Origin of the sequence: Apilactobacillus kunkeei, from assembly GCF_005930975.1 — a bacterium.
Taxonomy (GTDB): Bacteria; Bacillota; Bacilli; order Lactobacillales; family Lactobacillaceae; genus Apilactobacillus; species Apilactobacillus kunkeei_E.
Window position 1 is genome coordinate 1 of sequence record NZ_VBSE01000043.1, and the last position, 230,686, is coordinate 230,686.

General features: G+C 34.7%; 224 protein-coding genes, 2 tRNA genes, 1 other RNA gene, 2 riboswitches and 2 other annotated features (1 of these 231 cut by a window edge). Of the genes, 27 read left to right on the forward strand and 200 right to left on the reverse strand.

The features are described 5' to 3' along the window. Positions 1-183: 183 nt before the first annotated feature. From FD688_RS06115 to FD688_RS06135, 5 genes are all read left to right on the forward strand, one after another. Positions 184-1,140, forward strand: coding sequence for a ketopantoate reductase family protein (locus FD688_RS06115; protein ID WP_138742243.1), 957 nt, complete (start codon positions 184-186; stop codon positions 1,138-1,140). A 64-nt stretch (positions 1,141-1,204) separates the two neighbouring features. Continuing rightward, positions 1,205-1,299, forward strand: a riboswitch (THF riboswitch). A 66-nt stretch (positions 1,300-1,365) separates the two neighbouring features. After that, complete coding sequence (locus tag FD688_RS06120; RefSeq protein WP_138742244.1) at positions 1,366-1,911, forward strand: folate family ECF transporter S component; 546 nt, start codon at positions 1,366-1,368, stop codon at positions 1,909-1,911. Between the two features lie 20 nt (positions 1,912-1,931). Further along, positions 1,932-2,402: a glutathione peroxidase gene (locus tag FD688_RS06125; protein ID WP_138742245.1), complete on the forward strand. Its 471-nt coding sequence runs from the start codon at positions 1,932-1,934 to the stop codon at positions 2,400-2,402. Between the two features lie 256 nt (positions 2,403-2,658). Next, positions 2,659-3,189 (forward strand): GNAT family N-acetyltransferase, encoded by a 531-nt coding sequence (locus FD688_RS06130; protein WP_138742246.1) that lies wholly within the window; start codon positions 2,659-2,661, stop codon positions 3,187-3,189. A 175-nt stretch (positions 3,190-3,364) separates the two neighbouring features. Continuing rightward, on the forward strand, positions 3,365-3,850 hold the full coding sequence (locus FD688_RS06135) for a hypothetical protein (protein ID WP_138742247.1): 486 nt from the start codon (positions 3,365-3,367) through the stop codon (positions 3,848-3,850). Positions 3,851-3,901: 51 nt separating this feature from the next. Here FD688_RS06135 and FD688_RS06140 read toward each other — a convergent pair whose 3' ends face one another. The 7 genes from FD688_RS06140 to FD688_RS06170 are packed head-to-tail and all read right to left on the reverse strand — an operon-like array spanning position 3,902 to position 11,502. Further along, complete coding sequence (locus tag FD688_RS06140; protein WP_138742248.1) at positions 3,902-6,406, reverse strand: ATP-grasp domain-containing protein; 2,505 nt, start codon at positions 6,404-6,406, stop codon at positions 3,902-3,904. Positions 6,407-6,409: 3 nt separating this feature from the next. After that, on the reverse strand, positions 6,410-7,483 hold the full coding sequence (locus tag FD688_RS06145; RefSeq protein ID WP_138742249.1) for a carbamoyl phosphate synthase small subunit: 1,074 nt from the start codon (positions 7,481-7,483) through the stop codon (positions 6,410-6,412). Between the two features lie 33 nt (positions 7,484-7,516). Further along, on the reverse strand, positions 7,517-8,044 hold the full coding sequence (gene pyrR, locus FD688_RS06150; RefSeq protein WP_138742250.1) for a bifunctional pyr operon transcriptional regulator/uracil phosphoribosyltransferase PyrR: 528 nt from the start codon (positions 8,042-8,044) through the stop codon (positions 7,517-7,519). Positions 8,045-8,055: 11 nt separating this feature from the next. Then, positions 8,056-8,973: an RluA family pseudouridine synthase gene (locus tag FD688_RS06155; protein WP_138742251.1), complete on the reverse strand. Its 918-nt coding sequence runs from the start codon at positions 8,971-8,973 to the stop codon at positions 8,056-8,058. Then, positions 8,969-9,421: a signal peptidase II gene (lspA, locus tag FD688_RS06160; RefSeq protein WP_034533602.1), complete on the reverse strand. Its 453-nt coding sequence runs from the start codon at positions 9,419-9,421 to the stop codon at positions 8,969-8,971. Before lspA ends, FD688_RS06155 begins: the two co-directional genes overlap by 5 nt. 12 nt (positions 9,422-9,433) lie before the next feature. Continuing rightward, complete coding sequence (locus FD688_RS06165; protein WP_138742252.1) at positions 9,434-11,089, reverse strand: formate--tetrahydrofolate ligase; 1,656 nt, start codon at positions 11,087-11,089, stop codon at positions 9,434-9,436. A gap of 29 nt (positions 11,090-11,118) precedes the next feature. Beyond that, the gene (locus FD688_RS06170) at positions 11,119-11,502 is read right to left on the reverse strand and encodes an EbsA family protein (RefSeq protein WP_138742253.1); all 384 of its coding nucleotides are present in this window, start codon (positions 11,500-11,502) and stop codon (positions 11,119-11,121) included. A gap of 31 nt (positions 11,503-11,533) precedes the next feature. Between FD688_RS06170 and FD688_RS06175 the strand changes: the two genes are divergently transcribed. Beyond that, on the forward strand, positions 11,534-11,923 hold the full coding sequence (locus tag FD688_RS06175) for a ribonuclease HI family protein (RefSeq protein WP_138742254.1): 390 nt from the start codon (positions 11,534-11,536) through the stop codon (positions 11,921-11,923). On the opposite strand, the gene FD688_RS06180 is transcribed toward FD688_RS06175, so the two are convergent. From FD688_RS06180 to FD688_RS06200, 5 genes are all read right to left on the reverse strand, one after another. Then, a complete protein-coding gene (locus FD688_RS06180; protein WP_138742255.1) occupies positions 11,912-13,036 on the reverse strand; it encodes an NAD(P)/FAD-dependent oxidoreductase in 1,125 nt (374 codons plus the stop codon). The genes FD688_RS06175 and FD688_RS06180 overlap by 12 nt on opposite strands. Positions 13,037-13,048: 12 nt before the next feature. Next, on the reverse strand, positions 13,049-14,182 hold the full coding sequence (locus FD688_RS06185) for a THUMP domain-containing class I SAM-dependent RNA methyltransferase (RefSeq protein WP_138742256.1): 1,134 nt from the start codon (positions 14,180-14,182) through the stop codon (positions 13,049-13,051). 85 nt (positions 14,183-14,267) lie between these two features. After that, positions 14,268-14,643, reverse strand: an RNA gene (gene rnpB, locus FD688_RS06190) — RNase P RNA component class B. 18 nt (positions 14,644-14,661) lie between these two features. Continuing rightward, entirely contained in the window at positions 14,662-15,048 is a 387-nt protein-coding gene (gene gpsB / locus FD688_RS06195) for a cell division regulator GpsB (protein ID WP_138742257.1), read from the reverse strand. A 69-nt stretch (positions 15,049-15,117) separates the two neighbouring features. Next, the gene (locus FD688_RS06200; RefSeq protein ID WP_138742258.1) at positions 15,118-15,684 is read right to left on the reverse strand and encodes a DUF1273 domain-containing protein; all 567 of its coding nucleotides are present in this window, start codon (positions 15,682-15,684) and stop codon (positions 15,118-15,120) included. Positions 15,685-15,788: 104 nt separating this feature from the next. On the opposite strand from FD688_RS06200, the gene recU reads away from it, so the two are divergent. Beyond that, a complete protein-coding gene (gene recU, locus FD688_RS06205) occupies positions 15,789-16,415 on the forward strand; it encodes a Holliday junction resolvase RecU (protein WP_138742259.1) in 627 nt (208 codons plus the stop codon). A 2-nt stretch (positions 16,416-16,417) separates the two neighbouring features. Next, positions 16,418-18,727, forward strand: a complete 2,310-nt coding sequence (locus FD688_RS06210) for a PBP1A family penicillin-binding protein (protein ID WP_138742260.1) — start codon at positions 16,418-16,420, stop codon at positions 18,725-18,727. Between the two features lie 58 nt (positions 18,728-18,785). On the opposite strand, the gene FD688_RS06215 is transcribed toward FD688_RS06210, so the two are convergent. The 3 genes from FD688_RS06215 to FD688_RS06225 are packed head-to-tail and all read right to left on the reverse strand — an operon-like array spanning position 18,786 to position 22,763. Continuing rightward, entirely contained in the window at positions 18,786-19,520 is a 735-nt protein-coding gene (locus FD688_RS06215; RefSeq protein WP_138742261.1) for a DnaD domain-containing protein, read from the reverse strand. Positions 19,521-19,538: 18 nt separating this feature from the next. Beyond that, positions 19,539-20,042 (reverse strand): DUF5590 domain-containing protein, encoded by a 504-nt coding sequence (locus tag FD688_RS06220; protein WP_138742262.1) that lies wholly within the window; start codon positions 20,040-20,042, stop codon positions 19,539-19,541. 12 nt (positions 20,043-20,054) lie between these two features. Next, positions 20,055-22,763 carry an exonuclease domain-containing protein gene (locus FD688_RS06225; RefSeq protein ID WP_138742263.1) on the reverse strand — a complete coding sequence of 903 codons (2,709 nt, stop codon included), beginning with the start codon at positions 22,761-22,763 and terminating at the stop codon, positions 20,055-20,057. Between the two features lie 159 nt (positions 22,764-22,922). Here FD688_RS06225 and mvk point away from each other — a divergent pair, with 159 nt between their 5' ends. From mvk to fni, 4 genes are read left to right on the forward strand one after another with little or no spacing between them, the layout of a single operon-like run. Continuing rightward, positions 22,923-23,852, forward strand: a complete 930-nt coding sequence (gene mvk / locus FD688_RS06230; RefSeq protein ID WP_225426119.1) for a mevalonate kinase — start codon at positions 22,923-22,925, stop codon at positions 23,850-23,852. 21 nt (positions 23,853-23,873) lie between these two features. Further along, complete coding sequence (mvaD, locus tag FD688_RS06235; protein WP_138742264.1) at positions 23,874-24,842, forward strand: diphosphomevalonate decarboxylase; 969 nt, start codon at positions 23,874-23,876, stop codon at positions 24,840-24,842. Positions 24,843-24,862: 20 nt separating this feature from the next. After that, on the forward strand, positions 24,863-25,927 hold the full coding sequence (locus FD688_RS06240) for a phosphomevalonate kinase (RefSeq protein ID WP_138742265.1): 1,065 nt from the start codon (positions 24,863-24,865) through the stop codon (positions 25,925-25,927). 4 nt (positions 25,928-25,931) lie between these two features. After that, on the forward strand, positions 25,932-26,969 hold the full coding sequence (fni, locus tag FD688_RS06245) for a type 2 isopentenyl-diphosphate Delta-isomerase (RefSeq protein ID WP_138742266.1): 1,038 nt from the start codon (positions 25,932-25,934) through the stop codon (positions 26,967-26,969). 131 nt (positions 26,970-27,100) lie between these two features. Here fni and FD688_RS06250 read toward each other — a convergent pair whose 3' ends face one another. From FD688_RS06250 to FD688_RS06260, 3 genes are all read right to left on the reverse strand, one after another. Next, complete coding sequence (locus tag FD688_RS06250; RefSeq protein ID WP_138742267.1) at positions 27,101-28,621, reverse strand: zinc ribbon domain-containing protein; 1,521 nt, start codon at positions 28,619-28,621, stop codon at positions 27,101-27,103. A 21-nt stretch (positions 28,622-28,642) separates the two neighbouring features. Further along, entirely contained in the window at positions 28,643-29,437 is a 795-nt protein-coding gene (locus FD688_RS06255) for a zinc ribbon domain-containing protein (protein ID WP_138742268.1), read from the reverse strand. Between the two features lie 148 nt (positions 29,438-29,585). Next, entirely contained in the window at positions 29,586-30,929 is a 1,344-nt protein-coding gene (locus FD688_RS06260) for an RsmF rRNA methyltransferase first C-terminal domain-containing protein (protein ID WP_138742269.1), read from the reverse strand. A gap of 86 nt (positions 30,930-31,015) precedes the next feature. On the opposite strand from FD688_RS06260, the gene FD688_RS06265 reads away from it, so the two are divergent. After that, entirely contained in the window at positions 31,016-31,822 is an 807-nt protein-coding gene (locus tag FD688_RS06265; protein WP_138742270.1) for a Cof-type HAD-IIB family hydrolase, read from the forward strand. 32 nt (positions 31,823-31,854) lie between these two features. On the opposite strand, the gene glpK is transcribed toward FD688_RS06265, so the two are convergent. Then, positions 31,855-33,363, reverse strand: a complete 1,509-nt coding sequence (gene glpK, locus FD688_RS06270; protein ID WP_138742271.1) for a glycerol kinase GlpK — start codon at positions 33,361-33,363, stop codon at positions 31,855-31,857. A 16-nt stretch (positions 33,364-33,379) separates the two neighbouring features. After that, a complete protein-coding gene (locus FD688_RS06275) occupies positions 33,380-33,568 on the reverse strand; it encodes a 2-hydroxymuconate tautomerase (RefSeq protein ID WP_034531102.1) in 189 nt (62 codons plus the stop codon). Positions 33,569-33,685: 117 nt separating this feature from the next. On the opposite strand from FD688_RS06275, the gene FD688_RS06280 reads away from it, so the two are divergent. Next, entirely contained in the window at positions 33,686-35,116 is a 1,431-nt protein-coding gene (locus FD688_RS06280) for a C69 family dipeptidase (protein WP_138742272.1), read from the forward strand. A 90-nt stretch (positions 35,117-35,206) separates the two neighbouring features. On the opposite strand, the gene rplS is transcribed toward FD688_RS06280, so the two are convergent. The 18 genes from rplS to FD688_RS06370 all read right to left on the reverse strand — a co-directional run bounded on the left by rplS (position 35,207) and on the right by FD688_RS06370 (position 53,212). Beyond that, a complete protein-coding gene (gene rplS, locus FD688_RS06285; protein WP_034531098.1) occupies positions 35,207-35,563 on the reverse strand; it encodes a 50S ribosomal protein L19 in 357 nt (118 codons plus the stop codon). A gap of 126 nt (positions 35,564-35,689) precedes the next feature. Then, entirely contained in the window at positions 35,690-36,436 is a 747-nt protein-coding gene (gene trmD / locus FD688_RS06290; protein ID WP_138742273.1) for a tRNA (guanosine(37)-N1)-methyltransferase TrmD, read from the reverse strand. Next, on the reverse strand, positions 36,426-36,950 hold the full coding sequence (gene rimM / locus FD688_RS06295; protein WP_138742274.1) for a ribosome maturation factor RimM: 525 nt from the start codon (positions 36,948-36,950) through the stop codon (positions 36,426-36,428). The genes trmD and rimM overlap by 11 nt, the downstream gene beginning before the upstream one ends. Before the next feature lie 55 nt (positions 36,951-37,005). Beyond that, a complete protein-coding gene (locus FD688_RS06300) occupies positions 37,006-37,263 on the reverse strand; it encodes a KH domain-containing protein (protein ID WP_034531095.1) in 258 nt (85 codons plus the stop codon). A gap of 13 nt (positions 37,264-37,276) precedes the next feature. Beyond that, on the reverse strand, positions 37,277-37,552 hold the full coding sequence (gene rpsP / locus FD688_RS06305) for a 30S ribosomal protein S16 (RefSeq protein WP_034531094.1): 276 nt from the start codon (positions 37,550-37,552) through the stop codon (positions 37,277-37,279). A 92-nt stretch (positions 37,553-37,644) separates the two neighbouring features. Continuing rightward, complete coding sequence (locus FD688_RS06310; RefSeq protein WP_138742275.1) at positions 37,645-37,932, reverse strand: hypothetical protein; 288 nt, start codon at positions 37,930-37,932, stop codon at positions 37,645-37,647. 4 nt (positions 37,933-37,936) lie between these two features. Then, positions 37,937-39,166 carry a DUF2201 family putative metallopeptidase gene (locus FD688_RS06315; RefSeq protein ID WP_138742276.1) on the reverse strand — a complete coding sequence of 410 codons (1,230 nt, stop codon included), beginning with the start codon at positions 39,164-39,166 and terminating at the stop codon, positions 37,937-37,939. Between the two features lie 5 nt (positions 39,167-39,171). Beyond that, complete coding sequence (locus FD688_RS06320) at positions 39,172-40,272, reverse strand: ATP-binding protein (RefSeq protein ID WP_138742277.1); 1,101 nt, start codon at positions 40,270-40,272, stop codon at positions 39,172-39,174. Positions 40,273-40,325: 53 nt separating this feature from the next. After that, entirely contained in the window at positions 40,326-41,804 is a 1,479-nt protein-coding gene (gene ffh / locus FD688_RS06325; RefSeq protein ID WP_138742278.1) for a signal recognition particle protein, read from the reverse strand. A 14-nt stretch (positions 41,805-41,818) separates the two neighbouring features. Then, positions 41,819-42,160 (reverse strand): putative DNA-binding protein, encoded by a 342-nt coding sequence (locus FD688_RS06330; RefSeq protein WP_138742279.1) that lies wholly within the window; start codon positions 42,158-42,160, stop codon positions 41,819-41,821. Positions 42,161-42,185: 25 nt separating this feature from the next. After that, entirely contained in the window at positions 42,186-43,391 is a 1,206-nt protein-coding gene (ftsY, locus tag FD688_RS06335; RefSeq protein WP_138742280.1) for a signal recognition particle-docking protein FtsY, read from the reverse strand. Positions 43,392-43,394: 3 nt separating this feature from the next. After that, positions 43,395-46,946, reverse strand: coding sequence for a chromosome segregation protein SMC (gene smc, locus FD688_RS06340; RefSeq protein ID WP_190242935.1), 3,552 nt, complete (start codon positions 46,944-46,946; stop codon positions 43,395-43,397). A gap of 21 nt (positions 46,947-46,967) precedes the next feature. Beyond that, positions 46,968-47,660: a ribonuclease III gene (rnc, locus tag FD688_RS06345; RefSeq protein WP_138742282.1), complete on the reverse strand. Its 693-nt coding sequence runs from the start codon at positions 47,658-47,660 to the stop codon at positions 46,968-46,970. 62 nt (positions 47,661-47,722) lie between these two features. After that, a complete protein-coding gene (acpP, locus tag FD688_RS06350; RefSeq protein ID WP_034531085.1) occupies positions 47,723-47,971 on the reverse strand; it encodes an acyl carrier protein in 249 nt (82 codons plus the stop codon). Between the two features lie 49 nt (positions 47,972-48,020). Continuing rightward, positions 48,021-49,061: a phosphate acyltransferase PlsX gene (gene plsX / locus FD688_RS06355; protein ID WP_138742283.1), complete on the reverse strand. Its 1,041-nt coding sequence runs from the start codon at positions 49,059-49,061 to the stop codon at positions 48,021-48,023. Positions 49,062-49,074: 13 nt separating this feature from the next. Then, complete coding sequence (recG, locus tag FD688_RS06360) at positions 49,075-51,108, reverse strand: ATP-dependent DNA helicase RecG (protein WP_138742284.1); 2,034 nt, start codon at positions 51,106-51,108, stop codon at positions 49,075-49,077. Between the two features lie 51 nt (positions 51,109-51,159). Next, positions 51,160-52,836 (reverse strand): DAK2 domain-containing protein, encoded by a 1,677-nt coding sequence (locus FD688_RS06365; protein ID WP_412174682.1) that lies wholly within the window; start codon positions 52,834-52,836, stop codon positions 51,160-51,162. Between the two features lie 16 nt (positions 52,837-52,852). Further along, positions 52,853-53,212 (reverse strand): Asp23/Gls24 family envelope stress response protein, encoded by a 360-nt coding sequence (locus tag FD688_RS06370; RefSeq protein ID WP_034531081.1) that lies wholly within the window; start codon positions 53,210-53,212, stop codon positions 52,853-52,855. 227 nt (positions 53,213-53,439) lie between these two features. Here FD688_RS06370 and rpmB point away from each other — a divergent pair, with 227 nt between their 5' ends. Next, the gene (gene rpmB, locus FD688_RS06375; RefSeq protein ID WP_034531080.1) at positions 53,440-53,625 is read left to right on the forward strand and encodes a 50S ribosomal protein L28; all 186 of its coding nucleotides are present in this window, start codon (positions 53,440-53,442) and stop codon (positions 53,623-53,625) included. An 87-nt stretch (positions 53,626-53,712) separates the two neighbouring features. Here rpmB and FD688_RS06380 read toward each other — a convergent pair whose 3' ends face one another. The 28 genes from FD688_RS06380 to miaA all read right to left on the reverse strand — a co-directional run bounded on the left by FD688_RS06380 (position 53,713) and on the right by miaA (position 77,759). After that, complete coding sequence (locus FD688_RS06380; RefSeq protein WP_138742285.1) at positions 53,713-54,360, reverse strand: thiamine diphosphokinase; 648 nt, start codon at positions 54,358-54,360, stop codon at positions 53,713-53,715. Positions 54,361-54,362: 2 nt separating this feature from the next. Further along, on the reverse strand, positions 54,363-55,013 hold the full coding sequence (gene rpe, locus FD688_RS06385; RefSeq protein WP_138742286.1) for a ribulose-phosphate 3-epimerase: 651 nt from the start codon (positions 55,011-55,013) through the stop codon (positions 54,363-54,365). 10 nt (positions 55,014-55,023) lie between these two features. After that, on the reverse strand, positions 55,024-55,923 hold the full coding sequence (gene rsgA, locus FD688_RS06390; protein WP_034531077.1) for a ribosome small subunit-dependent GTPase A: 900 nt from the start codon (positions 55,921-55,923) through the stop codon (positions 55,024-55,026). Positions 55,924-55,968: 45 nt separating this feature from the next. Continuing rightward, complete coding sequence (gene pknB, locus FD688_RS06395; RefSeq protein WP_138742287.1) at positions 55,969-57,861, reverse strand: Stk1 family PASTA domain-containing Ser/Thr kinase; 1,893 nt, start codon at positions 57,859-57,861, stop codon at positions 55,969-55,971. A 12-nt stretch (positions 57,862-57,873) separates the two neighbouring features. Continuing rightward, complete coding sequence (locus FD688_RS06400) at positions 57,874-58,605, reverse strand: Stp1/IreP family PP2C-type Ser/Thr phosphatase (RefSeq protein WP_138742288.1); 732 nt, start codon at positions 58,603-58,605, stop codon at positions 57,874-57,876. A 2-nt stretch (positions 58,606-58,607) separates the two neighbouring features. Continuing rightward, positions 58,608-59,945, reverse strand: coding sequence for a 16S rRNA (cytosine(967)-C(5))-methyltransferase RsmB (gene rsmB / locus FD688_RS06405; protein WP_138742289.1), 1,338 nt, complete (start codon positions 59,943-59,945; stop codon positions 58,608-58,610). Beyond that, positions 59,935-60,891, reverse strand: a complete 957-nt coding sequence (gene fmt / locus FD688_RS06410) for a methionyl-tRNA formyltransferase (protein ID WP_138742290.1) — start codon at positions 60,889-60,891, stop codon at positions 59,935-59,937. Before fmt ends, rsmB begins: the two co-directional genes overlap by 11 nt. A gap of 13 nt (positions 60,892-60,904) precedes the next feature. Further along, positions 60,905-63,319, reverse strand: coding sequence for a primosomal protein N' (priA, locus tag FD688_RS06415; RefSeq protein WP_138742291.1), 2,415 nt, complete (start codon positions 63,317-63,319; stop codon positions 60,905-60,907). Between the two features lie 18 nt (positions 63,320-63,337). Further along, positions 63,338-64,528 (reverse strand): bifunctional phosphopantothenoylcysteine decarboxylase/phosphopantothenate--cysteine ligase CoaBC, encoded by a 1,191-nt coding sequence (gene coaBC, locus FD688_RS06420; protein ID WP_138742292.1) that lies wholly within the window; start codon positions 64,526-64,528, stop codon positions 63,338-63,340. Between the two features lie 97 nt (positions 64,529-64,625). After that, positions 64,626-64,829, reverse strand: a complete 204-nt coding sequence (gene rpoZ / locus FD688_RS06425) for a DNA-directed RNA polymerase subunit omega (protein ID WP_041152297.1) — start codon at positions 64,827-64,829, stop codon at positions 64,626-64,628. Next, a complete protein-coding gene (gene gmk / locus FD688_RS06430) occupies positions 64,829-65,446 on the reverse strand; it encodes a guanylate kinase (RefSeq protein ID WP_034531069.1) in 618 nt (205 codons plus the stop codon). Before gmk ends, rpoZ begins: the two co-directional genes overlap by 1 nt. A gap of 63 nt (positions 65,447-65,509) precedes the next feature. Beyond that, entirely contained in the window at positions 65,510-67,201 is a 1,692-nt protein-coding gene (gene recN, locus FD688_RS06435) for a DNA repair protein RecN (protein WP_138742293.1), read from the reverse strand. 18 nt (positions 67,202-67,219) lie between these two features. Further along, entirely contained in the window at positions 67,220-68,026 is an 807-nt protein-coding gene (locus FD688_RS06440) for a TlyA family RNA methyltransferase (RefSeq protein ID WP_138742294.1), read from the reverse strand. 11 nt (positions 68,027-68,037) lie between these two features. Beyond that, the gene (locus tag FD688_RS06445) at positions 68,038-68,931 is read right to left on the reverse strand and encodes a polyprenyl synthetase family protein (protein ID WP_138742295.1); all 894 of its coding nucleotides are present in this window, start codon (positions 68,929-68,931) and stop codon (positions 68,038-68,040) included. Next, complete coding sequence (locus FD688_RS06450) at positions 68,931-69,161, reverse strand: exodeoxyribonuclease VII small subunit (protein ID WP_138742296.1); 231 nt, start codon at positions 69,159-69,161, stop codon at positions 68,931-68,933. Before FD688_RS06450 ends, FD688_RS06445 begins: the two co-directional genes overlap by 1 nt. Continuing rightward, on the reverse strand, positions 69,161-70,501 hold the full coding sequence (gene xseA, locus FD688_RS06455) for an exodeoxyribonuclease VII large subunit (RefSeq protein ID WP_138742297.1): 1,341 nt from the start codon (positions 70,499-70,501) through the stop codon (positions 69,161-69,163). Before xseA ends, FD688_RS06450 begins: the two co-directional genes overlap by 1 nt. Beyond that, positions 70,494-71,351, reverse strand: a complete 858-nt coding sequence (locus FD688_RS06460) for a bifunctional 5,10-methylenetetrahydrofolate dehydrogenase/5,10-methenyltetrahydrofolate cyclohydrolase (RefSeq protein WP_138742298.1) — start codon at positions 71,349-71,351, stop codon at positions 70,494-70,496. The genes xseA and FD688_RS06460 overlap by 8 nt, the downstream gene beginning before the upstream one ends. Positions 71,352-71,451: 100 nt before the next feature. Continuing rightward, positions 71,452-71,853 carry a transcription antitermination factor NusB gene (gene nusB / locus FD688_RS06465; protein WP_034531062.1) on the reverse strand — a complete coding sequence of 134 codons (402 nt, stop codon included), beginning with the start codon at positions 71,851-71,853 and terminating at the stop codon, positions 71,452-71,454. Further along, positions 71,853-72,290, reverse strand: a complete 438-nt coding sequence (locus tag FD688_RS06470; RefSeq protein ID WP_138742299.1) for an Asp23/Gls24 family envelope stress response protein — start codon at positions 72,288-72,290, stop codon at positions 71,853-71,855. The genes nusB and FD688_RS06470 overlap by 1 nt, the downstream gene beginning before the upstream one ends. 45 nt (positions 72,291-72,335) lie before the next feature. Next, a complete protein-coding gene (gene efp / locus FD688_RS06475; protein ID WP_034531060.1) occupies positions 72,336-72,899 on the reverse strand; it encodes an elongation factor P in 564 nt (187 codons plus the stop codon). 172 nt (positions 72,900-73,071) lie between these two features. Beyond that, positions 73,072-73,368: a 50S ribosomal protein L27 gene (gene rpmA / locus FD688_RS06480; protein ID WP_034531059.1), complete on the reverse strand. Its 297-nt coding sequence runs from the start codon at positions 73,366-73,368 to the stop codon at positions 73,072-73,074. 21 nt (positions 73,369-73,389) lie between these two features. Continuing rightward, on the reverse strand, positions 73,390-73,734 hold the full coding sequence (locus FD688_RS06485) for a ribosomal-processing cysteine protease Prp (protein WP_138742300.1): 345 nt from the start codon (positions 73,732-73,734) through the stop codon (positions 73,390-73,392). A gap of 14 nt (positions 73,735-73,748) precedes the next feature. After that, positions 73,749-74,057: a 50S ribosomal protein L21 gene (gene rplU / locus FD688_RS06490; protein WP_034531057.1), complete on the reverse strand. Its 309-nt coding sequence runs from the start codon at positions 74,055-74,057 to the stop codon at positions 73,749-73,751. A gap of 18 nt (positions 74,058-74,075) precedes the next feature. Beyond that, positions 74,076-74,152: a sequence feature (ribosomal protein L21 leader region), on the reverse strand. A gap of 98 nt (positions 74,153-74,250) precedes the next feature. Next, a tRNA-Arg gene (locus tag FD688_RS06495) sits at positions 74,251-74,324 on the reverse strand. 75 nt (positions 74,325-74,399) lie between these two features. Then, a complete protein-coding gene (locus FD688_RS06500) occupies positions 74,400-74,912 on the reverse strand; it encodes a hypothetical protein (RefSeq protein ID WP_138742301.1) in 513 nt (170 codons plus the stop codon). Between the two features lie 91 nt (positions 74,913-75,003). Continuing rightward, a complete protein-coding gene (gene glnA, locus FD688_RS06505; RefSeq protein ID WP_138742302.1) occupies positions 75,004-76,347 on the reverse strand; it encodes a type I glutamate--ammonia ligase in 1,344 nt (447 codons plus the stop codon). A 36-nt stretch (positions 76,348-76,383) separates the two neighbouring features. Further along, positions 76,384-76,752, reverse strand: a complete 369-nt coding sequence (locus FD688_RS06510) for a MerR family transcriptional regulator (RefSeq protein WP_138742303.1) — start codon at positions 76,750-76,752, stop codon at positions 76,384-76,386. A 77-nt stretch (positions 76,753-76,829) separates the two neighbouring features. Then, positions 76,830-77,759 carry a tRNA (adenosine(37)-N6)-dimethylallyltransferase MiaA gene (gene miaA / locus FD688_RS06515; RefSeq protein WP_138742304.1) on the reverse strand — a complete coding sequence of 310 codons (930 nt, stop codon included), beginning with the start codon at positions 77,757-77,759 and terminating at the stop codon, positions 76,830-76,832. A gap of 135 nt (positions 77,760-77,894) precedes the next feature. On the opposite strand from miaA, the gene FD688_RS06520 reads away from it, so the two are divergent. Next, the gene (locus FD688_RS06520; RefSeq protein ID WP_034531052.1) at positions 77,895-78,071 is read left to right on the forward strand and encodes a DUF3042 family protein; all 177 of its coding nucleotides are present in this window, start codon (positions 77,895-77,897) and stop codon (positions 78,069-78,071) included. A gap of 48 nt (positions 78,072-78,119) precedes the next feature. On the opposite strand, the gene FD688_RS06525 is transcribed toward FD688_RS06520, so the two are convergent. The 7 genes from FD688_RS06525 to FD688_RS06555 all read right to left on the reverse strand — a co-directional run bounded on the left by FD688_RS06525 (position 78,120) and on the right by FD688_RS06555 (position 83,347). Then, the gene (locus tag FD688_RS06525; protein WP_053795452.1) at positions 78,120-78,500 is read right to left on the reverse strand and encodes a rhodanese-like domain-containing protein; all 381 of its coding nucleotides are present in this window, start codon (positions 78,498-78,500) and stop codon (positions 78,120-78,122) included. 20 nt (positions 78,501-78,520) lie between these two features. After that, positions 78,521-79,489 carry an ROK family glucokinase gene (locus tag FD688_RS06530; protein ID WP_034530854.1) on the reverse strand — a complete coding sequence of 323 codons (969 nt, stop codon included), beginning with the start codon at positions 79,487-79,489 and terminating at the stop codon, positions 78,521-78,523. Between the two features lie 24 nt (positions 79,490-79,513). Then, a complete protein-coding gene (locus FD688_RS06535) occupies positions 79,514-79,711 on the reverse strand; it encodes a YqgQ family protein (protein ID WP_138742305.1) in 198 nt (65 codons plus the stop codon). Between the two features lie 30 nt (positions 79,712-79,741). Continuing rightward, positions 79,742-80,452, reverse strand: a complete 711-nt coding sequence (locus FD688_RS06540; RefSeq protein ID WP_138742306.1) for a rhomboid family intramembrane serine protease — start codon at positions 80,450-80,452, stop codon at positions 79,742-79,744. Beyond that, positions 80,403-80,945, reverse strand: a complete 543-nt coding sequence (locus tag FD688_RS06545) for a 5-formyltetrahydrofolate cyclo-ligase (RefSeq protein ID WP_138742307.1) — start codon at positions 80,943-80,945, stop codon at positions 80,403-80,405. Before FD688_RS06545 ends, FD688_RS06540 begins: the two co-directional genes overlap by 50 nt. A 53-nt stretch (positions 80,946-80,998) precedes the next feature. Beyond that, on the reverse strand, positions 80,999-81,148 hold the full coding sequence (gene rpmG, locus FD688_RS06550) for a 50S ribosomal protein L33 (protein ID WP_034530852.1): 150 nt from the start codon (positions 81,146-81,148) through the stop codon (positions 80,999-81,001). Between the two features lie 135 nt (positions 81,149-81,283). Continuing rightward, positions 81,284-83,347 carry a peptidoglycan D,D-transpeptidase FtsI family protein gene (locus FD688_RS06555; protein WP_225426120.1) on the reverse strand — a complete coding sequence of 688 codons (2,064 nt, stop codon included), beginning with the start codon at positions 83,345-83,347 and terminating at the stop codon, positions 81,284-81,286. Between the two features lie 112 nt (positions 83,348-83,459). Between FD688_RS06555 and FD688_RS06560 the strand changes: the two genes are divergently transcribed. Beyond that, a complete protein-coding gene (locus FD688_RS06560; RefSeq protein WP_138742308.1) occupies positions 83,460-86,060 on the forward strand; it encodes a YfhO family protein in 2,601 nt (866 codons plus the stop codon). Positions 86,061-86,100: 40 nt separating this feature from the next. Here FD688_RS06560 and greA read toward each other — a convergent pair whose 3' ends face one another. The 8 genes from greA to FD688_RS06600 all read right to left on the reverse strand — a co-directional run bounded on the left by greA (position 86,101) and on the right by FD688_RS06600 (position 93,849). After that, positions 86,101-86,577 carry a transcription elongation factor GreA gene (gene greA / locus FD688_RS06565; RefSeq protein ID WP_138742309.1) on the reverse strand — a complete coding sequence of 159 codons (477 nt, stop codon included), beginning with the start codon at positions 86,575-86,577 and terminating at the stop codon, positions 86,101-86,103. Between the two features lie 22 nt (positions 86,578-86,599). Beyond that, positions 86,600-87,274, reverse strand: coding sequence for a uridine kinase (udk, locus tag FD688_RS06570; RefSeq protein WP_034530846.1), 675 nt, complete (start codon positions 87,272-87,274; stop codon positions 86,600-86,602). 21 nt (positions 87,275-87,295) lie between these two features. Then, entirely contained in the window at positions 87,296-88,420 is a 1,125-nt protein-coding gene (gene mltG / locus FD688_RS06575; protein ID WP_190242936.1) for an endolytic transglycosylase MltG, read from the reverse strand. Between the two features lie 22 nt (positions 88,421-88,442). Beyond that, positions 88,443-90,854, reverse strand: a complete 2,412-nt coding sequence (gene pheT / locus FD688_RS06580) for a phenylalanine--tRNA ligase subunit beta (protein WP_138742311.1) — start codon at positions 90,852-90,854, stop codon at positions 88,443-88,445. A 12-nt stretch (positions 90,855-90,866) separates the two neighbouring features. Further along, positions 90,867-91,907: a phenylalanine--tRNA ligase subunit alpha gene (pheS, locus tag FD688_RS06585; protein WP_138742312.1), complete on the reverse strand. Its 1,041-nt coding sequence runs from the start codon at positions 91,905-91,907 to the stop codon at positions 90,867-90,869. A gap of 39 nt (positions 91,908-91,946) precedes the next feature. Then, positions 91,947-92,165 (reverse strand) — a binding site (T-box leader). 35 nt (positions 92,166-92,200) lie between these two features. Further along, entirely contained in the window at positions 92,201-92,548 is a 348-nt protein-coding gene (locus FD688_RS06590; protein WP_138742313.1) for a winged helix-turn-helix transcriptional regulator, read from the reverse strand. Beyond that, positions 92,527-93,054 (reverse strand): hydrolase, encoded by a 528-nt coding sequence (locus FD688_RS06595; RefSeq protein WP_138742314.1) that lies wholly within the window; start codon positions 93,052-93,054, stop codon positions 92,527-92,529. Before FD688_RS06595 ends, FD688_RS06590 begins: the two co-directional genes overlap by 22 nt. 24 nt (positions 93,055-93,078) lie before the next feature. Continuing rightward, positions 93,079-93,849, reverse strand: coding sequence for a TrmH family RNA methyltransferase (locus FD688_RS06600; protein ID WP_138742315.1), 771 nt, complete (start codon positions 93,847-93,849; stop codon positions 93,079-93,081). Between the two features lie 102 nt (positions 93,850-93,951). Between FD688_RS06600 and FD688_RS06605 the strand changes: the two genes are divergently transcribed. Beyond that, positions 93,952-94,227 (forward strand): acylphosphatase, encoded by a 276-nt coding sequence (locus tag FD688_RS06605; RefSeq protein ID WP_138742316.1) that lies wholly within the window; start codon positions 93,952-93,954, stop codon positions 94,225-94,227. Between the two features lie 75 nt (positions 94,228-94,302). Beyond that, positions 94,303-95,232, forward strand: a complete 930-nt coding sequence (yidC, locus tag FD688_RS06610; RefSeq protein WP_138742317.1) for a membrane protein insertase YidC — start codon at positions 94,303-94,305, stop codon at positions 95,230-95,232. A 43-nt stretch (positions 95,233-95,275) separates the two neighbouring features. Here the strand turns inward: yidC and FD688_RS06615 are convergent, their stop codons facing one another. The 13 genes from FD688_RS06615 to FD688_RS06675 all read right to left on the reverse strand — a co-directional run bounded on the left by FD688_RS06615 (position 95,276) and on the right by FD688_RS06675 (position 108,348). Next, entirely contained in the window at positions 95,276-96,151 is an 876-nt protein-coding gene (locus FD688_RS06615) for an aldose 1-epimerase family protein (protein ID WP_225426121.1), read from the reverse strand. A 67-nt stretch (positions 96,152-96,218) separates the two neighbouring features. Then, complete coding sequence (gene xerC / locus FD688_RS06620) at positions 96,219-97,130, reverse strand: tyrosine recombinase XerC (protein WP_138742318.1); 912 nt, start codon at positions 97,128-97,130, stop codon at positions 96,219-96,221. A 66-nt stretch (positions 97,131-97,196) separates the two neighbouring features. After that, positions 97,197-99,305 (reverse strand): type I DNA topoisomerase, encoded by a 2,109-nt coding sequence (gene topA, locus FD688_RS06625; RefSeq protein ID WP_138742319.1) that lies wholly within the window; start codon positions 99,303-99,305, stop codon positions 97,197-97,199. 52 nt (positions 99,306-99,357) lie between these two features. Then, positions 99,358-100,236, reverse strand: coding sequence for a DNA-processing protein DprA (gene dprA / locus FD688_RS06630; RefSeq protein WP_138742320.1), 879 nt, complete (start codon positions 100,234-100,236; stop codon positions 99,358-99,360). Positions 100,237-100,276: 40 nt separating this feature from the next. Beyond that, positions 100,277-101,041: a ribonuclease HII gene (locus tag FD688_RS06635; RefSeq protein ID WP_138742321.1), complete on the reverse strand. Its 765-nt coding sequence runs from the start codon at positions 101,039-101,041 to the stop codon at positions 100,277-100,279. Between the two features lie 2 nt (positions 101,042-101,043). Then, entirely contained in the window at positions 101,044-101,901 is an 858-nt protein-coding gene (gene ylqF / locus FD688_RS06640; RefSeq protein WP_138742322.1) for a ribosome biogenesis GTPase YlqF, read from the reverse strand. Positions 101,902-101,983: 82 nt separating this feature from the next. Beyond that, a complete protein-coding gene (locus FD688_RS06645) occupies positions 101,984-102,202 on the reverse strand; it encodes a YozE family protein (RefSeq protein ID WP_034530821.1) in 219 nt (72 codons plus the stop codon). Between the two features lie 10 nt (positions 102,203-102,212). Next, positions 102,213-102,803, reverse strand: coding sequence for a YpmS family protein (locus tag FD688_RS06650; RefSeq protein WP_138742323.1), 591 nt, complete (start codon positions 102,801-102,803; stop codon positions 102,213-102,215). A gap of 11 nt (positions 102,804-102,814) precedes the next feature. Next, on the reverse strand, positions 102,815-103,699 hold the full coding sequence (locus FD688_RS06655; RefSeq protein WP_190242937.1) for a GDSL-type esterase/lipase family protein: 885 nt from the start codon (positions 103,697-103,699) through the stop codon (positions 102,815-102,817). A 56-nt stretch (positions 103,700-103,755) separates the two neighbouring features. Then, positions 103,756-104,247 (reverse strand): dihydrofolate reductase, encoded by a 492-nt coding sequence (locus FD688_RS06660; protein ID WP_138742325.1) that lies wholly within the window; start codon positions 104,245-104,247, stop codon positions 103,756-103,758. A 22-nt stretch (positions 104,248-104,269) separates the two neighbouring features. Next, positions 104,270-105,220: a thymidylate synthase gene (locus FD688_RS06665; protein WP_138742326.1), complete on the reverse strand. Its 951-nt coding sequence runs from the start codon at positions 105,218-105,220 to the stop codon at positions 104,270-104,272. A gap of 10 nt (positions 105,221-105,230) precedes the next feature. Next, entirely contained in the window at positions 105,231-107,135 is a 1,905-nt protein-coding gene (locus tag FD688_RS06670; protein WP_138742327.1) for an ABC-F family ATP-binding cassette domain-containing protein, read from the reverse strand. Between the two features lie 4 nt (positions 107,136-107,139). Further along, positions 107,140-108,348, reverse strand: coding sequence for a CCA tRNA nucleotidyltransferase (locus tag FD688_RS06675; RefSeq protein WP_138742328.1), 1,209 nt, complete (start codon positions 108,346-108,348; stop codon positions 107,140-107,142). A 128-nt stretch (positions 108,349-108,476) separates the two neighbouring features. Here FD688_RS06675 and FD688_RS06680 point away from each other — a divergent pair, with 128 nt between their 5' ends. Further along, a complete protein-coding gene (locus FD688_RS06680; RefSeq protein WP_138742329.1) occupies positions 108,477-109,292 on the forward strand; it encodes a phage integrase N-terminal SAM-like domain-containing protein in 816 nt (271 codons plus the stop codon). A 2-nt stretch (positions 109,293-109,294) separates the two neighbouring features. On the opposite strand, the gene FD688_RS06685 is transcribed toward FD688_RS06680, so the two are convergent. From FD688_RS06685 to dnaE, 17 genes are all read right to left on the reverse strand, one after another. After that, entirely contained in the window at positions 109,295-110,557 is a 1,263-nt protein-coding gene (locus FD688_RS06685) for a tetratricopeptide repeat protein (RefSeq protein ID WP_138742330.1), read from the reverse strand. 78 nt (positions 110,558-110,635) lie between these two features. Beyond that, on the reverse strand, positions 110,636-110,911 hold the full coding sequence (locus FD688_RS06690) for an HU family DNA-binding protein (RefSeq protein ID WP_034530808.1): 276 nt from the start codon (positions 110,909-110,911) through the stop codon (positions 110,636-110,638). A 173-nt stretch (positions 110,912-111,084) separates the two neighbouring features. After that, positions 111,085-112,392 carry a ribosome biogenesis GTPase Der gene (gene der, locus FD688_RS06695; protein ID WP_138742331.1) on the reverse strand — a complete coding sequence of 436 codons (1,308 nt, stop codon included), beginning with the start codon at positions 112,390-112,392 and terminating at the stop codon, positions 111,085-111,087. An 80-nt stretch (positions 112,393-112,472) separates the two neighbouring features. Further along, positions 112,473-113,690 (reverse strand): 30S ribosomal protein S1, encoded by a 1,218-nt coding sequence (gene rpsA, locus FD688_RS06700; protein WP_138742332.1) that lies wholly within the window; start codon positions 113,688-113,690, stop codon positions 112,473-112,475. Positions 113,691-113,767: 77 nt separating this feature from the next. Next, entirely contained in the window at positions 113,768-114,448 is a 681-nt protein-coding gene (cmk, locus tag FD688_RS06705) for a (d)CMP kinase (protein WP_138742333.1), read from the reverse strand. A 21-nt stretch (positions 114,449-114,469) separates the two neighbouring features. Further along, positions 114,470-115,024, reverse strand: coding sequence for a LysM peptidoglycan-binding domain-containing protein (locus FD688_RS06710; protein ID WP_138742334.1), 555 nt, complete (start codon positions 115,022-115,024; stop codon positions 114,470-114,472). A 50-nt stretch (positions 115,025-115,074) separates the two neighbouring features. Further along, complete coding sequence (locus tag FD688_RS06715) at positions 115,075-116,520, reverse strand: RecQ family ATP-dependent DNA helicase (RefSeq protein WP_138742335.1); 1,446 nt, start codon at positions 116,518-116,520, stop codon at positions 115,075-115,077. Then, positions 116,510-117,547 carry a helix-turn-helix domain-containing protein gene (locus tag FD688_RS06720; protein WP_138742336.1) on the reverse strand — a complete coding sequence of 346 codons (1,038 nt, stop codon included), beginning with the start codon at positions 117,545-117,547 and terminating at the stop codon, positions 116,510-116,512. The genes FD688_RS06715 and FD688_RS06720 overlap by 11 nt, the downstream gene beginning before the upstream one ends. A gap of 3 nt (positions 117,548-117,550) precedes the next feature. After that, positions 117,551-118,132 (reverse strand): ECF transporter S component, encoded by a 582-nt coding sequence (locus tag FD688_RS06725; protein ID WP_138742337.1) that lies wholly within the window; start codon positions 118,130-118,132, stop codon positions 117,551-117,553. A gap of 82 nt (positions 118,133-118,214) precedes the next feature. After that, a riboswitch (FMN riboswitch) is annotated at positions 118,215-118,335 on the reverse strand. A gap of 58 nt (positions 118,336-118,393) precedes the next feature. Then, on the reverse strand, positions 118,394-119,119 hold the full coding sequence (locus FD688_RS06730) for a pseudouridine synthase (RefSeq protein WP_138742338.1): 726 nt from the start codon (positions 119,117-119,119) through the stop codon (positions 118,394-118,396). Further along, positions 119,088-119,648, reverse strand: a complete 561-nt coding sequence (gene scpB, locus FD688_RS06735; RefSeq protein WP_054450081.1) for an SMC-Scp complex subunit ScpB — start codon at positions 119,646-119,648, stop codon at positions 119,088-119,090. The genes FD688_RS06730 and scpB overlap by 32 nt, the downstream gene beginning before the upstream one ends. Beyond that, positions 119,649-120,404 carry a segregation and condensation protein A gene (locus FD688_RS06740; protein ID WP_138742339.1) on the reverse strand — a complete coding sequence of 252 codons (756 nt, stop codon included), beginning with the start codon at positions 120,402-120,404 and terminating at the stop codon, positions 119,649-119,651. Next, positions 120,385-120,753: a hypothetical protein gene (locus FD688_RS06745; protein ID WP_034530791.1), complete on the reverse strand. Its 369-nt coding sequence runs from the start codon at positions 120,751-120,753 to the stop codon at positions 120,385-120,387. Before FD688_RS06745 ends, FD688_RS06740 begins: the two co-directional genes overlap by 20 nt. Positions 120,754-120,776: 23 nt before the next feature. Then, a complete protein-coding gene (xerD, locus tag FD688_RS06750; protein WP_138742340.1) occupies positions 120,777-121,664 on the reverse strand; it encodes a site-specific tyrosine recombinase XerD in 888 nt (295 codons plus the stop codon). Between the two features lie 14 nt (positions 121,665-121,678). Beyond that, on the reverse strand, positions 121,679-122,563 hold the full coding sequence (locus tag FD688_RS06755) for a S1 RNA-binding domain-containing protein (RefSeq protein WP_138742341.1): 885 nt from the start codon (positions 122,561-122,563) through the stop codon (positions 121,679-121,681). A gap of 108 nt (positions 122,564-122,671) precedes the next feature. Further along, the gene (gene pyk / locus FD688_RS06760; protein WP_053795488.1) at positions 122,672-124,432 is read right to left on the reverse strand and encodes a pyruvate kinase; all 1,761 of its coding nucleotides are present in this window, start codon (positions 124,430-124,432) and stop codon (positions 122,672-122,674) included. 143 nt (positions 124,433-124,575) lie between these two features. Continuing rightward, positions 124,576-127,944 (reverse strand): DNA polymerase III subunit alpha, encoded by a 3,369-nt coding sequence (dnaE, locus tag FD688_RS06765; protein ID WP_190242938.1) that lies wholly within the window; start codon positions 127,942-127,944, stop codon positions 124,576-124,578. Between the two features lie 114 nt (positions 127,945-128,058). On the opposite strand from dnaE, the gene FD688_RS06770 reads away from it, so the two are divergent. Then, on the forward strand, positions 128,059-128,250 hold the full coding sequence (locus FD688_RS06770; RefSeq protein ID WP_225349239.1) for a DUF2929 family protein: 192 nt from the start codon (positions 128,059-128,061) through the stop codon (positions 128,248-128,250). 35 nt (positions 128,251-128,285) lie between these two features. Here FD688_RS06770 and clpB read toward each other — a convergent pair whose 3' ends face one another. The 15 genes from clpB to rpsU form a co-directional block, all read right to left on the reverse strand. Next, positions 128,286-130,868 carry an ATP-dependent chaperone ClpB gene (gene clpB / locus FD688_RS06775; protein WP_138742343.1) on the reverse strand — a complete coding sequence of 861 codons (2,583 nt, stop codon included), beginning with the start codon at positions 130,866-130,868 and terminating at the stop codon, positions 128,286-128,288. A gap of 105 nt (positions 130,869-130,973) precedes the next feature. Continuing rightward, positions 130,974-132,209: a peptidase T gene (pepT, locus tag FD688_RS06780; RefSeq protein ID WP_138742344.1), complete on the reverse strand. Its 1,236-nt coding sequence runs from the start codon at positions 132,207-132,209 to the stop codon at positions 130,974-130,976. 11 nt (positions 132,210-132,220) lie between these two features. Further along, positions 132,221-133,024, reverse strand: a complete 804-nt coding sequence (locus tag FD688_RS06785; RefSeq protein WP_138742345.1) for a Nif3-like dinuclear metal center hexameric protein — start codon at positions 133,022-133,024, stop codon at positions 132,221-132,223. Further along, the gene (locus FD688_RS06790) at positions 133,025-133,720 is read right to left on the reverse strand and encodes a tRNA (adenine(22)-N(1))-methyltransferase (RefSeq protein ID WP_138742346.1); all 696 of its coding nucleotides are present in this window, start codon (positions 133,718-133,720) and stop codon (positions 133,025-133,027) included. An 88-nt stretch (positions 133,721-133,808) separates the two neighbouring features. Continuing rightward, a complete protein-coding gene (rpoD, locus tag FD688_RS06795) occupies positions 133,809-134,921 on the reverse strand; it encodes an RNA polymerase sigma factor RpoD (RefSeq protein ID WP_034530776.1) in 1,113 nt (370 codons plus the stop codon). A 16-nt stretch (positions 134,922-134,937) separates the two neighbouring features. Then, positions 134,938-136,779 (reverse strand): DNA primase, encoded by a 1,842-nt coding sequence (gene dnaG, locus FD688_RS06800; protein WP_190242939.1) that lies wholly within the window; start codon positions 136,777-136,779, stop codon positions 134,938-134,940. Between the two features lie 111 nt (positions 136,780-136,890). Beyond that, positions 136,891-138,969, reverse strand: coding sequence for a glycine--tRNA ligase subunit beta (gene glyS, locus FD688_RS06805; protein ID WP_138742347.1), 2,079 nt, complete (start codon positions 138,967-138,969; stop codon positions 136,891-136,893). Further along, entirely contained in the window at positions 138,969-139,901 is a 933-nt protein-coding gene (gene glyQ / locus FD688_RS06810) for a glycine--tRNA ligase subunit alpha (protein WP_034530772.1), read from the reverse strand. Before glyQ ends, glyS begins: the two co-directional genes overlap by 1 nt. 281 nt (positions 139,902-140,182) lie before the next feature. Then, the gene (gene recO, locus FD688_RS06815) at positions 140,183-140,944 is read right to left on the reverse strand and encodes a DNA repair protein RecO (protein ID WP_138742348.1); all 762 of its coding nucleotides are present in this window, start codon (positions 140,942-140,944) and stop codon (positions 140,183-140,185) included. Positions 140,945-140,972: 28 nt separating this feature from the next. Continuing rightward, a complete protein-coding gene (gene era, locus FD688_RS06820) occupies positions 140,973-141,884 on the reverse strand; it encodes a GTPase Era (protein ID WP_371416538.1) in 912 nt (303 codons plus the stop codon). Between the two features lie 15 nt (positions 141,885-141,899). After that, on the reverse strand, positions 141,900-142,295 hold the full coding sequence (locus FD688_RS06825; RefSeq protein ID WP_138742349.1) for a diacylglycerol kinase family protein: 396 nt from the start codon (positions 142,293-142,295) through the stop codon (positions 141,900-141,902). After that, positions 142,273-142,752, reverse strand: a complete 480-nt coding sequence (gene ybeY, locus FD688_RS06830; RefSeq protein WP_138742350.1) for an rRNA maturation RNase YbeY — start codon at positions 142,750-142,752, stop codon at positions 142,273-142,275. The genes FD688_RS06825 and ybeY overlap by 23 nt, the downstream gene beginning before the upstream one ends. A 24-nt stretch (positions 142,753-142,776) precedes the next feature. Further along, complete coding sequence (locus tag FD688_RS06835) at positions 142,777-143,745, reverse strand: PhoH family protein (protein ID WP_138742351.1); 969 nt, start codon at positions 143,743-143,745, stop codon at positions 142,777-142,779. A gap of 120 nt (positions 143,746-143,865) precedes the next feature. Continuing rightward, positions 143,866-144,309: a GatB/YqeY domain-containing protein gene (locus FD688_RS06840; protein ID WP_034530760.1), complete on the reverse strand. Its 444-nt coding sequence runs from the start codon at positions 144,307-144,309 to the stop codon at positions 143,866-143,868. Between the two features lie 80 nt (positions 144,310-144,389). Then, positions 144,390-144,584 (reverse strand): 30S ribosomal protein S21, encoded by a 195-nt coding sequence (gene rpsU / locus FD688_RS06845; protein ID WP_034530758.1) that lies wholly within the window; start codon positions 144,582-144,584, stop codon positions 144,390-144,392. A 177-nt stretch (positions 144,585-144,761) separates the two neighbouring features. Between rpsU and FD688_RS06850 the strand changes: the two genes are divergently transcribed. Continuing rightward, complete coding sequence (locus tag FD688_RS06850; RefSeq protein ID WP_138742352.1) at positions 144,762-145,574, forward strand: pyruvate, water dikinase regulatory protein; 813 nt, start codon at positions 144,762-144,764, stop codon at positions 145,572-145,574. A 28-nt stretch (positions 145,575-145,602) separates the two neighbouring features. Here the strand turns inward: FD688_RS06850 and FD688_RS06855 are convergent, their stop codons facing one another. The 7 genes from FD688_RS06855 to hisS form a co-directional block, all read right to left on the reverse strand. Further along, entirely contained in the window at positions 145,603-146,508 is a 906-nt protein-coding gene (locus FD688_RS06855) for a deoxyribonuclease IV (protein WP_138742353.1), read from the reverse strand. Beyond that, a complete protein-coding gene (locus FD688_RS06860; RefSeq protein WP_138742419.1) occupies positions 146,498-147,712 on the reverse strand; it encodes a CDP-glycerol glycerophosphotransferase family protein in 1,215 nt (404 codons plus the stop codon). Before FD688_RS06860 ends, FD688_RS06855 begins: the two co-directional genes overlap by 11 nt. Before the next feature lie 38 nt (positions 147,713-147,750). Continuing rightward, positions 147,751-148,560: an ABC transporter permease gene (locus FD688_RS06865; RefSeq protein ID WP_138742354.1), complete on the reverse strand. Its 810-nt coding sequence runs from the start codon at positions 148,558-148,560 to the stop codon at positions 147,751-147,753. A 16-nt stretch (positions 148,561-148,576) separates the two neighbouring features. Beyond that, positions 148,577-149,743, reverse strand: a complete 1,167-nt coding sequence (locus FD688_RS06870; RefSeq protein WP_190242940.1) for a CDP-glycerol glycerophosphotransferase family protein — start codon at positions 149,741-149,743, stop codon at positions 148,577-148,579. Positions 149,744-149,808: 65 nt separating this feature from the next. Then, the gene (locus FD688_RS06875; RefSeq protein ID WP_053795503.1) at positions 149,809-150,687 is read right to left on the reverse strand and encodes a YitT family protein; all 879 of its coding nucleotides are present in this window, start codon (positions 150,685-150,687) and stop codon (positions 149,809-149,811) included. Positions 150,688-150,777: 90 nt separating this feature from the next. Next, positions 150,778-152,559 (reverse strand): aspartate--tRNA ligase, encoded by a 1,782-nt coding sequence (aspS, locus tag FD688_RS06880; protein WP_138742356.1) that lies wholly within the window; start codon positions 152,557-152,559, stop codon positions 150,778-150,780. A 23-nt stretch (positions 152,560-152,582) separates the two neighbouring features. Further along, complete coding sequence (gene hisS, locus FD688_RS06885; RefSeq protein ID WP_138742357.1) at positions 152,583-153,872, reverse strand: histidine--tRNA ligase; 1,290 nt, start codon at positions 153,870-153,872, stop codon at positions 152,583-152,585. Between the two features lie 348 nt (positions 153,873-154,220). Between hisS and FD688_RS06890 the strand changes: the two genes are divergently transcribed. Next, positions 154,221-155,069 carry a fructosamine kinase family protein gene (locus FD688_RS06890; protein ID WP_138742358.1) on the forward strand — a complete coding sequence of 283 codons (849 nt, stop codon included), beginning with the start codon at positions 154,221-154,223 and terminating at the stop codon, positions 155,067-155,069. Here the strand turns inward: FD688_RS06890 and FD688_RS06895 are convergent. The 35 genes from FD688_RS06895 to FD688_RS07065 form a co-directional block, all read right to left on the reverse strand. After that, positions 155,066-155,695, reverse strand: a complete 630-nt coding sequence (locus FD688_RS06895) for an HAD-IA family hydrolase (RefSeq protein WP_138742359.1) — start codon at positions 155,693-155,695, stop codon at positions 155,066-155,068. The two genes, FD688_RS06890 and FD688_RS06895, sit on opposite strands and share 4 nt — an antisense overlap. Positions 155,696-155,737: 42 nt before the next feature. Beyond that, the gene (dtd, locus tag FD688_RS06900; protein WP_138742360.1) at positions 155,738-156,184 is read right to left on the reverse strand and encodes a D-aminoacyl-tRNA deacylase; all 447 of its coding nucleotides are present in this window, start codon (positions 156,182-156,184) and stop codon (positions 155,738-155,740) included. A gap of 10 nt (positions 156,185-156,194) precedes the next feature. Beyond that, complete coding sequence (locus tag FD688_RS06905; protein ID WP_138742361.1) at positions 156,195-158,423, reverse strand: RelA/SpoT family protein; 2,229 nt, start codon at positions 158,421-158,423, stop codon at positions 156,195-156,197. A gap of 43 nt (positions 158,424-158,466) precedes the next feature. Beyond that, positions 158,467-159,210, reverse strand: coding sequence for an RsmE family RNA methyltransferase (locus FD688_RS06910; protein ID WP_138742362.1), 744 nt, complete (start codon positions 159,208-159,210; stop codon positions 158,467-158,469). Further along, positions 159,211-160,095 carry a 50S ribosomal protein L11 methyltransferase gene (gene prmA / locus FD688_RS06915; protein ID WP_138742363.1) on the reverse strand — a complete coding sequence of 295 codons (885 nt, stop codon included), beginning with the start codon at positions 160,093-160,095 and terminating at the stop codon, positions 159,211-159,213. It abuts the gene before it with no gap. Between the two features lie 75 nt (positions 160,096-160,170). Then, positions 160,171-160,500, reverse strand: coding sequence for a hypothetical protein (locus FD688_RS06920; protein WP_138742364.1), 330 nt, complete (start codon positions 160,498-160,500; stop codon positions 160,171-160,173). A 176-nt stretch (positions 160,501-160,676) separates the two neighbouring features. Further along, entirely contained in the window at positions 160,677-161,417 is a 741-nt protein-coding gene (locus FD688_RS06925; RefSeq protein ID WP_138742365.1) for a fructose permease, read from the reverse strand. Between the two features lie 358 nt (positions 161,418-161,775). After that, a complete protein-coding gene (locus FD688_RS06930; protein WP_138742366.1) occupies positions 161,776-166,815 on the reverse strand; it encodes a bifunctional glycosyltransferase/CDP-glycerol:glycerophosphate glycerophosphotransferase in 5,040 nt (1,679 codons plus the stop codon). A gap of 151 nt (positions 166,816-166,966) precedes the next feature. Further along, entirely contained in the window at positions 166,967-168,217 is a 1,251-nt protein-coding gene (locus tag FD688_RS06935) for a uracil-xanthine permease family protein (RefSeq protein ID WP_138742367.1), read from the reverse strand. A 176-nt stretch (positions 168,218-168,393) separates the two neighbouring features. Next, complete coding sequence (gene lepA, locus FD688_RS06940) at positions 168,394-170,232, reverse strand: translation elongation factor 4 (protein WP_138742368.1); 1,839 nt, start codon at positions 170,230-170,232, stop codon at positions 168,394-168,396. Between the two features lie 127 nt (positions 170,233-170,359). Then, the gene (dnaJ, locus tag FD688_RS06945) at positions 170,360-171,517 is read right to left on the reverse strand and encodes a molecular chaperone DnaJ (protein WP_138742369.1); all 1,158 of its coding nucleotides are present in this window, start codon (positions 171,515-171,517) and stop codon (positions 170,360-170,362) included. A gap of 81 nt (positions 171,518-171,598) precedes the next feature. Continuing rightward, complete coding sequence (gene dnaK / locus FD688_RS06950; protein ID WP_054608222.1) at positions 171,599-173,458, reverse strand: molecular chaperone DnaK; 1,860 nt, start codon at positions 173,456-173,458, stop codon at positions 171,599-171,601. A 26-nt stretch (positions 173,459-173,484) separates the two neighbouring features. After that, positions 173,485-174,057 carry a nucleotide exchange factor GrpE gene (gene grpE / locus FD688_RS06955; RefSeq protein ID WP_138742370.1) on the reverse strand — a complete coding sequence of 191 codons (573 nt, stop codon included), beginning with the start codon at positions 174,055-174,057 and terminating at the stop codon, positions 173,485-173,487. A gap of 14 nt (positions 174,058-174,071) precedes the next feature. Next, positions 174,072-175,112 carry a heat-inducible transcriptional repressor HrcA gene (gene hrcA / locus FD688_RS06960; protein ID WP_138742371.1) on the reverse strand — a complete coding sequence of 347 codons (1,041 nt, stop codon included), beginning with the start codon at positions 175,110-175,112 and terminating at the stop codon, positions 174,072-174,074. A gap of 104 nt (positions 175,113-175,216) precedes the next feature. After that, positions 175,217-176,155, reverse strand: coding sequence for a riboflavin biosynthesis protein RibF (gene ribF, locus FD688_RS06965; RefSeq protein WP_138742372.1), 939 nt, complete (start codon positions 176,153-176,155; stop codon positions 175,217-175,219). A 17-nt stretch (positions 176,156-176,172) separates the two neighbouring features. After that, positions 176,173-177,084: a tRNA pseudouridine(55) synthase TruB gene (gene truB, locus FD688_RS06970; protein ID WP_138742373.1), complete on the reverse strand. Its 912-nt coding sequence runs from the start codon at positions 177,082-177,084 to the stop codon at positions 176,173-176,175. Positions 177,085-177,196: 112 nt separating this feature from the next. Further along, positions 177,197-177,550: a 30S ribosome-binding factor RbfA gene (gene rbfA, locus FD688_RS06975; RefSeq protein ID WP_041152352.1), complete on the reverse strand. Its 354-nt coding sequence runs from the start codon at positions 177,548-177,550 to the stop codon at positions 177,197-177,199. A gap of 14 nt (positions 177,551-177,564) precedes the next feature. Further along, positions 177,565-179,805 carry a translation initiation factor IF-2 gene (gene infB, locus FD688_RS06980; RefSeq protein ID WP_138742374.1) on the reverse strand — a complete coding sequence of 747 codons (2,241 nt, stop codon included), beginning with the start codon at positions 179,803-179,805 and terminating at the stop codon, positions 177,565-177,567. A gap of 20 nt (positions 179,806-179,825) precedes the next feature. Beyond that, the gene (locus FD688_RS06985; RefSeq protein WP_138742375.1) at positions 179,826-180,128 is read right to left on the reverse strand and encodes a L7Ae/L30e/S12e/Gadd45 family ribosomal protein; all 303 of its coding nucleotides are present in this window, start codon (positions 180,126-180,128) and stop codon (positions 179,826-179,828) included. After that, positions 180,118-180,417, reverse strand: coding sequence for an RNase P modulator RnpM (gene rnpM, locus FD688_RS06990; protein WP_034531674.1), 300 nt, complete (start codon positions 180,415-180,417; stop codon positions 180,118-180,120). The genes FD688_RS06985 and rnpM overlap by 11 nt, the downstream gene beginning before the upstream one ends. A 26-nt stretch (positions 180,418-180,443) precedes the next feature. Next, positions 180,444-181,532, reverse strand: coding sequence for a transcription termination factor NusA (gene nusA / locus FD688_RS06995; RefSeq protein ID WP_053792782.1), 1,089 nt, complete (start codon positions 181,530-181,532; stop codon positions 180,444-180,446). 18 nt (positions 181,533-181,550) lie between these two features. Continuing rightward, a complete protein-coding gene (gene rimP / locus FD688_RS07000; RefSeq protein WP_138742376.1) occupies positions 181,551-182,024 on the reverse strand; it encodes a ribosome maturation factor RimP in 474 nt (157 codons plus the stop codon). A gap of 115 nt (positions 182,025-182,139) precedes the next feature. Then, positions 182,140-186,465, reverse strand: coding sequence for a PolC-type DNA polymerase III (locus tag FD688_RS07005; protein WP_225426122.1), 4,326 nt, complete (start codon positions 186,463-186,465; stop codon positions 182,140-182,142). 59 nt (positions 186,466-186,524) lie between these two features. Then, complete coding sequence (locus FD688_RS07010) at positions 186,525-188,234, reverse strand: proline--tRNA ligase (RefSeq protein ID WP_138742378.1); 1,710 nt, start codon at positions 188,232-188,234, stop codon at positions 186,525-186,527. Between the two features lie 22 nt (positions 188,235-188,256). Beyond that, entirely contained in the window at positions 188,257-189,528 is a 1,272-nt protein-coding gene (gene rseP, locus FD688_RS07015; RefSeq protein WP_138742379.1) for an RIP metalloprotease RseP, read from the reverse strand. Between the two features lie 19 nt (positions 189,529-189,547). Beyond that, the gene (locus FD688_RS07020; RefSeq protein ID WP_054450153.1) at positions 189,548-190,336 is read right to left on the reverse strand and encodes a phosphatidate cytidylyltransferase; all 789 of its coding nucleotides are present in this window, start codon (positions 190,334-190,336) and stop codon (positions 189,548-189,550) included. A gap of 15 nt (positions 190,337-190,351) precedes the next feature. Beyond that, positions 190,352-191,110 (reverse strand): isoprenyl transferase, encoded by a 759-nt coding sequence (locus tag FD688_RS07025; protein WP_138742380.1) that lies wholly within the window; start codon positions 191,108-191,110, stop codon positions 190,352-190,354. Positions 191,111-191,178: 68 nt separating this feature from the next. Continuing rightward, the gene (locus FD688_RS07030; protein WP_034531688.1) at positions 191,179-191,577 is read right to left on the reverse strand and encodes a hypothetical protein; all 399 of its coding nucleotides are present in this window, start codon (positions 191,575-191,577) and stop codon (positions 191,179-191,181) included. A gap of 22 nt (positions 191,578-191,599) precedes the next feature. Continuing rightward, entirely contained in the window at positions 191,600-192,163 is a 564-nt protein-coding gene (gene frr, locus FD688_RS07035) for a ribosome recycling factor (RefSeq protein WP_138742381.1), read from the reverse strand. 3 nt (positions 192,164-192,166) lie between these two features. Next, entirely contained in the window at positions 192,167-192,889 is a 723-nt protein-coding gene (gene pyrH / locus FD688_RS07040; protein WP_041152361.1) for a UMP kinase, read from the reverse strand. A gap of 133 nt (positions 192,890-193,022) precedes the next feature. Continuing rightward, a complete protein-coding gene (gene tsf, locus FD688_RS07045; RefSeq protein ID WP_054450157.1) occupies positions 193,023-193,898 on the reverse strand; it encodes a translation elongation factor Ts in 876 nt (291 codons plus the stop codon). Positions 193,899-194,011: 113 nt separating this feature from the next. Next, positions 194,012-194,758, reverse strand: a complete 747-nt coding sequence (gene rpsB, locus FD688_RS07050) for a 30S ribosomal protein S2 (protein WP_034531696.1) — start codon at positions 194,756-194,758, stop codon at positions 194,012-194,014. 159 nt (positions 194,759-194,917) lie between these two features. Continuing rightward, positions 194,918-195,916: a D-2-hydroxyacid dehydrogenase gene (locus FD688_RS07055; protein ID WP_054608233.1), complete on the reverse strand. Its 999-nt coding sequence runs from the start codon at positions 195,914-195,916 to the stop codon at positions 194,918-194,920. A 59-nt stretch (positions 195,917-195,975) separates the two neighbouring features. Continuing rightward, positions 195,976-196,260 carry a GIY-YIG nuclease family protein gene (locus FD688_RS07060; protein ID WP_138742382.1) on the reverse strand — a complete coding sequence of 95 codons (285 nt, stop codon included), beginning with the start codon at positions 196,258-196,260 and terminating at the stop codon, positions 195,976-195,978. Continuing rightward, positions 196,250-197,002 carry a tRNA1(Val) (adenine(37)-N6)-methyltransferase gene (locus tag FD688_RS07065; RefSeq protein ID WP_138742383.1) on the reverse strand — a complete coding sequence of 251 codons (753 nt, stop codon included), beginning with the start codon at positions 197,000-197,002 and terminating at the stop codon, positions 196,250-196,252. Before FD688_RS07065 ends, FD688_RS07060 begins: the two co-directional genes overlap by 11 nt. A gap of 86 nt (positions 197,003-197,088) precedes the next feature. Between FD688_RS07065 and FD688_RS07070 the strand changes: the two genes are divergently transcribed. After that, on the forward strand, positions 197,089-197,712 hold the full coding sequence (locus FD688_RS07070) for a lysophospholipid acyltransferase family protein (RefSeq protein WP_054450163.1): 624 nt from the start codon (positions 197,089-197,091) through the stop codon (positions 197,710-197,712). A 42-nt stretch (positions 197,713-197,754) separates the two neighbouring features. Here FD688_RS07070 and FD688_RS07075 read toward each other — a convergent pair whose 3' ends face one another. Beyond that, complete coding sequence (locus FD688_RS07075) at positions 197,755-197,973, reverse strand: YneF family protein (RefSeq protein WP_034531707.1); 219 nt, start codon at positions 197,971-197,973, stop codon at positions 197,755-197,757. A gap of 70 nt (positions 197,974-198,043) precedes the next feature. After that, on the reverse strand, positions 198,044-198,301 hold the full coding sequence (locus FD688_RS07080; RefSeq protein WP_034531709.1) for a DUF896 domain-containing protein: 258 nt from the start codon (positions 198,299-198,301) through the stop codon (positions 198,044-198,046). A gap of 86 nt (positions 198,302-198,387) precedes the next feature. On the opposite strand from FD688_RS07080, the gene lexA reads away from it, so the two are divergent. Further along, entirely contained in the window at positions 198,388-199,023 is a 636-nt protein-coding gene (gene lexA, locus FD688_RS07085) for a transcriptional repressor LexA (protein WP_054604837.1), read from the forward strand. On the opposite strand, the gene FD688_RS07090 is transcribed toward lexA, so the two are convergent. The 9 genes from FD688_RS07090 to uvrC all read right to left on the reverse strand — a co-directional run bounded on the left by FD688_RS07090 (position 199,020) and on the right by uvrC (position 209,710). Next, positions 199,020-199,460, reverse strand: a complete 441-nt coding sequence (locus FD688_RS07090) for a nucleoside 2-deoxyribosyltransferase (RefSeq protein WP_138742384.1) — start codon at positions 199,458-199,460, stop codon at positions 199,020-199,022. The genes lexA and FD688_RS07090 overlap by 4 nt on opposite strands. Positions 199,461-199,469: 9 nt before the next feature. Then, positions 199,470-200,636 carry a hydroxymethylglutaryl-CoA synthase gene (locus FD688_RS07095; RefSeq protein ID WP_138742385.1) on the reverse strand — a complete coding sequence of 389 codons (1,167 nt, stop codon included), beginning with the start codon at positions 200,634-200,636 and terminating at the stop codon, positions 199,470-199,472. 102 nt (positions 200,637-200,738) lie between these two features. Then, complete coding sequence (locus FD688_RS07100) at positions 200,739-201,884, reverse strand: family 20 glycosylhydrolase (protein ID WP_138742386.1); 1,146 nt, start codon at positions 201,882-201,884, stop codon at positions 200,739-200,741. A 673-nt stretch (positions 201,885-202,557) separates the two neighbouring features. Next, a tRNA-Ser gene (locus tag FD688_RS07105) sits at positions 202,558-202,644 on the reverse strand. 31 nt (positions 202,645-202,675) lie between these two features. Further along, on the reverse strand, positions 202,676-203,194 hold the full coding sequence (locus FD688_RS07110) for an adenine phosphoribosyltransferase (RefSeq protein ID WP_138742387.1): 519 nt from the start codon (positions 203,192-203,194) through the stop codon (positions 202,676-202,678). 20 nt (positions 203,195-203,214) lie between these two features. Further along, positions 203,215-205,518 (reverse strand): single-stranded-DNA-specific exonuclease RecJ, encoded by a 2,304-nt coding sequence (gene recJ / locus FD688_RS07115; protein ID WP_138742388.1) that lies wholly within the window; start codon positions 205,516-205,518, stop codon positions 203,215-203,217. Between the two features lie 18 nt (positions 205,519-205,536). Further along, positions 205,537-206,472 carry a ribonuclease Z gene (gene rnz, locus FD688_RS07120; RefSeq protein ID WP_138742389.1) on the reverse strand — a complete coding sequence of 312 codons (936 nt, stop codon included), beginning with the start codon at positions 206,470-206,472 and terminating at the stop codon, positions 205,537-205,539. Between the two features lie 87 nt (positions 206,473-206,559). Continuing rightward, positions 206,560-207,852 carry a GTPase ObgE gene (gene obgE, locus FD688_RS07125; RefSeq protein ID WP_138742390.1) on the reverse strand — a complete coding sequence of 431 codons (1,293 nt, stop codon included), beginning with the start codon at positions 207,850-207,852 and terminating at the stop codon, positions 206,560-206,562. Between the two features lie 70 nt (positions 207,853-207,922). Continuing rightward, on the reverse strand, positions 207,923-209,710 hold the full coding sequence (uvrC, locus tag FD688_RS07130) for an excinuclease ABC subunit UvrC (protein WP_138742391.1): 1,788 nt from the start codon (positions 209,708-209,710) through the stop codon (positions 207,923-207,925). A gap of 86 nt (positions 209,711-209,796) precedes the next feature. Between uvrC and FD688_RS07380 the strand changes: the two genes are divergently transcribed. After that, entirely contained in the window at positions 209,797-209,937 is a 141-nt protein-coding gene (locus FD688_RS07380) for an SPJ_0845 family protein (RefSeq protein ID WP_167540463.1), read from the forward strand. A gap of 40 nt (positions 209,938-209,977) precedes the next feature. On the opposite strand, the gene FD688_RS07135 is transcribed toward FD688_RS07380, so the two are convergent. The 8 genes from FD688_RS07135 to rpsO form a co-directional block, all read right to left on the reverse strand. Further along, positions 209,978-210,250 carry a nucleoside triphosphate pyrophosphohydrolase family protein gene (locus FD688_RS07135; RefSeq protein ID WP_034531728.1) on the reverse strand — a complete coding sequence of 91 codons (273 nt, stop codon included), beginning with the start codon at positions 210,248-210,250 and terminating at the stop codon, positions 209,978-209,980. Next, positions 210,251-210,841 carry a ribosome biogenesis GTP-binding protein YihA/YsxC gene (yihA, locus tag FD688_RS07140; protein WP_138742392.1) on the reverse strand — a complete coding sequence of 197 codons (591 nt, stop codon included), beginning with the start codon at positions 210,839-210,841 and terminating at the stop codon, positions 210,251-210,253. Positions 210,842-210,983: 142 nt separating this feature from the next. After that, positions 210,984-212,219 (reverse strand): ATP-dependent Clp protease ATP-binding subunit ClpX, encoded by a 1,236-nt coding sequence (gene clpX / locus FD688_RS07145; RefSeq protein WP_138742393.1) that lies wholly within the window; start codon positions 212,217-212,219, stop codon positions 210,984-210,986. 140 nt (positions 212,220-212,359) lie between these two features. Next, positions 212,360-213,664 (reverse strand): trigger factor, encoded by a 1,305-nt coding sequence (gene tig, locus FD688_RS07150; protein ID WP_138742394.1) that lies wholly within the window; start codon positions 213,662-213,664, stop codon positions 212,360-212,362. A 167-nt stretch (positions 213,665-213,831) separates the two neighbouring features. Continuing rightward, positions 213,832-215,019, reverse strand: coding sequence for an elongation factor Tu (gene tuf, locus FD688_RS07155; RefSeq protein ID WP_053791852.1), 1,188 nt, complete (start codon positions 215,017-215,019; stop codon positions 213,832-213,834). Positions 215,020-215,207: 188 nt separating this feature from the next. Further along, positions 215,208-216,122, reverse strand: a complete 915-nt coding sequence (locus FD688_RS07160) for a hypothetical protein (protein WP_138742395.1) — start codon at positions 216,120-216,122, stop codon at positions 215,208-215,210. Between the two features lie 28 nt (positions 216,123-216,150). Beyond that, positions 216,151-217,842, reverse strand: coding sequence for a ribonuclease J (locus tag FD688_RS07165; protein ID WP_138742396.1), 1,692 nt, complete (start codon positions 217,840-217,842; stop codon positions 216,151-216,153). A 180-nt stretch (positions 217,843-218,022) separates the two neighbouring features. Then, positions 218,023-218,292: a 30S ribosomal protein S15 gene (rpsO, locus tag FD688_RS07170; RefSeq protein ID WP_054450187.1), complete on the reverse strand. Its 270-nt coding sequence runs from the start codon at positions 218,290-218,292 to the stop codon at positions 218,023-218,025. Positions 218,293-218,567: 275 nt separating this feature from the next. Here rpsO and rpsT point away from each other — a divergent pair, with 275 nt between their 5' ends. Next, entirely contained in the window at positions 218,568-218,816 is a 249-nt protein-coding gene (gene rpsT / locus FD688_RS07175) for a 30S ribosomal protein S20 (RefSeq protein ID WP_034531745.1), read from the forward strand. Between the two features lie 72 nt (positions 218,817-218,888). Here rpsT and holA read toward each other — a convergent pair whose 3' ends face one another. From holA to FD688_RS07240, 13 genes are all read right to left on the reverse strand, one after another. Next, complete coding sequence (holA, locus tag FD688_RS07180; RefSeq protein WP_138742397.1) at positions 218,889-219,917, reverse strand: DNA polymerase III subunit delta; 1,029 nt, start codon at positions 219,915-219,917, stop codon at positions 218,889-218,891. A gap of 2 nt (positions 219,918-219,919) precedes the next feature. Further along, complete coding sequence (locus tag FD688_RS07185; RefSeq protein ID WP_190242941.1) at positions 219,920-222,037, reverse strand: DNA internalization-related competence protein ComEC/Rec2; 2,118 nt, start codon at positions 222,035-222,037, stop codon at positions 219,920-219,922. A 99-nt stretch (positions 222,038-222,136) separates the two neighbouring features. Beyond that, on the reverse strand, positions 222,137-222,616 hold the full coding sequence (locus FD688_RS07190; protein ID WP_034534666.1) for a ComE operon protein 2: 480 nt from the start codon (positions 222,614-222,616) through the stop codon (positions 222,137-222,139). Between the two features lie 47 nt (positions 222,617-222,663). After that, on the reverse strand, positions 222,664-223,329 hold the full coding sequence (locus FD688_RS07195) for a helix-hairpin-helix domain-containing protein (protein WP_138742399.1): 666 nt from the start codon (positions 223,327-223,329) through the stop codon (positions 222,664-222,666). A 64-nt stretch (positions 223,330-223,393) separates the two neighbouring features. After that, positions 223,394-224,443 (reverse strand): SepM family pheromone-processing serine protease, encoded by a 1,050-nt coding sequence (locus tag FD688_RS07200; RefSeq protein ID WP_138742400.1) that lies wholly within the window; start codon positions 224,441-224,443, stop codon positions 223,394-223,396. Further along, positions 224,443-224,919 (reverse strand): pantetheine-phosphate adenylyltransferase, encoded by a 477-nt coding sequence (coaD, locus tag FD688_RS07205; protein ID WP_138742401.1) that lies wholly within the window; start codon positions 224,917-224,919, stop codon positions 224,443-224,445. The genes FD688_RS07200 and coaD overlap by 1 nt, the downstream gene beginning before the upstream one ends. A gap of 2 nt (positions 224,920-224,921) precedes the next feature. Then, positions 224,922-225,479 (reverse strand): 16S rRNA (guanine(966)-N(2))-methyltransferase RsmD, encoded by a 558-nt coding sequence (rsmD, locus tag FD688_RS07210; protein WP_138742402.1) that lies wholly within the window; start codon positions 225,477-225,479, stop codon positions 224,922-224,924. A gap of 13 nt (positions 225,480-225,492) precedes the next feature. Then, on the reverse strand, positions 225,493-225,771 hold the full coding sequence (locus FD688_RS07215) for a YlbG family protein (protein WP_053795617.1): 279 nt from the start codon (positions 225,769-225,771) through the stop codon (positions 225,493-225,495). 15 nt (positions 225,772-225,786) lie between these two features. After that, positions 225,787-226,941, reverse strand: a complete 1,155-nt coding sequence (locus tag FD688_RS07220; RefSeq protein ID WP_138742403.1) for an FtsW/RodA/SpoVE family cell cycle protein — start codon at positions 226,939-226,941, stop codon at positions 225,787-225,789. A gap of 193 nt (positions 226,942-227,134) precedes the next feature. Further along, positions 227,135-228,973: a translational GTPase TypA gene (typA, locus tag FD688_RS07225; RefSeq protein WP_034531758.1), complete on the reverse strand. Its 1,839-nt coding sequence runs from the start codon at positions 228,971-228,973 to the stop codon at positions 227,135-227,137. 109 nt (positions 228,974-229,082) lie between these two features. Beyond that, positions 229,083-229,874, reverse strand: coding sequence for an inositol monophosphatase family protein (locus tag FD688_RS07230; protein ID WP_138742404.1), 792 nt, complete (start codon positions 229,872-229,874; stop codon positions 229,083-229,085). Between the two features lie 21 nt (positions 229,875-229,895). After that, on the reverse strand, positions 229,896-230,171 hold the full coding sequence (locus tag FD688_RS07235) for a UPF0223 family protein (RefSeq protein WP_190242942.1): 276 nt from the start codon (positions 230,169-230,171) through the stop codon (positions 229,896-229,898). An 8-nt stretch (positions 230,172-230,179) separates the two neighbouring features. Continuing rightward, on the reverse strand, positions 230,180-230,686 hold the 3' portion of the coding sequence (locus FD688_RS07240; RefSeq protein ID WP_138742406.1) for a hypothetical protein. 411 nt of this gene lie beyond the right edge of the window; the window shows 507 of its 918 coding nt (coding positions 412-918); its start codon lies off the right edge, out of view — the gene reads right to left on this strand; it ends in the stop codon at positions 230,180-230,182.

Genomic DNA, 230,686 nt, shown 5'->3' on the forward strand with positions numbered 1-230,686 from the left:
ACAGAAAATCAGTTGCCCAATTAAATAGTTAGAAAGCTGCTTTTATTTATTTGTTCAAAATAATAGTTGCAGTTCCTTTAGCTAGTTCTTTTTTATTATTAAAAAACAATTAGAAAATACATTGATTTTTCTAATGATTAGTTCTATACTCATAACAACTTATAAGGATATGAGGTGTTGTTTATGAAATACGGAATTATTGGAGCAGGAGCAATGGGATACAGGTATGGTGTTTTATTACAAGAGAATGCCGGCGTGGAAGTAGATTTCATTGAAACATGGGAACCTAACATCGAAAAAGTTAAAGAACAAGGCGGTGTTTACGTTTCACGTGACCATGAAAATAAACATTTAGTGCCGATTAATATCTTTTATCCAGAAGATTACAAAGGACATCCAGATGTTTGGATTATCTTCAAAAAACAAATGCAATTAGAAGAAGAATTAAAACGAGATAGTGCTGCCGGAATCTTCCACGAAGATCAATATGCATTTTCTGCAATGAACGGAATGGGTCATTTCGATAAAATAGAAAAGTATTTTGATAAAGATAAGATTGTTTGTGGAACAGCAATGATTGCTACCGTTTTAAACGGACCTGGTGATGTTGACTTCATGGGACCTGTAAATGGTGAAGCAATGCATTTAGCACCATACAATGATAAAGAACCTGATGAAACCGTTAAGGCTCTATATAATGACTTGAAAGACGCGAAATTAGGACCAATTATGGCTAATAATTGGATTAATATGTGTATGACTAAAGTTGTATTTAATGCGGTTGTTAATACTTTATGTACTATGTTTGAAGTTCAAATGGGGCAATTCATTCAATATCCTAAAGCACCAGAAATGGCAAGACAATTGTTTAATGAATCGTTTGATGCCTGCGAAAGAGCAGGGATTTATATGGATGAAACCAGAGATGAACAGGTACAATCAGTAATTGATACTAGTCATACATTAAAGTATCATTTTCCTTCAATGTATCAAGACTTTTCAAAGGGTAGGGAAACAGAAGTTGATTACATTAATGGATATATTGCTAAATTAGGTAGAGAAAATGACTATGTTTGTCGTACACACGAATTTGTTGTAAATCAAGTTCATTTGGTTGAACAAATGAGACAATTCAAATAATTAGACTTCGAATATAATTGTTTTGTAATTATAAAAATGATACTATTAAGTTGCAACAAAAAATTTGGGAGTAGGAAGTTATGCGTAAAGTGCAGATGGAACGGAATGTGAACATCTGACGAAAACTTTGGTTGCGATATAACTTCCGCATTCGCCACAACTTTTTTATAATATCAACTTTTTTATAATTATACGAGTGGCAGCTCCACTAGGAGATGTCTTTTGATGAATGTTTCAACTTTATTCAGGGTACCACGTATTAACGTAAGGGACGCCGCAACAATTGCTATTTTAATGGCAATGACCTATGTTTTAGGAAGGGTTGGTATACATACACCTATCGTAGTATTCACTTTTTCATTTTTAGCAACCGCTGTATTGGCTTCAATGTATGGACCAATTGTTGCAGGAATTGTAGGTGGGGTATACGATGTGTTTGTTACGATTTTAAGTGGTCAAATGTATTTACCTGGATTTACTGTATCAGCCGTATTATCAGCTTTCATTTTTGGCTTATTTTTATACAAAAATGAAAAGTTCAGTCCATGGAAAGCTATTTTAGCTCAATTGATCATTACATTATTAGTAAATACTTTTTTGAATACTTTATGGTTATCAATGTCAACATTGACTGCTGGATACAGTTTCAAAGTATTTTTAATGACAAGATTGATTAAGCAACTTATTACAACACCAATCCAAATGATTCTATTAGTTGTTGTATTAGGTAACCCAATTATGCAAAAGTTGATAAAATCTCGTTGGAAATAATTAAGATTTGGAGTGTAATTATGAGTACAATCTATGATTACCAGTTAACTGAGATGAATGGCCAGTCCATTAATTTCGCTAACTTAAAAGGTAAGGTTATCTTAGTAGTTAATACAGCTAGCAAGTGTGGTCTTGCTGGACAATTAAAGGATTTACAATACTTATATGATAAGTACAAAGATCAAGGACTTGTCTTAGTTGGTGTACCATCAAATCAATTCCATATGGAGCTAAATAGTGATGAAAAGACTAGCGAATACTGTCAATTACATTATGGTGTTACGTTCCCAATGGCTAAACAAGCAAGAGTAAATGGAAAAGATGAATTACCATTATTTACATACTTGAAGTCAGCATCTGGTAAAGGCCGTATTAAATTTAATTACACCAAATTCTTGATTAATAAAAATGGTGAATTCGTAAAGCGCTACTCACCATTTAAGAATCCACGCAAAATTGAACAAGATATTATTAACGAGCTAAATCAATAATAACAAAAACATCCGTTTCGGATGTTTTTTTATTGCACTTAATTATCATATTTTGGTAGGGAGTATAGAGAACACTTCTCAATTTGTCAAAAATTGTCTACTTTACATAATATATATTATACGAAGTAAACTTAAAAAGAAGAAGTAGCAATGATTCTCAATTTTTACATTTATTTATAACTTAATTTGATTTATATATTCTTGTAATATGTTTATGGTATGATTTGGATAAATTCTTTGGAGGTTTTATTTATATATGATTACCTTTAGAAATCTATCTGATAATAATGATTCAAGTTATTGGTCGGATCTTTATTCAGATTCGTTTCCATCTAACCAACGAATTGATTTCAACGATTTAACTAATATTGCTAATTCTAATGATTCTGTACAAATGCTATTAATTAAGTTGAATTATAAAAATGTCGGCATTATTTATCTTGTTGATTTTGACGATAAAGCATTCATATTATATCTTGCTATTGATGCTAATATGCGTGGTAATGGATTGGGGAAATTAACTATAAATGCCTTGAAATCAATGTTTAAAGACGGTTTCATTTTGGAATCTGAGTCAATTTTAGTTGATTCTGCTAATCATAAGCAACGAAATGATAGATATCGTTTCTATACCAATAATGGTATGATTGATACTGACTTAACAATCAAGGATTCTGATGACGAATTCCACCTACTTACTTCAAATAAGTATGCTGGTGTTGAGCTATACAAGAAAGCTAACCAAATCCTTGGTTTAGATGTAGATGTAATTAAATACAATAAATAGCAAAAAAATAGGACGATTTCTGCTGCACGTTTATATGTTTATATGTATAGTTATACGTTTGCGTGCAGTGTGTTGCGTCCTAAATACATAAGATTATTTTGATAAGACTTATAATGATGGTTTTTAAGTTTCATATGATAGAATGCATTCATACTTAATTTTAAGGAGAAGCAAAATGAATGTTTTAAAGTTAAAAAAATCTACATATTTAATTATTGGGATAATAATTATATTGGTTGCTCTAGGAATCCGAAATACGATTGATAATGGTAAGTTCTATCAATTTACAAATAACAATGCTGGATTGCTTGTAAAAGCTGATGAAAACAAAAAAGTTATTTGGAAAATGGTAAATCAAGACTCAGATGTTACATATCTATATTTCAACAAGAATAACCAAGTACTAATTGCTGAAGACAAATCTGATCTAAACGGAATCTATAAGAATCCAAACAATTATAGTGATGATATCGGAACATTTAAAAATACCGGTGGCGAAATTACTTTCAACATCAAGTACGACGAAGAACAAGTTAACATCAAACTTTACAATTTAAAGAAGGTTAACGATAACAAATTTGTTGGTTTTAGTGAAACGGATTCTGGTAGTACTTCATTTAAGAAGAACATCACAATTACCAAAGATGGTTATATTAAGTAAAAAAGGGCGTCTACGTCTATTAAAAAAGCATTCCATTTTGTGGAATGCTTTTTATTTGTCATCGACTAATCTAAATTTGATTTTAGCCCCTACTTCTTGGGAACTATTAGCGTGATCAACCTTGACATTTAATTGTTTGAATGGGAAGGTTGCTTGCATATGAGTAACTCTATTAGACATATCAGGCATATTCTTCATTAATTCGTTAATATCCAATCTCTTGGTGTAGAAACGGACAAGCGCCCTCACCCAATTAATTCCGGTTGCTCTGCTTAAGAATATTGTTTCAGTTAAACGTAGCGGTCTAATACCAACATACTCTGATTCGCCCTTCTTATTTTGATTAAACAAGATTTGGACTAATCCAATCCAATTGGAACTTTGAATATGGGATTTAGATTCTTCAATATCTCTTTGTAATGCTTCATCATCTAAGACATATGGTGTCTCGTATGCAGTTACGTAATCTAAGTCACTTTTATTATTACTAATTAATTTTTCAGTTGATATAAAGTAACTTTTACCATCTTGATTAACAAAGAAGTTTAATGCATAAGTTACATCCTTAGGTAGAACTACTCCTGTTTCTTGATCAGGAGGTAATACCTGAACATTTAAATCTGTATATTGCTTCAATTGTTTTAACAAGAAATGTCTATTTCCAGGAATAAATACCCTAACTGGTTTTTCTAGCTCGATAATATTTAAAATAGCACCTAATTGAATTGGCTCAATATATTGTTTATCACTTATTTGTGGACTAAGTGATAAAGCATTTGGATTGTTATTCATAACAATTGTTTTGTAACCAATTTTATGCAATTGAATAAGCATCTCAGCGGTGTAATAATCAGCCCCTGTATTAGGTCCTAACTTATTCCCACCGCGTCCAATAACTAATGCAGTTTTTTCTGATTCTTGAGTAGATTCATTTTCAATTTCATAACTACTGTAGAATGATCGAATATTTTGATCAAATTCTCCTGCTGAAGGTTCAATTGCCTTATAAGTTGGATATTCTCCTGCTGCGTGATATATCTCACGTACCCTTTCAATTGGTTGGTGCCATGTTTCAGCCATCATACCATCACCAAACCCATGATCATGAGCAACCTCAATAGTGCTTAATTTCATAGGTTCTTTGATAATTAATTCTTCAACATCTAATAATGCTTTAAGTTTGTAAAAATAAAATTGATTAATCTTGGTTAGTTCCTCTAGTTCATCTACCTGATATCCACGTCTTAATGCTTCAATTAGAACTAAGAAACGGTCAGATTTAGGGTGGATTAATTGGCTAATAAGTTCATCGTTACTAATCTCGTACATGCTAGGTAAAACATCTCTTGGTGAAAATTGTGAGCTACGTAGAGCTTTTAACATAGCTTCTTCAACTGTTCTACCAACACCAATTGTTGATCCAACAGATTTCATTGTTGTGTTTAGTTGTTGATTAGCTTCAGGGACATTATCAAATGGCCATACAGGCATTTTAATAACCACATGATCTAATGTCGGTTCCATAATAGGTGTTAAGCGATGATAATTAGCATGTAATTGAATTTCTGGTAATGAATTTCCCAATAAAAGATTAGTACATACATAAACTAACGGATAACCTGTAGATCTAGCTGCAAGAGATGAACTACTATTAATCATTGGATTGATTTTAGTAATGTAATAGTTGCTACCATCATTAGGATCTAAAGCAAATTGAATGTGACATAGCCCAACAATATTTAATAAATCCATCATCTTAAAAGTAGCTGTTCTTAAATTTTGATATTCAATATCATTAAGTGTTTGAACCGGAGAAATAACAATCGAATCACCGGAGTGAACACCTACAGCATCGATATTTTCCAAACCACTAATTAGTATTTTAGTATTTGTTTGATCTCTAACAGCAACAGTTTCAATTTGTTTGTAACCAACGATGCTCTTTTCAATAATACATACGCTGTCGTCTTTAAATTCGTCTTCTAACATGTCGGAAAGTTCTTCAGCATTATTACAGATGATTCTTTCGGTGCTTTCTTTATGGTTAACTTTTTTAATATTAACGGGGAAACCAATTTTTCGAACTACTTCAAATGCTTCAGATTCACTTCTAACAATCTTAGAAGGTACAGATGGTTCATCAATACTATTAATAGCAATCTTCATCTTGTCCGGATTATTAATAACCTTCAAAGACTCTTTAGATATCCCTAAAACACGGACTCCTAAATCACTTAGAATTCCTTGGTTTAATAGTTCCTGAGTAACGTGAATTGCTCTTAATCCCCCTGCAATTGGAATAATTGCATCAGGAGATTCCTTCTTAATTACATCAAGAACATTTTTTAAATTAATTTCTTTTATAAAGACATTAGCCGGTTGCACCTCTGAAAGTGTAAGTGAAAAAGGATTATTATCAATCACTAAAACTTGAACGCCGTTTTTCTTTAAAGCTGTCATCATTTGAAATGCAGCAGCATCAAGTTCAGTTTCACTACCAATTTTAGAAGGCCCACCACCTAAAATTAATACCTTCTTGATTTTATTATCTATCATTAGTTATCTCCTTTGTGAGCTAACGTTTTCTAGAAATTCTTCGAACAAGTCTGCACTGTCTTGTGGACCAGGTCCACCATCTGGTGAGAATTGAACAGAAAAGGCAGGATAGTCACGATGTCTGATACCTTGGACAGTACCATTAACTAAATCAACATATGTAATCAATAACTGATCATGAATGATTGATTTAGGATCAACAGCGTATCCTTCACTTTGTGATGCATAAATGATTTGATTGGTGATAATTTGCCTAATTGGATGATTACTACCATGATGCTCGCCATCTAATTTGTAGACATTGGCATCATTAGCTAATGCAAACAATTCATGTCCTAATCCCATTGCAAACATTGGAATTTCTTTTTGTACCTCTTTAATCATCTGCAAAACAGAATCAGGTAAATCTCTTGGAGAACCAGGACCTGTTGATAGAACCACACCATCAGGGTCTAAATCAAAGATTTCTTGACTACTTGTTTCAAATGGCATCACAATAACGTTGCAATCCAGATCAGCAAGTTTACGTAAAATACCGTATTTAAGACCGAAATCAATCAATACAATATTGTATCCATCACCAGTATTTGGGAATGGAGCTTTAGTAGAAACTTGATTTACTTGCTGATTAGTAAGTACCGTTGCATGTAGTTGATCAAAAGCGTGTTCATCGTCCATATCAACTATACTTGCCTTCATTGTTTGCTTTCGATTTAATCGACGTGTTAATTCTCTGGTATCAATTCCCGCAATACCAGGAATGTTATGTTGCTTTAGAAACAAGTCTAAATTTAAGTTACCTAATCTATTGGTAGAAATATTGGAGTATTCTTTAACAACTACTCCCTTAGAGTTGGTCACAATTGCTTCAAAGCTTTTGTGGTTAATTCCAGTATTACCAATAGATGGCTGTGTAAACACAATGATTTGATTATGGTAAATTTGATTTGTTATAACTTCTTGATAGCCTAACATATTAGAATTTACAATAATTTCTCCAGTTGTGGTTGCTTCAGCTCCAAAGGCTTTACCTTTATAGGAAGTTCCATCTTCTAATATTAAATATCTAGTGGTCATAACAACAATCTCCTTAAATATTTTATTTAAGAGTTACTTTTCATCAATTTCAACAGAATCTTGATCATCGATTTCATCCACTTGCACATTGATGATTTCTTGCTTTGAAGTTGGAATATTCTTACCAACAAAATCAGCTCTAATTGGTAATTCACGGTGTCCACGATCAACTAATACAGCTAATCTAATGTTTTTAGGACGACCCAATTCAGCAATTGCTGATAAAGCAGCATTAATGGTCCTACCAGTAAATAGAACATCATCAACTAAGATAATGTTTTTGTCCTTTAATGAAATAGCTTCATCAGAAAGAACAGCTGGTTCATTGTCCGTGTGTTGAATATCATCACGATACTTTGTAACATCGATTCCAACTACAGGTACTTCTTTATTTTCAAGTTTTTGTAAACGATTAGCAATGCGTTTTGCAAGATAAATACCACGAGTCTTAATACCGACTAATACTAGGTTATTTACCCCTTTATTTTTTTCGATAATTTCGTAAGTAATACGAGTTAACGCTCTTTGCATGGCCATTTTATCAACGACGATTTTACTCATTACAAATCCTCCTACTTTTGATTGTACTTATTTCTTAATTTAGTAATTGTTTGTTCGAAAATTTTTGGCAAAGGAGTTTCAAAAATCATCTTTTCATTTGTTTTTGGATGAACAAATCCTAATTTCTTTGCGTGTAAAAATTGTCCATTACCTTTTAAAGTATTCTTGGGTCCATATAAAGGATCTCCAGCAAGTGGATGACCAATATATTTCATGTGAACTCTAATTTGATGTGTACGCCCCGTTTCTAAGATACATGAAACAAGCGTATATTCTCCACCGAATCGTTCTAGAACCTTAAAATGGGTAACGGCATTCTTTCCATCATCTACGATTGCCTGCTTTTTTCGGTCTTTTTTAGATCTACCAATTGGGGCATTAATAACGCCACTATTTTCTTTTATATTTCCATGGACTAACGCAATATATTCACGGATATTCGATTTATCTTTTAGTTGTCTGGATAAAGACTCATGAGAATAATTATTTTTAGCAACCATTAATAGACCAGATGTATCTTTATCAATTCTGTGTACGATTCCTGGTCTATAAGTTCCATTAATTGTTGAAAGTGGAGAATGATAAAGTAATGCATTCACCAATGTATGATTAGCATGTCCTGGTGAAGGATGAACTACCATTCCTTGTGGCTTATTGACGACAATTACATCATCATCCTCATATACAATATCAATGTTGATGTTTTCAGGTTCAACGTTCATTGTTTCTGGTTCGGGAATTGATACTTGAATTACTTCACCATCTTTAACATCATATTTTGCCTTTTTCTTTTGTCCATCTACTAAAACTAGTCCCGCTTCAATCAAGCTTTTAGCCCTGGAACGGCTTAAATCATTAACGTTATCAGTTAATGATTTATCAAGTCGTACGTTACCCTTTGTGACTGTATAAGTTACTGTATCTTTAATCTAAATCACCATCTCTTAAAATTGCAAAAAATAACAAGATAATTCCAAATGTAATGCAAATGTCAGCAAAGTTAAACACCGGGAAATTAATAAAATCAACTTGGAACATATCAACTACATAACCTTGTAAGAAACGGTTAATGAAGTTACCTAAAATTCCGGCTAATAAGATTGTTGTACTTGTTAAATAAAGCTTTCTACCCTTTAATTTTATCATAAAATAAACAATCGCTACGACTGCTACTAAAGTAATAATGGAAAATAACCATTGTTGTCCTTCTAAGATACTCCAAGCAGCACCACTGTTATGCAGATTAGTAATTGATAATACTCCAGGGATGATTGTTGTACTTGATGTTTCTGAAATGTTTGCAGAAATCCAAATTTTGATTGCTTGATCAATTCCAACAAGAGCACATAGGCTAATTAAAATATATACAATTGGCATTGAAAAACTCCTTTAGAATAATCCTGTAATCTTACCATCATTATCAATATCCATGTCTAAAGCGGCTGGATGTGATGGTAAACCAGGCATAGTTAGAATCTTACCAGTTAGTACAACGATGAAACCGGCACCTAGTTTAGGTTGGATGTCAGAAACATTAATCGAGAAGTCAACTGGCGCTCCTAACTCTTTAGCATTATCAGTGAATGAGTATTGGGTCTTAGCGACACAGATTGGTAATTTGTCCCAACCATTTTTAACTAGTTTCTTTAATTGTGTCTTAGCTTTACTACTTAATACAACACCATTTCCACCATAGATTTTAGTAACGATAGCGTTTAACTTGTCCATAAATTCATCATCGTTGTTGTATAGTGGTTTAAATTCTTTATTGTTGTCACATACATCAACTAATTCTTCAGCTAATTCAGTTGCACCTGCTCCACCATTTTCCCATACAGTTGTATTGAATGGTTTTACACCTTGTTCTTTGATGTAATCGTTTAATGCATTAATTTCTTTTTCAGTATCGCTGGTAAATTCATTTACAGCAACTACAACTGGTTTGTTGTATTGCCTCATGTTAGCAATGTGTCTACCTAAGTTCTTAGCACCCTTTAGTAATGCATCTACGTTTTCTTGATCTAGGTCGTTTTTGTTAACACCACCATTTAGTTTTAATGCTCTAACAGTAGCAACGATAACAATAGCGTCTGGACGTTTTCCTAGCTTTTCAGATGTAATGTCTAGGAACTTTTCTCCACCTAAATCAGCACCGAAACCAGCTTCAGTAATTGCGTAGTCTGCATGCTGAATGGCTGCCTTGGTAGCTAAAATACTGTTACATCCATGAGCAATATTAGCAAATGGACCACCATGAATAAATGCTGGAGTATGTTCAAGTGTTTGAACTAAGTTTGGTTTAATTGCATCTTTTAATAATAATGCTAATGCACCAGTTACACCCAAGTCGCTAACAGTAACTGGTTGTCTATCGTAGTTGTAACCAATTAAGATTTTACCTAGTTTTTCTTTTAAATCGTTTAAATCTTCACTCAAACATAAAATTGCCATAATTTCACTTGCAACAGTAATATCAAAACCATCTTCACGTGGGACACCAGATGTGCGTCCGCCCAATCCAACGATTACGTTTCTTAATTCTCGATCGTTGATGTCAACGACTCTCTTCCAGGTAATTGTTCTAGGATCAATGTTTAACTTGTTACCATGATGAATATGATTATCAATTAGTGCTGATAAAGTGTCGTGTGCTTCAGTAATAGCAGGAAAGTCACCTGTAAAAAATAGGTTAATGTCTTCCATTGGGGCTACTTGAGCGTATCCACCACCAGTTGCACCACCTTTAATTCCCATAACAGGACCAAGTGATGGCTCTCTTAATGCTATTGCTACTGATTTATTAATTCTGTGGAATGCGTCACCTAAACCAATGGTTAAAGTAGTTTTACCCTCTCCAGCAGCAGTTGGATTAATTGATGTTACTAAAATCAGTTTACCGTTTTTTGAGCCGGCAAATGGTAAGTTGATTTTAGCTTTATATTTACCATATGGATCCATTTGATCGTCACTTATATTTAAACTTGATGCAATTTCGCTAATGTTTTTTAATTCAGCTGATTGTGAAATTTCAATATCTGTTTTCATGGTAAGAACATCTCCTAGAATTATGTAATTTATTTTTTTAGTAAGTTGCTTAACTCAATTATTGAATTGACTGGCAATAACAATTTATAGTGCTTTTTGTTAACTTCAATATCGACAGTATGCTTAGTGAAACTAACATTATCAATATCACTAATATTTGCTTCCAACCATTTTGGATTCATTAGCTTACTTACTGTTATTTTATCATTTTCGATAGTAATTCTTCTAAAAATAATTTGAAAAATAGCAAATAAAAAGAATACTAAGAAGAAAAAGATTGTAATCCATTGAATCACTGTTACTTCAAGCCAGAAAATAATTCCAATAAATAGAAGAGCAAAGGTCCAAGCCCAAGTAATTACTGTATATAAAGGCTCTGGCTGGTATAAAAATGTTCTTTTTTGGGTTATCATTAAGTAAAACCTTCCTTTGGAGAATTAGATTATGTTTAAATTATACACTGATGCGGCCACAATGAACAATTCCGGAAACAGTTCTTGTGGAATTTTAATAGTTCATGATAGTGAACAGTACCAAGAAAAGCTTAAACTAACTTCAAAAAACAATCACGAAGCTGAATTTGAAGCTTGTTTACTCGGATTTAAAGCCATTTCATCATTGACTAATAAGGACTCGATTATTGTTTACTATACAGATAGTAAAATTGTTCATGAAAGTTTAGAAAAACAATATGCTAAGCATTATCAAGAATATGTTGATCAAATTTTGGAAGAACAATCTAAGTACAGTATGGTAATCAATAATTGGATTCCAGATACAAAAAATGAAGGTGCCCATAATCTTGCAACACAGGCCCTTCACTTATTCTACTAATTTAATATAATTTTCAATTGGTTTACGATATTCATCAATATCGTAATCAACCTTATCAGCTATCATATCTGCTAAAATTTTACCTACTAAAGGTCCAGTTGTTAAGCCAGACGATCCTAGTCCACTTCCGACTAGGATTTTTTCATATCCAGGGATTCGTCCAAAGAACGGCGAAAAATCTGATGTATATGCTCTGGTCCCAATCTTCACTCTAATTAGGTTCTCAGCATTAATTTGATTAGACATGCTATGAGCACTATTTAATAGTTCATCAATGATATCGGCATCAGCAGATAAATCGAAACCTTTATCATTTTCATGACTAGCTCCCACAATTAAACGTCCATTACCTAATGGGATGAAATCTGATTCACCTTCTGGCATTACAACCGGCATATTAACGTTAGCACCAAGTATTTGAGTGGTAGATAACTCAATTAATTGTCCTTTTTGTGGTCTAACATCAACATCCAAAGGTAGTTTCTTTAAAATTTCCTTTGTCCAAGCACCAGTTGCTAAGATAATATTATCAAATTCTAGGACTTCTCCGTCCAATTCAACATTACCATCATTATTAATTGATACAGGTTGATTGATTATGGTTAAATTCTTGTTTTTGGCAATCTTAGTCAAATGACTAGCATATTTATCACCATTCAATCTAGCTCCACCTGATACAAATACACCAGGATATGATCTATTGATAATTGGAACGAATCTCATTACCTCATCTGAAGTTAATTCTTTAATTTCACCAATTGTATCAGTTTCATCACGACGTTCTTCAGCTAAATGATAAAGTTCTTTTAGCTTTTCAGAATCCTCACGTGTAATAATGGTACCGCATTGGTTATAAATGCTTTCAGGCATTTTTGAAAGCTTAGATATTTGATTCAACAATGTTGCCCCATCACGAGCTAAGTTATACCATTTTTTGTTTCTTCTTTTTGATAACCATGGTGAGATAATTCCTGCAGCAGCTTTTGTGGCTTGCCCATTACCATCATCAAACATGGTGACTTCAAAATCATTACCAGAATCTAGTTGGCTTAAGAAATAAGCAGCCGTTGATCCGACAATTCCGCCACCAATAATTGCTATTTTCTTGGTCAATATATACACCCTTTATTTTCTAATCTTTTTACCCCAAAATTGGAAATAATCGGTTCTCAAGTAACCATTGTATAGTTTACGAGTTTTAGTTGGAGCTTGTCCGTAGAACTTATCAAATTCCAAATCTGATGTAAGGAAATACTTAGACCAACTAGTCATTGGTTTAAATACACGCCCTAAGCCTTTATATAGCTTACGAACTTCTTGTTTATCACTTAAACGTTCACCATATGGTGGGTTTGAAACAACAACACCATTAATCTTGTCGGTCTTGAAGTCTAGAACAGATAATTGCTTAAATTGAATATCATGAAGTAATCCAACTTCTTGAGCATTAACTTTGGCGATATCAATCATATTTCCATCTACATCAGATGCCATGATATCTAATTCTTTTTCATAGTCAGCTTTCTCATCAGCTTTGTTTCTAACGTCTTCAACAATATCTTCATCTACCCAATCCCATTTTTCACATGAGAATTCACGATTAAAACCAGGAGCAATATTTCTTGCAATCATTGCTGCTTCGATTGGAATAGTTCCAGAACCACACATTGGATCTAAGAAAGGCATATCTGGGTACCAACTGGTTAACATGATCAATGCTGCAGCCATGTTTTCCTTGATAGGTGCGGGACCTTTTGCAACACGGTATCCACGTTTGAATAAACTTTCACCAGTTGTATCTAGAGTAACCATAACATGGTCTTTATTAATTCTAGTTTCAAGCTTGTAAAGTTGACCAGTTTCAGGAAGTCTTGTACGACGGTGATATGTTTCATTTAACTTATTTACTACAGCCTTTTTAGCAATTGCTTGAACGTCAGGAACACTATGCAATGCAGAATTATGTGAACGTCCATTCATTGGAAATTGAGCATCCATTGGTAACAATTCGTCCCAAGGAAGAGATTTTACATTTTGAAAAAGATCTTCAAATGTTTTAGCTTCAAATTCGCCAACAATAATTTCAACACGATCGGCAGTTCTTAACCAAAGATTAGTATTGATAATATCTTCAATTGTTCCTTCAAATCTAACTCTTCCATTTTCAACTTGAACTTCGTAACCTAAATCACGCAGTTCTCTACCGACTAATGCTTCGATTCCAGCGGCACAAGTGGCCATTAGTTTAAAATTTTTCATTTAATTCATCCTTTTTATGAATTATTTATTTTCAATAAAAAAAGGGAGGAAGAAAACTTCCACCCTTTTCCTGAATGGTGTACATTCCTGTAAGCCATGTTTTGTGCTTTATATTTAAGTCAGGCCTTTAAATATAAAGTAGTAATCATCTATCTGAGAAATAAATTTCTCCCCCACATTTGGTTCAATTTCCGTATGTGAAGCTCCCCTACCAAAGTTTGGGTTTCCCGCTCGCGGGGTTTACCGCGTTCCACCAGTATCGTTTCCAATCCTGTATCGTCACTGTGGCACTTTCAGAAGTACTAAAGCATAGCAAAACCTTAGCTCGTTTCTTCGCCATTACTACAAATTGTAGTCCCCCGGCTTATTTTTTCACCGAGCACGAACACTACAAGCATCGCAGCTTGTGCGAGAGTGGACTTTCCTCAGCCAACATAAGTTGACCGCGATTACTCAGAACATACACCAGTTATTAACAATTAATATCTGTCGATGCTACTTGGTCCTTCAGTAGAACCAAATACACGTTGTTCTAGGTTAGATACACGTTTTAAAAGTTCATTTTCAATACGTGTTCTGCCTAGGTTATCATGATTTGATGGTGCTGAATTTGAATCATTGAAATAACCAGATGGAGAAACACTAGGTTCTGGTGTAACAGTACCAGTAGATTGTTTTAATCTTTGTACTTCCATTCTTAGTTGATTGTTTTCATTTTCTAGACTATTGATTCGATTATCGAATGCTTGATAGTCCTTAATAATACCATCCAAGAAAGTATCTACTTCATTTGGATCATACCCTCTCATCTTTTGAGAAAATGTCTTTTCTAAGATGTCCTTAGGGGTAAATTGTATATTGTTCATTATTCACACCTCATATCATAAATAATCACGAACAAGTATTATTGTACCAGAAATTTAAACATTTTCAATTTATTCATCAAAATTATTTAAATTATTTTGGTACTCATTCGCGGCTTCTTGTAGTTCGTCAAAATCAATTAAATGATAATCATAGTCATGTCTTTCTGAAAATCTTTTAATCTGCTCATAATCATATTGTGTTTTTCCAGGATTGTCAACATCATAGATTAGTAAAGCTCTATCCGTGTGATTAAGCATAAAATCCTGATATGCTCTTAGCTGCATTGGTGATTTATATGAATCATTAGAAACACTCGCAGTAAAGTCTACTTTATTAATATTTTGTGATAATTTCATTTGATTTCGTTCGTTCCATTGATTTCCAAACTCCTTGAATGGTAGCATCATAGAAATTTTAAATTCATTGGGATATTCCTCTTTTAGTTGGTCTGCAACCTCGACTGTCCATTGTTCTACACCCATTTGGCCACCCGTTATTATCCAATCAACATTATCTACTATTGATTGCTTTAAATTATTTTCAATTACATTTTTGATGACTAATTCTTTTGGATCCTTTTCACCAAATACACCTAATTCATAACTTCGATATCCTGTTACCCAAAGTCTTGAAATATTAACACCCCCCCTACCTTATTATTAACTTTTCAATACTAATGGTATAATATTATTAATAAACTTACAGTAATAATTTATTACATTTTTGAAAGGTGGTACTCATGGCTATCCGTTATCCGAATGGTAAAGCTTATAATACTGGCTTGGATAAAAAAAATTCAGGGCACAATCGTAGATACGTAAAGCCAACATTATATGGTGGTCGTGGAATGACTCTTGAAGAAGAATTAAATCGAAGCAATGAGTATTATTTAAGTAAAAATATTGCCGTAATACACAAAAAACCAACTCCTATTCAAATCGTTAAAGTTGATTATCCTAAAAGAAGTGCTGCCACGATAAAAGAAGCATATTTTCGTAAAGCATCTACTACTGATTATAACGGTGTATATAAAGGAAGATACATAGACTTCGATGCAAAGGAAACTAAAAACAAAACATCATTTCCTCTATCTAACTTTCATGAACATCAGGTAGAACATATGAAAAAATGTCTCGATAATGGCGGAATTTGTTTCGCGATTATCAAATTCGTAATATTAGATGAAGTTTATTTATTCAAGGCATCAGACCTCTTTTATTTTTGGGATAAACAAAATAATGGTGGAAAAAAATCCATAAAAAAGGATATAATTGAGGAACTTGGTTATAAAATTAATTATTCATTAAATCCCACGATACCTTATTTGGATGCCGTGGATGAATTAATAGACCGCAAAGGAGAATAATAATGTCTCAAAACAATCCTAACTTGGGCAGCCGTGTCCAAAGAAATCAAAAGCAACATAAATCATCTAAACATGCTACATGGATCAAAAGAGTCATTGTAGGTGGATTAGGATTTATTTCATTGCTAATCGTTCTAGGAAGCATCATCTTCATGATTTATGCTTCTAGCGCACCTGAGATTAGTTATCAATCTCTATCAAGTGATAACTCAACCAAAATTTATGACAATTCTGGCCACGTTATTTCACGATTAGGAGTTCAAGATCGAGATTATATTAAATCCGATAAAATTCCTAGCCAACTAAAAAATGCGATTGTCTCAATTGAAGATCGTCGTTTCTACAAGCATCATGGTGTTGACCCAATCAGAATTATGGGAGCTTCATTATCAAACATAACTTCTGGTTCATTAAACCTTCAAGGTGGTTCTACACTAACCCAACAACTAGTTAAATTGTCTGTATTCTCTACTGCTGCTTCTGACAGAACTCTTAAAAGAAAAGCTCAAGAAGCGTGGTTAGCACTTAAGATTGAACGCACATATTCAAAACAACAAATTCTAGAATTCTACATTAATAAGGTATACATGGGTAACAATGTATATGGTATGGAAACTGCTTCTGAATACTACTTCGGTAAATCATTAAGTAAACTTTCTATTGCTCAAACTGCCTTATTAGCAGGTATGCCTCAATCACCAACTTACTACAATCCTTATGTATATCCTCAATATGCAAAAGATAGAAGAAATGAAGTATTGAACGCAATGGCATCATATGGTGCCATCACTCAAAAACAAGCTGCAGATGCTAAAAAGACAAGTATTAAGTCTGGTTTAGTTAAAAATCATAAGAACAATTCGTTAGAATCTGTTAAAGAAAAATATGTTGATTCCTATTTAAAACAAGTTATTCAAGAGCTTAAGGCTAAGGGGTACAACACTCAATCTGGCTTAAAAGTTTACACTAACTTAGATTTATCTGCACAAAAGAAACTTTACAATTTGGCAAATAACGATGCATCTGTTGGATTCCCTAACAGTACTATGCAAGTTGGTGCAACATTAGTCAATCCAAAGACTGGTGCTGTTAATGCAATGATTGGTAGCAGAAAAACTGATATTCAATTAGGTTTGAATAGAGCTGTACAAACTGATAGATCCAGTGGTTCTACCGCAAAACCTTTAATGGATTATGGTCCTGCAATCGAATATCTAAACTACCCTACTTATCAATTAGTTCATGACACTCCTTATACTTATGCTGGAACAAGCACAACTTTAAAGGATTTTGATGGCAGATACGAAGGAACAATTTCAATGCACAAGGCATTGGTTGAATCAAGAAATATTCCAGCCATTAGAACGCTTGAAAATGTTGGTGTAAGTAAGGCAACTGACTTTTTAAGTTCATTAGGTATGTCATTCAGTAATCCACTATCCTTACAAAATGGTATTGGTTTATACATCTCAACTGAACAAGAAGCTGCAGCTTACTCTGCATTCGCTAATAATGGTGTATACCATAAGCCATACTTAATTAGTAAAGTTGTCACTCCTGATAATGAATCACATGATTTTAGTTCTGAGGGTTCTCAAGTAATGAGTCCAGCTACTGCATTCATGATGACTTCAATGCTAAAAGGTGTTATGAACCAATCAAACGGTTCTGGTACTGCAGCTTATATTCCTGGTTTATACCAAGCTGGTAAGACCGGTACTACCCAATATCCAGATAACACTTACAATGGTTACTTACCTGCATATGCGGCAATGGATTCATGGTTCACTGGATATACCCAAAACTATGCCCTATCTGTTTGGACTGGGTACGACCATCCATATCAAACTGGTAATTATCTAACTGCCGATCAAACGGATATCGCTCAAAGAATTTACAAGTACGAAATGCAATACATTTCTCAAAACAAAACTAATAGCGATTGGGTAAAACCAAGCAACGTAACTGCTGTTAAATCTGGTGGTCAAACTGAATACTACAAAGATGGCTACTCATCTATCCAAGGAGATAAAACAACTGGTTATGCTGGTGGATCACTTTCATCAGTACTTGATAGTACTAAGAAACAAACGAAGGATACTAAGTCAAACAAATCATCAGATGATGATGACGACAAGGATTCTCAAAAAGATAAAAACGAAGCTAAGAAGAGTTCTGGATCAAACGGCAACAATAATAACGATTCAGAGAAAAATCAGCAAAATAACCAAACAAACAATAATGGCAATAACACAAACAATGCCAATAATAATCAACAAAATAACAACGGCAATAACAATAACAACCACTAGTTTATAGCTACGAAAAAAGCACCTAGAAAAAGTTCTAGGTGCTTTTTTATTTACACTCTTATTTATCAATTTTAAATAAAGGAATGTCTGGTTTGTTTTGTGTTCCCTTATCACTAAATTTAACGCTCTTATTAAACTTTTGTTCATGGCTACGACGATTACGTTCAACATCAGCCGGAGTCTTGATATTGGCTTTTTCCCAGTTAACTAGAATTCTATCCATATACTTCAAACTGTATACTTGATTTAAAACAGATTCTCTAAGTGCTAACTTAATCATTTGTGGATCGTATTCATCATCGCTGATCCATTGATTAATAGTTTCAATTTCGATTGGTGATAAAGGTCTACCAAATTCTGATTCGATGGAATTAAATACCTGTTTACGATCAGATTCAGTTATTTCATTAGAAGTGCTATTACCTTCAAAAACGACGTTTGAAGTTTCACCTTCTGCAGTTCCTTGATTTAATTCTGATAATTTTTCGTACATTAAAGAGAAATCATAGACATCAAAGGCTTGTCCTTTTGCATTGGATAATGTCTTAATTCTCATTAATTTGTTCTCTACCAGTTCATGCAAGACTTGATAAGCCTTTGCATTTGAAAATCCAGTAGCCTTTGTAATTTCTTTGATATCAGGAAAATAATTACCTATATCGATATTTCTTTTAATTTGAAGATAGATTACCAGTTGGTCACTAGTCATTCCTAATTTAGGATAATTCTTTAATAGATAATTAGAAATGGTGGTTTGACCTGATTGAAGTATCGTCTTTGCAAATTTATCCATTAAAACATACCCCTTTATCTATACATTAGCAATAAATCTTAGAACTTTACCTGATTTGAAGTCAATGACAGCATAATTCAATTCATTTTTAGAATTAAAGTAACTTACTGCCCAGGCAGGTTTTTCATTAAAGATTGTTGGAGCAACACTAATCAATTTTGAAATTCTTTGCTTTTGGTTAGCGACACTTTTAGCTTCATTTGCTGAAATTCCATCTTTGACATTGGCAACATTAATGCTACCCGTCTTTTTTTCAATTATTACGTATTGTTTTTGGTTGTCTTTATTAGGACCTTCAATAGTGTAATAAGTTCTATTCAAATCAGACATGTAGAAGTGATCGACTGATTTAATACCAACCTTCTTTTCTGCCAATGTAGTTGCTTGGTGCTTAGCAGATGAAAGTGGTTGTCTAGCCCATAAAAACAGTCCTATGATTATTAAAAATAAAACAATAATTATTCCGATTAGCCATTTAAATATTCTAAAATAGTTAATCTTCTTCAAAAAAGAAACATTCATCTTCTAACTCCTCTACACCTTTTTTAATTTTTCGATAATTTTTCTTTTATCAAGTAACTGAGGCTTGATATGACTTGGAATTAAGTCGATTAAATTGCTACCATATGGGCCTTCAATGACTTCTTTATCCCTTAGATAAATTAGGCCCTTTGAATCAGATAATTCTATAACATCTTTAATAGCATCTTTAATATTTAGGATGCCTAATGGAATGGATAATCCATCATTAGGATTTCCGTGTTCATTGTTAATTAAATCATATTGCGCTTGTAAGTATATATCGTCAAAGGAATCGATAGCCATTGAATCAATAACTAGCATATTGATTGTTTTATTTTTATTGCGTAAAGACTTTAATAAATCATTATTTCCGACTATTATGTTACGCGAATCGACCACAATCTTTTTTACAATTTTTTCATCATTGCCGCTGCAGTCTTGACTTAAAATGACGTTATGCTCATTCACATCAGATTCATACAAGGATTTAGCAATTTCTTTTACTCGTTGTTTTGAACGAGTAAGAATAAAAGCATTTCCTTTATTATACTTCATAACTTTTTCAAGAGGCATCGGAATTTGTAAAGATTCATCTAAAATTAAATTAACTTGTCCGTTTAAATCCTTCTCATCTTCAAATTTAATCATTCGAGTATTTTGACGTTTTAATTCTAACTTGTCGTAGAAGTATTGAGAACGTTTTGACGAATAAATGGCACTGTCTAAGAAGATAATACCTTTGAAATACTTGTATAGTTCATTTGGTAAGATGTTTTCATTTCTAACTAATCCTCCATACAATACACCATTTTCGGAATCTTTATCCTCGTTAACATTAAAAGCAAAAATCAATTGTTTACCAAGCTTGTTTAATTTAAACAAACGAACTAGATTGTTTTCGATAAATGAACAGTATTCTTCTAACTTGTCAAAGAAAGCATATAAGATGGCTTTATCGTGACCATTGAAATGATTAATCGATCTTTTCATGTCGTCAACGATATCTAAAATAGTTTGTTGATTTCTAGAAATCGAATTGAATAATGATTTTTTGTTTAACACAAATGTTTTAAATCTTTCAACATCTGGTTTGACAATATATCCATCAACGGTTCTATTAAGTTTGCTCTTTGAATAAAAAGCATTTAAAAAGTCATCCTTAATTGTTTCAAATTGATCAGTATTTTTAGCTAATAGGTTTTCAATCTTTTTAGTCATGCCAGCCTGTTTTCTAGCCTTGTTGAAGATATCAAATACATTTCTGTTATGTGTTTGATACATCAAGTTAGTAATGTGATTGCAAATAATCTTGTTTTCACTTAACTTGAATTCGATTCGATAATTATCTAGTGCATTATCACTTAACTTTCTAGAATCTTTGATAACTAAGTATGGGTCGTTTTGATGCAATTTTTGCACGTTTTGTAGTAAATAGTCATGAGATACCAAAATAACATTAGCGGTTTGGTAATCATGAGCTAACTTCTTAATGTAGTATCCTCTATTTTGTTCATCACTAACAACATTTAAGAAATAGTTTTGATTATTATCTTTATCAAGTTTTAACTCGTTAATATCACCGGTTTTAGTAAACGTTAACCAGATTAAAATTTTACACTTTAGAAATTCGGTATTTTTAGAGTTGCTAACAACGTTTAAACTATCAGAAAACTTATCCAAATCAATATAATCAGTTACCGGTCGAACAATTAAACATCGAAGACGTTCAGAAGTGATTTTATTGATATTCTTCACTTGGGTAACTAACTTAGATTCCGAGTTAAAATCTTCATCACCTGCAATAATAATTTTTTGGTTCTTTTTAAGTAAATAACTAAGTGGAAATAAATAACTAAAGTCATAGTTAAACTCAGCATTTTCTTCAATCAGCAAATTATTACTTTCAGATGCGGTATGATAGTTCCCATAAATCGAATTCATTAGCTTATTTTCGGTATTATTGAACTGAGTAATTCCCTTAAGCATCTTCGATTTTTTACGTATATTATTAGGGTATTTCAATTCTACAAATTCGTTATCACTATGATATTTGATTTTTCTAACCTTTAGATTCTTAATGTTCATAATCTTATGATTATCATCTTTGTGTTTTAAATGATAGGCACGCTTAAACATAATTAAAGAGTCCATCGGTAGGGATGGATTAATATCTAAAATCTGTTTAACAGTCTTCTTAGGTAAATTATCCAATTGATGTAACAGAATAATTAATATTTTAGCAGTGGCTAGAGCGTCACTACTGGATGAATGTGGGTGATTGTGAACAATGTTTAGGCTTTTACTTAAATCAGTAAGTTTGTAGCTAGGTTCTGTTGGTAATAACAATTGGCTCAATGTAACGGTATCAATTGCTTTATTAGTTAGCTCTTTATGATTCACCCTTTTAAATTCGAAATTTAAAAATGGGAAATCAAAATTGACGTTATGAGCAACAAAAATTGTCTTATCAAGTAACTGATAGATCTTATCTGCTACTTCGGCAAACGTTGGTGCATTAACGACTGTTTGGTTTGATATTCCAGTTAATTTTGTGATTTCAGTTGGAATACTAATTTCAGGATTAATAAATGAATTAAATGATCCAATAATTTTGCTATTTTGAACAAAAGTACAACTAAATTGGATGATTCGATTAGTATAGTTGGACTGACTACTACCTGTAGTCTCAATGTCCACCACTGAAAAAATGGTATTACTCATGATTTCGTTCACCAATCTTTCAAAAAATACTTAAGTTAATGATACTACACTTATTAGGTATTTATCTATTATTTAAGGACACAAATATAAATATTTAAGTTATTTTTATTATGATGATTTTATGATAATATTAACATTAAGAGAAAGTGAGCGATAATATTGACAAATCAAGCAATTGGACATAGTCATGCCAAAATAATACTTATGGGCGAGCATAGTGTTGTATATGGTCAACCAGCCATTGCACTCCCAGTTCCTAAAATTGACTTAAACGTTACAATAATAGAAAAACAAAATGGTATATACATCAACAGTAAATACTTCATTGGTAATTTAAATAGTGTCCCAAATGATTTATTAGGGATTAAAAATTTGATTGATAGCACCCTTTCTAAGTTACACAAAAAGGATGCCTCTTTTGAGATGATTATCGATAGTTCCATTCCATCAGAACGTGGAATGGGTTCTTCAGCAGCAACATCAGTTGCCATTGTAAAAGCATTATTTCATTACTTTAACGTCAGTTTTGATAAGGATTTATTACTTGATTTAAGTAATGTTGAAGAAACGATCACACATGGTAACCCTTCTGGATTAGATACAGCAACTGCAGGATCAGATAATCCAGTATGGTTTATTCGAAATGAAACTTTAAACGAAATAAACTTTAACTTAAATGCCGTACTAGTAATTGCCGATTCTGGTATTAAGGGAAGAACCGATATTGCAATTAACTACGTTAAACAGCAGTTACATAATAATAAAGAAGATACTATGAAATCAATTAAGCATATTGGTGACCTGGTTACTCAAGCTAAGTTTGATATCGAAAATAATAACCCTATTGAACTCGGTAAATTAATGACTGAAAACCAAAAAGAATTAAAAAAATTAAAAGTAAGTAACGATAAGATTGATGAATTGGTTGAAATTGCTAATCGAAACGGTTCATTAGGATCCAAACTAACAGGTAGTGGTCTTGGAGGATGTATCATCGCTTTGGCAAGAAATATCAACGAAGCTCAAAGCATTGAAAATGCACTATTAAAAGCCGGTGCATTAGATACATGGATTCAACCTTTTAAATAAAACTCGGAGGAATTATAGAAGATGTTAGGTGAAAAAATTACCGCAAGAGCACATACAAATATCGCCTTAGTTAAATATTGGGGAAAAGAAAACGAGCATTTAATTATCCCTGCAAATAGTAGCCTATCGCTGACACTTGATGAATTTTACACAGACACAAGTGTTAGATTTGATGAATCTCTTGACTCCGATGTGGTCACTTTAAATGGCAATGATGTTAATGATGAAAAAATCACCAAATTTATGGACATCATCCGCAAAAACGCAAAAATTAATACATTTGCACACATTCAATCGATAAATCACGTCCCTACCTCAGCTGGGCTAGCATCATCTGCTTCAGCATATGCAGCGTTAGCTGCTGCTGGTAGTAAAGCTGCCGGACTTAATCTAAATGAAAAGGATTTATCCCGTTTAGCAAGACGTGGTTCGGGTTCGGCAACACGTTCTATATTTGGCGGTTTTGCTGCATGGAATAAAGGAAATGACGATGAAACTTCATACGGTTATAGCATTCAAAATCCAGTAAAAATGGATGTTAATATGATTGCGATTATTTTAGATAATCAACCTAAAAAAATTAGTAGCAGAAAAGGAATGAAGATTTCTATCGAAACTTCTCCCTACTATGAAAGCTGGATTCAACAGACTACAGAAGATTTTCAAACAATCAAAGATGCAATTAAGCAAAATGACTTCACTACTTTAGGTAAAACTGCTGAATTAAATGCAATGAGAATGCATTCATTAACATTAAGCTCTGATCCCTCATACTTATATATAAATGCCGATAGTCTTGAAGTAATTAATATGGTTAAAGAATTAAGAGAAAACGGCGTTGAATGCTATTACACAATGGATGCTGGACCAAATGTTAAAATCATTTGTCAAAGTGATAATATCAATGCAATTACCGATAAACTGTCTGATAAATTTACTAATGATCAGATTAAAGTATCTGGACCTGGAGAAGGAATAAAGTATCTATAAACTGAAAGGACCAATTTAAAATGATTTCTGTAAAAGCACCCGGAAAGCTATATATTGCCGGTGAATATGCTGTGGTTGAAAAAGGATGTCCAGCTATCATTGTTGCAATTGATCAATATATTACTGCTAATATTAGTGAATCGGAAAATAATGTTGGTGTTATTCATTCAAAACAGTATGAAAATGACAAAATTGAATGGATTTACGATAATAATCAAATCAAAACTCTAAATGATAACAGTTCTTTCAACTATGTAATTTCAGCTATGAAAACATTTGAAAAATATGTAGAAGAATTAAACATAAATCATAAATTATATAACATTGATATTGATAGTAATTTAAATAGCCAAGACGGAAAAAAATATGGATTGGGTTCATCAGCAGCCGTGACAGTTGCTACGATTAAAGCTTTAAACGAACTATATGGTTTAAATTTATGCAAACTTCAAATATTTAAACTAGCTGCCATCGCCCATTTAAGAATTCAAGGAAATGGATCGTTGGGTGACGTAGCTGCAAGTAGTTTTGGTGGATGGATTGCATATAGTTCGTTCGATAAGAACTGGTTAACAAATCAAACCAATTTAAAAAAAACATTGGAACAAAGATGGCCTCATCTAATGATTGAAACACTTACACCACCTTCTGATTTGGAACTACTAATTGGTTGGACTGGAACACCTGCTTCAACTGCTAATTTATTAAAAAGTGTTGAAGAATCCTCAAACGTTGATAGATATAATCAATTTTTAAATAAAAGCAAAAGTTGTATCAACAAGATGATTAGTGGATTTAAAAACAAGGATATAACTGCAATTAAAAAACAAATTAAAGAAAATAGAAATATCATCGTTGAATTGGCCAGTTTTACTGGCATCGACATAGAAACAAATAAGCTAAAACGACTATGTGAAATAGCTGAAGAATACAACGGGTCAGGAAAATCTTCTGGAGCCGGAGGTGGAGATTGTGGAATTGCCATCGTTGAAAAGCAGTCTCCCATTAAAGATATAGAAGCAAAATGGACAGAAAATGGTATTGTCCCACTTCACCTAAATATTTACTCAGAACAGGAGGCATAATCAAATGGTCAGTATACAATCTCATCGAAAAGATGAACACGTTTCATTAGCTATTAAATTCTATGAAAAAAATAGCCATGCAGGTTTTGATCAACTAAGATTTGTCCATCAAGGAATTCCTGAAATAAGCTTAAATGAAATAGATACATCAACAAACATCGAAGGCATCAAAATGAAATTCCCCATTTATATCGAAGCTATGACTGGTGGAAGTGAATATACAAAGAAATTAAATGAAAAACTTGCAACAATCGCAAAGAGTACAGGAATTGCTATGGCCACTGGATCTCAAAGTGTTGCTTTAAAAGATAATAATCTTGCTTCTTCTTTCGAGATTGTTAGAGAAGCCAATCCAAATGGAATCGTATTTTCTAATTTAGGCGCCTCCGCTGACGTTTCAAGAGCTAAGGCCGCTGTAGAAATGATGAAATCAGATGCTATTGAGATTCATATTAATACACCTCAAGAAATGATTATGCCTGAAGGTGATCGTGAATTTAAATGGATTGAAAATATTAAATCTATACAAAAAGAACTAGAAATCCCCGTTATCGTTAAAGAAGTTGGATTTGGTATGTCTAAAGAAACCATTCAACAACTAATTGATGCTGGTGTTAAAAATATTAATATAAGTGGTAAAGGTGGTACTAGTTTCAGTAAAATTGAAAACTATCGTCGAAAGAAGCAAGAAATGGACTACCTAGAAGATTGGGGACAAACAACTGTTGAGTCCCTTTTAGAGGCTCAACCATTTAAAAATAGCGTTAATATTATTGCTTCAGGTGGTATTAGGACTCCACTTGATGCAGTTAAATCAATAGCACTTGGTGCAAATGCAGTTGGTATTGCAGCCCCCATTTTATATTCATTAATCAAAAACGGAGAAGAAGAAACAGTTAGTTTCATTAATGAATTTATATATGGCATGAAGTCAACAATGACAATGCTTGGTGTAAAAAACATATCTGAATTACAAAACAAAAGAATGATATTGAGTCCTGATTTACAATCTTACGTATCACAAAGAGCTCTTCCCTATTAATAAGCAAGCGGTTTTTGCTTGCTTTTTTCTTTTATTTAATTAGGTTAAAGTAACTTTATACTTTTAACTAATTATTAAAATTTATAAAAAAAAAGACCTCTACTTTTAAGTAGAAGCCTTAATTTTATGATTTAATCATCATCATCATTATTTTTGTCATAATCTTTAATCTTACCTGCTGACTTGAGTGTTTGTAACTTGAGTGAACTATCTTCCTTCTTCATGTTAGCAGTAAATTTAAAGATCTGAATATGATTGTGATCATCACCGTCATCATCAGATACATCAAAAGTATATTTAAAAGTCCCAGTAACAACTGAGTGGTCACCTGCAGGAACAACTGAATCAACAGATGAATCAATGCTTACACTATTAAATTTGTTGTTGTTAATTTGATCAGCTTGTTGCTTTGCCCAATTAATGAAATCTTGAGCGTCACTGTTGTTTGAACCATCAATGAAGTAATCACTAGGATCAAAGTCGTTATTGTCATTTACAGATGAACTAAGATCATTTGAGAAGTCACTGATTAGATTTGCAGCGTCATCTTTATCAACTGAACCAGGATAGTTTAGACTCACTTCTTGTCCATCGTCACTTTCGCTCAAATGATACTTATCTGATGTGATTGCTTTACCATCCGAATGCATGACACCATAAATATAAATTGCAGAAGAGAATGGCATGTCTGAAACCTTGTAATCTCCATCACCGTTACTAGTACCGACTTTCTTATCATTAATGTAAATGTCAGCATTTGGGCCAGCTTTCACAGTGAACTTAATAGTCTTCAATGGCATGTAAATATTGTCACTGTTATCGAGGTAAGTAGTTTGTGCGTTAGTAACTTTTTTACCTGATAATGTCTTTGAAACAGTAATATTATAGTCACCCGGTAGAATTCGACCCAAACTAAATTCTGAATCTGAATCAGAAGTTTGACCAATCTTATTATTATTTAAAATAACATCGGCAGACTTTTCACTTGTTGTAACTGATGGAACAACAGGTTTTACCTTAACTTGGTAGTTTGGGAAGAATAACCACTTATGTCCATCTTGAACATATTCAAAATTACCATCTTTAGAAGAACCATAATTATTTAGTTGGCTTTTTAAAGATTGTAATTCATCATTATTTTTGTTCATGTGCTTAGACAATGGTGACATTGTACTATCATTTAAAGTAACTCGACTATCCGTAGATTCAAAGTAAGAATCAGTATTCTTATCACTGGTTAATGAAGTCATTGCACGATCTAAGACAGCACTCTTTGAGTAATAGTGGTTTCCGAAAAGATATCCAATAAAACTAACTACAACAACAATAGCAATCACAATTCCGATGATAAGGTTTCTAGTTTGATGTTTTTTACTTTTCTTAAAACCACTTCTTGTTTTCCTATCGTCTTCTTTGTTTGATAAATATTGAGAATCATTATTAACATTATTAAATTCTGATTGTTGATTAGCATTATTGTTATTGCTTTGAGGTTGTTGATAATCATTACCTATATTATCAGCAATTTCTTGACTAGATTGATTTGTTTGATTAGTTACGTCGTTATCTAATTGTGCACCACAGTTATGACAAAATTGTTCATCTGAACTAACCTTAGTACCACAGTTTTGACAGAATCTTGATTCCCCCATAATTTAACCCCCTAATCGAAATTAAGCTGTTAGTGACTTAAAGAAAATAATAAAGAACACAATGATTAATGATAAGTAAGCTAATAATAAAACATATAACTTATCAAACTTGTTTGAATTTTGACCATCGATAATTGCGTATGTGAAACCAATTAGGTCGTTAATTACAACAAATAGGAAGATAAACATGTTTAGTGGTAATGCAACAAGGCCACCAATTAATACAAATACGAACATAATAGCTGATAGCATAACTGAAATATTAGTATATGCAGCTAATTTGTTCATGAATTCGAAGAAATCAGTCTTTTCACCAGTTCCAGTCACTGCAAAAGCTCTAAATCCGTATGCTAATGCAATGAAAGCAACAATCATTAACACTGAGAATAATTCAATTTTACCAGCACCATCGCTTACTAGATTTTGAAAAAGACTTGAAATTGATGACGCAGCATCTCCACCAACACTACTTGAAGCAAGGTCAATGTCACCATTAATCTTTGATGTAATTAACATGACAGATAAAATAGCTAATACTACACTGGTAATAAATGAAGTTAGACCGAAGTACTTGTTTGGAGCCTTTCCACTTAGTGAAGGATGTTTAACACTACCCCAGAACCATTTAAAGAAATCTTTAGCGTAGTTCTTAGCTTGTTCTGTGCTTTGATTTTGAACAAAGTTTTGGTTTTGTGCTCCGTCAGTGTTTGATCCATTTTGTTGAACGTTTTGTACAATTTGGGCTCCACACTTAGGGCAGAACTTTGCTCCTTCCTTTAATTCGTTACCACATTTTGGGCAAAATTTTGCACTCATATAAAATACCTCCAGAAATATGTAATAAAAAAATTATACCATTATTAATTCTAACATACTTTTATTTAATTATCTTATAATTAAATAAAACATTAAATGAAAGAACGTATAAAAAAGAGCTGCAATTTAATGCAACTCTTTTAATTTATTAATCTATGTTAAATCTAAGTCCCTTGGGGAAGAAATTTTTAATCATACCATTTACAACCTTACCAAAACCAACAGGTTGGTTTTTACATATTAATTGATACCATCCCTTTTTAATATCATTATCACAGTTAATAACATCCCCATGAACGTATTGTTTCCATTCATTCTCAGATATATCTAAACGATTAACTACTTCGTCACTATGCAAAGCTAATGCTAATGCGTAACTTGGTTCAAAACGTTTCTTCTTAATAGTTCCTAAATGTAATCCTGGGCGCATCACTTTTAATCCCTTCAAATCAGGAACTGTGTTATCAAATGTGTATAATTGATCTCCAAATAAGATTAAATGTTTTGGATCAAAGTTTTTTAGATTAGATTCCTTGAATTCATTCCATAGCTTCTTATCATCATTTGATAGGTTACTTTGAAGACGTCGCTTAATTTTCTTCGCATTACCTTCATCGTTGCTAGATAATTTTGAAACAAAGTGGCCTTCACCTTTAAAGTGATTAGGAAATAGTCTAACTGTATTGGCTAATTCTTCATTGCCATCTGCCCACTGAGGTTTACCACTAAGCATCCCTTCGTACTTATTGATTGGATCAATAGTGAAGTTATAAGTATCCTTCATCCATTCAACAATTTGTTCATCCTCTTCTGGAGCAAAAGTACATGTTGAGTAGATAATCTTACCACCTGGTTTAAGCATTTTAACCGCTTGTTCAATGATTTCTTTCTGACGGGTGGCACATTGATTAGGATAATCCACATTCCAATATTGAATAGCATCATTATTCTTCCTAAACATCCCTTCACCAGAACATGGTGCATCAATTAGTATCTTATCGAAGAAACGTGGAAAGTGTTTAGCTAAGTTATTAGGATTTTCGTTTAGAATTAGTGCATTTCTAATGCCAAATCTCTCAACATTCTCCACCAATATCTTAGCACGTTTATGATCAATCTCGTTAGTTACTAGTAGTCCTTGGTTATCCATGTAACTTGCAACATGGGTTGTTTTGCCACCAGGAGCAGCACATAAGTCTAATACGTAATCCCCTGGTTTAATATCTGCTACTTCACCTACGTACATTGCACTAGGTTCTTGTGAGTATATCGCACCGCTTTGATGTTCAACACTCTTACCATTAACATCACCATAGTATCCGTATTTACAGTATTCAATTGATTCTTTATCAGATTCAGCTGGCATATGTTCCTTTAATGGATTAATTCTAAATCCAGGATTGGTATCCTTATCTAGACTGGCAAAGAATGATTCTGCGTCATCTCCCAGTAGTTTTTTATATTTAGCTTTAAAATCGTTTGGTAATTGCACGAGATTACTCCTTTTGCATTGACTTACATTTTTTAATTAGTTAACATGTTACTATTATATTTTTTTAAAAGAGGTGAAACAACTACATGGATAAAAAACTTATCGCAATTGACCTTGATGGAACTACTCTAAATAGTGAGTCAAAGGTTTCACAAAAAACTATTAATACTTTAAATAAAGTAATTGATTTAGGTCATGTTGTCAATATAGTGTCCGGTCGACCACCACGTCTCATTACCGACATTTATAACCAAATTGGACTAAATAATCCATTAATTAGTTTTAATGGTAGTCTAGGATACAATCCACTAACTGAATGGAATAAGGCCTATGAATACAATATTGATCGTGATATTGTATTTGAAGTCTTAAAGCACGATAAAGAATTAGGAATTAATCTAATGGCTGTTGAAGGTAAAGAACTATTCTTGGCTAATCGAGAAGCAAACGATGAGGTTGGTTTTTTCCCAACTAATCTTGAACCTTCTGAACTCATTACTCAAGAAAACTTAAATGAAAACCCAATTTGCCTAACACTACAAATCCAACACAACAAAATGGATAAATTCATTAACTATGTAGATCGTAACTATGGTGATACCCTACAAATTTCACCATGGGGAGGTCCTGATTCAATTGTAGAATTAGCATCTAAGGACATTAGTAAAAAAACTGGTCTAGAAGTACTATCAGACTACTACAATATTGACCAATCTAACATCATTGCTTTTGGTGATGAATTTAACGATGAAACAATGTTAAATTACGCTGGCTTAGGTGTTGCTATGAAGAATGGTCAACCAAAGATTAAACAACTAGCCGACGACGTTACTAAGTACGATAACGATAATGATGGTTTAGCTCGTTACCTAGATGAATACTTTGAACTATAAAAAGACTTGAGATTAACTCAAGTCTTTTTATTTTACTTATTATTTGGATGAAACATTTGTGTACTCTTAACCGCTAATTGCCAACCTTTATAGTAGTTATTACGTTTGTCTTCATCCATATTAGGATAAAATTCATCTTGCTTAGGTTTGATTTGCTTAATGTCATCAATATCTCGCCAAAATCCAACCGCTAATCCAGCTAGGTAAGCAGCACCTAAAGCAGTGGTTTCAGAGATAGATGATCTTTCAATAGGTGTATTTAAGATGTCTGATTGGAACTGCATCAAATAATCATTCTGCGCAGCCCCACCATCAACCTTTAGATGTTTCAAATCCAATTGAGTGTCATCCACCATGGTGTTCACTACATCCTTAGTTTGATATGCTAGTGAATCCAATGTAGCCTTAACAAAGTCTTCCTTTGAAGTAGCTCTAGTTAACCCAAATATTGCTCCTCTACTGTCTTGGTCCCAATATGGAGCGCCTAGACCAGTAAATGCCGGAACAACGTAAACATCATGATCATTTGATGAATTAAATGCTAATTCTTGGGTTTCTTTAGCATCATTAATCATTCTAAGGCCATCTCTTAACCATTGGATTGCAGAACCTGCGACAAAGACACTTCCTTCTAATGCATAATTCACCTTGCCATCAATTCCATAAGCAATAGTCGTTAGTAATCCACTTTTAGACAATATGGGTTTGTTTCCAGTATTCATGACAATGAACGAACCAGTTCCATAAGTGTTTTTAATACTTCCAGCTTCTAGTCCTAATTGACCGAATAACGCGGCTTGTTGGTCACCCGCAATACCAGAAACAGGAATTTGTACACCGTAAAAAGCATAGCCAGCTGTGTAACCATAAATTTCAGATGATGATTTAACACTTGGCAATATTTGATTTGGAATATCCAAAGCCTTTAAAATTTCATCATCCCAACTTAACGTGTGAATGTTATACAACATTGTTCTACTTGCATTGGAATAATCAGTCGCATGGACATGTCCACCAGTTAGTTTCCATAGAATCCAGGTATCAATAGTTCCAAATAAGACATCACCATTTTTTGCCTTTTCTTTAATTCCTTCAACATTATCTAACAACCACTTAATCTTAGTTGCTGAGAAGTACGAGTCGATTACCAAACCGGTCTTTTCATGGATCATATCTGCATAACCCGCTGCTTTTAAATCATTCGCAATATCACTCGTCTGTTTCGATTGCCATACAATTGCATTATGAACTGGTTCACCTGTGATTCTATCCCACATCACTGTGGTTTCTCTTTGGTTGGTAATCCCGATTCCACGAACCTTATAAGGCGGAATTTTGGAGTGAATCAATGCTTCTGAGATAACTGTCTGGACAACATCCCATATTTCATTAGCATCATGTTCAACCCATCCTGATTGAGGGAAAAATTGCGTAATCTCCTTTTGAGACTTACTTACCACCTCGCCACTATGGTTAAAAATCATAGCACGAACACTGGTAGTTCCCTCATCAATTGACATTATATACTGTTCGTTTTGCATTTTATTTCCTCAGTTATTATTTTTCGTCACTTTTTAGTTTACCTGCAACACTGTAGTTACTCTTCTTCATTTCGTTTAAAACAATGTGAACGTGTTCAGCTGGTGCACCAGTGTTCTTTACGATTGCGCTGGTAACGTCCGCAACTAATCCCTTCAACTGTTCTTCGTTTCTTCCTTCGATTAAATCAATATGTACTAATGGCATAATCATTCTCCTAGTCTATAATTTTATTCTGATTATACTTTAGATACTTATATATTTCAATTTTTCAAAAATTTAATGTACAATTATGTAAATGAAACTAACGAGGGAGTGTTTAACATGCTAAAGTTTCCGGAATACGATGCATGTACTAGTATCTTAGTCGGTAAGAAAGCATCCATTGATGGTTCTACCATGATTGGTCGTAATGAAGATTGCAAAGCAACCTGGCCAAAACATTTTGTTGTTCATCCTCATAAGGAATATAAAGAAAAACCAATGTTTAAAGCGCAAGAAAACGCCTTTACAATGGAATTACCTACTGTTAGGGGTAAATACACTGCTACTCCAGAATGGACTAATAAAGAGGGATTATTTGAAGAAGAGGGCATTAATGAATATGGTGTCGCTATGAGCGCTACCGAAAGTGCCTACTCAAATAGTTATGTATTAGGGTTTGATCCACTAGTTGAAGACGGTGTTAGCGAAGCTTCTATTGTCACTGTTGTTCTACCATACGTTAAAACCGCACGTGAGGGAGTTAAACGTCTAGGTGAAATCGTATCAAAACACGGTTCCAGTGAAAGTAACGGTATATTATTCTCAGATCAAGACGAAGTCTGGTACTTTGAAATTGGTTCCGGTCATCACTGGGTCGCCATGCGAATTCCAGATGATTGCTATGCAGTCGTATCAAATCGATTATCCATTCAGAATATCGACTTCGATGATCCTGACAACTTTATGTGGTCAGAAAGCATCATTGATTTCGTAAGAAAAAACCACTTAAACAATTCTAATAACGGTAGCTTTAACTTTAGAGAAATTTTTGGAACTAAAAACGAATCAGACCTATACTACAACAACCCACGTGTTTGGTATGGTCAACGGATGTTCAATCCGGAAATTCAACAAGAACCGGAATCATATGATTTACCATTTGTCAGAAAACCCAGTCGTTTAATTTCAGTTCAAGATGCTAAAGATTTCCTAGCATCACATTACCAAGGAACTCAATTTGATCCAGTTGGTAAAGGTAGTCATGAAGATAAAACCAGATACCGTCCAATCAGTTTAGCAAAAGCACAAGAATCTCACGTCTTACAAATTCGACCAAACTTACCGATTGAAGTTGGTGGTATTCACTGGTTATCAATGGGTGTTGCTGCACAAAGTGTCTTTGTCCCATTCTTCGCTGGAATCAAAGATACTCCACTCGAATACAAAATTGGAAAGTTAACCTATGAGCCCAAATCCGCATACTGGATTTTCAAACTAACTGGAGTGCTATTAGACCCTCATTACAATACCTTCGTTGACGTTGTTGGTGATGTCCAAGAAAAGCTTAATATATACTTCCAACAAAAGATTAATGAAGCTGATATTAAAGCCAATGATTTAGCACCTCAAGAAGTATCTGATTTTGTCACAAAGATCAGTAATGAATGTGCTGAATATGCAATGGACAGTTACAGACATCTATCGTACGAACTAATCTCAAAATCAACTGACTTTTCAAAGTTAAACTATAATACAGACGAAAACCTATAAAATAAAATGGTGGCTTAATTGCCATCTTTTTTTGTACAAAAAAAGAGCAACGCATAAGCGTTGCTCTTCATTTTAGATATAAATTTTATCTTAACGACGACGTGCTTCTTTAATACGAGCAGCCTTACCATGACGTTCGCGTAAGTAGTATAGCTTAGCACGACGTACGGCACCACGACGAGTTACTTCTAATTTAGCAACACGTGGTGAGTGTAGTGGGAAGATACGTTCAACACCTACACCTGAAGTGATCTTACGAACAGTGTAAGTAGCTTGAATACCTGTACCGTGGCGTTTGATAACAACACCTTCGAATACTTGGATACGTTCGTTGCTACCTTCAACAACCTTTACAGATACCTTAACAGTATCTCCGGCTCTAAATTCTGGAACATCACTCTTTAGTTGTTCCGCGTTAATCTTTGAGATTAATTCGTTTTGACGCATAATATAACATCCTCCAACTAGCATTCTTGTCTTTACTTGTTGCAACAGCGGAATACCGTTTTTATTTAACTATAAAAATAGTCAATTAGAATACTAACATAACCACAATTACTTGTAAAGATTATTTTATTCTTCTTCTATTTTTACTTCCGATAATAATTTCTTTTGTAAATCCGTTAATTGACTGTAATCAATTAAGTCAGGGCGTCTAATATATGTTTTTCTTAACGCTTCTTTTTCGCGCCATTCTTCAATCTTTTGATGGTTACCACTAGTCAACACACTTGGTACCGTCATACCCCTAAAATCTGCCGGCCTAGTGTATTGAGGATATTCCAGTAATCCACTTGAGAATGAATCACCTGGTGCTGATTCATCATTACCCAAAACATCAGATAATAATCGAGCAGTTGCATCAATCATCACCATTGCTGGCAGCTCTCCACCGGTTAACACAAAATCCCCCAATGAGTATTCATCAGTAACTAATGTCTTAATTCTTTCGTCATATCCTTCATAGTGACCACAAATGAACGTTAAATGATCTTCCTTAGATAACTTTTCAGCCTCTTTTTGATCAAATTTCTTTCCTGCCGGATCTAACAGAATCACACGCCCCTTAGAAATGCCTTCCTTAGCAGCTTCTTCTTGGGTATGTGACAAAGCATCAAAAATTGGCTGAGCTTGTAGTAACATTCCTGCACCACCACCAAATGGATAGTCATCAACGTTACCATGCTTATTGGTCGAAAAGTCTCTAAAATTAGTAATATTAATATCTAATAATCCTTTATCCTTTGCTTTTCCAAGGATTGAATCACCCAAAGGGCCATCAAACATATCTGGAAACAAGCTTAAGATATCAATTTTCATCGTCGAGCCCCCTAGGAACATCCACAGTAATTACTTCATCGTCTAAATTAACATCTAAGATAACTGAATCAATCTTAGGTAATAATAAATCGGACTTGTTATCACGTGAGACAACCCAAACATCATTGGCACCTGGTGAAAGAATTTCCTTAACGGAACCAATCTTTTGTCCATCAGTATCTAAAACATCTAAACCAATGATTTGGTGATAGTAGTATTCGCCAGGTTGTAAGTCATCACTATCAAGTTGATCTTCAGCAATCTTTAATTCTGAAGGTTTTAAGTATTCAACATCATTAATAGTTGGCTTGTCTTTAAAGTGTAGCAAGATGAAGTTCTTATGAGTTCTAACACCATCGATCACTAACTTTTCGCTCTTAGTATCATTTAAAAACGCATAAACTTCACTACCAACTTTAAAACGTTTTTCAGGGAAATCGGTAATAGACATTACACGAACTTCACCACGAAGTCCCTGAGTATTTACAATCTTTCCAATATTATAAAAGTTCATTATTCATTTCCCCTTTTATGTTAAAAAACTCTTAAACAAAACACCAAGGTTTCATTTAAGAGTTTTTATTCTTACTATCATCAATAATCAGTCTTACGCGCTTATCACCAGAAACACGAGCACTATAAACAATCGTACGAATTGTTTGTGCTACATGGCCCTTTTTACCGATAATTCTACCGACATCGGCAGGATTGGTAACAAGATGATATTCATAGAAACGATCCGATTCACTATGATCGATAGCAACATCCTCTGGATATTCCACCAGTGGTTTTACGATTTTTTTAATCAGCTCATCAAAATTAGTCATAACTCGATATCACTTATTTCTTAGAGTATTTAGCTTCATGATATTTCTTCATGATACCAGCATCAGATAGTAAGTTACGTACAGTATCTGAAGGTTGTGCACCCTTGTTTAACCATTCGAAGATATCTTCTTCTTCTAGTTTAACAGTACTTGGTTGAGTTAATGGGTTGTAAGTACCAACAGTTTGGATGAAACGACCATCACGAGGGCTACGTGAATCAGCAACTACAACACGGTAGAAAGGACGCTTCTTTGAACCCATTCTCTTCAAACGAATTTTAACAGACATTAATAAACACCTCCTGTATTTCTTTTAACGATATTAAATATAACAGTTATTTAGATGCTTGTAAAGGTTTTTTTCTTTACACCATGATTTTTTTACTGAAAATCAGATAAAAAAGCACTTTTGGCAAGTTGATCCATATATTTTTCGTTATTAATAACAAAATTATGGACGCTTTGATAGTCATCAAAATCAATTTTGACATTCTCAAATATCTTATGTTTCACTAGCTCCTTTGCTAGATTAACATCATTAACTGATATCTTTGCCACAAATGGTGAATCTTCATAAATCTCATCCCAAGAATTAAGCAGTAGTGCCTTTGCTCTTTTAATATTGATATTATTATTAATTGCCATTTTTAATATATCCGGTTTTAACATTTTATCACATCCTAATTTGGTCTAAATATAAGACGTTGGCTTTTTGATTACGTACTGATAACTCGTCTTTGTAATCCAATAATACCCAGATTATCTTCAAGTTTTGTTGGCTCAAATATTGTTCACCCTTACCATCAGTGAAGACGATGCATCCCTGCCTAGATAATTTATGCTCATTAATATAGTCAACAATTCTTTGATACTTGGTACCACCTTGTAATAAACGTTTATTTGCTAAAAGATTATTGTTAATCGCATGAACTTCCACATCAAATGTATAGCAATTAACCTCGATATTTGGAATCGATTGAATTGCTTCAACGACACTAACCATATTTGCGTACTGATCATCATTAATTGAACCCGAACTATCAATAAAAACATTCACATACTCACTTTTCCTTATGATTCTTCCTGCGATATCCATACGATATGGCTGTCTTCGATTAAAACGGTTATAAGTCTTCTTTCGTCTATTACGCTTATTTCCAGTAATCATTCTTACGATTTGCTGCAAATTTATTCTATGCATTACAACGGACTTAATCTGCTTATCAACTGACATTGAAAGTTCACCACGATATTGACTATGAGCATCCCTTAGTAGTCTGTCGATTGATTTTTTTCTTTGTTCATAATCTTGATTACTAATATTGCCTTCATCATCAAAGTATCGATGATCATCAACAATTCGTAAATTATCATTATCTAATTTACCAACACCATCTTGTCGATCCTGACTAAACAAATCATAAAGCTGCTTAGCGTATTGACTTGAATCCAAATTTGGTTTCATATTGAGATTGTATTGATAATTAATTTTGTCTAATGTCCATCCCTTAGAATAAACATCTGAAACGTATTGGTTAACGGCCACATCAGCGGCGACGTCGTTCAATTGGCTGTGCTTAAGATATCTGAGGGGATGCAGCCACACTATATGCATAACTAGATGCTCTAGTATAGCAATCAGGTCATTAGGACCTTCAACATCGTCTTTTAAATGACTGGGATTATATACCAATTCCAATTGATTATTTGACCACTTCAATGCTAGAAATGTATCAATAGTATTATCTGCATCTCTGTTTAAATGGAGTAAAATTTCACCATAAAAGCTCTTATTACGAATTAAGTATAAAATCCCTTGGGCAATTATTCCATCCATCTCAATTAAATTATTTTGCTTTGAATCCTTATGAATTAGGTCGTAAATATCACTATTAAGTGTCATATTAATCACCTGTATGCATTAAAACTAATCTGGGTTAACTCATCATATAACTGTTTAGCAGCTAAACTCGTTTCTGACTTGTTGTATATGTCGTCGATTAATCCAGTGTCGTTAATCAATATTCGAGCAATCGCGTATTGACCGTCTGAACTTAGTAAATCAATAAATGTTTTGAAACGGTAACAAATGTCATCGCTTAATGTTGATACTGATTTTACGTATTCACTAACTAATGATTGTTTAGCAACCTCATCTTTAGATGCAAGTTTATCAACGACATCTTGTAAATTATCGTTTAAATTAATCTTATCGTCGCCTGATTTATGCATAAATTTAATAAATGATTCTGCAATAGAAGGTCCCACGTTTCCTGAAATAACCTCTTTTAAAATATCTTCATCATAGTCGTCATTGTATTGATTAACGATATTTGAAACGCGTTGCCAAGATCTAGGAGTTGGTTTTATTTCATCGTTACCTTGGTCTAAAAGTAAGTTATTTTCGTTAATAAAATTAATGACTTGTTGATTAATCTGATTATCTTTGGCCCAATCTAGCCAATCATTTACGTCTGTTCGCATGTTAACGCGTACAGTTCTATCAGTAATGGCATCGTCACTAGCATAAACATCATAATTAGCATTCATGTCATCTGGATTTTCAGCAATAATGATGTGGACTTGCTTTGGTAACACCACCGAATTAATGCGGCGTTGTAATACTAAATTCATTAGCTCACTTTGTACATCAGAAGTTCCACGATTAAATTCATCTAAGAACCAATAGATTGGTTTATCTGGATTAGCCTCAGCATATTTAATAATTTCAATAATCGTGTGAGAGTAACCGAATTTAACATCTGCTAGTGTTCCATACTTGTCAGTCTCAATAAATGACTTATTAGTAAGTGGTGGCACTGGGATAGCCAAATCCCCTTTCTCAGATAAACTCACGACTGTGGTAAATAATTTAGCACAATTTTGTTCAGCTAATCGATTTACTAATGCCGACTTACCGATTCCAGCAAGACCAACAATATTGGCGACTGCACCACTTTTTTCAATTAAATCTACTGCTTGCATTGTCTTAATAAAACCTAAAGCCATTCAAATCCCTCCTAAAAAAGACACAACTACCCAGGGTAATTATGTCTTTTCCATTACTTACGCTTCTTGTTACGTTTGCGCTTGTTTTTATTCATTTTCTTACTAATTTTTCTACTCATGCGTTTCATTGCCATTTGTGAAATCTTTCCACCTAGGCCGCCACCCATTCCTGGCATTGAAGGCATACCATCCATACCCATGTTACCCATCATTTGTTCCATACCAGACATGTTACCATTAGACATCTTATTCATCATGTCCTTCATTTGATTAAATTGCTTAATCATACGGTTAACTTCTTGAATTGGACGTCCACACCCACGTGAAATACGACGTCTTCTTGATGGATTTAATAAATCAGGGTTATTACGTTCTTCATAGGTCATAGAATATATTATTGCCTTGATGTGTTCTAAATCCTTAGGATCCATATTAACATTCTTCAAGGCAGGATTATTAGCCATACCCGGAATCATCTTCATAATTTCATCCAAAGGACCCATCTTTTGAATTTGTTCTAGCTGATCTAAGAAGTCTTCAAACCCAAAAGTGTTGTTTTGCATCTTTTCAGCTAATTCTTTGGCTTGTTTTTCATCATAATCGTTTTGAGTCTTTTCGATTAATGATAGAATATCACCCATTCCAAGGATACGAGAAGCCATACGGTCTGGATGGAAAACATCAAGTGCTTCCATCTTTTCACCTTGTCCCACAAACTTAATTGGTTTTTGGGTTACTTCACGAATTGAAAGGGCAGCCCCACCACGGGTGTCACCATCTAACTTAGTTAAAACAACACCAGTAATATCTAATGCATCGTTAAAACCTTCTGCGGTATTAACGGCATTTTGACCAGTCATTGCGTCAACAACCAATAGAATTTCGTCGGGATGAGTCAATTCCTTAATGTTCTTTAATTCGTCCATTAAGTCTTCATCAATTTGTAAACGACCAGCAGTATCAATTAATACGTAGTCATTATGGTCTTGCTTAGCCTTATCCATCCCATTTCTAACAATTTCAACTGGATCAACGTCAGTTCCTTGTTGGAAAACAGGAACATCGATTTGTTTACCAACTGTTTCCAATTGGTCGATGGCAGCTGGACGGTAAACGTCGGCTGCAATTAGTAATGGACGTGCATTTTCTTCTTTTTTAAGTTTTAAAGCTAATTTACCAACAGTGGTAGTTTTACCTGCCCCTTGTAAACCAGCCATCATGATTACAGTTGGAATCTTTTCAGATTTGTTCAATGGTACTGCTTCTTCACCCATTGTTTTTGTTAATTCTTCATTAACAATCTTTACAATTTGTTGAGCCGGGTTCAATCCTTCCAAGACTTCCGCTCCACGAGAACGTTCTTGAACACGCTTAACAAAATTTCTTACAACTGTGAAGTTAACATCGGCTTCAAGTAAAGCAAGTCTAATTTCACGCATAGTTTCTCTTAAGTCAGCTTCAGAAACTTTACCTTTACCACGTAAATTACGCATTGCTTTTTGAAGACGTTCTGTTAATCCTTCAAATGCCATTTATTTCACCACTTTCATTTTTCTTCAGTTATTTCTAAATCGTCAACTAATTGATTTAGTTGATCATCATTTGGATAGTTATCCTTAACGTAATTTCTAATTGCATCAGTTTGTTTATTTCTTTTCACAAAATCTGCATATAAGTGAAGTTGTTCTTCATATTTTTCCAGAATTACTTCTGTTCTTCTTATGTTATCATACACAGCCTGTCTACTGACATTAAACTCTTCAGAAATTTCTCCCAATGAGTAATCATCAGCATAATAAAGTTGAATATAACTATCTTGCTTATTTGTTAATAATGGACGATAAAATTCAAATAAAGAGTTAATTCGATAATTTTTTTCCATTTCCAATTAAATCAAGTCCTTTCAGCTCAGACTATTTAATTAGACCCTTAAATAATCCATATACAAAGTCATTTGCATTAAATTCTCTTAAATCTTCTACCTTTTCACCTAAACCAACGTACTTAACTGGAACGTGAAGTTCGTTCCTAATTGCTAAAACAATTCCACCCTTAGCAGTACCGTCTAGCTTAGTTAGTACGATTCCGGATACATCAGTTGTTTCCTTAAATAGCTTAGCTTGGTTTAAGGCATTTTGCCCAGTGGTTGAATCTAGAACTAATAACACTTCATGAGGAGCGTCTGGAATTTCTCTAGTTAATACTTTCTTCATCTTAGCAAGTTCGTTCATCAAGTTAACCTTGTTTTGTAATCTACCAGCAGTATCTACGAACAAAATATCATAGTTTTCATCTTTAGCCTTATGAACTGCTTCATAAACAACTGCAGATGGATCACTTTGTTCAGGCTTTTTGACGATATCAACACCATCACGTTTTGCCCATTCATCTAATTGTTGAATAGCACCAGCTCTAAATGTATCTGCGGCAGCTAATAATACTTTCTTACCCTGTTTCTTGTACATATTAGCCATCTTACCGATGGTAGTAGTCTTACCAACACCATTAACTCCCACAAATAAAATAACGGTTGGACCTTGAGCAGCAAAATGAATTTCAGTGTTTTCATTATTACCATTTTGATCATAGATATCAATCATCTTTTGAATAATAACGTTTTGAACATCGTCTTTACTCTTGGCATTTTGTAACTTTACTTCATCCCTTAATTGGTCAGTTAAATTAACGGCCATATCAAAACCAACGTCTGATTCAATTAGAGTATCTTCTAAGTCTTCGAAGAAATCTTCATCAACACTTCTAAAGTTAGCAAATAAACGATTTAGTCGTTCACCAAATGTACTTCTAGATTTTTCTAGTCCTTCAGTAAACTTAGTTTGGTCATCTTCAACTGTCTTTTCAGAAGAAGGTTGTTCTTCAACTTTTTCTTCATCAGCATTGTCATCAACGTCTGAATTTTTTGAATCTTCTTGGTCAGATTGTTGCTGTTGTTCTCCATTAGTTACAGTTTCATGTTCACTAACTTTGTCAACGCTATCATCTGTTTTTGGTTCATCGTCAACAGCGGCATCAGTTTCATCGTTTTTTACTTCTTCAACTTTACTATTGTTGTTTTCTTCTTCGTTATTACGCTTTTTAAAAATATCAAATAATCCCATAGTTTATTCCTCCGCGGCATTAAATTTATTTAGGTTAGCTGTAACCACTTTAGAAACTCCGGAATTTTGCATTGTAACTCCATACAACGTATCAGCATAAACCATCGTTTCTTTTCTATGTGTGATAACGATAAATTGAGTTCCATCGTCTAATTTAGTCATGTATCGAGCGTATCTATCGACGTTTTCTGCATCCAAGGCGGATTCAGCTTCATCTAAGATACTGAAAGGTACTGGTTTAACTTTTAAAACGGCGAAAAGTAATGCAATGGCAGTTAATGCTTTTTCTCCTCCTGATAATAGAGACATGTGACGATACTTCTTACCAGGTGGTTGTGCCATAATTTCAATTCCAGTAGTTAACAAATCATTTGGATCCGTGAGTAATAACTTTGCTTTTCCACCACCAAAAATTTCGTTATAAACTTTCGAAAATTGGGTAGCGATTGCATCGAAAGTATCTTTAAATTTCTTTTCAACTGTAACATCAATCTTATTCATGGTATCAGTTAGTTGTTGGCTAGAATTCTTCAAATCATCTGATTGTTGTACTAGGAATTCGTATCGTTTTGATACCTCTTTGTACTCATCAATTGCAGATACATTAACAACACCTAGATGGTCGATTGAACGACGCAAATCTTCGATATGAGCCTTAATATTATCGATGGTATCGTTGACAACAATATCATCAATTTCATTTAGGTTAACCTCATACTTACCAATTAGTTGTTGTTTTAGACTAGCAAGTTGCTTTTCCAATTGATCAAACTTGTTAGTTTGTTTATTTAGATAATTTTGTTGATTAACAGAGTCCATTGTTTGCTTATCAATTTGGTCTTCAACTTGTTTGATTTCAGCTTGATGCTCATCAATGGATTCTTTGCATTCTTGTAGATTACTTTGAATAACCTGGATTTGTTGGTTAACTAACTTAATTTCATCATCTTGGTTTACGGAAAGCATATTATTACTAATTGCTTCGTTTAACCCATCAATGTTTTCTTTTTCGTCATCAATATCAGCATCTAATCGGTCAAAATCTTCAATTAGATTTGCCTTTTGGTCACGCAAATTGGATAGTTTTTCCTTCAATACAATCAACTTTTCACGCGTTGATTGTACCTTTGAAGAGTTATTATCCTTCATTGACTCAAAAGTTGCAATCTTTTCTTGAATATCTTTTGATTTGGTCTGATTATTTACTAAATCAATATTCAATTGTTCCTTTAGCTTCTTGTTTTGACGTTGCTTTTCATCAATATCATCGTCAAACAATCCACCATTAGACATTCTGATTGCCTTTAGTTCACGTTGCTTTCTAACTAAAGATTCCTTAGCAAAGGTCAATTTATTATTAATTGAGTCTAGTTGACCATCGTATTGACGCTTGTTGTCATAGAAAGAATCTGATTTAGCATTTAACTCTTTTAGTTGATCTTGTAATTCTACCAAATTAGTTTCAGTTTGCTTGGCGACCTCTTGGCTATCCTTAAATTGCTTTTCTAATTCTTCTAACTTATTCTTTTGGGTCAATACACCATCATATTGACGTTTGTTAGAACCACCAGTGATTGAACCACCAGCATTAACGATTTCACCGCTTAGGGTCACAATTCGGTTAGAATGTCTAATCTTGTTACTAATATCGGTAGCAGTATGTAAATCTTTAACGATTAAAACATTACCTAGCAAATGACTAGTAACTGATTTAAGTTTCTCATTAATTTGAACCAATTCGTTGGCTAAACCAATGAATCCATCGCTATTTTGACAAGTACTTAAAACGTTATTGTTGACGCTGCGTTGTGAAATTTCATTAACGGGCAAGAAAGTTGCTCTTCCTAAACGATTATCATTTAAAAACTTAACCGCTTGTCTAGCAGAATCATTGTTAGTGACCACAATTTGTTGTAATTGATTGCCTAAAGCAGTTTCAATTGCTGTGGTATATTCAGCAGGTACTTTGATAAAGTCGGAAACCGAACCCAATACCCCATTAAGGCGATCTTTATTGTTTAACACACTTTGGGCACCACGATAAAAGTTACTGTGGTCATTTTGTAAATTATTCAAACTGTTATATTTAATTTTTAGGTTTTGCGTATCTTCTAATTGCTTGTACCAAGTTGCTTGTTGATCATCTACTTGTTTCTTTAGACCATTCACTTGAGCTTGATAGTCGTTAAAGTCTCTTTGCACCTTTTGAACTTCTTCGCTCTTCTTGTTATATGCTTGATTTAACTTTTCAACTGATTGTTCCAATTGATTGATTTCTTCATTTACTCCAGAAATCTTTTGACGATTGGAATCGTTTTGAACATCAGCTTGCTTTTGGGTCTTTTCTAAGTAAGTAGATTCATTGTTAACATTAGCAATCTTTTGCATAATTGCTAGATATTCACCACGAGCATCTTCATACTCTGCCTTTTTATCAGCAATCATTTTGTCAATCTTATCTTCATCGATTTCTTCAAGATATTGTTTATGATTATCTATTTCTTGATTTAAATGGTCGATTTCAGAGTTGATTTCTTTTTCTTTTGTTTGTAAATCAGAAACTTGTGAATTTAACTTTTCTAAGTTGGCCTTATGTTCCTTCAAACTAGTCTTTTTAAATTCAATTTCTTGTTTTGAAAGATTTTGTTGACCAGATAATTGTTCAATCTTCTTAGAGTAGTTCAAAAGATTATCTTGTTGTTCTTCCTTTTTGGTTAGAAGCATCTCTAATTGTTCATTCAATGACTTCTTTTGACTGGTAAGCTCATTTAAGTGTTTGTTAATGTCTTCAACATTTTGCTTTTCTTCAACAATAATTGCCTTGGTATTATTCCATTCAGCACCAACTTGATTTAATTCAAGAGCAATTCTTGAAACATCATACTTTTTGAATTCTTTTTTCAAATCCAAATACTTAATTGCGGTTTCACTTTGCTCTTTTAATTGGTCATTTCGATCTTTAAGTTCAAAAATAATGTCTTCGACTCTATCAAGGTTTTCATGAGTTTGTTGAAGCTTTAAGTTGGCATCATGTTTTTGTTGTTTGTACTTATAAACACCGGCTGCTGTTTCAATAATAGAACGACGATCTTCAGGCTTACTGTTAAAAATATCTTCAACACTACCTTGAGAAATGATTGAAAATGAACCAATTCCCATCCCTGTGTCCATAAATAAGTTATTGATATCCTTCAATCGACATTCAGAATTATTAATCAGGTATTGGCTTTCTCCACTACGATACAAACGTCTTGTAATGATAATTTCTGAATACGAACTATTAATGTACTGGTCAGTATTGTCCAAGGTTAACTTAACTTCAGCACGATTGACCGGTTTGTGGGTACTAGAACCAGAAAAAATAACGTCGGACATCTTTGAACCACGTAAAGTCTTAGAAGATTGTTCCCCGAGTACCCATCTGATAGCTTCTATAACGTTACTTTTACCACTACCATTAGGACCAACAATCGCAGTTAAACCATCTGTAAAGTTAATGGTTGTTTTGTTTGCAAAGGATTTAAATCCAGCAATCTCTAATGATTTTAACTTCAAAGTGATTTCCCCATCCTGTTTTTATTCTGTAAGGTTTTTAATTGCCTTCTTAGCAGCACCTTGTTCTGCATTCTTCTTGGAGTGACCTAAGCCAACACCTTTTTCAACACCGTCAATTGTAACAGATACCTTAAAACGACGGTCATTTTCGGGACCATTTTCGTCCAATAAGTGATATTCAATATCAACAGGCCCATTTGATTGTGCTAATTCTTGTAATTCAGTTTTGTGATCAAAGAATTCGTCAAACCATCCATCATCTAATTTAGGGAAAATTACTTGATGACAAAACTTAACTACAGGTTCCATTCCTTGGTCAAGGTAAACCGCACCAATGAATGATTCAAAAATATCACATAGTAATGAATCTCTAGTTCTGGCTTGAGCCTTTTCTTCACCCTTGCCTAAACGAATGTATTTATCAAATTCACATTCTCTAGCAAAACTACTAAAGCTGTGTTCATTTACCATTGCAGCTCTTAATCTAGTTAAACGTCCTTGTGGTAAATTTGGATAACGCTTGTAAATGTATTCTGATACTACTAGTTCGTAAACAGCATCACCCAAAAATTCAATTCGTTCATAAAATTTTAAATTCTTACCTGGATGTTCATTAACGTATGAAGCTTGAGTAAAGGCTTCATCTAATAATGATTCATCCTTAAACTTAATGTTAAATCGTTTTTCTAATAAATCATCAAATTCTTTTTCCAAGTCTTTCCCTCCAGTGAATAATACAACAAAAGACGATTACTATTGAGTAATCGCCTTTTTAATTATTTGTTATCAGCGTTAGACATAACGTAGTCTACAGCTTCATCAATAGTCTTAATGTTTTCTGCATCTTCATCTGAGATATCAGTACCAAAAGTACTTTCTAGAGATAATACAAACTCAACAAAATCAATCGAATCAGCGTCTAAATCATTTTGAAAGTTTAAATCACCTTTAATGGTATCTCTATCAATGCTGAATTGATCAGCAACCATATCAGCAATTTTGTTAAATACTTCTTCTTTTGTCATAATCTATCTCCTTAAAATCGTAATTGATAAGTCTAATTATAACAGATTTTTAGTTATTTTTGGCGTTTTGTTTGATTTGTTGCATATCGTCAGAATGCTTGTCAAAATATTCAACAACGTCATCAATAGTCTTATTATCAATCATTGTCTTAATTTGGAAAATAGTGTTCTTGATTGTAACAGCTTCACTACTACCGTGAGCCTTAACAACAGGAGCCTTAGTACCCATTAATACAGCACCACCATATTGTGAGTAATCCATTTCCTTACCAATCTTCTTGAATGTTGGCTTGAGCATTAAAGCACCAACTTTTGACTTAACACCACCAGACATAATTTCACCCTTGATTAAAGTAAGCAATGAAAGAGCAGTTCCTTCGATTGCCTTCAATGCGGCATTCCCAGTGAAACCATCAGTAACAACAACATCAGCAGCACCATTTAATAATTCACGTGATTCAACGTTACCAATAAAGTTTAGGTTTTCATCCTTAGATAGCATTTCGTTAGCTGCCTTATGTAATGAGTCACCTTTATCTGCTTCAGTACCGTTATTTAATAAACCAATACGTGGATTTTCAATATGTCTAACAGTTTCAGCATAGTACTTACCCATAAATGCATATTGATATAGGTTAAATAGTTTTGATTCAGCGTTAGCACCAACATCTAGCATAACAAAGTTATCATGATCTTCGTCATTTACGATAGGTAAAGTGGTTGCAAGACCTGGACGATCAATTCCTTTAATTCTACCAATAATGAATAGACCAGCAGCTAGGATAGCACCAGTGTTACCAGCTGAGAAGAATGCGTCTGCTTCTTTATCTTTAACAGCTTGAGCAGCCATGTCTAGACTTGAGTTTTTCTTCTTCATAACAGCCTTAACAGGTTCTTCACCCATTTCGATAATTTCGTCAGATTGAACTAGTTCAATTCTTTCTTCGTTTTGAATTAATGGTTTAACTTTATCGATTTGACCGAATAACTTGAATTCAATATCAGGATATTGGTCTCTTGCCATTTCTACCCCTTTAACAACTTCTAATGGGGCGTTGTCTCCACCCATGGCATCAATTGCGATTTTCATTTATAAAACTCCTTTAATCAAACATTTTCTTATTATTTTTTTGGTGAACGTAACTATATAATTTACTATACATTGGATTGTTTTGCCAATCATTTGTACTTACGATTTGAATTGCCTCTTGTTGAGCAACACTTAGCATCGTTAAATCTGCAACCGGATCTCCTACCTTAAAATCAGGCAGACCAGATTGTGCTTTTCCCATGATATCACCAGGTCCCCTTAATTCTAGGTCCTTTTGCGATATAACAAAACCATCGTTACTTTCAACCATGACATTCATACGTTTAACACCCGTCTCTGTTTTGGGATCAGACACTAATAAACAGTATGACTGACTACTTCCTCTACCAACTCGACCTCGTAATTGATGTAACTGAGCCAATCCAAAATGATCAGCATTAAAGACTATCATCATAGTGGCATTGCTAACGTCCACACCTACTTCAATAACTGTCGTAGAGACCAAAATTTGAAACTCATTGTTTTTAAATTCTGTCATCACCAAATTTTTATCTTCATCTTTCATTCTACCATGAAGTAGACCAACTTTGAATTCTGGTTCAAACATATCCTTAAAATTTTCATAGATGTTAATGGCATTCTTCATGTCGACAGCTTCTGATTCTTCAACTAATGATGTTACCACGTAAATCTGTTCTCCGGAATTCAATCGTTCTTTGATAAAACCAACAGAATTCTTGAATTGTCCTTCCTTAATCCATGCTGTTTTAACCGGTTGGCGACCGTTAGGTAATTCATCAATAATTGAAACATCCATTTCTCCGTATGATGTAATGGCTAATGTTCTGGGAATTGGGGTTGCAGTCATTGCTAAAACGTTAGTTCCATCGTTTTTCTGTCTTAATTTGGCACGTTGGTTTACACCAAAACGATGCTGTTCGTCAATAATGGCTAAACCTAAATTCTTGTATTCAACACTATCTTGAATCAAAGCATGAGTTCCTATAACCAAATTAATTTCGCCAGACTTAATTCTTGGTAAAAGCTCTTTTCTGGCTGCCGGTTTAGTATCACCGGTTAACAAAGCAACATTTACTTTTGTATCTTTAAAGAGTGTTGCTAGTTTATTGGCATGTTGTTCAGCTAATATTTCAGTCGGTGCCATTAAGGCCGCTTGATATCCACCATCAATACATGCCAAGATTGATAAAGCAGCCACAATTGTTTTACCAGAACCTACATCCCCTTGAAGCAAACGATTCATCTGACGAGTCGATGATAAGTCATTTTGAATTTCATTTATCACACGTTGTTGTGCATTTGTTAATGAAAATGGAAGTTGGTTAATAAAAGCATCCATATCAGATTGACTAAACTTAATGGCTAAACCAGCATCCTTTTGTTCTTCACTCTTTAGTGCCTGCAAACGCATTTGAAATAAGAAGAACTCATTAAACTTCGCAGTTCTTCTGGCTAGGTAGGCATCCTTAGTATCATTGGGGAAGTGCATATCTTTAATGACTTGTTTTTGTGACTCCAACTTATATTTTTCAATAATATCTTCTGGAATTACATCATCAATTACATCCTTATATTCATCAAAAGCCAACTTCACCAAATCACTGATTGTCTTTTGACGAATATGCTTATTAGCGGGATAAATCGGATTCATTTCATTACCATCAACCGAAGATAAGATTTTAATTCCAGATAATGATGCCTTGGCCTTATCAAAACGTCCGTAAATCAGAACTTCTTTTCCAACAGGAAGCTGTTTCTTTAACCATGGTTGATTAAAAAAAGTGACCTTTACAACATCATTATCAACCAATAGTCTTATGTTTAATATATTTCTTTTTCTACCAAAGTGTGCAACCACTGGATCAGCTGCAATCTTACCCTTAATTGTTACTTTTTCTTGGTCTTCGATTTGTGATAAATCTTTAACTTGAAAATCATCGTATCTAAATGGGTAATATGTTAATAAATCATATATAGTATCGATACCCAATTCATCCAATGCTTCGACCTTTTTAGGACCAACACCCTTTAAAACGGAAACACTATCGTTTAAATCTTTCAACATATCACCTCATTTTACTTATGTAATAAAAAAATCGGAGAAAACTCCGACATTTTATTCAACAGAAATTAAGTATGGATAGACTGGCTGTCCTCCAGGATGAACTTCAACTTCTAGGTCAGCATCAATTGATTCAACTTGTTCAGCTAGTTCATCAGCCTGATTTTGTGTCATTCCTTCACCATAAATAATGGTTACGACTTCACTGTCTTCATCAAGCATTTGCTTAATCATATCAACAGTAGTTTCATTTAGATTATCTTTAACAACCTTAATCTTACCATCGATAATTCCCATGTAATCATCTTTCTTGATTTTAACACCATCAATTTCAGTGTCTCTAACGGCGTTAGTAACATCTCCACTAATTACAGTGTCTAACATATCTTCCATTTCAGATACGTTATCATCTAGGTTAGCATCAGGATTGAAAGAAAGCATTGTTGTTAAACCTTGTTGAATTGTCTTAGCATGAACAATTTTAACAGGGATTTCGGCAACATCAGCAGCTTGTTGAGCAGCCATGAAAATATTACCGTTATTTGGAAGAATAATTGCTTTCTTAGCGTTGCTATTATTAATAGCATCTAGGATGTCTTGAGTACTTGGGTTCATGGTTTGACCACCCTTAATAACATCTGTAACACCTAGACTGGTAAATAGTTCACCAATTCCGTCTCCAGAAGCCACTGCAATAATTGCTGTTTCTTTTGGTTCTGACTTAGTTTCTTTCTTAGATTCATCGTCTTTTTCAATAATTGTTTCTTGTTGTAGGCGCATATTGTCAATCTTCACGTTGGCTAAGTCACCAAACTTTTGGCCCCATGAAATAACTTCACCAGGTTGTTCAGTATGAACATGGACCTTAACAATTTCATCATCATTAACAACTAATAATGAGTCACCTAAACCGGCTAAATGATTATAGAACTTATCGTAATCGAAGTTGTATTCAACTTCCTTACCACGACCAATTCTGACCATGATTTGAGTACAGTATCCAAACTTAATGTCGTCTGGGTTCAACTTACCTTGTGCACTTTCATGACTTTGTTCATGACTTGCATCAATCATTTGATCCATTTCACCAGTATTCGGTTGGTGACTTGCTTCAATTTCTCGCCCATTTAAAACATCACTAAATGCTTTAACAACGAAAACTAAACCTTGTCCACCTGAATCAACAACACCAACTTGTTTCAATACTGGTAACAAATCAGGTGTTGATTGAAGAGCTTGTTCAGCAGCATCAGCTAAAATATCAAATAATTCAGCTAAATCATCTGTATTTGATCTTTGACCTGCTTCAGAAATCCCTCTAATAACCGTTAGAATTGTTCCTTCAGTTGGCTTCATAACTGAACCATACGCTGTTTTTTCACTATTTTTAAAAGCTTCTACAATGTCTTGAGCAGAAAGATTATCCTTTTCAGCAACAGACTTTGAAAAACCTCTAAAAATTTGTGACAAGATAACTCCAGAGTTACCTCTGGCTCCCATCAATAGCCCTTTAGCTAATGATTGAGATAATTCTCCAACAGATTCACTAGTATCACGACTAACGTAATCAGCCCCACTTTGGAAAGACATACTCATATTAGTACCAGTATCACCATCTGGAACTGGGAAAACATTAAGTGAGTTTATAAATTCTGCATTATTATTAAGGGTAGTAGCAGCGGCTTGCACCATTTGATCAAATTTTGATCTATCTATATTTGAAATAGACACAAAAATGAACCTCCTTTTAGTCTAGAACTCTTACACCTTGAACAACGACATTAACAGAACTTGCACTAATGCCAAGCATAGATTCCAAATTGTACTTAACCTTGCTTTGAACATTTTTACATACTTCTGAAATTTTAGTACCGTAGCTAACAATGATATTTACTTCAATTGCAACATCATTATCTTGTTGTGTTACCACAACTCCACGGGAATAATTATCTTTTTTCAAAATATCGTTTACATTGTCTCGAATTTGATTTTTACTTGCCATACCAACAACTCCGTAGTTATCAGTAGCAGCTCCACCAACTACGGTGGCAATTACATTGTTATCAATATCAATTAATCCATAATCAGTTCTCATTTTTACGGCCATCACAATAGCCTCCTTAAAAGATAGATTTCTTAATATATTCGTAATATAATATTACCACATGTTTAAAAAAAGCTAAAGTATTGATATAATGAATAGCGAAGGCTGTCAAGTATATTCACTTGAAAGAAAAGCATTGCAAAACAGGCTTCAATATGCTAAGTTATTAGAGTGAGATGTAATAAAAGCAACGCTTTTGACTAGAAATCAATTAAAGGAGGAATTTACCAATGGCTAAAGATTTTATTAATGGTAAAAGAACTCATTATGGTAACAAACGTTCCCATGCTTTGAATTCTTCACGTCGTAGCTGGAAGCCAAATCTACAAAAGGTTCGTATCCTTGTAGATGGAAAGCCTAAGAAAGTTTGGGTTAGTGCCCGTACTCTAAAATCAGGTAAAGTTACTCGTGCCTAACAATATTTAAGTCTGACTCTTAATGTCAGACTTTTTTTATACCCTAAATAACAAAAAGAGAACTGAAATATAATCAGTTCTCTTTTGCTATGCATCTTTACTTTGAATCACACATAATACTCCATCATCAAAATCGAAGTGACATTTATCACCATCGAATTGATTACTGGAATAAGCAAACGGTCTTTCAACATAGTAGTTATCCAGTTTATATACCGCATCATGAATTGATAAGTGCATCGCATTCATTGGAATAAATGCTAAGTAATGCATCATATCAATCTTTTTAATTTCATGTGCTCCGGGAATAAAGTATTGAATTACATTTTGTTTATCGATAATTCTAATTTTTTCAACGACATCCCTAAATTTAGGTTCAGTAGCCAATAAGTAGTTAGAAATAAAGTGATCAATTCTACCACCAGTGGCGCCAAAGATATTAATAACATCAGCCTTTAATTCATCAGATGCAATCTTTAATGCTAGTTGGGTATCAGTATAGTCTTTATCTGGATTATAAGTTCGAATATCAGAAACATTGTTTGAAATAATTTCAAATTCCAATTGATCCATTGAATCAAAATCACCAATGGAAATTAATGGTGTAATTCCCATTTTAACTAACCACACATTTCCTCGATCGACTCCAATCCAATCGCCATCGATTTCGCCTTGTCTTAAACTATCAGGCCATAAATCTGTGGGCCCACCGACTAATAAATTGATCGTTTTCATAATTATTTAGTAGCTTCCTTAATTGCTTGAATTCTTTCAGAAGGATTTTCAGCACCGAATACGTATGAACCAGCAACTGCAACAGTTGCACCAGCCTTAGCAGCAGCTTTAACAGTTTCATTGTTAACTCCACCATCAATTTCGATGTCAAAGTCGTATCCTTCAGCCTTCTTAATATCATCTAATTGTTTAATCTTCTTAACAGTTTCGTCTAGGAACTTTTGACCACCAAATCCAGGGTTAACTGTCATTACTAAAACTTGGTCAACCATGTATAGTACTGGTTTGATAGCTTCTACGGGAGTGCCTGGGTTAATTACTACCTCAGCCTTAACACCCTTGTTCTTAATCATTTGAAGAGCACGGTGAATGTGTGGAGTTGCTTCAACGTGTACACCAATAATGTCAGCACCCTTGTCTGCAAATTCGTCAACGAATCTTTCAGGGTTAACTACCATCAAGTGAACATCTAGTACTAAGTTAGAAATCTTTCTAATTTGTGGAACCCAGTTTGGACCGTATGAAATTGCTGGCACAAATGAACCGTCCATTACATCAATGTGTAATAGTTCTGCGTCCTTTTCAACTTTTTCAATATCTCTTTGTAGGTTTAAGTAATCTGCACTTAAGATTGATGGTGCTACTTTAATCATTATTAATTCCTCATTTCTTTTTATTGTAAATTGGTTTTTTATTCTTTAATAAATCATATAACTGAACATAATCATGATAACGTTCATGTGATAGTTCATCTTCATCCAACATTGCCTTAATTGCACAACCAGGTTCGTTGATGTGAACACATCCCCTGAATTTACATCTATCAGCATTTGCTCTGAATTCAGGAAAGTAATCCCTTAGTTCTTCAGGTCTGATATCAAAAGCTTCGTAAGATGAGAAACCGGGTGTATCAGCTACTAATCCATTATTAATTTGAATAAAACTGACTTTTCTAGTTGTATGTTTACCACGGTTTAATGCCATGGAAATTTCACCGGTTGCTAAGTTTAAATCAGGAGATATTTGATTCAACAATGTTGATTTACCAGCACCGGTCTGACCCATAAAGACAGTTTCTTTATTTTCAAATAACGATTTAATTTCATTAACTGATTCAGCTTTATCCTCGCTGTTGCTAGGAAGGATAACCTTATATCCAGCTTGTTCATACACCTTCTTAACACCTTTAAAGTACTCAAACTGTTTATCATCTAATAAATCAGTTTTAGTAAAGTAAATGATTGGAGTAATTTTGTTAATTTCAACCGCAACTAATTGACGGTCTAACAAGTTATATGAAAAATCTGGCTGAACAGCCGAAGTAACAACTACGGCTTGATCGATGTTAGCAATTGGAGGTCTTACCAATGAATTTTTACGGTCAAAAATCTTTAGTAAGTATCCTTCTTTTTGTGAACTAGATTCAAACTCGACGTCATCACCAACTAAAGGAGTTATTTTTCTTTTTCTAAAGTTACCCCTAGCTCTTGTTCGGTAAATCTTTCCGTCACTAATAATATCATAGAATCCACTCAAGGATTGGAAAATTTTTCCTTCAGCCAATGTATCACCTCGTTAATTTATTTACTACTTTTATTATACCTTGCATTACTTCATTATCAAATCACCATTTCGATAAATTCGATATTGTGGTTTTTGATTTTTCTTTAAACTATATGGGATGCTAATGGTTGTATCTTTATTTATAAAGATGGTTCGATAGAATTTTTCATTACCACCATCCTTATTAGAATAGATTGTAATCTTATTTAGACCACTGTTATCAACCTTTTTATAAGGTAATTTTACAGATACGTTAACGCTTCTTCTTAAATCCCGGTTATTAGAATTTCCTTTTGATACCCAAAGTTCCACCTCATCACCGTAACTTAACAATAAACCGGTTGATGGACTTTGTTGGTATACTTTTCCAGCAGGTTGACTCTTAGAACTTTCGTAAAAAGTTTTAACGTTTAAATGGTTTTTCTTAGCATAGTTTCTTGCCTGTTCTTCGGTCTTACCAATTAAATTAACCATCTTAAAATTTCTACTGTTAACTGCTACTACCAAGTTAATTGTTGTGTTATGTGGTTCCACCAAGGTTCCAGGACGAATGCTTTGGCTAAGGATAGTATTCGACTTAAATGAAGTGTCGTAACTGTATGACTTCTTAACCGTGAATCCCATAGTTGTCAACGAATGCTCAGCAGAATCGACTGAATCACCTAGGTAGTTATCAATCTTCACCTTTTTATAACCACCTGAAACTTTCAAAACGATTCCAGAATGGTTGATCATTTTAGTTCCCTTAGATGGATTAGTACCAATTACCTTATTAACTGCAACATTAGTGTTATAAGTATACTTAACCCTGCTGACAATTAAATGGGACTTCTTCAAAACCTTCTTAGCTTTACTTATCGACATGTTTGAAACGTTTGGAACACTTACTCGTGTGAAGAAAGTAAAGTTAAAGAATAAAAATATTGCAGAAATAAAAGCAAATAGTATCACAATTAATGTAAGTAATTTAAAAATACGGTATTTATCTTTATATTCATTTTCTTCAACATGATGATCATGATATTTTTTTAAATCTTTTAGGTCCAAAACCTTTGTCTCACCATCATCGATTTCAGTTTTAGGAATCATGAAGTGTAGTTTGGCTTCATCCATTCTTTCTTCGTTCATTGAAGTGAGAATATCTTCCTTCATATCTAAAACAGAACTGTAACGATCAGATAGTTTTTTAGCGGTTGCCTTAATCACTACATTTTCTAGTGCTTGCGTTACTAGACTATTTTGTTCAATTATCGAGGGCAAGTTTTCCTTGGTATGTTTCATCGCAATGTTTACTGGTGAATCACCATCAAAAGGAACCTTACCAGTAAGCAATTCGTATAGGATAATTCCCAATGAATAGACGTCTGATTGGGTGGTAACCTTTTTACCCAATGCTTGTTCTGGCGAAATATAGTGTATTGAACCAACAACCGCATTGGTTTGGGTTAATGCATTTTGGCTTTCAATTAAGGCAATTCCAAAGTCTGTGACTTTAACAACACCCTTTTTATCGATTAACACATTCTGTGGCTTTAAATCACGGTGAATAATTCCATGACTATGAGCTTCATAAACCGCATCAATTAATTGTGTCATGATTGCTATAACTTTATCAATACTGATTGGATAGTGCTTTTGAATATAATTCTTTAAGTCCTGTCCATCAACGTATTCAGTTACCAGATATTGTAAATCGCCTGATTGATTCAAGTCATATACCTGAGCAATATGCTTACTGTTTAGTTTATTAATCGCTAGTTTTTCATATTTAAAATGACGTTTAGCTTTTTGACTACCTTGAAAATCAATTCGAATAATTTTAATTGTGACAAGACGATTTGCCTTCATATCATATGAAAGATAAACATTAACCATCCCACCTTCACCAATCTTATCAATGATTTTGTAGCGGTCATTTAAAACGTATCCTTTTTCCATAAATGATCACTCCTAACCTAAATCATCGATTAAAATAGCAGAAATATTATCTTTTCCACCATTATCATTGGCAGTATCGATTAAACGATTAATCTTTTCATGTCCACTTAGTCGCATATTTAAAATTTTTGATATTGTCTCATCACTAACCATTTTAGTTAAGCCATCACTACATAATAGTAATTGATCACCTGGTCTAAACTGAATGTTAGAGATATCGACATCTGCATCTGAAGAAACACCTAATCCCTTTACAATTACATTTTGTAAATTAGAATCGACACTTTCTCCATCTTTAACTTCGCCTTTTTCAATTAAAAAATTAATGTATGAATGATCGACGGTAAGTTGCTTAAGTTGACTACTTCTTAATAGATAACAACGACTATCACCCAGATGCGTTAGTAGATATTGATTTCCAAAGAACAATGCGACAACAACCGTGGTTGCCATTTTACTTAAACTTTCATCTTTAATTCCCATTTCAACAATCTTATTATTTACATCACTAATCGTTTGAGATAGCCATGTTTTGGTATCGATAATTGAACTAATATGATGATTTTGAAAAGCTTGTCCAATAAAATCAACCGCTGTTGAAGCAGCAATTTCACCACCATTGCTTCCCCCGACTCCATCGGCCAGGATTGCAATTAGAGCACCTTGTCGATTTTTAAAATAGCCAACATAATCTTCATTACTAATTCTTTGTTTACCAATAACAGAATTAGCAGCAACTTCCATTTCTATTCACCACCATTTTTTATTAAATTACATACGAAGAATCCATCTGAATCATAATCATCTGGATAAATTCGAATGTAACCATCATTTAACGGAATACCCATTTTGGAAACTGGATCAACACGTTTAAAATCAGGATTTCGTTTTAAGAATTCAGCAATCACATCTGAATTTTCTTGATTCAAAATGGTACAAGTACTGTAAACTAGCTTACCACCTTTTTTAAGCTTTTTGGCAGCAGAAGTTAAGATGTCCAATTGGATGGATGCTAATTTTTTAACATCTTCCATCCTCTTTTCGTATCTAATTTCTGGTTTTCTTCTAATCAAACCAATCCCTGAACATGGTGCATCAATTAAAATTTGATTGAATGTTTCGTCATCATATAAATTATCAAGTTTTCTAGCATCACAAGCTTGAGTGGATAAAACATCACTAACTCCTAATCGTTTGGCATTCTTTTGAACTTGTTTCAAACGATTATTGTGTAAGTCCAATGCTTCAACATGCCCACCTGCTTCTTTTGATAGATGTTCGGCAATTTGAGTGGTCTTTCCACCAGGTGCTGAGCAAGTATCCAATATAACGTCAGATTCCTTAATGTCCATGGATTCGACTGGTAACATAGCACTTTCATCTTGAATCGTCATTTGACCGTTCTTAAAAGTGTCACTGTAACTCGCAGATTTCTTAGTTAAGATTAATCCTGATTCAACCAGTTTACTGTTTTCAACACCATAACCTTCAGCTTTTAATTTATCTGACAGAGATTGCTTACTAATTAGCTTAGAATTAAAACGTACTGATTGCTTTGAAGGTTGATTAATACTCTTTAGGATGGAAATTGTCTTTTTTTCACCCACTTGTTTTTCCAACTCTTTAATCATCCATTCAGAAATACTGTATTCAATTGAGAGTTTCTTAATTGGATCATCAATATCAGAAAAGTCCGGTAATCCCTTCCTTTCGATTTGATGAAGCACTCCGGTAACTAATCTTCTAATTCCATCATGACCCATTTTCTTAGCTATCTTGATGGTTTCATTAAAGACAGCTCTAGTGGGAATCTTGTCCAAGTATTCCATTTGATAAATCGCAGAATATAATAATTCCTTAACCCAATCATCCACTTTATTTGAATTCTTTAGGAAGTGATTTAATTGGTATTCTAATGTTAAACGATGTTGAATAACACCGTAAACAATATTGGTAAGCAATGCGATATCACGACTGCTTAAGTCGCTATTTTCAATAACTTGATTTAGTTGTAGGTTGGAATAAGCTCCGTTTGAAATTTTACTAAGCGTCTTTACAGCCAGTAATCTAGGGTTACTTGACATCTTCTATCACCATATCTCCTTGTTGAATTGATTGACCAGCACCATTTAAGAAAGCGTTGATTGGTTGTTTTGGTTTACCAGACGGTTGGATTTCCAAAAGTTTTAAGACTGTCCCATCTCCACAAGCAATTTTTAAACATTTCTTTGTTTTTTCAACCACTTGACCAGGTTTTAAGTCAGTAGTTTCCTCTAAAGGTTCAGCACTCCAGAACTTAGTGCGTTTTCCTAACATCATAGCAAATGCATTAGGTGATGGACGTAGCGCTCTGATTTTTCGATCAACTAGAAATGCTGTCTTGGTGAAGTCTAATTCTTCTTGTTCTCTAGTAATGTTTGGTGAAAATATAACCTTGTCTTCATCTTGTGGAGTCGGATTAACATCCCCGGATGCCACCTTTGGTAATGTTTCAAGAAGTAAATCTCGACCAATAATGCTTAATTTATCAAATAGTGATTGAGTATCATCATCTGGTTGGATATCCAATGACTGCTGAGATAATACATCCCCAGCATCCATTTTCTTAACCATGTACATGATTGAGATTCCGGTTTGTTTGTCACCATTAATCAGTGAATATTGAACTGGTGCACCACCACGGTATTTTGGTAGCAATGAACCATGAACGTTAACTGCGGCAATCTTGGCAGCATTCAATAGCTTTTCTGGTAAGAATTGTCCAAAAGCAGCTGTAATAATGAAATCAGGATTAATTTCTAAAATCTTTGCCATTTCATCACTACCAATAATTTTTTCTGGTTGTAGCACTGGAATTGATAATTCTAACGCTGCTTCCTTTACAGGTGATGGTTTTAATACTCTTTTTCTTCCAAAAGGTCGATCTGGTTGAGTAACAACCGCTTGTACATCATAGTCGTTACTTTCCACTAATCCTTTTAATACAGGAACTGCAAATGATGGAGTTCCCATAAATACAACTTTTTTCATTTTATCTACATCCTTACATAAAGTTCAAAGGATCAGGGTCTATGTTAACGTATAGTCCCTTTTGAGCATCCTTTTGATAATGATTCAATATATATTCCAAACATGGTTTCATATTTGGTTCGTTTTTATACTTAATAATAATTTGGTAGTAGTACTTATTCTTTAATTTTAAGATTGAACTAGGTGATGGTCCTAACATAATTGCTTGGTCACTTAGCTTTGCCTTTAAAATCTTAGCAATTTCGTACATTTTAGCAGCTGCCTTAGCCTCATTGACATCAGAAGCTGATATTTTAACAGTGAAATAATAAGGTGGATAGTTAGTCTGATGTCTAACATTCATTTCCTTACGATAGAACAATTCGTAATCCTGTTTCTGTGCTAGCCTAATGGCATAGTGATCCGGATTAAAGGTTTGAATATAAACCAATCCTTTTTTCTCTGCACGACCAGCACGTCCACTAACTTGAGTTAATAGGTTAAAAGTTCTTTCACTAGAACGAAAATCAGGTAAATCAAGTGATGTATCAGCATTCAAAACACCGACAAGTGTAACGTTAGGAAAGTCAAGACCTTTCGCAATCATTTGAGTACCAAGTAAGATATCTGCTTCACCATTACCAAACCTTTGTAAAATTCGTTCGTGTGAACCTTTTCTTCTAGTGGTATCAACGTCCATTCTTAAGATGCGAGCATTTGGAACCAATGATTGAAGTTTTTCTTGAACTTTTTGAGTTCCAGTACCGTAATATCTTATTTTTTTACTGCCACAGTTTTTACACTTATTAGGGATTGGTTCCTCATGGCCACAATAATGACACTTCATCGTTCTTGAATCCATATGCAAAGTAAGTGAGATATCACAGTTTGGACAATGTAATACAAACCCACAACTACGACACATGACAAATGATGAATAGCCTCTACGGTTTAACATCAACACAATCTGTTCGTGTTTTTGTAAACGATTGTTAATCGCCGATAGTAATTCAGATGAAAAATCTTCCTGACCACTGTTCTTTACCTCTTCCTTCATATCAATAACCCTAACCTCAGGTAAGGATTGGTTATTGATTCTATGTGGAAGTTTGATTAGTTGATAAACACCCTTGGTAGCTCTTGCTCTTGATTCCAATGAAGGAGTAGCACTACCTAAAACTAACGGACAGTTGTGAAACCTTGCTCGCCACTTAGCGACGTCTCTCGTATGGTATCGAGGTGAATCATCCTGCTTATAACTAGCTTCGTGTTCTTCATCCATAATGATAATACCGATATTATCTAATGGAGCAAAAATGGCAGAACGTGCTCCAACGACCACGTCAGCTTCACCATTATTAACTCTGCGCCATTCATCATACTTTTCACCATTTGATAATCCACTATGTAACATTGCTACTCTATTCCCAAATCGACCCTTAACTCTTTTTACCATTTGAGGAGTTAACGATATTTCAGGTACTAGCATTAATGCAGTCTTACCTAATTCAAGTGCTTTTTGGATTGATTGAAGGTATACTTCAGTTTTTCCAGAACCAGTTACACCTTCTAGTAAGAAAACATTATCCTGTTCGAGCTTAGTTGCAGCACTTATTCTATCGACGGCAATTTGTTGATCATAATTTAACTTTAATGGTTTGTTTGTTCCAACTTTGCCTTGATATGGATTACGGTATTCCTCTTGCAAGAACCTGGTAAACCATCCCTTATCAACTGCACTTTTAATTGCAGATTCAGGGATATTAAACTCATGAACTAACTTACGTTGAGCAATCTCTTTGTCATTATTATCGACAATAAATTCAAGAATCTTAATTAGGTTCTTTGAATTCTTACGAATATTATTTAATTCTTCATTTGCTTGCTCGGTTGTTAAGTTTGGTTTAATAGCATATATCTTTTTAGCTTTGGCCCCATCTGAAACCTTGTATTGAACAGAAAGTTTATCAGCTTTACGATATTGAATAATCTTCTTTAAATCACTGGCTGAGTATTCATCCACGTCAAAATCAACAACATTATTATCACCAAAAATGGTTAAAATATCGTCGTCGACTTCATTTGAATCATTTAATACTAATTGTTTTTGATACTTCGCTCTCATCACACTTGGAAGCATCGTTAAGATACAACTAATTTGAAAGGAATATGTCTTTTCTGCCATCCATCTGGACATATCTAGTAATTCAGCATTCAAAACCGGGTCCAAATCCAATAGTCCGGAAATTTCCTTTAATTTGCCATCGAATGATCCGTTTTTATCAATATCCCAAACAATTCCCTGAATTTTACGTCCACCATTTCCAAACGGAACGACTACACGCATCCCTTTTTGTAGTTTATCGTTTAACTCATCTGGTACTAAGTAAGTATATGGTTCGTTAGTTTGCATTGTTGGCACATCAACAATTACTTTTGCTAAATTCAATCTAACTCCCCCTTTAATTTAGTCGATTCTGTCACTAATGATATCAATCAATTCATTAGCAATTTTATCCTTACTTTCTACGTCACTTTTCTTAAATACTCCAGTTTCATCAATAAATGAAACTTGGTTATTATCGCTATTAAAACCAATTGTCTTGTTGCTAACATCGTTAGCTAACAACAAATCTAACTTTTTCTTGGCTAGTTTTTGCTTGGCGTTATCCAATAGATTTTGTGTTTCTGCAGCAAACCCTACGACAAATTGATCATTCTTTATCTTTGATAATTCCTTTAAAATGTCCGGTGTCTTTACCAAATGAATATCTAATTCGTCACCATTTTTCTTGATTTTTTGTTCAGAATATTCGGCTGGCGTGTAATCAGAAACAGCAGCTGCCATTACTAATACATCAGCATCATTAAAATTATCTTCAATCGCATTCTTCATTTCACTAGCTGAACTAACATTGATAATGTTTACATTGCCATTTATATGTTGAGTTTCGGATGATGAAATTAAAGTCACGTCAGCTCCTGCATTCATTGCCGCTCTGGCAATAGAATATCCCATCTTACCTGATGAATTATTGCTAATGTATCTAACAGGGTCAATTGCTTCTCTAGTTCCACCAGCTGTGACAATCATCTTCTTGCCCGCTAATTGATTATTTTGTTCAACCATCAATTCTAGTCTTTCAATAATTTCTTCAGGTTCAATCATTCTGCCCTTGGCTTCGTATCCTTCGGCAAGAAAGCCTGAAGTTGGATAGATGATTTTGCCACCATCATTCTCAATTTGTTGAATATTTCTTTGAGTTGCAGGATTATCCCACATGTTATTGTTCATTGCTGGGACAATCACTTTTGTAGAAGGTGTTGCAAGCAACGTCGTAGTAACTGCATTGTCACCAATCCCGTTAGCCAACTTGGAAATAGTATTTGCTGTGGCTGGAGCAACAATCGAAATATCAGCCCATGTTGCAATATCTATATGGGTGATTTCATTAGCATCCTTTTCGTCAAAAGTATCAGTAAAAACAAAGTTTTTAGTTAATGTTTGAAATGCCAATGGTGTAACGAATTGTTGAGCACCCGTGCTCATAATGACTCTGACGTCGTTTCCGTTTTTAATTAATAATCGCGCTAAAGTTAACGACTTATATGCGGCAATACTACCGGTCACATATAGAGCTATTTTTTTATTATTCACTAATCAAACCTCCCATACCATAAGAACTTATTACCTATATTGTATCAAAAAATCAAAATAAAAACCCTTGCATTGCTGCAAAGGGTTAATTTATTTATTATTTGTTATCTCTAGTTAATTCAACCTTGCCGGCAACGATTTCTTCGAAAGCCTTACCAACAGATTTTCTAGATTTGTATGAGTCTAATAATAATGGTGATCCAGCATCAATATCATGAGCTCTCTTACTTGCTAGCATGATTAATGAGTATCTTGAATCAACTCTTTCAAGTAGTTTGTCAACAGATGGATATAATAGCATTAGTCTTCTTCTCCTAACATTGATAGATAATCCGGCATTACGCGGTTAACTTTTAATCTTTCACTGTTAACGATAGTCTTAATTCTATCAACAGCATTTTCAACTTTGTCGTTTAATACCGCATAGTCATAGTTTCTCATCATCTTAATTTCAGAAACAGCTGTCTTGATACGCTTATCAATGACATCCATGTCATCAGTTCCACGACCAATTAAACGATTCTTTAGCACAACTAAATCAGGTGGGGTTAGAAATACAAATACTGCTTCTGGGCAATTAGCTCTAACCTGCATTGCACCATTAACTTCGATTTCTAAGAATACGTCATGACCTTCATCCAAAGTCTTATTAACATAGTTCAATGGAGTCCCATAGTAATTGTCAACATACTTTGCATATTCTAGCATTTCACCATTTTTGATATGGTCTTCGAATTCTTCTTTGCTAACAAAGAAATAGTCTTTACCGTTTACTTCACCTTCACGAGGACTTCTAGTAGTCATTGAAATTGAGTACTTGAAATCAACATCTGGTTCATTAAACAATGCTTTTCTAACAGTACCTTTACCAACACCAGAAGGCCCTGAAAGAACAATTAGCATTCCTCTTTTTGCCATTTTAAAACCCCTCAAAATTTTATAATACTACCATTATGGCCTATTTTACTGATTTTTTCAAATTTATTTTTTGGTTTCATCAGCTAACTTCAATAATTCGTTAGCATGTTGAAGCGTTAAATCAGTGACCGTTGTCCCAGACAACATTCTAGCCAGTTCATCTACACGTTTTTGAACTGATAACTTGATGATACTTGTCTTAGTGCGATTCTTATCAATCTTCTTTTCAATAAAGTAATGATGATCAGACATTGCAGCAACCTGTGGCAAATGCGTGATACATAGAACCTGAGATTTTTGAGCAATCTTACTAATTTTTTCAGCAATCGCTTGTGCAACTCTACCAGAAACACCTGTATCTACTTCATCAAAGATGATTGAAGTAACACCTTGCATATTAGTAAATAGTGTCTTTAGCGCCAACATAATTCTAGAAAGTTCCCCACCAGAAGCAATCTTTGATAGTGGCAACATTGCTTCACCTGGGTTGGTTCTCATATAGAATTCAACACGTTCTGTGCCATATCTATGGAATTCACCGATTGGTAACTTTTCAAAGTTAACTTTAAACTCGGTTTTAGCCATGTATAAATCAGCTAGCTGGTCATGAACTGATTCTTCCAGCTTAGTTGCTACTGCATGACGCTCTGTGTTTAATTCATCAGCTAAATCTCTCAACTTCTTTACTGTTGATTCATATTGTTCATTTAAATCTTCACCAGTTGTTTGATCAGCTTGCATGGTTGAAAGTTCTTTAACAACATTATCGTAATGCTTTAGGATTTGTTCAATTGAATCACCATACTTACGCTTTAAACCGTAGATGACATTTAGTCTTTCTTCGATTTCTTCTAGTCTACCTTGGTCAAATTCTTGTAAGTCCATTTGATCAGAAATGTTGTCAGAAGCATCTTGTAGTAAGTAAAAAGCGTTTTTGATGTTGTCTGAAATTTCTCTAAATTGAGGATCAACTTCTTCAATAGATTCCATTGAGTTCTTGGCCTCGCCAATCACATCTAAGGGATTAAATGTTTCATCCCCATTAATGGCACTAAAACTCATGTTTAAGGCATCAACAATTTTTTGATAGTTAAGCAAATGGTCTCTTTGGCTGACTAATTCTTCTTCTTCGCCAACTTCTAGATGAGCATTACTAATTTCATTTTCTTGAAATTCCAACATATCAAGTCGTTGTGACCATTCTTTTTCATTACCACGTTTTTCTTTAATTGATGCTTTTAATTGTTGGTAATGATCAAACGTTTCTTGGTATTTAGTTAAATTATCACCGATTTGTTTATGACCAAATTCATCAAGTAAATGAACGTGTCTTTCTGGTTGCATTAGTTCTTGATGTTCATTTTGGCCATGAATATCAACGATTGTTTCCCCGATTTTCTTTAGCATCGTGGTATTAACAAGCATCCCATTGACACGACAAATATTGCGACCATTTCTATATATTTCTCTTTGTAAAATGACGCTATTATCACTATGATCAATTCCCATATCATCTAACACTTTGTATGTTAAACCGTCTTCTGGGAACACAAATAAACCTTGTATTAATAACTTATTACTACCAGTTCTGATAAAGTTTTGTGAACCTCTGCCACCTGCTAATAGGCCAACAGCATCGATAATAATTGATTTACCAGCACCAGTTTCACCAGTTAAAACAGTCATTCCATTGGAAAAATCAATTTCTAAATGGTCAATAATCGCAAAATCGTTAATTGATAGGTTTTCAAGCAATCAAAAGACTCCCTTTCATTACTTTAGTTCGTCAGCTCGTTTGATAGTATCTTCTATCGAAATATCTGGATTAATTGAAGGATTGTCAACAGATTTTAGGTCTACTAAGAATTCAATGTTACCTTCGCCACCCTTAATTGGTGAAAAGTCTAATCCTTCAACTGAGTAACCAGCGCTAACGGCAAATTTTATAATGTCTTCTAAAACTTCGGCATGAACGGCGTGGTCTCTGACGATACCGTGCTTACCTATTTTATCTCTTCCGGCCTCAAATTGTGGCTTAATTAAAGCCGCAACATGACCATTTTTTTCAAGAATATCTTTTAGTGGTGGCAAAATCAAGTGAAGTGAAATGAAAGAAACGTCAATTGAAGCAAATTCTGGTTGACCTTCTGTAAAATCATCTAGCTTTGAGTATCTAAAGTTGGTGTGTTCCATCACAACAACTCTTGGATCTTCACGTAGCTTCCATACTAGTTGGTTACTACCAACATCCAAAGCGTAACTTTTTTTTGCACCATTTTGTAACATCACATCAGTAAATCCACCAGTAGATGAACCAATATCTAAAACAATCTTGTCTTTAACATCAAGATTAAATACCTTCAATGCTTTTTCAAGCTTTAGACCACCTCTACTAACGTATGGCATTGGTTTTCCTTTTAAATGTAACTTTGTATCTTCAGGAATCTTAACACCTGGTTTATCCAAACGTTCTTCATTTTTACCTAAGACTTCACCGGCCATTACGGCTCTCTTAGCTTTTTCTCTTGTATCAAAAATACCCTGTTGAACAAGTAGCACGTCTACTCTTTCTTTTTTCATGCGAACTACTCCTATTTTTCTATTTTAAAGTAATCTAAAAATGATGATAATAGTTCTGTATCGACATCATTTTCGTCTTTTAATTCGTCTAAAATTTGGCGGCTATGACTAACTGTGTTTTCTAAGTAAGAATACGCCTTATCTAGTCCTAAATGGTTAGTATAAGTGTTTTTGACTCCATCTTGATTCACAGGTTTACCAAGTTCTTCTTGACTTGAAACAACATCCAAGATGTCATCATAAATTTGAAAGGCCAAACCATAGTCAGCACCAAATTGATCTAACTTTTCCATCACATCATGACTAGTATTTGACAAGATTCCACCGGCAATCATCGCATATCTAATTAATGCACCAGTTTTTCCCTCGTGTAATTTTTTAATTTCATCCAGAGAAAGCTGTTTATTTTCATTCAAAATATCCATTGATTGACCCGCAACCATCCCTGATGGGCCAGCGAATTTAGATAGATAGTAAACTAATTGAGCCTTTTTATGATCATCTAAATCATTATCGGTCAACCATTGAAATGCCAATGTTAATAAGCCATCTCCAGCTAATGTAGCTAGACCGGAACCGTATATAACATGATTGGTCTTTTTACCACGTCTTAAATCATCATCATCCATTGCTGGCAAATCGTCATGGATTAATGAATAAGTATGTAGTAATTCAAGCGCACTAATCGCCTTTAAATCATCGTCAGTCATTTCATGATTTAACGTCTTTAAGGTTGCAATGGTCATCAGTGGTCTCAATCTTTTACCACCAGCCATCAATGAATAAATCATTGATTCAGCAAGTTGATCATTACTAACATCTTTTTCGACTTGATTAGCTAGTTTGCATTCAATTTGTGGCTTGTATTCATCAATAAAATCAGATAAAACTGCAGATTGACTCATTACTTATCTTCACTTTCTTTTTCAAATGCAACTTCAGAATCATCATCTGTCATTTCTTTAGCCAATGTCTTTTCAGCATTCTTCAAAGTACTTTGTAGTTCACCGCTTAGCTTAACACCTTTTTGGAATTCACTTAGTGCTTTTTCCAAAGGAATATCACCTTGTTCTAATTCGGAAACGATTTGTTCTAGTTTGTTCATGTTATCTTCAAAACTTGTTTTTTCAGCCATTATTTACTCTCCTTTTTGACTTCATTAACAGTTGCTTTCGCATATCCATCAATTAATTTTAGTTCAATATCATCATTTTTCTTAATGTCATCAACTTTTTTAATGACCTTTCCTTCGCTGTTTGTTGTAAAACTAAATCCACGAGACATAACCTTTAATGGGCTTAGATGATCTAAAGCGTCAACTCTTTGTGTTAGTTGGTTTTGCTTATTTCGAATCAACAACATAATGTTTCTTTTTAATTGATCGTCTTGTACTTGTAGAATTTGTTGTTGTTCTTTAATTAAGTTCTTCGGTGAATTAATTTTTAAATTATATACTAAATCATTTAATATTCTATCGGATTGGTTGATTTTTTCTTTTAGAGCATTCATCAATCTTTCATTTAACATATCAATTTTTTGTACATAAGAATCATACAAACGTTCAGGTTGCTTGAATATGTAAGATTGTTGAATCTTAAATAAACGTTGTTGTAATTGATTTAACTTATTTCTAAAAGCATTAAAAATTCGTACTTGGTCATTTTTAATGTCAGTCATAACATCATTCAATACCGGCACTGCTAGTTCTGCAGCGGCAGTTGGTGTAGCTGCTCTTACATCAGCAACTAAATCAGCAATTGTTGTATCCGTTTCGTGTCCAACTGAAGAAATCACAGGAATTTTACTATCAAAGATTGCTCTTGCAACAATTTCTTCGTTAAATGGCCAAAGGTCTTCAATCGAACCTCCACCACGTCCAATAATCAATGTGTCAAAATCACCACGTTCATTCACACGATTAATTTGACGAACAATATCGGCAGCAGCTGCATCCCCTTGCACTACGGCAGGATATAAAACGATTTGAGCAATTGGATATCTTCTTCTGGTGGTTGTAATAATATCTCTAATAACAGCACCACTAGGCGAAGTTACTACCGCAATTCTCTTAGGATACTTTTCCAAAGCTTTTTTTGGAGCGTTGAATAATCCCTCAGCAGATAGCTTTTTCTTTAATTGTTCATATGCTTGATACAAGGCACCAACACCATCTGGTTCCATGTGATCAATGTAAATTTGATAATTACCGGTTGCTTCATAGACTGAAATTCTACCAGTAACTAATACTTTCATTCCTTCTTCGGGTTTAAACTTAACCTTATCGAAAGCAGATTTAAACATGATAGCACTGATCTTAGCGTTATCATCCTTCAAGCTAAAGTATTGATGTGCTGGTCTCAATCTAAAGTTAGAAATTTCACCAGTTAAATAAACCTTATCTAGATAAGGATCACGATCAAACTTTTTCTTTATATAGCTTGTTAAATCGCTAACACTTAGGTAATCATTACCCATTAATATCACTCCACTTTGATAGTTCTACGGTTTGTCTCATTAATGTAGCGATGGTCATTGGACCAACACCACCGGGTACAGGAGTTATGTATGAGGCTTTTTTGACAATACCATCATAATCAACGTCTCCAACTAATTTACCTTCATCATTAACGTTTTGACCAACGTCAATTACAACTACTCCGTCTTTTACATCACTTTCTGTCACTGTATTAACCTTACCAGTAGCAGATACGATAATATCGGCGTCTATTGTGTATTCTTTAATATTTGCATAATGGTTTAAAACTGTTACTTCTGCACCAGCATTGATTAATAACGCTGCCATTGGTCTACCAACAATGGTACTTCTACCAATTACGACTGCCTTTTTACCCTTTAAATCAATACCATATTCTTCAAACATTGTCATAACACCTTTTGGTGTACATGCCACAGGATAATTACTTTGTTCGTTTAAGAATAATTTACCAGAATTAATCACTTGAAATCCATCTACGTCTTTATCTGGGTTAATTTGACTCATAACGTATTTTTCGTTGATGTGCTTTGGTAATGGTGATTGAATCAAAATTGCATCAATATCATCATCATGGTTATAATCGTTCAATATGTTCAATAATTCGTCTTCAGTGGTTTCTTCAGGAAGAGCCTTAACGATTGACTTAATTCCTAATTGTTGAGCTTTCTTATGCTTGCTTCTCACATAGCGGTGGCTAGCTTGATCATCCCCGACGATAATCACAGCTAGGCAAGGATTCTTACCTTGTTCGTTTAATTCTGAGACCATATCTGCAGTCTCTTGATTAACTTTCTTTGCTAAAGATCTTCCATCAATAATATTGCTCATCATAAAACCTCCAAAGGATTATTTAATTCTCTTTTATTTTAGCATATAAAAAAATGTTTATGTAATAAAAAAAGACTCGCCTTTAAGCGAATCATTTTTCTTAAGCAATTGTGTTTGATAAAACTCCATTAACAAATTTTCTTGAGTGATCATCACTGTATTTCTTTGTTAATTCCAACGCTTCATTAATTGCCACCTTAGTAGGGACATCGTCAACGTATTTAATTTCAAAAAACGCAAGTCTTAGAATCGCAAGGTCTGTCTTAGCAATTCTGTTAATGGACCAACCGGAAACAAGATATGAGATTATACTATCGTCTAAGCTATCCTTATTTTCGATAACTCCATCTACTAAAGTGTTATAGTATGATGGAATTTCTGTTTCTTCATCAGTTCTGGAGATAGCATGAAAAAATAGTTCCTTATCGGTTGTATCATTTGCATTGATAGCAAACAATGTTTGAAATGCATACTCTCTTATTTTATGTCTAGTAAATTCCACTATTTTTCACCCTTATCGCTACTATTGCCGTTTAATAAACTTTTTGAATTAGACCTTTTATCTTGTTTTTCGTGAACCACACCTTCTACATGAACATTAACTTCACCTAAATCAAGTTCAGTCATGAATAGAAGTTGTTGTTTTACTTGTTCTTGAATTTCTAGAGCAACCTTAGGAACAGAAACCCCGTAATTTAGATATACGTAAACATCAACAATTAATTTTTCATCTTTAAAATTAAGTCTAATGCCCTTACCAATTTCTTTACGACCAAATAGTTCGTTAACACTTGTTGCCAATGACCCACGCATGCGCTTTACGCCCTTTACTTGGACAGAGGCAATACTTGCGATTACTTCCAATACATTTGGTGAGATTTGAATATCCCCAAACTTTGAACTAGCCTTTGGTAAAGAAATATTTGTTTGTTCTGCCATAATAATTACCCTCCAATCAAAATAAAAGCATCAATTATTTATTAATTAAGCTCTTGAGATGTATGTTGCATCATTGGTGTTAATAACTAGTTTGTCACCAGCATTAACAAAGAATGGTACTTGTACAATTAAACCAGTAGTCATAGTAGCTGGCTTGCTTCCACCTGAAGCAGTGTTACCTTTGATACTTGGTTCAGTTTCTGCAACTTCTAGAGTAACAGTGTTTGGAACTTCGATACCGATAACTTCGTTTTCGTATTGAACAATACTTACGTCCATGTTTTCTTGTAAGTAGTTTAAAGCATCCTTGATCTTGTCACCAGGTACAGTAATTTGTTCGTATGAGTCCATATCCATAAATACGTAACCTGCACCATCTTCGTATAGGTATTGCATATTTCTAGTGTCAATTTGTGCTTGTTCCATTTTTGCACCGGCACGGAAAGTCTTGTCTTGAACAGCACCTGTTCTTAGGTTCTTAAGTTTAGTACGTACGAACGCACCACCCTTACCTGGCTTTACGTGTTGGAAGTTGATGATACGCCAAATTGCGTTATCTACTTCAATAGTTAATCCTGTTTTAAATTGGGCAGTTGAAATTGTTGCCATGATTAAAACTCCTCCTAGTATTACTAATATGTTTTATATGATAGCAATGTTAGTGCATCAATTGCAATCGTAATCGTTACTACCATTGTACCATGTTAGCTTTATTTAAATAAGTCTTTGGTAATAAAAAAAGCCTGAAAATAAATCAGGCTTTTTCTACATTATTCACTAATTACTTAGCAACTGCTTCAGATACTGGGTATACTGAAACTTGACGCTTGCTGCGGCCCATACGTTCGAAACGTACAACACCATCAACTAAAGCAAATAAAGTATCATCACCGGCACGCTTAACGTTTTTACCTGGGTAAATATGAGTACCACGTTGACGGTAAATGATTGAACCAGTAGTAACTTTTGATCCATCAGCAGCCTTTGTACCTAGACGACGACCTGCAGAATCACGACCGTTGGCTGTTGAACCTCCCCCTTTATGGTGAGAGAAGAATTGTAAATTCATTTCTAACATTGGATTACACCTCCGTACAATTTAATCTATTGTAATATCTAATTTAATATAATCAGCATAACTTTGAGAAATATCCCGCATTCCGTTTTGGAATGTTGATAAAATTGCCTGAGCAGCAATCTCATCATCGGAAGAATTAGCTTCAGGAACTGTAACTTCCATAAAACCACCATCGATGTCATCACTAACAACTTTTGGTTCTATGTTAGCAACCTCGGTCAACCCATTTACAGTGGAAATGGATAAAACAGAAACCGCTGCGCAAACAATATCCTTACCATACTCACCTGAATCAGCATGACCGGATAGACTAAAACTAGTAATTCGATCACTTTGCTTATCATGAATAATATTTGCTAATATCATTTTTAATCCTCTAATTAAGCCTTGATTGAGTCAATCATAACCTTAGTGTATGGTTGTCTATGACCCTTCTTAGAACGAGAACCCTTCTTAGGCTTGTAACGAAGAATAGTAATCTTCTTACCACGGCCTTGCTTTTCAACAGTACCTTCAACTGAAGCACCGTCTACAAGTGGAGTACCAACCTTAGCTGAGTCACCACCAACGAAAACTACTTGATCAAAAGTAACCTTTTCACCTTCGTTTGCATTTAGCTTTTCAACGTAGATTGCTTCACCTTCAGCAACTTTATATTGCTTTCCGCCTGTTACGATAATTGCGTACATAATGTGCACCTCCTTGAATAATATGCTTAGACTCGCCGAAAATAAGCGCTTCACATAGAAGACTTAATACTCATTTCGTGCGGTTGTAGCTGTGAAAGTCCACAAATACAACAAAGTAAGTATACATATTTTGAATAATTTAGTCAAGAAAAAAAGCATATCATAAGTGATATGCTCCAACAATTTATTCAAATGTCGCGAGAGAGATTCGAACTCTCGACCTACGGTTTAGAAGACCGTTGCTCTATCCAGCTGAGCTATCGCGACATCAAAACTCAACAAAAAACATTATATCGGATAATCGACATGGTGTCAATATGATTTTTAAATGAATTAAAAATTTTATAATGAATTAATTTCACTAAATTGAGCTGACAATGATTTATCATCAACGCCAAGGTCTACTATACCAAATTTTAGGAACATTTTCCAGGAAAATTGGAAATCTTTTTTAGAATGATTATAAAAACCGTTAAACATCATTCGTTTAATTGATAAATATACTTGATTGAAGTCACGATCTGCAGCAATGCTTACGATTTTTTTGAAATCTTCTTCATCAATGGCAATTACATCTAACCAGTTATGAATACTTGCAAACAGCAAGTAATACTTCATTACGTCGGCAACATCTTTAGTAATCATTTCCTTGTAGTTTTCAACATCAATATTTTCTTGATCTTTTTTATATACAGAGAAACGTTTTGAATCCTCTGCTAATTTAGCTAATGATAAATCCAATTGGATAAATAGCTTTTGTTGCTTATTATTGCCGTTTAGGAGCAATTGCTGCTTTTGTCCCATGTTATTGAATTTGGCAACAGCTTGTTGAATCATTTCGTCAAATTTTAGCAATCTAAACACCTCACATTTTATTTTATCATTATGACAAACGTTTGAAAAATAAAAAAAGCCGGCAATAAGCCGACTCTTTTTCAAATGGTTATTAGTATTTTTCCATGTATTGGTTACGTTCCCAATCAGAAACTTGAGCACGATAAGCATCGTATTCTAAATGCTTAGCAGCTAAGTAACTATTGAAAATCTTTGAACCTAACGCATGTTTCATTGTTTCATCAGCAGATAATTCTTCTAGAGCATCTAACAAGTCATCTGGTAGGTTAACAATTTCGTTTTCTTTTCTTTCTTGAGCATCCATTCTGTAGATGTTACGGTCAACACTCTTAGGAGGTACGATACCGTTCTTCAAACCATCTAGACCAGCTTCTAGAACAGAAGCAATAGCTAGGTATGGGTTGGCTGAAGCATCAGCACTTCTTAGTTCAAGACGCGTAGCTTGTCCACGAGCATTTGGTACTCGGATAAGTGGAGATCTATTTGAACCTGACCAAGCAACGTAAACTGGTGCTTCGTATCCAGGAACAAGACGTTTGTATGAGTTTACTAATGGGTTACAAATTGCAGTGTAACTCTTAGCATGTTTAATCAAACCACCTAAGAAGTGGTAAGCAGTTTCTGATAACTTTAGTTCACCATTCTCGTCGTAGAATACATCACCACTATCGTCAAATAATGACATGTTTAAGTGCATTCCAGAACCATTGATACCACTTAGTGGTTTTGGCATAAATGTAGCATATAAGCCGTATTTTCTTGCGATTGTTTTTACAACTAATTTAAATGTTTGAATATTATCAGCAGCGTTTAGGGCATCTGCATATTCGAAATCAATTTCATGTTGACCTGGAGCAACTTCGTGGTGAGCAGCTTCAACATCGAAGCCCATTTCTTCCAAAGTTAGAACAATTTCACGACGACAGTTACCACCTAAATCAAGAGGTGCCATGTCAAAGTAGCTACCTTCATCATTTAATTTAACAGTTGGTTTTCCATCTTCATCAATCTTGAATAGGAAAAATTCAGGTTCAGGACCAATGTTAAATGATGTAAATCCAGCATCCTTCATGTCTTTTAAAACACGGATTAAGTTATTTCTTGGGTCACCTTCAAATGGTGTTCCATCAGTCTTGTAAACTTCACAAATAACTCGAGCAATCTTACCGCGTTCTGAACTCCATGGGAAAATCATCCAAGTTGATAAATCAGGATGTAAATACATGTCACTTTCTTCAATTCTTACGAACCCTTCAATTGATGATCCATCAAACATAATCTTGTCATTTAATAAATCATCTAATTGACTGATTGGAACCTCAACATTCTTTAAAGTTCCTAAAACATCAGTAAACATTAAACGTAAGAATTTTACGTCCTCTTCTTTAACAATACGACGAATGTCGTCTTTTGAATAATCATGCTTTGTAGCCATATACACCTACTCCTAACGTATTCAACATTAAATTAGTTAAAAAGAATTATTTGCAGCATCATGTGAATTCAATCCACCGATGTTCAAAAGTTCATCAGACAAAATTTTACGTGCTTCCTGATCAGTTAATTCCTTCTCATCGCTATTATCGTTATCTTCTTTACGCTTTTTGTAGATTTCTTGAATCTTGGCAATATTTAGACCTTCGTCTAGGTAATCCTTGATTTCCAAAATCACATCGATATCATTCAAAGAATACATACGTCGGTTACCATCATTTCTCTCAGGTGAAACCAAACCCTGTTCTTCATAATATCTAATTTGTCTTGCGGTTAAGCTAGTTAACTTCATAACAGTTCCGATTGGAAGTACTGAAAGCGAACGTCTTAAATCCTTTTCTTTCATATCTAACTCCTTCTAACAACATTATAATAACATTATATTTTAATATGTCAACGTTTAATGTAATAACTTCTAACATATTATGGCAATTTTTTATCAATTAGCCAATTAATCACATCTTTTTCGATGTTTTTAGCGACTTCCATGTTAGATATTATATCATACCAATTAACTTTCATCTTATTTCTAAACCAAGTTAACTGTCTTTTAGCATAGTGCCTAGAATCTTTTTTAATTAATTCAGAAACATCTTCTAAATTTAAGTCACCATGGAAATAGTTTATGAATTCCCGATAACCAATTCCTTTATATGCGGGTAAAGAAACATCACCTTTTTGATCTAACCATTTTGCTTCATCGATTAAACCTTCTTTAAACATAACATCAACACGCTTATTGATGCGATTATATAACACCTTTCTATCGGTATTAAGTGCAATAATATATGGATCAATTTTTACGGAATTATTAGTTTGTTCAGAAAATTTTACACCAGTATTGTGATAAACTTCTAAAGCTCTAATAACCCTGCGTTCATTTTCTTCGTCAATTTTTTGAGCAGATAATTCATCAATACTATTCAATTTTAACCACAGGGCATGCTTACCGAACTCTTCTGCAAATGAATGCATTTTATTTCTATATTCTTCATTATCGTAATGATCACCACCTAGATTTAACCCATCAACAAGTGATTGAATATAAAATCCAGTACCTCCCACAATAATAGGAAGTTTTCCTCTTTTATGAATGTCCTCAATTAATTTATTAGCAGACTCCACAAAATCAGCTGCTGAATATCTTTTGTCAACATCAATAATGTCGATTAAATGATGAACAATCCCCTCAGATTCTTCTTTTGTCACTTTGGCTGTTCCAATGTCTAAGTGTTTGTAAACCTGCATCGAATCACCAGAAATAACTTCACCATTTAATTTCTTAGCCAACTTAATTGATAAACTTGTTTTCCCGACCCCTGTTGGTCCGACAATTATTAGCACTTTTTGCATATTATCCCACCATTTCTGCCTATATAAGTTTAGCATATAAAATATTGAATTAAAATATACTAAAGACTGGATAAATAAATAAAAAAACATCATAATGGTAACTGTAAAGCAAATTATTATATAGGAGGACTTAAAATGAAAAAATTCGCTAAAGGATTCTTTGTTGGTGCATTAGCAACTTCAAGCGCAGTTGCTGGAGCATTATTCTCTTTCAAGAAAAAAGTTGTAGACCCTGTTGAAGGTCAAGCTGATAAACTAGAAGAAAACAGAAAAAGAGTTGTTCGTAAACAACGTTCCGCTCACTTAAATTAATATTGCAGAATAAAAAAGCACTCTACAAATTGTAAAGTGCTTTTTTATTTATTTCTTAGTCTTTCCATCCCAGTTTCTAAAACCTGATTTTAGAATATAAATATCTTTGTATCCATTCTTACCAAGTAAAATAGCTGTCTTAATACTTAAAGTTTTACCTTGATCGTATAAATAAACTGGCATGTCTTTTCGAATATTCTTATAAAACATCTTGATTGTTGAGTAAGGAATGCTTCTGGCTCCCAGAATATGACCAGATTCAAAATCTCTGTTTTCTCTTAAATCAACAATTTGTCCCCTGTGACTACCTTGTTTAAATTCTTCTTCATCAACAAAAGTAGCAACACGGTTTGCTCTCATTCTTGTAATGCTGTTATATATTAGAATTGCTAATAAAATAACAACAATTAAAAGCATGGATGAAATCATGTGTTAATACACCCCTAATGTTATTTGTTAATGTTTCTTAAAGCTAGTGAACCAGCACCAATAACTCCAGCATCATTACCTAATTGAGCTAAACGAATCTTGGTAGAATCTCTAACAGGTCTAAATGCATTTTCTTGGAAGTACTTTGTTGTTGGTTGCAATAGTGTATTTCCGGCGTTTGAAACACCACCACCGATAACAATGTTGTCAGGGTTCAATGTGTTACCGACGTTAGCTAATGCAAGACCTAAGTAATAACATACATGATCTACAACTTGGTTTGCAAAAATATCACCATTATCAGCTAGGAAGAAAACAACTTTTGAAGTTACTTCTTCACCAGAGTTAATCATTTCTTTTAGTCTTGATTGGCCAGTAAATTCACTTGAAAGGTTCTTAGCAACCTTAACAACACCAGTAGCTGATGCGTATTGTTCTAGACAACCGCGCTTACCACAAGTACATTCGAATCCACCAGGTTCAACAGTAATATGACCAATTTCACCAGCACCACCGTTAACACCATGAGCTAATTCACCGTTAACGATAACACCTCCACCAACACCAGTTCCTAATGTCACGAATACAACGTCTGAATCCTTACTTCCGGCACCTTTCCAGTATTCACCAAGTGAAGCAACGTTAGCATCGTTATCTAAAGCAAATGGTAATCCTAATGCCTTTTCGATTTGATCCTTAATATGTTGGGTAGTCTTCCAGTTTAGGTTGTAAGCCCCAATTACAGTACCTTCCTCACGGTTTACTGAACCTGGAGTTCCCATTCCAATTCCAATAAAGTCGTCAATTTTATGATCAGAGTCCTCCATCTTTTTTGCGATAGAGTTAATGATATTTGGAACAATATTTTCTCCGTTAGCGCTTACATCGGTGGTAATAGCCCACTTATCTAAGATTTCACCGCTATCAGTTAGGAATGCCAACTTAGTTGTTGTACCTCCTAAATCGATTCCAATTAACTTACGTACCATTTTAGTTTCCTCCTAAAAATTGTATTATTTCTTTTCTTCGATTCCATGTTCATGTTTTAATACAAGCTTTGCCTGTATGAACTCTTCTTTATTTACAAGTCCGGCATCGTGTAGATGATCAAGCTCTAATGCCATGACCTCAATATCCCACAATCTTTTACCAACGTAAACATAGATTCCAAATTTCTTTAAAAGTTGTTGAACATCATACAACGTCTTCATTTTCCCACATCCTAACAAAAAATGCACTAATTAATTTGCAAAATAACCAGTTTTTAAGCAAAAATATGCAAATACAATCAACACAATCAATGCAAATATCTTCTTCAATATTGGAATTTTAAATTCTGATGGCAATCCAACAACATATGGTAATAAGAAACCGGCAATTAAACCACCAATATGCCCCACTATATCAATATCAGGAGACATTAAATCGAATCCAATGTTTAAGACGATTAGTAATAGAAAACTTTGTGACATTCTTCTGACATACATATTATCATGAAAAGTTTCTCCTAACATCAAAAAGACACCGAATAATCCGAAAATGGCGGTACTTGCTCCGGCACTTGCACCATTTGAAAATGCAAATCCAGCGATGTTACCAAATATTCCTGATAACATAAAAATCACAAGAAATCTAATGTGTCCAAAAATCTTTTCAAGCTGAATCCCTACATAGTACAAACTAATTCCGTTCATTAAAATATGTAGAAATGATAGATGAATAAATATTGGTGTAATGAATCTCCACCATTGTCCAAATTGAACTAATGGACGATACATTGCACCATAATTAATAATTGCATCCGTTGAATTGGTAACAATGCCAAATACATATACGAATATAATTACTGCAAGAATCCCTTCAGTAATAAAAGGAACATCATCTATTTTTCGATATAAACGGTTATTTGAAATTTGAGTGAATAATTGTTTCAACTTGTTGATCAAACTCATCTACTTTCCATATTGATTTTTCATACATTCTAATTCTATCAGCAATTGCAACAGTATTTCCAGGATAATCAACCAAAATCCGATCATAGTATCCGCCACCATAACCAAGTCGATTATTATTAGTCATATCAAAAGCCATCCCCGGAACAATCAATAGATCAATATCATTAACGTCAACAACTTGCCCATCAATTGGTTCAGAAATTCCCATTTTATTAACGGATAATTTAGTTTCATGATTATATTCAATGAAATCCATATCCCTCTTATTAATTACCTTGGGAACGTAAACTTTTTTGTTATCAAATAAAGCTTTTTTGATGATTGGACTAGTATCAATCTCTATATCAGTACTAAGCGTTACTCCAATTGAGGTAGCCGCTACCCACTCATTAGTTTCAAACAACTGATTATATAAATATTGTACATCTTCTCTATTATCTAAATTTTTAAGTTTATCTAAAATTTTACTTCTAACTGCTGATTTATCCATCTATTCACTTCCCAGAATATAAAAAAAGGATTTGGGCCTTTAAACCCGAATCCTTATTTTGTTTCACGATGTAATGTAACTTTTCTTTCACGTGGACAGTATTTCTTCAATTCCAAACGATCAGGGTTGTTACGACGACTCTTAGTTGATAAGTAATTACGTTCGTGACATTCTGTACATTCTAAAGTAATGTGTACTCTCATCTTAGTTACACCTCCAAGTTAGTTGTATTTTTAATTTTTATATAAACAACTTTCAACTCTTAATATATTATCATTTTTTCTTTGATTTGACCAGAGTTTATATAAATATTGTTAAGGAAAATTACTTAACAGCAATTAATTCAAGCCACTGTCAGATTGAACATACTTCCAATAAGCTTGATAAATTTTCTGAGCTAAGTCAATATTATTGCTTTCTGCATTACTTGGCAAGTTTGGAATCGCTACTACAACTACCACTTGTGGATTATCTGAAGGAGCAAATGATCCTAAACTCAAAGTAACGGTTTCAACTGGTTTTGAACCCTTCTTTCCACTTGAGTAAAATGTTTGAGCAGTACCAGTCTTAGCTGAAATCGAAGGTTTAACAGTATTTAAAGTAATACCTGTTCTGTATTCAGAAGTACCATGAACCACTTTGTAGAAACCATCAGTAACCACTTTTCTTTGTGCTGCTGTCATATCAATCTTGTTAAGGACAGTTGGTGTAACAGTGTACTTAACTCGACCTAACTTACCACTCTTATTTGAAGCACGAATACTTTGAACAATATGAGGTTCAATTCTGTATCCACCATTAGCAATTGTAGAAATGTATTGAGCAACCTGCATTGGCGTGTATGCATCATAGTTACCGTATGATAAATCGAGTGCCTTACCAATATTTGCTGAACCACTAGGACCTTGAATACCCTTTGTTTCACCAGGTAGGTCAATTCCTGTGTATACACCTAAACCGAATTGATTGAAGTAACCTCTCATAATATTGAAGACATCTGGATTCATTGTTAATGCTCCACCCTCAACGTAATTGAACTTAGCTTCTTTCATCGCTAGCTGCATCATGTAAGAGTTTGATGAAACTTCAAGAGCAGTTGAAGCGTCAAGCGCAATATCATGGTTACCAGCTTGGTTAAACCATGATGCCTTTCTAATTCCACCAGTTAAAATTGGCTTATCAGTTAAAGTGGAATTGGTTGGTGTGATGACCTTATCCATTAATGCACCAGAAATCATCGCACCCTTAACAACAGAACCCATAACAATCGAACTGTTAATAGTTCCAAGAGCATTTGGAGTTTCTTTTCCTGTTTCAGGATCACGACTAACTCCTGCTAAACCAATAATTCCACCAGTATTAGGATTCATAACAACTGCATATGCACCTGTTGAATTACCAGTGCCTTGATCAGCTTCTTCTACCAATGATTGTATCTTCTTTTCAAATTCCGAGTTAATGGTTAATTGAAGATTATCACCCTTTTGACCACCATATTGTTTGACAGCTTTATCCAAGCTTCCGCCTTTGATTAAAGTTTGTGATTTGGAACCACGCAAAGTAGATTCATATTTTTCTTCTAAATAACTTTGACCAACACTATCATTTCTGGAGTAACCTTCTGCCAATAGTGTATTGATTCTATCACTTGGTAAACCAACTTTTTCAGAAGAAACTGTTCCAACAATACTTTGAATTGCATTTCCATTTGGATATTCTCTTGTCCAACTATCACCGATTTGTACACCTGGCATTTCATCTAAATGTTCACCAATTTCAGCAATTTCCTTATTAGTAACATTAGTTGTCTTAATGTATGTAGTTGATAGTTGATATGAACCACTCATTTTTTGGAAGATAGTTGCTGCATTCTTAGTATCTTTATCTGTACTGTATAATTTATCATTCATTACTTTTTGAAGTTCTAAAGCATATTCTTCACTAGTACTTGCACCCTTAGGGAAAGTAATACTGGAGCTTACTTTCTTAAGGTTATCAGCATTAGCTAAATAAAAGTCAGCTTCTTGACGAGGAGTTAATGCTGAACTGTCAACAGTTAGATATTTACCCAATGTGTTGGCAATTTTATATAAATCAGCACTAGTTACTGATAGTCCCTTAGTGTATTGAATAGCTTGGTGGGCTTTGTTTCCAACAAGGACACGACCGGTAGAATCGTAAATCATCCCTCTTTGAACATTTCCATACTTGACGGAATTATCAGATCTGCTAACTTCAGCCTTATATTGGTTTCCATTAACAACCTGTAAATAACCTAACTGGATTATTAGAATGGCAAATAGCACCCCAACAACCGTCAGAATAATATTTAATCTAAATGGTACCTTTGAATTTTCCCCACGATCACTGTGGTGGAATATTTTTTGCAAAAAACTATTCAAAACAATCTAACTCCTTAATTATTATATGTTAATCAGTCATTTGGTCTGGTTTATTGTATACTATAGTTGGTTACTTTATAAGTAATAATAAAATACATAGGAAGTATTAACTATGATTAACTCAATAGAAAAAATCATAAAAAAACACCGCTTATACTTATTAAGCTTCTTTGTTCCATTTATTATTATGTCATGTTACTTTGCTTACCGCAATATGTTTCCATTTGGAAATAGTAGTATTTTGACTGTAGACCTAGGTCAACAATATGTAGATTTATTCGCATATTTCCGTCGAACAATTTTAACTTTAAACCTACATAGCATATTATACTCATTTTCAAACGGATATGGTGGAGAAATGATTGGAATCTGGGCATATTACTTACTAAGCCCCATTAATATCATTTTATTAATCATCCCTGCAAAGTTTATCAACTTTGCAATTCTCCTAATAACACTATTTAAATATGGCTTATCTGGATTAACTTTCAGCATTTTTTTAAAGTATAAAGGCCTAAAAAAAGATTTAATAATTTTATCAATGGCAATCGCATATGCTCTTAACGGATGGATGATTGCTAATCAGTTAAATGTAATGTGGTTAGATGGTGTTATCATCCTACCAATTATCATCATGGGTATTGATAGAATCTTTAAGATTAATAAATATAGCCTATTCATTGTTAGCTACACCTCAATGCTAATCATTAACTACTATATTGCTTACATGATTACAATTTTTTCTGTTATCTATGTAATTGGAAAGTTACTAATTGATGATAATACCTTCAAGATACGTTTTAAAAGGTTACTATCTATCAGCGTAAGTTACTTTGTATCTTTACTGCTTTCTGCATTCATATTTTTGCCAAACCTAATAGAACTAAAAAACGGTAAAGGAGCTTATACACTATCAACATTCAAGTGGAAAGTTGAATATAATCCTTTAAAAATGATTAGTAAACTTTTCGATGGCAGCTTCAACTTTTCTCAAATGCCAAGTGGTTATCCTAACATCTTTGTAGGCGCCATTACTGTAATTGGTTTTATAATATTCTTCTGCAATAAGCAAATTATGTTAAAACGTAAAATCATTGCATTAATCATTACAGCTATTTTAATTGTATCTATGTTCTTTGAACCATTAGATTTAGTATGGCACGCAATGCAATTTCCAATTTGGTATCCTTACCGTTTTTCATTTATTTTTTGTTTCTGGATTATATATATCGCAGCAATTGGTCTGGATAAACAAACTGGACACATTAAAACCAAAGAAATAATTGTCTCCGGTATTATTTTAGTTGCTGGATTAATTTATACAGCTATAAACATCAATCTCTTTAGCTATATGTCATTAACAAAATATTTAATTTCATTAGCATTTGTAGCAATCAGTTTTATTGTCATTCACGTATCAAATAAAGACAATAAATACTACCTACTATGCTTAGTAGTTATTACAATTGGTGATACAGGGCTTAATGCTTTTAACTCCTTAAACGCCATTAGTTATGTATCAAATGATGATTATATGAAGTACACCGAAACTTTAAATCATCACGTGAATGATATTAAACTAAAGGACAACAGTTTATATCGTATTAGTAAGGACTTTTACAGAACCAGAGATGATCCTATTGAATCAAATTTTTATAGCGGTTCTACATTCTCATCAACACTTAGAAAATCAACTCCTGATTTCAATCAAAAGATTGGTAACGCATATACCACTGGATCAATTGATTATTCAAACGGAACCATCGTAACGGACTCATTACTTTCATTCAAATACTTTATCAATACAATTAATTACAATAAAACATATCCAATGATTCAAAAAAGCAGTACTCGTTATGATATTGTTAATAATGATGTTCAAAAGATTGATATTTTCCAAACCTTTAAATCCAACAATGCATTCCCAATTCTTTACACATCCTCTGGCAACGTCTTCTCAAAAATCATTGCATCAGATCCTATCAAATTTCAAAACTCTATGGTAAAACAAGTCACCGGAAAAAATAGTGATGTGTTCAATGAAAAAATACACTACACTATTCTTTCCGAAAATACAAACCCACTAACAGAATTAAACAACCAGGTGATTGCGAAAAACAATTTACTAAAAGATGGTGAAATCATAATTAAATATAAGCACCAAAAAGGAATGGTGCCATATTTGATTGTTCCTGCATCAATGAATCAACAAAAATGTAGTATTAAAGTCAATGGCGAGGAATTAAACTTACCTAACGACTTTCAAAGCACTTTTGTTGTTAGTTTACCAAATAATAAGGATAACAAAATAAGCATTAAAGTATTAAACGGAAAAGTATATACTAATGAATTTAATATGGCATCCTTAAACCTATCTAAATTTCTAAATGAAACTAAAGCTATTAGAAACCAAAATAATCACATTAAACTAAATGGTAATACTGTTTCTGCTGATATAAACGTACCTACAAAACGTACAGCCGTTGCAACATCAATTCCATATTCAAATGGATGGACTTTGACTGTGGACGGTAAGAAACATCCTATTAAAGTAATCAATGATGAATTCATTGGTTTTAATAATCTTTCAATTGGAAAACACAAAGTTAAATTATCGTTCTATCCCTCAGGATTAAACGATGGAATATTAATTTCATCATTAACCCTAATGTTTGTAATTGGATTTTATATCTGCAAGAAAAAAAGAAAATAAAAAAGGACTCGACTAAACGAGTCCTTTTTATTTTTAAAGATTATTCAACAGAAATAATCTTAACTTTCATATCACCAGCAGGAATTTCAATAACAACTTCGTCATCCACCTTGTGGCCTAATAGCCCTTTAGCAATTGGTGAATCATTTGAAATTTTACCTTCCAATGGATCTGCTTCAGCAGCACCAACGATTTGGTAAGTCTCTGGGTCTTCATCTGGTAGTTCTTTAAAAGTAACCTTCTTACCAACATTTACCATATCACTTTCAACATCATCGTTATCAACAACGTCAGCATATTGCAACATGTGTTCTACAGTTGTAATACGACTTTCTAACATACTTTGTTCGTTCTTAGCAGATTCATATTCAGAATTTTCTGATAAATCACCATAACTTCTGGCAATCTTGATTCTTTCAATGATTTGTGGACGTTGATTTAATCTTAAATCTTCCAACTCAGCTTCAAGTTTTTGTTTACCTTCAAGTGTCATTGGATATCTTTCATCTTTAGCCATTATAAACTCCCCTTTAAATTAATTAAATTGTTGTGTCAATATTATTGAAAACCTTGTTGTTACCATGTTTTACCAAGATAGATTGAATCTTAGTTGTTAATAAATCAATCGCAACTTGGTTCTTACCACCTTCTGGAACGATGATATCTGCGTAACGCTTACTTGGTTCAACAAACTGGTTGTACATTGGACGAACAGTCTCCAAATATTGTTGAATAACTTCATCCAATGTTCTACCACGTTCCTTAGTATCTCTTTGAATTCTTCTTAGAATACGAATATCATCGTCAGTATCTACGAATACCTTAATGTCCATTAAATCTCTAAGGCGCTTGTCATCTAGGATTAAAATTCCTTCAAGGATGATAACATCACGTGGTTCTTGAGTAACTGTTTCAGTACTACGATTTAATTTAGTGTAGTCATAAACCGGCTTTTCAATTGCTTCATAGTTTAGAAGCTTATTCAAATGTTCTAGTAATAAGTCACTATCAAAAGCTAATGGATGATCGTAGTTAGTTTCTTCTCTTTCAGCCATTGTCTTATGTGATTGATCCTTGTAGTAAGAATCTTGTTGCAAAATCATAATTGAATGACCCAATAGTTGGTTAAAGATGGCACGACTAACAGTAGTCTTACCACTACCTGAACCACCAGTAACACCAATAACAACGGGACGCTTTTTCTTTTCTACCATAATAATCTCTCCATAACCGATTTATCTCATAACACTATCATTGCCGATCAAATCATCGACATCTTTATCTGAATTATAATACTTAACCTTCTTATCATTCATATTAACACTATATGCCAAATAAAAAGTAGTCATATCAATTGGATTCAAAATTGAATCTAGTGATTTAACCGTCGGGTTATTAATTGCACTAGGTGGGAATCCTGTATTTTTATATAAATTATAAGGGGTATCCGCATCATAATCTTTCTTTGAAAGTTTTTGCCCAGAAACTTTACCATTAGCATACCTAATAGAAGATTGCACTTCAAGAGGTAAATTACTATTTAGACGATTATATAATATTCCTGCAATCTTTTCTTGATCATTTTTATCAACATGATTGTGTTCGATAAATGAAGCCAAAGTAATTGCTTCATCGACTGTTAGGTTTTGTTTCTTTATTTCTTTGAAATATGGACTAAATTCATAATTAGTCTTAGCAACCATTTGATTAACAATTTGTTTCAAGGTGACATTTTTTTGTGAATTATATGTGGCTGGGTATAGGTAACCTTCTAACACATATTTTCTATTTTTTGCCTTGAATGCTGAATCTAAAAGTTTAGGATATTTCTTCTTTAATTGATTCAAAAAGTCTGTGTCCTTCATTAACTTCTTAAAGTCGGCACTTGAATATTCACTACTTTGTTCTATCGATTGGGCGATTTCGTCGATGTTGTCACCTTCACGAACAAGTAATCTCCCATATTTACCTTGTAATGGTTGAGCTGATCCACCTTTTTTCAACTTATCAGCAATTTTTTGCAAACTCATTGAAGGTGAAAGTTCGTAATAACCTGCTTTCAGTCCTGAATAGTTATGACTATTAACAAAATAGTCGAATACTAAACCACTTTTAACAATTTTACTTTCTTGTAATATTGATCCAATTTTCTTATCGGAAGCACCCATTGGGATTTGAACTTGTATTAATTCTTTATCCTTAGGATTCAATGGTTTTAGTGATTCTTTAACGTATTGATGTCCAAGAATAAATATAAAAATACCCAAAACTATTAAGATGGCGATAATACTTAGTGAAATCTTTTTGCCTAAATTAGCGTGCTTCTTTTCGAAATCATTGGAGTTCTTTTCTTCATTCAAATCCATTTCCTCCAGTTAAAAATTAACGTATTTCTACATTGAATTCTTTTTCAAGATTTCTTTGCACTTTTTCCATTGCATTATTTACATCATCATCAACTAAGGTATCATGTTTGTTTTGGAATGTTAGTGAATATGCTAATGACTTTTTACCTTCAGGAACATGTTCACCTTCATATAGGTCAAACAACTTAACATCCACTAAGTATGCTCCACCACGTTTTTCAATTACTTTCACAATTTCATCGTTCTGAGTATCCCTGTCAATTAACATTGCAATATCACGCTTAATTGATGGATATTTTGAAACCAGTTCATAGCTTTGTTCTTTCTTAGGTAAATTGATGATTGTTTGTAGGTTTAAGTCAAAAACATAAGTTTCATTAATCTTAAATTGCTTTGCAACCTTTGGATGAACTTGTCCAACAAAACCAACATAGTGACCATGAACAAAAATATCAGCAGTTCTACCTGGGTGCATTTCTGGATAAGATTCATTAGCAACGTAGCTAATTTCACCGTTTAAGCCAATTGTTTCCAAATATTCATTAACAATTCCCTTAATTCGGAAGAAATCAACATTCTTAGCGGGTTGATTCCATGAATTATCAACAAGTGAACCAGTCATCGCACCAGCTAAATGTTCTATTTCATCTGGTTTAACAACATTTTCATTTTCCTTATGGAACACACGACCTTGTTCGTATAAGGAAATATTATCAACTCTTCTAGCCTTATTGTATGCAATGTCATCTAATAGTCCTGTAACTAAATTCATTCTTAACGTAGTATGGTCACTACTCATTGGGTAACTTAAATCGGTTTTAACTGATTCACTCATCATGAACATCTTAGCTTTTTCTTCAGTAGTCAAAGCATATGAAATTGCATGAGTTAAACCTAGACCTTCTAGAATATTACGACTATCTCTGATTAATTGTTGTTCAGGGTTTAATCCGCCAGTAGTCATAGTAGTTGTTGGTAAGGTGCTTGGTAAGTTATCGTATCCGTATATTCTGGCAACTTCTTCAATTAGGTCGGCTTGGATATGAATATCACCACGTCTAGTTGGAATTGTTACAACTAAGTCATCACCATTAGCATTAACTTCAAAGCCAAGTCTTTCAAAAATATCTGTAACTTCTAAAGCATTTAATTCCATACCTAGTACATGATTAATACGAGCAACTGAGATTTCAATAATAGCCTTCTTTGCATCATACTTGCTACCAACTAAAACATCGCTAGTAACAGAACCATTAGCAATTTTTCTAGCCATTTCACTAGCTGAAGATAGTACATCTTCAACAGCCATTGGATCTACACCGCGTTCAAAACGTTGTGATGCTTCAGTATGAATAACGTGTTTTCTAGCCATTTTTCTAACTTTAATTGGGTCAAAGATAGCACATTCGAACAATACGTTCTTGGTATCAGTGGTAATTGAACTATCCATACCACCAATTACACCTGCCATTGCAATCGGACCATTGTCATCAGCAACTACTAAGTCATTTGAATCTAATTCCACTTCGTTTTCATCTAAAGTAGTAATCTTTTCACCGTCATTAGCGTATCTAACTGATACACTTCCTGAAAGTTTATCTAAGTCATATGCGTGCATTGGTTGACCAAATTTAAGCATTGAATAGTTTGTGATATCAACAATGTTATTTACTGGTTTAATCCCAGCATTCCAAAGTCTAACTTGCATCCATAGTGGACTTGGTTTTACTTCAACGTCGTTAACAACACGGTTTAAATAAGTCCATGCAATTTCATTGTTAACGTCACTTTTAATCTGATCAGATGTCAATTTCTCTGAAGTTTCGTTGACTTTGTCTAAATCAAATTTAGCTGGTTTGTTGTAAATAGCCGATAAGTCATGAACAGTACCGTAGATACTAAGCATATCACCACGATTTGGAGTCACGTCTAAATCAATTAGTGCATCATCCATACCAAGATACTTGTAGACATCGTCACCCAATGTAGCATCGTCAGGTAAGAAGTAAATACCATCAGCCCATTCCTTTGGTACGACATCCTTAGGGTAACCAATTTCATCTAGTGCACAAAGCATCCCATTAGATTGAACACCACGCATCTTTGATTTTTTAATTTTCATGTTATCAGCAACTCTCGCACCAGATAGAGCTGTAATCACGTTTTTTCCTACTTGAGCATTAGGAGCTCCACAGACAATTTGAACTGGTTCATCTTCACCAACATCAACTTGGCAAATGTGTAAGTGATCTGAGTCTGGATGGTTTTCCATTTCAACAATCTTACCTACAACGATTTTTTTTAGTCCATCGCTAGGTTTGATAACAGAGTCAACTTCGACTGATGAACGTTCAATTTTTTCGGCTAATTCGTCAGCAGGAATATCTAAATCAATGTATTCCTTTAGCCAATTATATGAAATTTTCATTAGTATCTCTCCTTAATTAAATTGCGATAAAAATCTAACATCGTTTAGGTAGAAATCACGAATATCTTCTACACCGTATTTCAACATTGCAAAACGATCTGGGCCAAGTCCAAATGCAAAACCACCGTATACGTCAGCATCTACACCAGCCATCTTCAATACATTTGGATGTACCATTCCAGCACCTAGAACTTCGATCCATCCTGAGTGCTTACATACATCACAACCTTTACCATCACACTTGAAACAAGTAACATCTGCTTCAACTGATGGTTCAGTAAATGGGAAGTAACTTGGTCTCAAACGAATATCGTACTTGTTACCAAACAATTGATGCAATAGATATTCAAGGGTTCCCTTTAAGTCACCCATTGTAATATTCTTGTCAATCACGATTCCTTCTACTTGATGGAATTGGTGTGAATGAGTAGGGTCATCCGTATCACGTCTGTATACAACACCGGGTGAAATCATTTTTAATGGTCCCTTGCTAAAATCATGTTTTTCAAGAGTTCGTGCTTGCATGGGAGAAGTTTGAGTTCTCATCAATATTTCTTTAGTAATATAAAAGGTATCTTGCATATCTCTAGCAGGATGATCCTTTGGCAGGTTCATCATTTCAAAGTTATACTTATCTTCTTCTACTTCTGGACCGCTTTTAACTTCGTAACCCATACCGATGAACATGTCACAAATTTCATCAATAATTGATTGAATAACATGTGGATGTCCCTTAGCCACTGGAGTACTTGGAAGAGTAACATCAATCTTTTCAGCAACTAGTTGTTCTTCTAAGGCCTTATTTTCTAACTCTGCTAATTTTGAATCTAAAGCATTTTGAATCTCATCTCTGATTTCGTTAGCATAGCTACCAACTTCAGGTCTTTTTTCAACTGGTAAGTCCTTAATACCTCTTAATGCCTGAGTAATTGGACCTTTTTTACCAAGTAAATTAACTTTAATTTCTTTAGTAATTTCGTTAACGTCAGTTGCTTGATTGATTTGATTAATTCCATCATCACGCAACTTGGTTAAATCATCTTTTAATGACATAGTATTCTCCTCTCATTTCAACAAAAAAAGCCCCATCCCAAAAGGGACGAAGCTTCGCGGTACCACCCTAGTTTATAAACTGCTGTTTGCAATTCATACACTTAAAATCCATAACGGTGGAATACCGGATTATTTTTCGTTAATTATAACTCCCAATATCAGTTCAGAAAATGAATTCGGCTAACTTATGACTACTCTCATCAAACGCAGTCTTTCTGTACTGTTTGTCGCCTACTAATTTTTCTTCAACACATTTATCTAAATAATATCTTAAAAAAACTAGTCGGTCAAGATTAATCGTTAATATCACACCATTGATCTGACCAGTTATGAATTTCTTCCATGATTGGACCCAATGCTTCTCCTTTTTCAGTTAATTCATATTGAATTAATGAAGAATCACAAAATGTTTTACGAGTAATGATACCGTCTTCTTCAAGCTCTTTTAGTCTTTCAACTAGTACTCGATCACTACATTTAGAAACTACTTTAGCAATACATTTAAAACGTTGGGGCCCATTCACTAAAAGTGTTTCAATAATTAAACCATTCCACTTTTTTCCTAACATTTGAAAAGTTTGTTCAAACTTTGGACACAAATGAAAATCGATTGTGGTACTCATTTGACTTTCTTTTGCCATGAATTAACCTCCTTTTTACCGTGTCTATTTTTAATTCTGTCTTTTAAATTTTGATATTTTGGTGCGAAATATTCCCGAATAGCATCATAGTCATCGATAAGTGAAACAACCACACTTTCCGCATATTTAGGCTTTGTCAAAGTTAATCCCCACATATGTTTAGTAATGATATCTCTTTCCTTATCATTTAACTTAGTTATTTTTTCAGCGTTTCTAAGTGCTACCCTTGGGTGCATATATGCATGTGATCCTAGGCGAAACTTACTTACTCGCCAATCGTAGAAAAATAAATCATGCAATAATCCACCACGAGCTGTAGCCTTAGCATCTAAGCCAAATCTCTTAGCAATTAAATAGCTTTCATATGAAACATGAATACAATGCTGTAAACGAGTTGATGAATGATGTTGGATATAGTTATCTAGTCTCAATACTTCTGGACTACTTAGTAAATCAGAAACATAGCTAACATATTCTTTATCATTTCGCCATGCATCTTCTTTCAATATACTATCTCCTAACTCAATAATTTATTTTTTAAGATGGAACATTGCGATTCCAGCAGCAATAGCTACATTAAGTGATTCTGCTTTTCCCTTTATAGGAATATATAAATTTTTTGTGGTTTGGTCAAGTATTTTATCTTGCATACCATTACCTTCGTTTCCCATTACTAAGGCAAATGAATCCTGTTTTTCGATTTGATCATAACTTACGGCTTGCGGATTTAATTCCGTTCCATAGACCGGCACATTGTTTTCCTTAAACTTACCAATCCAATCAAGTAAGTCCCCTTCCAGTAACTTTAGATGAAATTGGCTGCCCTGCATTGAACGTAAAACCTTTGGGTTAAATTGACTAGATGTTCCTTCACCGAAGATAACACCATCAAAACCAGCTGCATCTGCCGTTCTGACCATTGTTCCAATGTTTCCTGGATCTTGAATTTGATCCAATAGAAGCCAAGATCCATTCATATCTGATGAATCAAAGTAGTCTTTTTCTGGTAACTCCACAATTCCAAAAATTCCTTGAGGAGTTGATGTTGAGCCCAATGTTCTTGAAACATCATCAGTAATTTCAATTACTTCACCACCAAAAGAATCAATTTCATTTTGATGTAATTCATATTGTTTATTTGTTGTTAGTACAACTTCAACGTTTTGGTTAGCATTAATTGCTTCAGATACCAAATGCCAACTTTCCAAAATATATTGGTTACTATTTAAACGGCCCTTTTTGTTTTTTAACTTTGACCATTTTTTTACTCGTTCATTTTTTGCAGAAACAATTTTTTCCATTACTGGATATGACCCCTTTAAATTAATTATCTTTCCTATTATTTTAGCATAATAATCGAATAAAACATATATGTTACTATTATTTAGTAAGGAGGAATCAATATGAATAATAAAAATATCGAAATCATCGTTTTCGGGAAGGTGCAAGGTGTTGGATTTAGATACAGTACCAAAAAAGTAGCTGATAGATTTAATCTAAATGGTTTTGTCCAAAATCTAATCGACGGTACCGTCTTAATTCACGTTAATGGTGAAGCATCAATTGTCGATGAATTTACTTCTAAAATTAAAGATTCGCCTACACCATATGGTCATGTGGATAATATAAAAGTAACTAATATCAACGAAATCAATGATAAAGGGTTTATAATAAAATAATTCGTATTTTTATCTGATATAATTCCAATTTTCTGGTATTATTGTAAATGAAATTTACAGGAAAGGTTTTTTGTAATGAAAAAATTAAAGAGATTCAGTGCCTTATCTTTGATTGGATTAATGGCTTTAGTCCTATCTGGATGTGTACGTGTGGATTCAAATGGTAAACCATATGGTCTTACATATGAATACCTTGCGCTTCCAGGTCAACACATTCTAGACTTTATTGCTAGATTCTTTGGTGGATATGGTTGGGCAATTATCATTTTAACCATTATTGTTAGAATGATTTTACTTCCTGCAATGATTAGTCAAACTAAGAAGTCTACAATCATGCAGGAAAAGATGAGCTTTATCAAGCCTAAGATGCAAGAAATTCAAGAAAGACAAAAAAATGCTTCTTCTAAAGAAGAACAAATGAAGATTCAACAGGAAATGATGCAACTTTATAAGGATAACAACATTAGTATGGCAGGTGGTATTGGTTGTCTACCATTAATCATTCAAATGCCAATTTACCTTGCTTTATATAACGGAATTCGTTTCTCACCGGAAGTTTCACACACTATGTTCTTAGGTGTAAAACTTGGTGATAAAAGTTTAATCCTAGTTGTGTTATCATTCTTAGCTTATGTTGTACAAGGATACTTGATGACATTAGGTCTTCCTGAAGATCAAAAGAAACAAATGAAGATGATGTCATACTTTACGCCAATCATGATTGTATTGGTAACATTTAGCGCTCCTGCTGGACTAGGTATTTACTTCTTTATTAGTGGATTATTTGCTTGTTTACAAACATTAATTATTAACATGTATCGTCCAAAGATTAGAGCCGAAGTTGAAGCACAAGCAGCAGCTCAAGCTCAAAGTGATGAAAAAGTAATTCTGCACGATGTAGAAGAAGATAATTCATCAAACGAACATAAACAAATCGATACGGTTGAAGAACATGAAACTCATGAAGATTTGAGAAAACGTAATTCAGGCAAACAGAATAGGTAAAATAAAAAAACACCCTTAAAAGGTGTTTTTTTATTACATATTTTTAGAAGAATAATAAATCATACTTAGCAGTAAATTTTTTATCTGGAGTAATTTTATTAATTCCAACTTTATGTTCAATTTTTCCATCAGTATGAACATCGTCCGCAATTCCCCACCATGGTTCAAGACAAACGAAAGGAGCATCCTTTGCAGACCATAATCCACCATATTCAATATTGTAGGCAGTCATCGATACTCCATGATCGGAAACATCATTAGATAAAATGGTTGTAAACTCTTTATTCTTAATTTCAATCACTTTAGCATCATCATAAAACAATTCATGCGACAGTGGAATTGGCTGGTCTAAATCGATTTGTTCAACACTTTCAAAGTTGGCATATGGAACATCAAATTGGATTTGATTGTATGTTCCTTTATTAGCAAATTTAACAGAATAATCATTATATTTTTCACTACCATCCTTTACCAGAGGAACATTGAATGCAGGATGGGTACCGATAGAGAAGTACATTTCCCTAGTATCATTGTTAAACACGTTGATGTTAGTAGACAACTTATAATTATCCAATTCATAGTGAATAACTAGTTTAAAAGAAAAAGGATACAACTTCTTAGTTTCTTCATTGCTAACAAGTTGCAAATCAATCCAATTACTGCCTTGGTCTAAAACATCAAATTCCATATCTCTTGCGAAGCCATGTTGACCCATTTCGTAAGTCTTGCCATCATAGGTATATTGATTGTCCTTTAGACGTCCAACAATTGGGAATAAAATTGGCGCATGACGAGACCAATATCTTTTATCACCAGACCAAATGTATTCTATACCATCAGTACTTTTAACACTATTAATTTCAGCACCATGCGTATTAATTTTAACTTTTAAGTATTCATTACTAATTGTTTTAATCATAGTCTCCCCCCTAACAAATCGGTAACTACATTTTACAATAAAGCGCTTTCATAATGCAATTATTAAGCTAAGAACGTGGAAAAAACTTATTATAATCACGTAATAGATGATCATTAGAAACGTGAGTATAAATTTGAGTAGTTGATAAACTACTATGTCCTAATAATTCTTGAACTGTCCTTAAATCGGCACCATTATTAAGCATTTCAGTAGCAAAAGTATGCCTTAACATATGGGGATGAATATTAGTCGTTAACGATGTTTGCTTAACAATCTCATCTAAAATATATTCTACTCCTCGACTCGTTAACTTGTCACCGTACTGGTTTACGAAAACATAATCATGATGCTTATGATACTTATTGACTAAAAAATCACGACAGTTAATTTGATATTCTTTTAAAGCTTTAATCAAATAGTTACCAAATGGTAAGTATCTCTGTTTATTTCCCTTACCAATTACCTTAATAATCCGATTATCAAAATCGATATCTCTAAATTCTAAATTCACACACTCACTAACACGCATCCCTGTATCATATAGAATTTCAATAATCGCATAATTTCTATAGCTAAGCATATTATTTTTTCCATGTTTAGCTGCTTCAAATAGCTCATATAGTTCCTTCTGATAAAAGAAACGAGGCAAATGATTAGGATGCTTTTTTAAGTTAACCTGATCGAACGGGTTTTGTGATATTACATCATTTCGTTCCAAAAAATGAAAAAAAGAACGAAGTGAGGAAATCTTTCTAATAACTGTATTTCTACTTTCGTTGCGTTTCTTCAAAATCGTCAAGTAATTACTGACATCCAAATCGTCAGTTTGCTGTAATGTACGATTTTCTTCCCCTAACGTTTTTTCGAATTCATTGATATCAGATTCATAAGCAATTGCTGTATTATCAGAATATTGACGTTCATTGATTAAATATTCCATGTACCATTCAACTAATTCTTCATCTTTATATTTTTTCATTGTCAATCTCTCTCATCTTATTAAACTAATAGCCCCTAAGAGTGTTAAATCTTTAGGGGCTATTAACTATTTTTGCACGGCTTCTTCGTAATCACCGTTAGGACATACCACTTGGGTACCACCTTTAATTTTCTTTTCAACCAAGAAGTTCCCATCCTTTGGACAGTCTCTTCCGATTGGTTTATCCCATGTAACAAAATCACATTCAGGATATCTTGAACAACCATAGAAAATACGATTTTTCTTTGATTTACGTTCAATAACATCGCCCTTCTTACATTTTGGACATGTGACCCCAATCTTTTTAACAATGGCTTGAGTGTTTCGACAATCTGGGAATCTGGAACAGGCATAGAATTTGCCATATCTTCCCATCTTGATAACCATTGGAGCACCACAGACTTCACAGTTATAACCTGCCGGTTCATCTTTGATTTGAACATCTTCCATGTTCTTTTCGGCATTCTTAACTTCTTTTTCAAATGGTCTGAAGTACTTATCAACAACCTCAACCCAGTTTTGCTTAGCTTCTTCAATTTCATCTAAATTATTTTCCAAGTCAGCAGTAAATTCAATGTTAACGATATCAGGGAAGTATTCTTCGATGATGTTGTTAACGATTTCACCTAATTCAGTAGGTTCAAATCTTCTACCGACTAACTTAACATAGTATCTCTTTTGAATAGTACTTAAAGTTGGAGCAAAGGTAGATGGTCTACCTACACCATTTTCTTCAAGTGTTCTGATAAGCTTAGCTTCACTGTATCTAGCAGGTGGTTGAGTGAAGTGTTGATCCGGATTATTCTTAACCATCTTCACTTCGTCACCCTTGGCTATGTCAGGTAATATATTGTCTTTTTCTTTTCCCTTGTTGTAAACCTTTAGGAAACCTTCGAACTTAAGCTTTGAACCGTTCGCTCTGAAATCAACACCATTTTGTTCCATGTCTACTGTCATGGTATCCATGATAGCAGGTGTCATTTGACTAGCCATGAATCTTGACCAAATCAAGTTGTATAGCTTGTATTGATCATTGGTTAGATATTGTTTTAGGCTTGCTGGAGTTCTCTTAACAGAAGTTGGACGAATTGCTTCATGGGCGTCTTGAGCACCTTCTGGTAATTTACCCTTAACTGGTTTAGTTGCTGCAAACTCAGCACCATAATTATCATGAATAAATTCGGATGCTTCGTGCTTAGCTAAAGCAGAAATTCTAGTTGAATCAGTTCTCATGTAAGTAATCAAACCTTGGTTACCATCTTTACCAATATTGATACCTTCATACAATTGTTGAGCCGCCATCATTGTCTTACCTGTCTTGAAGTTCAACTTAACGTTGGCGTCTTGTTGCATTGTACTAGTAGTAAATGGTGGTTGAGGTTGTCTCTTACGTTCCTTTTTAACAACGTTTTGAACCTCAAATGGTTTGCTCTTATCGAATTTAGACAACACAGCTTGAACTTCATCATTACTGTTTAGTTCAGCCTTCTTAGCGTTCACTCCGTAAAAACTGGCCTTGAATGCTTCTCGACCCTTCTTCATGTCGGCATCGATGGTCCAGTATTCCTTTGGAACGAATTCTTTGATTTCACGTTCTCTTTGGATAATCAACCATAAAGCGATTGATTGAACACGTCCGGCACTTAGACCCTTTTTAACCTTTTTCCATAGTAATGGAGAAATTGAGTAACCCACTAAACGGTCTAAAACACGACGAGCTTGTTGAGCATCAACTAAGTTCATGTCAATTTCTCGAGGGTTCTTAAATGCTTCCTTAACGGCATCTTTAGTAATTTCATGGAAAGCGACACGATTCTTATCGTCTTCTTTCAATCCAAGCAAGTGTGATAGATGCCATGCGATAGATTCTCCCTCTCTATCCGGGTCAGATGCAAGATAAACATTTTTGGCTTTTTTTGCTTCAGCCTTTAGTTCCTTGATTGTTTCGCCCTTACCACGAATAGAGATGTAGTGAGGTTCAAAATCGTTATCGACGTCGACCCCCATCTTACTCTTTGGCAAATCTCTAACGTGACCCTTACTAGCGATAACACGGTAGGTTCTACCTAGGTATTTTTGAATTGTTTTAGCCTTGGTTGGAGATTCGACAATCACTAGTTTCTTTTTTGCCGACTGTCTTTTTTTCTTTGTTGTTGATTTTGTAGTAGTCGCCATTTACATCCCTCGTCATTTTATTTCTTTTTTAATATCTCCCAAAGGCTAATTATTAATATTTATATTCTTCTAATATGTCTTTGGCAGTAATTACTGGTTTGGCACCAGCCTGAATTAAATCATTACAACCAACCGATAACTCGCTATCAATCCTGCCTGGGACTGCTAGGACGTTTCGGTTATTTTGTAGTGCTAAATTAGCGGTGATTAAACTACCTGATCTATACTTGGCTTCCGTCACCAGGATAGAACGTACCAATCCAGCTATAATTCGATTTCTTTCCGGAAAATGATACCTTGCTGGTCGACAACCAACTGGATATTCGCTTAGCAACAAATGATTTTTTGCAATCGTTCTTTGTAGCGATTCATTTTCTCTTGGATAATATTGATCTAAACCGGTTCCAATCACAGCAATCGTTTTACCATGATTGGCAATTGCTGCCAAGTGAGCAAGTCTATCAACTCCCTTGGCTAGTCCAGAAACAATCGTGATTCCGTTATTAATAACATCAGGCATTAAACGCCTAATTACCTCAACAGAATACTCAGTATTATTTCTAGAACCAACAATTGCTAATGCTTTATTTTCTAAAAGCCTTAAATCACCAAAGTAAAATAACACAATTGGTGGCAAATATGCTTCTTTTAGATTCTCCGGATATAAGTCATCTATAATGGTTAGCCATTTAACATGATTTATATGATGATCAAGTTCACTATTTAATTTATCACTATTATAGAAATTAATAAATGTTTTTGATTTATTTTTAGATAACATTAATGTTTCTGCAATCTCTTCAGCCGTCATATTTAACTCATCAGGAATTACGTCATAAGTGCTTTTTAGCCATTGATAAAATCGATATTCTGATTTAATACCGATGCTCTTGGCTAATTTTAGTTTTAATAATAATTCTCTTGTTTTCATATATACCTCCAGTTTTACAAGGTATATACGATAAAAGTGACTACAATAAATCAGAAACCGGTTTAAAACTTCTTCGATGAATTGGAGTTGCTCCATACTTGTGTAAAGCGTCTAAGTGCTTCTTGGTACCATAACCGGCATTGTTGGCAAAATCGTATTCTGGATATTGCTGATCGTATTGTTTCATTAAGTCATCACGATAGGTCTTGGCTAGGATGCTGGCAGCAGAAACACTGGCGCTCTTTGCATCACCCTTAATCAATTTAAGTTGCTGGATATCAACATCAATTTGCATTGCATCAACGATGATTTCTTGTGGTAATTCTTTTAATCCCAATACCGCTTCTTTCATCGCTACTCTAGTTGCTTCATAGATATTAATATCATCAATTAACTTGTTATCAGCAATTCCATATGAATAATCAATTGACTTAGCTTTAATTTGGTCAGCTAATTCATATCTTTTCTTTTCAGAAAGTTGCTTTGAATCATTAACTTCGTAGACATCAAAATCATGAGGTAGTACCACTGCACATGTGACAACCGGTCCAGCTAGTGGTCCTCTTCCAACTTCATCGACTCCAGCAATGACATTAATTCCCTCATGCCAAAATTCATGTTCATACTTTAATCTTTTGTTAAATTCCTCTATCTCATGATTTCTTTTCTCAATCTGTTTAACACGCTGTGTGATTAATTTTTGCACTCCGACTCTGCTATCATCTTTATATTTTTGCAGTAGTTCCGAATTTATATCATCAACAGATTTTAAAATTTCTTTGATATCTTTGATTGATTCAGCCATTTTTATTCTTCCTCTTCTGTAGATAGGTCGTTAACATCATCTAGAGTAAAACGACCAATCTTACCTTTTCTGGAATCTAAAATAATTCTCATTGAAGCTCTTTCGTAGTCATCTTGCATACCAACTTTTTTTGTGATTTTTAGTAGTAGATCAACATCTGATAATTCCATATCATCTTCGGATAAATGGTAACGTTCGATTAACTCTTTAGGATTAGTTGATCTAAAGAAATGAATGGCAAACAATCCAACATCATCACTGTGGTAAATACTATCCTTAATTGCACCTGTCATTGCTAACTTATTTGCAATGTCATCATTTTGAAACTTAGGCCATAAGATACCTGGAGTATCCAATAATTCTAGTTCGTCACTAGACTTTAGCCATTGTTGACCCTTAGTAACTCCGGCACGGTTACCAACTTGGGCGGCACGTCTCTTAACAATTTGATTCAACAATGTTGACTTACCAACGTTTGGAACACCAACACAGATTGCACGAATAACCTTCTTATCGAATCCTCTTTCCTTAGCGTCATCAATCTTATCAGCTAAAAGATCCTTAACAACCTTTGTGATGTATTTACCAGTGGTGTTTTTCTTTGAATCAATTGCAATTGCAGCATATCCTTGATTTTTAAAGTATGATAACCATTGATTGGTAATGTTTGGGTTTGCCAAATCTGCCTTTGTAAGAATCATTAATCTAGGCTTACCTTGACTAATTCTTGCTACTTCCGGGTTGATTGAACTAAATGGACATCTTGCATCCACTAGTTCAAATACAATATCTACTAAATGAATATTTTCTTCAAATTGACGAATTGCCTTCGCCATGTGTCCTGGAAACCATTGAATCATATTTTATCCGCTCCTAACTTGTATATATTAATTGTACTATATTAGTCACCAAAAAATGAACCTAAATTCATAGGTTCATTTTTTAGTGTTTACTATTTTGGAAATCCATCCAAGCATCATCAAAAATGGTCATACTTGGTAAATAACTAGCATTTTCTTCCAAGTATTCTGAAATCTCATCATAATCAGTTGATTGCTTGGGAAATGATTGATCGTAAAATGCGTTGTTTGCAAATTGAGCAACCGCTTCGGTACTCTTAGGATTACGTTCAGTCATTAAATACTGGTAAAAACTTTTCATAGTTGCTCCTTTATTGATTAGGAATTAAGACTTTAAATTCAAAGTCACCGTCACCATTCATATCAATTTTATTAGCTTGGTATGAAAGTTCTTTCTTACCACCTAATTTGTTGACATGCAAGATGATACGACTGTTCTTGCTATCTAATTCGACCCACTTTGGAATGTTGTAATGTTTGCCAACATAACCAATTACAAAACGAGGTGGTACGTTTAACTTACCAACTTCAAGCTTACTTGCAGTTAGTTCCACATCACCATTGCTTAATAGGTGTGGATCCAAACTTAATAGGTATCCAACTTTGGAACCTAAGATGGTAATCTTACCATAAACGTAGGCTTGTTTGTCTACCCAGAACTTGTAGTCCATGTTTTTTTCTTTCTTTTCGAACTTTTCTAAGTAGTAACTTGATAATGCGTTAATTTGTTTTTTATTCAAACTAACACTAATTGGTGTATTGTTTTTTGACGCTGTTCCCATTTGTGGATTTACGATTTCACTATTCATTTGCTTCCAAGCATAGAATGCACCACCAAGTAGTACGATTACTAATAAAATGAATAGGTACTTAAATAGTTTTTTCTCTTTTGCTTTTTCCATTACAATTGCCTCTAATTCCAGTCATTAAATCTAAATAATTGTGATACAAGTCTGTCGGTCATGTAATTATATCCCTTATCATTTGGATGGAAATGGTCATCTGGGGAAATATAATTATTTAACTCACCCTTAGTATCATCTAATTTTAAAATGTCCAATGGATTAAAAGTTACTTCATCACTTGATTCAACTAACTTTTCTTTTTGGGCTTTACTCTTATATTGTCCATATGATAGTGGTGTGATGTCAACAAAATGAGCTTTTTTATTTCTTAGCACAACACCAGTAGTAATTTGGTTGTACTTCTTAACGTATTGATTAATCACATCAACATTTGCAAAGTATACATAGATTGGATTATAGATACCAAACACGTAAATTGGTGACTTTTTATTTTCTTTTCTGATATCATTCATTAATCTATTCACGTTGGCTTGATAAGTGATAGATGCTTGCTTCATTCTACTATTAAACTTAGCTTTACCATCAACTAAAGCGTTACTTTGTAGACTTTGTAGCAAGTCATTACCACCAACGGTTAGAACAATAATGTTGGCCTTTTTCAAACTACTTGAAAGGCCATTAACGTTGTTTCGAACACGCTTATCAATTTGATCACTACGTTGTCTAGCAATTCCATAGTTAACTGTTGTGACTTGCTTATAACCCTTTTTATCCAATGCCTGTTTAGTTCTTGATACAAAGCCACCGGCTTTTTTAGGGTCACCAACTCCCTGTGTTAATGAGTCACCTAACGCAACGATGGATACTTTTTTGTTCTTGTTCATATTCGTGATTTTAGTCTTGTGTCTAACGTTTGAATAAACCTGGTAGCTCACACCGGCAATTCCAAATACTACAATCAAAAATAATATGAATTTGAATATTTTTTTCATAATAATCACCCCATAAAAAAAGGTTATGTAGCAATCCATAACCTTTCTTTATTATTTTATTTACGTTCAAATATTTCAAAACGGTATGGATAAATGTTCTTATCATCAATGATTCCTTCTTTGGTTGATACTAAATCAAATTGACTGTAATCAATCTCTGGCATTTGAGTATCACCTTCAAAGTCGTGATCGATTACGGTCTTGTATAAACGATCAACGTATGGAAGTAATTCAGCAAAAATCTTAGCACCACCAACAACGAAAATTTCCTTATCACTAAACTTTTTAGCAAAAGCTAGAAATTCTTCTAACGTGTTGAAGACAACAACTTCATTAGGATATTCACTTTTATCATGACTAGTTAATACGGTATTTAAACGATTTGGTAGTGGACGCTTAAAACTTTCGTATGTTGTTCTTCCTGCCATGATGATTTGGTGTGTGGTAGTTTCCTTAAAATATTTCATATCAGCTGGTAAATGCCATGGTAATCCACCATTTAAACCAATAATATGATTATCTGATTCAGCCCATAAAAATGAAATCATTAGTAATAGTCCCCTTTATTATTTATACAGCAACTGGTGCCTTGATTGGATCATGGTGCTTATAATCGATTACTTTAATGTCATCCATGTCGTAATCAAAAATACTTTCCTTGTCAGGATTTAACCATAACTTAGGTGCTTCGTATGGTTCTCTACTCAATTGTTCTTCAATTTGAGAAACGTGGTTTGAGTAAATATGAGCATCCCCTAAAGTATGGATAAATTCACCAGGTTCTAATCCACATTCCTTAGCGATTAATGAGGTTAATAGTGCGTAACTTGCAATATTAAATGGCACTCCTAAGAATATGTCACCAGAACGTTGGTATAATTGACAGCTTAACTTACCGTCGTTCACGTAGAATTGGAACATTGTGTGGCAAGGTGGTAATGCTACAAACGGAATGTCTTCTGGATTCCATGCTGAAACAATTAATCTTCTTGAATCAGGATTTGTCTTGATTTGATCAATTACGTTTTGAATTTGGTCAATAGTGCCACCAGTAGTGGTCTTCCATTTACGCCATTGGCTACCGTAAACAAGTCCTAAATCACCGTATTTTTTGGCAAAGTCGTCATCTTCGACAATTTTTTGACAGAATTTTTTCTTTTCGGCTAAGTATTGTTTCTTAAATTCTGCATCCTTTTCAGCTCTCAAACCGAAGTCGGTCATGTCTGGGCCTGTGTATTCATCTGATTCAACCCAGTTTTTAAAAGCCCATTCATCCCAGATGTGGTTCTTGTGCTTTAGTAAGAATTGAATATTAGTGTCCCCGCGTAAGAACCATAATAATTCACTCTTGATTAAGCCAAAAGGAACCTTCTTGGTAGTTAATAAAGGAAAACCTTTTGATAGGTCAAAACGCATTTGGTAACCAAATGTACTAATTGTCCCTGTTCCAGTTCTATCTTCCTTACGATGGCCATTTTCTAAAACGTACTTGGCAAGATTTAAATAAGCATCTTCTAACATGTCATTACCCCTATTCAACATATTCGCTTAAATATTCCCAGCGACTAATCTTTTCGTCGGACTGTTTATTTAAGTCGTCAATCTTTAATTGTGTTTCAGCTAGTTTATCATAATCATTTCCCAAATGGGTCATTTCTTCTTTCAATTGACCGATTTGTTGATCTAAATCATCAATGTCTTTTTCTAGCTGATCATATTCCATTTGTTCAGCATAAGTTAGTTTCTTCTTGGTAGTCTTTTCTTCTGCTGGTTGTTGCTCTTCTTTTTTCTTTGCAGCATATTCAACATGTGCTTGTTTCTTTTCTGTTTTGTTTTGTTCGGCTGCTTGCTTCAAGTAGTCAGTGAACAATCCGACATGACTTTCAATATCACCATCACCGTTAAAGATTAAAAGACGGTTTGCAACCTTATCTAAGAAGTAACGGTCATGAGAAACGGTGATTACAGTTCCACTAAAGTGTGAAATATAGTCTTCTAGTACAGTTAATGTGGAGATATCTAGGTCATTGGTTGGTTCATCAAGTAGTAAAACGTTTGGTTGTTGCATCAATAGTTTTAATAAATACAAACGACGTTTTTCACCACCGGACAACTTACGAATCAATGTTCCATGCATGAACTTCGGAAATAGGAATTGTTCCAATAAGTCGGTAACACTAATCTTATTTCCTGTGTTATCAGTAACATGTTCACCAACATCTGTTAAGTAGTTAATTACACGCTTGTCTTCTGGAATTGGTTCAGTTTGTTGTGTGTAGTATGCCATCTTAACGGTTTCACCAATTTCAATGGTTCCGCTATCTAATGGTAACCTCCCGGTAATCACGTTTAATAGCGATGATTTACCAGCACCATTTTCACCAGAAATACCGATTCTTTCGTTTCGTTGAACCAAATCACTGAAGTTCTTCAAAATCGTTTTATTGTTTAGAGTTAGGTTAGCATCTTTAATTTCGATAACTTTTTTTCCTAGACGTTGTTGACCTAAGTTGATGTCGATATCTTCTTCTGTTTGTAAGTTACCCACATTTTCCTTTAAGTCATTAAAACGATTAATTCTGGCTTGTTGTTTGGTTGTTCTGGCCTTAGCACCCTTTTTCATCCAAGCTAATTCTTGTTTGTAAAGTTTTTGTTTTTTATGTTCAGCAGCAACTTCTAGGTCAACTCGTTCGGCCTTTTGTTCCAAGTAATCTTGGTAGTTACCTGTATATTCGTAAAGACTTCCAAATGATAGTTCCCAAATCTTGTTAGCGATTTGATCTAAGAAGTATCTATCGTGGGTTACGAATAGTAGCGCACCCTTGTACTTAGCAAGGTATTCTTGTAACCATTCGATTGAATCAAAATCTAAATGGTTGGTAGGTTCGTCTAATATTAACAAATCAGGTGATTGAATTAATACTTGAGCTAACCCAACACGTCTCTTTTGCCCCCCTGATAGTGTGCTAACCACTTGGTTAACATCATCAATCTTTAGTTGGGTCAAGATGGTCTTAACGTCGTTTTCAGCATTCCATGCATCTTCTTCGTTCATCTTGGCTTCGGCATCAAGGTATTGTCTTTCTGTCCTTGGATCATCTGGATGATTGGAATAGTTTTGTAAGGTTTGTTCATATCTTCTGATGGTGTTAAAAATATCCTGACTTCCGGCAAACACAGCTTCTAAAATGGTTAATGATTCGTCCAATTTAGGTTGTTGTTTTAAGTAACCAATTGTGTATGTCTTTGAGGTAATAATTTCACCAGTAGAATCAATATCTTCCTGTGATAAAACATTTAAAAGTGATGACTTACCACTACCATTGGTCCCAATTAAACCAATTCGATCTTGTTCGTTGATAATGAAGTCTAGATCCTTAAATAAGGTCTTTTCACCATATGTTTTAGTTAAAGCTTCCGCTCTTAACGTTTGCATGTAATCACTCTTTCACAATTTTTTTCGCAGCTTCAATTAATTCAGCTTTTTCATTTTGGAATTCTCCGTTCACGACTCCAGTCTCAATTGCATATAATATTTTACCCAATGCCGGACCCGGTTTGACAATACCGTTCTTAATCAAGTCGCCACCATTGACTGCAATTTCTTTTTTGTTTTTGATTGGTAAAGCATCGTATTGAGATATTAAGTCTTCTTCGGATTTAGCAAATCCATACATTTTAGCAATTTTGTTAGCCAAAACTAGAAGTTTCTCACCAGTTTCATACATTGACCATTTGTCTAGAGAATCATCCCTTAGCTTTTCTACAGCCTTTGTACAAATTTCTGTGTTCTTAATGATGTCGTTAGAAGCCTTCCATGACTTTAAGAGGCTAGTAATACCAGTTCGATCAAGACCAAATTCAAATGATAGTAATGACCATACAGAAACCTCGTCGGATAAGTTTAAATCATCAATCTTAGCAATTGCTACTAACTCGTTTTGATGACTAGCAAATTCGGGAACGTATTTATACATATCTGTATTAATCATGTCTAAAATACCTTGCTTAGGTCTTTTCGCCATCATCATCTTAACAAATTCGGTGTAAATTCTTTCTACCGCAATTTTTTCTAGCAATGCACTGTTTGATTTGATTGCCGCTAGTGTTTTAGTTTCAATATCAAAGTCTAGTTTGCTGGCAAATCTAACTGCACGCATCATTCTTAATGCATCTTCATGGAAACGTTCATTAGGATTACCAACTGCTCTAATTAGATGATTTTTTAAATCGATTAAACCATCGAATAAATCAGTAACATCCCCGTTTTCTCTCATCGCAAATGCATTAATTGTAAAGTCACGACGCTTTAAGTCTTCCTCAAGTGATCTTACAAATTCAACTTTGTCCGGACGTCTATAGTCTTGGTATCCTGACTCGGTTCTAAAGGTGGTAATTTCATAACCCTTTTTTTCATGAATTACCATTACCGTACCGTGTTCAATTCCAGTATCCACCGTTTTTTTGAATATTTTTTTAATTTCTTCTGGGTAAGCACTCGTTGCGATATCAACATCATGAATGTCTAGTCCTAATATTGTGTCACGAACACTTCCACCAACAAAATAAGCTTCAAAACCAGCATCTTCAATTTTTTGCATCACTGGACGAGCTTTTTCAAATTCGTTCGGTAAGTTTTCTATCTTCATCTTTATACCTACTCTCAATACAATCTATATTAAATATTAACAGATTAGCATTACAATTTACAGATTGAAGTTTGCTAACTTTAGTGCTGTAATAGGAATAAATAACTATTAGGAGTTGAAGTAGCCAAATGTCTAATGATTATCCATATCAAGATACTTTTGAGATTGATTTAAAGAATAAAGGATTAGCAAAAATAACGATTAACGAATACACGAAAATCCTTTCTGACATGTTTGACTACCTATCCGATTTCAATAAGGGCTATCAAGAAAATCATAAAGTTAGTAACCTGTTTAATCGTGATATTGAAGAATATCTTCAAATGCTTTTAGACGAACGCAAAATCAACCATAACACCTATAACAAGGTTCTATCACACATTAATGTCTATTTTAATTACCTGTTCACCCATCAATTGAACAATAATTTACCGACAATTGATATTAAGGGCTTAAAACACGAACCTAAGAGTGAATTAGATACTTCCTGGTTAGATAATATAAACGTCATTCTAGCTGACGCAAACGTCCATTTTTACGCTAGAATGACCGTTCTACTAATCAGTAAAGGATTTAAATCTGAAGAATTCCTCCAACCTGGTTTTTATCGATTGTTTAATCAAATTACTTTCTCGGATGAAGAAAAGTTTTTCATTAACTTGTTCGATAAATTCATTCAACCAATTCAGTTAAAACAAAATAGTCAGGATATCTTTTTAAAACAACGACTCTCTGATGATCCACACATCACTTCTGCTGGATTGCATAAATACCTAACCCCTAGTGAACAATATCTAGGATTCTCACTTAGCCCATCAGAATTATTCAAGGGTTATATCATTGATTTCATCAAAAAAAATCCAGACCTAAGTGACTCAAAACTATCAAGTCAATTAAATCTGGATTTATCATCGATTAATTACTACAAAAGATTAATCAAATAAGACTAATCATCCATGTATTCATCAAGCATAAATGCAGCTTCATCATCATTTGGTTGAAGTTGAACATACTTTTTAAGAAGTTCATATGAATTATCGCGGTCACCGTATTCACGGAAGAATAATGCTGCTTGTTTTAAGAAACTAGCATTATCAGAGAAATATGGTTTGGCAGCTAGGTAATTCTTGTGAGCTTCTTTTAGTTTGTCTAATTTATCATATGAAACAGCAAGGTTCCAGTAGAATTGTGGATCCAATTCATGATTTTCAATGTAACTATTCAACAATTTAATGTTTTCTTCATAGTCTTCTTTGGCAACCAATAGGTTAGACATTTCCAAGACGATTTCAATGTCGTCTGGATCAATTTCGTTTCCTTGTTGTAGGTATCCCAGCGCTTCATCATTTTCAGATAACTTAAGTGCTTCACGAGCTGTGGCTAAAAATAACTTTTCGTTGTATTGATCAACGCTTAGTCCTTCTTGCAATACACGATATGCCTCTTCTTGTTTGTTTACAGCATCTAATGCTTGGCCCAAGTATGGGTAAAGAGTCGCATACTGTGGATCTGAATCACGAAGTTCTTCAAATAAATCAATTGCTTCATCGTATTCCTTTAGTTGTAGATAGGTGAACGCTGTTTCGAACTTAACATCTGAAGACATATCTATTGTCTTAATTTGTTTTAAGTATCCAATTGCATTTTCAAAATTACTATCATTGGCGTATGAAATACCAATTCTTTCAACGATGTTAACTGCTGATAGGTTGGTAATTCCCTTCTTGATTAAACTTAAATACAAAGGAATAGCTTTATTGTACTCACCCATTGTGTAATACAATTCTGCCAAAGCAAACGTAATTACTTCTTCTTCAGGCGCTAATTTTTTAGCTTCTAGCAACTTTTCACGACTAACTTCGAATAACTCTTGAGTTTGGTATAAATCAGCTTGAACCATCAAAGATTGAAGATAAGCGGGTGAATCCTTACTAATCTTACTTAATTGTTCCAGGGCTTCATCAGTGTTACCTTCACTAATCAGAATATCAGCGATATCGGTTCTTAGTTCATCTTCATCAGGAAACTTCTTCAATAATTTTTCATATAGTTCCTTAGCTTGGTTGGTAAAACCATATGAATATAGTTCTTCAGCAAGCGAATACACCATTTCATCACTATCATGATGTAATGCTAAATTATATTGTTTATTAAATTCATCAATTTTTCCTTCTTCAAGGAATTTTAGTGCTTTTTGTGAGTAGCTCAAAAATCTCGCTCCTATCATTTAAAACATATAAAAAGGCCAGTCCGTAAAACGGACTAGCCTAATTATAGCATACTGTTATTATTTAACAGCATCCTTTAAAGCCTTACCTGGTTTGAATGCAGGTACTTTGCTTGCAGGAATTTGAATTTCTGCACCAGTTTGAGGGTTACGACCCTTACGAGCAGCACGTTCACGTACTTCGAAGTTACCGAAGCCGATTAATTGTACCTTTTCGCCCTTAGCCAAACTACCTTGAATTGAATCAAATACAGCATCAACTGCTGCAGTTGCATCCTTCTTAGTTAAACCAGTTTTAGTAGCAACACTACTTACTAATTCTGCCTTGTTAGCCATGTGTGTTTCACCTCCCACAATGTTCGGAAAACAATCTATGCTTTTCGACTTATGTAATCACAACAAATTAATGTCATTACATTTATTCAAGATATCACATAAATGCCCGCAATTCAACGATTTTTAATATTTTTTAGTATAAAATATTAAAAAAATTGGATAAATAATCTTCATTACTTACGTTTTCTAGAAATAATTTTAATCGGAGTCCCAGAAAAGTCAAAGTGTTCTCTAATTTGATTTTCGATATATCTTCTATATGAGAAATGCATTAGTTCTTCATCATTTACGAAGATAACAATGGTAGGTGGTTCACTGGTAACTTGAGTTGCGTAGTAAATACGTAACTTTCTACCATTGATGCTTGGTGTAGGTGTCATGGCGATTGCATCCATCAAGACATCGTTTAACATTGATGATGAAATACGTTTAGAATGATTATCATTAACACGCTTGATCAATTCTGGTATTTGACTTAAACGTTGTTTAGTCTTAGCTGAAACAAACAAAATTGGAGCATATGATAGGTATTGGAATTGACTTCTAATGCCTGCTTCAAATTCTTGTTGTGTCTTACTAGTTTTCTTCAAAGTATCCCATTTGTTAACAATGATGATGACACCTTTTCCGCCTTCATGGGCATAACCAGCAATACGCTTGTCTTGTTCGCGAATTCCTTCTTCAGCATTTAAAACAATTAAAGCCACATCACTATTATCAATTGCTTTCATTGCTCTCATTACTGAGTATCTTTCGGTATTTTCGTAAACCTTCCCTCGTTTTCTCAATCCGGCTGTATCCACCATTGTGAATTCTTGACCATCTTGTTCAAAGTGAGTATTAATAGCATCTCTAGTTGTTCCAGCGACGTTCGAAACGATTACTCTATCTTCACCTAAAATAGCATTAACAAGTGAAGATTTACCAACATTTGGACGTCCAATCAAGCTGAACTTAATGTTATCATCGTTTTCTTCTTCTGTTTTTTCATCGAAGTTCTTAATAACTTCATCCAATAAGTCACCCAAACCTAATCCATGAGCACCAGAAATTGGATATGGATCTCCTAAACCTAAAGAATAGAAGTCATAAATGTTAGCACGGCTTTCAAAATTATCAACTTTGTTAACTGCTAATACAACTGGTTTATTGGTTCTATATAAAATTCTAGCAATGTTGTCATCAGCATTTGTAATTCCTTCTTTTCCATTAACCATGAAAATAATTACATCAGCTTCATCAATTGCTATTTCAGCTTGCGCAGTAATTTGTTTCACGAATGGTTGATCACCGATTTCAATACCACCGGTATCAATCATACTAAACTCGTGTCCCAACCATTCACCGTGAGAATAAATTCTATCCCTTGTTACTCCAGGGGTGTCTTCAACGATGGAAATTCGTTCCCCAGCAATACGGTTAAAAATTGTTGATTTTCCGACGTTTGGTTTTCCAACAATTGCAACTGTAGGTAAACTCATTTAATATTCACCCTTTCTTTCATAATGAAAAAAATATCCTTCACCAAAAAATGAAGGATATTTTTAAAGATTATAATATATTATTGATTATCTTTGTCTAATCCTTTACCAACAATGTCACCTAAAGTGAATCCATTTTCTTCTTCAGGAGCATTTTCAGTAGCATTATTAGTAGCTTCGACATGTTCACTTGAATCTTGAGCATTTTCTGGTTCAGGTTCAAGAGCACGTAATGATAAAGCTAAACGATGTTCACTTGGGTTAACATCTAAAACTTTAGCATCAACAGTTTGACCAACCTTTAATACATCAGAAGGTGTATTAACATGTTTATGTGAAATTTGAGAAATGTGAATTAAACCTTCAACACCAGGAATTACTTCAGCAAAAGCACCAAAGTCAACTAATCTCTTAATGGTTGCCTTTACAGTACTACCTTGAGGGGCTTTTTCTTCAATTTCATCCCATGGTTGTGGTTGAGTTTGCTTGATTGAAAGTGAAATTCTTCCACGTTCTTCGTCCATAGCAATAACCTTAACTTTAACATCTTGGCCATTTTCTAGAACATCAGCAGGTTTGTTTACACGTTCGTATGAAATTTCTGAAACATGAACTAGTCCGTCAATACCACCAAGGTCAACGAAAGCACCGAAATCAGTCATACGTGCAATCTTGCCTTCAACTACATCACCAACATTTAACTTGTCCATAACTTCTGAACGAGCTTCTTCTTGGTTCTTAGCTACAACATCACTATGTGATAGAACCAAACGATTCTTTTCAGGAACAATTTCAACAATCTTACATTCAAATTGTTGACCGTTGTATTGATTCAAGTTTCTTACAAAGTGGTTAGTGATCATTGATGCAGGGATAAATCCACGTACACCAGCGTCTACTACTAAACCACCACGTACTGCATTTTGAACAGTAACTGTAATTGTTTCATTGTTTTCAGCTTTTGCCTTTAATTCATCCCAAACCTTACGTTCTTCTAAACGACGAATTGATAGAAGGAAGCTTCCACCTTCTTTATCATCACCGATACGTGAAATTACAACAAATTTACCTTTGTCTCCAACTTTAAATTTGCTTTCAACGTCATCAACAGGTTGTGAGGATAGTTCACGACGAGGAACAACTCCTTCAACCCCGGTGTTATCAATACCAATAATTAATTGATGATCCTTGTCAAAAGCCAAAATTTCACCACTGACAACATCGTTAATATTAACTTGGTCCACATTATCCAAGGCTTCTAATAAATCTTTGTTTGTTTGTTCATCTGATTCACTCATCTGATATTTCCTCCTTGAGACTACTATAACTTTCATTTTAGACTATGTTATTAATAAAATCTAGTTTAATGATTAAATTATAGTGTTTGTTTTTTTGTTATTTCATCAGAGATGGCATCTACCACTTGATCAATTGACATTGAAGTAGTATCAATTTCCTTTGCATCAGCGGCTTTTGTCAATGGAGACACGGCTCTATGAGAGTCTTTATAGTCTCTTTCTTCAATTTCCTTTTTTAATTGTTCTAGCGGAACATGAATACCCTTCTCGGCATTATCTTTAAAACGTCGGTCAGCTCGTTCATCGACACTAGCAATCAAGAAAATTTTAACTTCAGCATTTGGTAAAACTGTTGTTCCGATATCTCTACCGTCCATAACAATACCACCCTTAGCTGCAATGTCTTGTTGTCTTTGAACAAGTTCTTTTCTAACTGCACCTAAACTAGCAACAGTAGATACATTATTAGTAACATCTTCCTGTCTAATATCGTTAGTAACCTCTTGTCCATCAAGAAAAACTTTTTGTTGTTTTTCTCCAGGTTCAAAAGTAATTTTAGTATCATTTAACATATCCAAAATCACTTTTTCATCATCCAAAGGATACCCTAATCGTAAGGCCTTTAGAGTAGTTGATCTATACATCGCACCAGTATCACAGTAAATGTACGAAAATCTCGCTGCAACTAATTTGGCAACGGTACTTTTTCCAGCAGATGCTGGCCCGTCAATCGCTACTTGTAACTTACTATTATTCATAAACTTAAACACCACTTAATTTTATTTTACTAGAATCTTTTGTCCATTTCTAACCTTGTTAGAATCAGCAATACCGTTAAGTCTCATTAGACTTTGAACACTTGTACCGTACTTCTTAGCAACACGGTATAAATCAGTCATACCATCTTGACCAATAACAGCATATCCAGTGTTGTTAGTAGTTGCTGATTGGTTGGTAGTTGTTGTCTTATTTTGTGTATTATTGCCGTTAGTTTGACCTTGATTATTATTTGAGTTATTCATACTTGATGAGCTACTCATTGATGAAGAACTACTCATTGAACTTGAGCTAGAATCCATTGAATTTGAACTTTCTTCATCTTTATCGCTTGATTTCTTCTTTGAAGACATTGAGGAAGATGATGATGTAGAAGTAGTAGTTGTTGTATTGTCATTGTTGCTACCACTTGGGCTACTAATCATTCCATATACAAGTGCAAATAATCCAATTACTACTAGGATAGTAATTAACACAATTGCAACTGTCTTGTGTCCTCTATGTTTTCTTCTATTTTCTACTCTTGAAAAATTACCGTAATCGTCGTTATTATTCAAAATAATGACCTCCTAATAATATCTTGTACCTTAATTATACATGAATTTTACTATTTAGAAAAAAGAGTTTGAATAATACTCTGCCATTTTAAGTTCTGTGGCCGTGAATTCAAGCTTTTTCTTTCTTGGACTAAATCCATCTTTTCTAATTGTAATTGTGTACTCTCACCATTACAACAATTTTCATCGTGTTTAGAAAAAATCTCATTAAAGTATCTAAGTAAAAATGCCCGCTTGCATCCCTTTGTTTTCACATAACCCAACATCTGATTTAATGATGTTAATAATTCGTTTCTTCTTTCATCAAATATATTAATTACTTCATTTTTAGTAAAACCTCTTTGAAAATAATAGTTGATGAGATTAGCTTTTTCGTCAAAATCATTATTTTTCAACTTATGATAGTAATTGTAAAAAAAGTTAATCATATCTTCACTTGGAATCGTGTCATCAATAAATCGATACTGCAATATTTCGTCTTTTTCTTTATACAAAATAACTGAGATACTCTGTTTACCATCCCTACCAGCTCTTCCCATTTCTTGAACATATGATTCCAAATTAGCGGGAATATGGTAATGAATAACAAACCTGATATTATCCTTATCAATTCCCATCCCAAATGCACTAGTGGCACAAATAATGTCAATTTGGTCACTAATAAACTGGTGTTGGATCCTATATCTACTATCAGCATCCAGGTCTGCATGATAAACCTCGACATTTAAATTTGTTTTATCTTTTAACCATTCACAAACTGCATTAGCAACTTTTTTACTAGAAAAATAAATAATTCCCGGTTTCATTAATTTATTGACTAAGTAAAGTAGATGGTTATTTTTATCCTCATTACCAGTAAATGTATCAACCGATAATACGATATTAGGACGATTCGTCGAATACTTAATCGTTTCCATATTAGGCAAACCAATTTTTTCTTTAATATCTAAAACAACGTCATTTGAAGCAGTAGCAGTGAGCATTAATGTAGTTGGATGATTTAAATTGATGATTATATCCTTTAAATTTAGATATTCGGGTCTAAAATCTGGTCCCCATTGATTAATACAATGAGCCTCATCTACAACAAACAAAGATATTTTAAGTTGCTTAAATGATTCTAATACATCTGAATTAGATAACATTTCAGGTGAAACATAAACATACTTGTAGTTATTTAAATTCTTGATGACTCTTTTGCGGTCTGACCATGAAAGATTGGATGTTATCGCTACTGTTTGCTTTTCCCCTAAATATTTCATCCTATCAACTTGATCTTGCATCAATGAAATCAACGGAGATACCACAATTACCATTCCATCAACTATCTTACCAATGTATTGATAAATAAGCGTCTTTCCGGTCCCAGTTGGTAAAACTCCTAATACATCTTTGCCATCTAGAATTGATTTGATAACCTCTTTTTGACCAGAACGAAAATCATCAAATCCAAACCAACTTTTTAGATGTCTCTTTAAATCTTCGTCACTTAACATCTTGTTTACTCCTCAATATCTGATAAATTCTGAACTCAAAAAAATTAATATCTGTTCTTTCACTAATTTTACTAAATTGCCAACTATCAATTGGCTGATTATCAAAAGTCTGTCGTAATGTTTTTTCATCTTCAATATTAACAATTTTGGAGTAAGGGAATTTATTTTCTGGCAACCATATTGCCATTTCTAATAAATGTTCTCTGATTGTTGATAACTTTACGTTTAAGTTATTAGCAATCTGATTTAACGTGTTGCCATTAACAAATTGTTTATATGTTTGAATTGCATGATGATTCATCTTTAAAGTCCGCACATCATGTACCAAAGGTAATAACAATTGGTCATTATCATTGATGATGTAGTTAATGAAGTCGACCCATCCATCATATTCCATGAAGAACGCCTCAACGTTTGAGACGCCCATAATATTTGCTAATTGACTATTAGTCATCCCATAGACATCATGGCCAATCATTTGTTGAGCAATGATATTAGCCTTTTTCTCATCGACTTGTGATAAGTATTGAGTTAAGTAAGTTTCTAATCGATTCACAATTTCTGATTTATTTTGAACAAACCATCTTTTGACAATCATCGCACTCTTCATATCTGTTTTAACTGGATAATAGTTCTTATTTTGATAGCTATATTCTGAAACCGATTGAATAGCTAATAATATTCTTGATTTAAAATCATTAACATTATAGTCATATTGATATGATGTATTCTGTAATATGTAAAAGGATTCTTTTAAAGAATCCTTTTGGTTTTGACCTCGTGTAGTCAATTGATACTGATATTCATCAACTTGCTTCACAAAACCATTCGATATCAGATTTTTGATTGATCCGTTGATAGAATTCAGATCATATGTTTTTAGAATTGCTGAGTATTGTAAGATACCGTAACGCATTGCCCAGAAAAGTGTTGAAACGGTTCTTTTTCCATTTAACAAATTCTGAATTAATTTAATTCTTCTTGGTTGCGTCGATGATAGAAGCAATAACAGCAAATCTTTATTCATTGTTTATCTCTTTTCTTTATATTTTTCCCATGCATTGCTTCTGTTATATACAATCACGAAGACAATACCAATGAATAGTCCCTTAATAAGGTTAAATGGTGCGACTGTATATAATACAGAATCCAATAGGCTAAAGCTCAATTTAAATCCTGTTAAATTGATGTATAGTGGTGTAATCACAAAATAGTTCAATACACTCATAACTAGAGTTAACATGACTGTTTCAAAAAGAACCATAATAACGTATTTAGCATTGTTTTGAACTACTTTGTTAACCAATGTAACTGATAGCACAATTGTTAAACTAGCAATTAGTAAAGCTGAGATACCAATCAGATTAATCAAAGAAACACCGGTAAAGACGAAGTATAGTACCGCTCTTAGCAATGCTACAATCAAACCACTACGAGTTGATAATAACACAGTTGCTAACAGAATTGGGATATCACCAAAATCTAACTTCATGTATGGTGCCATTGGTAAGATAGGCACTGATAGATAGGTCAATAGATATGCCAATCCTCCTAAAATAGAAACCTGAACCAGGTTTTTCAAACTAAAACGACTACTTGTACTACTTAACATAATAAATCCTCCATATGAGGAATATCTTCAAAAAAAGCCCATTGATCCATCGAAGACCAATGAGCTTTTTGCGTACTCAAAAAGAGATCTTCTTTATACCAGACTGTACTGTCGGCTTTGGAATTTCACCAAATCAACTATCAATCGATAGGTAGCGGGCTGTAACCGCCGGTCGGGAATCTAACCCTGCCCTGAAGATAAACCAAATTTTATTTTTTCAAGAATGATTATAGCAAAAAAGGCTTGTTTTAAACAAGCCTTTTATTTCTTTTCAGTCATTTCGTATAACTTTTCAACTTCGAATTTCTTCAATGGACGGTAATCACCTGGTTGTAATCCCTTTAGGTTTAAGAAAGCAAAGGATTCACGTTTCAATTTTTTAACCGGATGGCCGATGGCCTTGAACATATTCTTAACCTCATGGTTTTTACCTTCATGAATTGTTAATTGCACAACGGCAGTCTTCTTACCATTATCGGTTTCTAAGACGTTTGTCTTGGCAGGTGCAGTCTTCTTGCCATTAATCTTAACACCTAGTCTTAGTTGTTTTAACTCGTCGTTAGTTGGAATTCCTTCAACCTTAGCAACATACGTCTTTTCAACTTCGTACTTGGGATGAGTTAAACGATTATCCAAGTCTCCATCATTAGTCATCAGTAAAAGACCAGATGTATCGTAGTCCAATCGACCAACTGGATAAATTCTTTGTTCAACATCTTCGAAAAAGTCTATAACAGTCTTTCGATCCTTTTCATCAGACACTGAAGTGATAATTCTTCTTGGTTTGTATAACAAGTAGTATACTGGTGCTTCCTTATTGATTGGTAAACCATCAACTTGTACTTCATCAGAAACTTTAACCTTTGTTCCTAGTTCAGTAACAACTTGACCATTTACCTTTACGCGACCGGCTAAAATAATTTCTTCTGATTTACGTCTTGAAGCTACCCCGGCTTTAGCCATTATCTTCTGTAGTCGTTCCGCCATTTTCTTCCTCCTGAAGTAAAATTTCATTATCGATTTTTGGTAATTCGTTTAAGCTCTTAATTCCAAACAACTTCAAAAAGTTATCAGTTGTCGTATAAAGCTTTGGATGACCCGGTACTTTCTTGTAACCTGAAGTGGCAATTAAACTTTGTCTCAACAATCTTTGGACCGTCTTACTGCTGTTCACACCTCTAATGTCATCCACTTCAACCCTTGTAATTGGTTGATTATAAGCAATAATCGTAAGTGTTTCTAGCGCTGTTTGAGTTAAAGAAATGCTTTCGTCGCTTTGTAAATATCCCTTAATTAAGTCGTTTAGTTCTTCCTTTGTGGCAATTTGAACCTTATCAGAATATTCCATCAACGTAAACGGTGAGTCTTCGTTTTCAAAAGACTCCTTTAGTTGATTCATTAACGTTTCTAGCTCACTAGTACTTAGTTTTAATAATGTGCTTAGATTGTCGTATGTTATTCCATCTTCACCAGATATATATATTAGGCTCTCTAGCTGCGCTAACTTACTAACCAATTACTCTTCACCTTGCTTTGCGATTTTTTCTAAAAATAGTTTGTCGTCAATTTGACCGACCTTGACCTTTTGTTCCTTAACAAGTTCTAGTAATGACAAAAATGTAGTAACTACAAATTCAACGTTACTAGTCTTATCGAATAAGGAATCAAATTCAACCGATTTCTGTTTGGATAATCTATCCATAACATATGTTGATTGCCCTTTGACAGTGTATTCCCATTCAATCACTGAGTGTACGTATGGTTCGTTTGATTTAATCTTTTCAATAATTCGATCAAACGCTTGTTGAATTAAATCGATACTGAATTTTTCGCTATTGTTAAAATCAATCATCTCATCGACACTTGGTAAAACGGGATCAACACTGTGATATTGACTAGTCTTAGTCTCCATCTTCTTCAATACTTTTGATACTTCTTTATATTCTTGATAAATCAAAAGTTGATTTACTAGTTCATCCCTTGGATCTTCGTAATCATCATCTTCATTGATTTCATCATTTCTAGGCAACAATAGCTTCGACTTAATTGCCATCAAATTGGATGCCATTACGAAGTACTCACCTGCGATATTAACGTTTAGGTTTTTCATCTCAGTTAAATATTCAACATATTGTCTGGTAATCTTTTCAATTTGAATGTCATAGATATCCATTTCAGATTGCTTGATTAGATGTAATAGTAATTCTAAGGGGCCATCAAAATCATCAATGTGAATATTTATATTGTTAGAGTTATTGAACTCTGGTTCCATTACGTTTCTCCCAAATTTCACAGATTGAAGTGGTATCCATTGTTCCGACAATCTTTTTACCCATGTATAGGTTATTTAAATCATCAATCATTGAACAACAGTTATTAATGTTCCAAGAATCTGGTGTTAAGACTACTCTTCTTAGAACTAACAAATCATTTTTTTGTTCAATTGCGACTAATCCAGCCCAATTGTCATCTTGATTTTTCCACAAGTAAATAACACGGTTATCACTATCTTCATACCAGTTCATTTCATCTTCTAAATGATTGCCCTTATTCATGTCTGGTAATAAAGAGAGCATATCCATAGCGATTTTTTTATATTCTGTTCTATATTTTAGTAGCATCCCCAATTCCTCCAATCTGTGATTTAAGCGTGTGGATGAAAGTCATCAAACGCCTTATTTAGATGTTCATGTGAAACATGTGTATAAATTTGAGTCGTCGAAATATCAGAGTGCCCCAATAACTCCTGTACAACTCTCAAATCAGCTCCATTTTCTAGTATATGAGTAGCAAACGAATGGCGTAAAGTATGTGGAGTAACCTTTTTCTTAATACCAGCTAAACCAACGTAGCGTTTAAGCTTTTGCCAAATGCTTTGTCTACTCAAACCAGATCCATGAGCATTTAAGAATAGATAATCACAATGTCTTCTTTTTAGCAAAAGATTGCGACTGTTTTCCATATAAGTGTATATCCATTTAATGGCTTGAGAGCCAATCGGAATAATTCTTTCCTTGTCTCCCTTACCAATAGTTTGAATAATTCCCATATCTAAATGTAAATTATCCATCTTCAAATTAACTACTTCGCTAACACGCAATCCCGTTGCATACATGACTTCTAATATTGCCCTATCTCTAATGCCATATTTGTCATTTGTATCAGGAACTGCCAGCAACTTATCAATTTCCTTCATCGTCAATACATCTGGTAAATGATTAGCTGATTTAGGAGTATCTACATTGACCATCGGATCTTCGATGATGAAGTGATATCTTTGTAAGTACTTAAAAAACTTTTTCATCGTTGAAACAAAACGGATTATGGAATTTCTTGCCTTTCCACAATCCTTCATGTACTTCATATAATCTAAAATTGTCTTGGAATCAACTTTTTTAAATTCATTAATATGATTATTCTTTAAGTAATTGATAAATCCTTTAATGTCTTGATGATAGCTCTTAATCGTATTATCTGATAAACCACGTTCAATCACCAAATAATGTAAGTAGTCCTTAACTTCGGAGTCCATAATATCACCCGATTTTATTCAATATCAGTTTCTTTACCTTTTTCAGTTAATAACATTTCGCCATCTTTTTGTTCAATCAGACGGTTCTTCAAAAGATTACCTACCGCACGTTTGAATTGTCCCTTACTGATACCAAAGAAAGCCTTGATATCTTCAGGGGTACTCTTGTCGGTATAAGCAATTTTTCCATTTTCTGATCTCTTCAAAACAGCAAAAATCATTTTTGAATCGTCACTAATTGCTTCGTATGCACGAGGCTTCATTGAAAGGTTCAATGTTCCATCTCGTAAAATTCCAATCACTCGTACGTCAACTTGTTGACCTAAGCGTGGTTCCATTTCACGTTCGCTTGGATGGATAAATCCTAGTCGATAGTCATCTGTGATAACACGAGTTCCAGCTAGCTTTAATCTGTAAGTTGTCGCCTTCATGTTACGATTTTTTAGCTTGGGATTAGCTGGGATTGAAATGCTCTTAAAGATTTCTTCGTCAGCTAATTCACCCCAAATTCGATCTTTTTTATCGATTTTCAAGGCAATCATGACTTTATCACTATGTTGAGGCCATAACTTTGTTAATTCGGGAAGATCATCGATTGATACGGCGATGTCCTTGTTAGGTAACCCGATATCAACAAAAATTCCCAATCCATACTTGCTTTGGACAACCGTTCCAAATGCATAGTGGTCCACTTGGACATCTGGAATGTTTCTTGTTATTTGCATCTTGTGATTTTCATTTTCATATGCAAATCCCTTAAAGTTACTACCAATTTTTAGCGGCTTTAATATTTCGTCCTTATCCAATAGGAATGTTGTTCCTTCAATTTGAACAAAATAGTTTTTGTCATTTTCGTCAGTTACTTTACCAGAAACAACACGGCCTAAAAAGTTATTCATTAATATTCCTCATTTCGAATCGTTATATGTCAATTCTACACTAATTTACATAATATTTCGATAAAAAAAGAGGATGCATTTAAAATGCATCCTCTTTTCGAGTAAATATTATAGTGAGTTAGCAGCGCCTGCGTAAACAATTCCACGACGTGCATCTACTGTAATAGTTTGACCGTCTGAGATGTTTTCAGTAGCACCCTTAGCGCTAACAATAACAGGAATTCCCAATGAAATACCTAATACTGCAGCATGTGATGTCATACCACCATCTTCAACGATAATTGCGCTTGCCTTCTTAATAGCTGGCAAGAAGTCTTTGTTGGTATTCTTAGCTACCAACACGCCACCGTCAACAGCCTTGCTGTTTGCATCGGCAGCGTTACTTGCTAAAAAAGCTTTACCGATAACAGTCTTGTCGCCAACACCTTGTCCTTGAGCAAGTTCTGAACCGATTAATTTAACGCTCATTACGTTAGTTGTACCCTTTTCGCCAACAGGTAGGCCTGCAACTACAAGGATTAGGTCGCCTTCCTTAGCTAAGCCAGTTTCAACTGCTTTCTTAGCTGCAAAGTCAAACATACCATCACTGTTTTCTGGCTTGTCAACAACGATTGGTTGAACACCCCAGTTAACCATTAGACCACGACGTACACGGTCATCAAAAGTTAATGCTAAGATATCAGCATTTGGATGGTACTTAGAAATCATACGAGCTGAGTAACCAGTTGAAGTAGTAGTTACGATAGTCTTGATGTCAAGATCCTTAACCATTTCAGCAACTTGCTTACCGAATGCTTCAGTAACGTCACCATTGTTGAATGCAGGACGAGCGTCACCGTATTCACCGTAGTGGTTTTCAGCCTTAACGTCTAACTTAGCCATAGTAGCAACTGCTTCTGCTGGGTAGTCACCGTTAGCACTTTCACCTGAAAGCATAGTAGCATCAGTACCGCTTAATACAGCGTATTCAACGTCTGAAGCTTCAGCACGTGTAGGACGTGGGTTTTCAATCATTGAGTCCAACATTTGAGTTGCGGTAATAACTGGTTTACCCATTTCGTTACATCTGTGGATTAAGTGTTTTTGAACGATTGGAACATTTTCAGCTGGAATTTCAACAGCCATGTCACCACGAGCAATCATCAAACCATCAGAAACCTTCATGATTTCTTCAAAGTTGTCGATACCTTCTTGTGATTCAATCTTAGGGAAGATTTGAACGTCTTCTTTGTGTTCGTCTTCAAGTAATTTACGGATGTCTAAAACATCTTCTGGTTTTCTTACAAATGAAGCGGCGATGAAGTTAATGTGCATTTCTGAAAGACCAAAACGAATGTCGCTTGAATCCTTTTCAGTAATACCTGGTAAGTTAATTGAAACACCAGGTGCAGTAACAGTTTTACGTGAACCTAGAGTAGCGTTGTTTTGAGCAACAACAACTAGTTCTTTGTTAGCTTCATCGATTTCTTTGATAACTGAGTCTAAGATACCGTCATCAAATAAGATGTGGCCACCAACGTGAACGTCGGCTAATAAGCCAGGGTAAGTAACGGCGATTTTTTCTTTAGTACCTTCAATAGATTCGTCCATTGAAATTCTAAATTCGTCGTTAGTGTGGAATTCGATCTTACCATCTTTTTGAATAGTAGTACGGATTTCAGCACCCTTAGTATCAAGCATAAGACCAACAGTCTTACCAGTTCTCTTTTCGGCTTCATGCACTTTGTTTAAACGATCAAAGTGTTCTTCATGGTCACCATGTGAGAAGTTAAATCTGAAAACATTAGCGCCAGATTCGATTAATTTGACAATAGTGTCAACATCGGTACTAGCAGGTCCTAATGTACTTACGATTTTTGTTTTCTTCATAAGTAAAAATCTCTCCTTTTATTTTGTATGATAAATCATCCCTAAAAAGATGACTATCATGCATAACTAGGTTTCATCTAGAATTGTATCACTTTTTAAAATTTATGTCTTTTATTTTTGCGCAATTTTTTAATAATTCAAAATTATTTATAAACTACATTACCATTTCCCAATAATTCGATAAGTTTATCATGTAATTCCTTACTATCATTCAAATTATTGTCAGTACTTAACAGCTTTTTGGTACCGTTTTGTGAATTATATATAACGACTTGATGAGTTCCATGATTTTGTTTCATCAATGCATAAACGTTTCTTAATACCTGATTAGAATTATGAGATTCATCAATTTTTAAATACCATTTTTCACTATGCATTTGTTTTTTTAACTTACTCAAAACATTTGCTGCTGGATACATCTTATCGGCAATCAGTTGATACTGACCGTTTCTCTTTTCGGGTTTACCACTTACAAGAATCACCATGGATGTTCTAATCCAATTAGCTATAAGCTTGTAAGTTGATGGGAAGACTGTCACGTTAATGTCTCCGGCAACATCTGTTCCATCAACGAATGCCATATTGTCACCATTCTTGGTTCTAATGGTCTTAACTCGTTGGACAAACAATAGGCAGTTAATTGGTTCGTCATAACTACCCAATTCGTCTGAAGAAACAATCTTCATCGCACTTTGTAGTTGTTGATATTGTTCCACTGGATGTCCTGATAAATAAACACCAACGTATTTATTTTCCAATTCCAGTTTATCAACTAGACTAAGCTCTTCTGCAACTCGCTTCTTAGGCTTTAATGTCTTGAACAAGTCCTGCGATCCGCCACTTAGGTTAACTGATTCAACGTATTCATCAATCGAATTAGCTAACTCGGATCGATTATCACTAAAACTATCAAAAGCACCTACGTAAATAAGTGGTTTTAATAAGTCATTCTTTCTAAACTGTGGAGAAATTCTGGAAATGAATTCTTCTAGTCCCTTGTATGGACCGTTTTCTTCACGACCTTCAACAATTTCACGAATAAAATCACTACGGATTCCCTTGATGCATCTTAGGCCAAAGATAATGTTTTGCCCGTCGTCAATAAACTCTTCAAAAGACTTATTGATATCGGGTGCCAATACATTAATATTACGTTTTTTAGCCTCGACAACATAAACGTTAATCTTATTGTGATTTCCCATTACGGAGTTCAATAATCCAGTAAAGAATTGACGACTAAAATGAGCCTTCAAGTATGCTAATTCGAATGCCATCTTACTGTATGCCACCGCATGAGACTTATTGAAACCGTAACTAGCAAATCGTTCAATGTATTCAAATGTTTGACTAGCAGACTGTTTAGAATAACCCTTCTTTTCAGCTCCTGTGATAAACTTATCTCTCATTGATTCCATAACGCCTTGCTTTTTCTTACTCATTGCTCGACGTAATAAATCGGCTTCCCCAAGTGTGAATCCACCCATGATTGATGCCACTTGCATTACTTGTTCTTGATAAACAATAATCCCGTAGGTTGGTCCTAAAACATCAACAAGCGTTGCATCGATTCCTTCAACTTTTTCTTTGCCCTTCTTTCGAGCAATAAAAGTATCAATATTCTCCATTGGACCAGGACGATACAATGCATCAACTACGGCAACTTCATTGAAATTATCAGGATGTAAGGATTTCAAAACCCGTTTAATCCCGTCAGATTCAAATTGGAATATTCCATTAGTATCTCCCTGCTGGAATAATTCTAGTGTTTTTGGATCATTTAAATTAATCTTTCTGATATCAAAATTACTATTAAAATCTTTCCTAACTAATTGAATAATGTCATTTAAAATTGAAAGGTTCTTCAAGCCAAGAAAATCAATTTTTAACAAACCAATTTCTTCAACATAATTTTTAGAATATTGGGTAATTAATAATTCTTCATTTCCTGATTGAAGTGGTGATGTCTCAACGATTTTGTTTTGACTTAAAACTAATCCGGCAGCGTGAGTTGATGAATGTCTAGGATTCCCCTCCAACTTAGTAGCCGTTTCATACATCAACTTATTTAAAGCATTATCATTTACTAGATTTCTTAGTTTCTGTGAGTTATCGTAAGATTCCTTAAGCGTAATCTTTAACTTATTTGGAATTGCTTTACTCCATTCATCTTGTTCAAACTTAGATAACCCAAAAGTTCTACCAACATCCCTTAATACTTGTTTGGTCGACATCGTATCAAAAGTCACGATTTGGGCAACGTTTTGATGTCCGTATTTGTCATGGACATAGTTTAAAATCACTTCACGTTTATCGTCTGGAATATCCAAATCAATATCCGGCATTTGGGCACGTTGATCATTTAAGAAACGTTCAAACAATAGGTCGTATTCAATCGGATCAACATCTGTAATATACAAGCAAAATGAAACAAGTGATCCGGCTGCTGAACCACGTCCGGGACCGGTCATGATGTTTTGTTGATGAGCATAGTTAATAACATCCCACACGATTAGGAAATAATCATTAAAGCCCATTCCATCAATCACTTGTAATTCGTGCTTTAGGCGATCACGATAAACTAGCCATTTATCTTTTGGAACCGCTAATTCTACTAAACGATGCTTTAAACCAGTTATACATAAATCAGCTAGGAAATCCTTTGATGACATATTTTTACCATTTTCATAGTGTGGTAAAACCGGTTGTTTTTTACTAATCTCGACATGACAACTTTGCGCTACTTTTTCGTTATTAGTTAGGCATTCTTCAAGTCCCTTTAACTGGTAGTCATTAATTACGTCAGAACTTTGTTTTAACCAGTTCTGTGTTTCTTCATGACTTTCACCCAGTGGATTGGTTAGACGACGATTATCATCTCGAATGCATTGCATTACCTTCAGTGCGAATGCATCATCACTATTTAGATTTTGGACTCTAGATGATGCAATTAGGTCAATCCCTAATTGTTCTGATAATGATTTTACTTGTTCAATGTAGTCATTATCTTCTAGTTTTTCTTCACTAATCGCCAAAAATATATCATCTTCTTGGTGGCCAGTCTTAAGATTACTTATAAAATCACTCACTGTATCGACTTGGTGTTGTTTAATAATCGCTGCTACCTCGCCGTAATCAGGAACAATTATAAAGGTATCTTTGGTAAAACTAAGTACATCATCTATTGAAAGATTTTCGTTTTCCCTTGTTTTAGCTAGAGTTGATAATTTCATGATGTTTCTGTATCCATCATTATTCTTTGCTAAAACAATCAATTGATTCGACTCCTCACCTGCTGAGAAATTCTCAACAGACAAAGTAAGTCCGATAATTGGATGAATATTATTTTTTATACACTTATCATAGAATTCAACTGCACCATACATAACTTTGTCATCAGTCAACGCCAGGTTAGTATACCCACGTTTAATTGCTGTTGAAATTAATTCATCTATTGATATCGTACTATTCAACAAACTGTATGAACTCATTACGTTTAACGGTGTATAATCCATAAAAATCATCCCTTTCCTTCAACAATTATAACAAAAATATCAATTGGTTGGATTATTTATAACTGTTTTTTACTTCTTAACTGTGGTAAAATTTCTATGAAATGTGAGGTGGATATGATGAAATTCATTATTTCAAATCTATTAGTTATTTTCTGGGCTGTTATCTTCGGTGAAATCATCGGATACATTGCCAGTCAATTAACTGGACTAACCTATAACTTAACTGAAATTGGTGTCGTATCAGCCGTCGTTGTATTAATTGCTGTTAACGCTTTAACACTTATTTCAAAACACTCAGTAAAATAAAAAAAGCTCAAGTTAATCAACTTGAGCTTTTTTGTTTATTCAAATGTTAATTCGTTGTTGGCTAATCCAATCTTAACTGTAGACTTGGCTTTTACCTTGTCTGCAATGATTAACTTAGCCAATGGGGTTTCGACATTTCTTGTCACAAATCTTTGTAATGGCCTTCCACCGTACTGTGGATCGTATCCATTATCAGTAATCCAGTCTAGGGCTTCATCACTGACTTCAATCTTGATTTGTTGAGCATTTAAACGTTGCCCTAATTGATCGATTAAATGTTTAACAATTTGTCTTACATCCTTCTTGGATAGTGGCTTGAATGTGATGATGTCATCAATTCTATTTAGGAATTCTGGTTTGAAGCTCTTCTTCAACAAGTCATCAACTTGTTTCTTAGCCTTATCAGAAATATTTCCGTCCTTATCCAAACCATTCAATAAGATATCAGAACCTAAGTTTGATGTCATAATCAATAGCGTATTCTTGAAATCAACTGTGTGGCCTTGACCATCAGTTAATCTTCCATCGTCTAACACTTGTAGTAAGACATTGAAGACATCAGGATGCGCTTTTTCTATTTCATCAAACAAAATAATGGTGTATGGGTCTCTTCTAACAGCTTCAGTTAATTGGCCACCTTCTTCGTAACCAACGTATCCTGGAGCAGCACCGACAAGTCTAGAAACAGATTCTTTTTCCATATATTCTGACATATCAATTCTTACCATGTGTTCTTCTGAATCAAATAGGTTTTCAGCTAATGATTTGGCAAGTTCGGTCTTACCAACACCGGTAGGTCCTAAGAATAGGAATGATCCTAGTGGTTTGCTTGGATCTTGTAAACCAGCTCTAGAACGTAATACCGCATCAGAAACAGCTTCAACGGCTTCATCTTGACCAACTACTCGTTTGTGTAAGTTATCGTCTAAATGAAGTAGTTTTTCTCTTTCACCTTGCATCAAACGGGCAACCGGAATCTTAGTTTCACGGCTTAATACTTCGGCAATACCGTCTTCTGTAACTGATTCACTAACCAACCAGTCGTCTTCATGGTCTTGGCTCTCCATCTTAGCTAGTTCTTCTTCAAGCTTTGGAATCGTACCATGTTTTAGAATTGCAGCCTTATTTAAGTCGTATGAACTTTCGGCTTGTTGCAAGTCGTTTTTAGCTTGGTCTAATTCAGCCTTCTTGTCACCTAATGTCTTAATGGATGACTTTTCTTGTTTCCATCTAGCATTTAACTTATTAACGGTTTCCTTTAAGTTAGCTAATTCTGGTTCTAGTTTGGCCAAACGAGCCTTGGATCCGTCGTCTTCTTCGTTCTTTAATGCGGCTTCTTCGACTTCGGCACGCATTAACTTACGGTTGGCTTGATCCAATTCAGTTGGATTGGAGTTCATTTCCACTTCGATTGTTGAAGATGCTTCATCGACTAAATCAATCGCCTTATCTGGTAAGAAACGGTCTGGAATATAACGGTCCGCCAACTTAGCAGCTGCAACTAAGGCATTATCATGAATTCTTACTCCGTGATGAATTTCTAGTCGTTCCTTAATTCCACGAAGAATTGTAATGGTGTCGTCAACACTTGGTTCGTCAACGCTAACCTTTTGAAAACGTCTTTCAAGCGCCTTATCCTTTTGCATGTTCTTTCTGTATTCATCAACAGTAGTTGCACCAATCAAATGGAGTTCACCACGAGCTAACATTGGTTTTAAGATATTTCCGGCATCCATACTACCTTCTGATTTTCCGGCACCAACAATGTTGTGAATTTCATCGATGAACATGATAATTTGGCCTTCAGATTTTTTAACAGCCTTTAAAACCGCCTTCAAACGTTCTTCGAATTCACCACGGTACTTGGCACCAGCAATCAATGAACTCATGTCTAGTTCAAACAATGATTTATCCTTTAGATTTTCAGGAACATCATTTACGGCAATACGCTTTGCTAAACCTTCAACGATAGCTGTCTTACCAACACCGGGATCACCAATCAATACAGGATTATTCTTGGTCATTCTGGAAAGAATTCTGATTACGTCTAGAATTTCTTCGTCTCTACCGATAATAGGGCCTAACTTACCCGCTCTTGCTTCCGCAACCAAGTCGACACCATATTTCTTAAGTGCTTGATAATTATCTTCTTGATTCTTTGAAGTCACCTTTTCGCCACCTCTGATATTTTGTACTACTTCTTCAATCTTTTGTTTTGTAATTCCTTGGTCTTTTACATAGTCGACAACTTTGTTACCTGTTGTATCCATCAATGCGATTACTAATGTATCAACGGCGACATAGCCATCACCCAAGTTTGTTTTTTCTTTTTCTGCGTTTTGTAATAGTTCGAGCATACTGGATGAAATATTTTGTCCATAGGCCACGCCTCGGCCATCTACTGTTGCAATTTCATCTAGCTGTTGATCCAATTGCTTTTCGAAATCATCAACGTTCATCCCTGCTTCAGCAAAAATCTGTCTTGCTAATTCACCTGGTTGAACCAATACCTTGAATAAATGGGTAATTGTGATTTCTTGATGTTTGCGATTAGCAGCCACCTTTTGTGCTTCAGCTAACGCTTGTGATACTGCTTCTGTTAATTCATCTGGATTCAATTATTTCACCTACTTAATAAAAATTACCTATGAGAAATCCATCTCATAGGTAAATTCTACCAAAAGGTCACATTAAATCAAATTATTTTGACCTTTTTTGACTAATTATTTTTCTGCGTTTAATTTAGCGATTTCAATGATGACATCACATGCTTTTTCCATTGTTTGAACAGATACGTATTCAAAACGACCGTGCATATTTTCACCACCGGCAAACAAGTTTGGTGTTGGTAATCCCTTAAATGAGATTGTTGAACCATCAGTTCCCCCACGAACTGGGAAAATGTCTGGTTGAACATCAACATTGTTCATTGCTTCCTTGGCTAAATCAACAACTTCCATGTTCTTCTCGATTACTTCGGCCATGTTGTAGTATTGATCCTTAACTTCAACGTGAACGCGGTCATAATCAAAGCGTTTGTTCATTTCATCAGCAATCTTTTTGAAGTATTGTTTTCTTTCTTCAAAACGGTTTCTGTCATGATCTCTGATGATATAAGACATCTTAGTGTTATCTGGAGTACCATTGATTTCAAGTAAGAAGTAGAATCCTTCCTTACCATCAGTGTATTCAGGTCTTTCGTAAGCAGGTAGCTTAGCATTGAATTCCATTGCTAGAAGAGCTGCATTGACCATAACATCCTTAGCTTCACCAGGATGGACATCGGTTCCTTTAATTTCAACGGTTGCACCAGCGGCGTTAAAAGTTTCGTATTGTAATTGACCTTTAGCTCCACCATCAACAGTATAAGCCATATCAGCACCGAAATCTTCAACGTCGAACTTCAATGAACCAGTTCCGATTTCTTCGTCCGGGCCAAAACCAACTTTGATTTCACCGTGCTTAATTTCAGGATGGTCAATTAAGTACTTCATGGATGAAACGATTTCAGAAACTCCTGACTTGTCGTCAGCTCCTAATAAAGTGGTTCCATCAGTTGTGATAAGAGTATCACCAGAATACTTATGTAGACTTTCAAATACGTTTGGATCTAAGTTGTATTCCCCGTCACCTAATTTGATGTTTGATTTTCCATCATAGTTTTCTACAAATTGAGGGTTCACATTTTCTGAATTAAAATCAGCAGTATCAATATGTGAAATGAAACCAATTTTCTTTACATCTTTGTCGATGTTTGAAGGTAGGGTTGCAAATACATATGCACTTTCTTCATTTGTTCTTACGTTAGATAACCCAATTTCTTTTAGTTCTTCTTTTAATTGATTTAAAAATATAGTTTCACGGTTTGCTGATGGAATGGTAGTGCTACTTTCATCAGAACGCGTATTAATCTTAACGTATCTCAAAAAACGAGGTACTAAGTCTTCATACTTACTCATGGTGTTTCCCCCTAAATAAATTGATATGGATCAGTGTTTATAGAAGATTCTATCACATCTATTGGCCAATCATAATCTTTTGCCCATTCTTTGAACATTTCTGCCAAATATGGTTTGCAAATGCTTTCGATATGGTGGCCAGGATCAACAACTGACATGTGATCAGCAATCATATCATGACCAACATGATAATAAACATCCCCGGTAACATAAACGTCTGCATCTTTATCCTTAGCAATGTTATAGAACTTACCACCATCGCCACCTAAAACGGCGACCTTTTTCACTGGCTTATTCAATTCATGACTAATTAGTCGAAGACCGGAAACATTGAAATATTCCTTACAATTACGAGCAAATTGTTCGACTGTTGTGGTTTCCTTTAGTTCACCAATGCGACCCATGAAATATTCAACGCCCTTATAGTCTCCTTGGCTTACTAGTCCTTCAACGTTTCTTAAGTCCATTGCTTCAGCTAACCAATCGTTCATACCTCCATCGGCATTATCCAAATTGGTGTGTGCAGAATAAACAACAATGTTGTGCTTAATGATATCGGCATACATCTTGTTTTGTGGGACATCTAAATCCATGTTTTTAACGGGTCTAAACATCGCTGGGTGATGAGAAAAAATCATATCACAATCGTTTTCAATCGCTTCTTCAACTACTTCTGGTCTAACGTCTAAAGTTACTAATACCTTATGAATTTCTTGATTAATCGATCCAATTTGCAAACCAATTGGATCATGTTCAACCGCAATCTCCTTTGGTGCAAATTTTTCAAACTGGTTAATTAAGTCGAATGCTTTCATTTATAACACCTCTTTAATTTCCTCAATTTCCTTCTTCATTGAATTAATCTTATCAACTGGTTTATCATGCTTGGCCAAGTTCATTTGGTCAATTACCATTTCAATTCTTTCAATTTCGTTTTCCCACTTTTCAACGAAAACATCTGAGTGTTGTTTTAGTAAAAACGGGCCAAACTTAATTTCTTGTTCTGTGTATTTTACTGGTTCGTCGATCTTTTTCGCAACGATAATTTCATAGGTGTGACCGTCTTCTCTTAAGATAGTTTCATCACTAATTTCATATTGGTTATTCATTAACCATGTTCTCAAGCGATCTTCCCCGACGTTTGGTTGAAGAATCAATAATTCGTTACCTGATAAGTGTGACTTACCATTTTCTAGGATATTCTTGATCAAAGTTCCACCCATTCCGGCAATGGTAACACAATCAATTTTGTCCTCTGGTTGTACTGATAATAATCCATCAGCTAATCTAGTGTCGATTCGGTCACTTAAACCTTCAGCTTTGATTTCCTGAATTGCGTTATCTAGAGGTCCCTTAGCAACCTCACTAGCAATTCCAAATTCAATTTGTTTTTGTTTCATCAAATAAACTGGCAAGTATGCATGATCTGAACCGATGTCTGCTACTCGACTATTTTGCGGAACAAAATCTGCAACTATTTTCAATCTTTGAGATAACTTATTTGCGTCCATAAAAACACCTTTTCTACTTTGTTATTATTTATATTATAACCGCTATAGAAAATAAAAAACAGATAGCAAATGCTATCTGTTTTAATTATTATTCAAGGAAATCCTTTAGTTGTTTACTTCTGGATGGGTGGCGTAACTTTCTCAAAGCCTTAGCTTCAATTTGTCTAATTCTTTCACGAGTAACACCAAAGACCTTACCAACTTCTTCAAGGGTTCTAGTACGACCATCGTCTAGACCGAAACGTAATCTTAGAACGTTTTCTTCACGGTCAGTTAAAGTATCTAAGACACCTTCAAGTTGTTCCTTTAGTAATTCATATGCAGCGTGGTCGGCTGGACTAGTTGCATCTTGGTCTTCGATAAAGTCACCTAAGTGAGAGTCATCTTCTTCACCAATTGGTGTTTCTAGAGAAACTGGTTCTTGAGAAATCTTTAGAATGCTTCTAACCTTTTGAGTTGGCATATCCATTTCAGCACCAATTTCTTCAGGTGTAGGTTCACGACCTAAATCTTGAAGTAATTGTCTTTGAATACGGATTAATTTGTTGATTGTTTCAACCATATGAACTGGAATTCTGATAGTTCTAGCTTGGTCAGCAATCGCACGTGTAATAGCTTGTCTAATCCACCAAGTAGCGTAAGTTGAGAACTTGAAACCTTTTCTGTAATCAAACTTTTCTACGGCCTTCATTAGACCCATGTTACCTTCTTGAATCAAGTCCAAGAATTGCATACCACGACCAACGTAACGCTTAGCAATTGAAACAACCAAACGAAGGTTAGCTTCAGCTAGTTCTTGTTTAGCTTCTTCGTCGCCTTCTTCAATACGAAGAGCCAAGTCAACTTCTTGGTCAGCAGTTAAAAGTGGAACACGTCCGATTTCTTTTAGGTACATTCTAACTGGATCGTTAATCTTAACACCAGTAGGAGCTGAAGCTGAGTTTTTCAATTCAGCTTGAGTAACCTTTTTAGCTGCTTCTAGGGCACGTGGATCCGGATCACCATTTTTATCAACAACACTGATACCAGCGTCTTCGATTTTTTCTAGTAATTCGTACATTTCAGTCTTAGTTAGCTTGAATGGCACAGCAATTGTGTCATTAACATCGTCATAAGTAACGTGTCCAACTTTCTTTTGCTTCTTAATTAAAGCGTTGGTTGATTCTTTTAGTTCTTTCTTGTTTAACTTCTTTTCAGCCATTAAAGTGCCTCCTAAATTACGATCTTTCGTTCAACTGTTTTTGTCTTTGTAACTTGATGATTTCCATCGCTAGTTCGGTTTGTTTATCAACATCACCTAGCTTCTTGGCATCATTCAATTCAGCCTGTTTGTTCTTAAGCTGAACATCGATCGGCGCCTCATTCATTATTATATTAACATAATCGTCAACCTCTTCTTTATTTGGCGCATCGCTTAACGGTAACATTTCGATATTAATCAACATGTTTTGTAACTTTTCTTCTTTAATGAAGTCTTGAAACTCTGCTGATTTATACTCATCATGTGTCGACATATAGCCTTGTGCCAATGTATATAGAAGTTGAAAATCATCATCCACAAATGAAAAACCATCTTTACTCATCAAATGTTGCCACATTTCACGTGACATCAAAATGCGATTAAATAGATACAATTCCGCCAATTCAACCTTGCTGTGTGATCTGACGTTATCAATTGGTTGGATGACTGGATGACCTTGTTGTGGTTCATCCCTTGATTTTTGAATCGACTTATTAACGTTATTCTTTTGAATATAGGTATTCATTCGATTAGTCAAATCTAACTTATTCAAGTTAAATTGATCAGATAATTGGTTAACATAAATATCTCTTTCCAATGGATCGGAAATCTTAGCAACTTCCTGTAAGACATCGTTAATATAACTAATCTGGTCAGTTTCATTATCCAAGTTACGGTTCAACTTGAAGTATCGCATTTTAAACGAAAGTGGTGATTCATAAGCAGAATGCATATAACTAGCAAACTTTTCTTCACCATATTGTTTGCGATATTCATCGGGATCAATTCCCTCAGGCATTTGAATAACACCTAGAGACAAATCTGTATTACCTAATAATGACAATGCTCGATTAATCGCATTTTGACCCGGTGCATCACCATCATAACAAACACTAACGCTTGGTGTTAAACGTTTAATCGTAGCAATTTGTTCGGTGGTAAGACTAGTTCCCATTGAAGCAATTCCGTTGGTTACACCTGATTGATAAGCGGATATGACATCCATGAAACCTTCAAACAAGATAACGTTTTTTTTCTTTTGAATGGTTGTCTTGGCGTCTGATAGGTTGAATAAGACTTTTCGTTTGTTGAAAATGTCAGTTTCAGGACTGTTTAGGTATTTTGCAGTTGAGGCATTTTTATCCATTACACGTCCTGAGAAACCAATCAAGTTGCCAAACTCGTTTTTAATTGGGAACATGATACGGTCAAAGAAACGATCACGAAGTTTACCATCATCAGTTTCAATAAATAGACCAGATTTTCTCATGTCATCATATTGAACTTTCTTGTTTTCCAAAAACTTATTTAAGATTTGTTCCTTAGGTGCAAATCCCAAACGGTAGAACTTGATGGTGTCATCAGTCAATCCACGTTCGTGCAAGTAATCTAATGCCGGTTGTCCCACTTCAGTATTCATCAAAATATGACTATACAATTCAGTGGCTAGCTCATGCATATTGATTAACTTTTTCTCAACCGGATTGATGTTTGATTTAGCTTTATTGGAATGCTTATATTGGTCTGGAATTTCAATTCCTTGCATATCAGCAACTCTCATTACCGCTTCCGGATATGAAAGATTTTCCAATTCCATCATGAACTTAAAGACATTTCCACCTCTTCCACAACTGAAACAGTGAAAGATTTGTTTTTGTTCATTAACGGAAAATGATGCGGTGTTTTCATTATGAAATGGACATATACCAAATAGATTACTACCAGATTTTTTCAATGAAACAAATTGACCAACCACATCGGCAATGTTGGTTTCATTTCTAATCTGATCAATTACTTCTTCAGGAATCATTGTCAGCATATCTCCTTTCACTGATAAAAGTCGCACCGATTTTTAGTGCGACTTTTGTTAAAAATACGAATAAATATTATACAGTATTTTATCAACCCATCATAGGTTTGTCTATCAATTCTATTTTACGATTAGTTGGTTTAAATCAGCAAACCAGTTAATCATGTTTGATAACTTAGTTAGTTCACGTAAGTGATTGTTCTTAACGTTTTCATCTTTAGCCATAACCATTGTTTGGTCGAAGTAATCGTTAATTGAATCCTTCAAGTCGAATAACTTGGTGTACTCATCATTTGCACTTAGTGAGAAGAAATCATCTGAGATTGATTCAACATTTGAATGAAGGTTCTTTTCAGAATCGTTTTCAAATAATGATTCATCAACATTTAAGTCGTCCGCGGCAAATTCTTGTTTTTCTGAAATTCTTAGAACACGGGTTAATGCTTCAACTGATTCCTTGAAGTTATCATCTTCCTTGTGTTCGTTTAGAATGTCGGCAACGTTAAAGATAAATTCGATATTATCATTGTTTGAGTTACCTGCAGCATCGATAATATCATGTCTAATCTTGTCAGTCTTTAGTTGCTTAACAATTCTATCCTTGATGAATGAAACGATTTCGCTAATTTCCTTGTTTTGATCCAAGTCAGGAGCAATGTTTGCATCTTTTTCAGCGTTGATGAATGCTTCCATCATTTCAGTTAAGTTGAAGTTTAATTCTTCATTCTTAACAATTCTAACGATACCGTTAGCTTGTCTTCTCAATGCGTATGGGTCATTTGAACCACTTGGAATCATACCGGCGGCAAAGAAAGTTAGGATACTGTCAAACTTGTCGGCTAGCGAAAGAACTGAACCAACCTTGGTTGCTGGTAGTTCACCTGTTGCTGATATTGGCATGTAGTGTTCACGAATAGCAGTAGCAACGGCTTTATTTTCACCCTTTAATAGAGCGTATTTTTCACCCATTACACCTTGTAGTTCTGAGAATTCACCCACCATACCGGTTACTAAATCGAACTTGTAAATTTGAGCAGCACGTTTAACATCTTTTAGTTCTTTGTCGCTTAGTTTAGCATGTTGACCAATTACTTCGGCAATCTTTTCAACACGTTGCATTTTTTCAAACATAGTTGAAATCTTGTCGTGGAAACTTACCTTCTTTAGTTTGTTTACATAAAAGTCGATATCCTTAGCTTGATCTTCTTGGTAGAAGAACATTGCATCTTCTAGACGTGCAGTAAGCACTTTTTCGTTACCAGCAATCACGTTTTCGATGTATTCGCTGTTACCGTTTCTAACTGAGATAAAGAATGGCAAGATGTTCCCATTTTGATCGTTAACGTAGAAGAATCTTTGGTTATCCTTCATTGAAGTAATTAGAACTTCTGAAGGTAATTGTAGGTATTTTTCATCGAACTTACCAAAGAACGCCGTTGGCCATTCAACCAAGTTGTTAACTTCTTCAAGTAGACCTGGGTTGATGTTAATCACCCAGTTGTTTTCATTTTGGATTTCTTTGATTTGTTTTACGATTAAGTCTTTACGTTTTTGAGCATCAACAATTACAAATTGTTCTTTTAGCTTTTCTTCGTATTCATCAGCTGAGTTGATGGTTGTGTCTTGACCTAAAAATCTGTGGCCACGACTAACATTTGAAGCAGTGACATCTAGAATTTGAATTGGTAATACTTCATCATCTAACAAAGCTACCATCCATCTAATTGGACGAATGAAGTCTAAACGGTAAACGTTCCACTTCATTAGTGTTGGGAATGTCATGCTTGTGATAACATCCTTTAATCCCATTAGGACTTCTTTAACAGGCTTTCCGGCAATGTGTTTTTCAACAAAAACATATTCAGTACCCTTAACTTCTTTAAAGGTAATGTCGTCGGTGCTTAATCCTTGTCCCTTAGTGAAACCAATGGCTGCCTTTGACCAATTTCCTTCATCATCTAAAGCAATCTTCTTAGCAGGACCTTTTACAGTTTCGTTTACGTCAGGTTGTTTGTCAGCTAAGCCTTCGATTTGGATAGTTAAACGACGAGGAGTTGAGAATGGCTTAACAGCATCAAAATCGATTCTTTGATCTTTTAAGTAATCTTCAGTCTTCTTAACTAATTGTTTGATACTAGGAGTTACCACATGAGCTGGCATTTCTTCTAGTCCAATTTCAAGTAAAAATGTGTGAGCCATTATTTTTCCTCCTTGTTTTCATCATCTTTTAGAAGAGATTGTCTTAATTTTTCATCTTTAATAAGTGGGAAACCACGTTTCTTTCTTTCAGCAATGAAGGCCTTAGCGATTTCTCTGGCCATTCTTCTGATTCTTGAAAGATATCCGGCACGTTCAGTAACTGAAACGGCTCCTCTAGCATCTAATAAGTTAAATGTGTGGCTACATTTTAGAACGTAGTCGTATGCAGGGTGAACTAAGCCGTTTGCGATTTGTTTTTTAGCCTCTGTTTCGAAGTCATCAAACATCTTTAGTAACATTTCTTGGTTACTTTCTTCAAAACTGTATTTTGAGTGTTCGTATTCTGGTTCTTTGAAGATATCACCATACTTTACACCATCACTCCATTCTAGTTCAAAAACGTTGTTAACGTCTTGAACGTATGAAGCAAGTCTTTCTAGACCGTAAGTGATTTCTGAAGCAACTGGGTTCATTTCTTGACCACCAACGATTTGGAAGTAAGTAAATTGAGTAACTTCCATTCCGTCTAGCCAGATTTCCCAACCAACACCGGCACAACCCATTGATGGGTTTTCCCAGTTATCTTCAACGAAACGAATATCGTGTTCTTCTGGGTTAATGCCAAGTTCTTTTAAACTATCCAAGTATAGTTCTTGGATGTTTTCAGGAGATGGTTTCATGATTACTTGGAATTGGTGATGTTGGTATAAACGGTTAGGGTTTTCACCATATCTACCATCAGCAGGTCTTCTAGAAGGTTCAACGTATGCTGCGTTCCATGGTTCAGGTCCAATTGCACGTAAGAATGTGTATGGACTCATAGTTCCGGCACCCTTTTCAGTATCGTATGCTTGCATTAACATACAACCTTGTGATGACCAGTATTGTTGTAATTTTAAAATGATGTCTTGCATTGACAACTTTTCTGTCATGTTACTTCCTCCTAATAAACGAATGGCATAAAAAAAACCTATGCAAAAAGTATACTTAAATACAGTTTACATAGGGACGATTATTCGCGGTTCCACCCTACTTCTGACTTTCGTCAGCAGCTTGATTTCTTTGGTTCAAAAAGTGCCAATCATTGAAAAATGCAAGTAGCTCACACTGTCCTACTATCGCTGAAAATCATTTTATTCAATGACCCTCTTTTGTCATTACCATTCGTATTTATTTAGTTTAATTATAGTTTAAAATTGATAAAAAATCAATTCTATAATCTTAGGTCATTCATTTGATCTAAGAAACTTTTACTCTTTAGGTGAATCCCTACAGAATCCGAGTAAATCTTATCGAGAAGCATTCTTAAATTTCGCTTTGTATTGTCATTTACATTAACGTTACCCAATTTATTTAAATCAATAATTGAGAAACGACGTAAATAATAAATAGTCTTTTGATCTAGGTGCAAACGGTTATCATCTAAATGAAAATGATTTTGGCAAATCAATCCACCATAGGTTTCGGAGTAATCAAAGTTTAGATCATTTCGACCACAAATGGCACATCCCCTTAGTTCAGGTTGCACCCCAAATTCACCTAAAAGTTGGATTTCACAAATGTTTGTAATCACCTCAGGATCGACACCATTATCAATCAATCGTAATGCTGCAAATAACTGGTTAAACCAATGTGGAATTGGTGTTGAGTCAGGAAACGCAACGTCAACCAAAGACATAATGTAAGTGGCATAAGCATTTAAGAAAATATCTTCGCTAATGTTTTCATAATGGTCAGTATCTAATCCACTATAAATATAAGATAAGTTTTCAGCATTTATCTTTCCAGAATACGTACCATAGGTAAAAGGCAAGATATCCGCCATCATCTTAAACCCTCTTTTACGAGCGCCTCGAATGAAAAACATCTTCTTGCCTGCCTCGGCCGTTAAAAACTTAACTAACATATCATTTTCTTTGAAGTTCTTTCGGTATAGTAAAATACCGTGAAAATTCATATATGTTTGTGAATCCATTTTTATTCACCGACCATTTTTTAAAATTTTAATAATTATCCTTCTTATATCCTAGCGACTTAAGAACGGATGATTCATTACGCCATCCAGGATGAACCTTAACCCAAAGTTTTAGATAAACCTTGCTACCTAATAGGTCTTCAATATCTTGTCTAGCAAGAGTACCAATCTTCTTTAGCATTGATCCTTGCTTACCAATCAAGATTCCCTTTTGACCAGGACGGTCTACTAAGATATCAGCTTGGATATCTACGTTGCCGTTTTCCTTGGTCTTCATGCTTAAGATATCAATCGCTATTGAGTATGGAATTTCATCTCTTGCTAACATTAAGATTTTTTCTCGGATTAGTTCAGCAACGATAAAACGTTCTGGGTGATCAGTTACTTCATCTTCTGGGTAGTATTGTGGACCAGCTGGTAATAATTGCTTTAAATTATCCATCAATTCATCAACGTTGTTACCTTGTAGTGCTGAGATTGGGAAAACTTCTTTCCAATCAAGCGCCTTCTTGTAAATATCCATGATGCTTAACAGTTTGTTTGGATTGATTTCATCAATCTTGTTGATGATTAAGTAAACTGGTTTATCAATATCCTTCAAGCGGTTAATGATAAAGTTATCTCCAGCACCTCTTGTTTCAGTGGCACTTACCATAAATAAAACAGCATCAACTTCTTTTAAAGCTGAGAAAGCTGATTTTTCCATGAAATCATCTAATTTGTTATTTGGTTTGTGAATTCCTGGGGTATCCAAGAAAACAATTTGTGATTCATCATCGGTGTATACACCTTGAATCTTGTTTCTAGTTGTTTGTGCTTTATCACTCATAATCGCAATCTTTTGACCGATAATTCGGTTCAAGAATGTTGATTTACCAACGTTTGGTCTACCAACGATTGCTACAAATCCTGAATGAAAGTTTGGATCAAATTCCATAATAATTCCTCCGTGCTGTTAAAGTCCAAATATGAGTGGAACGTATACCAATAATCCGATGATTGCTGCAAAGATTGACGCAATGACCACACCTGCGGCAGCAACGTCTTTTGCCTTCTTAGCAATTTCATCATACTTATTACCAACAATTAAATTAACAATTGATTCACATAACGTATTTACAACTTCAGCGATTAAGACAATAAATATTGCTAGCAAAATCCAAAACCATTGGCTCAAATCAATCTTAAGAATAAACGAAATAATCACTACGATTAAAGATGCAATTAGATGAAATCTAAAGTTACGTTCTGTCTTGCATAATATCACTAAACCATCAAAAGCATGCTTAAATGATTCAGCGAAACTACGATTTTTTCTGACTACTTTTTTATCTTTTAAGCCCATAGTCATCCATGATCTTTCTTTGCAATGGGAACATAACATCTTCATCTTCTTGCCTCATGTGATCATAACCGTTTAAGTGTAGGAATCCATGAACAACAAGGAAACCTAATTCACGTTCATATGAGTGGTCTAAAAATTCTGCTTGTTCAGCAACCTTATCGATTGAAACAAAGATGTCACCAATGTTTTCAGGGATTTCTGCTGCCATTTCATCATCCATAATTAATGGAAAATCGTCATCACCGTCTTCAATCGCAAAACTAATAACATCGGTTGCGCGGTCAACACCACGATACTTACTGTTAATTTCCTTAATTTCGTCATTATTAACGAATGTTACTGACATTTCAGTATTATCCTTAAGTTCTAATGCCCTGCTAGCAAATTGCAATACATCTTCCACTAAATCGATGTATTTTTGGTCTACACCGTCTTTTGTCTTATCGTAAATTTCTAAATCCATTCTGATACTCCTGTTATAAAATTTCTAGTTTTGTTGGTATTCTTCGTAGGCATCGATAATTCTAGCAACCACTGGATGTCTAACAACATCCTTAGAATCAAACTTAACAAAACGAATCTTTTCAACATTTTGTAAGATTGATTGGGCTTGAACTAGACCACTACTTGCATGTTTAGGCAAATCAATTTGAGAGATATCACCGTTAACAATCATCTTTGAACCAAAGCCAAGACGAGTTAGGAACATCTTCATTTGAGCAGTAGTTGTGTTTTGAGCTTCGTCTAAGATAACGAAAGCAGAGTCCAATGTTCTACCACGCATATATGCTAAAGGCGCAATTTCAATAACTCCTCTTTCCATCAACCTAGCAGTGTGTTCTCTTCCTAGAATTGAATGAAGTGCATCATAGATTGGTCTCAAATATGGATCAACTTTTTCTTTTAAATCACCAGGTAGAAAACCAAGGCTTTCACCGGCTTCAACGGCAGGTCTTGTCAAAATAATCTTTTCGACATCACCATGTTTTAATGCTGCGATTGCCATGACCACAGCTAAATATGTTTTACCAGTACCTGCTGGCCCAATACCGAAAGTAATATCATTACGTTTTACGGATTGAACGTATTGGCGTTGTCCAAAGTTCTTAACACGGACTGGTTTCCCCTTAAAATCTTTAATTAATATTTGATTATATAGCTCTTTAAAATAACTTAACGTATCATTTTTGGCCATATTCATAGCAGAAACAATGTCACTGCTATTCAATGAGACACCATTTTGAATTAAGTCCATTAAGTTCTTAAAAATTGAAATAACTTTATTAACATTATCTTCACTTCCGGATACCTTCACATTAGTTCCAAAAGCATTAATTGATACTTCCATACCCTCTTCAAGAATTGTAACGTATTTATTTTGTGCCCCTAACAACTTAGGTTCAAAATCTAAATTATGAATAATAAATTCTTTGGTTACTTCAGTTTGTTCTGTCAATATAGCGACTCCTTTTTTATTAATAATCAAATATTAGCACAGATTTTGACTTTAAAAAAGTTATTAATATGTACTAACAAAGCATGCTTGTACCATAGCACAACCATACTTTATAAATAATTAGCTTAAGTGAGCTTTTACAGATTGGTTAACTTCGTTTCCGTCAGCTTTACCCTTAACCTTTGGCATGATAGCACCCATTACTTTACCAAAATCAGACATTGCTGAAGCTCCCACTTCACTGATAGTTTCTTCAACTACCTTGTCAATTTCTTCTTTTGACATTTGTTTTGGAGCGTATTTGCTTAGCACAGCTAATTGTTCTTCTTGTTCGGCAACTAAATCATCTCTACCACCATCTTTGAATTCAGCAATAGATTCCTTAACTTGCTTAACTTCACGGCTGATAACAGTTAGTTCTTCGTCATCACTTAAATCATGACCTAAAGCAACTTTTTCGTTAGTTAGGGCTGATTTTAGAGAACGAATAACGTTCAAAGCAGTTTTGTTGTGTTCCTTCATTGCATTTTTAAGATCTTCATTAAGACTTGTAGCGATACTCATTATAGTTTCCCTCTTTCAAAATATTCAGCTTAGTTTTAGCAAAAAAAACGTCCCTGAAATAACAGGAACGTTTTTAGTAATTAAAAGCGACGGCTTTTTTTCTTGTTGTTGCGCTTTCTTGCTGCTTCAGATTTTAATTTACGTTTAACACTTGGTTTTTCGTAGAATTCTCGTTTACGGTATTCACGTAAAGTACCGTTCTTGGAAACTGTACGTTTGAAACGACGAAGAGCATCATCAAGAGATTCGTTTTTACGAACGACTGTTTTTGACATATGAAAATTCCCTCCCTCCGAGCTCGAAATACAACAGTTACTTTTTTAATTTATTAAAACTGTTCTTAATAATTATACAAAACAATATTTATAACGTCAATATTACATTTGAATTTAAAACTACTTTTATGACAGTTTTTTAGATATAATATAATCGTAAAAAAAGGAGTGATTTTGATGAAACATATTAATATCTTTGCCATCTCAGATTCCAGTGGTGAAACGGCGATGCAAGTAGCCAAAACCGCTGGTGCACAATTTGAAAGTGCTGATATTTCATACGAACGATACCCATTTATCACTACCGAATCTATGTTAAGTGGTATCTTAAAAATTGCCAAACAAAAAGAAGCTGTCATTTTTCATACACTAGTTAACGCAGATTTAAGTAGACTGATTGAAGACTTTGCATCGGCTAACAAATTACAAAACGTTGATTGTGTTCAAAAACCAATGAAAGCCATTAGTAATCAATTAGGCTTCAATCCTGAACGTGTGAGTGGTTTGGTTCATGACTTAAATGACGACTACTTTAAGCGAATTGAAGCAATGGAATTCTCTGTCGAAAATGATGATGGAAGCAATCCTCAAAACCTAACAAAAGCAGATGTCGTAATACTAGGAATTTCTAGAACATCAAAGACCCCGCTATCACTTTATCTTGCAAACAAACAAGTAAAGGTTTCAAACGTACCAATTGGTCCTACCATCCAATTACCTAAAGAAGTCTTTGATGTTGATCCAAAGAAGATTATTGGTCTTACCAGCGTAACTAAAGATATTCAAAAAATTAGAAAAGCCAGAATGGCATCATATGGTATCGATGAAGATACACCATATTCAAACTCAAAGAACATTGACGAGGAATTAGAATACGCTAACAACTTATACCATAAACTTGGTTGTTTAATTATCGACGTCCACGATAAATCAATCGAAGAAACAGCCACTGTGATTATGGAAAGTCTTGATTTAGATTCATACCAATAAAAAAAGAGCTTAACAGCTCTTTTTATTTTTATTGATTTAAAATATCATCCATCAAATTGTTATTGAATTGTTGTTCTTTTAACATTTTAACTTCGAAGTAATGTGGAGACAGCTTCTTCTTACTTCCTTCAACAGCAACAGCTGGTGTTTCCATAATCTTTGGAACATCAACCAATGATTCGTGGTGAGCAATGTAGTTCAAAGCATCGAACCCGATTGTTCCCAAACCAATAATTTCGTGTCTATCTTTGTGACTACCGAAATCATTCTTAGAATCATTTAAATGAACAACCTTTAATCGATCTAAACCAATTACATGGTCGAATTCATTTAGTACACCGTCAAAGTCTTCTTTAACGTTGTAACCAGCATCATTAGTATGACAAGTGTCGAAAGTAACGGATACTTTATCGTTATCCTTAACACCATCAATGATTTGGGCAATTTCTTCAAAGGTACGGCCAACTTCTGTTCCCTTACCTGCCATGGTTTCCAAAGCAATTTGAACCTTTTGATCTGGTTCAATGACTTCGTTTAACCCTTTGGCAATTTGAGCAATTGCTTTATCTGCACCTTCACCAACATGAGAACCAGGATGTAACACAATTTGTGTTGCACCAATGGCTTCAGCACGTTTAACTTCTTCGTGTAAGAAATCAACACCAAACTTAAAGTTTTGTGGCTTGGCAACATTTCCTAGATTAATGATGTATGGAGCATGAACAACAGTTTCCAAAATACCATGTTCTTTCATGTATTCCTTACCGTCTTCGGCTCTTAATTCATCAATTGGCTTTCTTCTGGTGTTTTGAGGAGCACCAGTGTAAACCATAAATGCATTTTCACCATAGCTGTCAGCTTCTTTAGCAGAACCCAAAAACATGGTTGAGCCATTCATGCTAACGTGAGATCCGATTAAAAACTTACTTGTCATTACTAATCATCCTCATTTCATCAACAAATTTTTCTGAAGAGTCTGCAGATTCCCACCCACAATACTTTTCATAGAATTCTTCATACTTCTTATCGTAATCAGAATACTTCTTTTCCTTGTTAAATGCATCAATTTGCTTGTAAAAATCGTCTTCATCTTCAACAACAGGTCCAGGTAATTCTGTTCTGTAGTCAAAGTAGAAACCACGAATATCATCTTCATAATGTTTTAAATCATATGCATAGAACAACATTGGTCGTTTCAAGTTTGCATAGTCAAACATTACTGATGAGTAGTCTGTGATTAACAAATCAGACATTAGGTATAAGTCACTAATGTCTTCTTCAACCATGATGTAAACACGGTCTTCAAAGCCCTTAATATCAATGAAGTCTTTTACAAGGTAATGTGGTCTGATAATTAATACAGTGTTGTCATCAACTTGTTCAAAGAAAGTCTTTAAACTAAATGGTAATTCGAAGTTGTAAACACCCTTACGTTTGTAATTATCATCACGCCAAGTTGGTGCGTAGGTGATTACACTTAAATCATCTCTACCAAGGTATTTTTTCTTAAGTCTACTAATGTTGTCTTGATTGTCACCATAGTATAAGACGTCATTTCTTGGGTATCCGATATCTAAGAAATGATTGTTAAAATCAAAAGCTCTAGAAAAAATATCTTTAGAGTATTGATTTGGTGCAATTAAGTAATCCCAACGATGGGCTTCATTAGTAAAGTTTTCTTTATACTTTTCAGTATTAGTACCAGGCATCATAACGTTTTCGATGTCAGTACCTAGTTTTTTCAAAGGCGTACCATGCCATGTTTGCATGTATACAGTCCCCTTATTCTTGTTCCACCATTTTGGTGTTCTGGAATTAAATACCCAGAAGTTAGCTCTGGCCATTACCCATACCCATTTAGGCATGAATTTTCTGACCATCTTGATATCAGGATATAATTCCTTGAAAATCTTATATTGAGCTTTTCTGACAGTAAAGTATGCTTTTGACTTATCTTCTGGATACTTTTCAATCCACTTTTCATAGATAGCTGCCGGATTATCATTGATATCCTTACCCTGGAAACTTTCAAAAACAACTAAATTTTTCTTTACTGGTAAAGTAATCAAAACATTATTAATCAAGATCAATACTCGACGAATTGACTTCTTAATAAATCTAATTACTTTTTTCTTCAATTTCATCATACGACAATTTCAATCCTTTTAACTTTTAACTAAATGTAATCCACGAAACGAGCTCTGAACTTGTAGTGTAGATGTGATCCAACCAATAGGAAGAATAATACTGTTAGCCAGAAGATTAACATCAACATTGGTTTTTGCCAGAACCAAGCTTCACCTAGCATTGATTCTCTAAATCCTGAAACAATGTAGAAGAATGGGTTCAATTGTAAGAATCTTACAAAGAATGCTGGGAAAGCATTTGTTTCAAAGTTAAATAGAACTCCAGACATGTAGAACAATACTCTCATGATTGATTGTAAGAAGATACGATAATCACGAACAAGAATTGTTACAGTTGAGTTGAAGATACCGAATGCTAATAGCCAACAAATCATTGCAAAGAAGTAGTATAGCCATTGAATCCAGTATAGGTTAGGTAGTATTCCACCCTTTAGGTAACCTAAGATAATTGAACATGCTAGCATAGCCCAAAATGAACTTAAGTTAGTTAGAATCTTAATTGATGGTAGAACACTAACCGGGAACTTCATTTTTGATACCATACCAACTTGTTGGTAGATACTCTTTGAAGCATCTAAAGTAACACTGTTCATGTAGAACCATGGTGTAATACCGATAACCATCCAAGTTAGATAATCAACGCTTCCTGAGGTCCCCTTCTTTAAACCAACACCAAATACTAACCAGTAGATTAAAATTTGAATAATTGGATATAAGTATGCCCAAATAATACCTAAATAATGGCTTTGATAATCTGACTTATCCTCGTATTTTGACACTCTAAACATTATTGGTAAATTTTGAATTTGCTCTTTGATTAATGTAATGACTTCCTTCAAGTCGATCACACTTCCTTTACTTTAAAGTTTTAATATATCTGTCGATTACTCGACTTGTTGCAAAACCATCATTGTATTTATTCCAATGATGATTAAAATTGGTAAAATCTGTTTGTTTATTATCACTAATTGCTTTTCTTAAATCATCCAAGGATGTAATAGGTTTTGTAGGTAACCAATTCAATAAATCATTTTGAATTCCCGGATTTTGTTTATATTGGTCTAAATCAAACATAAAGAACAATAGAGAATGCGCATTAGGCAATAGTGAATAATCAAAAGCAACTGATGAATAGTCAGTTACTAAGGTATCAGTTACAGCTAACAAATCTGTGGTTGATAATTGATTTGAAAACATCACGTTTGGATTCTTTGATTCTTTTTGCAATTTTTCTTCTAAGTCCTTTAGAAGCGGATGTAGCTTTACAACTACCATTGCATTAGGATCATTTGATAGGGCCTTAACAACACCCTTAGGTGGATTAAATGACCTACCCTCATCACGATATGTTGGTGCGTATAAGATTACTCGTTTGCCCTTCAATTGGGGAGCAAAACTATAAACACGTCTTCTAGCAATCTTTTGCCATTTTTCCTTAAATAATCTATCAGATCTTGGATAACCAATCATCTTCATTTTGTCAAAGGAAACATGATAACTGTTCTCAAACACATGCCCCATTGTTTCGGAAGCAACCACGTATTCATCAAAGCTGTTATAAACCTTTTGAAAACGACGTTTGTCAGAAGCACTTCTATCCTTAGTAGAAGCATCTTCCCAACCAAACTTCTTAATTGCTCCGTTGGCATGCCATAATTGAACAACCTTTAAATCCTTTGGATGGGCAATGCCACCCATGAACGGAAAGTAATTGTCACAAAAAACAACATTACTTGCCATTATCTTTGGAATTAAATCAAATATTAATTTAAAACCATCACGAAATAAGACGGTCTTAATTCCATATGCAGCTAAGTCAGTCGCAGCTGCTTCGCTTGATGATTCATAATATACATATAGCCTTTTATTTTTTGGCAATCGACGAGCCATCGATTTAATTAATCCAAGATTATTATCAAAGCTCATTATGTAAATTACATTCTCTTTTTTTCTGAAATAAAATAGTAAAGATACTATCTTAATTAAAAATATATACATAACCTTCAAAACAGATCCCACCATATTTAAAAACTATCACACAATCCAGTATTATATCACACTTAATGTATAAAAATTATTACATTTAACTATTCAACCTTGTGTTCATAGAAATGCCCCATAATAGTAGATGCTTCAGTCACACTTGCAAATGCGTGTTCATCTGATTCATCTAAAGCTTCCTGTAACTCGGATAGTTCATATCTTGAAATGGTCGTAAATAGAATTGTTTTTTCATCATGATTGTAGGCACCCTCAGCGCCGTGAATAATTGTGATTCCACGTGGAATGTGGTTTTGAATACTATCAATCACCGTCTTTGGATGATCGGTTACTACCAACACCTGCATTCTTTGTTGACGGGTGTAGGCAAAGTCGATTGCTTTAGCATTTACCACAATCCCAATAGCTGAGTAGAATGCGTATGGCCAACCATACGTAAATCCGGCTGCGGTAATGATGAAGATGTTGAAAGCGATGTTAATTGTTCCAATACTCCTCCCCGTCTTTCTTCTGATAACGATTCCTAAAATGTCCAATCCACCTGTAGAAATCTCGTTTTTCAAACTCATTCCAGTTCCAAAACCATTAACCACACCACCAAAGATGGCACAAATCATTGGATCATTGGTTAGATACACCGGATGCAATGACTTAATCATAAAACTTGCCAGAAAAACAGTTAAGATGGTAAAACAAGTAAATTGATGACCAATTTGTTTCCATGCTAGTATAAAAAATGGAATATTTAATACAAATAAACCAATCGAAGGAGAAATGGAGAATGGTAAAAATCTCCCTGATAAAGTATTAATCAACTGTGATAAACCAGTAAATCCAGATGAGTAGATTTTACCTGGCGTCCAGAAAAAATTCATGGCAATTGATACCATGATTCCGTACATAAAGGCAGTTGACGCTTTCGCTAAGTATTGATGTCGTCTTAAAATCCTTTGAACATCGTCCATAAGTTTCATAACCTCTCATTTAATATGAAAATAGTATAACATAAATACGAATTAAAAAAAGACTTCCCTAATGGAAGTCTTTCTTTATTATTAAGCTTCTGGTTCGTCTTCAGTTTCTAGTCCTAAGTCATCTAATTGTTTCTTAGAAACAGGTGCTGGAGCGTTAGTCATTGGTTCAGTAGCCTTTGAATTCTTAGGGAATGCGATAACATCTCTAATATTTTCAGTTTGTGCTAATAATCTAGCAAAACGGTCTAAACCGATAGCTAAACCTCCATGAGGTGGGAAACCGTAGTCTAAGGCGTCTAGGAAGTAACCAAATTGTTCTTGGGCGCTTTCTCTAGTGAAGCCTAAGGCCTTTAGCATCTTCAATTGTAGTTCCTTAGTATGGATACGGATTGATCCGCCACCAAGTTCTAGACCATTCAAGATAATGTCGTAACTTTGAGCGTGAGCCTTGTGAGGGTCTTCGCCATCGTTTAAGTAATGTTCATCACCTTCGTTAGGCATTGTGAATGGATGGTGAGCTGGAACCCATCTGTCGATACCTTCGTCGTAGTCGAATAATGGCCAGTCAACAACCCATAAGAAGTCAAAGACGTCTGAAGGAATCATGTCTTGTTCCTTAGCGATTGCACATCTTAGGTAACCTAATGTGTCAGCAACAACCTTGTCTCTGTCAGCAGCGAATAGTAATAAGTCGCCTGCTTTAGCTTCAGTAGCTGCAAGCATTTGGTCAACAACACTTTGGTCATCGAAGAATTTAGCAATTGGACCGGTTAAACCTTCGTCGGTAACCTTCATCCAAGCAAGACCCTTGGCACCAAATCTTTCTACGTATTCAGCATATTTGTCGATGTCTTTTCTCGAGTACTTGTCAGCACCACCAGGAACGGCAATTGCTTTTACCTTACCGCCATTTTCAATTGCGCCACTAAATACCTTGAAGCTAACATCTTTAACGATGTCTGATAGATCCTTTAGTTCCATACCAAATCTAACATCTGGTTGGTCGGTACCAAAACGATCCATCGATTCTTGCCAAGTAATACGCTTGAACGGAGCCTTGATATCGATGTTTAAAGTATCCTTCATTACCTTAACGATTAAGCCTTCAGTTAGGTCTTGGATGTCTTCAGCATTTAAGAATGAAGTTTCCATATCGATTTGGGTAAATTCTGGTTGTCTGTCACCACGTAAATCTTCATCACGGAAACAACGAGCAATTTGGTAGTAACGATCAAAGCCTGAACCCATCAATAATTGCTTAAATAGTTGTGGTGATTGTGGTAGTGCATAAAATGAACCATGGTAAAGTCTTGAAGGGACAAGGTAATCACGAGCACCTTCTGGAGTTGAAACTGTTAAGTTAGGAGTTTCAATGTCTACAAAACCATTCTTGTTAAAGTATTCGTGAACTGCTTGAGTAATCTTACTTCTTAAGATAATTCCACGTTGTACTTCTGGACGTCTTAAGTCTAAGTATCTGTACTTCAACTTAGTTTCTTCTGAAGCTGTTATATTGTCCTTAATATCAAATGGAGGGTTTTCAGATTTGTTTAAGATTTTTACTTCTGAAACAGCAATTTCAATCTTACCAGTGTTAATGTCTGGGTTAACCTCCTTTTCACTTCTGGCAACTACAGTTCCTTTTACTTCGATTACATATTCATTTCTTAATTGATCAGCGATTGCCAATGCATCTGCGCTGTTCTTGTCACTAAATACTAGTTGGACAATTCCTTTACGGTCTCTTAAGTCAACGAAGATTAATTTACCTAAGTCACGACGTTTGGCAACCCATCCGTCTAAGCATACTTCTTGGTTTAAGTAGCTTTCGTCTACTAAACCACAATAAGTTGTTCGGTTCATAATATCTCTCCTAATCTTATTTTCTATTTAAAGTTCTTTGAAATTAATTCTGCAAAGTTATCTTTTACTTCATTAATATCTACAGTAACTTCGTTTGCATCAGCCATGTTCTTAACATGAATAGTGTTTGATTCTAGCTCATTATCACCTAAAGTTAAGGTGAACTTAGCATCTAGCTTGTCAGCACTCTTGAATTGCGCCTTTGGCTTACGTGCTAGGTAATCTTTATCAGCCTTAAAGTCTTGATTTCTTAGTGCTTGAACAACCTTAAGTGCTTCAACACTTGCATCGTCACCAATTCCAACTACATAAGCGTCTAAACCAAATGTGTCTGGGAATTGGAAGTTCTTCGAATCCATAAGTAGAAGTAATCTTTCTACCCCTAGACCAAATCCAACACCTGGCATTTGAGGACCACCTAGTTCTTCAACTAAGCCATCGTATCTACCACCGGCACAGATTGTAGTGTAGCCTTCACCTAATTCCTTAGCGTTAGCCATGATTTCAAAGATTGTGTGGTTGTAGTAGTCCAATCCACGAACCATTGTGTGATCAACATCGTATTTGATGCCTAAATCATCCAATAGTCTAGTTACCTTGTCGAAATGCTTTTGAGCATCATCGGTTAGGTAATCTAGAATTGAAGGTGCACCATCAACGATTAATTGGTCTTCTGGTGCCTTACTATCTAGCACACGAAGAGGATTTTTGTGTAGACGCTCCTTAGAATCATCACTTAGTTCTTCAAAGTGTGGTTCCAAGTAGTCAATCAATGCTTGACGGTAGTCAGCACGAGTTTGCTTATCACCTAATGTGTTAATAGCTACTCTCAAGTCATCAATTCCTAGTTTTTGTAGGTAGTTAACGGCCATGGAAATAACTTCAACATCTAATTCTGGTGATTCGCTACCGAAAGCTTCAACACCGATTTGGTGGAATTGACGTTGACGACCAGATTGAGGACGTTCGTATCTAAACATAGGTCCCATGTAATACATCTTTACTGGCTTCGGTGTATCTGGACCGTAAAGTTTATTTTCAACAAACGCTCTAACTACGCCAGCAGTTCCTTCTGGTCTTAATGTAATATGACGATCTCCCTTATCGTGAAAGTCATACATTTCTTTTGTAACAATGTCTGAAGTTTCTCCTGATGTTCTTGAGAAAACATCAAAGCTTTCAAACATTGGTGTTCTTATTTCTTGATAACGATAAGCCGCAAACAACTTTCTAGCTGTTTCTTCAACAAATTGCCATTTTTCTGAAGTTCCTGGCAAAATATCTGCGGTTCCTTTTGGACGTTGATATCGCATGATAATCCCTCCGCAAACTTTAATAACTGAATAAAAAAGCCCTTGTCTAAATAAAATCATTTAGACAAGGGCGCAAAAAGCACGGTACCACCTTTTTTTAACTCTTATGTAACGTATAATTACGAATGGCTTAGCCATTAGCCTCAAAAGTGTCTTTCCAGGATTTCTTTCGTCGTTATTTCACCAAACTAACGCTCTCTTATACCTAAGAAAATTCCGTACTCTTCTTTTTTCATCAGCGAGTATTCTATTCATGTTTTAGATTAATGTAATTTACTTAAAAAGTCAAGAACTCACATATTTTGCTTCATTCTAAATCCATTGTAGAATGGAATAGAGGTGATATATATGAAGCAATTAACACAAGAATGGCTTGAACAATTACCAATTAAAAACGTAACTAAACTCACCCCTGTATCAGGTGGCGATATCAATGATTCATATGAAATCATTGCCGATAACCAAAAATACTTTATGAAAGTCCAACCCAATAAAGGAAAGGAATTCTTCGAACACGAAGTAGAAGGAATCAACCTTATCGGTCAATATGCAACCGTCCCAACTATTATTGACTATGGTGAAATTGATGGTGATGGCTTTCTAATTCAAAAATGGATGAACCTATCACCATTTGGCAATCAATATCAATTAGGCCAAATGTTAGCCAACGTTCACAAGCACCACAATGACCGTTTTGGTCTAGACAAAGACTTTAAACTAGGTCGCGTGCCAAAGAAAAACACATGGAATGATAATTGGGCTGATTTCTTTATCAAACAACGTTTGAACCCATTAATGGATATGGCGATTAAAAACCGTGAAATCTCCAAAGAAGATTTAAACCACTTTGATAATCTAAAGGAAGCTTTCAAAAAAGATATGGATAGACATCACAGTGATGCATCCCTTCTTCACGGTGACCTATGGAGTGGCAACTTCTCATTTCTAGAAGACGGCAATCCAATCTTGATTGACCCTGATGTCTACTACGGTGACCGTGAATTCGACATTGGTTTGACGACCGTTTTCGGTGGTTTCAATGCCGACTTCTACGAAGGATACAATGACACCTATCCACTCGATTCTGGATGGAAGAAAAGAATTCAATACTATCAATTCTTCTATCTACTGGCTCACTACGTCATGTTTGGCGGTGGCTATGGACTAGAAGTAAAGAATATTCTTAGTCAATACTAGTCATTACGATGCAAGAAATCATAATAGTTGTTGATTGTTACTTCTGGGTTACCTGTAGAATTAATCATTCCATCTGGGTCAAATAAGCAGGCCTTGATTCCAGCATTATGAGCAGCATCAACGTCTAGCTTTCTGTCCCCCATGAACATGCAATCACTACGATTAATGTCGTTATGTTTAATTAAATAGTTAACAGCTTCTGGATCAGGTTTTCTCTTGAAAGCCTGATTTTTTGTTGCCATTTCGGTGAAGTAACCCTTTAATCCGGCATCTTCCAACATTGCAATAGCATCATCATCACGATGAGTTAGTAAAAAGTTTCTCCCACCATCATCGACATTTTGTGCTAATACCTTATCTACATTCATAAAGATATTGGAGTCTTTGACATTTTGTTTTTCGTATTGGCGATATTTATCATTAATTTTGTCGGCATCAATATTGAAATGAGCAGCGTACTTTTGCACGCATGTTGCTAGCGAGTGTCGACGCATCACCTGATTAATTTCATAATCATCAATTTCAAGCTCATCAATTCTCATATCAATTAAGGCATTAACAAATGCATCAACCATAATTGGATACGTATCCATAATTGTTCCATCAAAATCCCAAATTAAATCCATGTCTTTCTCCCCTAATTAAAAAAGAGCTTTCACAAGCTCTTTTTATTTGTTTTCTGTATCAAAAATAATTGTAAACGGACCATCATTTTGCAAATCAACTTGCATGTCAGCACCAAAACGTCCAGTTTCAACATAATTACCTGCATCCCTTAGGGATTGGTTAAACTGGTCATACATATCAGATGCAAAATCGGGTTTTCCCGCCTTTGTGAATGAAGGACGATTTCCCTTCTTAGTATCGGCATACAAAGTAAATTGAGATACAGATAAGATTTCACCATTAATTGATTTTAAACTCAAGTTAGTCTTACCATCTTCATCAGCAAAAATGCGTAAGTTACTAATCTTTCGAACTAAATAATCAATATCATCCATAGTGTCGCCATCTTTAATACCGACTAATAACAAGTAACCCTGGTTAATTTTTCCAACTTGTTCTTTACCAATCGATACGCTAGCATGACTTACTCTTTGAAGTACAACTCGCATAATTAACTCCTTACATAAATGGTCTTTTTACTACGTAAACATCAGGAATATTCTTCAAATGTTCAATAATCATATTCAATTGTTCTAAGTTACGAACTCCTAACTTTAGTGAAATAACGGCAGTCTTATCATGATCCACTTTACCTTCAATTGAATTGATTTGTTTGCAAATGGTACTAACCTTCTTGATAACATCGTTTAACAAGTTATTACGGTTGTACCCTTGTACTTCAATGTTAGCAATGAATAAAGCGTGATTATCTGAAGCAATGTTCCAAGTAACGCTTACCAAACGTTCATCATTATCATTAATGTTTGGACAGTCCTTACGGTGAACAGATACACCACGACCTTTAGTGATGTATCCAACCACTTTATCTCCAGGAACAGGTGAACAACAGTGACTTAAGCGAACTAATAGATTATCGACGCCTTCAATTACGATTCCATCTGAAGGCCTCTTATTCTTATTAGTCTTGTTAACTTCATCGCTTTTTTTTTCAATTGTTTGATGGTTTTCAAGAATATCTTTTTGTTGCTGTTCAATTCTCTTCTTTTCAGCCTCATCTCGGATACTGGCAGTTAAAATATTAACAATTCCGTTTGGTTGCTTATTACCAAAACCGATTTCAGCAAACATATCATTCACTTGATTATAATATGTGTCCTTAATTGCATCTTCAAGATGTTCTTTGGTCATGATTTCATTAACATCGTAACCAGCATCTTTAACAGCCTTGGTTAAGATGTCTCTTCCAGTGTTCACATTTTTTTCACGATCACGAGTTTTGAAATATTGACGTATCTTGTGTTTAGCACGACTGGTAGATACTAGATTAATCCAATCTTGGCTAGGACCAGCGGAACTGGATGATGTCATTATTTCGACGATATCACCTGTTTGAATTTGATAATCTAATGGCTCAATTTTACCGTTAACACGAGAACCAACGGTGTGATTACCAATATCAGTATGAATTAGGTATGCCATATCAAGTGGACCAGCACCCTTAGGCAATTCCAAAACATCTCCTTGAGGAGTAAATGCATATACATGATCACCGAATAGGTCACCTTTTACACCATCCATAAAGTCAGAGGCGCTATCGGTATCTTCTTGTAGTTCAATAATGCGTTTAAACCAGTTTAAACGATTATTATCTGAAGATTCCTTAACTTCATCTGTAGCTCCTTCTTTGTATGCCCAGTGTGCAGCAACCCCATATTCAGCAATTTGGTGCATTTCCTTGGTTCTGATTTGAACTTCTAATGGACGTCCACCGGGTCCAACAACAGTGGTATGCAATGACTGATACATGTTAGCCTTAGGCATTGCAATGTAATCCTTAAAACGACCAGGCATTGGTGACCACTTAGTATGAATAGCACCTAAAACTGCATAACAGTCTTTGATGGAATCAACAATGCATCTAACTGCCAATAGATCATAAATCTGTTCGAATTGCTTCTTCTTAATGACCATCTTATGGTAAACGGAGTATAGGTGCTTAGGCCTACCATAGACCTCCACATTCTTAAGTCCCATTTGTTTAACCTGTTGGTTAACTTCTTTAACTGCTTCATTAATGTATGAAACACGTTCGTCTCGTTTAGAGTTCATTAGGTGAACAATGCGGTAGTACTGTTGAGGATTTAGGTATCTAAGTGAGATATCTTCTAATTCCCACTTAATTGTTCCAATCCCCAAACGGTCAGCAAGTGGTGCGTAGATTTCCAATGTTTCATTAGAAATACGACGTTGCTTTTCTGGTTTTAAATGTTTTAGTGTGCGCATGTTATGCAAACGGTCAGCCAATTTAACAATCATGACACGAATATCCTTACACATTGCTAACAAAAGCTTGCGGTGGTTCTCAGCCAATTGCTCCTGATTAGATTTATACTTAATCTTACCAAGCTTGGTAACACCATCTACGATTAATTCGATGTCATTACCGAATAATTCAGCGATATCTGATAATTCAGCACCGGTATCTTCTACAACATCGTGTAATAGACCAGCACTTACTGTTTCAGGATCCATCTTTAATGTCGCTAAAATACTAGCCACTTGAATTGGATGAACAATATAAGGTTCTCCGGATTGTCTAAATTGGTCTTTATGACAAATTGACGCAAATTCGTATGCTTTTTTAACCATTCCTACATGTTGTTCATTCATGTAACTGGAAATTTCTTTAAACAAATCTTCTTTTGACCAAATCTTATGTTCAGACATTTCCAAAACCTTCTTCCAATCTTTTATTTTCTATATTTTATCATTAATTTAATGAGTTTAATTCCATATGAACTGATAAAGCTGATAAAAAGTAAAACGGTGCCGTTTCAGTTCTTAAAATTCTAGGTCCTAGTCCACAAGTCAAATATCCCATCGACTGTAATATTTCCACTTCCTTAGGAGATATACCGCCTTCAGGTCCAAAGAACATTGCAACACTTTCACCAGGTTTGGTCTTATCAAGTGTCTTAATTAAATCTGATTTTTCGCCGTGTTTAGCTGATTCCTCATAAGCAATTAAACGGTGATCAAACTCATAGTTATCTAGTTCCTTGATTGAGTTTATATATTCAATTTCTGGAATCACATTTCGGTGTGATTGTTCAGCAGCACTTCTTGCAATTTTTCTAAAACGTTGTAATTTCTTTTCTGCCTTATTATTCCATTTAGCAATAGCCCAATCTGTCGGGGTAAAAATAATCTTTTTAACTCCTAACTCTGTAGCTTTTTGAACCACTAATTCAGCTTTTTCCTTTTTTGGCAATCCACAAATAATTATAGCATCAGCAGGGAGTTCGACATCTTTGTCAGATTTTTCCACTACCTTAGCTAGATTCTTTTCGTTATCAGTTAATTCGGCAACAAATAATTGGTGATTACCATCTACAATTTCGAAACGATTTCCTTCTGTGGAACGTAAAACACCCATAAAATGATGAGCGATATCAGCACTAACCTCAAATTCAGTATCATTACTCAATATTTGGTCTGTAAAGTAGTGTTGCATCTATTCATCATCCTTTCTTAAATGTGCTGTAATTCCGCACCAATCACCTAACATTGATACTTGATCAATCACGAAATCGTTGTCCTTAAGTGTTTGATTGGTAATATCTAGTTTTTCCTTGATAATGCCTGAAATAATAATTTGTCCGCCAGGATTTAGATTATTAACTGCTTGTGGAATTAATGGTAATACCGCTTCTGGAAGCATGTTCGCAAAAATAATATCTACCTTTTTAGTAATAGCATCTAGCAAACTGTTCTTACCAACCTTAATGTCGTCAGCGAATCCATTTAAGGAAACATTTTGTTTGGCAGATGTAACGGCATCGTCATCATAGTCATAAGCTTCAATATCAGCAGCCCCTAAAAGTTTGGCACCGATACTTAAGACCCCAGATCCAGTTCCAATATCTAGAATGCTTTGATCTTCTCTAAGGATGTTTTCAATCGCTTGAAGACATAAAACTGTGGTTGGATGTACTCCTGTACCAAATGCTTTTTTTGGGTCTAATTTGATGACTAATTCATCATCTGATTCTTTTTTGTAATCTTCCCACACAGGTGAAATTGTTAAAAACTTAGTAATTCGTTTTGCATGGTAGTATTTTTCCCATTCAGTATTCCATTTATCGTCATTTAAATCCTTGGTAACAACTTTACCCATTCCTGGATTTAATCCAAAACTCTTTAATTGGTCCACTCTTTCTTGGATTGCTGGAACCTTTGATTTAATGTCAAAGTCTTCTGGGAAATATGAGTTAATACTCAATACTCCATCGTCTCTTGAATCTAATTCCACACCTAGAGATCCAAATTCCATCAAGATGTTAATAACTGCATCTTGAGATTCATCATTTGTTAATACTGATATTTCAGTCCATTCCATTTCAAACACCCCTGTTAACTTTTACAAAAAAGGTGCATCCCTCTTACAGGACACACCCCCGATTAATTTAGCGTACTATTTAGATTCTGTCTTTTCTTTGTCTTGAATCTTTAGTTGCTTAAGTTTTTCCTCATGTTGTTGCAAGTGAGATTCCAAATAAAGCATCAATGAATTTTCATCCTTAAAAATTCGTGGATGTTTTTGTTTATGAAGTCTTAAATCAATTTCATTAATTTTTTGTCTACCTGTCCATTTGTGACCGTATCTGATGATTAAACGGTTATCTAAATGTTTCTTTCCAAATCTAAACACGTAAACGTTATCTGGAGTAAGCAATGGTCTAATGTAAGTCTTTTTGTAGTAGTATCCATTATCTCTTAAAAACTTCTTAGTTCGATTAAGCATTGTTTGTACACCTCCATTTTAATATTTTGCAATTGCTTTTTAATAAAGCATAATCTGTCCATAAATCATTCTATATAAATTTTATATTAACTTTGCTAAATTGTCCACCTATATTGGATATAAATAAAAACGCCAAACATCTGTTAGTTACACAGAAATCAGGCGTTCAAAATCTATTATTTTACTTCTCCAACATCAAGAGCTTGATGCTTTAGTTTGGTAAAGACATGCTTATCAGCAATTCCTGTAATTCCACCTTGGAAAAAGAACGCAAACAGTGTTCCTAATCCAAAGTTATTGAATTGATGAGTAATTACAATAGCGATAATTGCCATAATAGTTGGTGGAATATATGAGAACCACATTGCCTTTGAAGCATTTCCATCACAATATTTAAATCTCAAAATTTGCATTAAATCATCAGCAGGATGTAGTGCAATATTAACTCTTTGATAAATTGAAATCGCAATTGCAATAAATGCTACACCAACAAAGTTAAGTAATACATAAGCTAATGTCATTCCAATTCCATGTGCTTCTGGTAACCAATCACTTACTACACCATTGAAATAGTTAATTAGTAGTGAAAATGGTCCCAAGAATGCAGCATTACCGATCACTCTACTCCAGCTCCATTTTCCAACTAGAATTGAATTAAGAACTGTAATTAACATTCCTAATCCAAAGAATGCCCAGAATAAAACCCATTTACCATTACCTAAAACAGCATAACCAAGATTATTTTCAGCAGCAGTCCAATATGCTGATCCTAGAAAAGATGGATGAATTTTGGCACTAGTTACTAATGTTAAAACATTCCCCAATGAGTTAATAATTAGTGAAATTAAAAAGTAAATAATAGAGCTTGTCCAAGAAATTGTTCTTTTTGACTTAGTAGCACTTGCACTAATTTGCATGATAGAAATACCCCTTACCTGTAATTTTAATATTATTTTTTATTGTGAAAAAATTATCTAGCATCTGATAGCTTATAAACTATCAAAAACTTAGTGCAATAAAGCACAAACTTAATTAACAAATAAATAGTAACATTAAATATTATAAAATCAAGTTAGAAACCTTACGCATAAATTAATTCTATACGTATTTTAAAATGATTTTTGTAATAATAATCACTTGTTTTTCGTTTGTGAACTTTATAACAAAATAAATTATAAACCATTTTAAAAATAAAATAAACCCCTTTCATAAAAAAGCTCAATCTTTTTTCAATAAAAAAAGAAGCACCAACGATAAACCGTTGATGCTTCAATCTTATTTGCTTAATTCTTCTGTATTAATCCAGTAATTATGATTGTCTAAACTGACTAATGCGTATTTAGCACCTAAGAATTCTTTGAATTCTCTATCACATAATTGAGCTGTCTTAATTACTTTCACTTCTCTATCACCATCTAAATACTTAACAAAATGATTATCACGATAGTTAGCGAAGTCCTTATCTTTTGCCCAAAGTGTTGCACCGTCTTTGGCAATCATTTGATCACTTAATCCTTGTGTTGATAAATCATCACTGTAGAATGTTTCAAGGCTATGATCACTTAGCATTTTTTCAACAGAACGTTTAGATGCATTACCATCCATCCAAGATGAATACTTCTTGTAGAATTCTTCATACTTATCGTCAGGGGTCCAACCGTTTTCAAATATGTCGTCAAGACTTTCAATTACTTCATCATTAGTCTTAACAATTGGACCTGGTGCTTCTTTAACGAAGTCAAAATAGAACCCTCGAATGGCATTTGCATAATCTTCTAAATCGTAAGTAAAGAAAATCATTGGACGTTTTAATGTTGCATAATCAAACATTACTGATGAGTAATCAGTAATCAATACATCACTGATTAGATATAATTCAGAAATATCTGGATAGTTGCTTACATTAAGTGCAAATCCCTCGTAATCACTTAAATCTAGATTACTAGAGATTAAGTAGTGAGTTCTTACTAGCACGTATGCTTTACCCTCATAACGTTCTTGTAGCTTTTGTAAATCAAGGTGTAACTTCGCCGTAAACTCATCGTTTTTAATGTATTCATTATCACGCCAAGTCGGAGCATACAAGATAACCTTTTTATTATCTTCGATTCCCAAGTCATTCTTAATTTCGGAGATATCACTATAGTTATAATTTACTAAAATGTCGTTTCTTGGATATCCATCCAATTGGATTTGACTAGCTTGCATTCTAAAGCAGCGTTGCATAATCTCTGCTGAATACATATTAGGTGCAATCAATCTTGTCCATCTTCTGTTATCCTTAAAGACGTCTTCATGGTATTTAGCAACATTTACACCCGGCATTGTTACCTTCATAACGTCGGCACCAATGGTCTTTAGTGGTGTTCCATGCCAAGTTTGTAATACGACAGTGTCTTTACTTGGGTGCCATCTGAATGGACGACGTGAATTTGTTACCCAGTACTTAGCTCTTGCTTGTTTTAAGATTCCTCTGAAACCAAATCTAGTTACATAAGGAATTTGATTTAATTCAAAGAATTCACGATCTTCCTTGTTGACGTTCCAGTATAGTTTAAATCCAGGATAGTTGGCTTTCATGTATTCATAAATTGCCTTAGGATTGTCTGAATATTGGGTTCCAAAGAAACTATCGAAAATCACGATATCCTTCTTAGCAAGACGTTTTGATAGTTCATTTAACAACTTTGCTTGAAAGAAGTTAGTATCCCAGAAATGACCAATCTTCTTAAATAGCAAACTCTTGGCTGGTTCTTGGTCTAAATCTTCTCTTTGGGTATTCAATACTGTTTCAACAACTTGTTGAGTGGCATCCCCATTACGACCGTATTGAGCAAACTCATCACAGAATGTTTCCATTTGGTCTGCATAATTGTCAGCAACTGAATCGATATGTCTGATGCGATCAATCAATTCGTCTTCAGTCTTAACAATTGGTCCAGGCATTTGCTTGTAGTAATCCAAGTAGACACCTCGGTTAGCTTCGTCTAAGTACCAATCAGCATCGTATGCGTAGAAAATCATTGGACGTTTTAGATGTGCGTAGTCAAACATTACTGATGAGTAATCGGTGATCATTGCATCACTGATTAGGTACAAATCGTTAATATTATCGTAGTCACTAACGTCGTATACGAATCCAGGATTACTGTAAAAACTATTTGAATGAGCTACAAAGTAATGCAAACGAACAAGCAGAACGTAACCATCTGATAATTTTTCTTGTAGCTTGTCTAAATCAAGCTTGAAGTCAAAACCACCATCAGCTCTAAATGTTGGTGCATATAAAATTACACGTTTGTTTAGAGGAATACCGAGTTTATTCTTAATTGAATTGATGTAATCTGTATTGTTATTAGTGTACAATTCATCATTTCTAGGGAATCCTGATTTAATAACTTTTTGACTGTAGTTGAATGCGTGTTTAGCGGTCTTTTCCATGTAATCAGAAGGTACTACTAAGTAGTCCCAACGACGATTTCTCATTGCAAAACGATTTTGTAATTTGTTAGTTCCAAATTTAAAGTGTGGTTCATCAAATCCCATGTGCTTTAAAAATGTACCATGAAGTGTTTCCACTTCGATTTGACCCTTACGCTTAGCATAGCGATTAGGCATGTTAGTGTTTTGAATAATGTATCTAGCAACCGCTAAATAATACCAATATTTAAATGTGTTTACTCGAACTTTTTCACCGTTTCCAGTAATTTTTGTTTCGATGTTATTAAAAATCCACACTGTTTTTATTTCTGGATGATTTTCTTCAACATATTGGTACATCAACTTTTCGTTACTATCAAACTTGCTTGACCAATAAGAGTCAAAGACCATCACATTTCTAAGTGGTAATAATCTCATCAATGGATATAAAACCGAGTAAGAAATCGCACGTAGCCCCTTCTTAGAATCCATAAATCCAAAGAAAGGTTGTACTATTTCGAAGATAAGATTCATACTCTTATCCTTCTTTACTGTGTAAAAAATTTGTGATTTTCCATTAAAAGGTAATTCAGTTTTCTTAATACGACACTTTTTGGAATACTTAATTCGGTAGGTTTGAGCATTACCATCGAGTTGAAGGTAAATTTTAAATTGATAGTCACCTTCAAGTAATTCCAATTGCTCCATGTTGTCAGAAGTTAGTGCAAAATCAAATTCAAAACTGTCACCGTTTATTTGGAAATGGTTGGATGTTGGATCCAATATCTTTCTAGTTGCCTTATCAGCACTAATTAACTCAATATGAGCTTGTGATGCCAAGACTGAGCTCGGATCAACTGATTTATTCATTTTGGCAGAAACATGTAAGACGTTATTAGAATCAACATTGACTTCCTTAGCAACAAATGGTGCTTCTTCCAACATTAGTTGCATATTCCTAATATCTCCATAAAATAATGAAATTGCATCCCCATCATCCAAATTAATTTGCTGATTAATTTTATTTGAAGAAAATGAATAGTTCATTTCAGCATGGGTAAAATTATCTAAAATAATTAACTTGAGTTCTTGGTTACGAGCCTTGTCGTTAATTTCTTTAACATGAAATGCAAAAATATTTTCTTTTTGATTAATCGAATGAATGATAGTGCCATTTTCAGATATTAATACGGCATTGTATCCAGATACATCCATGTTAACAACGTTAAAACTTAGTTCCTGTTTATCATCACTGACTGTTGGATAACTAACAACTGGTCTTCTATGAGAATCAGAGTTTAAATCGATTACTTCAAAGACTAGTGAACCAACACTATTAAATCTAGTAATCACTTTTACGCCATTGTATTCAAACGGTAAAATGTTTTTTTGTGATAATTTTTCACTTGGATTAGTAGCAAAATCCTTCACCATAATGTGGTTATCCACAGTGTTTGTGATTTGTATTTTCCAAGTTCCAACGCCTAAAGTATTGATTGCTTGTTTAATATTAAAATCAACTTCGTAATCAGCGTTGTTGTACTTAGCATTTGGCTTTAGAGTTCTTCTAACAAAGGGACTTTCAACTCTTTTAATTTGAACCTTAACAGTCTTTTGGTTCTTAACATTAATCAAACTAGCTTGTAATGATTCATTCTTATTACCATCTCCAAATGTTTGTTTAACGAGATGAAGCTTAGTAATCTTAAATGACCCATCGATTCTAATATCACCGTTATCAACATTTGTAAATTCAACGTCTCTAATCTTTTGGTTAAAACGACTGTTGTTATCGTTTAAATTAACATTATCAACTAGTTGCTTCTTATCACCTAGTTCAGGCGCAATTAGTCGGTAGTTTGATCCACCAATTGAATGTTTAAATTCACCAATTTGCTTTTTATAAGAAATGTCATTAATGACATCGACATCGTTATATCTAATTGCTGAATATAGAATTTGTTGTTTGACTGGCAAACGGTAGAATATTTCTGAATCCCACAAGTGCCAATCTCTTAGGAACTTGTAAACCATTTCTTGAGCTTGGTAAATATAATCACTGCTATTATCACCTAGGTTTTGAATAAAGATAAATAAATCTAGGAACAATGCCTTATATTTAAAGTCCTGAACAAATGCGTCTTCTTCACTAAATCCATTGCTTAAAATGATTTGTAGTGTTCTTCTAAGTGAACTTAGTCGACTTTCAAAGTTTGAAAGCGCACTTCTTGTTTGGGTAATGGAATCGGCACTTTCACGCCATCTCCATTCATAGACATCATCTTCTACAACTGAAGTCTTACGTGACTTCAAATGTGCCTCCATTGAAAATGGAATATCTTCGTAGATGATGCCTTCCACAAACTTGATGCTGTTATCAAGTAAGAAGGAACGCTTGTATAGTTTATTCCAACTGGTTGTGTCATAAATCAAGTCATGGTTGGTTGTAATGTGCGTATTATCGTAATCATCGTGCACAGCAAAAGAATGTAGGTATGAGTTTTCATAACGATCCTTATCAAAACGTTTAACAAAACCTACAACTAAGTCTGAGTCGTTTTGACGTGCTTTAAACGCCATTGAAGAATAAGCATTAGCAGGAACAATGTCATCACCATCAACGAAGGCAATGTACTTTCCTCTAGCGTGCTTCATCCCATAATTTCTAGTGTTACTTAAACCACCGTTTTCTTTATGTAGTGCTCTAAAATTATTATATTTATTTGCGAATTCATCAATAATTTTACTTGTATTATCAGTTGATCCATCATCAATCATCAATACTTCAAGGCTTTCCATAGGGAAATTTGTATTAGCAATGGATGACAAACATTTTTCAATGTAATCTTGTACGTTATAGCAGGCCACTATCACGGATAGATATGGTTCATTCATATTTAAGTGCCTCTCTCATAATATTTTCCAATAAAAAATACCAATTAAAACTTGGCATATCAGTCTAATAATGCGGCAAACTCTCTCTAATTTACCTATTTGCATTATATCACTAAAAGCACTGTTTTTAATTGGTAATTATTAATCTTTACTAATTTTTAGGTAATACAATATTCAATAAAATTCCTAAGATTACGGATACAGCTAGTCCATTTAATGGCAATGTTCCGATTTTGATCATTAAACCACCGACTCCGATTACCAAAATGGTTGAAACAATCATTAAATTACGCTTATTTGCTAAATCAATTTTATTTTCAATCATGATTTTAATCCCGCTAGAAGCAATCGTTCCAAATAATAGGAAACTGATACCACCAATTACTGGAAGTGGCATTTGCATAATTAAAACGTTTAACTTGTTCACAAATGAGAATAAAATGGCAAATACTGCAGCACCAATCAATACATAGACACTGTGAATCTTAGTAATTGCCATAACTCCAATGTTTTCACCATAGCTAGTTACTGCCGGACCACCGACTAATCCGGCAAAAATTGAAGCTAAACCGTCACCAGTTAATGTTCTGTTTAATCCAGGATCCTTAAAGTAATTTCTACCTGTTAATTCATCTAGCACCATCAAGTGACCCAGGTGTTCTGTAATGGTGACGAAAGCGATTGGTGCAATTGCAATGATTGCTCCCCATTCAAATTTCACATTGTATGAAACGAATGGAATTTCGAATTTAGGCATTGAGAACCATGGAGCATTTGCAATTGTACTTAGGTTAACTAATCCCATTGCAATCGATAAAACATATCCACAAATGATAGCTAGTAGGATTGGCATAAATCCTAAAAATCCCTTCAAGTACATGTTAAAAAATATTGCTAATAGTAGTGTTACTAATGCTACAAAAACGTACTTGTAGTCGTAATTGCCATTTTTTAACATTGCATCATTAGCTGCACTAGATGCTAGTGATAATCCGATTACGATTACAACAGGGCCAACCACAACTGCTGGTAGTAACTTATCAATCCATTCTGAACCAATCATGGCAATCAATAATGCCACAATTAAATAAATTACACCAACTGCTATTACCCCTTGAGCAATTCCAGGATAACCAGTTATCTGCATCAAGTACTTCATTGGTACGATGAACGCGAAACTAGAACCCATGTAAGCTGGAATCTTCTTCTGTGTTACTAGAATGTGAATTAAAGTCCCAACTCCAGAAGTAAATAAAGCAATGCTTGGACTTAACCCAACCAATAACGGAACGATTACTGTGCTTCCAAACATTGAAAACATGTGTTGTAGAGATAAACCAATCCATAGCCATAATCCTGGTTTATCGTTAACATCTAAAATGGTATCTGAATTTTTATTCATAACCAATCCCCCTAAATAATTTCAGAGCTTTAACCTAGCAAAAAAGGTCTATTCATCCCTAGACGAATAGACCTTCACAAATTTTATTAAATTCGCTAATCTTATCAGCCTCACGGGACTAAATTAAAGACTCTATATTTTTAATATATCATACTGATAATTTCTTATGAAGTCAATTACTTTTTATCGCTTTCTTCTTCATCAGTTTGTAGAACAGCCATGAATGCGGCTTGTGGAATTTCCACTTTACCAACGGCCTTCATACGTTTCTTACCAGCTTTTTGCTTTTCTAGTAACTTCATTCTTCTAGTTCTGTCACCACCATATAGATGTGCAGTAACATCCTTACGGTATGCTTTAATATTAGTTCTAGCAATTACCTTAGCACCAATTGCGGCTTGAACAGGAATTTCGAAGTTTTGACGTGGAATAATCTTCTTAAGTTTTTCAACGATTACTCGAGCACGACTAGCTGAGAATTGACGGTGAGAAATGAAACTCAATGCATCGACCTTTTCACCGTTCAATAGGATATCAATCTTAACTAGATCAGAAGGCTTGTAGTCCCCTAATTCGTAATCAAGTGATGCATATCCTCTAGTGGTTGACTTCAACTTATCAAAGAAGTCAAAGATGATTTCTGACAATGGAATTGAGTACATGATGTTGACACGATAATCATCAATATATTCCATTGTTTCGAATTGCCCACGACGTGATTGGCAAAGCTCCATCACGGCACCAACATAATCGTTAGGCACCATTACAGTTGCTTTTACGTATGGTTCTTCAACCGCTTTGATTTCTGAAGCATCTGGCATTTCCGATGGGTTTTCCACATCTTTTCTTTGACCATCGGTGGTAAAGACGTGGTAAGTAACGGATGGAGCGGTAGTGATTAAATCTAGATTGAATTCTCTTTCTAAACGTTCTTGCACAACATCCATGTGTAACATACCTAAGAATCCACATCTAAAGCCAAATCCAAGTGCTTGTGATGATTCAGGCTCGAATTCTAATGCAGCATCATTTAATTTAAGTTTTTCAAGTGATTCTCTTAAGTCACCAAACTTGGCATTGTCGGTTGGGTATAATCCAGAATAAACCATTGGTTCCATTTCACGATAACCTGGTAATGGTTCATCTGCTGGATTATCAGCATTAGTAACTGTATCCCCCACACGAGTTTGGTTGATATCCTTTATACTTGCTGTAATGTACCCAACGTCACCCGCCATTAAGTATTCTCTTTGAACAGGATGTGGTGAGTTAACACCAACTTCGGTAACTTCGTATTCACTACCACTATTCATTAAGCGAATTTTATCTCCTGGTTTAACAACACCATCTCTTAAACGAACACTCAAAACAACTCCACGATAATCATCATAAACAGAGTCAAAGACAAGCGCTTTTAATGGTGCATCTATATCACCTTGAGGAGCAGGTACTTCTTCCACAATTCTTTCTAGTAAATCTTCAATTCCAATTCCCTTTTTAGCACTAGCTAAAACGGCATTTTCAGCATCGATGCCAATTATATCTTCAACTTCTTTTTTTACCATGTCTGGTTGTGCAGAAGGTAAATCAATCTTATTAATTACAGGAACAATCTCCAAATCATCATCGATTGCCAAGTAAACATTAGCTAAAGTTTGTGCTTCAACGCCTTGGGCAGCATCAACGACTAAAACGGCACCTTCACAGGCAGCCAAGCTTCTCGATACTTCATATGAGAAATCGACATGTCCTGGTGTATCGATAAGATGAAATTCATAGTCATGACCATCCTTAGAATGGTACTTTAGCTCAACTGCATTCAACTTAATTGTGATTCCACGTTCTCTTTCTAATTCCATGTCATCCAATAATTGGTTTTGCATATCTCTTTTTGCGACAGTATCTGTCATTTCTAAAATTCGATCGGCTAAAGTAGATTTACCATGATCAATATGAGCAACAATCGAAAAGTTACGAATGTATTTTTGATGTTCCTTCATTTTTTCTATGTCCATGTTTATTCCTACTTTCAACATAATGTATTAATACAATTATAACAACCCAAAAGGCAATTCACAAACTAAATCATGATATCAAAATTCTTTTTAACAACAAAAAAGAGTCGCTTATGCGACTCTTAATTTATTTCTTACCATTCATAGCATCTTTCATCTTTTCGAAGAATCCACCATTCTTGTATTCTTCTTCGCCAGATGCTTCAGCAAAAGCTTTTAGAGCTTGTTTTTGTTGTTTGTTTAAACTCTTAGGAGTGACAATCTTAACAGTTACTAGTTCATCACCTTTTGAACTACTGTTAATCTTAGGCATTCCCTTCCCTCTTAATCTGAAAGTAGTGTTGGATTGAGTTCCAGCGGGAACCTTCATTTCAACGTCACCATATACGGTCTTAACCTTGATAGTACTACCTAAAGTAGCTTGGGTAAATGAGATGTTTTGTGAGTAATGTAAATTAGAGCCATCACGTTCAAAATCACGACTAGGCTTTACTCTAAATACGATAAACAAGTCACCGTAAGGTCCACCGTTTTCACCAGCTTCTCCTTGTCCTTGTAATCTCATTTGTTGCCCATCATCAACACCGGCAGGAACGTTTACTTCAACCTTGTGACTTTCATGCATGTGACCAGAGCCACCACACTTAGGACACTTGTCCTTAATTTCTTTACCAGTTCCTCCACAAGTAGGACATGGATGTTGAGTTTGCATTTGACCTAATGGTGTATTTTGAACTGATGTTACATAACCACTACCGTTACATTGGTGACAAGTTTCTGGATGAGTTCCTGGTTTTGCACCTGAACCATCACAGGTATCACACTTAGCTTCACGATCGTATCTGATAGTAGTCTTTTTACCAAAAACAGCATCTTCAAAATTAATTGTCATTTGGTATTGAAGATCACGACCCTTAACTGGAGCATTTGGATCTCTTTGTGCACCTCGTGCGCCACCACCAAAGAATTGGCTAAAGATGTCGTCGAATCCGCCACCACCGAAACCAGAGAATCCTCCAGCTCCGCCTCCGAAGCCTCCGGCACCTCCGCCGAAACCACCAGATGGGCCATCAGCGGAGCCAAATTGATCATAATTACGACGTTTTTGTTCGTCGCTTAGAACTTCGTAAGCTTCGTTAATTTCTTTAAACTTCTTTTCAGCACCGGGTTCTTTGTTGATATCAGGATGATACTTCTTAGACATTTTACGGTAAGCGTGCTTAATGTCATCTTGACTGGCATCTTTTGATAATCCCAGAATTGAATAATAATCCTTATCTGCCATTTTTATCCCCCATAACATTCATTTTGAAATAAAAGGTCAAAGCCCAACAAGTCAGACTTTGACCCTTTTAAAGTAATCTAATTACTTATTGTTTTTGTCATCATCATGAACTTCATGGAAATCGCCGTCAACAGTGTTGTCGTCTTTACCCTTGTTATCTGATGAATCGTTTGCGTTACCTTGTTGATCTGAACCTTGTTCTTGTTGTTGTTGGTATAGCTTAACAGCAAGTGCTTGAACTTGTTGACTCAAATCATCTTTCTTAGCCTTCATTTCGTCTAAGTTGTTGTCTTCTTTAGCTTTCTTCAATGCATCTTCAGCTTCTTTAGCCTTCTTGATTTCATCTTCAGAAACCTTACCTTCAACATCTTTTAGAGTCTTGTCAGTTTGGAAGATTAATTGATCTACTTCGTTCTTCAAATCAACTTCTTCTTTACGCTTCTTGTCTTGTTCTTCGTTCTTCTTAGCTTCATCCATCATACGGTTGATTTCATCATCTGATAGACCGTTTGAATCCTTGATGGTAATCTTTTGTTCCTTACCAGTACCCTTATCCTTAGCAGAAACGTTTACGATACCATTCTTATCAATATCAAACTTAACTTCGATTTGAGGAACACCACGAGGTGCAGCAGGAATGTCAGTTAATTGGAATTGACCTAAAGTCTTGTTGTCAGCTGCCATTGGACGTTCACCTTGTAGAACATGGATATCTACGGCTGGTTGATTATCAGCAGCAGTTGAGAATACTTGTGACTTAGAAGTTGGAATAGTTGTGTTTCTATCAATTAACTTAGTGAACACACCACCCATAGTTTCGATACCTAATGATAGTGGAGTAACATCAAGTAATACAACGTCCTTAACATCACCAGTTAGAACACCACCTTGAACAGCGGCACCTAGAGCAACCGCTTCGTCAGGATTGATTGAGTGGTTTGGTTCCTTACCAGTCCAGCTCTTAACAGCTTCTTGAACAGCTGGAATACGAGTTGAACCACCATTTAAGATAACTTCATCAATATCTGAAGTGCTTAGTCCAGCGTCTTTTAGAGCATTGTCAAAAGCAACCTTAGTCTTATCAACTAAATCAGAAGTTAATTCGTTAAACTTAGCACGTGATAATGTAGTTTGTAAGTGAAGTGGTCCATTTTCACCTGATGCAATGAATGGAAGACTGATTTCAGTTTCAGTAACACCTGATAGATCCTTCTTAGCTTTTTCAGCAGCATCCTTTAGTCTTTGTAATGCCATCTTATCTTGAGATAAGTCGATACCATTTTCATTCTTGAATTGTTCTACTAGGTAATCCATAACTCTCTTATCAAAGTCATCCCCACCTAAGTGAGTATCACCATTAGTTGATAGTACTTGGAATACACCGTCACCTAATTCAAGAACGGAAACATCGAAAGTACCCCCACCAAGGTCATATACAAGAACTTTTTCATCTTTGTCTTGCTTGTCTAAGCCGTAAGCTAATGATGCAGCAGTTGGTTCATTGATAATACGTTTTACATCTAAACCAGCAATCTTACCAGCATCCTTAGTTGCTTGTCTTTGTGAGTCATTGAAATATGCAGGAACCGTGATAACAGCTTCGCTAACAGTATCACCTAAGTAGTCTTCAGCGAATCCCTTAATGTATTGTAAGATCATTGCTGAGATTTGTTGTGGAGTGTATTTCTTACCATCAACATCTACAGTATAACCTTCTTCACCCATGTGACTCTTAATTGAAGCAATTGTGTTTGGATTAGTAATCATTTGGCGCTTAGCAACTTCACCAACTTGTGGTTCGCCATCTTTAAATGCAACAACAGATGGAGTTGTACGTGAACCTTCTGGGTTAGTGATGATTTTTGGTTCTTTACCTTCAAGAACAGCAACAGCTGAGTTAGTAGTACCTAAATCGATACCGATAATTTTATTACTTGCCATAATTTATTATCTCCTTGATTATTTTTTTATTGAGCAACTACAACCATGCATGGTCGAATAACACGATCAGCAAGTTTGTAGCCTTTTTGTAAAATTTCTACAACAGTATCTGCTGGATGGTCATCATCTGCAGGTACTGTTTGAACCGCTTGACACTCGCTTGGGTCAAATGGTTTGTTTAAGACATCAATTTCTTCAATGCCATTTTCAGATAATGCTTTATTGAAATGCTTTAGAACAAGTTCAACACCTTGTTTTAGTTGCTTTCCACTATCATCTGAAACTTCAACACCCAAAGCACGTTCCAAGTTATCCATTGCAGGTAAGATACTAGTTGCTAGTTTTTGACCATCATACTTGTAGATATCTGCACGTTCACGCTTGAATCGTGTTTGCATGTTTTGCATTTCTGCTTCAGCACGAAGATACTTGTCAGAGAAATCTTCAACTTGTTGTTGAAGTTCCTCAACTTGTTTTTCTAATGAATCCTTTTTATCTTTCTTAGCGTCTTTCTTTTTATCGGCGCCTTTGTCCTTAGCAGCTTCTTTCTTAGAAGTTGCTTTTTTTAGGTCTTTTTCATCATCCTTCTTGCTAGCCAAATGAATGCCTCCTTTTACTGATTATATTTATCATAATAATTTCTCAGTTTCTTTGATAATTCATTTCTAAATCCATCAACGATTCCAATTACTCTTGAATATGGCATCCTAGTGGGACCAAGAACGGCAATAACACCCTTTCCATATGGGCCAACATCATAGGAACCAGTAATAATACTGTAATCTTTTAATAGATCATTGCTCAATTCCGGTCCAATTTGAACAGAAATTGAATTATCAGAACTCTTGATGAACTTCGAAGCATCATCAGTATCATTTAACAATGAGTAAATTGGCTTTATATAACTGATGTCATTATTATCAGTAAAACTCAATAGATTCAATTCACCACCGATATAAAACTGATTAGTAGAAGCTTGCATCAAAACATCATCAAGAGTTTGAACTAAGCTGTCAGGGTTCTTAACGTACTTTAGAATTTCAGGTACGATTTCTGTCTTTAACTTAGTGATAACTTCGTCTAAAGGCTTCCCTGCTAACTTATCATTTATCATTCTGACAACGGCATCTAACTTGTCACCGCCTAAGTCCCCGTCAATATGGAAAACCTGGTTAACAACTTCATCATTATCGGTAATCAAAATTGCCATCACCTTATGATTGCCAAGTGGAACCAAACGAAAACTTCCCAAAATAGGAGTTGTTTCTTGTTCCGGCTTTAAAGTTAATGCAGTGTAATTAGTTAAGTTAGATAGAATGTCAGCTGATTGTTGAACAATTTCATCAATCTGTCTAAATCTTCCTGATAGTGAATTTTGAATCATCATCATATCACTATTATCAATTGGATTTGGATTTAACAAGTTATCAACATAGTAACGATAACCTTCAATTGATGGAACGCGTCCGGATGAAGAATGATTTTTGGTAATTAAACCAATTTCTTCTAGAAATGCCATTTCATTTCTTACGGTTGCTGAACTGACATGTATTGGTAATTGACTGGATAATGCCTTAGAACCAACAGGAACACCTGATTTTGTATAATCATTAACGATGATTTTCAAAATCATTTTTTCTCTTTCAGTAAGCATACCCGATCACTCCTTATTGATTAGCACATTTAGCAGTCATCTATATTAAGTGCTAACCACAATTATTAATTTACCAAAGCCATCTATATAAGTCAAGAAAAAGACTACTTATTTTCGAAATAATGTCGAGTGAAATCTTCGTCGGATTGAAGTTGTTTGATTAATTTATCAATCCCCTCAAACTTAACCTCACCACGAATACGATATAACCAATCTACCTTTAATACTTCGCCATATATATTGTCATTAAAGTCTAAAATATTTATTTCAACCGTAATTGGGTTCTTATCACCAAAGGTGACGTTTCTTCCAATTGATGCCATTCCATGATACTTTTGATTACCGATAAATACATCAACTACGTAGACACCGATTGTTGGTAACCATTGTAGCTCATCGTGTTCGATGTTTGCAGTTGGATATCCCAATTCACGACCACGAGCAAATCCATGGACAACGGTTCCGCGAGTTTGAAATGGTCGGCCCATCAAATGGTTAACAGTTTGAATATGTCCTTCATCTAGATTCTTTCTGATTCTAGTTGAACTAATTTTTTCCAATTGGTAATCAGCTAAATCAACAACAACTACGTCAAATCTATCCTTCGCATAATTTGGTAATAATGCCATTGTCGCGTTCTTTGCTCCATAGGTATGATCCATGCCCGCTACTACAGTATCGGCGTTAAATTTAACTAGATAATTATCAACAAATTCTTGTGGTGTTTGATTTTGAAAACTAAAACTATAGTTAATAACGAACACCTTATTTACTCCTAGCGATTCAAACATTTCATTTTTGCTATCAGGCATAATAATGTTTCTTCTATCATGAGGTGATAATTGTTTATAAACTACAGCAGGTTTATGGTCATAAGTTAACACTGCCAAAGGTAGGTCCTTTTTTATGGCAATATCGCGCGCTTTTTCTAATACCTTTTGATGGCCTAAATGAATTCCATCAAAGTATCCCATTGCTAAAACTAATTTTTCTGATTGATTAAAATCAGAACTCAATGGATGATGTAATTTGATTATTTCCATAATTTCATGCCTTTCATTTATTGATTGCTAAACATTTTTTCTGGCTTATAAGTTTGTTTGCTTTCGTCAAAGAAATATAAAGCCTTAACTCCGTTGTTAAACATTAACACACATTTATCATCATTTATACCTAAAGCATCTGAATCCAAAAAACCTCCATTTTGAACGATTTTCCATTGGTTTTTGTTTAGGTCGATGTGTTTAAAGTCAGTCAATGCGTAATCAATCGATTTAACAATATCATCAATGCTGCCATTTTCTACGGCTGATTCTACATCGCTAATCTTAAAAGTATCTTCAATTGTAAAACCACCGCTCTTAACTCTTGTCAAACTAGACATTACAGCTGGCATATTAATCTTTTTACCAAAGTCAACAGCAAGTGTTCTTACATATGTTCCCTTACCACATCCAACTTCAAAGAAAATAGTTTGCTGTTTCTTGTTATCATCGTAGATGCTGGCTTTTATTTGTTTAAAATAATGAATTTGAACATGTCTTTCTGGGCGTTTCACTACTTCGCCATTTCTAGCATATTCATATAATCTTTTTCCATTTACCTTCACAGCTGAATACATTGGAGGAATTTGAATTAAATCCTCAGAAACAAAACTATTAAGTAGTTCATCAATTTCATTGTCTGATAGTGGTTTTTCCAATGGCTTAGTACTTACTACATCACCGTCTAAATCTTCGGTAGTGGTATCAAACCCTAAGGTAATGCTTCCTTTGTATACTTTTCCAGAGTTCATCAAGTATTCGACTAATTTGGTACCTTTGCCTAAACAAATTGGTAAAACTCCCTCTACGTTTGGATCTAATGTTCCACTATGTCCAATTCGTTTCATTTTTAAAATGCCTCGTAATTTACTAACACAAGCAAAACTAGTCATACCCTTTTCTTTATATAATGGTATAATTCCGTCCATATTACACTACTCCTCAGATGTTATTTATATCTTAAATTATATCATAGACGCTTTTTTTCGCTAAATTAGAGCAAAAAAAGAACCCATAACATAAGTTACGGATTCTTTTTTATTAACGATCTTCACGTTTTAATTTATTGATTAATTGATCAATCTTACTTCCATATTGAATTGATTCATCCAATTTGAATGTTAATTCAGGTGTACGGTAGATGCTCAAACGAGAACCTAATTCACCTCTGATTAATGATGTTGCCTTATCCAAACCTTTTTGGGTAGTTTCTTCGTCATTATCGTTATCAGATAGAATGCTGTAGTAAATAGTAGCTTGTTGTAAGTCACCAGTTACGTCAACACCAGTAATAGTTACACCTTGAACTCGTGGATCTCTCACACGCTTTAATAAGATGTCATTAACTTCTTTTTGAATTTCTTGTTCTAGTCTTCCAACTCTGTATTGAGCCATATCAATTCACTCCTTTACTTAGCAGGAACTTCTTTCATTTCATAGGCTTCTACAACGTCACCTTCCTTGATGTCGTTGTAGTTTTCAATAGTAAGTCCACATTCAAATCCTTGCTTAACTTCTTTAGCATCATCTTTGAAACGCTTCAAACTATTTAGTTCACCGTTGTAGATAACAACGTTATCACGAATTAAACGAATCTTACTGTCACGTTTAATTACACCGTCGGTAACCATTCCACCTGCAATTGTACCAATCTTAGAAGCTTTGTAAAGTTGTCTTACTTCAACTTCACCAGTAACTTCTTCTTTGTACTTAGGTGCTAGCATACCCTTCATAGCTGATTCTACTTCATCAATAGCATCGTAGATAACTTGATGTAGACGAATGTCAACGTTATCAGTTTCAGCTTGAGCCTTAGCTTGTGAGGTAGCACGAACGTTAAATCCAACGATGATAGCATTACTTGCTTCAGCTAATGCAATATCACTTTCGTTAATTGCACCTACAGAACTGTGGACGATGTTAACCTTAACACCTTCAACATCAATCTTTTGTAAACTTGATGCAAGTGCTTCAACAGAACCTTGAACATCTGCTTTGATAATTACGGCAACTTCCTTCATTTCCCCTTCTTTTAGAGATTCGAATAAGTTATCCAAAGTAACACTGTTGTTCTTCTTACGTTCTTCCATTTGAGCTTCTTTAGCTCTTTCTTCACCGGCTGCACGGGCAGTCTTTTCATCATCGAATACTACGAAACGGTCACCAGCTTCTGGAACATCGTTTAAACCAGTAATTTCGATTGGAGTTGATGGTTTAGCACCATCTAGGTCCTTACCCTTTTCGTTAGTCATAGTTCTAACACGACCGAATGTGTCACCAACTACGATTGGATCACCGACATGCATAGTACCTTGTTGAACAAGTAATGTTGCAACTGGACCTCTTCCACGATCTAGACGAGCTTCAATAACTGAACCGGCAGCATGTTGTTTAGGGTTAGCCTTTAATTCCATCACGTCTGATTGTAGAAGAATCATGTCTAGTAATTCATCAACGTTGGTACCCATCTTAGCTGATAGTTCAACGAAGATAGTGTCACCACCCCAGTCTTCTGGGATTAATTCGTAACTTGCTAGTTGTTCGATAACGTGGTTAGGGTTTGCACCTGGTTTATCAATCTTGTTAATTGCAACAATAATTGGAGTCTTAGCGGCCTTAGCATGGTCGATAGCCTCAATTGTTTGTGGCATAACACCATCATCTGCGGCAACTACTAGGATTGTGATATCTGTGATATCAGCACCACGAGCACGCATAGCAGTAAAGGCAGCATGTCCTGGAGTATCCAAGAATGTGATAACCTTACCGTTTCTTTCAAGTTGGTAAGCACCGATTGCTTGAGTAATTCCACCAGCTTCACCAGCAGTGATGTGTGAGTTTCTCAAGTAATCCAATAGTGTTGTCTTACCATGGTCAACGTGTCCCATGATAGTAACAACTGGTGCACGGTCTTCTAGGTAGTCCGTATTTTCTGCTTCTTCTTCGAAGATCTTGTCGATATCAGAAACGTTTACTTCAACCTTTTCTTCAGCCTTAATACCATAGTCAGCAGCTAGAAGTTCGATTGTATCCTTATCCAATGAAACGTTTTGGTTAACCATTACTCCTAATAGGAATAACTTCTTAACGATTTCAGCTGGTTCTCTATGGATAATCTTACCGATTTCTTGAGCGTTCATACCAACTGTATATACCAATGTTTCTGGCAATGGACGTTCTTTTCTTTCTGGTGCTTTGTTGTTCTTGTGGTTTTGTCTGATACGTTGGTTCTTAGTGTACATACCAGCAAACTTGTTGTTACCACGATTGTTTTTCTTGTTGAATTTCTTCTTGTTCTTCTTACCACCCTTTTTGAAGTTTGAAGAACCATTGTTATTTGGTTTGTTTGTGTTGTTGCTGTTATTACTGTTGTTATTGTTCATAGATTGCTTTGCCTTATTGTTAGAATTTTTGTTTAAAGTCTTGTGTGGCTTTTCGGCAGGTTTCTTAGAATTATTGTTAGCTGGTTTGGTTGCATTAACCGGCTTTTTCTTTGGAGCAAAGTGGTCTCTGATAGCCTTTTCTTCGTTAGAATCTAGACCTGACATATGATTTTTAACGTCATATCCCTTCTTCTTTGCTTCATCAATAATTGTCTTACTAGCTACATTTATCTCTTTAGATAACTCATAAATTCTTTTCTTACCCATACCATCACGTTCCTTTACAATTAATTTGTCATTTCTTTCAAACGTTTGGCAAATCCACCATCTGCGATTCCTATAATGGTTCGCGGCATTCCAATTGCATCACTTATTTCTACTTTAGTAAACATTTGATTGGTAGGAATGTTATATGAATTTGCCTTATCTGTAAATTTCTTCAAGCTGGCTTTTCCAGAGTCAGTAGCGATAATCAGAAATTTAATTTTATTCTTCTTGATTGCGTTGAGCAATATATCTTCACCAGTAGTTATCTTTCCGGCTCGCTTTGCTAAACCAATAAAGTTTAATATTTGTTCTTTATTTGTCATTTTCGAAAAGTTCTTTTCTGGCTTGTTTGTGGTCTACGTAAGCAATTAAATCATCGTAAAATTCATCACTTAGGTCAACTGAAAATACTTCGTTTAGTTTCTTTTCATCCTTGGCTTTTTGTGCGACTTTTACGTCAATTGAAACGTATGCCCCTCTACCTGATTTTTTTCCAGTTTCATCGATAGTAACGTTATTTTCCTTGTCCTTAACGATTCTAACTAAATCTTTCTTGGGAGCCATTTCACCAGTAACAATATCTTTTCTCATTGGAATTTTTCTTGTTCTCATTGAATTAACACTCCTTAAACTTGTTATTATTCGTTATCGATTGCGTCGTCACTATCTTCTTGGACGTCTTCAGTCAGACCATCAGCTTCTGATTCAGACTTGATATCAATCTTGTAACCAGTCAACTTAGCAGCTAGACGTGCGTTTTGTCCACGCTTACCGATTGCTAATGATAGTTGGTAGTCAGGTACGATAACTGTACATGCACGTTCATTTTCTTCATCAAAGATAACATCAACTACTTCTGATGGGTTTAATGAATTGGCAATGAATTCAGCAGGATCTTCAGTCCATTGAACGATGTCCATGTTTTCGCCACCTAGTTCGTTAACGATAGTTTGAACACGTTGACCTCTTGGTCCAACAGTTGTACCAACTGGGTCGATATCATCGTTGTTAGATCTAACGGCTACCTTAGCACGGTCTCCGGCTTCTCTAGCGATTGATACGACTTCAACAGTTCCGTCATAAATTTCAGGAACTTCTTCTTCAAATAGTCGTTTTAATAAACCAGGAGCGGTACGACTAACGAAGATTTGAGGACCCTTAGTAGCATCTTCAACACGGTTAACGTAAACCTTGATTCTGTCTTGTGGTCTGTATGTTTCATTTGGCATTTGGTCGTTCTTAGGCATAACTGCTTCAACCTTACCTAAATCAACATATACAAAACGATCGTCTTGGCGTTCAATTTCACCAGTGATTAGTTCGTCTTGGTATTTGCTGTACTTGTTGTAAACAATTGTTCTTTCAGCTTCTCTCACTCTTTGCATGATAACTTGCTTAGCAGTTTGAGCAGCGATTCTACCAAAGTTCTTAGGAGTAACTTCAAACTTAATTTCGTCACCTAATTCGTAACCACGGTTTAATTGTAATGCATCTGATAGACTGCATTCTAGTCTTGGATCAACTACATCTTCAACAACAGTCTTAACAGCGTAAACATGGATGTTACCCTTCTTGTCGTCAAAAGCAACTTCAACGTTTTGTGCCTGGTTGTAATTTCTCTTGTATGCTGAAGTTAATGCCGCTTCTAAAGCATCAATGACAGTTTCTTTAGAAATCCCTTTGTCGTTTTCTAGGGCATCTAGTGCACCTAAAAGTTCTTTACTCATTTTAATTTTCTCCCTTAGCTAAAATTTAATTGCTAATCTTGCTTTGGCAATTGATTTTCTTGGTATTGTTAAATCCTTAATTCGACCTTTTAAATTAACAGTCAAAACTAATTCATCTTTGCTTAATTCTTTTAAAGTCCCTTCATAGACTTTTTCACCGTTAATTGGTGCATACAATGAAACATGAATGTATTCATTAACAGATTTTTCATAATCTTCTGGTTTCTTTAGAGGTCTTTCAGCTCCTGGAGATGAGACTTCTAGAAAGTAAGCTTGTGGAATTGGATCCGGATCCATTGAATCTAACTTTTCACTTAATTCGTCAGATACTAACGCACAGTCTTCAATATTAATACCGCCGTCCTTATCTACATAAATCCTTAAATACCAATTCTTGCTTTCTTTTACAAATTCGATGTCATATAGATAAAAGTCATGACTATCTAGAATTGGAGTTACTACTTCTTTTACCACTTCTGTAACTTCGCTCAATGATACGCCTCCTAAAAAAATCCAATAAAAAGAGCGAGCATTTCTGCTCACTCCCTTCTCTCAGATATAAATCATAATGTATCATACCATACTATCTGAGATTGTTCAATACATACTACATCATATCAAATAAACTTAATTGATTTTCATCAGGTAAATTATCAATAATATGGTTTTCTGTCATGAATTCAATTAATTTTTTGGAAACCTTTCCACGTTTAGATAAATCCTCTTTAGAAATAAATTCTTTATCTTCACGTGCTGCAACAATTTGTTTAGCAACATTTAAGCCAAGACCCGGAATTGCTCTAAATGGTGCTATTAACTTGTTACCATCAATTAACCATTGTTCGGCATCGGAACGCTTCAAATCAACCATTTCGAATTCGAATCCTCTTTCAATCATTTCATTGGCTAATTCAAGAACAGTTAATAGGTTCTTATCCTTGGCAGATGCGTCGTTTCCAAGATCATTAATTTCCTTCATTTTCGACTTAACAGCTTCCTTACCATGACACATTGAAACAATGTCAAAGTCATCAGCACGAACAGAGAAATATGCACAGTAGTATACCAATGGGAAGTATACCTTAAAATATGCCACACGTAATGCCATTAAAACATATGCTGCCGCATGGGCGCGTGGGAACATGTACTTAATCTTTAGACAAGAATCAATGTACCATTGTGGAATATTGGCTTCGTGCATTTTCTTTTGCCATTCATCCTTAATTCCACGACCCTTACGAACATATTCCATAATCTGGAATGACGTTTCTGAATCTAATCCCCAGTTGATTAAGTCGGTCATGATGTTATCACGACAACCAATAACATTAGCAATAGTTGCTTTACCTTCCTTAATTAATTCATCTGCGTTTCCTAACCAAACGTCAGTCCCATGGGATAGACCAGAAATTTGTAGTAATTGTGAGAAGTTTGCTGGATTAGTTTGTTCTAGCATCCCTCTAACGAACTTAGTACCGAATTCAGGAATTCCTAGTGTACCTGTCTTCGATTGGATTTGGTCTTGTGTAACTCCAATTGTATCAGTACCTGAGAACAATCCCATAACACCAGGGTCATCCATTGGAATTGACTGAGGATCAATCCCTGATAAGTCTTGTAACATCCTAATCATAGTTGGATCATCATGCCCTAGTACATCCATTTTCAAAATGTTGTCATGGATAGAATGGAAATCAAAGTGGGTAGTTTCCCAAGCTGCGTTTTGATCATCAGCTGGATATTGGATTGGTGTGAAATCAAAGATATCCATATCGTCTGGAACGATAATAATTCCGGCCGGATGTTGTCCAGTCGTTCTCTTTACACCAGTATCACCCTTTGATAAACGATCAATTTCGGCAGAACGAATAGTTTGTTGGGTATCTCTTTCGTATGCCTTCACGTATCCATAAGCTGTCTTATCGGCAACAGTACCGATAGTTCCGGCACGGTATACGTTATTTTCACCAAACAATACCTTTAGGTAGTTATGGGCGATTGGTTGATAATCACCAGAGAAGTTCAAATCGATATCTGGAACCTTGTTACCACTAAATCCAAGGAATGTTTCGAACGGGATATTATGACCGTCACCAATCATTAATGTTCCACATTCTGGACAGTTTTCATGTGGTAAATCGTATCCTGAACCATATTCACCCTTAGTGAAGAACTTAGAGTATTTACAGTTTGGACAACGATAGTGTGGTGGTAATGGATTAACTTCAGTAATCCCCGCCATTGTGGCTACCAAACTGGAACCAACGGAACCACGGGAACCTACCAGATATCCATCCTTATTACTCTTTGCTACAAGACGCTTTGCGATTAAGTAAATAACTGAGAATCCGTTACCGATAATACTCTTCAACTCACGGTCCAAACGTGCCTGAATTAATTCAGGTAGTGGATCTCCGTAAAGTTTATGGGCCATATCCATTGTTGAGTTTCTTATTTCATCTTCGGCACCCTTCATGTGTGGTGTGTATAATCGATCTAAGACCGGATGAATTCCATCATCAACCATGTTGGCAATCTTTTGGGTATTATCAACAACGATTTCCTTGCTGACATCTTCACCTAAGTATCCAAAATCACTCAACATTTCGTCTGTGGTTAAGAACGGCACCTTAGGTAATTCTTGTCTATTTAATGGGTTAGCTCCACCTTGTGAGTGAATCAAAATCTTACGGTAAATGTAATCTTGTGGATCCATGTAATGTACATCCCCAGTTGCGACAACTGGTTTATTCATTTCATGTCCCATATCAACCATGTTTTGTACTAATTCTTGTAAGTGCTTTTTTCCATGAATTAATTCCGAATCAATCATTGGTTGATAAGCCGCACTTGGTTGTACTTCTAGATAGTCATAGAATTCAGCCTTTTTCTTGGCTTCTTCTTTACCCTTTTGAAGCATTGCGGTGAATACCTCGCCGTTTGCACAGGCTGAACCAACTAGAATTCCTTCACGATATTTTTCAAGAACACTTCGTGGAATTCTAGGCACTCTGTAGAAGTATTCAACATTAGATAATGATACTAACTTGAACATATTCTTTAATCCTGCTTGTGTTTGAGCCATCAAGATGGCGTGGAATGGACGTGCATGTTTGTATGCATCGTTATCAGACATGTGTTCGTTTAGTTGGTTTACCTTAGTAATGTTGTAACGTTCTTCAGCATCCTTGATAAATAAGTAATTCAAATGACCTGTTGTTTCAGCATCATACACGGCACGGTGATGATGTTCCAAAGCAACGTCAAACTTCTTTGCTAATGTATTCAAACGATAACTCTTGTAGTTTGGATATAAGAATCTTGCCAATGGTAATGTATCAATGATTGGGTTTTGAATTTCTTCCATTCCATATCTTTGATACCCAACATTCATAAATCCAACGTCAAAAGTAACGTTGTGACCTACTACAATTGAATCGCCACAGAATTCTCTAAATAATTTAAAGACTTCTTCTTCTGACTTAGAACCCTTAACCATGTCATCTGTAATTGATGTAAGTTCAGTTGTAAAGTCTGATAAATGAAAACCGGGGTCAATAAATTCTTCAAATTGATCTAAGACGTTATTGTGTTGCATTCTAACGGCTGAAACTTCGATTACCTTATCGTAAATAGCAGATAGACCTGTAGTTTCAATATCGAAAACAACGTAAGTAGCATCTGCTAAATCGCGGTCATCTTCGTTAAATGTAATTGGAACTCCGTCATCCACTACATTAGCTTCAACACCATATAACATTTTAATGTCGTTTTTTTGTGCAGCAGTATAAGCAAAAGGAAAACCTTGAACAGCAGCGTGGTCGGTAATAGCCAATGCTGGGTGACCCCATTCTTTAGCTCTGGACACGTATTCTTCAATACTATTAGTTGCATCCATTTGACTCATCTTAGTGTGTAAATGTAATTCAACACGTTTTTCTTCCGCGTCATCATGACGACCTTCATGGTGTAATGGATTAATGTCATAAGCATTCAATGTTAGTTCATGACTGTAGTTATCCTCTTGAATGCCACCACGAACTTTAATCCAATCTCCCTCTTGCAGTGCAGCAAAGTTCGCTTCATCGTTTTCGTTGTTAGAAAACTTCTTAACTTCGATTGATGATGAATAGTCTGTAATCTTTAAAATCATCAATTGACGACCAGATCTTAGTGAACGGATTTCCTTACTAAAGATGTGACCATTTACAATCACTAGTTTTTCTTCTTGGACGATATCAACTAGTTTGGTAACTTCTAAGTCATCCTTAATCTTCTTACCGATTTGAACTTTACCTTTTGGAACTGCGTTCTTTGAGTTCTTTTGACGTTTAGCAGATGATTCTTGGATAGCTTGCATCGCCTTTTGAGCTAGCTCAGCATCCTTCTTTTCTTTTTCAGCTTTAAAATCTTTGATTTTTTCTTGAGAAGCAGTTTCATCAACAAAAACAGAGATAGTAAAGTGCGGAAAACCTAAACGTTCGTACAAATCTTCAATTGGACTAACTGCTTTATCCACAAGAAAGTTCTTAACGATTTCGTTATCAGCACTAAGTTCGATTTTGTGATCAACAATCTTTGGAGCATCACGTCTTAATAGTTCATTTTTAATAGCATCAGTGATATCAGCATGTTTAACAATCCATTCCCAGTAATTGCCTAATTGCTTGTTATCAAATTGATTGTCGTTTGCTTTGATATTAATCTTAGTAGTAGCGATTTCATCAAAAGTCGCTTGCATACGACTATAAAAATCCAAGAAGACTTCGTAGCCCAAAATTCGTGGAAGTGTAAGGTGGAATTCCCAAATTTTGGAACGTTTGTGGATATCAATCTTCTCAATCTGACCGCCCTTAAAATTATCAGAATCAATTTGGTCTTTTAACTGTAATTGATTCAATAATTTTATAAATAATTCTTCTTGGTTAGACAATTTAATACCTCCATCCTAAGTCAGCTAAAAAAGGTCAGTCTCTTCAACTGACCCTTTTTTTATTTCAAATCTTTAAGTAAGATTTTAACAGTGTTAACAACTTCTTCTTGCTTAACTTCAACAGTTTCGCCAGTTTTTCTAATCTTAATTTCTACGATTCCTTCACTAGCTTTCTTACCAACAGTAACTCTGATTGGTAATCCAATTAAATCTGAATCGGCAAACTTAACTCCGGCTCTTTCTTTTCTATCATCAGTTAAAACATCAAAGCCTTCATCCTTAAGTTCTTTTTCAATAACATCAGCAACACTAACTTGAGTTTCATCCTTTGTATTCACAGGAATCAAATGAATATCAAATGGTGAAATTGACTTAGGCCAAATTAAACCATTGTCATCAGCTTGTTGTTCAGCAATGGCAGTTAGTAATCTACTAATACCAATACCGTAACAACCCATTACAACAGGCTTTTGACGACCATTTTCATCCAAGACGTTTGCATCTAAGTCCTTTGAGTATCTAGTTCCTAGTTTGAAGATATGAGCAATTTCAATACCACGAGTGAACTTCAATACACCAGAACCGTCTGGTGAGATTTCGCCTTCTTCAACTTCTCTAAAGTCACCGTAAGCAACGTCTTCAAAATCACGTTCTGGGTTAACGTTAGCAAAGTGGTACCCATCTTCATTAGCACCAGCAAATGCATTAGTCATATCTTTAACGTAGTTATCTGCTAACACAGTTACAGATTCATCTAGGTTAAATGGACCAACATATCCTCTTGATGTGTTGGTAAATTCTTTAATTTGTTCATCATTTGCCAAGTCAAAGAACGAAGCACCAAGATGACCCTTAACCTTAACATCGTTAACTTCGTGATCACCTCTAACTAAAACCATCACTGGTTTTTCGTCAGCAATGAATAGAACACTCTTTATAACGTTTGAAGCATCTGTGTCTAATAGTTCAACATCATCTTCGATTGATTTTACGTTTGGAGTAGTAATCTTTTCTAATTCTTTCTGAGTTTCATTAGACTTTTCAGGTACGTACATGCTCTTAGCCATTTCAAGGTTAGCAGCATATTCGCTATCGTCTGAATAAACGATGGTATCTTCACCAACAGCAGCTGGTGCAGAGAATTCGATTGAATCTGAACCACCCATAGCACCACCATCACCAATGATAGTACGGTAATCTAAACCGACTTGGTCGAAAATCTTACGGTAAGCATCTTCCATTTGGTTATAGATACGATCTAGGTCAGCATCATCAATTGAAAATGAATAACCATCTTTCATGATAAATTCACGTCCACGTAGTAAACCGTTTCTTGGACGTTCTTCATCTCTGTATTTTGGTTGAATTTGGTATAACACTAAAGGAAGTTTTTTATATGACTTAACTGAGTCACGAATGATTTCTGTGTAAGTTTCTTCGTGAGTTGGTCCTAGAATAAAATCAGTGTCATGTCTGTTCTTTAGCTTAAATAAAGCTGGACCGTAAGTTTGTAATCTTCCTGATTTTTCCCAAAGCTCTGCAGGTAATACTGCCGGCATAAGAGTTTCATTCGCGTCGATTTCGTCCATTTCCTTACGAATGATGTTTTCAATTTTTGAAATTACTTTATATGCCAAAGGCAAGTATGCATACATACCTGCTGAAATTTGCTTAATGTATCCAGCTCTTAACATTAACTTATGACTAAGAGCTTCAGCACCCTTTGGCGCTTCTTTTAGCGTTGGGATTAACATTTTTGATTGCTTCATAAAAATCTCCTTAAATATGTTCTTAATGGATAAAGTATCTTTGAATGTCGTTAATTGTTACTAGTAGCATCAATACAACTAAGAATGCAAAACCAATAAGGGTAACAATTGTTTCGACTTTTTCAGAAGTTGGTTTTCTTCTAACAGCCTCAATTATATTCATTAATATTTTACCACCATCTAGGACCGGAATTGGAATTAAATTCATAATTGCTAAGTTAATTGATAAGAATGCGATAAAGTAAACTACTCCTTGTAGTCCTAATTTAGTAGCTTGTGACGTGGAAGCATAGATTGCAACCGGACCACCTAAGTCATTTAAACTAAAGTGACCAGATACCATGTAAGCCAATTCTGACACAAGTTGCTTAGTCATGTTCCAAGTTCTGATAAAACCAGAGAATAGTTTGGTTGTAAAACTAGAATCGACCGTATTTTCAATTCCAATTAATCCATATTTTTTTCCATTGTTCTTTTGTGATTCAGTGGTTAATTTAATTATTTTAACTTGACCATCTCGTTTAACTACTAAAGTTATCTTTTGATCTGGTCTAGCTTGAATTGCTGAGCTTAATTGATTCCAGCTGTTGGTCTTTTGATTATCGACCTGAACAATTTTGTCGCCATTCTTAATTCCGGCATCCCTTGCAACAGAATGTCCTTGAATTGGAATGACAGTATTTTGGGTTGAAGCCACCCCACCTTGCATGAATGTCAAAATTGTAAATGCAACAATGGCTAAAATCACATTATTAACAATCCCAGCTGCATTGGTTAATAACTTTTTGAATACTGGTGCGTTTTGGAATTGAACATCTTCTGGTGCAATTTGAACTTTTGTCCCGTCATGTTCAACCATTAACGCATCATGATTTACTTTAAATCTCTTAACTTCTTTATTATTATCTTGATAACCCTCAATAAATAACTTGTGTTCAAGATCAACATTAGAAACTTCAAGAGGTAATCCATCTAAAGTCTTTTGTTTTTGACTGGTATTAATTAAAATAACTTCATTTTGTTCATTAAATTTAAGTGTAACTGGAGTACCAGGATCTAGTTCCTGTGAATCGTTATCGGCAATCCCAGCCATTCGAACATATCCACCTAAAGGAAGAATACGAATTGTGTACGTGGTTTGATTGTGACGATAAAAGAAAATCTTTGGACCCATTCCAATAGAAAATTCTCTAACCATTATTCCTGATCTTTTGGCAACGATAAAGTGGCCAAATTCATGAACAAAAACTAAAATTCCAAAAACAATAACGAAAGCTAGTATTGTGATAATCAATTAAATCACTCCTTTACATCTAAATAATGCCAAATAGGTGAAGAAGTGGCAAAACAAATAGTAAACTATCAAATCTATCTAAAATTCCACCATGTCCTGGTAAAATTTTTCCAGAATCTTTAACTTGGTAGTATCTCTTAAGAGCTGATTCAACTAAATCACCAAATTGACCAGCAATTGATAATACAAGAGTTACGATAACAGCAACAAGTAGTGATGTATGACCAACAGAGAAGTAGTACATCCATGCAGTAGCAATGATAGTTGCTAATAATGATCCACAAATTGATCCTTCCCATGTCTTATTAGGACTTACATGTGGAGCTAGTTTGTGTTTACCGAATTGCTTACCAAAAATGTATGCACCTGAGTCGGTTAACCAAACGATAAATAACGCGTAGAACAATACTGCGATTCCAACATGTCTAGCAGCAATAAAGTAATGAAAGCCCATTCCAATATATAACATTGCTATTGTAATTACACCGGCATCATCAAATGAAAAAATGTTCTTAGTAACAACATTTCTTAACATCAATAGCATTACTACTAAGTAGAATAAAAAGTTAACTGATAGAAATGATGGTAGATCATTGAACCAGTTACTTGGTGCAATTAATAATGTTACACCAATAAATGATAGAATTGCTTCTGGTGAAATCACTAACTTTTTCTTCATAATTAGTACTTCAGACATCGCAACAATTCCTAAAGCAATTGCTCCAATTTGAATAAAAATGCCACCCAATAAAACTATTGGCACAAATAATAATAAGGCAATAATTGCCGTTAATACTCTTGTTTTCATAATAATCTCCTAATGTTACTTGTTTTTTAATCCCCCAAAACGACGATGACGTCCTTGGAACTTAGCAATACAATTCATTAAATCTTCTTTAGTGTAGTCAGGCCACTTAGTGTCGTCAAATACAAATTCACTGTATGCAACTTGCCATAATAAGAAGTTAGATAATCTTTCTTCCCCACTTGTTCTAATTAATAAATCTGGGTTAGAAAATTCACCAAGTGATGAGGTCATTAGATTATCACTAACGACGTCCTTATTAATGTCGTCGACGTTTAAACTACCATCAGATACCTTTTGAGCAATCTTTTGAACTGCGGTAACGATTTCGTCTTGGCTTCCATAGTTTAAAGCAAAGTTTAAAATCATTCCATCGCATTCCTTGGTATCCTCGATGGCATCATTGATAGCTTTTTGTGTAGATTTAGGTAATTGATCTACATATCCCATCACGTTAACTTTAACGTTATTTTTTACTAAATCAGGTACAAAAGTAGAGAAGAATTTCTCTGGTAAGTCCATCAAGTAGTTAACTTCTTGATCCGGACGTTTCCAGTTTTCGGTAGAAAAGGCGTACAAAGTTAATGCCTTCACACCTAAATCACTAGCTGCTTTTGTAATGTCCTTTACCACATTCATTCCCTTTTTATGTCCAGCAATTCTTGGCAAATGTCTTTGTTGGGCCCATCTTCCATTTCCATCCATGATAATGGCAATATGTTTGGGAATATTATTGTAGTCAAGTTCTGTGGTAGTTTTTTTCTTAAACTTAAACATATATACCTCGCCTATTAATACAAATAAAGGATGAGAAACAATCCTCATCCCACATTTGTAAAGTTATTTTATTGGATTAATCTCCATTCGCCACGTTTAGCTTCTACTAAAGTTTCGAAATATTTTAATAATTGGTTAGCGTCGTTTGGACTATGTTCACCTAAAAGATTTAATCCTTCACCCGTAGGAATTGGATCACTTAAATCTGTAATTTCAGTTTCATTTTCAATTGTTGCTTCAGTAAACGCAACAATCCAATCATCTTCGATTAATTGTGAAACCACAAAAAAGATGTTGAAATCGTCTGTAACATATACCGGCATAACATAGATTCCATCTTGAATTTCTTCAAGTTGATTACCATTGTAAGACAATGCTTGCTTGGTATCATCGTTCATACTTTCAGATAGTTTGAAAACCATCTTATTGAATTCCTCTGTACCTGGTGTAACTTCTTGTTCTTGCATGGTGACATCTCCTTTTATTAATTTATCCGTTTAGTACTTCCTTTTCTTTGGCAGCAATAACGTCATCTAAATCTTTGATTTGTGAATCTGTCAACTTTTGCACCTTGTCTTCTAATGCGTGAGTTTCGTCATCTGTAAAGTCATCATTCTTGTTACCCTTCTTTACAGCGTCCATAGCTTCACGACGAACATTTCTAATAGCAACTTTACCTTGTTCACCGGCAGCCTTAACCTTCTTAGAGATTTCTTTTCTACGTTCTTCAGTTAGTTGTGGAACAACTAAACGGATGTTATCACCATCATTAGCTGGGTTAATACCAATATCAGCTTCAAGGATTCCCTTTTCAATATCATCTAAAGCTGACTTATCATATGGAGTTACCATAATAACTCTAGCCTCAGGGACAGTGATTGAAGCAATTTGGTTTAATGGTGTTGGTGCACCATAGTAGTTAGCAGTAACACCGTTTAAAAGACTAGCGTTAGCTCGACCTGCTCTAATACTTGCTAATTCTTGTCTTAATGATGCAATTGACTTTTGCATCTTGTCTTTTGCTGTATCTAAAATTTCATTTTGAGTTGCCATACTTTATTTCCCCTTAACTGTAGTTCCGATTTTTTCACCCTTAACAACTTTTTCAATGTTGCCGGATTCATTTAAGTTAAACACTACTAATGGAATATCGTTGTCCATTGATAATGAACTTGCTGTAGTATCCATTACTTGTAGGTTCTTGTTAATGATATCCATTTGAGTTAATTCATCAAATTTAACAGCATTTGGATCCTTGTTAGGATCAGCTGAGTAAATACCATCAACTCCGTTTTTAGCCATTAAAATAGCATCTGCATGTACTTCCGCAGCACGTAAAGCAGCAGTTGTATCTGTTGAGAAGAATGGGTTACCTGTTCCACCAGAGAAGATAACGACACGATTCTTTTCAAGATGACGAACTGCCTTTCTACGAATATATGGTTCAGCAATTTGTCTCATTTCGATTGAGGTTTGAACTCTTGTTGGAACACCAAGTGATTCTAAATTTTCTTGTAATGCTAAACCGTTCATAACAGTTGCTAACATTCCAATGTAATCAGCTTGTGTTCTTTCCATGCCCATTTTTGAACCAGCTACTCCACGCCACATGTTACCGCCACCGACAACAATAGCAATTTGAATTCCTAGTTCGTAAACATTTTTTACTTCTTGCGCAATTTTTTTGATTACAGGTGGGTTAATACCGTGACCTTCATCACCAGCAAGTGCTTCACCACTTAGCTTTAAAACAATACGCTTATATTTTAAGTCAGACATCGAATTTCCTCCATTACATGATCGTTAATTTAATTTTAGCATAATATGAAATTGAAAAACAGTTTATAACTGCAATTATTTAATTATAAATATGTATAAAAAAAGGATACGAATCCGTATCCTTTTTCATTAATTATTTGATTTGTGAGTTAACTTCATCAGCAAAGTTAGTTTCTTCTTTTTCAATACCTTCACCGACTTCGTAGCGAACAAAGGCTTTTAGTTGACCGCCGTTTTCCTTAACATATTCAGCAACAGTCTTGTCTGAGTCCATAACGAATTCTTGGTCAGCTAAACTAATTTCAGAAAGGAACTTGTTTAGACGACCTTCAACCATCTTTTCAACGATGTTTTCAGGCTTGCCTTCTTGTAGGGCTTCCTTCTTTAGTTCTTCTCTTTCAGCTTCTAGTCTGTCTTGAGGAACATCGTTTCTGTCTAGGTATTCTGGCTTAGTAGCAGCAATGTGCATTGCAACGTGCTTAGCAACAGTTTCGTCAACACCTTGAATTTGAACTAAGGCACCAATTAGTCCTTGGTTGTGTAGGTAGTGACCAAAGCTTTCGTCATCGTTCTTAGTTAAAACAACGAAACGACGTAGAGTGATCTTTTCACCAGTAATTTGAGTAGTGTTGATGATCTTGTCGTTAATAGTTTCACCATCAACGTCAAGTGCCAAAGCAGCTTCAACATCAGCTGGCTTAGCTTCAACAATCTTAGCTGCGATTAAATCAATTAGGTTCTTGAAGTCATCGTTACCTGAAACGAAGTCAGTTTCAGCGTTAACTTCAACGATAGCAGCATCATTACCGTGAGTAACAACACGAGTTAAACCAGCAGCGGCAACACGGTCACTCTTCTTTTCAGCTTTTGCGATACCCTTTTCACGTAAGTATTCTAGAGCTTTCTTTTCGTCACCATCTGAAGCAACTAAAGCTTTCTTAGCATCCATCATACCTACACTTGTCTTTTCACGTAATTCTTTTACTTGAGCAGCAGTAATCTTTGCCATTGTTATGGCCTCCTTAAGTTTTATATTAAAAAAGGCCGACTCATCCCAGGCCTTATCGGTCCAAAAACATGAGTCAGCCTAAGTGTTCAAACAAAATCAATATTTAAAAAATATTACTTGTCTTCACTTTCATTTTCATCTTTAGTGTCTTCGAATGTGCTTTCGCTAACATTTTCTTCACCTTGGTTACCTTCAATGATAGCGTCAGCCATCTTAGCAGTAATTAGACGAACGGCACGAATAGCGTCATCGTTTGATGGGATAATAACATCAACGTCATCTGGATCAGTGTTAGTATCAACCATAGCAACGATAGGAATGTTTAACTTGTGAGCTTCGTGAACAGCAATTTGTTCTTTACGAGGGTCAACGATGAACATAACATCTGGAATCTTAGGCATGTCTTCGATACCACCAAGGAATTTTTCAAGCTTGTCAGTCTTCTTCTTTAGAAGAGCAACTTCCTTCTTAGGTAGTCTTTCGAAAGTACCATCTTCAGCCATCTTCTTAAGATCCTTTAGGTACTTGATACGACTTTGGATAGTGTCCCAGTTAGTTAAAGTTCCACCTAACCAACGGTGGTTAACGTAGAATTGACCTGCACGTACAGCTTCTTCTTGGATTGAGTCTTGAGCTTGCTTCTTAGTACCAACAAATAGTACAGTAGCGCCCTTAGCAGCTTCATCCTTCATAAAGTTGTATGCTGAATCAATCATCTTAACAGTCTTTTGTAAGTCGATGATGTAGATTCCGTTACGTTGGGTAAAGATGTATTTCTTCATCTTAGGGTTCCAACGACGAGTTTGGTGACCGAAGTGGACACCAGCTTCTAGTAATTGTTTCATAGAAATAACAGCCATGTTAATAGCCCTCCAAAAATAGTTTTTTCCTCCCCGTCAATCTATCAATTCAGAAACTATCAATCGATAGCACTATCTGAGTTGTCATGACAGGTGTGAATTGGTAATAAATACCGAATATTATTGTATATTAAACTCCAATATTTATCAAGCTAAATATTACAATTTAACAATCTTATCTGATTTACCTGTGTTGATTAGGTCTCTGTTAGCATCCAATGATAGAGTAACCATGTTTCTAACCGCTGTTTCAGTGTAGAAAGCAATGTGTGGAGTAATCAAAACATTGTCTCTGCTCATTAGGTTCTTTAGACGATCATCTGAGATATCATCGAAACTATCAAAGTTAACATTGAAGACACCTACTTCTGATTCATAAGTATCCAAAGCAGCACCTGCTAGTTTACCTGAATCTAATGCCTTGATTAACGCGTCAGTATCAATTAGTGAACCACGAGCAGCGTTAATAATGTATGAACCATCTTTCATTTCTGATAAAGTCTTGTCGTTTACCATGTGTTCATTTTCCTTAACGGCTGGTGCGTGAAGTGAAATGATATCAGCTTGTTTGTATAAATCGTCTGGAGTATCAACGTAGATACCTTGTTTTTCTAGTTCAGGGTTTCTAAATGGATCATATGCAATCACTTTTGCGCCGAATCCACGACAGATATCAACTAATACGTGACCAATACGACCTGTTCCGAAAACACCAACAGTCTTTGAATTTAATTCTTGACCGATTTCAGGTGCCCATCTTAAGTCACCTGAACGTTGCTTGTCTTCAAAACGTTTTGTATTTCTTAGTAATCTCATAATTTCAGTAATTGCTAGTTCAGCAATTGCATTTGGAGAATATGCTGGAACATTTGTTACAGTAATCCCATTTGCTTTTGCAGCATCAGCATCAACGTTGTCTACACCAACGTTTCTTAGTGATAGATACTTAATGTTAAAGCTACCTAATTTATCTAAAATTTCTTTCGTGTATGGTTTTTGTTGGTAAGCAACCACACCATCAAATCCATTGGCTTCTTCAACAGTTGATGAATCAAGTAATTTAGTTTCAACCTTTACTTCTACTTCCGGATTTTTTTGTTCCCATTCTTTTAAATATGGCATTTCATCATTTCTGATTCCATAAGCAATAATTTTCAATACAAAAACCTCCAAATATTCATCGTTACGGTTAGAATTATAACACTTTACATCGTATCTTAAAGACTTAGGCCGTATTTAGCTAACTTTACCCCATTTTCATTTAGGTATTCTAACTTCTTGGCTCTACTTTGATGCTTAAAATGATACTCGGCACTCAAAGCATCATGTTTATTGTCAAAACTTTCGGAATATATCATTTCGACGGGCAAATGATTGCGGGTGTACTTAGCACCCTTTCCGCTTTGGTGTTGTTCTAATCGATGCTTCAAATCAGTCGTGTACCCTCCATATAATGAATCATCCCCACACTTTAAAACATACATATAAAACTTATTCTCCATATAAAATCTTCCTTACAAAATCTGTATATTCGTTTGAATTGTCCTTATAAACAAAAATTGGTGGTAGTACCTTAGTTCCACCATTCTTTCCCGCTTTAATTCCTTCAACTAGAATCATGTTTGATTCTTTTCCCTCACGTGGATAAATGTATTGAATTCTTTTTGGCATTACGTTGTGAGATTGCATGGCATCAAATAGTTCTAGCATGCGATCAGGACGGTAAACAAAGAACGCTTTAGCGTTGGTCTTTAAAAGTCCCTCACACACGGTTAGGATTTTATCTAGATTAGTTGTGATTTCATGTCTAGCGATTGCTAAATATGGATTTGGATTTTTCTTACTGTCCTCTAAATCAGGAAAATAAGGTGGGTTACAAGTTATCACGTCAACAGAATCCTTTTCCACATAATCAAATGTATTATCAAGGTCATCATTTATAACGGTCAACTTGTCATCTAAGTTATTTAGACTAACACTGCGTTTTGCCATGTCAGCCAGTTTGTCTTGTAGTTCGATTTCGTAAATATGTCCATTGGTTTTATGTGACATAAATAACCCAACTGCACCATTGCCAGCACACAAATCGATAGTCTTTGAAGCACTCTTCTTGGGCAATCTAGCAAAGTCTGCTAAAAGCACAGCATCCAAAGAGAATGAGAACACTTCAGGATTTTGAATTATCTTTATATCATTACTATATAGTTGATCTATTCTTTCGTTTTCCTTTAAAACATCGTCCACTTGAATATTCCACCTTATTTTTTTCTTGCATAAATCAATAATAATAGAATACTATTAAATAATAAAGTACGAGAGGAGTTTATTTAATGTATTCTTTTTTAAAGTTCTTATGTAGAATCATTTTATATCCAATTAACGGAATGCCTAAGTTTGAAAATAAACAAAGAATTCCGGAAGGCAATTACATATTAGTTGCACCGCACCGTACATGGTTTGATCCATTGTACTTTGCCCTAGCAGCAAGTCCTAAAGAATTTGCTTTCATCGCTAAAAAGGAACTATTCAAAAATCCACTTTTAGCATACGTATTAAGACATGCAAACGTATTAAGTGTTGATCGTGAAAATCCTGGTCCATCAGTAATTAAGGAACCTGTTAAGATTCTTCAAAACACTGATAAGTCACTAATCATTTTCCCTTCAGGAACTAGACATTCTCAGGCTCTAAAAGGTGGCGCTACTTTGATCGCCAAGCTTTCTAAAGCACCTTTACTTCCTGCTGTTTACCAAGGTCCACTTACATTTAAGAGTTTGTTCTCACGTAAGAAAGCTGTCATCAACTTTGGTGATCCTATTTACTTGGACAAATCAATTAAGCTAAACGAAGAAGGTCAAAAAGCAGTCGAACAGCAAATGCAAGATGCTTTCGATAAATTAGATAAAGAAATTAATCCTGACTTTAAGTACGTTGATCCTTCATCAAAAAAATAAGCAATAAAAAAAGACTTAATCTTTGAATTAAGTCTTTTTTATTTATTTGGCGTTAGCCTTCATACTGTTCATCATTTGATTTAACTTCTTAGCTGAAGGTTTTTGACCCATTTGTAGCATCATTGCTCTTAATTGATCCTTGTTAATTGGGGGATTATCTTTAAGATATTTTTCCATGTACTTACGTGCCATGAAGAATCCACCGATCAAACCTACGATTAAAGCTAAAAGAATTAGGATAATCCATAAGAATGTTGACATAATTCTTCCTCCTCCCGTTAGTTACTAATATTAATTTTACACAACTTAATTATTAAATTCAAAAAAAGTTTTAATCGTCACGTAAACCTTTTTTACGTTGAACTTCCTTAACCTTTTCTGGTGTAACTTCTTTACCTTCTTTATTGAAAACTTGAACCATTTCAATTTGGCTTCTCATGTTTTCTTTAAAGCGTTTTAGGTATTGTTTTCTAAGGTCAGCTCTTTCAGCTTCTTCTTCCTTAGTCAATCCACTTTCCTTAGCTTTGTGTGCTAATTCGTTAATACGTGGAATAAGTTTCTTTAAAATTGGATCTTCTGCTTCTGACATTTAATTATCTCCTTTGCGAACATTTGTTTTTATTTTCCCGTTATGCTATATTAAAGCTATTATATTACAAGAAACGGGGTATTTATGTGACTTTTTCAAAAGAAGAAAAGACTTCTAAACAATTAGCTATTTTAGAATTTATCTGGAAAAGAATCAATAGCCAAGGCTATCCTCCTACAGTAAGAGAAATAGGTGAAGCCGTTAATCTTTCATCCACATCAACCGTCCACGGTCATTTAAGTCGCCTTGAAAAGAAGGGTTTTATCGTTAAAAATCCTGCTAAACCAAGAGCACTTGAAATCACCGAAGATGGTCTTAAGAAAATTGGTGTTAACACTCACCCTGGTGAAATCCCTGTTTTAGGTACCGTTGCTGCTGGTGAACCAATCCTAGCGGTTGAAGATACATCAGAGTACTTCTCAATGCCCGACCAATACGAAAACTCAGATGATGTTTTCATGTTAGTCATTCAAGGTGAAAGTATGATCAACATCGGTATTTTAAACGGTGATAAAGTCATCGTTAAAAAGCAATCAACTGCTGAAAATGGTGATATAGTTATTGCAATGACTGATGAAAACGAAGTCACTTGCAAACGATTCTTCAAGGAATCCAATCACTATCGCTTACAACCTGAAAACGATAACTTAGCTCCAATCATATTGGATCATGTATCAATCGTTGGTAAGGTTGTCGGATTATACCGTGACAGTATTTTTTAAAATACTTCACCTTCGTAGTGATATTCAGGCATTTCTTGGAAATCAAATTTTTCAACATCGGATACCTTTGTTAGATATGATTTTGATCCGTTTGATAACATCAAGTTAACAATCGCATCTTTTTCATGGAATAAAACAACTGGTTTATCAATTGCATAAGCATACCCAATTTCGAAGGCTGTACCGCTGTCAACATTGTCGCCTACAAAGTCGATAATCGCGATAACGGCATCAGCTTTTTTTATTTCATCCACATCAAGTTGAAAAACATCTTTAGACCATTGGCTACTACCAATTTCTTCCCCGTCGTTTACATTTGAGTTTCTTGGGCTAAAGTATTCTGAAACTGAAGGATTGTTATCCAATGCCTTTTCAATTCTTTGAATACGGTCAATTTGTTCATCATCGAAAAATGGTCCTGCTAAATATAATTTCATGTCAGTCTCCTACTTTCTTCCATAAATTCTTTGGTGGTCTTTTACCCCTTCAAGGAAAAATTCCGCCTTATCATTACTAGTATCCAACTTGATATCACCATCAGCGATTGGAATCCAGTTAGTAAAGATTTCTTCGTAGTCTTCAACAGAAACTTGTTTTCTTGACTTCAAAGCATCATCTAATGATTTAGCTAATTCATCATTTCTAAAGTTATCCTTTAGTTTCATTGGGAAAAATTCACCCTGTGCACCAGAACCATAACTGAATAACGCAATACGATCACCAGATTGTAAATCATCTGAGTTATTAATTAATGATAGGAAGTTCAAATACAATGAACCGGTGTATAGGTTACCAACATTTTCGTTGTAAATACGACCTTGTTCGAATTCTTTCTTCAAGTTAACTTGTTGTTCTTCATCGGCTTCATCAATGATTGATCTTAGTGCCTTGATTCCCATCTTTGGATAAGGTAAATGGAATGTCATTGCTTTGAAATCGGCAATGGTTTGCCCAGTGATTTCCTTGTATTCATCCCATGTCTTCTTGAAGAAATCAACGTAAACATCGTTTGAATAATGACCATCAACAACGGCTTCTGTTCTGTACAATGGTCTCCAGAAGTCCATTACATCATCAGAATAGAATGTGCTTGGGCCATCGAATTCGGCAATTAAGGGGTTAGCAGAAATTACCATGGCAACGGCACCCCCACCTTGAGTAACTTCACCAGGTGTCTTAATACCGTATCTAGCAATATCGGCACCAATTACTAAGGCTTGTCTTTCAGGATGGTTTTGCACATATTCTTTGGCCATTTGAAGACCAGCAGTTGCACCATAACAAGCTTGTTTGATTTCAAAAGCACGAGCTCGACGGTTTAACCCTAACATGTTTTGTAAGTAAATGGCAGCAGATTTGGAGTTATCTACCCCGGTTTCTGTTCCAAAAATAATTAAATCAATTTTTTTACGATTATCATCATCAATAATCTTGGTACAAGCATTTGCTGCCATTGTGACAACATCTTGGGTATTTGGAATTACAGCTTGTTTCTTTTGGCCAATTCCAATCAAATACTTGTTTGGGTCTTCGTTTCTAGCGTTAGCTAGATCGACCATATCTAAATACATATCTGATGAGTAAAAACTCATCTTGTCAATTCCAACATTCATAATGATAATCCACACCTTCATATAAATATTATTTTAATTGTACTATGAAACAACGTTATTCACAAAAGAAATAACAAAAAGGCGCACCGTTAAGTGCGTCTTTTATTTTTCAAATTGTTTTTTAGACTTTAGGAATTTATCAGCATAGTAATAAGTCTTTTGGTAGGTTTGTTCACCTGTGTATTGGTTAGGATATTCACCCCAGATTGAGAATGCCGCTCCAATATTGTTCTTGCTCTTAGCAAGATTCTTTTTGGATTGGTCATTCCACATGCTCATCTTCCACTTCTTAAATTCACTTGTCCAAATTTTCTTTGATTCTTTTGTGAATGAAGTAGGATCTGTAATCATGTATAGGTAGTAATTATTGTAGTTAATTGTCTTAAAACCGGCCTTGTTTAGTTCAGGCAAAGTGGCACGCATTCTGATGTTATCCTTACGGTCCTTACTTGAACTAACCTCACCAGTTAAACTCCAGTAATTAATCAAAATATCCTTGTGATACTTATTTAAAACCGCTTTATGGAAACTATCATTCCACATTTCAAGTTTTAAATTATGTTGTTTAACGTAATCATCAATTGCATTGATGTATTTAACAGCAGCATTTTGGTCACTACGATTATTAATGGTGATTTCATCAGCACCAACAATAATGTGGTATCCCTTTGGTAATAATCCTACGTATTCACTCAAAAGTTTCTTAGAAAAATCTAGAGTCGCCTTCTTGTGGTAGTACATTTCGTTATAACCATCTTTGTTATCCAATTGTTTAGCTAACTTCTTACCAGAAGAGGTGTATGAAAGAAGTTTGATGATTGATTGGTCATGACCTGGAAGGTCAATTTCTGGTATAACTTCAATGCCATTCATGTACCCATATTGAATGATATCCAATAATTGATCCTTGGTTAAAAACGCTCTTTTAGTCTTTTTGTTGTAGTAAACACCATTTTTTTCATATGAGTTCTTAACGGTTTGACCCAAAGTAGAACTTTCAACACCATATCTCTCATTATCATTTAAGTGAAGTTGAAGATATGTACCGTGATCTTTTTTAAGTAAATTAATGTACTTCTTGATTGTTGATGGTGCGTAGTATGTTCTTGAACAATCCAATGATAATCCAATTCGTTTGGTATTGTTATTAGTTGCTGCTAGGGTCTTTTTAGAAAGTGAACCCATTTGAACAAAAATCAAAATTAAAGCAAGAACTGCTCCTATGATTAGATATCTTTTTTTCGGCATAATCACCACTCTTTTCTTTGCGATTATTATATTTTTAGTATAGCATTAAAATTTCATAAATCTATCTATTTTCATATTTTGTAATCATTATGAAATAGTTACATGTTAATAATAGTGTTTTAACCTTAAATCTAATTTAAATCGAAGATATATAATAATTTGATTATTTTCTACGGTGATATGATTAAGGATGTCACAATTACACATGTATAATAATAGGAGTATGTTATATGTGAAAAAGGGGTCATCAATTTTTATTAAACTGATATGCACATTGATAAACTTTTCATTAATTGTATTTAAAATGTTTGGAGTTTGTTCTAACTGGTACTCAGCTGAAACTTACTCAAATAATTTAAAAATAGATTCAGTAATTGTTATTCAACTTTTGTTTGTATTGTTAGCATTAATTCAAATCATTTCATTCTTCATCCGTAAAGTAGATTTGAAAAAAGTGATGATTTCTCTCGTATTATTCATATTAAGTTTTGTCCTTTACATATTACAAGCAGCAACAATGCAATTTCTTGCATGCATTTTAAAAATTCTTCTTTTTTTAATAATTGATAAAAAAGTATTTAGCTTAAATTGAAATTCCTAAATAAAAAGCACCCTACTATCTGTATAGTAAGGTGCTTTTTTCTTTTACATTTATGATCATGAAAATATCAAAAGGAGAGTACAGGAGTCGAACCTGCCCGCCGGTATTACCGGTTCGTCGGATTTCGAGTCCGATGCATTACCGCTCTGCCAACTCTCCATAATAAGGATGCAATAAGCATCCAATAATTTTAGTATTTTAGTAAGCTAAGAATATCGTAATCCTTAATCTTTTCTCTACCCTTTAATGCTTCAATTTCAACAATGAAAGCAGCTCCTACAACAATTCCACCAAGTTGTTCAACAATCTTGATTGTTGCTTCAATTGTTCCACCAGTTGCAAGTAAATCATCAGTGATAAGTACTCTTTGACCAGGCTTTACGGCATCTGAATGTAGATAAAGTGATGACTTTCCATATTCTAATCCGTATGAAGCACTAACCGTCTTACCAGGTAACTTACCCTTCTTTCTTGCTGGTACAAATCCAATCCCTAAATCATAAGCAACTGGACAACCAACAATGAAGCCACGCGCTTCGGGGCCAACGATTAAGTCGACTTTCTTTTCTTTAGCATATTTTACTATCTCATCGGTAGCTTGGTGATATGCTTGTCCATCTTCCATTAATGGTGATATATCTCTAAATAAAACACCAGGTTCTGGAAAATCTTCGTAACTTGCAATATAGTCATGCAAATCAAGTGCCATTAGCCAATAACTTCCTTTCATTAACCCAAACAAATGCGAATATCTTGTTTAAACTTCTCTTTACTAATCGTTAAAAGTCGTTTCTCAGCTTCGATTTGTTTCTCTCTATTCTGGTATGCGCGACTATTAGATAAATCACTATTTACCAGATCAGGATTATAATTCATAATTCCATCATTAATATAAACGAAATTTAATTCATTAAATACATCTACCATGAAAATAAACATATCACGGTCAATGCCTAAATAGCGACTAATTTCATCTACTTTATCATGTATCTGAATGTTGTTATGCGTCTTAATGAACTTAAATAGTTTAGCATATTGAGCACGGTTTGGCATCCCTTTTTTCAAAATATAATGATTTTTAAAAAGGTAAAATGTCACGCTATTAAAACTAATTTCACTTAAAGCATCCTTCAAATGTGAAATATCACTAGGACAATCAACAATTATTATATTATCAAATTTATCAAATGAAGACAAATCAGGATATAAACCAACCGTGGAGTCAGAGCCTACAAATGGACGCAATTTGTTGTAAAGCTTTTCATTAAAGAACAAGTATGCAGCAGCCGGTTCAAACATTTCCTTTGCAACAACTTGTGTTCTTTTATCAACAATTTCAACACCGCTACTGTACATATCATCCAACATAATTTGAATAGTCGTGCGACCCTTCCAGGTATTCTTTTCCAAGTGACCAGCAACTTTCATTGAATCACTATTGGCCAATAGGTCGTCAGATAGTGCACCATTCTTAAACGCTAGTACATTGACCTTGCTACCATGATCAACCATTTGAAATTTTAGATGGCTATTATCCTTACCCATTGTTTGAACGTTAGTAACGTTTTGTGGTGTAAATTCGAATACTGGGAATTCATTGTCGGTACCAAACGGTGCCAATAATTGAACTTGGTTAAACAAGTCTTCGTTTACATCACTACAACTTAAGTCCGCAAAAATGTTCAATGGTGCTTTAACTTGGTCTAATAATTCGTGTTCCTTAGCATATTCATCTAAGTGTTCAGTGAATGCCGTGACGTCATCTTCTTTGATGCTTAGTCCAACAGCCATTTCATGTCCACCAAATGAAACCATTTGATTCCTCATACCATTGATCGCATCGAATAAATTAAATCCATCGACACTTCTACCTGACCCCTTTAGAATTCTGGTATTAGTATCCAAATTCATTACTATGCTTGGTTTATGGAATTGCTCTACCAGACGACTGGCAACGATTCCAACAACCCCTTCATGCCAATTTTGACCATATACGACCAACACTGCACTTTCTGGTTGAGTTTGTGCTTGAATAATTGCTTCAGTACTGATGTCTTCAACAAATTTACGACGCTTTTTATTTTGGTTTTCAGTGTCCTTTGCTAATTCTTCAGCCTTAATATCATCAAAGGTTGTTAATAGTTCAACCCCAGAACTTGCACTACCCATTCGACCTAATGCATTCAAACGAGGTGCTAATCCAAAACCAATGCTTTGTTCGTTAACAACTTCTTTAATCCCGGCTAGCTTAGCTAAGCTGTATAATCCTGGACGTTCAGTGTTAGCAATCATTTGTAGACCGTACTTCACAATCACTCTGTTTTCATCGGTTAAGGAAACCAAATCGGCAACGGTCCCAATTGCAGCTAAATCTAAGAATTCTTCTGGTAGTTCCCCCAATAGAGCAGTTGCAACTTTAAAAGCGATTCCCACACCTGAGAATTCGCCAAATGGGTATTCATGGCCAGGATATCTAGCATGCACAATCGCATAAGCATCAGGTAGTTCTTCTGGCATTTGATGGTGATCAGTAATGATAACATCACATCCCATTTCATTAGCGACATCGATTGATTCTTTACCAGAGACACCGTTATCAACGGTTACCATTAACTTAGTCCCGTCATTAATTATACGCTTGTATACCTCAGGGTTTGGTCCATAACCGTCTGTAAAACGATTAGGAACAAAGTATTCAACGTTGGCACCCAAATTTTCTAGTGTTTCAAACATCACTGATGTACTTGTAATTCCATCAGCATCATAATCCCCATAAACGGTGATCTTTTCATCGTTTTCGATCGCACTAAAAATTCGTTTACATGCTTTTTCCATATCGTGCAACAAAAAAGGATCTCTTAGATCACTCAACTGAGGGTTTAAGAAACCATTTATCTTGTCTTCACTGTCGTATCCCTTCTCAATCAATGATTCAACGATTCTTGGGCTAATCGATAGCGATTTCCCAATTTTCTCAGCATCGTTTGAGAGTTTCGTATTCGTATGTTTCCAATCAAAATTAGCGGAGATCATCTAATCAATCCTTTTGTTTTAATTATTTTTTTCAAATGGTATATCTATCACGTCGAAGTCCTTAACAACCTTAGTGTTATTAAAGACAGTTTTTGCTTGATTTTGTAATTCATAAGCCATTTTACCTGTATATCTGGCCGAAACATGAGTAAGTAATAGACGACCAACATTAGCTTTAGTTGCTAACTTCGCAGCTTGCATGTTGGTTGAATGGTAGTAGTTGTGAGCCAATCTACTTTCACCCTTACCAAATGTACTTTCGTGAACCAATACATCAGAATTTTGAGCCAAGTTATAGCTAGTTGGGTTGCTTCTAGTATCACCAATGATGGTAACTGTTCTACCCTTTTGAGCTGGTCCAATGAAATCTTGACCATTAATTTCTCTACCGTCATCTAAAGTAACAGTTTCCCCATTCTTAATCTTTCCGTATACCGGACCAGAAGGAATATTTGCTTCCTTTAACTTATCAACTAGTAGTTCACCTTGGTGGTCTTTTTCTTCAACTCTAAAACCATAACAAGTAATTTGATGATCTAATTCACCCATTGTTACCTTAAATTTATCATCTTCAAAAACAACACCTGGTTGTGTTAATTCTTCAAAATTAATTTTGTACGAAAGTTTAGTTTGAGATACTGCTAAACTTACACGAACAAAGTCCTCGATTCCCTTTGGTCCATAAATTGTTAATGGCGTGTCGCCACCTTGGAATGAACGTGAACTTAGCAGACCTGGTAACCCAAAAATATGATCACCGTGTAAGTGAGTAATAAAAATTTTATTGATTTTACGAGGCTTTAAGTTAGATCTCAAGATTTGTTGTTGAGTGCCTTCACCACAATCAAACAACCATACTGAGTTACATTCATCCAATAGTTTTAATGCCGTTGCTGCCACATTTCTAAATTTACCTGGAACCCCTGATCCAGTTCCTAAAAATTCTAATTGCATAAATTCATTTTTCCTTTTCTATTCGTAATATTCGATATATAAATTGTAGCACATAAAAAAAGATGGGATTAGTCCCATCTACTTTTATTAGTCCACAAATGAGAATGTGAAGTCTAGAATTGCAACCATGTCGCCGTCTTTTGCGCCATGTTCTCTTAGTGCATCATCAACACCCATTCCCTTAAGTTGTCTTGCGAAACGTAGCATACTTTGGTCGTGAGTTGTATCTGTCATTTGGAATAGACGTTCAATCTTCTTACCATAAAGAACCCAAACACCGTCTTCATCACGTCTGATGTTGAATGGTGCTTCTTCATCATCAGCATTGTATTCAACTTCTTCATCAACGTCTTCAACGTCAGTGATTGGGAACTTAGGAGTAGTTTCCAATAAGTCTGAAGTCTTAGAAATTAATTCCTTAAGTCCTTCATGAGTGATTGAAGAAATAGCTAACACTTCGTGAGCTAATTCGTCGTCTTTAATTTGTTCTTTAAATGTTTCTAGATTTTCAGCAGCATCAGGCATATCCATCTTAGTTGCTACTACGATTTGTGGTCGTTTTAGCAGATTTTCATCGTACTTAGCTAATTCATCGTTAATCTTCTTGTAGTCAACGTAAGGATCTCTTCCTTCTTGACCACTCATATCAACTAAGTGCAAGATTACACGAGTTCTTTCAACATGACGTAAGAATTGGAAACCTAAACCAATTCCAGAAGAAGCTCCTTCAATCAATCCTGGTAAATCAGCAATTACAAAGTCTCTACCGTCATCTAGTCTAACCATCCCTAGGTTAGGTACCAAGGTTGTAAAGTGGTATTCAGCAACCTTAGGTTTGGAACTAGTAATTGTAGATAGTAGTGTTGACTTACCAACTGATGGGAATCCAACTAATCCAACATCAGCCAATACTTTTAATTCTAAACGAATGTTTAATTCTTCACCAGGTTCACCGTTTTCGGCAATTTCCGGTGCTGAGTTCTTGGCAGATGCGAAATGGGTGTTTCCACGTCCACCACGTCCACCTTTCAATGCAACGTACTCATCTTCAGGATTTACCAAGTCAAATAATAATTGGTTAGTATCATCATTATATAATGATGTTCCTTCCGGAAGATAAATATATAAATCTTCGGCACTCTTTCCGGTCATTCGTTTATTTCCACCGTCTGCCCCATTTTTAGCGGCAAACTTACGCTTATATCTGAAGTCCATCAAGGTGTTCATCCCTGTGTCCACAGCAAAAATAACGCTTCCTCCGCGGCCACCATCACCACCAGCAGGTCCACCGTTTGGAACGTATTTTTCTCTTCTGAAGGCAACGATTCCGTTACCACCTTTTCCTGACTTTACATTAATTTTTACTTGATCAACAAACATGTTATCTCCGCTCTACTTTTTATTTTATACATAGTATAACTTTATTTTTAAAGACCGTAAACAGTCCACATCATTTTTCAATATTATTTAATGAGTATTTGATATTCTTTGCTGTTTTAGAATTAATACCCAATGCTTCAATTTCATTAATTGGAGCGTTGGCAATTTTATTCATTGTCTTAAACTTGTTCAATAACTTACTTCTAGTTTTTGGTCCAACTCCCTCAATTGTATCAAGTTCTGAGCTAAGTGAATGCTTAGTGTGAACTTGACGATGGAAGTTAATGGCAAATCTATGAACTTCGTCTTGAATTCTTTGAACAAGATAGAATGCCTGACTCTTCGGATTCAATGAAATATGTTCATCCAATTGTCCAAATAATAAGTCGGCAGTCTTATGTTTATCGTTTTTAACCATTCCAGCAACCGGAATTTCCAAGCCTAACTCGTTTTCCAAAACATCCTTAACCGCATTTAACTGGATTTCTCCACCATCCATTAAAATTAGATCCGGCAAGTCAGCATGTTCTTTCAAAAGTCTGGTATATCTTCTTCTAATAACTTCTCTGGTACTTGCTGCTTCATCAGCATGATCTTCGTTGCGTAATTTATATTTACGATAAGCATTCTTATTAGGTTTACCATCCACAAACTGAATCATGGCTGAAACAATGTCAGCACCTTGAATATGTGAATGGTCAAATGCTTCTATCGTTTTAGCTGAAGAAATATTCAAGGCAACTGCCAATTCATCAGCAGCTCCCTTAGTCTTGATGTTATCCAGTTCCATCAAACGGAATTTTTCATCCAAGACTAACTTGGCATTCTTTTGTGCCATATCGATTAAGTCTTTCTTTTGACCTCTTTGCGGAACCCTAACCGGTGTCCCAATGGCTTCTGAAATCAAATCGGCATCCAAAGTTTCTGGGATTAAAACCTCTTTTGGGGTTTGGTGATCTTCTTCAGAATAAAATTGACCAATAAAATCCTCCATTGTTTCAACCGGATCGTCGACAATTGGAAAACTACGCTTAACCCGTTTTAACAGTCTAGCTTGTCTGATAAAGAAGATTTGAATTGAAATCCATCCGTGGTTCACATAGTAATTAAAGATGTCACGAGGTGTGGTGTCATTTGAAATAATTTTTTGTTTTTCCACAGTTATTTCAATGTACTTCAATTGATCCCTAATTTCAGCAGCACGTTCATATTGCAAAGAATCTGCGGCAATTTTCATCTTTTCAGTCAACATCTTTTTGGCAATCCCTACATCACCATTTAAAAACGACTTAATGTGGCGAATTTGATTTTGATATTCAGACTTAGGTACCTTTTTAAAACAAGCTCCTAAACATTGTCCCATGTGATAATAAAGACAAGGTCGATGTTGATAACCGTTACATCTTCTTAAAGGATAAACCTTTTGTAGGAAATGCAATGTTTCATCAGCAGCATATACATTTGGATAAGGGCCAAAGTAGTATCCACCGTCTTTTTTTATTGTATTAACAATCTTTAATTGTGGATCTCGTTCATTTGTAATTTTAATGTATGGGTATCCACCATTGCCTTGTTTTAACTGAATGTTATAGTAAGGTCGATGTTTTTGAATCAAAGTAATTTCTAGTAAGAATGCTTCTTTGTCATTAGTCGTAATAATAGTTTCAAAGTCCCTAATTTGTGAAACCAATTTGGCTGTCTTTCCCTCATGGCTACTCTTAAAATATGACCTAACACGATTTTTTAGATTTTTAGCCTTACCAACGTAAATAATTTTACCTAGTTTATTCTTCATCAGATAACATCCGGGTAAGTCTGGTAATAATCTAAGTTTATGCTCAATGTGTGAAGTTGCCATTTTATCACCTCGTTTAAAAAAACACTTCAATATGACAAATTCGATTTAATTTGCTATCATATACCATAATAAGGAGATGCATAATTATGGGTTTAAATATTCAACGTAACAACGACTTAAATGCTATGTTCGATAAGTTTGCCAAACTGGACACTAAGAACGAAGATCGCGATAAATTTTTAAAACGTAAAGATAAGAAATCAACCGATAAAAAGAAAGAAAAATAATATAATTTAGGCTTCACAATTAAATTGTGAAGCCTATTTTTTATTGTTTATTTAGGCGGTTAATATTGAATTCAGCAATTTCTTCAAAATCAATATTGTTCCATTCTGCAACTTGAGATAGGTACCAAAGTACGTCTCCCATTTCCTTCACTAACTTTTCACGGTCTAGTGAATCGCCATGGAAAGTGTACTTCTTTACTAGGTCAACAACTTGACCAGTTTCACTAGCTAGCCCAAGTGCACAATTAGTTAAAACTTGTTCATTTCCGTGTAACGTTTTGTTAGCAGCTTTTTGGTAATCATTAAATTCCACTTATTTTACCCCCGTTTTACTTTCAATCCATTTCCAAACTTCTTCTTTTCCGTACTTACTTAAAGCAGAAAATAATTGTATTTCATCACCATCGTTTAAGTCAACAGTCTTGTTTAAAATACTTTCTTCTTTATTCCACTTACTCTTAGGAGTCTTATCCATTTTAGTAGCCAAAACTAAAGTTGGAATGTCATAGTATTTTAGAAACTCGTACATTTGCAAATCATCTTGACTTGGTGCACGTCTACCATCAATTAATAAAACAACTCCCTTTAGTTGCTTTCTAGTGGTTAGATATGTTTCAATCATTTCTCCCCATTTAGCACGTTGTGCTTTTGAAATTTTCGCATAACCATAACCCGGAATATCAACAAAGAATAGTTTTTCGTCTAAGTTATAGAAATTCAATGTTTGAGTCTTTCCTGGTTTGTTAGAGGTTCTAGCATAACCGTTACGATTAATTAACACATTGGTTAAAGAAGATTTTCCCACATTGGAGCGACCAACCAATGCAATTTCTGGATATCCATTACTTGGGTATTGTTTTGGTTCCACCGCACTGATATCGATATTGACGTTGTGTACATCCATCTTAATTCACTCGTTTCTGTAATTTTATATATCAATTTTACCATAAAAAAGGTACCTTCATAAATGCATTTACCACAAAAATACCTTTTAATTATTATAAAAACAAAAGGCCTTACAGTGTTAAATACTGTAAGGCTTTTTATTATTGAGCTTCTTTTACAATCTTTGGTTCTGATTTTTTCGAAACAGAGTCAGCGGTAACTATAACTTTCTTAACATCATTATCGCTTGGTACTTCGTACATAATATCTCTCATAGTATCTTCCATGATTGATCTTAATCCACGGGCACCCGTCTTTCTTTCAATAGCTGTATGAGCCATTTCTTTTAGAGCATCATCTTCAAATTCCAACTCAACTCCATCGAGTGACATTAGTTTAACGTATTGTTTAACCAATGCATTCTTAGGTTCCGTTAAAATTCTAACCAAATCTTCTTCACTTAACTTGTTTAAAGCAGTAAGAATTGGCAAACGACCAATAAATTCTGGAATTAGACCAAATTGTAGCAAGTCACTTGGAATAACGTGTTGCATAATGTTATCGTCATTAACTTTAGCTGCTTCGCTGGAATCCGTACCAAATCCGATGGTCTTATCTCCTAAACGATGTTTTACGATGTCTTGAATACCATCAAATGCACCACCAACGATGAATAAAATGTTCTTAGTATCAATTTGAATCATTTCTTGTTGTGGATGCTTTCTACCACCATTAGGTGGAACACTGGCAACTGTACCTTCTAGAATTTTCAATAGTGCTTGTTGAACACCTTCACCGGAGACATCACGAGTAATAGAAACATTTTCAGATTTCTTAGCAATCTTATCAATTTCATCAACGTAAATAATTCCCTTTTCGGCTCTTTCAACATCAAAGTCAGCATTTTGAAGTAGCTTTAGTAAGATGTTTTCAACATCTTCACCCACATAACCAGCTTCAGTAAGTGTTGTAGCATCAGCGATTGCAAATGGAACGTTTAAAATACGAGCCAGTGATTGAGCAAGGTATGTTTTACCTGAACCAGTTGGTCCAATGATTGAAATATTACTCTTCTGTAGTTCAGTATCGTCATCATCGTCTAAGTTATTAACACGCTTATAATGGTTATATACAGCAACTGCTAAAGTCTTCTTAGCTTCATCTTGACCAATTACGTAATCGTTTAATTTATCAACGATTTCCTTTGGGCTTAATGACTTAATTGTTGTATCTGCATTTTCTTGCGCTAATTCTTCGTCGACGATATCTTTACATAAATCGATACATTCATTACAAATATATACGCCAGGTCCCGCGACGATTTTCTTTACTTGATCTTGTGATTTACCACAAAATGAACAAGTAATGGGGCCTTTTCCTTCATTATCTTCAAACAAAAACTTCACCCCTATATAATTACGATATTATTTTAAATAATACCACATTATTAATATTGATAACATCATAATGCTTTAGATTAAAAAAGGTCCAATTAACTAATTGTTAACTGGACCTTTAATATTAACAAAAATCTAAATTATTTGTTAATTTTTGACTTTGGTTCTTGTTTTGCGTTGTCAGTGATTAACTTAACAGCGTTTTGAATTGAAATATCATGTTTCAACATGTCTTCAGTTAAAGCACCACGTACGGCTTCTTCTTTCATACCGTATTGAGCAGCTAAGTCCTTAACTTGTTGATCAATTTCTTCTTGTGATGGAACGATATTAGCGTCCTTAACAATTGCTTCTAGTACAAGGTTAGTCTTAACACGTTCGTCAGCACCTTGAGCAAATTGTTTCTTCAAGTCTTCTGGCTTAGTACCAGTTAGTTGGAAGTACATTTCAGCATTGATACCTTGTTGTTGCATACTTGCAAGGTATTGATCCATTTGACGTTGAACGTCTTCATCAATCATTGCTTGAGGAATTTCTTTAACAGTAGCATTTGCTACAGCACCCTTAATAGCTTCATCTTCAACTTGAGTGTCACCTTCGGCCTTCTTTTGATCCTTTAATTGGTCCTTAATCTTAGCCTTTAGTTCTTCTAGACTATCAACATCTTCGTCAACGTCCTTAGCAAATTCGTCATCTAGTTCAGGCATTTGCTTTTCTTTAACTTCATGAATCTTAGTCTTGAATGTAGCTTCTTTTGATGCTAATTCCTTAGCTTGGTAATCTTCTGGGAAAGTTACCTTAACATCAACATCTTCACCAGCTTTGTGACCAACTAATTGGTCTTCAAAGCCTGGGATAAATGATTTTGAACCTAATTCTAGTGAGTAGTTAGTTGCTTGACCACCATCAAATTGTTTGCCGTCAACATAACCATCAAAGTCGATAACAACAGTGTCACCGTTTTCAGCAGCCTTGTCTTCTTTAAGAACTAATTCTGCTTGATTCTTACGCATGTCTTCAATCTTTGCGTCTACATCTTTTTGGTATACACGAGTATTTGGTTTTTCAACAACGATTCCTTTGTAATCACCTAGTTCTACTTCAGGCTTAACAGTAACGTTAGCTTTTAGAACCCATGGTTGATCCTTTTCTAGACTATCAATGTTAACTTCTGGTTGAGCAACTGGTTCAATACCAGTTTCCTTGATAGCTTCACTGTATGCTTCTGGTAAAAGAATGTTTAAAGCATCTTGGTATAGAGCTTCTTCACCATACATTTCGTTAAATACTTGGCGTGAAACTTTTCCCTTACGGAAACCAGGAACAGTGATGTTTTTCTTGTTCTTGTTGAAGGCTTGATCTAAACCTTCTTTTACTTTGTCAACACTAATTTCGAATGTTAATTCACCGTCATTAGTGCCTTTTTTTTCCCATTTAGCTGACATTATTTTCCCTCCGACATGAAAATATAATTTTTACAATTTTCTTCTAATTGCGCACCTCTATATTTTAACGTAACACAAGTAAAAAGTAAATAATTATAGGTTTTTAGCTTATTTTTATGTACAAAAAAAGATTCAGATAAAAATCTGAATCTCTTTTTTAGAATTGATTATTCTTCGATGTCTGAAACAACACCGGCACCAACAGTGTGACCACCTTCACGAACAGTGAACTTAGTTCCCTTTTCGATGGCAACTGGCTTAGTTAGCTTAACGTTGAATTCAACGTTATCACCAGGCATAACCATTTCAACACCGTCTTCTAGTTCGATAACACCAGTAACGTCAGTGGTATGGAAGTAGAATTGTGGACGGTAGTTTGAGAAGAATGGAGTATGACGTCCACCTTCTTCTTTACTTAAAGCATATACTTGAGCCTTGAATTCAGTATGAGTCTTGATTGAACCAGGAGCAGCGATAACTTGACCACGTACAACTTGTTCACGGTTTACACCACGAAGTAACATACCAACGTTATCTCCGGCTTCACCTTCGTCAAGAGTCTTACGGAACATTTCTAGACCAGTAACAGTAGTCTTTAGGATGTCTTCAACAAGACCGATGATTTCAACTTCGTCACCAATCTTAACAACACCACGGTCGATACGTCCTGAAGCAACAGTACCACGACCAGTGATAGTAAATACATCTTCAACAGGCATTAGTAATGGTTTTGAAGCATCACGTTCTGGAGTTGGAATGTATTCGTCAACAACATCCATTAAGTGTAGGATTACATCTTTTTGTTCTTGGTCATCTTGTAGAGCCTTTAGAGCTGAACCACGAACAACTGGAATATCGTCACCAGGGTAATCGTATTCTGAAAGTAATTCACGTACTTCCATTTCAACTAAGTCAACTAATTCATCATCGTCAACTAAGTCAGTCTTGTTTAAGAATACAACGATGTATTCAACACCAACTTGGCGAGCTAGAAGAATGTGTTCACGAGTTTGTGGCATAGGACCATCAGTTGCGGCAACAACAAGGATGGCACCATCCATTTGAGCGGCACCAGTGATCATGTTCTTAACGTAGTCAGCATGTCCTGGGGCATCAATATGAGCGTAATGACGCTTTTCAGTTGAGTATTCAACGTGAGCAGTGTTGATTGTGATACCACGTTCACGTTCTTCTGGAGCAGCATCGATTTGAGCGTAATCAGAAGCGTCTGCTAGACCCTTTTCTGAAAGCACTTTAGTGATAGCTGCAGTTAAAGTAGTCTTACCATGATCAATATGGCCAATAGTACCAATATTTACATGGGGTTTTGTTCTTTCATAATGTTCTTTTGCCATTTATGAAAACCTCCTATAAATTTCGAAAGATTTGAGTTAGCAAACGCCAACCCATCTTTATGATTTATTATACTACATCTTCTCAAAAAGACAAAATCACATATCAGTCTCAAGAAGAATTCCTTTAATATTATAGCTACTGTATTTTTATTTGTAAACACAAAAAAACTATATTTAACAATTTTATTCTATTTAATTGAATTAAACTGTCGCTTTATGATTTCGATTAATTTTACGTAATCATTGTTATCATCATCTGTGTACTCTTTTGCGCTTAGATATGCCTGTATTGATAAATCATACCACCTGTTTGCATCCAGAATTAGTTCGTCATTAAATGGGTACATCAAAATTGATTGATGTTGAAAATAACTACTCAATAACATAAATTTTTCTGGATCCATCATGTACTCTTCATTTAATCGATTAAAGATTAACTGGTATGATTTCATATCTTGAAGTGATTTAATTTCACTCATCTTAACTTTCTTTGTCTTTCCATCAATCCAAATCATATCAACAATCTCGTTTGAACCAACTTTTCTTAACGTATCGATTATCTCTGCTTTAATGACAGATTGGACAAATGGATCCATCAAAACAAAACGACTATATTTTAAAAATTCATCGTACGGTAAATGTTGTCCATTTAAAAACGCTTCTTTTTGCCAATACATCGTCTGTTTACTACTTATATGGTAGAACTTTTGCGCAAGTTGATGAATTTCTTCGTTTGAATTACTTCTAAAAAAAGCTTCGCTTTCTTTAATTAGCTTTAAGCCATCATTGTAATAACTAGTGTTTGATTTAAACGTTTCAACAATTTCTCTAGATTTAATGTATTCATTGTTCTTTAATAACACATTAATCATTAATAAAAAGTCATTCTCATTTGCGGTAAATGCATTTGGATTTTCCATAACTTCTTTTCTTGCTTCAACATATTGCTTTAAGCTAAAAAGAGATTGAACTAATAATACTTCAATCTCTTCGCTCGGCTGATTTTCTAAGTAATTTTTGGCTTTGTTGATAGCTAATTGATATTTTTTATCATCAATATGGGATGCAATATCCTTGGCTATTTGTGAACTTTGTTCATCCATTAAAATCACTCCGAATAATTAACCTTATTTATTTTTGTGGTCGCTTCTTTTTATGATGTTGGTTTACTTCCATAATAACTGGAAGAATTACTGGACGACGCTTTGTCTTATCAAATAAGAAATGACTAATTTTTTCTCTAACTGATTGTTTCAAGTGGCTCCAATCAAATTCCTTATTATCAAGATTCAATTGAATAGTCTTAGAAACAATTTCAGCGGCTTCATTCATTAGGTCTTTATTTGACTTAACGTAAATGAATCCCCTTGAAGTTATCTTAGGACGAGAGATAATAATCTTTTTCTTTCTATCAATTGTAACTACAACAATGAAGATACCATCTTCTGATAGCACCTTACGGTCACGTAAAACAATGTTACCAATGTCTCCAACACCAATACCATCAATCATAGTGTTACCCGCTTCAACGGCATTACCATGGTGGAATTTTGTGCCATCGTATTCGATAGTTTCACCCTTACTTAGGATTAAGATTTTATCCTCATCGACACCCATGTTAGTAGCCGCACGTTTGCTTTCATTCATCATCATGTATTCACCACTAACCGGAATGAAGTATTGTGGTTTTAACAAGCTAATTAACATTTGAATGTCTTCAGCACTTGCGTGATCAGAAACATTTAAATCATTTGAAATAACCTTAACCGTACCGTCTGCCTGGTATACCATGTCATCGGTCTTAGCCATGCTGTTATCCATTGCTGGAGATGGTGAAGTAGCAATCAATACAACATCACCTGGTTCAATGTTGATATCTTTTTGCTGTTGAGCAGCCATTCTTTGAACAAGCTTGATTGGTTCACTAATTGGATTAGTTTCCAATACAACAATTTCGTCGCTTTCCAATTTTTTTAAATCTTCGATGTCTTCAATTAACAAATCTTCTGCAACATTAATGTAACCAGAATCAATTGCTAATTTCACTTTGGCATCTAGGTGCTTACCAATAAACACTTTTCTTTCAGATTTTTCTGCCGCATCAAACACTTGTTGAATTCTTAATAGGTTAGCAGAATTAGCTGCAACAATTACACGGTTCTTACTATCTTCGAATGTATCAAAGATGTATTGGCTGGCTTGAATTTCATTTGCCATTGGGAATGGATTGTCAGCATTTTGTGAGTCCGCTAATAAAGCGATAACCTTCTTATTACCAACCTTAGCAATTGAACTGTAATCAGTTGCAAAACCGTTACGTAATGCTGGATCAAACTTAAAGTCACCAGTGTATACAATTTGTCCTTCTTCAACAGCCAATGAAATTCCCATTGAATCAGGTACCGAATGACTAGTCTTAAAGAAAGTAACTGTAACATCATCGGAAAGAATTTCGCTCTTTTCATTAATTACATTGAAGTTGTTAAACTTCTTTGATCTTTCGTTATTCTTAACTTCGTACTTAGCCATTTCAATCGTTAACTTTGAACCAAATACTGGAACGTCGAATTCACTGACGAAATATGGTAGTGCACCAATTGAATCCATATCACTATTAGATAGGAAAACTCCGATAATCTTTTCCTTGTTTTCACGTAAGTATGTGAAATCTGGAATAACTACATCAATTCCTAACATGTCATTTTCGGGGTATTTTAGACCGCAATCTAAAACATAAATTCCATTGTTAATTTCAACGGCATATAGGTTCTTGCCACTCTCCCTTACTCCTCCTAAGGGAATAATTTTTACACTATTTTTCATGATTCACCTCATATAATTTTATGTATATTTTTATTATGAAATAAAATAATTATTTTCAATACGATCTCATTTAACTATCTATAGTGTATCATACTTTTAAATTGAATAATAACTGATAAGTGAATATATGTATGTATAAAAAAATGGAACCACTCGTAGAGCAGTTCCATTTTAAAAATATTAACGACGTAGACCTAAACTCTTGATTAAATCACGGTAACGTTGAACATCTTTGTTACGTAAGTATCTTAGTAAGTTACGACGGTGACCGATTTTCTTCAACAAACCACGTTGTGAATGGAAATCTTTCTTGTGTTCTTTCATGTGACCATTAATTTCGTTAATGTCAGCAGTTAGTACAGCAATTTGTACTTCAGCAGAACCAGTGTCACCATCATGTCTAGCATACTTCTTGATGATGTCGTTCTTTTCAGCTTGTGTTAGAGCCATTGTGTTTCCCACCTTTCAAAAGTAAATATACCAGATACTGAGTAAAGCGCCAGATGAGAGCAGCGACAAAACTAAGTATCGGTACTGTAGTTTTAAACTACGTTAATTATACTACTATGATTACTTGAAAATAGCAAGATAATATCATTATTAATATGATTGTACAAATCCGAATTATATAATTCTATTGCTTTTTTAAGTTGTCTTTTGTATAATAAAAGTCGTTGAAATTTAAGGATTTTAAATAAAATTCGACTTTTTTGGAGGTGAATTTCATGCCTGTTATTAAATCTGCTATCGAACGTGTAAAAACTAATGAAAAAGCAAACAAACGTAACGCATCTCAACTAAGCAAGATGAGAACTGCTGTTAAGAAGTTTGAAAAAGCTGATGCTAACGCTGACAACCGTGAAGAACTATTCAACAACGCTGTTAGTGCATTAGACCATGCTAAGTCAAAGGGCTTAATCAAAGCTAACACTGCTGCACGTAACAAATCACGTCTAGCTAAGTTAAACAAGTAAAAAGAACTCAGTTTTAACTGAGCTTTTTTTATTCCTAAAAAAGGACATCTCTTTTGAGATGTCCTTTTTTGTTTATCCAATTTGATTGTCGACAAATTTCAAAGTGAACATTTGAAATAGTAGTTCTGGTGATTCAGGTGTTGATTTTAATTTTTCTTCCACATCAACTAATCCCAAATAGGCATCCCTTAAACTGCTAAATTGATACTTACGCACATTTTGCATTGCCAGTTTCACTCTAAATGGATGAACCTTTAGCTTTTCTGCAATGTTACCCTGGCTATATCCTTTCCGGCTTAATACATTTACCTGTAGTAATAGTCTGAATTGAGACAACAAGACCGCATTGATTTGTAATGGTTCTTGATCCTCTACGATTAGGTTACGGTATAAATCAATGGCGTTTTTGGAATCCTTTTTCATTACGTAATCAATTAAATCAAAAACGTTTTGGTCTAATGACTTGGCAACCAATCTATCGATACTGTCCTTAGTAATTACCTTATCCCTTTGACAGTATAGGAATAACTTAGGAAGTTCGTTCATTGCGGATGATAAATCGTTAGATACTCTGCCTAGTAATTCTTGAAGGGCATCCCCTTCTACCGTATACCCATTACTCTTAATGTTGTTAGCAACGTATGATTGGATGGCACGATCATCTAGTTTGGTTAAATCAATTACCTCTGCATTGTTTTTCAACTGCTTGGTAACCTTTTTTCTAGAATCTAGTTTTCCATATGGTGCCATGATGACCATAACCGTACTATCAACTGGATGGTTAACATATTCAATAAAACTATCGATGTCATGATCTAAGGTCGACTTGCTACGTTCACCGGTTAAAAAGTACGGATTGTTAACAACAACCAATCGCTTTTCACCAAAGAATGGCAAACTTTCAGCATCCCCCACGGCAGTGGCAATGTTTTGACTTTCCATGTCATAGCTAGCGAAGTTCATGGTTCTTTCTTCTTCCGGAATTAATTCCACAAAGTGTTTTTTTATTTCATTAATTAAATAGTCTTCTTTACCTAACACTAGATATATTGGGTTGATATTATTGTTTTTAATTTGTGTTAATAGTTCGTTTACTTTCATTACTATTCCCCTTGCAATTTAAATATCCAGTGATTTCCTAATAATCCATATTTATATGATATCATACCCTGTTTTTGTGTGTTCACGTATGCTAAATTATTATCCTTTAATCTTTGCAGTGTTTCAACACTTGGATGGTGATATCGGTTGTTCCTACCGGCGGAGATAATTGATATTTTGGGATGAATGAATTTTAAAAACGCATCACTGCTGGAGGTATCACTGCCATGATGACCCAGTTTCAAATAATCCGCTTTTAGCATCGGATATTTTTGCATGATGTCACTCTCACCACTAGATGGTAAGTCACCCATAAACAGCCAACTACGATTTCCTTTTATTGTTCCTACGACGACCGAGTCCTCGTTTTTACCAAGGCCACTTTCAAAAGGATGATAAATGTTAAACGGAAAATCAGGTATCTTTTGGTCCGCTTTAACCAACACTAGTTTTGTTTTATTCAAATAAGGACGGATTTTTCTCATTATCGATGGATTGTTCTGCAAACCATCCCCGACAATAATCCGGTCGACCTTTAAATCCGCTAACATTGCAGGAATATCCCCAGTGTGATCAGCGTCTTGATGACTCAACACCAGATTATCAAGATGATTAATACCGATACTCTTTAGGTAATTAATCGACGTTTTTTCTGCCTGATAGGTCACCTTACTATTTTTCCTGCGACCAAATTGCAGCTTACCACCCGTATCAATCATGGTGATTGAATGATTAAGCGGTTCACGAATTAGGATGCTATCACCCTGACCGACATCGAAAAAGGATACCTCACCCTGAACTGGATAGTGAATATACATAAATGTGATTAGATACATACATATTAGCATCAACACTCTTTTTAAGGTCATCCTATCGATTACCAATAAAGTCATTACCAATAATATTGTTGCCACATACAGATTGGGTTTACCAAAATTAATCTGCCCAGGTAAAGCCCCCAGCCAATTTACGACAGTATCAAAACTATTTAATATTATCGCCACCAACGAACTAAACCATTCGGCAATCGGGTACGTAATTACCGCGATTAATATCATCGGCATAATTAACGCCGAGAATATCGGAATCACCAGATAGTTGGCCAGCATCGTTAGAGCATGCCACTGAAATAACTTGTAGATAATAAAGGGCAAACTGACTAGGTTCATCATCACCGTTTGTTTTAGCGGTCTCATTTTATTGGTATAAATCAAACCGAATGCCAGAGCATAACTTAGCTGTGAACCAAACTGTAATAACATCTCAGGCTCAATTATTAAATTGACCATCAAGGTAATCGAAAAGACATCCAAACCGGTCAATCGCTTATTTAGTATTAACGCAATAATGCCGATTTCAACCGTTAATATCGACCGCATCAATCCAATCGATGAGCCGGCAATAACGAAATATGTTGGCAGAAATATCAAGGTAATCCACCGAGTCTTCTCCCTGGTAACACGGAATAGTCCCAGTATCATTTTCAATAGGTTCACGATGTAAAAGACATGCAAACCGGAAATACTAAATAAGTGAATGAGCCCCAATGTCTTCACACCAGATAGTTCGTCATTGAATGAAGTATCCATGACACCTAGAAATAGACTGCTGGCGTATAGATTCAAGGGACGTGGTAATTGGTTCGTGTATTTCAGCATTATCATCCGTAAATAATGAAGAATATCGATGATTGAAAAACGATGTTGTTCTACTACACTATTTATCTGCTTAACCGTCAATCGACTATAGACACCCATACTTTCGTAGTATTCCTTGGCATCAAACTGGTTAAAGTTTCTGGCCTCATCAAATGGCTGGACGACTCCAGAAACATTGATGACAATTGGTTTAAAATATTGATTTACCATCTTTGCGTCATTGCCGTAGATCATTATCTTCTTACCGGTATCAGTAATAGTGCCGATACCATAAAATGAGTCGTCACTGTACTTAATATTGTCTGGATAAATTAAAACACTTTTCGTTACCGTTTGTTGTCCTTGAATTTGATTAGCCTGATTTTGTTTATATCTATACCAGAAAACCAAACAAAAAATAACCACCATGACGGTGGTTATTTTTATTACTAACGCGTTTTTTAATCGAATGATCCGAATCATCCATAAACAAAAAAGCAATAGACCGAGCTTTAAATCACCAAAGAAAACAATGCTTAATATTCCAATCGAAATCGATGGAAAAATATATAAATTATTAATTTATTTTGGTAAATAAGAGCTAAATTCAATTTGTTTGATTGTTTCTTCATCCAAGATTACTTGATTCAATTCGACATTATTTTGTTTAATTAATGACAATGCATATTCATCATTGTGGTAGTTTCTTAGATAGTTAATCTTTTTGATTCCCGCTTGTAATAATACTTTGGTACAAGGAAGACATGGGAAATCAGTTACATAGATTTCTGAACCATCAGTTGATTCACCGAACTTGGCACATTGAGAAATGGCGTTCATTTCGGCATGAATTGTTCTTAAGCAATGGCCGTCTCGCATGTAACACCCAACATCAATACAGTGTTCATCCCCCGCAACTGATCCGTTATAACCACCAGCAATAATACGTTTATCTCTTACGATGGTTGCTCCAACAGAAAGGCGGTTACAGGTCCCACGTGTTGAAAGTAAAACAGCTTGTAGCATGAAATATTGATCCCATGGAATTCTGTGTTTAGTCATAATTAATTACTCTCCCTCTTTTACTACTATTCATAGTATAGCAAAGATTACACTTCTAAAGAATCTTTTAATCTTTCAAATGTCTTATCACCGAATCCACTGACCTGTTTGATTTCGTCGATTGAGTGAAAACCATTGTGTTGGTTACGATAATCAATTATTTTTTTCGCTTTCTTTTCACCCACGTGGTCGAGTTTTTGTAGTTCATTTAAGTCTGCGGTATTCAAATTAATTTTGACGTTATTAGCAGAATTACCTGTGAGCGTATTATTTGAACTAGCAAACGATGAACTCCCGGATGCACCTTTTTTATTAACAACGACAACATCTTGGTCGTTTAATACTTTAGCTAGGTTAACATTTTGTTCATCGGCATCTGCCTTGAAGCCGCCCGCTTCCCTGATGACGTCGGTAACACGCTTGTTGGATGGAATTTGGTAGACACCGGGATGCTTAACCTCTCCTTTAACATCAATGTATAGGTCTCCCGAAGCACCACTTTGGCTTTTATAAGAAGATGATGAAGCCACAACACTACTTTGTTCTGAATAATCTGTTGCTACATTGTTAGCGTCATTACTGTTTTGGTTCATAATTAAAATAATAACTAACCCTAAACTAAAAGCGATGAGCAATAGACCAATCAAAATTTTATATGCATGTTCGTCAATTATTTCTTTTATCTGCGTTGAAAAATCTAATATCTTATTCACCGTTTCCTCCTTTCTAAAACTTAGATACGAAAAAAGGAATGTAATTTATTCAATTACATTCCTTTTATTTTATTTTTTTCAATGCATTTAAAGCATCACTGAATGAAGTTACCGGAATAACTTTCATGTTTGATGCATACTTCTTCGCTGTTTTAACAGCAAGTTGGTAATTAGTCATATGTTGATCTTCATACTTAAGCACTTCTTTGGTTGGCTTAACGTATGGTGCTAAGAAATACTTAGCGCCAGCATCTCGAGCAGCAATAATTTTCTTATCGATTCCACCGATTTCACCAACATTACCGTTTTCATCGATGGTTCCAGTACCAGCAATATTTTGTGAGTGTCTAATATTTTGTTGTGTTAATTGACCATAGATTTGAAGCGAAAACATCAATCCTGCAGATGGCCCCCCAACTTCTCCTGGATTAACATCAATTGGTATCTTAGTAGAAACCTGATTGTCATCAGATAAAATAATTCCAATCCCAGCTTGATTGGTTCCTGCTAGCTTATAAAGTTTTCTAGTAATTTGAATTTTTTTCTTATTACGGTAAACCGTTAAAGTCATCTTTGAACCAATTTTCTTAGACTTTACATAATTTCTAAACTGCGCAGAACTTTTAAATTTATGTCCATTTAAAGAAACGATTGAATCGCCAGCTTTAATTTGGTTATAAAAGTTAGACTTACTATCAACAGCTAGCACATAGATACCACGATATTTTAAATAAACATCCTTTTTGGCATAATGAAAAGCATTATAAATCGCATTGTTAATTGCACTTTCCATATAAACATTTTGCAAATTGATATAACTTTGCTGATCTTGATTACCTGTTACATCGCTAATGCTTTCAATTGTTTGGTGCGGATTAAGTTTAGCAACAACGTATGATGCAATTGATGCTTGTGATTCACTTACCGTGGTAAACATGAATTTACCTTTGAACTTATCACTGTGTCCCTTGATGGAAACAACCGGTTTTAAATTAGGAGCTGTTCCGGGACTTTCAATATACTTTGGTAGAAATGGAATATTAACAAAAATCGCAAGCGCAGCAATTGCCACAAAAAGCGCGATTAATTTATTCCGTCTGTTATTTTTAAACATTAACTTAACTTCTCTTTCAATGCCGTAGCAACGTTTTGTGGTACATAAGGAGTAATATCTCCGCCAAAATGAGCAATTTCCTTAATTAAACTAGATGAAACGGATTGAAACTCTGGACGTGTAATCAAAAAGACTGATTCGATTGTATTATCCAAGTTGTAGTTCATTGAAGCAATTGAACTCTCCGCATTAAAGTCACTAGAATTACGAAGTCCCCTGACAATTACGGTTGCGCCTACCTGTTTTGCTAGATCAACTGTTAATCCATCAGCAGCAGCGACTGAGACATTTTCAATTCCTTCAATATTTGGCTTAATTAAGCTCATTCTTTCATCATAACTAAAGACACCATTTTTACTGGTATTCTTTGCCACAGTAACGACAACCTCATCAAACATCTTACTTGCACGTTTAATTAAATCCAGATGTCCCTTAGTCAATGGGTCGAAGCTTCCCGGGAAGATTGCTTTTGTCATAACTATCCCCTCTTTATTCTATAAATAGAAATAATGGTAATTCCATACTTCTTTTGTTTGACCATGTCATAACCTTCTACATCATCTTGTAAAACAACGTTATCGTCGGTTTCACAAATGACAATTCCATCATCATTAAGTAATTCTTTTTCTTTAATGATATGTAGTTGATCGACCATTTTTTGGTCTTTGTATGGTGGATCCAAGAAAATGTAGTCAAACTTATCATTTTGATCAGCAAAACGTTTTAATGCCATATCCGAATCCATCTTGTAAATTCTAAAGGCATCCATTTCATTGGTCATCTTAACGTTTTCTTTGATAGTCTTGATTGCTAGATATTGGTGGTCTACCAACACCGCACTATCAATTCCTCTAGACACTGCCTCTATTGCGACCGAACCAGAACCTGCGTATAAATCTAAAAATGACCCACCATTAAAAAATGGGCCAATCATATTGAATAAGGATTCTTTCACTTTATCGGTTGTTGGTCTTGTCTTACTACCTGGCACAGGCTTAAGGCTTCGACTACCAAATTTACCTGAAACAACTCTCATTTATCCAAACTCCTTAATAATCTTCATCATCATCAACATCTTCGAAGTCACCTTCAAGTGATAGTTCACTCGAAAGTTTTTCGTAAGGCGTTTCTTCTATTTTTTTGACAATTTTTAAACTACTAATTTTTTCTTTAATCCAATCGTAGTTATCAGCATTTACGTACATAACCACGTAGTGCATTTTTTGTGAGACATAATATATTAAGCCATATTTTTTCAATTGCCTGACTTGTTTAGTTGAATAAACATAAACAATTAGGCTTTTTCTGTTTTCGATTGTATCTGTCAAAAAATTCCCTCCACTTTAATAACGGATTCTTCTAGTTTTTTGAGTTTTTTGTTTTGCACTAATTACCAAAATCATTCCAATACACAATGCTAAGGTTAACATACTAGATCCACCATAACTAATGAATGGGAAAGTAACCCCGGTGATTGGTAGTAAACCAATTACACCACCTACGTTGAAGTATGCTTGAACCAACATGTATGTTCCAACACCATAACAAATTAAAGTATCGTATGTATCGTTTGAACGAATACCTAATTGGAATGCTCTAACAATAATTGTAAGTAATAGGAATAGGATGAACAATACCCCAATTAGTCCTAATTCTTCGGCGATAATCGCCATGATAAAGTCGGTATTTGGTTCAGGTAGGTACCCAGTCTTTTGAATACTGTTTCCTAAACCAACACCAAAGATTCCACCATTACTTAATGCGTAGTAAGAATTAACCAATTGTTGTCCAATTCCGTTGGCATATTTAAACGGATTACTGTAAGCAGTGATACGTTGGATTTGATAAATACTTGTTCCGTCTTTAAACACAAAGGATAAGATTTTTAGCGATATCCATCCGAATAATAATCCACCAGATGTAAGTAAAGTCGCCCCTCGCCAATTCATGCCAGATCCAAATAAAATTGCAAACATAATTGCCAAGTTAATAACGGTACCACCTAAATCGGGTTGGATAAAGACAAGGAATAACATAATAAAAATAGAGATAACTTGGATATGCGTTCTTGAGTGTTCACCATTAATAACTCTATCTTCCCTAGAGGATAAGAACTGAGCCATTCTTAAAATGATATAAACCTTGGCAACTTCGGCTGGTTGCACATGTAGAGGACCGATTGGAATCCATCCAGCTGAACCATTAACAGAATGTCCAAAGGCCTTTAACAAAATCAAACAAACAAACAATGTTAAAAAGAAGACTCCTAAAAACTTAGGCTTTCTAACAAACTTATTATTACCAGCTAAACATATTAAAATAATAATTAAACTGACTACCACAAACATACTTTGTTTGATTAAGTATCCAGTGGGTGTTCCACCAATTTGCGTTGCAACGTTTGAACTCGCTGAATAAACCATAATTATTCCAATTACAGATAGTAGTAGAAATGGAACGAAAATGTAGTAGTCCATTGCGTTAATATTAAATTTCATTTTTTTCCAGTGCTCTGATATATGCCACTTGTGCCAATACTCGGCGATTTTGCGTATCATATTTTTACATCTCCAACGTAACCTTTTAATATAACTAACATTATAGCATATCTACACTATTTGCTTTAGTATTTTAAAGACAACAAAAAAGGATGGACAAATTGTCCATCCTCTTTTATTAAATGCTAAATTATTAGCTGTTGTGACGCTTGCGCTTAGCTTGCTTTTCACGTTCGTTAGTGTTTAGAATTTCTTTTCTTAGACGAACGTTTTCTGGAGTTACTTCACAAAGTTCATCTTCGTTCAAGAATTCTAGTGATTCTTCTAGAGTTAAGTGTTGTGGTTCTTTAATCTTAGCAGTTTCATCCTTAGCAGAAGCACGAACGTTAGTCATTTGCTTACCCTTAGTGATGTTAACTGAGATATCGTTATCACGACTGTTCTTACCAACAATCATACCTTCGTATACTTCAGTACCTGGATCTACGAAGATAGTACCACGGTCTTCGATACCCATAGTAGCGTAAGTAGTAGTCTTACCTTCGTTAATTGAAACTAAGGCACCATTTCTTCTACCTGGGTTCCAGTTCTTGATAACTGGTTGGTAACTATCGAATGTGTGGTTCATGATACCGTAACCACGAGTGATTGATAGGAATTCAGTTGAGTAACCGATTAAACCACGAGAAGGTGCAAGGAATGTCAAACGAGTTTGGCCGTTTCCAACACTTTCCATGTTTTGCATGTTACCTTTTCTTTCAGATAATGTTTGGATGATAGTACCTGAGTATTCATCAGGAGTATCGATTTGAACTGATTCGAATGGTTCACATTGTTGACCATCCACTTCTCTAATAATAACTTGTGGACGAGAAACTTGTAATTCGTAGCCTTCACGTCTTAAGTTTTCAATTAAGATTGATAAGTGAAGTTCACCACGACCAGATACAGTCCATGAACCTGGTTGGTCAGTTTCTTCAACACGTAGAGAAACATCAGTGTGTAATTCTCTTTCTAGACGATCTTGTAGTTGACGAGCAGTAACAAACTTACCTTCTTTACCAGCAAATGGTGAAGTGTTTGTACCGAAAGTCATTTGTAGAGTTGGTTCGTCAATTCTTAAGATTGGTAGAGCTTCTTGGTTTGATGGATCTACAACAGATTCACCAACGTTGATTTCTTCCATACCTGAAACGGCGATTAAGTCACCAGCTTTAGCTTCGTTGATATCTAATTTCTTTAGGCCAAAGAATCCCATAAGTTTAGTAACACGGAAATTTTGAGTTGAACCATCAAGCTTCATAACAGTAACGTTATCTCCAACCTTGATAGTACCTCTAAATACACGACCAATACCGATACGACCAACGAAGTCATCATAATCAAGCATAGCAACTTGGAATTGTAATGGTTCGTCTGAGTTGTCGATAGGAGCAGGAATAGCCTTGATGATAGTGTCAAATACAGGCTTCATAGTGTGTTCTTGAGTTGATAGGTCTTCATCGTAACTTGAAGTACCGTTCATAGCTGAAGTGTAGATAACAGGGAAGTCTAGTTGTTCATCATCAGCACCTAATTCGATGAATAAGTCTAATACTTCATCAACTACTTCACTAGGACGTGAACCTGGACGGTCAACCTTGTTAATAACAACAACTGGAGTTAGGTGTTGGTCTAAAGCTTTCTTTAAAACGAAACGAGTTTGTGGCATAGTTCCTTCAAAAGCATCAACAACTAGTAGAACACCGTCAACCATTCGCATGATACGTTCAACTTCTCCACCGAAGTCAGCATGTCCTGGTGTATCCAAGATGTTGATTTGTTTGTCTTGGTATCTAACAGCAGTGTTCTTTGAAAGGATTGTGATACCACGTTCCTTTTCAATATCGTTAGTATCCATGGCACGATCATCAATTTGAACGTGTTCGTCTAAAGTATCTGATTGCTTTAGTAATTCGTTAACCAAAGTTGTCTTACCGTGGTCAACGTGGGCAATAATAGCAATATTTCTAATATCGTCTCTTGTCTTCATTATTAGTTTCCTTCCCTTCGAAGCATAAATATTTGTTTCTTTAATACTTAGCAACTCGGACCAAGTTTATTACATTAAATAATTAAATTTGCATAAAAAAACTGTGACATCAGTCACAGTCAGAACCGTACTTAACAATATTAAGTATGTCCTTTTGTGCAATCTTCGTCGCTACCAATACAATGTCTGATGATACCACATCAATTATATTTCCGTCAATATCAGACACCTTAATACCAAGCGTATCACAAAGCACTTTTCCAGCTGCAATGTCCCATGGCTTTAAAGTGGAAATATATCCCACTAGTTCGCCCTTCAAGACGGCAATAATCTGTATACCGGCACTACCATATATTCTGGCACCTTCACTGGCTTTAGAGATTGCTTGCATATTTTTCTCATTATTTATTAATAATGGTCCACTCAAACCCATTAATCCTTCTGATAAAGAAATATCTTCTGGTGGATTAATTTCGGTATCATTTTCATAAACTTTACCATCCCAATTGTGATAAAGTTTGTCATTCATAACATCTAAAATATAGCCGAGTTTTTCTTTTCCATCGATGTATAAAGCTAACATTATCGCAAAATGGTTGTGCTGCTTTACAAAGTTCATTGTTCCATCGATTGGATCAACTATCCATACGTGTCCATCTAGATTGGTAACATCATCCCCAAAGCCCTCTTCACCTAGGATGTGAGCTTCTGAATCAAATTCCCTAATCTTTTTGATAAAGAACCGTTCGTTTGATTTATCGACATCGGTAACCAAATCAGTTCGACTAGACTTAGTGGAAACATCATGAATCTGATTAAGTGAATTAACGGTGAATTCACGAATTTCCTTAAACCAAGACTGAATTTCCTCGTCTGCCTTTTTTAACCATAAATCATTCATACATATCTTCCTTAAAACAAATTACATTTTTATGTTTTTGGTTTTAGCCTTTGTGGCTGTTTGAAAAGTTTTATAAATACTGTAATCAGAGATATCTTTAAAATCACGATCAATTTGCTTTTGTTCCATCTTAGAAGGATTAATCTCTCTAAAACGGTTATATAACTTGACTACCTTTTCTGCGTTAACACCATTAGCGTCTTCATAAGCACTTTCCACAGCATTATATAATTCCATCATGTCCATTAATTCTTCTTTAGACCAATCAGGAAAAATTGGATAAGAATAGTTATTCATAATCATTCCTACTTACTTTCTAAAATTTCATCAATTATTTCATTAGTATATTTTTTTGCATCATCAAAAGATTGCTTTTCTTTATCAGATAATACCAATGCTGCAGTGGGGACCAATCCATTTTGATTCAACATGATTGGTTCACTTGTCACTACCATTTTACCATCCATTTGGCTGACGTGTCCTACACTTGCAAGACATGAATCTCCCATATAAAAAGCATCTAGAATTACTCCGATTGATTTTGCTTGAATTACTTCGTCACATGGAGTATCAGATTTATTGATAATTTCTTCTGCTTTAGAGAAGATTTCAGTGCTAAACATATTGTTAGGGTTAGCAAGGTAAGATAGGATTGGTGACTGGCCTATATATGCCCTACTCCAGGAAATCAGATTATTGGATTCACTACCTAATACGCTGACGTTAATATCGGATAAACTAATATTAAAGTAACGACGTAGTGCGTGTTTCAACAGTAATGTCTTTGCTAGCATCCCCGTGGATACAACTTT

Coding starts and splice junctions, on each gene's coding strand:
- FD688_RS06115 (WP_138742243.1), top strand. CDS start 184: ATGAAATACGGAATTATTGGAGCAGGAGCAATGGGATACAGGTATGGT.
- FD688_RS06120 (WP_138742244.1), top strand. CDS start 1,366: ATGAATGTTTCAACTTTATTCAGGGTACCACGTATTAACGTAAGGGAC.
- FD688_RS06125 (WP_138742245.1), top strand. CDS start 1,932: ATGAGTACAATCTATGATTACCAGTTAACTGAGATGAATGGCCAGTCC.
- FD688_RS06130 (WP_138742246.1), top strand. CDS start 2,659: ATGATTACCTTTAGAAATCTATCTGATAATAATGATTCAAGTTATTGG.
- FD688_RS06135 (WP_138742247.1), top strand. CDS start 3,365: ATGAATGTTTTAAAGTTAAAAAAATCTACATATTTAATTATTGGGATA.
- FD688_RS06140 (WP_138742248.1), bottom strand. CDS start 6,406: ATGATAGATAATAAAATCAAGAAGGTATTAATTTTAGGTGGTGGGCCT.
- FD688_RS06145 (WP_138742249.1), bottom strand. CDS start 7,483: ATGACCACTAGATATTTAATATTAGAAGATGGAACTTCCTATAAAGGT.
- pyrR (WP_138742250.1), bottom strand. CDS start 8,044: ATGAGTAAAATCGTCGTTGATAAAATGGCCATGCAAAGAGCGTTAACT.
- lspA (WP_034533602.1), bottom strand. CDS start 9,421: ATGCCAATTGTATATATTTTAATTAGCCTATGTGCTCTTGTTGGAATT.
- FD688_RS06165 (WP_138742252.1), bottom strand. CDS start 11,089: ATGAAAACAGATATTGAAATTTCACAATCAGCTGAATTAAAAAACATT.
- FD688_RS06170 (WP_138742253.1), bottom strand. CDS start 11,502: ATGATAACCCAAAAAAGAACATTTTTATACCAGCCAGAGCCTTTATAT.
- FD688_RS06175 (WP_138742254.1), top strand. CDS start 11,534: ATGTTTAAATTATACACTGATGCGGCCACAATGAACAATTCCGGAAAC.
- FD688_RS06185 (WP_138742256.1), bottom strand. CDS start 14,182: ATGAAAAATTTTAAACTAATGGCCACTTGTGCCGCTGGAATCGAAGCA.
- gpsB (WP_138742257.1), bottom strand. CDS start 15,048: ATGAACAATATACAATTTACCCCTAAGGACATCTTAGAAAAGACATTT.
- recU (WP_138742259.1), top strand. CDS start 15,789: ATGGCTATCCGTTATCCGAATGGTAAAGCTTATAATACTGGCTTGGAT.
- FD688_RS06210 (WP_138742260.1), top strand. CDS start 16,418: ATGTCTCAAAACAATCCTAACTTGGGCAGCCGTGTCCAAAGAAATCAA.
- FD688_RS06215 (WP_138742261.1), bottom strand. CDS start 19,520: ATGGATAAATTTGCAAAGACGATACTTCAATCAGGTCAAACCACCATT.
- FD688_RS06220 (WP_138742262.1), bottom strand. CDS start 20,042: ATGAATGTTTCTTTTTTGAAGAAGATTAACTATTTTAGAATATTTAAA.
- FD688_RS06225 (WP_138742263.1), bottom strand. CDS start 22,763: ATGAGTAATACCATTTTTTCAGTGGTGGACATTGAGACTACAGGTAGT.
- mvaD (WP_138742264.1), top strand. CDS start 23,874: ATGTTAGGTGAAAAAATTACCGCAAGAGCACATACAAATATCGCCTTA.
- FD688_RS06240 (WP_138742265.1), top strand. CDS start 24,863: ATGATTTCTGTAAAAGCACCCGGAAAGCTATATATTGCCGGTGAATAT.
- fni (WP_138742266.1), top strand. CDS start 25,932: ATGGTCAGTATACAATCTCATCGAAAAGATGAACACGTTTCATTAGCT.
- FD688_RS06250 (WP_138742267.1), bottom strand. CDS start 28,621: ATGGGGGAATCAAGATTCTGTCAAAACTGTGGTACTAAGGTTAGTTCA.
- FD688_RS06255 (WP_138742268.1), bottom strand. CDS start 29,437: ATGAGTGCAAAATTTTGCCCAAAATGTGGTAACGAATTAAAGGAAGGA.
- FD688_RS06265 (WP_138742270.1), top strand. CDS start 31,016: ATGGATAAAAAACTTATCGCAATTGACCTTGATGGAACTACTCTAAAT.
- glpK (WP_138742271.1), bottom strand. CDS start 33,363: ATGCAAAACGAACAGTATATAATGTCAATTGATGAGGGAACTACCAGT.
- FD688_RS06275 (WP_034531102.1), bottom strand. CDS start 33,568: ATGCCATTAGTACATATTGATTTAATCGAAGGAAGAAACGAAGAACAG.
- FD688_RS06280 (WP_138742272.1), top strand. CDS start 33,686: ATGCTAAAGTTTCCGGAATACGATGCATGTACTAGTATCTTAGTCGGT.
- rplS (WP_034531098.1), bottom strand. CDS start 35,563: ATGCGTCAAAACGAATTAATCTCAAAGATTAACGCGGAACAACTAAAG.
- trmD (WP_138742273.1), bottom strand. CDS start 36,436: ATGAAAATTGATATCTTAAGCTTGTTTCCAGATATGTTTGATGGCCCT.
- rimM (WP_138742274.1), bottom strand. CDS start 36,950: ATGAACTTTTATAATATTGGAAAGATTGTAAATACTCAGGGACTTCGT.
- FD688_RS06300 (WP_034531095.1), bottom strand. CDS start 37,263: ATGACTAATTTTGATGAGCTGATTAAAAAAATCGTAAAACCACTGGTG.
- rpsP (WP_034531094.1), bottom strand. CDS start 37,552: ATGTCTGTTAAAATTCGTTTGAAGAGAATGGGTTCAAAGAAGCGTCCT.
- FD688_RS06310 (WP_138742275.1), bottom strand. CDS start 37,932: ATGTTAAAACCGGATATATTAAAAATGGCAATTAATAATAATATCAAT.
- FD688_RS06315 (WP_138742276.1), bottom strand. CDS start 39,166: ATGACACTTAATAGTGATATTTACGACCTAATTCATAAGGATTCAAAG.
- FD688_RS06320 (WP_138742277.1), bottom strand. CDS start 40,272: ATGGCTTTAGGTTTTATTAAGACAATGCAAGCAGTAGATTTAATTGAA.
- ffh (WP_138742278.1), bottom strand. CDS start 41,804: ATGGCATTTGAAGGATTAACAGAACGTCTTCAAAAAGCAATGCGTAAT.
- ftsY (WP_138742280.1), bottom strand. CDS start 43,391: ATGGGATTATTTGATATTTTTAAAAAGCGTAATAACGAAGAAGAAAAC.
- acpP (WP_034531085.1), bottom strand. CDS start 47,971: ATGACAAAAGAAGAAGTATTTAACAAAATTGCTGATATGGTTGCTGAT.
- plsX (WP_138742283.1), bottom strand. CDS start 49,061: ATGAAAATCGCAATTGATGCCATGGGTGGAGACAACGCCCCATTAGAA.
- recG (WP_138742284.1), bottom strand. CDS start 51,108: ATGTTGAAAGATTTAAACGATAGTGTTTCCGTTTTAAAGGGTGTTGGT.
- FD688_RS06370 (WP_034531081.1), bottom strand. CDS start 53,212: ATGGCCGTAAAAATGAGAACTGATTATGGATTAATTGATATTGATAAC.
- rpmB (WP_034531080.1), top strand. CDS start 53,440: ATGGCTAAAGATTTTATTAATGGTAAAAGAACTCATTATGGTAACAAA.
- FD688_RS06380 (WP_138742285.1), bottom strand. CDS start 54,360: ATGAAAACGATCAATTTATTAGTCGGTGGGCCCACAGATTTATGGCCT.
- rpe (WP_138742286.1), bottom strand. CDS start 55,013: ATGATTAAAGTAGCACCATCAATCTTAAGTGCAGATTACTTAAACCTA.
- pknB (WP_138742287.1), bottom strand. CDS start 57,861: ATGGAAAAAGGATACGTTTTAAATGACCGCTACAAAATCATTGATAAG.
- FD688_RS06400 (WP_138742288.1), bottom strand. CDS start 58,605: ATGGAAGTTGCTGCTAATTCTGTTATTGGTAAACAAAGAATTAGTAAT.
- rsmB (WP_138742289.1), bottom strand. CDS start 59,945: ATGTCAAGTAACCCTAGATTACTGGCTGTAAAGACGCTTAGTAAAATT.
- fmt (WP_138742290.1), bottom strand. CDS start 60,891: ATGAAAAAAGTTGTATTTATGGGAACTCCATCATTTGCAGTTCCTGTA.
- rpoZ (WP_041152297.1), bottom strand. CDS start 64,829: ATGCTATTATATCCATCTGTTGACAAACTACTTGAAAGAGTTGATTCA.
- gmk (WP_034531069.1), bottom strand. CDS start 65,446: ATGGCAAAAAGAGGAATGCTAATTGTTCTTTCAGGGCCTTCTGGTGTT.
- FD688_RS06440 (WP_138742294.1), bottom strand. CDS start 68,026: ATGAAAAAAGAAAGAGTAGACGTGCTACTTGTTCAACAGGGTATTTTT.
- FD688_RS06445 (WP_138742295.1), bottom strand. CDS start 68,931: ATGAGTCAATCTGCAGTTTTATCTGATTTTATTGATGAATACAAGCCA.
- FD688_RS06450 (WP_138742296.1), bottom strand. CDS start 69,161: ATGGCTGAAAAAACAAGTTTTGAAGATAACATGAACAAACTAGAACAA.
- xseA (WP_138742297.1), bottom strand. CDS start 70,501: ATGGGTAATGATTACCTAAGTGTTAGCGATTTAACAAGCTATATAAAG.
- FD688_RS06460 (WP_138742298.1), bottom strand. CDS start 71,351: ATGAGCAATATTATTGATGGAAGATCTTTAGCAAAGAAAGTTAATCAA.
- FD688_RS06470 (WP_138742299.1), bottom strand. CDS start 72,290: ATGGCAGAACAAACAAATATTTCTTTACCAAAGGCTAGTTCAAAGTTT.
- efp (WP_034531060.1), bottom strand. CDS start 72,899: ATGGCAACAATTTCAACTGCCCAATTTAAAACAGGATTAACTATTGAA.
- rpmA (WP_034531059.1), bottom strand. CDS start 73,368: ATGTTAGAAATGAATTTACAATTCTTCTCTCACCATAAAGGGGGAGGT.
- FD688_RS06485 (WP_138742300.1), bottom strand. CDS start 73,734: ATGATATTAGCAAATATTATTCATGATAAGCAAAGTGATCGAATTACT.
- rplU (WP_034531057.1), bottom strand. CDS start 74,057: ATGTACGCAATTATCGTAACAGGCGGAAAGCAATATAAAGTTGCTGAA.
- glnA (WP_138742302.1), bottom strand. CDS start 76,347: ATGGCTACAAAGCATGATTATTCAAAAGACGACATTCGTCGTATTGTT.
- FD688_RS06510 (WP_138742303.1), bottom strand. CDS start 76,752: ATGAAAGAAAAGGATTTAAGACGTTCGCTTTCAGTACTTCCAATCGGA.
- miaA (WP_138742304.1), bottom strand. CDS start 77,759: ATGCAAAAAGTGCTAATAATTGTCGGACCAACAGGGGTCGGGAAAACA.
- FD688_RS06520 (WP_034531052.1), top strand. CDS start 77,895: ATGAAAAAATTCGCTAAAGGATTCTTTGTTGGTGCATTAGCAACTTCA.
- FD688_RS06525 (WP_053795452.1), bottom strand. CDS start 78,500: ATGATTTCATCCATGCTTTTAATTGTTGTTATTTTATTAGCAATTCTA.
- FD688_RS06530 (WP_034530854.1), bottom strand. CDS start 79,489: ATGGTACGTAAGTTAATTGGAATCGATTTAGGAGGTACAACAACTAAG.
- FD688_RS06535 (WP_138742305.1), bottom strand. CDS start 79,711: ATGAAGACGTTGTATGATGTTCAACAACTTTTAAAGAAATTTGGAATC.
- FD688_RS06540 (WP_138742306.1), bottom strand. CDS start 80,452: ATGAGTTTGATCAACAAGTTGAAACAATTATTCACTCAAATTTCAAAT.
- FD688_RS06545 (WP_138742307.1), bottom strand. CDS start 80,945: ATGGATAAATCAGCAGTTAGAAGTAAAATTTTAGATAAACTTAAAAAT.
- rpmG (WP_034530852.1), bottom strand. CDS start 81,148: ATGAGAGTACACATTACTTTAGAATGTACAGAATGTCACGAACGTAAT.
- FD688_RS06560 (WP_138742308.1), top strand. CDS start 83,460: ATGATTAACTCAATAGAAAAAATCATAAAAAAACACCGCTTATACTTA.
- greA (WP_138742309.1), bottom strand. CDS start 86,577: ATGGCTAAAGATGAAAGATATCCAATGACACTTGAAGGTAAACAAAAA.
- udk (WP_034530846.1), bottom strand. CDS start 87,274: ATGGTAGAAAAGAAAAAGCGTCCCGTTGTTATTGGTGTTACTGGTGGT.
- pheT (WP_138742311.1), bottom strand. CDS start 90,854: ATGAAAATTTCATATAATTGGCTAAAGGAATACATTGATTTAGATATT.
- pheS (WP_138742312.1), bottom strand. CDS start 91,907: ATGTCATTAAAAGATGATTTAACCAAGTTGCGTGATGATGGAATTAAT.
- FD688_RS06590 (WP_138742313.1), bottom strand. CDS start 92,548: ATGGCAAAAGAAAGTCAAATGAGTACCACAATCGATTTTCATTTGTGT.
- FD688_RS06600 (WP_138742315.1), bottom strand. CDS start 93,849: ATGGAAAAAATTGTTTCTGCAAAAAATGAACGAGTAAAAAAATGGTCA.
- FD688_RS06605 (WP_138742316.1), top strand. CDS start 93,952: ATGAATAATAAAAATATCGAAATCATCGTTTTCGGGAAGGTGCAAGGT.
- yidC (WP_138742317.1), top strand. CDS start 94,303: ATGAAAAAATTAAAGAGATTCAGTGCCTTATCTTTGATTGGATTAATG.
- FD688_RS06615 (WP_225426121.1), bottom strand. CDS start 96,151: ATGATTAAAACAATTAGTAATGAATACTTAAAAGTTAAAATTAATACG.
- xerC (WP_138742318.1), bottom strand. CDS start 97,130: ATGAAAAAATATAAAGATGAAGAATTAGTTGAATGGTACATGGAATAT.
- topA (WP_138742319.1), bottom strand. CDS start 99,305: ATGGCGACTACTACAAAATCAACAACAAAGAAAAAAAGACAGTCGGCA.
- dprA (WP_138742320.1), bottom strand. CDS start 100,236: ATGAAAACAAGAGAATTATTATTAAAACTAAAATTAGCCAAGAGCATC.
- FD688_RS06635 (WP_138742321.1), bottom strand. CDS start 101,041: ATGGCTGAATCAATCAAAGATATCAAAGAAATTTTAAAATCTGTTGAT.
- ylqF (WP_138742322.1), bottom strand. CDS start 101,901: ATGATTCAATGGTTTCCAGGACACATGGCGAAGGCAATTCGTCAATTT.
- FD688_RS06645 (WP_034530821.1), bottom strand. CDS start 102,202: ATGAAAAGTTTTTACCAGTATTTAATGACTGAACGTAATCCTAAGAGT.
- FD688_RS06650 (WP_138742323.1), bottom strand. CDS start 102,803: ATGGAAAAAGCAAAAGAGAAAAAACTATTTAAGTACCTATTCATTTTA.
- FD688_RS06655 (WP_190242937.1), bottom strand. CDS start 103,699: ATGAAAAAAATATTCAAATTCATATTATTTTTGATTGTAGTATTTGGA.
- FD688_RS06660 (WP_138742325.1), bottom strand. CDS start 104,247: ATGATTTCATTTTTATGGGCTGAATCAGATAATCATATTATTGGTTTA.
- FD688_RS06665 (WP_138742326.1), bottom strand. CDS start 105,220: ATGTTAGAAGATGCTTATTTAAATCTTGCCAAGTACGTTTTAGAAAAT.
- FD688_RS06670 (WP_138742327.1), bottom strand. CDS start 107,135: ATGCAAACGTTAAGAGCGGAAGCTTTAACTAAAACATATGGTGAAAAG.
- FD688_RS06675 (WP_138742328.1), bottom strand. CDS start 108,348: ATGAAGATAGAAAACTTACCGAACGAATTTGAAAAAGCTCGTCCAGTG.
- FD688_RS06680 (WP_138742329.1), top strand. CDS start 108,477: ATGTCTAATGATTATCCATATCAAGATACTTTTGAGATTGATTTAAAG.
- FD688_RS06690 (WP_034530808.1), bottom strand. CDS start 110,911: ATGGCTAACAAGGCAGAATTAGTAAGTAGTGTTGCTACTAAAACTGGT.
- der (WP_138742331.1), bottom strand. CDS start 112,392: ATGAGTTTACCTACAGTTGCAATTGTTGGAAAACCAAACGTCGGAAAA.
- rpsA (WP_138742332.1), bottom strand. CDS start 113,690: ATGAGTGAATCAGATGAACAAACAAACAAAGATTTATTAGAAGCCTTG.
- cmk (WP_138742333.1), bottom strand. CDS start 114,448: ATGAATAATAGTAAGTTACAAGTAGCGATTGACGGGCCAGCATCTGCT.
- FD688_RS06715 (WP_138742335.1), bottom strand. CDS start 116,520: ATGTTAAGTGACGAAGATTTAAAGAGACATCTAAAAAGTTGGTTTGGA.
- FD688_RS06720 (WP_138742336.1), bottom strand. CDS start 117,547: ATGAATAAAGATTTGCTGTTATTGCTTCTATCATCGACGCAACCAAGA.
- FD688_RS06725 (WP_138742337.1), bottom strand. CDS start 118,132: ATGTTAAGTAGTACAAGTAGTCGTTTTAGTTTGAAAAACCTGGTTCAG.
- FD688_RS06730 (WP_138742338.1), bottom strand. CDS start 119,119: ATGGCGGAACGACTACAGAAGATAATGGCTAAAGCCGGGGTAGCTTCA.
- FD688_RS06740 (WP_138742339.1), bottom strand. CDS start 120,404: ATGGAACCAGAGTTCAATAACTCTAACAATATAAATATTCACATTGAT.
- FD688_RS06745 (WP_034530791.1), bottom strand. CDS start 120,753: ATGCTACTAAAATATAGAACAGAATATAAAAAAATCGCTATGGATATG.
- xerD (WP_138742340.1), bottom strand. CDS start 121,664: ATGGACTCCGAAGTTAAGGACTACTTACATTATTTGGTGATTGAACGT.
- FD688_RS06755 (WP_138742341.1), bottom strand. CDS start 122,563: ATGAATAACTTTTTAGGCCGTGTTGTTTCTGGTAAAGTAACTGACGAA.
- pyk (WP_053795488.1), bottom strand. CDS start 124,432: ATGAAGAAAACAAAAATCGTAAGTACATTAGGACCTGCTAGTACCGAT.
- dnaE (WP_190242938.1), bottom strand. CDS start 127,944: ATGGATTATACACCGTTAAACGTAATGAGTTCATACAGTTTGTTGAAT.
- FD688_RS06770 (WP_225349239.1), top strand. CDS start 128,059: ATGATGAAATTCATTATTTCAAATCTATTAGTTATTTTCTGGGCTGTT.
- pepT (WP_138742344.1), bottom strand. CDS start 132,209: ATGAGTAAGTATGAAGACTTAGTACCTCGTTTTTTGAGATACGTTAAG.
- FD688_RS06785 (WP_138742345.1), bottom strand. CDS start 133,024: ATGAAAGCATTCGACTTAATTAACCAGTTTGAAAAATTTGCACCAAAG.
- FD688_RS06790 (WP_138742346.1), bottom strand. CDS start 133,720: ATGGACGCAAATAAGTTATCTCAAAGATTGAAAATAGTTGCAGATTTT.
- rpoD (WP_034530776.1), bottom strand. CDS start 134,921: ATGGCTGAAAAGAAGTTAAACAAGAAAGAACTAAAAGAATCAACCAAC.
- dnaG (WP_190242939.1), bottom strand. CDS start 136,779: ATGCTGACAATGATTCCTGAAGAAGTAATTGATCAGATTAGAAATGAA.
- glyS (WP_138742347.1), bottom strand. CDS start 138,969: ATGGCTCACACATTTTTACTTGAAATTGGACTAGAAGAAATGCCAGCT.
- glyQ (WP_034530772.1), bottom strand. CDS start 139,901: ATGACAGAAAAGTTGTCAATGCAAGACATCATTTTAAAATTACAACAA.
- recO (WP_138742348.1), bottom strand. CDS start 140,944: ATGGATTCACAAACATATATGAATTTTCACGGTATTTTACTATACCGA.
- FD688_RS06825 (WP_138742349.1), bottom strand. CDS start 142,295: ATGACTATGGGCTTAAAAGATAAAAAAGTAGTCAGAAAAAATCGTAGT.
- ybeY (WP_138742350.1), bottom strand. CDS start 142,752: ATGGATTTAGAAATTTACGATAAGACAAAAGACGGTGTAGACCAAAAA.
- FD688_RS06840 (WP_034530760.1), bottom strand. CDS start 144,309: ATGAGTATCGCTACAAGTCTTAATGAAGATCTTAAAAATGCAATGAAG.
- rpsU (WP_034530758.1), bottom strand. CDS start 144,584: ATGTCAAAAACAGTCGTTCGTAAAAACGAATCTCTTGATGATGCTCTT.
- FD688_RS06850 (WP_138742352.1), top strand. CDS start 144,762: ATGAAACATATTAATATCTTTGCCATCTCAGATTCCAGTGGTGAAACG.
- FD688_RS06855 (WP_138742353.1), bottom strand. CDS start 146,508: ATGACAAGTAAGTTTTTAATCGGATCTCACGTTAGCATGAATGGCTCA.
- FD688_RS06870 (WP_190242940.1), bottom strand. CDS start 149,743: ATGGTGGGATCTGTTTTGAAGGTTATGTATATATTTTTAATTAAGATA.
- FD688_RS06875 (WP_053795503.1), bottom strand. CDS start 150,687: ATGGACGATGTTCAAAGGATTTTAAGACGACATCAATACTTAGCGAAA.
- aspS (WP_138742356.1), bottom strand. CDS start 152,559: ATGAACCGAACAACTTATTGTGGTTTAGTAGACGAAAGCTACTTAAAC.
- hisS (WP_138742357.1), bottom strand. CDS start 153,872: ATGCGATATCAACGTCCAAAAGGAACCGCAGATATTTTGCCAGGAACT.
- FD688_RS06890 (WP_138742358.1), top strand. CDS start 154,221: ATGAAGCAATTAACACAAGAATGGCTTGAACAATTACCAATTAAAAAC.
- FD688_RS06895 (WP_138742359.1), bottom strand. CDS start 155,695: ATGGATTTAATTTGGGATTTTGATGGAACAATTATGGATACGTATCCA.
- dtd (WP_138742360.1), bottom strand. CDS start 156,184: ATGCGAGTTGTACTTCAAAGAGTAAGTCATGCTAGCGTATCGATTGGT.
- FD688_RS06905 (WP_138742361.1), bottom strand. CDS start 158,423: ATGTCTGAACATAAGATTTGGTCAAAAGAAGATTTGTTTAAAGAAATT.
- FD688_RS06910 (WP_138742362.1), bottom strand. CDS start 159,210: ATGCAACACTACTTTACAGACCAAATATTGAGTAATGATACTGAATTT.
- prmA (WP_138742363.1), bottom strand. CDS start 160,095: ATGGAATGGACTGAAATATCAGTATTAACAAATGATGAATCTCAAGAT.
- FD688_RS06920 (WP_138742364.1), bottom strand. CDS start 160,500: ATGCTTAATCGAACTAAGAAGTTTTTAAGAGATAATGGATACTACTAC.
- FD688_RS06925 (WP_138742365.1), bottom strand. CDS start 161,417: ATGCAAATTAGTGCAAGTGCTACTAAGTCAAAAAGAACAATTTCTTGG.
- FD688_RS06930 (WP_138742366.1), bottom strand. CDS start 166,815: ATGAATGAACCATATCTATCCGTGATAGTGGCCTGCTATAACGTACAA.
- FD688_RS06935 (WP_138742367.1), bottom strand. CDS start 168,217: ATGAATAAAAATTCAGATACCATTTTAGATGTTAACGATAAACCAGGA.
- lepA (WP_138742368.1), bottom strand. CDS start 170,232: ATGGACATAGAAAAAATGAAGGAACATCAAAAATACATTCGTAACTTT.
- dnaJ (WP_138742369.1), bottom strand. CDS start 171,517: ATGGCAGATAAGGATTATTATTCAATTCTGGGATTATCAAAAGATGCC.
- dnaK (WP_054608222.1), bottom strand. CDS start 173,458: ATGGCAAGTAATAAAATTATCGGTATCGATTTAGGTACTACTAACTCA.
- hrcA (WP_138742371.1), bottom strand. CDS start 175,112: ATGCTTACTGAAAGAGAAAAAATGATTTTGAAAATCATCGTTAATGAT.
- ribF (WP_138742372.1), bottom strand. CDS start 176,155: ATGGAAATAATCAAATTACATCATCCATTGAGTTCTGATTTTAATCAA.
- truB (WP_138742373.1), bottom strand. CDS start 177,084: ATGGACGGAATTATACCATTATATAAAGAAAAGGGTATGACTAGTTTT.
- rbfA (WP_041152352.1), bottom strand. CDS start 177,550: ATGGCTCAATACAGAGTTGGAAGACTAGAACAAGAAATTCAAAAAGAA.
- infB (WP_138742374.1), bottom strand. CDS start 179,805: ATGGGTAAGAAAAGAATTTATGAGTTATCTAAAGAGATAAATGTAGCT.
- FD688_RS06985 (WP_138742375.1), bottom strand. CDS start 180,128: ATGACAAATAAAGAACAAATATTAAACTTTATTGGTTTAGCAAAGCGA.
- rnpM (WP_034531674.1), bottom strand. CDS start 180,417: ATGAGAACAAGAAAAATTCCAATGAGAAAAGATATTGTTACTGGTGAA.
- nusA (WP_053792782.1), bottom strand. CDS start 181,532: ATGAGTAAAGAACTTTTAGGTGCACTAGATGCCCTAGAAAACGACAAA.
- FD688_RS07010 (WP_138742378.1), bottom strand. CDS start 188,234: ATGAAGCAATCAAAAATGTTAATCCCAACGCTAAAAGAAGCGCCAAAG.
- FD688_RS07020 (WP_054450153.1), bottom strand. CDS start 190,336: ATGAAAACAAGAGTATTAACGGCAATTATTGCCTTATTATTATTTGTG.
- FD688_RS07025 (WP_138742380.1), bottom strand. CDS start 191,110: ATGTTTAAGTTTAAGAAAAAAACTACCACAGAACTTGACTACAATAAT.
- FD688_RS07030 (WP_034531688.1), bottom strand. CDS start 191,577: ATGCAAGAACAAGAAGTTACACCAGGTACAGAGGAATTCAATAAGATG.
- frr (WP_138742381.1), bottom strand. CDS start 192,163: ATGGCAACTCAAAATGAAATTTTAGATACAGCAAAAGACAAGATGCAA.
- pyrH (WP_041152361.1), bottom strand. CDS start 192,889: ATGTCTGACTTAAAATATAAGCGTATTGTTTTAAAGCTAAGTGGTGAA.
- tsf (WP_054450157.1), bottom strand. CDS start 193,898: ATGGCAAAGATTACTGCTGCTCAAGTAAAAGAATTACGTGAAAAGACA.
- rpsB (WP_034531696.1), bottom strand. CDS start 194,758: ATGGCTGTTATTTCTATGAAACAATTACTAGAAGCTGGTGTCCACTTC.
- FD688_RS07060 (WP_138742382.1), bottom strand. CDS start 196,260: ATGGAGAATAAGTTTTATATGTATGTTTTAAAGTGTGGGGATGATTCA.
- FD688_RS07070 (WP_054450163.1), top strand. CDS start 197,089: ATGTATTCTTTTTTAAAGTTCTTATGTAGAATCATTTTATATCCAATT.
- FD688_RS07075 (WP_034531707.1), bottom strand. CDS start 197,973: ATGTCAACATTCTTATGGATTATCCTAATTCTTTTAGCTTTAATCGTA.
- FD688_RS07080 (WP_034531709.1), bottom strand. CDS start 198,301: ATGTCAGAAGCAGAAGATCCAATTTTAAAGAAACTTATTCCACGTATT.
- FD688_RS07090 (WP_138742384.1), bottom strand. CDS start 199,460: ATGAAATTATATTTAGCAGGACCATTTTTCGATGATGAACAAATTGAC.
- FD688_RS07095 (WP_138742385.1), bottom strand. CDS start 200,636: ATGAATGTTGGAATTGACAAGATGAGTTTTTACTCATCAGATATGTAT.
- FD688_RS07100 (WP_138742386.1), bottom strand. CDS start 201,884: ATGCCGAAAAAAAGATATCTAATCATAGGAGCAGTTCTTGCTTTAATT.
- FD688_RS07110 (WP_138742387.1), bottom strand. CDS start 203,194: ATGGCACTTGATTTGCATGACTATATTGCAAGTTACGAAGATTTTCCA.
- recJ (WP_138742388.1), bottom strand. CDS start 205,518: ATGATCTCCGCTAATTTTGATTGGAAACATACGAATACGAAACTCTCA.
- rnz (WP_138742389.1), bottom strand. CDS start 206,472: ATGCAATTAGAATTTTTAGGAACTGGATCAGGGGTTCCAGGTAAATTT.
- obgE (WP_138742390.1), bottom strand. CDS start 207,852: ATGTTTGTTGATCAAGTAAAAATTAATGTAAAGTCAGGAAAAGGTGGT.
- uvrC (WP_138742391.1), bottom strand. CDS start 209,710: ATGGCAACTTCACACATTGAGCATAAACTTAGATTATTACCAGACTTA.
- FD688_RS07380 (WP_167540463.1), top strand. CDS start 209,797: ATGGGTTTAAATATTCAACGTAACAACGACTTAAATGCTATGTTCGAT.
- yihA (WP_138742392.1), bottom strand. CDS start 210,841: ATGGATGTACACAACGTCAATATCGATATCAGTGCGGTGGAACCAAAA.
- tig (WP_138742394.1), bottom strand. CDS start 213,664: ATGTCAGCTAAATGGGAAAAAAAAGGCACTAATGACGGTGAATTAACA.
- tuf (WP_053791852.1), bottom strand. CDS start 215,019: ATGGCAAAAGAACATTATGAAAGAACAAAACCCCATGTAAATATTGGT.
- FD688_RS07160 (WP_138742395.1), bottom strand. CDS start 216,122: ATGGATGAACAAAGTTCACAAATAGCCAAGGATATTGCATCCCATATT.
- FD688_RS07165 (WP_138742396.1), bottom strand. CDS start 217,842: ATGAAAAATAGTGTAAAAATTATTCCCTTAGGAGGAGTAAGGGAGAGT.
- rpsO (WP_054450187.1), bottom strand. CDS start 218,292: ATGGCTCTAACACAAGCTGAAAAGAACGACATCATCAAGAAGTATGCT.
- rpsT (WP_034531745.1), top strand. CDS start 218,568: ATGCCTGTTATTAAATCTGCTATCGAACGTGTAAAAACTAATGAAAAA.
- holA (WP_138742397.1), bottom strand. CDS start 219,917: ATGAAAGTAAACGAACTATTAACACAAATTAAAAACAATAATATCAAC.
- FD688_RS07185 (WP_190242941.1), bottom strand. CDS start 222,037: ATGATTCGGATCATTCGATTAAAAAACGCGTTAGTAATAAAAATAACC.
- FD688_RS07190 (WP_034534666.1), bottom strand. CDS start 222,616: ATGACTAAACACAGAATTCCATGGGATCAATATTTCATGCTACAAGCT.
- FD688_RS07200 (WP_138742400.1), bottom strand. CDS start 224,443: ATGTTTAAAAATAACAGACGGAATAAATTAATCGCGCTTTTTGTGGCA.
- coaD (WP_138742401.1), bottom strand. CDS start 224,919: ATGACAAAAGCAATCTTCCCGGGAAGCTTCGACCCATTGACTAAGGGA.
- rsmD (WP_138742402.1), bottom strand. CDS start 225,479: ATGAGAGTTGTTTCAGGTAAATTTGGTAGTCGAAGCCTTAAGCCTGTG.
- FD688_RS07220 (WP_138742403.1), bottom strand. CDS start 226,941: ATGAAATTTAATATTAACGCAATGGACTACTACATTTTCGTTCCATTT.
- typA (WP_034531758.1), bottom strand. CDS start 228,973: ATGAAGACAAGAGACGATATTAGAAATATTGCTATTATTGCCCACGTT.
- FD688_RS07230 (WP_138742404.1), bottom strand. CDS start 229,874: ATGAATGATTTATGGTTAAAAAAGGCAGACGAGGAAATTCAGTCTTGG.
- FD688_RS07235 (WP_190242942.1), bottom strand. CDS start 230,171: ATGAATAACTATTCTTATCCAATTTTTCCTGATTGGTCTAAAGAAGAA.